Source organism: Photorhabdus laumondii subsp. laumondii (assembly GCF_003343245.1).
Classification (GTDB): domain Bacteria; phylum Pseudomonadota; class Gammaproteobacteria; order Enterobacterales; family Enterobacteriaceae; genus Photorhabdus; species Photorhabdus laumondii.
In genome coordinates, this window is record NZ_CP024901.1 from 3344945 (window position 1) to 3575630 (window position 230686).

Below are 230686 nucleotides of genomic sequence, written 5' to 3' on the forward strand. Positions count from 1 at the left end.
TCGGTTGGATGGCCCCGCTAAACTTAAATTCATCATTGATCTGAACGAAAGAACGGCACGCCTGGAATTCATTCAGCAATTACTTGATACTTTTGAACATCATCAGATCTGCTCTTAAGTCATTTTCACTTCCCCTATGATTGATCATCAGTCTGTGGGGAAGTACTGTGATTTAATTCACACTGTACAGCTATCTGTCTCTTCCACGTAAATCTGTCAAAATCAAGACTCATCTTCATCTGCACTATTGAATAATTATGCTGTGATTTATTCATCAATATTTATTCTAAGATAACAAGCATAGCAAACTATGTGACCGGTGTGAGTGAGTGCAGCCAACAAAGAAGCAACTTGAAAGATAACGGGTACAATAGTAATAACAGCCTGTATTATTAATCTGATACAAAAATTTATTTTTTATCTGAATGATATCTCTCCTGTTGTAATAATAATTTTTCATTATACAATAATCATTTCATATAATTAACAACAATATATTCTAGAAAAGAAGAAGATGAATTATCCATCTACATACGCCCATTTATCCTTAATCAGCACTCAATGAAAGTGATCGTACCAGTTTTTTGGTATCTTAATAACCCCGTCAAACTTTGCCTTAATGTAACAATCAATCAAATATATTGATTAACTATATAAATTACATTCAAACATATTGCTTATTACAAAATAGATTATTAGATATTCTTAAATATTATATTATCTTTTAATTGCGTTATCTTACACTTCGTCTATACCAGTTAACTAAATCTCTATTTATCTATTTTTAAGAAATTAAATAATAAATATATTTACAACAAGCACGAGAAACCATAATTATGCAAAGTGTCACCGCTAACAATATTACATCCGAGAATGTTTCCTTGAATAATATTTCTATGCAAATTCTGCGCGAATTGTTGCAATATCGCAGGCACCTTACTGATCCAGTGAAAAATTCAGCTAAAGAAGAAGAGATTATTAAAACTGTACAATTACCCAGAATTGAATACTTTATCAAGAATAAAAAGCCTATCGAATTCATTCTACCGGCATTCCCAACCAAGTCACCAAACATAAATAAAGTACTTGGTACTGCCCCTGATATGGCAGAACGCTTATCTTTGATTTTTCTTAATTCTTTTTGCCAACGTATCCAGCTTTATTATCCTCCTGGTGCTCGCATTATTATTTGTTCTGATGGACATGTTTTCGGTGATCTCATTCATGTCAGTGATGAAGTTATCAGCCAATACCATGAAGATATTAAACAATTACTTCATGAAGTGGGTGCTATCAATTTAAGTACATTTAACCTCAATGACGATAAGGAACTCTGCGAACATAGTGATGATTTTAATTTACAGAGACAGATGTTAGTAAAACATTATGCCCGCTCAGAGGCATCTATCAAAGACGAACTGTTGCAAAATAATAACGGATTACAATTATACCGTGCAGTCACCCGCTTTTTATATGAAGACAGCTTATTACCTGGTTACACCGGATCAAACAATGCCCTACAGAAAGATGCCAAACAAAGAGCTATCGGTGTTATTCAACGAAGTTGGGCATGGGGAAGTTTATTAGATACTCATTTCCCAAAAGCCATACGTCTGTCTATTCATCCTCAACCAGCAGACAGTATTAAATTTGGTATTCATATGATGCCAACCCGGGATGATTGGTTAACCCCTTGGCATGGTGTCGCAGCCAATGTAAATGGGCAATTTATACTTATGAAACACAAAGAAGTTCAGATGATGGGCGGAAAATTAGTAAATATTCATGGAAAACCCAGTCACTATGTAATTTGAAGGAAAATAGCATGACAGAATTAAATAGCTTTCAGACAGAAGAAATAACCCCTTTTGGTTTAAAAATTACGCCTCAATATTCCGATCAACATATTGATACATTACCAGTGGAACAACTGAAAGAACTGGCAAGAAAACACCATCTGCTTATATTACGTGGTTTTAAATCTGATTTATCTGATCACGAAAAATATGAAAAATATGCCCGTAATTGGGGAGAAATAATGATGTGGCCGTTTGGTGCTATTTTAGATGTTCGTGAACACCAAGATGCTACCGATCACGTTTTTGATAATAGCTATATGCCGTTGCACTGGGATGGCATGTACAAACCAACAATTCCCGAATTTATTATGTTCCATTGCGCCCACGCACCTGAAAGCGATCAAGGGGGCAGGACAACCTTTGTCAATACTCGCCGTGTTGTTGCTAATGCTACTCAACAGCAATTAGAACAGTGGAAGAATATATCGATTACTTATCGCATTAATAAAGTCACTCATTATGGCGGGGAAGTTCACTCTCCTTTAGTGGAAGAACATCCGGACAGAAATGGATTCGTTATCAGATATAACGAACCGGCAGTAGATGGAGAAAAATTCCTAAATAAACATGCTATTGAATATCATAATATCAACCCCGATCAAGTAGCAGAATTTCAACAAGATTTTATCAATATATTATATGATAAGCGCCATTTATATGCTCATGCATGGAAAAAAAGTGATCTGGTGATTGTGGATAATTTCTCTCTGCTACATGGCCGTGAAGGATTTACTTCCAAATCAGAACGGCATTTACAGAGAATCCATATTCAATCTAATCCAGCATTTAATAATCAGGCGTTAAGATCATAGTATTATTATATAACCGAAGGACTAGAAAGATGATTATTTTGACTCCCATTATCATATATTGGGAGTCAAACGATCCATCCCTATGAAAAATTGTATTTATTAGTCGAATCCTTCCCAATAATTTATTATCCCGATAAATACCCCTATTTTTAATAGCCTTATTTACATCTCCAAGTAAAAAAAGAAACATTTCATCTATAAAAATCCGACACAACCATCTGATAATAAAGAAATAGTTATATTCATAAAAATATAACCAATATCCATATAATGTTTTTAATAAAGAAAAATTTTACTCAACCATTCTTTGAACCATCACATTTTACATAGCTTGAGCCAGCCCTACAGGTCACATTCCAAAGTATTGTGCCTACTGACCAGAATTGGCCGTTAATACGCCAGCCCAGTGCACAAAAACGATATCATTGAGATCAACACTGCTATTAGCAAAATATTGAATACCGGTGTTGGCTCCCACACTAATTAATTAGTTCCTTTTCAAACAATGTCTTATTTTCCTGAAAAGAAAATAAAACATTAGGAATGTCATTTTTATTCAACGGATTCTTTACATCACTGGTACTTCTATTCCAGTGATACTTCCCATTAGTTTCTTCGAACCGATGAATATTACCTTTTTCACCCTTAGAGAACCTAACTTCTTTATTATCATAATTTTTGGAGCTTGGAATTGAGTTTTCAAAAAATTTCAATGAGTCTTTTGGTTCTATTCTGGGTTCGCTTGGAAAACGGAAAATACCCCACATTAAGCTTGTTTTTTATACAAACTGATATTATCTAATATGATTACCGATTTTATCCATTTCCTTCCATTCCATCAGGGTGAGTCTCAAACCTGAAACCTCCCAGATAATTAAGCCTATTCTAATACGTTATTTTATAAATTCGAATTGGCAACAATTCGCGTACTGGCTTGACCTTTTAAGTGCACTATAATATGCTGAAAAGGAATAAACTGAGAAACTTAACTGCCTGCGAGTGAGCGCTTATTGTCGCTCTCTGTTGGATTAAATGGTTTTCATGCCAAACATAAAATAGATGAAATTGTGACTTGATTATGAACCTTTATTTTTACACGTCTAACTCAAAGAAATACACTTATGCCGAATCTATTTTTTCCAGTCATGCTGACATAAACTTGGTTCATAAAAGCTTCGACTTTAAAGAGTTACAAACTAATGATCCTCAAGAAAACCTACTATTTAAATTAAATCAGGTTCCACACGTCCCTTCTTCCTATGTTTTTATTGAGGACAGCACCTTCCATATAAATGCTCTTAATGGTTTCCCCTCGCTGTATACTAAATACATTTTATCTTCATTAGGCGTTCAGGGAATTATTAACCTATTAGCAGAAAAAGGTAACCGTGAGTGTTATTTCATCAATCACTTGGCGCTCAGAACAGAAAATAATAAGGTAGTCTTTTTTTCAGGCACTACAAGAGGGTTATCTATTTCTCTCTCTCCTTTAGAGCGCAGTAATGAGACAAGCTGGTCTGATCTTTGGCAAATATTAAAAGTAACAGATGGTGGGCAGTTCTACAGTCAATTAATTGAAGGAGATAAGCACCTTTTCAACCAACAGAATAACAATACTGATGCTTTTCAACTACTCAGGGATCACCTTACTGAGATAGAGTTATAAAACTAGTTTATTCACGTTACATTAGGTGTTTTTTAATTTTATCAATACATGAACGACTATCGTTCACAATAACGATCTTAGATACAAACTCTGGATGAATGTCAAAGAAGTTATCTAAACGATTATCGAACTGTTTAGCTCATGAATCCTAAGGAGACAAAGATCTCTAGTGCGGATTTATCTATGCCAGCCTTGCTTTTTACCTGCCACTCGATCTACCAAAAGATCACTTAATCTAAATTCTTCATAATTATATGGGATAAATAGCATGATTTGTTGGCGTCATTCTCTGTAATTGGAAAGTTTCTTTAAAGACTTTACTCACCTTGAGAAAAAGGGATCAATGAAAATATCAATGGGTTAATCAAGCAGTGCTTTCCAAAGGAAACCAATTTTAATGAAGTCCCTGCGCAGGAAATAGATTTTTGGGTAAACCGATTAAGTAATCGCCCTTGAAAAACTTGGGGTGGTAAAATATTCAATGAATTATTTAAAGGAATACGAATATGTTTACTTACAGAGTAACGATGTTGCGCTTGATTATGCGAATATATCCCACTCTATTACTAAGGTCATTCAAACTTACCCACCTTAATAAAAACCCACTTTTTATTTTAAGAAAAATAACTTCCTCACCAAAGCGATTATAAATTAATTTATAAATCACATTCAGTAATAATCAGTATAAATAATCCAGTAACTCTCTAACAGAACAATGGACTGAGAAATAATAATAATATGAGATACCAAATTATAGTTATACTCAAGAGGTAATTAACCAAAGAGGAGAATGACAATGTCCATATCCCTTGAGTATTTTCAATCTGCAAAATTTGACGGTAATTTATATCTTAAATGTCACGGTGAAATTAGTAACGATACAGAAATAAAATACACCGTAACCAATTCAAAAACAAAAGAGATATATGAATGTTATAGTGAAGATAATCAACTCGTCTGTTTGACTTCACTTAAACCCGCAAATTATAAAATAGAAGCAACCATTAAAAAAGACGGTAAAATAATTGCTACGCTTACACCAGAAGATATAGAAATAAAAGAATCAGACTTTCTGTTTGATATCGATAAAAAAATCGATGAGATAGATAAAGACAAAACTGATAATATCAACATTAACCATATACCATCGAAACAGATACCTTCCAAAGGAAATACTGTTTCTTTAAAAGGAAACAATGATATCCCAAATAAGAATTTGAAATATAACCTTGAGATTATGTTTTCCCCTGATGGATTAAAAAAATTTGAAATAGAAAAAGATAATTTATTACCTGCTTTTAATTCATCTCAACATTCAATAGAGATAAAACCTGTTTTTAATCAAGAAGATTTAGATAAGAAAACCTGGAAAACACCAGAATTCAGTAAATTAATTCATCTTTACAAGATAGATGCTGATATTAATCATGCTGATTTAGTCAAGTTAGCCAATGAACTGGAGAAACTGGATTATGTCGAATTTTGCTCTCTTATGCCGATTTTGAAAGAGCTGCCGCCGCCACCTTTGCTTCTATCCGAAGAGGAAACGATAATTCCTGAATTTGATACTACTCATATCGTTACACCTGATTTTTCACATCTACAAGGATATTTAGACGAACACAGCGGTATGAATATTAGAAAAGCCTGGGATGAAGGTTATAAAGGCAAAGGTGTCACTGTACACCATCTTGATTTTGGTGTTTATAGAAACCATGAAGATTTAGTTGGTAATATTACGGTTATCAACAGCCGCCCAGAAACACAAGATTGTAATCACGGCACAGCCGCCACCGGCTGTATTGCTGCAAAAGATAATACATTCGGTGTGACAGGTATTGCTCACGAATGTCAATTCCGTTTTTATGACGTCGATGACTTTGATAGAATAATATATAGCTTTTTACCGGGAGATATTATTAGTTTAAATATTCAAACTGTAGCCAATAATAGATATTATCCTTTTACCTATCTCAAATCTAATTGGCAAAGAATAAAAAGTTGTGCTGATGCAGGGGCAATAATTATTTTCGCTTCTGGTAATAGTGGTATTAATTTAGCCTATGACTTCACTTTCCCTAATTATGGCGATCCTGGCGGTATTATGATTGGTGCCTGTACATCAATTAATGGACACAGGTTAGGTTTTTCCAATCATAATCTTCACACCAGTTTAAATTCCTGGGGTGAGAATGTCACAACGACTGGATATACAAACTTACAGTACCTACCAGGAAATAAGAGAAATTATACGCGCAGTTATAATGGAACATCCAGTGCGACACCTTTAGTCTCAGGTGCATTAGCGCTTATTCAGTCCTATATAAAATTAAAATATCATAAATATCTTAATTGCACTCAAATAGCAACACTGGTTAGAAGTAGTGGTTTTACAATAGGTGAACTACAAGGAGTCGGCACGCGACCAAATGTCGCAAATGCTTTCAAATTAGTTGATCGCCTGTTTTCTTAATTAAGGTAAATGATTTCAGATTAAAGTAGTGATGCTTTATCAGGGCCACCTGTTATTCTACGGGTGGCCTTATATCAATTAAATCATTAATGTAGTTTCAATCGCGGACGGATAACACGGTTAATTCCGCCAACAAGCATCATCAAGCCAGTTTTAATATAACCATGTAAAGCCACCTGATGCATACGATATAAAGAGATATAAACCGCACGGGCTATACGCCCTTCGATCATCATTGAACCACGCATCAAATTGCCCATCAAACTACCCACCGTACTAAATTTAGACAATGATACCAATGAGCCATGATCTTTGTAGGTATACTCTTTTAACGGTTTATCATGCAACAAGGCAATAATATTACTGTAACAGCGGCTAGCCATTTGATGAGCCGCCTGTGCCCTTGGTGGAACAAAACCCCCCTCCTTCTTCGAGCATGATGCACAATCACCAATGGCAAAAATATGATCATCAAGTGTCGTTTGCAGAGTTGGCTTTACCACTAGCTGATTAATCCGGTTAGTTTCAAGACCGGCAATATCTTTCATAAAATCAGGTGCTTTAATACCGGCAGCCCATACCATGAGATCAGCTTTAATCAGCTCACCTTCTTTAGTATTCAACCCATGTTCATCAGCGCTGGTCACCATAGTTTTGGTTAATACATGAACGCCAAGTTTTGTGAGTTCCTGATGTGCCGCAGCAGAAATACGTGCCGGCAATGCAGGCAAAATTCGCTCCCCTGCTTCGACTAACGTCACGTTCAACGCTTCTGAATTCAGCCCTTCAAAACCATAACTGTTAAGCTGTTTTACCGCATTGTGCAATTCCGCTGATAACTCAACACCTGTCGCTCCACCGCCAACGATAGCAATATTAACCTTATCTTGCTGACCACAGTTTGCAGAATATTTAAGAAATAGATTCAACATTTCATTATGGAAACGGTGAGCCTGTTGTGGGTTATCCAGGAAGATACAGTGCTCTTTCACACCTTGTGTATTAAAATCATTAGATGTACTTCCCAAGGCCATAACGAGAATGTCATAGCTCAATTCACGTTCAGGAACCAATACTTCGTTATATTCATCCCTGATCTCATTCAAAGTAATTTTTTTGCTATCACGGTGAATATCAGTCAATGCCCCTAATTGGAAACTGAAATAGTGGTTACGGGCATGAGCCAGATAACTCAACGCATCAACTCCATCGTCAAGGGAGCCTGTTGCCACTTCATGTAATAACGGCTTCCATAAATGACTTTGGTTACGATCCACCAGCACAATTTCTGCTTTCTTTTTACGACCTAACTTATGCCCCAGACTGGTTGCCAGTTCCAAACCACCGGCACCTCCACCAATGATAACAATTCTCTTCTTTGGTGTTGTCATGACTACCCCACTAAAATGTAAACCAAATGTTATTTAAGGGCAGTAAAATAATACCTTTAAATAACATTTAGTTTTATACAAATAACCGATGTGATAATTACAGAATATCATGACTGGTTAGTGGGTCATACCAAAATTGAACAACATCAAATTCTTTTGAATAAATAAACATCAATCACAAAATTTGTCAATTTATTTTCAGTTGGTTGGATTCAGCTCTGATTTATTTCATTTTCTTATTTACATAGAAAATAAAATATGCCTCAAAAAAGAGGCATTAAAGAGCCTGATATCAAAGAAATTTCAGGAATGTGACCATGCTATGTATACAAAAAAGCGGGATATTTTCCCGCACAATTAACGCTAAAGGTCATCTATTTGGCAGTAACACAAACACTTTACAAATTACCGTGCGCAATCCTGCCATTGTTCATACAAAGCCGTTAGTGCTTTATTAGCCTGCTGCCAACGTTCTGAATTCTTTAACTCATTCAGACTGTATTGACCACCTCGATGGTACAATTCTGATAATTTTTCCACTTTGGTCAACGGCAGATTATCAAGCGCGCTAACCGCGCCATCACGGTTATTACATATCAAAATCATGTCACAACCTGCATTGAGTGCAGTCTGCCCGCGTTCAACGTAACTTCCCATCATCGCGGCTCCCTCCATAGAGAGATCATCGGAAAATATCACGCCATTAAAGCCCAATTGCTGACGCAACACTGATTTTAACCAGTATGACGATCCGCTGGCGGGATGCTTATCTACCTGAGGATAGATCACATGAGCCGGCATAATCGCATCCAATAAATTACGCTGGATAAAATCACGGAAAATAGACATATCATGATGACAAATAACTTCCAACGGGCGATCGTCACAGGGAGTTTCTTTATGAGAATCAGCATTAACAGCACCATGCCCCGGAAAATGTTTACCTGTCGATTTCATTCCGGCAGAATGCATGCCTTTGATAAAATGCTCTGCCATCATCTTGGCTTGTTCAGGGTCTTCATGGAATGAACGCTCACCAATAGCCGCACACTGGTGACCTAAATCCAAAACCGGCGCAAAGCTGATATCGATATCCATAGCAATCATTTCAGACGCCATCAACCAGCCCGCCTCTTCCGCCAATTGAGTACCATTGAGATTGTCACTCAATCCAGCAAAAGATTGGGCCGCCGGTAAGCAAGTGAAACCTTCGCGGAAACGCTGAACTCTGCCCCCTTCTTGATCAACAGCAATCACAAGACGATGACGAGAAGCCTTACGAATCTGACGGACTAATTCTCTTAATTGCTCAACATCATAGAAATTGCGGGTAAACAGAATTAATCCGCCCACTAATGGATGTTGCAAAATTTCCTTTTCTTCATTATCCAATTCATAACCAACAACATCTAACATAACCGGACCCATAACATTCCTCGCTTATACCCGTTATCTTTCAAGTTGCCTCTTTGTTGGCTGCGCTCCCTTGCCGTCGCGATCCATTTTGAAATCCATTGGGTATATATTCATATTACTGCAATCAATGCAGCTTAAAACGTTAGACCAAAAGAGAGACGTAACGGTTGCGCTAATTCTAAAAATTGTGGATCACCACTCTGTTTCCAACGCACTTCAAACCACATTAAAATCATGTAATCAACCCAAGGTAGCCAACGTTTAATTTGGCGTTCTAATAGTGTCCGGTTTGAATATCCTGATGACTGGCTACAATAGTAATTCAAAAAATCCTGCTGCTGCGGCTCATCCCAATGATTAGTGCGAAACAGTGCCGCTAACGCAAATCCAATATCAGTATCAGTTGCATATTCCCAATCAATAAGTTTCAGCCCTTGAGAGGTATTAAGCAAATTACCGTAATGCACATCCATATGAGCGGGTGATAATTTTAGTATTGAAGGCATCGGAGACGACATAAAACGTTTATGCAGCCGCAACCAACAGGGAGTAAGACGCGCTTTATCAATTTGCAACCAATGGCTTTCTAGCTGATGCCTCAATTGAAGCCGGTAACCAAACAGAGGCTGGTGATGCAAAATAGCCAATAATGCCGCCAGTTTTTGCAACAAATCAGGCTGAGAAAACTCATTTTGCCCAATAATATGGCCGGGCAGCCATTCCAACAACAGCCAGTGAGGAACCATTGCTATGACTTGCGGAGCAATTTTTACCTGGCTGAGATGGCGCAGAATGGCATTTTCACGCTGACGATTAACGCCAAGCTGTTTCCCCTGCTGCCCCTGCCTGCGGCCAACAATATGATATTCACCATTGGTGGCATAATAACTCTCATTCGTCAGCCCACTTAACGGTCTTATCTTCCAATCATTTACTGCGGTATGCGGCCATTGTTTGCACAATGCCCGCAATAAACAATTATGATTATTTAACGTCACCGTGCCCCGACCAAAGAATCTCGCCCGTCTTTACCAGCATCAATTGCATGACGATATCACGCTTATCGCTATTACCTGAAACTATGGAATAGAGAACATATTCCGCATTCAAATAACGAGCCAGACCAATCGCTTTACTGCGCAATCCCAAACTATCTTCTTCAGATAAGCCCAGAGATTGACGGGCATTTTGCACCTGATTTTGGGGTATTAATTCAAAAACATGCTCGCTACTGATAGCTTGACGCAAAGCATCGGTTGCTTGCATGGTTTGTAATGCGCCGTTAGTATTGTTTTTCACTGTATCAACTAATAGTAACTTCGCGTTTTCCAACCCATGAGCCTTAACGAGTTGCTCTACTAATGGTTGCACGGTACTTTCCCAGTCAATCGCACTCATTTTAGGAGGCTCTGGTACCTTTTCAGATGGTGGTGTCGGTTTTTCCGATGGGGTCACTGGTACAACCGGAGTCGGAGGTTCAGGCTGCTCCGGTGGCAAGGATGGACATCCCGCCAAAAACATAACCGATAGTGCTACAAAAAGAATTCTTCTCATCAACCTATTCCAATTACAGAGTTTTAAAAAACAGATAAGTTTTTGCTGTGACACCAGCAACATATTATCGGTTCAACTCCAATGATAAATTTGCAGCATTTATACCCGTTATCTTTCAAGTTGCCTCTTTGTTGGCTGCACTCCCTCACCCCGGTCACATCGTTATCTATGCTCCCAGGGATTCGCTCCCTTGCCGTCGCGATGTATCTTGAAATCCATAGGGTATATTACAAAATCGAGATATTCGGAGCCAGTTTAGAATAAACATCCCCCCGAATATCTGCCGATGTCCATGAATTTCAGTACTTCATATTGACTTCATCAACAATGGCCCTAAATAGCGACCACCAACCAAATGCATATGAATATGATAAACCTCCTGCCCCGCATGGCGATTACAGTTCATAATCAAACGATATCCATCTTCAGCAATGCCTTCTTGTTCAGCAATTTTTGCTGCAACCGTCATCATCCGACCTAATGCTGCTTCATGCTCCGGTTTAACATCGTTCATGGTTGGGATCAGAACATTAGGAATAATCAAAATATGAGTCGGGGCCTGTGGAGAAATATCGCGGAATGCAGTGACTAGATCGTCCTGGTAAACAATATCAGAAGGTATTTCACGGCGAATAATTTTACTGAAAATAGTTTCTTCTATCATCACATTTTCCTTTTATTCAAAAAACAACAGATATATGAGCGCTTACAAACCAAAGATTCAAGTTGATAAATCAAATTTTGTCTACATCAACATGAAATAAATCGCAAAAATTCTGTGTGGTCACTTCTGCCAATGCCTCAATACTCACTCCCTTAAGTACAGCCATATATTCCGCAACATCACGCACATAGGCAGGCTGGTTTTCTTTACCACGATGAGGCACAGGTGCAAGATAAGGAGAATCGGTTTCAATCAGAATACGATCCAACGGTACATATCTTGCCGCTTCACGAATCTGCTCCGCATTACGGAAAGTAACAATACCAGAGAATGAAATATAGAAGCCTAAATCCAGTAATTCTCTAGCGGTATCTTTATCTTCGGTAAAACAGTGCAAAACACCACCACATTCTCGTGCCTGTTCTTCTCGTAATACCCTCAAAGTATCATCACGAGCACTACGGGTATGAACGATAACAGGCTTGTTGAGTTTGCACCCGATACGGATATGTTCACGAAATGAGGTTCGCTGTAATTCAGCATTATCCTGTTGATAATAGTAATCCAGCCCAGTTTCACCTAGTGCAACAACTTCATTCCCGGAAGCTAAACGCGCCAACTCATCAAAATTATAACCTTCATCCAAGTTAAGTGGATGAATACCACAGGAAAATACGATATTTTCCCGTTCACCAATTAAGGTTTTCATTTGCTGGAAACCAGGTAGCGTCGTTGCTACTGCCAGCATAAATTTAACCTCCCGATCTGCCGCTTTTGCAACAACATCATCTACATTTTTATGTAGGTTTTCATAATCGAGACAATCGAGATGACAATGCGAATCAACTAACAACATATTTAAACTCGTATACAAAAAGATTTCAGGGTGATGAAGTAAACTGTTTTTCCCAATTGAGCAACTGTTCTACCAGTAACAATTCCCAATTTACGCCCACGACTGAAAGCAACTGATGACGACAAGACATCCAGTCATCAACGCCTTGAAGTAAAACAGCCAGGGTATGCATGGAACTCAATTGATAAATCAGCGTTTGTTGATCCTGATTGATACAATAACGCTGTAACTGCTGTTGCCACTTCACCGCATCAAATAACAAACTGATAAGCCAATGAAGGCGTTGTGGCGCATTTTCATGATTCAGTTGGGGTAAAAGTGACAAAGCATCATGTTTATCCAAAGCCTGTTTAACAGCCTGGCAAAACTGCTCCCGTATCTGCCATTGCTCCGGTTGCAACAATTGTTCTGCTGCTACAGGCGCTCCCTGAGACAGTTTCAACGCGGTCATTGCATCGACCGAAGAAATTAAAGGCAACTGTTTTTGCAACCAGTAAAGGCTACTTTCCGTCTTAGGTACCGGCAGAAAATAGTAAAAACAGCGGCTGCGTAAAGTAGCCAAAAGACTGGACGGCTGCCGACATTCCAAAAGAAAATAGGTATGTTTCGGTGGCTCTTCCAACGTTTTTAATAATGCATTGGCAGCAGCATCGGTCAGACATTCGGTCAAAGGTAACCAAACAATTTTTACCCCACCTTGCTGAGAACGGCTATAGAGCTTTTCCGTAATTTGCCGTACCGCTTCCACACCAACACTGGTTTTGCCCTTCTCCGGCGACATAATATGCCAATCAGGATGAGTTCCTGCCATCATCAGGTGACAACTATGACACTTCCCACAACTTTTCATCCCCTGTCTATTCCGACACATTAACCATCGGCTTAATCCATAGATCAACACATCGGCCCCAGTACCTGCATTAGCATGAACCAATAAAGCATGATGGCCTCGCCCTTGCTGATGAGATTCCACCAACTGACGATATGCCTGATTAAGCCAAGGATACCAATTCATTAGCCATTTTCCTGCTGCTTTAGCCATTGCTCAAGTACCTGATAAATATCTGCTTGTACTTGCTCTATTGGTTGAGCTGCATCAACGGTCACAATACTCTTATCTTGTGCTGCAAACTCCAGGTAACGGCTGCGCGTACGATCAAAAAAATCCATCGATTCTTTTTCAATTCGGTCTAACTCTCCACGTTCACGGGCACGCAGTAAACCAATTTGAGGAGGAAGATCGAGATAAATAGTCAGGTCAGGACGAAAATCACCCAGCACAGTATCACGTAGTGAAGTCATCAAGTTTTTATCAATACCACGTCCCCCTCCTTGATATGCCTGGGAAGAGAGGTCATGACGATCACCCACAACCCATGTACCGCGGGCCAAAGCAGGTTTAATCACATTTTCGACTAATTGAACTCTGGCTGCATATAACATTAACACCTCTGCTTTATCCGTCAGAGGTTCACCTTCAACACCTTGTTTAATTAACCCACGTAATTTTTCTGCCAGAGGTGTTCCACCCGGTTCACGGGTAAAAATTAAATTCTGAATACCGTGCTGCTGCAACATTTCAACAATTGTTTTCATTGCTGACGTTTTTCCTGCACCTTCCAGCCCTTCAATAACAATAAATTTGCTGTTCATTTGTCCTATTTTAACCTCTGACGGTAAATATTTACCGCCTTGTTATGCGCAGCCAGATTGGTCGTAAAAGTATGACCACCTTTGCCATTCGCCACAAAATAGAGAAATTCGGTTTTTGCCGGGTGTGCAGCCGCTTTTATAGAAGCAAGGCCAGGCATTGCAATCGGTGTAGGTGGCAGACCATTAATCATATAAGTATTGTAGGGCGTCAATGTTGTTAAATCTTTACGAAAAATAGTGCCTGTATATTTTTCACCTAAACCATAAATCACTGTCGGATCAGTTTGAAGTCGCATATTCAACCGTAAACGATTAATAAATACAGAAGCAACTTTTGTCCGCTCAGCCTCAACACCAGTTTCTTTTTCAATAATCGACGCCATAATCAACATTTCATAAGCATTCTTATAGGGCAGATTTTTGTCGCGACCTTCCCATTCCTCTTCCAGCGTCATTTTCATCTGTCGATATGCTCGTTTCAGCAATGCTACATCGCTTGTGCCTGCCGTATAGTGATAGGTATCAGGATAAAGCCACCCTTCCAGAGTATCTGTATCTTTAATATCGAGTATTTCAGCCAATTCCTGAGCATCTTTATTATCCAATTCATGTTTAAGATATTCAGATTGCTGTAGTATTCTCCACCAATCAGATAAACGGCTACCTTCAACAAAACGGACCGTAAATTGCGCTTCTTTACCACTAGAGAATAATTGCAACATTTCCCGTAAAGTCATTTCTCGTGTTAATTGGTAAGTTCCCGCTTTGAACTCGGCAAGTTTTGGCTCCAATCTTAATAACCAAGGGAAAATATGACTATCTTCAATCAGGTTATCCCGAACCAGTAACGCTTCCAAACCATGACGACCAATACCTGTTGGCAGGGTAAATATTCGATTCTGTTTAATTGTTAATGTTTGATCCGCAAATTTTTCAACTTTTTCATAGCCAGCATAGAGTAATATTGCTGCCGTAATGACAATCAAAGCCAATAGGGCAAAAAGGCGTTTTTTCCATTTCATCAATTAATCTAATCACTTAAACACAGTTCACTGAAACACACGGTTCACTTAAATGCATCGTGAATTACAACTTCAAACATTCAGGAAGCAAATATTCATACAGTTCCCTTGACTGATATTGCCATCTGGGCTGATTTTCATGAGCTTGAATTTCTTTGACAGCTATCACCGGCATTAAAGAATTACAAACTATCACTTCATCTGCATCAGCCAATGTTTCGGGATAACAGCTTACACAAGAAAAGTGATAATCGCTTTCCGATAATAACGCGATTATTCTTTCCCGCATCACACCTTCGACACCACAACCTCGTAAATCAGGAGTATACACACCTTTTCCTTTACGCCAGAAAATGTTTGCAGTACAGCATTCAACCAGCAAGCCATCAGTATCAAGTACCAGAGCTTCATCAGCATTCGATTTTTCGATAAATGTTTTAATCAATATCTGTTCTAATCGGTTAAGGTGTTTAATTCCAGCAAGATAGGGGTTTATTCCCATCGCTACCGGACTGAGCACCATAGATAAACCTTTCTGACGCTGTTTCAAATATTTGTCGGGATAAGGACTCAGAGACAAGATCTGATTAGGTTGCGTAAACCCCTGAGCACTATAGCCACGTCCTCCGGTTCCACGGGAAATAATAACTTTAAGTACACCTTGTTCAGTCGTGGAAGCAATCTGTCTTATATGGCTTTCAAGCCGTTGCCAATCGGGTTGTGGAAGATATAACCTTTCAACGCCTTTTTGTAATCTTTGGATATGCAGCGACAACAAAGCAACCTGCCCCTGTTCTATTTTTGCTGTTGTGAAGCAACCATCACCAAATTGAACTGAACGATCATTGGCAGGTAAATAGTCGCACCGCTCCCCATTAATCCAATACATATAATTTTGTTCTTAATTACTCAAAAAAGGCATTTCAATGCAATTTATCAACAAGCGGTATCATAGTATATCGCTGATACGAGTGCAAAAATGTCCATGATTCTTGCCACAAAAAAAGCTCCAATAATTATTAACTATTGGAGCTCTCTATACTATCGCCTTAAAGTATTTACAAAATCATATACCCGTTATCTTTCAAGTTGCCTCTTTGTTGGCTGCACTCTCTCACCCCGGTCACATCGTTATCTATGCTCCCGGGGATTCGCTCCCTTGCCGTCGCGATCCATCTTGAAATCCATTGGGTATACTAAGCGGAACTCAACCGTATTTTTCTGTAATATCAGGCTCTACCTGTTAATCAGGTTTAATCTTACGGAAAATCAGTGAGCCGTTAGTACCACCGAAGCCGAAAGAGTTACACAATGCATATTCCATCCCCTCTACCTTACGGGACTCATTTGGCACGAAATCCAGACGGCAGTTCTCATCCTGATTTTCCAGGTTGATAGTCGGCGGAACAACTTGATCACGCAATGCCAGGATAGTGAAAATAGATTCAACGGCCCCCGCAGCGCCCAACAAATGACCCGTCATTGATTTAGTGGAGCTCACTAAAACATCAGTGCCTTCACCAAACACGGACTCAACTGCATGCGCTTCTGCTAAGTCGCCAGCAGATGTTGAAGTACCGTGAGCATTAATATATCCCACTTGCTTGGTAGTGATACCGGCATCTCTCAGCGCATTTTCCATCGCCAACGCAGCACCTGCACCATTTTCTGGTGGTGACGTCATATGATAAGCATCGCTGCTCATGCCAAAGCCAACGATTTCTGCGTAAATTTTCGCACCACGTCTCTTCGCATGCTCATACTCTTCCAGTACCAGGATACCTGCGCCATCCCCCAGAACAAAGCCATCGCGGTCTTTATCCCACGGACGACTTGCACCTTGTGGATTACCGTTACGGGTAGATAAAGCTCGGGCAGCACCAAAACCACCAACCCCCAGAGGAGTACTGGCTTTTTCTGCACCACCGGCCAGCATAATGTCAGCATCATTATAAGCAATAATACGGGCAGCATGACCAATATTATGTACACCTGACGTACATGCTGTGGCGATAGAAATACTTGGGCCACGCAAACCGTAAATAATACTCAGATGACCTGCTACCATGTTTACGATCGTAGAAGGTACGAAGAACGGGCTGATCTTACGAGGACCACTCGCCACCAACGCCCCGTGATTTTCTTCAATCAGACCCAAACCACCAATACCAGAACCAATAGCAGCACCAAAACGACTAGCATTGGCTTCTGTTACTTCAATTCCAGAATCTTCAATGGCTTGCACACCTGCTGCAATACCATATTGAATGAAATCATCCATTTTTCGTGCATCCTTGCGCGAAATATTGAAATCTTCATGATTAAAACCTTTAACCAGACCAGCAAACTTAGTTGCATGGTGACTGGTGTCAAAATGGTCAATAAGGCTGATACCACTCTGTCCGGCACAAACAGCTTTCCAAGAAGATTCAGCTGTATTACCGACAGGAGATAACATGCCTAGTCCGGTCACAACTACTCGACGCTTAGACACGCTTATCCTCCAAGGAGGGAAATTATTTAGGGCAGAAACATAGGCGGTCGAATGACCGCCTAGGTGTGTTCACTTATTCGCTTTGGTTCTGGACGTAATCAATAGCTGCCTGAACTGTAGTGATCTTTTCTGCTTCTTCATCTGGAATTTCGATATCGAACTCTTCTTCCAGAGCCATTACCAGCTCAACTGTGTCAAGAGAATCAGCGCCCAAGTCATCTACAAAAGAAGCTGAATTAACAACTTCTTCCTCTTTAACACCAAGTTGTTCAACGATGATTTTTTTAACGCGTTCTTCAATAGTGCTCATGCTATTAAATTTCCTATCAAAATTCGCTTTCGCGATGGTTTTCGTAGTTTATAAAATACAGGAAAAGATGCAACCCAATCCCGGCTGGTCGAACCACAAACTTGCTCTATTTTGCGTTATTTGACACAAAAAATGCAACTGGTTCGCTCATTTTTTAGTTCATATACATGCCGCCATTGACATGTAATGTTTCGCCTGTGATGTAAGCCGCTTCATCAGAAGCGAAGAAAGCCACAGCACTAGCAATTTCTTTTACATCCCCAAGCCGTTTAGCGGGGATATCATTCGAAAAGTTCGCCAACTGCTCCTCTGGCAACGCTCTTAGCATATCAGTTTCAATAAGCCCTGGCGCGACAACGTTAACAGTAATACCACGGGAAATCACTTCGCGAGCCAATGTCTTACTGAAACCAACAAGCCCTGCTTTCGCCGCTGCATAGCTTGCCTGCCCAGCGTTCCCCATCGATCCAACAACAGAACCAATAGAGATGATACGACCATAACGTTTTTTTATCATGAAGCGCATTGCCGCTTTTGTCATACGGAAAACAGATGAAAGATTAGTGTCAATAACATGCTGCCACTCATCATCCTTTATGCGCATCACCAGATTATCACCGGTGATACCCGCATTGTTCACTAAAATGTCAAGCCCGCCATGCTCTGTTCGGATGGTAGACATAAGCTGTTCAATCGATTCCGGATCAGTGACATTCAGTACAAAACCTTTACCTTTTTCACCGAGGTAAGCACTAATGACTTCAGCGCCTTTATCGCTTGTTGCTGTACCAATGATATAGGCTCCACGCTCTGCTAATAGCTCAGCAGTTGCACGGCCGATCCCACGGCTAGCGCCTGTTACTAATGCAATCTTTCCATCTAATCTCATATTGCCCTCAATTATTTTCCAATGCAGTTATTAGTGAAGCTGTGTCATTAACTGCTGCTGCGCTTAAGGTATTGACAATTCGTTTAGTTAAACCTGTCAAAACTCTACCTGGCCCTATTTCTAATAGCTGACCAACACCCTGTTCAGTAATAAATTCAACTGTTTCTGTCCAACGAACAGGGTTATAGAGTTGTCGTACCAGTGCATGACGGATAGCTTCAGCAGATTGTTCTATTTTCACATCAACATTATTTACCACCGGGAACTGAGGATAGCCAAATTCAATTCCTTCCAAAACAACTGCCAGCTTATCTGCGGCGGGTTTCATCAGTGCACAATGCGACGGTACACTGACTGCCAAAGGCAGCGCACGTTTCGCCCCTGCGGCTTTACATGCATCTCCAGCACGCTCTACCGCCTCTTTCTCACCGGCAATAACAACCTGACCAGGTGAGTTAAAGTTAACAGGAGAAACAATTTGCCCCTGAGCTACTTCTTTACAAGCACGATCAATGGATTCATTATCTAAACCAATAATAACATACATTGCACCAGTGCCTTCAGGTACAGCTTCTTGCATCAATTTGCCACGCAGTTCAACAAGTCTAATAGCTTGTTTGAAATCAATGACACCCGCACAAACCAGTGCAGAATATTCACCAAGGCTATGTCCAGCCATCAGTGATGGTGCTTTTCCACCTTTTTCCTGCCAAACCCGCCAAATAGCAACCGATGCGGCCAACAACGCGGGTTGAGTTTGCCATGTTTTATTCAGTTCTTCTTCTGGCCCCTGTTGAACCAGAGCCCAGAGATCATATCCCAGTACATCAGACGCTTCAGCAAAAGTTTGCTCGACAACTGGGAACGCTGTAGCCAAATCGGCCAACATACCAAGGTCTTGAGAACCCTGACCAGGAAATACCATTGCAAATTCAGACATAGACATGTTCATCTTCCTGTCAAATTAAAAACGTATCAGTGCCGAACCCCAAGTAAGGCCACCACCAAAAGCCTCAATTAAGATTAACTGACCACGCTTAATCCGGCCATCACGTACTGCTTCATCAAATGCTGTGGGTACCGATGCCGCAGAAGTATTACCGTAACGATCTAGCGTTACCACTACTTTATCCATTGTCATGTTTAATTTTTTAGCTGTCGCTGCGATAATACGCAAATTAGCCTGATGAGGTACCAGCCAATCCAACTCACTATATGGTAAGTTATTTGCTTCTAAAGTCTCATCAACTATGTTAGCCAATTCACGGACTGCAATCTTAAATACTTCATTACCGATCATACTAGCATATGCGGGCTCTTTTAGATTCTGACGCTCCTGATAAGGCAATACCAGCAATTCACCATAGCTACCGTTTGCATGAAGGTGAGTTGAAAGAATTCCTGGCTCATCAGAAGCCCCTACCACCATAGCACCTGCACCATCGCCAAACAGGACAAGTGTTCCGCGATCTTCTGGATCAAGTGTTCTGGTAATAGAATCAGAACCAATAACCAATGCATGTTTTGCCACACCGGTTTTAATAAACTTATCAGCAATACTCAGTGCATAAACAAAACCAGAACAAGCAGCAGAAATATCAAAAGCCGCTGAATTTTGGGTACCCAACATGTGCTGAATTTGGCACGCAGAACTGGGGAAAGCATGGGTGGATGAAGCTGTTGCAACAATGATTAAATCAATCTGCTCTTTATCAATGCCCGACATTTCAATTGCTTTCTTTGCAGCCCGGAACCCCATAACCGCAACAGTTTCATCATCAGTAGCAAGACGACGTTCGCGGACACCTGTACGGGTAACAATCCACTCATCAGAAGTATCCACCATTTTTTCTAAATCAGCATTAGTACGCACTTGCGCAGGCAGATAACTACCTGTACCTAAAATTTTTGTATACATGTATGTTCAGTCACTCTTGGGTAATGCTGTTTCCAGGCGTGCAGCAATTCTATCAGGAACCTGCCTTTCAACGGCCTGAACAGCCTGTTCGATTGCGGCTTTAAACGCATGCTCATTAGCCGCCCCATGGCTTTTGATTACAATTCCATATAATCCTAACAGACATGCGCCATTATACTGGTCAGGGTTCAGGTGACCGAAGCGTTTTGTCATCCGTTTTTGCAACCACTTCTTGACTATTCTCAACAACCAGGAAAATTTTTTCTTTTGTCCATCCGATGATTTAAGCAGGGATAAGATAACTCTGATCGCCCCTTCCATCGTTTTTAACGTCACGTTACCTGCGAAGCCGTCACATACCAATACATCACTCTTACCTGTCAGTAATTCATCACCTTCCAGATAACCAATGTAATTTATCGTCGGAATACGCTTTAAAATAGTGGCGGCTTCGCGGATATTATCCAGCCCTTTACTCTCTTCCGTACCAATGTTAAGCAACGCCACCGCGGGATTAACCACCCCCACGACTTCCTCGGCCATCACTGAACCCATAATGGCGAATTGTACCAACATGCGGCTATCGCAATTAACATTGGCACCTAAATCCAATACGACAGTTTGCCGCTGTTTCAGGTTTGGCAACACGGTCATCAAAGCAGGTCTTTCAATGCCTTCTATCGATTTTAGCATCAATTTAGATAACCCCATCAATACTCCGGTATTTCCTGCACTGATACACGCCTGCGCTTCACCTGATTTCACTAAATCCAGAGCAATGCGCATTGATGTTCCTCGGCTGTTACGAATCGCTTGCGACGGTTTCGCATCATTAGCCACAACCCGTTCAGCAGGAACCAATTGTAAACGACTGAGCAACTCAGTATCACTATTTACAAGCATCGGAGAAATGATATCGGGGATTCCGACCAGCAATAATTTAAGTCTAGGGTTAGACGCCAGTGCCTGCAATGCAGCAGGCACCGTAACGCGAGGACCAAAGTCCCCGCTCATAGCATCTAACGCTAAAGTCAGATTAGTCAAGGTATCAACTTGCTAATGACTGGCGAGATTATTTGTTGATGACTTTGCGGCCACGGTAGTAGCCATCAGCAGTCACATGGTGACGCAGGTGAGTTTCACCAGAAGTTTTATCTACAGATAGTAATGGTGCAGTCAGTGCATCATGAGAACGACGCATACCACGTTTAGAACGAGTTGGTTTATTCTGTTGTACGGCCATTGACCTTACTCCTTAAGTACTTTTCTTTAAGCTGGCTAATACGGCAAATGGGTTTGGTTTTTCAGCCTCTAGAGGTAATTCACCAAACACCATGTCCGCTTCGGACACTTCACAGTGTTCAGAATCATGTACCGGAACCACCGGCAGAGAAAGAATTATTTCATCTTCAATCATTGCCAGCAAATCTATTTCGCCAAATTCGTTAACGTCAATTGGCTCATACTCTTCCGGTAATGCTTCAACCTGTTCATCATTGACGACCGGGCTAAAACAATATGTTATGTGAACGTGATGGCTGAAATTACCGCCACAACGCTGACATTCAAGCGTAACATCCACATCGGAATGCCCACGCACAACCGCCAGACGTTGGTTATCTATCTGAAACGATAAAACGCTGTCTACATCATTGTCCACGCTAACCACAGATTCCGCGATACGCAAAACTTGCTCAGGTGAATAACTACCTGCGTAGTCTAATCGTTTCTGAGCTGCGCGAAGCGCATCAATGGTCAGGGGTAATTTTACTTTTTGCATAAGGCGCGCATATTATCTTTGTAATGAGATATAGTCAAAGAAAAAGGCCACACATCTGCACCTTTCCGCCAAATATTCGCTTATTAAGCTGTGCCTAGTTTAAAATGCCTGCAATTATTTCGCCATGTCTTTTGGAAAAATTATGACACAAATCATTTTAGCTTCCACATCAGCTTACCGCCGCATGTTACTGGAAAAACTTCGTTTACCCTTTATATGTGCAGCTCCTAATACTGATGAAACACCTCGAATGAATGAAAATGCAGAACAGCTCGTTATGCGTTTGGCGCAAGCCAAGGCACAGGCATTACAAACAAAATATTCTCAGCATTTGATTATTGGTTCCGATCAAGTTTGTGTTATTAATGGCGAAATCACTGGCAAGCCCCACAGTTTCGAACATGCATTTAAACAATTGCGGCAAGCCAGTGGTCATTGCGTCACCTTTTATACCGGCATTTCTCTCTTTAACAGCAAAACAGGAATAACCGATACCCGTTGTGAATTATTCAATGTCTATTTTAGAGAGCTGGCTGATGATGAAATCCGGGCTTATTTAACCGCGGAAAACCCGCTTAATTGTGCCGGAAGCTTTAAAAGCGAAGGGTTAGGAATCACTTTATTTGAACGACTTGAAGGGAAAGATCCGAATACGCTCATCGGTTTACCATTAATTACATTGACTGAATTATTAATCCGCCAGGGGGTAAACCCACTGACGGCGATAGGTTAATTACTGTGATTCTGACGTAACGTGTTTATACAATAGCGCAATTGCTCATCCATCGGTGCTTCAAGACGTAATGTCTCCCCCGTCGAGGGATGAGTAAATTTTATCACACTGGCATGCAAGAATAGGCGGTTAAGACCCGTAGCTGACAGTTGCGAATCAAAAACTTTATCCCCATAGCGATTATCAAAAGCGATCGGATGCCCAGCATATTGAGTATGAACACGGATTTGATGAGTCCGACCCGTTACCGGACTGGCTTTCACTAACGTTGCATTGGCAAAACGCTCTTCTACTTTAAAACGCGTTTCAGAAGGCTTACCTTCACTGTTTACTTTAACAATCCGCTCACCACTTTGCAGGATATTTTTCAGCAATGGAGCCTGAACAACCTTACAATGTGATGGCCATTGTCCTCGTACTAAAGCCAGATAATCTTTCTGCATCTGTTTAAGGCGTAATTGCTCGTGCAAGGCCCGTAAAGCTGAGCGCTTTTTAGCAATTAACAAAATTCCAGAGGTATCACGATCTAAACGATGCACTAATTCGAGGAATTTTGCTTCCGGACGCAAAACCCGCAATCCCTCAATAACACCAAAACTTAAACCGCTACCGCCATGAACGGCCGTACCAGCAGGTTTATTGAGCACTAGAATATGGTCATCTTCGTATAAGATACAATCGTCTAATGCAGCGACTTTATCCAGTTTAGCTGAAACTGGCACTGCTTGCCGTTCTGCAACCCGAACCGGTGGAATTCTGACAACATCCCCCGCAGACAATTTATACTCAGGTTTTATCCTGCCTTTATTTATCCGCACTTCCCCCTTACGCACAATCCGGTAAATCATGCTCTTAGGAACACCCTTCAAACGCGCTAATAAAAAATTATCAACTCGCTGTCCAGCTTCATCGTCATCAATAGTGACAAATTGTACAACTTGATTATTCGTTTTCATGATAGCAATTTTAATTATCACTCAAGCAGAGTGCTACTCATTTTTAAATATGTGTAAAAATCACGCATACTTTCCGGTTGTTACCTTCGCTACTTTAAGATAAAGATTAAATATTAACTATTTCTTCCTATTTCATCAGAAAAACCGCTTAAAGACATAAAGTCACCTTGCTATCACCCCAACAGCAATGGAATAATACGTAGCCACCATCAGTTTTTTAATCCTGAATGGCGAAGTTAAACGTTTGTTCTTCATTTGATTGCACAAAAACGCAGCAATGGCGTAAGACGTACTGGGAAATCAAATAATTAGCGGGCTACGGGTAGCAGATTACTGGAATCGGATCAAATCAGCTTCATTTATATTTGCAGATTATTCCTAGAAAAGGGTACTGTTTTCTAAGTGAAAATTCAGACCTGCCGAAAATATGCGTCTCTATACAAACGACAACCGGGAGGTTGGCGGATTTGTAAAAGACACGAGACCATCGGTTACCAGTCGCTCATCTATATTTGCCCGTAGCTCTATAACTAATGTAAAAAATAATGAGTAAGTTACAATGAAAAGAATGCTAATCAACGCAACTCAGCAAGAAGAGTTGCGTGTTGCTCTGGTTGACGGGCAACGCCTTTATGATTTGGATATCGAAAGCCCAGGACACGAGCAGAAAAAAGCAAATATCTACAAAGGTAAAATCACCCGAATTGAACCTAGTCTGGAAGCTGCTTTTGTTGACTACGGCGCTGAACGGCATGGTTTCCTTCCTATTAAAGAAATAGCCCGCGAATATTTTCCCAATAACTACCATCCTCACGGTCGCCCTAATATCAAAGATGTTTTAAGGGAGGGCCAGGAAGTTATCGTTCAAGTCGATAAAGAAGAACGTGGTAATAAAGGGGCCGCCTTAACCACTTTTATCAGTCTGGCGGGCAGTTATCTGGTACTCATGCCCAATAACCCTCGCGCAGGCGGTATTTCCCGCCGTATCGAAGGAGATGACCGCACAGAACTGAAAGAAGCGTTGGCATCGTTAGAAGTGCCAGAAGGAATGGGACTGATCGTCCGCACTGCGGGCGTTGGTAAGTCCGCAGAAGCACTACAGTGGGATTTATCATTCCGCCTTAAACACTGGGAAGCGATCAAAAAAGCCGCCGAAAACCGCTCGGCTCCCTTCTTAATCCATCAAGAAAGCAATGTTATCGTCCGGGCTTTCCGCGACTATTTGCGCCCAGACATCGGTGAAATCTTAATCGACAATCCCAAGGTTCTCGATCTGGCACGGCAACATATCACCGCACTTGGCCGCCCAGATTTCACCAGTAAAATTAAGCTGTATAGTGGTGAGGTTCCTCTGTTCAGCCACTATCAGATTGAATCACAGATTGAATCTGCATTTCAGCGTGAAGTTCGCCTGCCATCAGGCGGTGCTGTGGTTATCGATACCACAGAAGCATTAACTGCGATCGATATTAACTCTTCCCGAGCAACACGCGGAGGAGATATCGAAGAGACGGCTTTTAATACCAACCTTGAAGCCGCAGATGAAATTGCCCGTCAATTACGCCTGCGTGACCTTGGTGGTTTGATTGTTATCGATTTTATCGATATGACACCAGTACGTCATCAACGTGAAGTGGAAAACCGACTACGTGATGCTGTTCGTCAGGATCGTGCTCGTATTCAAATTGGCCGTATTTCCCGCTTTGGTCTACTGGAAATGTCCCGTCAGCGCCTGAGTCCATCACTCGGTGAATCCAGCCACCACGTTTGCCCACGCTGTAGCGGCACAGGGACTATTCGTGACAATGAATCCCTGTCGCTATCCATTTTGCGTCTGATTGAAGAAGAGGCACTGAAAGAGAACACGCATCAAGTCCATGCTATTGTTCCAGTACAAATCGCCTCATATCTACTGAACGAAAAGCGCCAGGCAGTCAGTGCAATTGAGCGCCGTCAGGGAGATGTTGGCGTAGTGATCGTGCCTAACGATCAAATGCAGACTCCTCACTTCTCTGTTCTACGTGTGCGTAAAGGTGAGGAAATTTCTGCACTGAGCTATCTGCTTCCTCAATTTCATGAAGCTGGCGCGATAAATCCTCAAGAAGATGTTCAACCTGAACGTAAGCGTCCTGAGCAGCCCGCTATTTCTGCTTTTGCTTTGCCAGCCGATACGCCAGCACAGCAACCATCACATAAAGCAAAAGAGAAAAAGCCAAACCACACTGCTCAGACTATAACGGAACAACCGGGTCTCTTAAGCCGCTTCTTGACTGCTTTGAAAAAAATGTTCAGTACAGAAGCAGAAGAAGAAAAACCGGCACAGAAAAAAGAGAACAAATTATCCGGTCATGATAACCGTCGCTCTTCTGAACGACGCAATCAACGCCGCCAAAATTCACGTAAAGATCGTGATGATAATAATCTGCGTGATGAACAACGTAATAACCGTGATCGTGACGAACAGCGGAAAAATCGAAATACTCAACAGAAAAATGGCACTCAAGATAACAACGTGACGATAGACACTGCTGCTCGTGAAACCCAACAGCAGCAACGTCGCGAGCAACGTGCAGAACGTCAACGCCGTCGTCAGGAAGAAAAACGCCAACTGCAACCTGAAACCCAGAAACCAGAAATTGTTGAAAATGAGGTAGAAGAACGTCTACCGGTTATACCACGTCGCCAACGTCGTCAGCTTGAACAAAAAATTCGCATCATAGATGAAGTGAAAGAAGTTACAACTGTCGCCTCGCTGCCCATACCTGTTGTTACCGAAGAGCAATTACCAGTACCTGTTGAAATACCGCTAGAAACAGCTCAGCCGCAACAATTGACTGAAAATAAAGAGCAACAAGATAATGTTATGCCACGCCGCTCTCGTCGCTCACCTCGCCATTTGCGCGTTAGTGGTCAGCGCCGCCGCCGTTACCGCGATGAGAGAAATCTACTTCAATCACCGGCACCATTATCTATGGCTGTTGCATCACCAGAAATGGCTTCCGGTAAAGTTTGGGTTCGCTATCCGGTGGTTCCGATTTCCATAGAAATGCCTGAGGAAATTTCCATGATCGAACAGCAAGAACAACAAAATGAGGTATTGCCGGTAATAGCAGCAGAAACAGTACCTGCAATCATCGTTGTTGCAGAATCTGAACAAACCGTTATTGAATCTCCGAAGGTAGCAGAGACGCCAGCAGCTCACCAGAACGGAATCAAATCTGCAACAGGAATTACAGAACAAAATGACATTGTTCTACAGCAAACTAAACCAGTGCAGGAAGAGCGGTCAGTTATTGAACTGGTTGCAACAACACCGATTATTCCTGAATTTGAGCAGCAATCTGAAGCAGACGAAGACATTGTTGTTTCTGAAGACGTTGTTGTTTCTGAAGACATTGTTATTTCTAAAGAAATTGCAGCAGTGATGATTATTGAAGAGAGTAAAGATGAAATGGTTAAACAACCTGTTGCTATTATAGCCAAAGTTCATCATTCTTATGCGCCAATGACCAAAGCACCAGCCCCTGAGATGATTGAAAAACCTATTGTTATCAACGAATGGCAACGACCTTTTTCTCATTTTGAAGGGAAAGGCGGAGCGGGGGGCCATTCAGCCACTAATGCGGCTACTTCACCAATGGCTAAACCGCAATTCTTTGAATAAACAACATTATTTAATATTAGCAGAATGGCTCTTTTTAGGGAGCCATTTTTTTTGCTACTAACCCCACAAAAATACTCACCGTTAATTTTATTCTCCCCACATAAGGGTTAGTTTGAGCAGTCATTACCGTGACCCTGTTCAATTAATTATCATTCGATTTCTTATTTAACCAGGAGAATAACCTATGAAACCGTGGCTTATTTTTGGTGCGGGTAGTGGCATTGGACGTCATCTCGTGACTGTCGCACTGCAACAAAAACGTCCCGTCATTGCGCTTATCCGCAATTTTCAGCAGGCTACTGAACTGAGTGCTTTGGGTGTCAAAGTGATACAAGGTGATGCCTGTAATGCTGAAGATGTTGAAAAAACAGTACAACATGTAAGTTCAGAAGCAATCGTCTTTTCTACTATTGGTGGAATTGATTCAGATCTCTTTGGCAATATGACTATCATTGATACTATTGAGAAAACTGAAATAACACGTATGTTACTCGTTACCTCAATAGGTTGTGGCGAAAGCTGGAAAACCCTGTCACCCAGAGTTAAATCATTGTTTGGTCAATCTGTCAGGCGTAAATCAATGGCAGAAAACTACCTTCAGACAAGCTCCTTGAATTACACAATTATTCGTCCAGGAGGATTAACAGATAAACCCGGAACAGGCCATTGTCAAAGATATCAGCATGAAATTCATGGTGCAGCTAGTCGCCAAGATGTAGCACATCAACTGGCAACTATGGCAGAAGAAGAATCTTCATATCAGCAGATTTATACCTTAGTTGATCCAGAGCTTAAACCTGATTGGGCTGTTGCGTAGTCGGTAAGAATAACCACGCATTCGTGCGTGGTTATCTAATAATGCTATTTGAGTTCACCCATTGTTTTAAGCTTTTTAGACAATTCACGACGCTCTTTAGAAAGATCCGCATTTTTAATTATATGATCATCTATACGGTCTTCATAATCACTTCTCATATTCATAATGATGCTCTGAATATCCTCAATTGACATACCAGGTTTGATGTATTCGCTCAAGTTATCAAGCAATAAAACACGCTTCTGGTTATCGCGTATTTTCTTCTCATTATCTGCGATTTCACGCTGCAACTTATTCTTACGACGAAACATACGTACAAACTCCAGCACATTGTGGAATGACGGCTTATTTACGTTATCCATTTTCATACCTTATCTTCAATTTAAACATACAAATTATCCAATCTGACTACACAATAAGACTAAAACCATTAATAGACAAGTCAGTTTCCGTTATTTATTGATTCTCATTAATTACATATATCCGTTATCTTTCAAGTTGCCTCTTTGTTGGCTGCACTCGCTCACCCCGGTCACATCGTTATCTATGCTCCCGGGGATTCACTCCCTTGCCGTCGCGATGCATTTTGAAATCCATTGGGTATGAATCTATTAACTTTTTACTAAAGGTTCATAATATTGACTCAATCGAAAACAATCGGCCAATGCGAATGAATAATAAATCACCAACCTTCCACTGGCAGAAGCACCATTTTCCCTTCCCTATCGTTCATCTTCCATCTCTTACTCTACAATTTTTTCAGATTTCAAATGTACTATCATTAATCACTATGATCTCCATGATTATCTAACAAACGTAATTATATATCTGTCAGAGAAAAAATTTATATATTTGCATATGATAATAATTCAACTATTATTTCATGCAAAATAAATAAAAATTATAAAGCTAATTCTATTTGGAAATTAAATCAGACACTAATAGACAAACCAAATAAAGACAATTAATTATATAGAACATGATAAAATCTTGAATAAAATATTAATATTCCACCAACATTCTATATATCTTAAACTGTCTTCATTATTTTACTTTTCAACTCTTTGTAAAATAGGATTTTCAGAAGATTTTTTTAAAGAAAATTCACATCAAATAGAGAAAACATTTAGTTTATTAGTTTATTAGTTTATTAGTTTATTAGTTTATTAGTTTATTAGTTTATTAGTTTATTAGTTTATTAGTTTATTAGTTTATTAGTTTATTAGTTTATTAGTTTATTAGTTTATTAGTTTATTAGTTTATTAGTTTATTAGTTTATTAGTTTATTAGTTTATTAGTTTATTAGTTTATTAGTTTATTAGTTTATTAGTTTATTAGTTTATTAGTTTATTAGTTTATTAGTTTATTAGTTTATTAGTTTATTAGTTTATTAGTTTATTAGTTTATTAGTTTATTAGTTTATTAGTTTATTATTTAAATATATGTTCAAAATGACTATATTTGTGATACCCATCTTAATAATAAGATAAAAATTTCCTTATTGCTGAAACATAATTAAAATTGACGAAAAATATAACGATAATTAGGTTAGGTGATGAAAAAAATTCCTTTTGATTTGGATGGTTACGAAATTTTTTTTGGTCATGCACGTAGAACAAGAATTCCAATTATAAGAATAACCCACCCCAAAAATGGGGTTTTTATTAAACCATTTTATAGTGTCAATAGAATAAATTTACTTGAAAGAATTCAATATGAAACTGGTTTAAATGATCAATATATTGAATCTATTAATGATCATTTTCAAGAGGTTAATTACCCTTAATAAAGACAAATATATGCATAAAAATATATTCTAATTATTATATATCCTGTTTGCTGATAAAACTCTCTAAACAATTCATCAGCAAACTAGTAAAATATATTTATAGATTACCTTTGACAATACCATTAATAATAGGAAAGCCCATCCTAAAATACTCTTATTAGTCGAATCCTCCTGGGTAAATCTAGGTAAAGAATAATCCCTACGCTTACTAATCATAACCTATTGGAATAATATGCATTTTTCTTTTATTTTTTACGTTATATAGTAAAAAAACGCAGAAAGTACCAAACATATACCTGCAACTATTGCATACTGATATCGATTTTCCAATGTTGACATCAGTGTAAAATAAACTAAACCCATAACTGAAAATACACTCACCGCACCAATTATCCCTTGAATTATGTGCATCACGATTTTCATCATCATTTATCTAATCCTTCAGTGAACTCATCAAATAAACCTCGATGTTGTATACTATAAATGAAAACCTGATCTTCTTGCCCATTTAGTGACTTGATGCCAATTGCATCTCCGACACCACAACCAACAGAAATTAACCCTTAATTTTGGCTATTAATCTTTAAGTAAATTAAATTTTATATATTCACTATATTAATATTTTCAACCTTTCGCTGCATATCTATGCAAACATATCAATATGGTCAAGGGAAAATGGTCTTAAAACATACAATCTTTTATTCCAGGCATCAAAAATGCTAACTAATAACTAACTTCCGCTCATGGAACATGAAAGTAAGAAAATATGTACACAATAGTACTATGATCAATGCCAAAATGTTTTACAGTCAGTTTAGCGCCAAGAGTACCTGACAGGAAATACTCAGCAACCTGAATTCTAGAGGCAACAGGATATTTTTCTTCATAGAACCACCGCCTTAAGTCAGTAATCGGGCACCCAACTTTTGGGGTGCAATTCAATAGAACAAGGAATAGTCACATATACCTGCTTCACATTAGCAAAGTATTGCAAAAATATAACAATTTTGTTATATTTGGTTCATGAAATATACTATCTATTACTATAGCACCGAGGTGGAGAACGAGATCCTTGCTCTCCCTGACACACTTCAAGCCCGTTACATCAGGTATTCCGAAAGAATGCGAGAACATGGTGCCAACCTCGGAGAACCACACACAGAAGCGTTTGGTAATGGGTTGTTTGAACTCAGACTCAAAGGGGCTGAAGGAATTGCTCGCGTATTCTATTGCACAATGATTGGGCACCGTATAGTGATGCTGCACAGCTTCGTGAAGAAAACACAAAAGACCCCACTTAAAGAACGCAGGAAAGCCGAAGTCAGAATGAAAGAGGTAAAAAATGACTGGTAAATATACCCCTCCAACCATGACACACGATGAAATGGTTGCAAAAATGTTGTCAAATCCGGCTGTAAAAGCTGAATACGAGAAACTGGAACAAGAATTTGCATTGCTTGATGAACTGCTAGCTGCACGCAAAAAGGCCGGGCTAACACAAGCGCAAGTAGCTGAACGCATGGGAACCAAAGCAACAGCCATCACACGGCTTGAAAGCCGGCTAGCTTCTGGCACACAAGGGCCTTCGTATAATACATTGAAGAAATATGCAGCAGCTGTCGGTAAAAAATTACAGATACGCCTAGTATGACTTTGTAATCTGATAGACGCCTGTGTAAATAACCAGCCACTATCAGACCTGAATTAACGCTAAATAATAAGTTACCACTTTTTTGGGTATTAAAGCAGATCAAAACCAAACTAAAGCGATAAAAAATAATTAACAACCTTGGACATTGAACAACAGTGAAAAATAGCAGCGAACAACCCACTTTCTACATCCACGACTACGAAACTTTTGGTCAACATCCGGCCTTAGACAGACCGGCTCAATTTGCTGGTGTTCGTACTGATATGGATTTCAATATTATTGAAGAGCCATTAGTTATTTACTGTTCACCTGCTGATGATTATCTGCCACAACCAGAAGCTGTCATGATTACAGGTATTACACCTCAAATTGCATTAGAAAAAGGGGTCAATGAAGCGGAATTTGCCCGCCAGATTCATAATGCATTCAGTGTACCGAACAGTTGTATCCTCGGTTATAACAACATTCGGTTTGATGATGAAGTCAGCCGGAATATTTTTTACCGTAATTTTTATGATCCATACGCTTATAGTTGGCAAAAAGGTAATTCCCGTTGGGATTTACTTGATGTATTACGTGCCTGTTATGCCTTGCGTCCCGAAGGTATTATCTGGCCCGAGAATGAAGAGGGTCTGCCCAGCTTTAAACTAGAACATCTGACCAAGGCAAATGGCGTTGAACATTCACATGCTCACGATGCTATGTCCGATGTCTACGCCACAATTGCAATGGCAAAATTACTCAAAGAAGTACAGCCAAGGATGTTCAATTATTTCTTTCAGTTAAGAAATAAGCAGAAAATTAACGCTCTCATCGATATCCCCCAAATGAAACCGCTGGTTCATGTTTCCGGGATGTTTGGTGCTGCTCGCAGCAACCTCAGTTTGGTTGCACCTCTTGCCTGGCATCCAGCCAATCAGAATGCCGTTATTGTGTGCGATTTAGCTGGGGATATTTCACCATTATTGGAACTGGATGCAGATGCATTGCGTGAACGTCTATATACCCGCCATGATGAATTGCAACCAGATCAACCACCAGTCCCGATAAAACTGGTTCATATTAATAAGTGCCCGATAGTCGCCCCCGATAATACTTTGCGCACAGAAGACGCTGAACGTATCGGTTTGGATCGTGATTATTGTGGAAGAAATCTAGCTATTCTGCAAAATAATCCACAAATCAGAGAAAAAGTTGTAGAGCTATTTGCAGAGGCAGAACCTTTCCCTGAATCCAATAATGTTGACACTAAGCTGTATGATGGCTTTTTTAGCAGTGCCGATAAAGCAGCAATGAATATTATCCGTGAGACTCTGCCTCAGAATTTACCGGCACTCGATCTGACTTTTCAAGACTCACGGATTAAAACGCTGTTATTCCGCTATAGAGCCAGAAACTACCCTACGACTCTGACTTATGATGAACAACAACACTGGTTACGTCATCGTCAAGAAATATTCACTCAGGATAAACTCAGTGAATATTTCTTTATAATTGAACAGCTCTTTACTGAATATCAAGGCAACGAAGAAAAATGTCGTCAACTTAAAGCACTCATGGAATATGCAGTGCAACTGGCTGGATAATTAAGCGGGGCGTGAATAAATATAAAACGGCGAGTCATATATACTCGCCTTTTTGATAAGAGTAACTTTCTCATCAATCTTTACACTGAGTACTAGCATAGCATTGTCACTACTGAGAATATTGACATTAAGATCCTTCGCCCCAATTTTTCAGCTTGGATGTTTTTCCAATTCCTGGGTTGAGAGTATTAGTAGGATCAGACATCCGATAAAAAGCCTTAAGTTGAGGTTTAGCCTGATATAGATGACCCACATTATGCTCTGCGGGATATTCCGCTCCTCGTTTATCAAGCAGCTCTATCATTCTTGCTTTCAATGCCTGTACGTCCACCCCTTTTTTCACAATGTAATCCTGATGAAACACGTAGCACATAAAATGTCCGCAATAAAGTTTATGTACCAATACATCATCAAACTCTGGGGGTAATTGTTCAAACCATTCACGATCATTGCGGCGCAGAGCGATATCAAGTGACAGGATATTCCCTACTTCGTTGCTATGCACCGCTTGATAACGGATCGCTGAACCACCAGCGGAAAAACGATGCAAGAACGCTTTAGCACCTTCCTCCGGCGTACAAGCAAAGAAATCCCCTTCCACCCGGCTAAAATAGTCTTCCAACCAGCTTCTAGCCTCTTCCACCCCATCACCTGACATTTTTAATATCAAATGGTGCTCAAAACGATTACGATATTCTTTCAAACGCTTAGGCAGGTGGGAAGGAAGTAAACGACTTAACCCCTGCATAATGCGATCAATAAGATTGACAGGTAAAAATGGAACTCGGTTGAAAATAGCGTCCATTCTCCCTTTCAAAGTAAAATAAGTCGGCATCTTATCAGTGCCAAGCTTATCAATCATGATGAAAGCATCTTTACCATAAATTTCCGCAATATCGAAAATATCCCGGTGCATATATTCACCCGCCATTGGTAAATTATGAAAATTTGCTAATATATGGCGACGCAATTCCGTCAATACGCCCGTTTGGTTGGTACCAATATAAAATACTTGAGACAAAGGCTCTGCCGGAAAAGTATCGAGCCGGACAGCAAACACAACCAACTTACCTGCACAACCTGAAGCTTCGAATAAACGGCGCTCGTCAGAATTGAAACGAGATGGAGTATCAGCATCGACGTCACGTACTCGTTGGGTATATTCATGATCAGATGCTTTACGCTGACCCTGTTCTACATCCTGATCACTGTAACGCTGTTCTTCCAGACAAGAGAGAATCTCTTCTGGTGTTTCTCCCAAATAGATACCCAGATGATTAATCAATTCTGGCTTACCACACTCATTAACACGCCCATACAATGCCATTTCGGTATAAGCCGGCCCACGATGAACTAAAGAACCGCCTGAGTTATTACAGATGCCCCCAATCACGGAAGCGCCAATGCAGGAAGAACCGATAACTGAATGAGGTTCACGTCCCAGCGGCTTGAGCGCACGTTCAAGTTGCCATAATGTACTGCCAGGTAACGCAACTACCTGATTACACTGTTTTAAAATCTGAATTTTATTCATGCGCAGCGTACTAATAATAACTATGTCACGATCGTAACCCTTACCATTCGGGGTAGAACCTTCGGTTATACCCGTGTTGGCCGCCTGCATTAAGATAATTTTATCTGCTTCAACGCAGACCTTAAACACATGCCACTGTTCCACCAACGAGCCGGGAAATACAACGGCTAAAGCGTCTCCCTGGCCGGAGCGAAAGCCTTTACGATAACGTTCAGTTTTATGGGGAGCAGTCAGGATATGAGATTTACCGACAATATTGGTCAGGGTAGTAATGAGTTGTTGATTTTGAGAGGTCTTTGCATCATTCATAGTCTCTTCCTTAATATACAATCACCTCTCAGAGCATAGATTGTTTTTCTCCGTTTACCTTGAAATTTTTCTTATCTGTAAGCGACCTCGCTGTTTTTTTTCTTGGGCTCCTTTTCCTTAACTATTACGGTAAAATTAGCTGCATAGCAAAAATAATGGCACCAAATTCGGCGCCATTATTCTTTTGCTAAATATTAAACCATTTCAGAGCATTGAGGCATCGGCTGACGGAAGCGACGAGTCAGGAATACCATATAAACCAGACCAATTGCTCCCCAAGTTAGCCCCAATTCCATAGAACTTTGCTCCAGATTCATCCATAGTACGCTAACAGTACAAGCCCCTATCACAGGTAATACCAAGAAATTAATGGTATCTTTTAATGTACGGTTACGACGTTCACGGATATAGAATTGAGAAATGACTGATAAGTTTACAAAGGTGAACGCTATCAACGCACCAAAGTTAATCAGAGCTGTTGCAGTAACCAGATCAAAGGTAATCGCAGATAACCCGATGATGCCTACCAGCGATACGTTGATTACCGGAGTCCGCCATTTTGGATGAACATAGCCAAATATTTTCTCAGGAAATACACCATCGCGCCCCATAACATAGAGCAAACGGGAAACCCCCGCGTGAGCCGCCATACCAGAAGCCAAAACAGTGACACAAGAGAACACCAAAATAATGGATTGGAACAGAGTACCTGCTACATACAACATAATTTCTGGCTGAGATTCATCCGGGTTCTCGAACCGAGAAATATCCGGAAAATAGAGCTGCAAGAAATAAGAAACCGCAATGAAGATAACACCACCAATTAATACTGTCAGGAAAATCGCTTTCGGAATCACCTTACCAGCATTCGGAGTCTCTTCGGACAACGAACTAATGCCGTCAAACCCTAGAAATGAAAAACACAAAATCGTCGCCCCAGTAATCATTGGGATTAAATGGGCATCTTCAGAAACGAATGGTTTCGCATTCCATAAAGTTCCTACTCCTTCTCCGTTGTACACACCGTGGATCAGTAAACCCACAAATACAACCATAACGGTTACCTGAACAATGACAATAGCCGTGTTGAGATTAGCAACAACGTTAATGCCACGCAGGTTAAAAGCTGTCATCAGTAATGCAAAACCCACAACGAAGATCCACGGATCTACGCTAGGAAAAATGGCCTGAAGATAAATTTTCGCTAACAAGATATTAATCATCGGCATAAACATATAGTCCAATAGCGATGACCAACCCACCATAAAGCCAACATGCGGACTAATGGATTTTTGCGCATAAGTATATGCAGATCCAGCAGATGGGAAACGTTTTACCAACTTTCCGTAGCTCACGGCGGTAAACAGAATTGCGATCAAAGCAATCGCGTAGGATGTCGCTACGTGGCCGTCAGTCAAACCAGAAACAATGCCGAAAGTATCAAAGATAGTCATAGGTTGCAGATAAGCGAGACCCATCATCACTACCTGAACCAAGGTCAGTGTTTTTCTGAGCTGAACACGATTGTTAGCACCCGTCTGGTTGGTGCCTAGAGTGATTACAGTATTATGAGACATGAGCGAAACCTCCCATAACTCCGATGCGTGTTATAACACTACTTAATCGATAGTTACTGGGAAGACTTCGCTTCTGCCTATAGGCAGTAGAATTAGAGGCTGGATTATATGCAGAGCTCAATGCTCCATAGTCATCGATGCAGCAGCATGTGCCGATTGGCACAAGTGCGAAAGGAAATAATTGCTCCATATTAGCGTTCCTCATTACGGCAACCGATTCTCGTCGCGGTTGATCGTGGGCCAATTATCTATCCGGCTCAGAGTCCGGCCTCTGGTATAGTAAAAAATAAGTCAAAGCAAAAAAAATAACCGACACATATAAACGCATCAGTTATTTTCCAGTGGGCGAATTCTGCACTTGAAGACCTGAAATAGCAATACTCGCCGCACTAAAAGTTCATTATTTTTTACCACACTTATTGATGACGCTATGGAATTTAACGGTGTCATATACATTTCTTTGACATGGCTAAGTTTTAACACAACACAAAACGGATTTCTATTCAGTTTTACAGGTATAAGCAAAAAAGCAAAAATCCCCCTTATCAGCGACAAACAAGGAGGATTATAAAATATACCCGTCATCTTTCAAGTTGCCTCTTTGTTAGCTGCACTCACTCACCCCGGTCACATAGTTACCTATGCTCCCGAGGATTCACTCCCTTGCCGCCGCGATGCCTCTTGAAATCCATAGGGTATAGTTAGTTAGAACGCATTATCAAAAGTCGTAATTGATACCAATGTTATAACGACGGCCATCCAAGACTATATCATGGGTGTCTTCAGTCACTTGTTTTTCAAAGACGTTATATACCCCCCCTACCAAGCGTAAACCTTCAGCCAGATAATAGCTGACACCGATATCCACAAAGGTATAAGACGGTGTTCCCGTCCCCATAGAGGTACGTGATAAATAATTCGACGTTTTACCACGGTAGTTAACACGGGTCCAAGCTTGCATTTCTGGTGAAGCCTGCCAGTTTAAGGTGGCATTCGCCATATGTTTAGGCATCTTATTCAACGGCTTCCCTTTGAAGTTACCGCTCTTTTGCTCAGAATCAGTATACGTATAGTTTGCAGCCAATACCCAGTTATCAACAATATCCCAGTTCATCGTCGCTTCTACACCACGCATATTGGCTTTATCAATGTTCACACGGTCACTGATAAATTTATAAGCAGTGCCATCAATAACACATTTGCCCTGAGATTTACCACTTGGATCGGTACAACGACGTAATTCAGTAATTTTATCTTTAAATTCAGTGTTGAATATTGTTAAACCGACATTAAAGTTATCCCGATTGTTCCAGATAACACCAATTTCCTGATTGAAGCTCTTCTCCGGTTTCAAATCTGGATTACCGACGATAATCGCTGGATCACCACCGCCACCCGTAATCTGCCCCCAATTAGATGCCGCCTGACGTAATTCTGGTGAACGATATCCTGTAGAAACGCCACCTTTAATCGTCCATTGTTCATCAACATGCCATACACCGTACAAACGTGGAGTCCAGTGGTCACCGAAGTTTTCGTCTTTATCCATGCGGATACCACCGGTCAGAGCAAAGTCATTGGTCATTTGCCATTCATCTTCAGCAAATAACGCCCAACTCCAACGGTTCAGCTTATTGATATTTTTAGCAGAAGCTAATTGATTCCCTTCATCGCGTAAATCTTCATAACGATACTGACCACCTATACTCAATGAATGATCATCCAACATAAATACGGTATGAGTATTGAACAGATTATCGTAATATTTCATATCACGACCAGGGTTACGTGATTCATCACGCTGGAAGTACGTTGTCGACGTTCCAAAATCGTAAACGCCATTATGGGTGATAGAGTAATTATTCCTTTTATATCGACTTTCACTATTACCTGGAGATCGCCAACTACTTGTCTTTGTTTTCCCTACAGTAGAATCACGATCTTGCTCATAACGTCCCGCTTCAAAATCAAAAGTATTCTGCTCATCCGGAGTGAAAGAGAAAGTGGCTGAACCATTACGCATTTCCTGTTTGTTAAAACCACCGATAAATTTATCTTCATTACGGTGAGAATACAGGCCGCTCACTTTCAGCCCTAATAATCCATCAATAATTGGACCTGAAGTATACACACTACTCTGATGACTATTACCTGATTTAGAACGCTCCTGCAAAGTGCCATCAGCGCGGAAGCTGGTTTTCCACTCTTTCTGTGCCTTACGGGTAATGATGTTAATCACCCCGCCCATCGCATCAGAACCATAAAGAGAAGACATAGGACCACGAACAACCTCGATACGTTCTATCGCGGCCAATGGCGGCAACCACCCCTGTTCAATCCCCGAATTATCACGGTTTGGGCGAGTACCTCGGGTATCAACACGCTTACCATCAACCAAAATCATTGTATATTGAGCCGCCATACCGCGAATACTGATATCACTGCTGCTAGCACCACCTGTAACAACGACACCCGGTACATCTTTCAGTGCATCAGTCACATCACGATAAGCCTTAGTTTCCAATTGCTCACGGCTCACCACAGAAATAGACGCTGGCGCATCTTCAATCTTCTGTTGAAAACCTGCTGCCGTAGTAACAAGAATAGTGTCATTACTGCTACTAGCCGCAAAAACTGAGCCAGATGAGATTGTAGCAATAATACCTAACGCGATTTTTCTTTTATTAAAAACACCCATTCCCGATTCTCCAAGAGATATAATTACACTTTATTTATCTATAAATTTATCTATAAAAATGGATAATCAACATGTGCTCAAATAACGAGGATAAAATATTTACCTCTGTGTAGTTTTATTATTTTATAAGTTAAAATGAATTCTCACTCGCTAGCTTTGAAACCAACCCATCAACTAATACCTGAGGAATGCCCTGAGAACAACGTTCAATTCTGCCTTTGACACCATAAACCTGTGCCAGACTATCTGGCGTAATAACCTGCTCAGGAATTCCCTCGGCAATTAAATGCCCTTTTTGCAACATTAATACATGGTCACCATGACGCAAAGCGATATTAATATCATGCACAACGACCACAGTAATCATATTCCGCCGATAAGTTTCTTGTGCCACCAACGCCATTACGTGATATTGATAATTTAAATCCAGCGCACTAAGTGGTTCATCTAATAATAATAATGTTGGTTTACGAATTAATGATTGTGCTAATCCGACTAATTGTTTTTGACCGCCAGATAATTGATCTAAATAACATAACGCCAAGTGCTCAATCCCCAACTGACGTAACAGCAACATCACTTCTTCTTCACTGGTTTCAGAATGACGCCCTCCAGATGCCCGTTGAGCAACGATAATTGACTCCAGTACATGCAAATGAACACCAGCAGGTAAGCTCTGTGGTAAATAAACCACATTTTCCGATCGCTGGACAAAACTCATCTTCATCAAATCTTGACCATCAAGCCAAAGCTGACCTCTTGCACAATTTAAGCCCGCCAAAGAACGCAAAAGTGTTGATTTACCACTCCCATTTGGCCCCAACAGTACCGTAATTTTCCCACGAGGCAACGGAGCAATATTCAGATTTTCAATAACCGAATGTTTCGGATAACCTGCAAAAAAATTGTTAATGGCTAATCCCGGATTCATATATTCGCCCTATGACGTAAAATTATGCTAAGGAAGAATGGAACCCCAACTAACGCAGTAACGATCCCAACAGGAATAACAACACCTGGGATCAGGTTCTTCGAGGCGATGGACGCCATAGACAACACCAATGCACCAATTAGAGCACTGGCTGGTAAATAGAAACGATGATCTTCACCAAACATCATCCGGGCAATATGTGGCGCAATTAAACCGATAAAAGCAATTGGCCCAACAAATGCAACTGCTAAAGCGGCAAGAATACTGATACGCAATAATGTCCCCAAGCGCAGACGACGAACATCAATACCAAAACTGATTGCACGATCTTCACCCAAACGCAGCGCTGTCAGTCTCCAGGAATTCATCATTGAAATAGGAAAAATGGCTGCAAACACCAATAACATCACACCCAGTTTTATCCAGGTTGCTCTGGCAAGGCTCCCCATTGTCCAAAGTACCAGCCCCTGAAGGGTATCTTCCGTTGCGATAAACTGCATCATGGAAACCAATGCTTCAAAGGTAAAGACCAATGCAATACCAAATAATACGACCCCAGACGTAGCAACGCGTGTCCAACGAGTGATCGTATCCAGTACCAATGCAGCCAACAAAGCGAAAATGAAAGCATTCGCAGAGATGAACCACTGATCAGGCACGCCTGGGATACCAATACCAGATACAATCGCCAACGCAGCACCAAATGCAGCCGCTTGAGCAACCCCTAAAGTAGAGGGACTGGCTAATGGGTTATTTAAGATCGTCTGCATTTCCGCGCCAGCCAGCCCAAGGGACAGGCCAATCACTACCGCCATCAGGGCATAGGGTAAACGGATATCCCAAACAATTACCCGAGTCCCCGCATCCACACTCTCTGGCGACACTAAAGTCTGCCAGAGAGATGACAAAGATAAACCTGATGGACCTATCGTAAAATCTAATACCAGTGAAACACCAATAATCAGCACGATGAAAACCATCATCACAATACGGCGGCGTAAAATATATTGGTAATGGGCTTTTACACTGCTGTCATCTAATTGTTGTTTCACCATTGGCATCGGCTCGGTAGTAGCACTCATTATTCCCGTTACCTGACTTACTGATTACTTTTCACTGACCCAATAAACCCCTGATGGATCAACTGCCAGGAATTTACTGTGTAATTCATTCAGTGTCTTCTGTGGATCTAAATCTGTAAATTTCTCAGGATAGAACCATTTAGCAAATACCTGAGTCGCTACCACATTATAGGGAGAGTTGTAGTAGTTATGCCAAATCGCATAGTCTCTGCCCTCTTTGACCGCAGTCAACGTGCTAATACCTTTACGTTCAGTCATTTGTTTCAGGCTGGCTTTTGCTAATTCAGACGTAGATTGCGCACCCAGTTTTACACCTGGTTCATTACTGTCTGGCGCTTTTGCCCCACTAGCAATGTAAATATAAGGGTCAACTGCAATAATTTTTTCGAGGTTCATATTACCAAGTGCGCCTGGCAGAACACCTTTAGCAATGTTTTTACCGCCAGCCAAATCGATAAAGTTACCCATATTGCCATCACCGGCAGTCGCACAGCAGTCTTCAAAAGCACCCGCTCTCAAATCGATAAATACGGTGGGTTTTTTCTCTTCCGGGATTTTATTGGTGATCTCAGTCACTAGTTTTACATTTTTCTCGTAAAAATCGGCATATTCTGCCGCTTGTTTTTCACGATTTAGTACTTTACCTAGCATACGAATGCTCGGCAGCGTATTCTTTAACGGCTCAGTACGAAAATCAACAAATACAACCGGAACACCAGCCTTTTCAAGTTGGGCGACCAGTTCGCTGTCTTTACCAGGGCCATGACCAGACAAGCCAAAAATGGCGATATCCGGGTTGAGAGTTAATACTTTTTCAGAACTGACACTCTCAGCGCTGGTATTACCAATCAAAGGAACTTTGTCAATCTCAGGGAATTTAGCTTTATAGACGGCGTAAGACTGTGGGTCCAGTTTGCGGAAATCACCTTGCCAACCCGCAATACGGGCCAGTGGTTTATCGCCTTCAAGCAAAGCGATAGCGTGGAACAAACGGCCTTCGCCCAACAAAATACGATTTACATTCTCAGGAACTTCAACAGTACGACCAACGATATCGGTGACCGTTTCAGCCCATGATGCGAAGCTTGCCATAACTGCCGAACCCGCTAACAGGCCGACACTGATACTCTTTGCTATGGATCGAGACATAAATTTCATTTTGTTAGCCCTTTCATATTAATAATTATGGCACTAACAATAGGACAAATGAGAATACTTATCAATATGATCTACACAAATTTTGGTAAATTACGTGATTAATTGTATGAATTAACACTATGAAAAATAAAAAATACCTATTTGATCACAAAACAGGGGTATCTTTTTAATTTCTTATCAAAAACGGCTTATCTACTCAAATAAATAAAACATTAAGATAATAATAAATTAATCGTGAATCGAATTAAAAAAACCATATACCCGTTATCTTTCAAGTTGCTTCTTTGTTGGCTGCGCTCACTCACCCCGGTCACATCGTTATCTATACTCCCGGGGATTCGCTCCCTTGCCGTCGCGATCCATCTTGAAATCCATAGGGTATAAAACCAGGCCGGTAGGAATTTTTTCAAAGATTCCTACCGGCCTGTTAATCACCATTTAACGTATTTACATTCACTGATTCTCGATATCAGGAAATTTCATCTCGCTATATTTGATAAAGTGAGTTTTCCTAGCTAATTTGTAACCAAACCAAATCAACAGGAAGAGTGGAATACCAACATAAGTTGCAGTGACACCATACCAGTCAATTTTATCTTGTAGAAATGCCTGATAATTCTGTCCTAATGTGATGGTTAGACACAAAACAAACGCAAAAATTGGGCCAACGGGGAAAAATCCTGAACGATAAGGTAATTTACTTAAATCCAACCCCTGAGCGACATAACCACGGCGGAAACGATAATGACTAATAGCAATCCCCAACCAGGCAATAAAACCGGTCATCCCAGAAGTATTCAACAACCACAGATAGACGGTCTGGTTACCGTACATTGAACTGAGGAAACACAACGCAGCAACCACCGTTGTTGCATACAAGGCATTACGCGGTACACCACCTTTGGATAATTTGCCAAAAATCCTCGGTGCTTTACCCTCTTTTGCCAATGTGAACAACATACGAGTCGATGCATACATACCTGAATTACCCGCAGACAACACAGCCGTCAAAATAACCGCATTCATCATAGCTGCGGCGGATAACAAACCAGCGTTTTCAAATACCAACGTAAACGGACTAACACTGATATCACCGACCTCATTACGCAGTAGGCTTGGATCAGTATAAGGAATAATCAGGCTGATAATCAGGATCGCAAAAATATAGAATAGCAGAATACGCCAGAATACCTTACGTACAGCACTGGGAACATTTTTTGCCGGATCTTTTGACTCACCCGCCGCAATGCCAATTAGCTCAGTTCCCTGAAAAGAAAACCCAACTATCATTGCCACGCCAATCATGGCAGAGAAACCACCGGCAAAAGGTGCATCACCAACAGTCCAGTTATGCCATCCAGCACCTTCTGCCCCTTTCATGATGCCGGCTATCATCAGTAATCCGACCACAATAAAAACAATAACCGTGCTGACTTTAATCAAGGAGAACCAGTATTCAGCTTCACCAAATCCTTTCACTGAAATAAAATTCAGTAGGAAAATCAACGCGAGGAATAACGCACTCCAGATCCAACCCGGCATATCCGGCAGCCAATAACCCATAACCAATTGGGCTGCAACCAAATCCACCGCGATAGTCACCGCCCAGTTGTACCAATAGTTCCAACCCAAGGCAAAACCAAACCCTTCTTCAACATATTTGGAACCATAAGTTGAGAAAGAACCGGAAACCGGCATATAAGCGGCCAGTTCACCCAAACTGGTCATCAGGAAATAAACCATCAAGCCAATTAATGCATAGGAAAGTAATGCTCCGCCAGGCCCTGCTTGTGAAACTGTCGCACCTGAAGCCACGAATAACCCGGTGCCTATTGATCCGCCAATGGCAATCATCGCTAGATGCCGAGCTTTCAATTCACGTCGCAAATGTTGCGTTGCGGGTTTCCGGGAAACACTTTTTTGTTGTTGAGACATTCTGTTCCTGTTAGCTGCGAATAAATCTGATGGCGGATTGTAACAAATCCTCACTATCAAAATAGCGAGGAAGCGCTGTTATAAGATACCTTCATAATTTAGAGAAAATTATAAGTAACACAGCTAATTTTGGATTTTAAACAGAACGCAAAATTTACCGGCAGTAACTAAGCAATTTTTGCAGTGCGATAGACATATGCTTTTGCCGATGATGAATCAGGTACAATGTTCTGAAAAGTCTTAATTCTGGCACTTTTAACTCCAGTAAAGTACGATTTTGCAATTGCTCTGCAACGACTCGTCTGGACAAGCAACTGATACCCATACCAAATTTGACCGCATGTTTTATCGCTTCAGAATTTCCCAATTCCATCAAAATCTTGAACCCGGGTAAATGGACAAACAACAGATGATCCAGCACTTCTCTTGTACCCGATCCCCTCTCCCTTAATATCCATGATGCCTTAACTAAATCATCCAATTTTAGATCCTGTTCAGCTAGCGGATTTTCAGGAGAAGAAAAAATAACCAACTCATCCTCCATCCATAGCTGAGTTATCAACTCAGGGCTATGGCAGGAACCTTCTATCAAACCAAGATCAACACGGAATTCCAGCACAGAATTGATGACATCCTGCGTATTGCTGATATTTAACTCTAGCGGCGTATCAGGAAAATCCTGACGATAATTTGCCAGCATTTCCGGCAACATATAATTACCAATGGTGCTACTGGCAGCGATACGTAACGCTCCTAACTCCTGTTTGAATAACTGCTGAATTTCCCCGGCTTGCTCTAGCAATGCCAACGCCTTGGGATAGAGTAGGCGGCCATGTTCATTCGTCACCAACCGCTTTCCTACTCGATCAAAAAGCTGTACGCCAAGTTGGCTTTCCAGATCCGTTAATGAGGCACTCACCGCGGACTGAGATAGCGCCAATTGCTGAGAGGCTTGCGTCGTTGAACCGCTTTTCAATACCTCAGTAAAAACTTCCAACTGCCTCAATGTGATGTGCATATTGCCCCGCAAAATATGGTGTCAGTCAAAGTTAGCTTGTTTTAATTTTATACGGCAATAGACAACTTAACAAAAATCTACTTTCTTACCAATTTTTTCGATTATATATAAAAATATTATCAATTTTAATGATAAACAAGTCTGCTATATGCTTATGTTTAAAACATATAAGCAACGTGAGAAACATCTATGTCTGACATTCATGCCAAAAAATTCAGCAAACAATCATCCATTCCCGGTATGAAATTAATACCTGGGTTAATATTAGCGGCAATACTTACTGCAATTTCAATCTATGCCGGAAATATTCCGTGGTTTATTAATATGGGACTGGGTACATTAACACTGGCGATCCTTGCAGGGATCATTGTCGGTAATACTGTCTATCCTTTACTCAAACCTTATTGTGATGAGGGTATTCATTTCTCAAAACATTATCTTCTGCGGGCAGGTATTATTCTTTATGGCTTCCGTTTGACATTTCAACAAATTGCCGATGTTGGCATTACCGGCCTTCTGATTGATGCTGCTATGTTGTCTTCCACTTTCTTTATTGCAATTTGGCTAGGCAAATCACTCTTTGGATTAGACCAGCAAACAGTAATACTGATTGGTGCCGGCAGCAGTATCTGCGGTGCAGCAGCTATTATGGCAACAGAGCCAGTAGTGAATGCCCCTGCCAGTAAAGTTGCTGTTGCGGTCTCGACAATTGTCATCTTTGGCACTATCGCTATTTTCATTTATCCGTGGTTTTATCAACTCAATGAGCATTATCAGTGGTTACCACTTACTCAGGAAACTTTCGGCATCTTTACTGGCTCCACCCTTCACGAAGTTGCTCAAGTTGTTGCTGTTGGGCATGCTATTAGCGATCAAACGGAAAACGTAGCCGTTATCAGTAAAATGATCAGGGTTATGATGTTAGCACCATTCCTGTTGTTATTATCCCGTTATATTAACCATGCCGACACTAAAAATGGCAGAAACCATCAGGAGAAAACACCAATAACTATCCCCTGGTTTGCAGTGATTTTTATTGCAATAGCGGGTTTTAATTCTTTCAATTTACTTCCTGCTGCAATAGTTAATTCTCTGATTAATATTGATACTATTATGCTTACTATGGCAATGGGGGCACTGGGTTTAACTACTCATGTGAGCGCCATCCGTCAGGCCGGATTTAAACCCATTTTATTAGCTCTCATTTTGTTTGTATGGCTGATGGCGGGCGGTCTTTTAATAAATCTTGGCATTCAACATCTGTTTGGCTGATCAGAATCCACTCGGAGAAATTTTATTTCAGCAACATATACTTTTCCGTTCTTAAGATTCATTGAGCGATTGAACAATGCCATAATCCATAATGACGTAAAGAAAGCAAGAAGGAGAAAAATATGAAATTTGTTGGAGCACATGTCAGCGCGGCTGGCGGAGTTGATCAAGCGGTTATCCGGGCGCACGAACTAAAAGCTACCGCCTTTGCCCTATTTACAAAAAATCAGCGCCAGTGGCATGCTCCACATTTAGCCGCTGACGTTATCGATAAATTTAAAGAAAACTGTGAACGTTATGGATATGGTAGCCGACAAATTCTCCCTCACGATAGTTATCTGATTAATCTCGGCCATCCAGAAAGTGAAGCTCTGGAAAAATCCCGACTGGCTTTTATTGATGAGATGCAACGTTGCGAACAATTAGGGATCGATTTATTGAACTTCCATCCTGGCAGCCATCTCAATAAAGTAGATGTGGATAAATGCCTGGCGCGTATTGCGGAATCTATCAATATTGCTCTCAATAAAACCCAGAGAGTCACTGCTGTTATCGAAAATACGGCAGGCCAAGGCACTAATCTGGGTTTTAAATTTGAACATCTGGCAGCAATTATTGATGGAGTTGAAGATAAAAACCGAGTGGGTGTCTGTATTGATACCTGCCACGCCTTTGCTGCTGGCTACGATTTACGTACAAACGATGTTTGTGAACAAACTTTTCAACAGTTTGAAAAAATTGTTGGCTTTCAATATTTATGCGGAATGCATTTAAATGATGCCAAAAGTGAATTCGCCAGCCGTGTTGACCGACATCATAGCCTTGGAGAAGGAAATATTGGTAAAACACCTTTCAGTTATATTATGAAAGATGCTCGTTTTGATGGTATTCCACTCATCCTTGAAACAATAAACCCAGATATTTGGCCGCAAGAAATTGCCTGGCTGAAATTACAACAAAATTAATGATTCTTTAATTAACGCATTATCTAACGGGTATCAGTTCAACTTTGGCCATCATGGCAGCTAATTCAGGACGATTGCTGATACCCACATTAGGCTGGCTAACGGCAAGTGCAGATACAGCGGTCGCCAATCGCAACGTATGTTCACTGGATTCCCGCATCAGCAAACCATAAACCAAGCCCCCAACCATTGAATCACCAGCCCCAACAGTGCTGACGACTTTACAATGTGGTGGTTTCGCCAACCATGCTCCAGACGCATTAACCCATAATGCCCCCTGCTCACCCAAGGATATGACAACATGAGCAATTCCCTGATCCCTAAGTTGATGTGCTGCTATGATGATATCGGACAACTCAGGTAACAGACGTCCCGCCCATACTTCAAGCTCATGGCGATTCGGCTTCACTAACCAAGGGGATGCTTTTAACCCTGCAACCAATGCTTCACGGCTGCTATCAAAAATAATGCAAGGACAAAGCTGACGTAGACAGGTCATCCAGTCAGTAAACGATTCAGCAGAGACACCAGCCGGTAAGCTACCACTAACAACAACCATATCAAACTGTCCAAGCCATGAAAGCGAATCATTAACAAATCCCGACCATTCAGCTTCACCGACATAAAAACCAGTGAAGTTAAAGTCTGTCACTTCTCCGCTTTCTTCTGTCAATTTGACATTAATCCGTGTTCTGCCTGGTACTAAATGAAAACGATTTACCATACCATTTTCATTGAAGAACTGTTGAAATCCTTCCTGATTTTCCTTACCCAAAAAACCACTCACCGTGACATCAATACCTAAGTCACGCAAAACTTTAGCAACATTATTGCCTTTACCAGCAGCATGCAGTCCAGCGGCTTGCACTCGGTTGATCGCTCCCTTGACGATTTCCGGGCACAATCCTACCAAATCATAAGCAGGGTTTAGGGTGATAGTGGCAACTCTACGGCTCATTTCGCCCGATGTCTCCTAAATAGATAATAATCATCATTACTATGAATTTTCAGTTCTATTTATATCACTAAAATTGAATCGTTTCAGTTAAATTCCGTACTTTATTGATCGTTGTCTTAAATTGGTTTCCGGATAAGAATAGCATTGAATTTTTCTCAAAAAGATTGCTAATTTATTGAAATTTAAATGAAAGGAATAAACAAAATGTCTGTCATTGTGGGTGTTGGTGTGGTTATTGTGAACGAATGTGGTCAAGTATTACTCGGAAAACGTAGCAGTAAACATGCTCCATACTGGTCAATCTTTGGTGGTCATGTTGATGCCGGAGAAACTTTTGAGCAATGTGCAATCCGTGAAATTGCAGAAGAAACGGGTCTGACGATTCAATCACCAAAGGTCTACGGTATTTGTAATAATCTTCAAACTTACCAACAGGAAGGAAAACATACTATTTCAGTATGTTTACTGGCAAAACATCCAGGTGGTGAACCAAAATTGATGGAACCAGAAAAATGTGAACAATTTATGTGGTGCGATCCCAATAATCTTCCTGAACCTCATTTTGAAGCTAGCCGGAATGCAATAAAAATGTGGCAAGAAAATAAATTTTATCTTACTGAATGAACTAACTTATGTTAGTTCAATTTCAAATAATCCTTTATGGCATCTATTTACACTCTATAGACAAGAATGTATCTTTAAGCTAGTACAAAGAAACAATATACCAGTAGGAGTTAATATGTCCACTGAGACACCCCAGAGTTTAAAGCGCCCTCCCATACTGGGTGGTGCAATGATCATTGCCGGAACTGCTGTCGGTGCAGGAATGTTCTCTACTCCTGTGGCAACTTCCGGTGTCTGGTTTACTGGCTCAATTATTCTGCTGGTTTACACATGGGTGTGTATGTATTTCTCCGGCTTGATGATACTAGAAACCAACCTGAACTACCCATCAGGTGCAAGCTTCCATACCATGACTAAAGATTTACTCGGTAAAGGATGGAATGCAATCAATGGTATCTCTATTGCATTCGTGCTTTATATATTAACCTACGCCTATATTTCAGCGGGTGGCTCAATTATTGCCCACAATTTTAAAAATATTATTTCGATATCACAGGCAAATGCTGGCTTTATTTTCGCTTTTATCGTTGCATTTATTGTCTGGTTATCGACTCAAGCTGTCGATCGTTTGAGCACAATTTTGATCGGCGGTATGGTTATTACTTTTTTTATGTCCGTTGGCGGCATGTTTACCGAAGTTAAATATGTCATTTTGTTTAATCAGACGGATACTACATCAAACGACACGGCAACAAGTTATATATCTTACGCTTTAACCGCTCTACCCTATTTACTCGTTTCATTCGGATATCACGGTAACATCCCAAGTTTAGTAAAATATTATCATAAAGATAGAAAAGCCGTTATTCGCAGCCTGTTATTAGGTACATTAATCGCATTAACTATTTATATCCTATGGCAATATGTCATTCAGGGAAATATTCCCCGCGAAGCATTCAAACAGATTATTGCTGATGGCGGGAATATCGGTGATTTATTAAAACACATGGATAATACAACAAACAGCAAAACCGTTCACCAGCTTCTAAATGCCTTCTCTTATATGGCATTAGCAAGTTCATTTCTTGGTGTCTCTTTAGGGCTATTTGATTACATAGCCGATTTCTTCGGTTTTAAAGATAACAACACCGGCCGGTTAACATCTGCATTAGTGACATTTATTCCGCCAACAGCGCTAGCTTTACTGTTCCCCAATGGTTTTCTATATGCCATTGGCTTTGCTGGATTCGCTGCAACCATCTGGGCTGTCATTATTCCAGCACTGATGGCTAGGGCAAGTCGCCAGCGCTTCCCTGAAGCCAGTTACCGAGCACCAGGAGGGAAATTCCTCATTGGGTTCGTCATTCTGTTTGGTTTGATAAATGCTATAGCCCATATTTTGTCCTCTCTTGATTTATTACCTGTGTATCATTGACATATAAAACATTCTTACTACAACCCCAATGTAAAAAAACAGTGGGGTTTTTTAATCCCTACTTGCCTAATGTCTTGACTGCGAGTAATTTTGTCGCCGATTATTCTCTTATGGTTTTATGGAAGGTTACATATGGCTAAAGCCAACGAAATTAAACGCGGTAGCGCCGTCAGTTATAATGGTAAGTTACTGCTGGTTAAAGATATTGATATTCAAGCACCAAGCGCCCGGGGAGCTAGCACATTATATAAAATGCGCTTTACTGATATCCGCACCGGTCAGAAAGTGGAAGAACGCTTCAAAGGCGATGATATCCTTGATACGATCAGCCTAACTCGTCGTAGCGTTAACTTTTCCTACATTGATGGTGATGAATATGTTTTCATGGATGATGAAGATTTCACACCTTATCACTTTAAAAAGGAACAAATCGAAGAAGAGTTATTATTTATTCCTGAAGGTGGCCTGCCTGGTATGCAAGTTCTGACAATAGAGGGACAAGTCATTGCCCTTGAACTACCACAAACAGTCGATATGGTTATTGAAGAAACAGCCCCTGGAATTAAAGGCGCTTCAGCCAGTGCACGAACAAAACCGGCCAAAATGAGCACCGGACTCACCGTGCAAGTACCTGAATATATCAGTAGCGGGGAAAGAATCCGTATTCATATTGCAGAACGCCGCTATATGGGACGTTGCGATTAACAATATTAGCTAATTCTGAGTTGCCCGGTATATACCTTATGGATTTCAAGATGCATCGCGACGGCAAGGGAGCGAATCCCCGGGAGCATAGATAACGATGTGACCGGGGTGAGTGAGTGCAGCCAACAAAGAGGCAACTTGAAAGATGACGGGTATAAAACAGGGTAACTCACTTTTCACCTATTCCATTCATTAAATCAATCAGCTACTTTCTATTAGCATTTGGGCATAATTTAAACTCCCAAATAAAATATAACTCTGTCACTCATTCATTTTAGCAATGACAGATAAAACCCCGATGCTTCTTCAATTAAACATTGAATAAATAACCTATAAAATTTTTCTTAACATCAATTATAGAAAATTGTAACAACGCCAATTTTCTCTTTTCCTTTTATCCATTTAATCTCGGTTACACCGATTTGGTGTGGTAAATAAAAATAAATATCATTTTGCAAATCGAGCTTTCGTCGTTGGATAATCTTATGTCCTTTTCGCCAACACGTGGTGTCAGCCCAGTTATCACGCCAATCAAAACGACACGGTGATTCAACGATCGCACCAGAAAAGCGAATAACCCCTGTATTTGATGCTGTTTCTGGCTCACTATTGACAAGACCAGAAATCATCAGAAAAAAACAACCCATTATAACCCGAAACATAGACATACAGCCTCCACCATAAAACAGCATCATTCGCTGCAATTTCCAAAAATGAAATCAATCTAGAAATCGGAAAAATTTATGAGTCTATATATTGGTAACGGCTATTTTCATTGTTTATTTATGATTTTTAGCGATTAAAACTGATTAAGATATTTATATCTTATAATATTAGAATTATCAGAAGTAATTCTCAATAAATTAAGAATTTACAACCTTAAACACCCCAATATCACTCAATAAAATCCATAGAATTGGGCAGGAATAGTTACCAAAGTAAATAAAAAAATGCAGGAAAAGCACAAAAAAGTAGATAAAAAAACAACAAATTAACTTATGATTAAGAGCGGTGACATTATTACTCAATATTTGTTATATTAACCTACATAATTGTAAGTTTAGTTACCACTTATCTTATTTTTAACAAATAGGTCTCCCATGACACGCAGTCACCCATTTGCCATATTTATACTGAACCTGTTAGGGATCACTTTATTTCTCTCCTGGTATTTACCAGAGCATCATGGTTTCTGGCTCAAGATCGACTCTGCAATCTTCTACTTCTTTAATGAGAAATTAACATCAGGCTCAACATTCACAGAATTTGTAGCATTTGTGAATATCAGGGCCTTCGATGTCATTTCACTTTTATGTATGGGATTGCTGTATTACAACGCTTTTCGTAAACAGAATTACGATGGCAAACGCAGATTATTCATGATTGGTTTGGTCATGATAATAAGCGCAGTTATACTTAACCAAATCGGTCACCTACTCCCTGTTGTCCGTCCAAGCCCAACATTAACCTTCGATCATATCAATCGTATTAGCGAAATGACCAATCTGGTAACAAAAGATGCATCAAGCGATAGCTTTCCAGGTGATCACGGATTAATGCTCCTGATTTTCAGCTGCTTTATTCTTCGATATATTTCAGGCAGAGCATTCTGTATTGCATTACTCATTATGGTAATATTTGCGTTACCTCGCATAATGGCAGGCGCTCACTGGTTTACTGATATTGCAGTCGGTTCTTTATCTCTGATACTCATCGGAACAAGTTGGCTACTATTAACACCATTAAGTGACATAATGATTAACTGGCTGGATAAGAATCTGCCGCAAATTGGTCGCCCAATTTAAGATCTTTTCCATAAACTCTTTTTACTGAATCATATCGGGAAGGTATTTAACCTTCCCAATAGTTCATAAAACCCACATAAATTAGCAACACACCTGATCTCTCCTACTTAGAAATCTAATTTTTTGTAAATTATGTCATTAAATACTCGCCTTTTCCTGATTGTTTCTGTACTCTCAAGCTGAATAACATTTATTGTAAATATCGTTATAAAACGTGGCATCAGACGCGTTTTTTTACTAAGCGCGTTGTTTACTCATTGTTTTTTCTAACACCAGGCTTTGAAGTGTTTGATATTTTTCAATAATAGCGACCAACTAAGGTAAGGATAGCAAGGGAAAACAAAAATAATGGTCAAGTCTCAACCGGCACTGAGATACATTACGCGGCTGATACCCGCGCTGTTCGTAGCGATCACCTTATCCGCGTGCAGCTCACCAGATTCATCAAGGTTTCGTAACACACAAACTGATACGCATGCAGTAAACGGTAAGAACGGCTTCTTACTTCAAGCGTCTCAGGATGAATTCGAAGCACTCGTTCGCAATCTGGACATAAAATCTAAAATTCTTAGCCAATACAATGGCTGGAAAGGGGTTGCCTATCGACTCGGTGGCGTTACTAAACGCGGTATAGATTGTTCTGGCTTTGTTCAACGTACTTTCCGTGACCAGTTTGGTATGGAACTGCCGCGTTCAACATTTGAACAACAGAATATTGGCAAAAAAATTGACCGTTCAAGATTACGCCCTGGCGATTTAGTTTTATTTAAGACAGGTGCCCGTACCAGGCATATTGGCATCTATGTTGGCAATGACCAATTTGTTCACGCCTCTACTAGCAATGGTGTAATCGTTTCCAGATTAAGCAGCACATACTGGAGCAAACGTTATTATAGCGGTCGCCGAGTCATCAGTAATAGCATTGTGCCTAATGGCTAAAAAATGCCTAACGGCTAAAAGCTGAAAATTTTTCCCTTGCCCACAAAAAAGCGCCTCCATCAAAGGAAGCGCTTTTCGCGTTTATACCCGTCATCTTTCAAGCTGCCTCTTTGTTGGCGGCACTCACTCACCCCGGTCACATAGTTATCTATGCTCCCGGGGATTCGTTCCCTTGCCGTCGCGAAGCAACTTGAAATCCATAGGGGATATATCAAAATGGATAAAGCGCAGTTATCTTTTCAGCAATGGCAGCGCCAAGTGTCTTCAAACGACACATAACCGCACTTTCATCTTCACTATTAATAAATAAGCACGGTTGACCTTCCAACTCAATCACAGTGCTTCCAATTTGCATATCAGCAAGCGATTGCTGTAATTTTTGCATAACATTCCACGCAGCCCCGTCTTCGTGGCTGAGTAACTTCAACCCCATCAGGCTGCTTTCTGCATTCACTTCATCAACCGGAAGCGGCTCAACTTTGATACCCACAAAACCGGGTGACCACTTGTAACTTTGCGGCAGCCGATGTACTACCGAAAGCTGAATATTATTCACGAATCATTCCTACCTGAAAGAACATAGATACAAAAGTTAAAGTTAGCGGCTATCTTCAGGTGTTCTACTCGCCAAAACCGAATAACTAACCCCCAAAAAAAGTAAACGAAAAGTTAAATTTGTGTTTATAGTATTACATTAATTCCAAATTTCACCTTAGAAAAAGTGAGATCAATCTCTCATTTCTCATATATTTATACTTTTTTTAAAGAAAACTCAACTAATTTTTATGCAAAAATCCAACTTTATGTTTAATGATTGTTTACATATTTTATTTTTTCAACTCAACACTTTAACATAAAAATCAAATAAGAACTGTAAAAACAAATAGATAACAATGTGTTTTATAAGGTATAATTAATAACAACCTAATGATAACGCCATTTAATATTTTTTAATTTAACAAAAATACAACAATTACTTATAATCACTATCAATGCATCAATAACAATTCATTCACATTGCAAAACATTTCGGAATTTCCTTATAGTAGAAAGTTAGCTGCTCAGCTCAACAAGAAAATAAAAATCAACAAATACGCAACAGTAATAATAAAAAAATAATGAAGCAACAACAGTTTCACCTTGCCATAAATAGATCAATATCATCATCATATATACCCGTCATCTTTCAAGTTGCTTCTTTGTTGGCTGCACTCGCACCCTTGCCGCCGCGATGCATCTTGAAATCCATAGGGTATAGCTATTATGCATAACCCATTATTCAATTTCCCTGAACATTCAGGGAAAATATTCTCTTTACTAACATTATCGTTTTTAATGATAATGTTAGTAATACAAAAAATGCAGCTAATACCACCAAACTATTACAACCTCGTTACTTAATGGCAAATCTTAGAATAACAAAAAATAGCACAATTTTCTGTTCTAATGGGTTATCTTTAATAAATAATATTAAATCTTACCTCTGTCAATCAAGAATATATCAACGAAAGTAGATATATATTTTAGAATAAAAAAACTCTTCAACAATCTCATATAAAATTATAACCAGACAACATCATCAAAAATATTTTTCGCTTACCCTAATTTTCTCTTTAAGGAAAAGGCTGCACATGAAAACAGCCTTCTGTTTTTACTTATCGCCTCTTTTTTGCGTATATAATAAGCAATACAGCCAAAATAACAGATAAAACCATAGAACCAACCATTGGCCAGGCATTACGTGCAGGTAACATGGCAAGTAATATACCAACCAAAGCACTAATACCAAAACGAACGGTACCTGCCAATGAAGACACCGTTCCGGCCATATGTGGATAATCATCTAAAACCACGGCCATAACATTGGATGTAATCATTGCGATACCACATACATAAGCTGCAACACCGATGACCAGAGCAGTAAAGCCAAAATCGAGGGCGGTAGACAGTAACAACCAGATCCCCATCATAAACTGCACACTCAAACCAAAATACATCATCTTCAACGCACCAAAGCGCCGGACATAGCGACTATTGATTGTCGTCATCACAAACAGAAATACGATGTTAAGCGCAAAGTAATAACCAAAGTGCTGAGGCGAAACACCATTTAACTCAATATAAACAAATGGCCCTGCACTGAGAAAAGAGAACATTCCCGCAAATGAAAAACCGCTGGCAAGCATGTAGCAAAATACACGACGCTGGCGAAATAACATAATAAACTGGCTTACGGTTGTACGAAGATGAAATTTTTGTCTTTTTTCTTTTGGTAAAGTTTCTCTTATAAAGAAAGCGACAAGGAATACAGTAATAACAGACGTCACCGCAATACTCCAGAAAATCGCATGCCATGTGAACCAAATCATTATCATGCCACCAAGAATTGGAGCAATTAATGGGGCAATGGTCATTACCAATATCACAAAAGACATGCTACGCGAGAATTCATCTTTGGTGAACAGATCTCGCATTAGCGCATTAATGACAACACCCGCTGCGGCGGCGGAGAATCCATGCAAAAAGCGCATATAAATAAAATCATCGATATTCTGAACCATTGCACACGCAGCTGAAGCCAAGGCAAATACAGTAACCCCACCTAGAATAACCGGCTTACGCCCCAAACTGTCAGCCATTGGGCCATATACCATCTGACCGATAGCAAAACCGAGAATATAACTGCTCAGCGTCATCTGAACCTGTCCGCTATCTACACCGAAATCCTCGGCAACAGTCGGCAAACTCGGCAAATACATATCAATGGCAAGGGGCATTAACATAGAAAGTAGCCCAAGGATTAGAATCAGTCCCAAATAGGATGATCGTTGTTGTTGCACGTATATTGCTCCAATAATTTAAAATAATTAACTAAAACCAAAATTAAAGAAAAGTGACACTGGCAATTTCTTGCTCGGTTAATGATCGGTACTCGCCTGGCTCCAATTCAGGAGCTAAGATGATTTCACCGATTCGCTCACGATGAAGCGCGGTTACCCGATTACCTACCGCTGCAAACATGCGTTTTACCTGATGGTAACGCCCTTCACTAATCGTCAGACGGGCTATTTGCGGCTCCAGAATTTCTAGCTGGGCGGGTTTTGTCACTGTTTTTTCACCATTAAGTTGCACACCTGCAAGAAATTTATCTGCCGTCTCTGCTGCAACTGGACATTCAAGTGTGACTAGATAGGTTTTTTTACAATGATGTTTTGGGGAAGTAATACGATGAGACCATTGACCATCATCGGTTAGCAAAACCAGACCAGTGGTATCCATATCCAACCTACCCGCCGTATGCAATTTATGCGCTGCCGGCTCATCAATAAAATAGAGCACCGTTGGATTTATCGGATCATCGGTGGAACAAACATACCCCTGTGGTTTATTTAGCATAAAATAACGAGGCCCTTGTTGCTGTTCCAATAATGAACCATCAAACATGACCTGTTGCTCTGGAGTTAATTTATAAGCTCCGGTTTTTACAATCTCATCATCAACAGTGATGCGTCCCGCACGCAACTCGCGCCCTACGTCATTCCGGCTGATACCAAGCTGTTGTGACAAAAATTTATCCAATCGCATGGATGAAGACACCTGTATTAATTAATTTAAAAGTGAACGTGATCCACTACTATTTTGGCACTACCTCGGCACTACAACACAGAGCCACCAAAAAAGAAGATATGAAATGAGTCCAAAAGATTTCAAAGCTAATCATAACTATGTTTACTATAAACAACAATTATCTATTTATTATAACCAGTCATAGTTTCACTCAATCAGATAATTATCTGACTTTGACCTCCGTCCACAGAAAATTGATAAGAAAAATGTTACTCTTTTGCGAATATTTTTCGGTTACGAAACGATTATGACTTTTACTTTACGTCCCTATCAGCAAGAAGCCGTGGATGCCACCGTTAATCATTTCCGGCACCATCATGAACCCGCAGTCATTGTATTACCAACTGGAGCAGGTAAAAGCCTAGTTATTGCTGAACTGGCAAAATTAGCTCGTGGGAAAGTATTAGTATTGGCTCATGTAAAAGAATTAGTTGCACAGAATTACAGCAAATACTGCGCATACGGTTTACCAGCAGATATTTTTTCCGCAGGATTGCAGCAAAAACAAAGTGCAGGAAAAGTCGTGTTTGGTAGCGTGCAATCTGTCGCCCGTAATCTTGAACATTTTGATAATCAATTCTCTTTGCTGATAATTGATGAATGCCACCGTATCAGTGATGATGAAAACAGCCAGTACCAGCAAATTATTCATCACCTTCGGCAAAATAACCCACAACTACGTATTCTTGGCTTAACAGCAACACCTTACAGACTGGCTATCGGCTGGATATATCACTATCACTATCACGGCATGACCCGTGGTGATGAAAGCTGTTTTTTCCGTGATTGCATCTATGAATTGCCCCTGCGTTATATGATTAAACACGGTTTCCTGATCCCGCCAAAACGGCTAGATATGCCCGTTATGCAATATGATTTCAGCCAAGTTCGCTCCAGTCAGCAAAGCATCTTCAATGACACTGATTTAAACCACGAAATCAAACGACAAAAACGCATCACACCTCACATTATCAGACAAATCATTGAATATTCCGCTGACCGCAAAGGGGTTATGCTTTTTGCTGCAACTGTCGAACATGCCAAAGAGATTTTTCAATTACTCCCTCCCGGCCAAGCCGCATTAGTCAGTGCTGATACATCAACTGCGGATCGTGATCGGTTTATCGAAGCCTTTAAAACTCAGCGATTGCGCTATATGGTTAACGTCGCCGTATTGACAACTGGATTTGATGCCCCCCATGTTGATCTGATAGCCATTCTGCGTCCTACTGAATCCGTTAGTTTATATCAGCAAATTATCGGTCGTGGTTTACGATTATTTCCCGGCAAAAAAGATTGCCTGATTCTCGATTATGCAGGAAATCCTCACGATCTCTACACACCAGAAGTTGGCAGCAATAAACCGGATAAACAGAGCCAACCGGTTCAAGTATTCTGCCCTATCTGTAACTTCGCTAATATATTTTGGGGAAAATGCACCTCCGACGGTGAAATTATTGAGCACTTTGGCCGCCGCTGTCAGGGTTGGGAAAACGATCAATATGGCAAACGCCGTCAATGTGAGTTCCGCTTTCGTTTTAAACTCTGCCCTCATTGCAATGCAGAAAATGATATTGCAGCGCGGCGTTGCCACAGTTGCCAAGAGGTGCTGGTCGATCCCGACGATATGTTGAAAGCCGCATTGAAGCTCAAAGATGCACTGGTACTGCGTTGTGGTGGCATGCAACTCATCCCTGAAACTGACAGTAAAGGCGAATGGCTGAAAATTATCTATTACGATGAAGATGGCGCTGATGTTTCGGAACGCTTTCGGCTTACAACACCGGCCCAGCGGCTAGCCTTTGAGCACCAATTTCTTCGTCAGCATCAACGTGCCTCAGCGATACCTTTTAACTGGAAAACCGCCTCAGATATCGTTCACCAGCAACCTTTATTACGCCATCCAGATTTTGTTGTCGCCCGTAAAAAAGGTCGATTCTGGCAGATTCGTGAAAAAATCTTTGATTACCAAGGACGTTTCCGACGAGCAGACGAATTGTACTAATAGATTCAGATTGGCCTATTCCATTTGCTGTAACCGCCATTTTTCGCTAGAATGCCGCCCGCTTGACACTAGCTCTATGTTAAATGTTAAGCCAAATCTCGAACCTGCTGCTGGGTCGCCTGTAGCAGGATTTATTTTCTTCTTAAAGAGAAAAAATAATGTTTACTATTAATGCAGAAGTACGTAAAGAGCAGGGCAAAGGTGCGAGCCGCCGCCTGCGTAGAGCTAACAAGTTTCCAGCTATCGTATACGGTGGCAACCAAGAGCTAGTTTCTATTGAACTGGATCACGATCAGGTTATCAACATGGAACAAAAAGCTGAATTTTATAGCGATGTTCTGACCCTGGTTATCGACGGTAAAGAGACTAAAGTTAAAGTGCAGGCTGTACAGCGCCATCCGTTTAAACCAAAACTGGCACACATTGACTTCCTGCGTGCTTAATTAGCCACAGCCGAGCTTTTCGGGACGCCGAGTAAATAACGCCGCATTTGCGGCGTTATTTATTTTTTAGCCTCAATGACCACTGCTACGGCGCTGTAACTGGTCACGTAAATTTGGGGGCGTGCCTTTAATGGTTAAAGTATCCGTTGCCGGATCCCAGAAAATTCTTTCACCAAATAACATCGCATCAAAATTGATTGTTAATCCGCCGCCACTGCCGGCAAATTTAGTCAGTTGACGCAACGTACTGCGATCCGCCGGGAAACTCTCTTCCAGTTCATATTCCTGCTCTTGAGAAAACTGCTGAAAATTCTGCTCTCCAAATGTAGGTAATGCCTGAGACAACGCCTTAATTTCAATTTCCTCTCCTGCCTGCAATTGTTCATTACAATAGTTATATACTTGCTGGCGATACGCTTGACGCTCATCCTTATTAAGCTCACCAGATTCACAATAATCATCAACGGCTTGTAGCAAGCCTTTATTCTGAACTTTAGCATTCATACCTTCACTAGCAGCGAGAAAATCCATAAAGAAATCTGAAACTTTACGCCCTACTCGCCCTTTCAGGAATGTTAAATAACGGCTTGATTCAGGATTAGTTTCCCACTCCGTCAAATCTATACGAGCAACAATATCTGCATGAGGAATATCCAGATAATGCGTAGTATTTAAATCCAGATTATCGTTAACAGACATACTGTTACAGCTATTAAGCACAGCAATCAATAAATACTCTACCGCCAGATAGCGATACTGACAAAACAGGACCGTCCCTCCCTCAGCAAACGGATATTTCGCCAGTTCATCCCTCAGACGTGCCGTTGCTGCCCGACTGAACCCAAGAAAATCTTCATCACCTTTACGCTGATGTCTGAGTGCTTCTGCCAATTCACTCTCTTCATTAAATAAGCCGTAAGCTTTACTTTTTGCGCTGTATACTCGGTGTAATTCAGCCATCATATCTTCCACCACTTGATCGGTGGCGAGCAAAGAATCACGCAACACGACATCTAATGTCTGTTCATCACGCTTGATTAATTGATGCAAGGCAATCTGGTCTATTTGCAGACTCATTCTTTCTACTCCTTTCGGCTGACTTCACGCATTTTTAAACACGCATTCAAACACCGATAACAAACGACTGCAATAAAAAAACCCCAAAAGAAAATAACGTTTCATCATCTGCCATCAACTATAATTTGCTGACAGATATCAAAAAATTGCCAAAAATAGGCTATTACTGCAACATAATCTTAACCGTGAATTAATTTGCCACAAAAGAGCAGAAAATCACGCATCTATACGGTAAGATAATGTGCTTTGTTAGTTCAGGAAGTTTAAATCTATGCCACAGTCATCTCGTTACAGTGACGAACACGTTGAACGTTTATTAACAGAACTCGTCAGTGTTCTGGAAAGAAACCGTACCCCGACAGACCTTTCTCTAATGGTACTGGGCAATATGGTGACAAATTTAATCAATACGAGTATATCGCCTGCACAGCGCAGACATATTGCTGACTCGTTTGCACACGCGCTTAAATCTTCGGTAAACGAAGATAAAGCCCATTAATTCTTTAACTAAGACTACAACGTAAACAAAATATGGTGACTAGCCGTCAGCGTTATCGTGAAAAAGTTTCCCAAATGATTAGCTGGGGGCATTGGTTTGCCCTATTTAATATTCTGCTTAGTCTTGGATTAGGTAGCCGTTACCTGTTTGTTTCTGACTGGCCGAGCTCACTGTTCGGCCGAGTCTATGCTTTGTCCAGTTGGCTTGGGCACTTTAGTTTTATTGTTTTTGCCGCTTATTTGCTGGTTCTGTTTCCACTGACATTTATTGCCATGTCGCAGCGCCTACTCAGGTTTCTTTCAGCCATTTTCGCCACAGCCGGGCTGACGCTGTTAATATTCGATATTGCCATATACAACCGTTTCCACCTTCACCTTACACCTTTAGTTTGGGATTTAGTCATCAATCCTGATCAAGGGGAACTGGCGCGAGAATGGCAACTCATGTTCATCTGTATTCCAGTCATTTTTCTGATACAGATGTTATTTGGTACCTGGAGTTGGCAGAAACTACGCAGCCTGAATCGGCAACGGTTTGGTAAGCCGCTGGCTGCTGTCCTTATTTCGGCTTTTTTAGCTTCCCATTTGATGTATATCTGGGCTGATGCTAATTTTTATCGCCCGATTACCATGCAACGTTCTAACCTGCCGCTCTCCTATCCAATGACAGCACGTAAATTTCTTGAAAAACATGGTCTGCTCGATCAACAAGAATATCAGCGCCGACTTATGCAACAAGGTGATCCTGCGGCACTAACAGTGGAATATCCACTTAATGATCTGACCTATCAGGACAAAGGAAACGGATACAACCTGTTAATACTAGTCGTTGATAAACTGGATAATAGAGATATTACCGAGAATATGCCTGCGCTCTCTCATTTCAGAGAAACCAATATTCAGTTCAATCAGCATTTCAGCACTGGCATTCAAAATGATACCGCCCTATTCGGGCTATTTTATGGTATTTCTTCTGGTTATCTGGATGGAATATTGGCTGGACGTAAATCATCAGCCTTGATTAATGCTCTGACCCATCAGGGATATCAATTTGGCCTATTCTCTTCTGTAGGGTTTGGTACTCCGCTTTATCGTCATGCATTACTTTCCGACTACTCACTGCCCACTGAAGTCAACCAAAGCAACCAACTCACGGTAGAACAATGGCAGCAATGGCTAAATTTACCCAATACTAACGCTCCGTGGTTCTCCTTCTTGAGGCTAAGTGGCTTAGATAAAGCAGATTCAGTAGGTAATGCTGCGGCTCTGGATGGTCCGATTAATACCGTACTAGAGACACTAAAAAACAAAAATGCATTGAACAATACTGTCATTGTCATTACCGCTGAACATAGTGAAACCGCCACGACACATCCCCCTAGATGGATAAACAATGGCAAATTTAATCGTGCTCAGATGCATGTTCCGCTGCTAATTCATTGGCCAGGAACACCATCACAGACAATTAGTAAACTAACAAGTCATCAGGACGTCATGACAACATTAATGCAACGTTTGTTGCACGTCAGCAATACTCCTGCTGATTATTCTCAAGGCCAAGATCTATTCGCGGCACAACGTGATAATCCGTGGGTGATTACCGGTGATGATGGTTCCCTGATCATTACAACCAGCGAAAATACCCTGTTCTTGGATAAAAATGGCAACTACCACCTATATGACCTGGAAGGCAACGAAATCAAAGATGCTAAACCCAATCTAGCACAACTGTTACAGATACTAACCGAGGTTAAACATTTTATAGCCAACTAAATGCTTAAAAATCAATCGGTCACAAAATTCAGTACTTGCTTTTAGATAAAAAATCAGTAGTATAATACGAATTATCGGCATGTAGCGCAGCTTGGTAGCGCACCGTCATGGGGTGTCGGGGGTCGGAGGTTCAAATCCTCTCATGCCGACCAAATTTCCCCAGAAAAACCAACCTGTTAGGGTTGGTTTTTTTATGGCTGGGATTTGGCTCTGGTAAAATTTTGGTAAAACTCTGGTAAAACCCCAATTTAAAACCTGGCATTTATAGCCACTTACAAACCATCTCCCCTTACTCCAAAATATAAAATTATCTAATCACTTCGGCACTTCCGGCCACTCCACACTCGGCGCTTGGTTCACATCTACACGAGTCAGCAATACTCTGTATTTTCTCCATTCGAGTAGAGCTTCTTTCTCTGAGTCTGTAGCGACTTCTAAGTCAACAGAGTCTTGTAGCAAAGAGATTGTTTCATTTGCTTGTTGTAACAGTGCTGCTTGCTGTTGCTTTGCTTCGTTGATTTGATGGGACTTGAGTAAGTCTTTATCGACTACCCAGTCTTTACCGTTCCATGTGTCGAAATCAGTTGGGGGCTTCTTGAATGTGAGCGTGTCAGGCAGCTCACCGATTTCTGTTACTTCAGTCGGTTCTCGCGTTAACGTGTCGTAAGCTATTTTGCCACGGTAGTCTGGGAGGATTTCCCAGCGGCTTTTATCAACACTTCTGCAAACGGCCACATCATTAGTTTTCGGCAGTTCCGGGGCATCAGGATAAGCACCGGCTGATAAACTAACTCCAAGCATCACATACTCGATATCTGAAGCAATGAATTCTCTCGTTATCTGATTCGAGTGAAAAACCTTTATCCAGCCTGCCTGAATTGCCAAACCATCTTTACCCAATACAGCGGTTTCATGTTCTAAAGAATACTTTTGTTCTGCCATTATACTGCTCTCACTATGTAATTGAATGCTATGTTGCGGGGACGGGTTTCGTTTGCTATTACTTGAGCTTCAGTAACGCCGCCCGTATATGTATTTTGATCAAGTGAACGTGTGCGCGTGCTACTGCCGGATGATGTATACCATCCGGCATCCCCGGTCAATACAAGGTCTTCAACTAATTGTTTTGAAGCTACTTTGTAGTGATTGTGATCTGGAATGCAGTCAGCTTGCCACGTTCCACACACCCGACCCGGATCGACACCACGGCTATCATCCCAACCACGGATAAACTCTCCCCTTAAATCGGGCACTCTACCGGCAGGATAAGCTTCCGCTAGCTTTGGATATAGAGATTTGTCGAATGTCTGACCGTTGCATGTAAGATAGCCGGGCGGCGTGTAGCGGTGGGGATATGGCATTGGAACACCGGCGGGAACGTTGTCATAACGTGCATCAAAGTTGCTGTAATCAGATGGAATAATTTTTCCAGTCGAAAAAAGCTCAACATTATTAGATGACAATCGATGTGAATAAAATAAACACCCATTTTTATCTCCGCATTCGAAAATAGTTTTTCTGTTTGAATTTCCCCACACAATTAGATTAATCTGACTATCAGCGGTTTCATTAGATGAAATACGCAAATTTTTATTTTGACTTATTCCGACGCTCAGCACGCTTTGCACATTTAGTCCCGCTTTGATTGTACCGCCGCTGATTGACGACACCGCATTATTCGCCTTATTCACCGTTTCCACTAAACCGAGGTTTTTTATAAACTCACTTTTATTAGGGATGTCGGCCCCGTTTTGGGATTTTGACAGGCGAGTGTTGGCGTTGTTGTTGGCATTTGTGGCGCTAGTGTTGGCTGCATTGATTGATTTATTCAGTTCTGAAGACACGGTATTCAACTGAGCGTTTGTAGCGTAGTCACCTTTGTCTTGCTTTGTGTTTAAAGCATCTAGGACCAATTTTGGAGCGCCTAGAAAATCAGCCATTGACTGCCAATTATTTTGTGATCTGTCAGGTTGTTGGCTTATGTTTTGTTTGAGTGCTACATAAAACTTCCCTGAATGCTGGACTGCGGCATATTGCGGATAGTCTACAGTTGAATCCCACTCTGCTAACCCGCGTTGTGATAAGTACATTAACCACTCATCAACGCGCTTACCGATTGCATTAAACCACTCAAGAGGTGGCTTGCCCGCAGTTCTATCTAGTGTTACACCCCAGCCGCGAAGCACATCGGGGAACGTTTCAATCTCGCCGGATTTGGCATCTTGAGCAAAGACTTTATAGTCTGGTTTGTTAACTATTGACATCTACAATCCTCGTGAATTTTCCATCACCGAAACCGGACGCGTGGGGATCATTAGCCCATCCAAACGGGTGGCTATCAGTGATTACTATGTATTTATATTGCACGCCAATTGGACGAGATAATATGTCCAATTTTTTTATCGCATGCAGCCTGAAAGGGGTTAAATAACTTGAAGGAATAACAATATTCATTGTCATATCGTAATTATCGATAATGAACGCTTGATCTCCCAACAAGTAAGAAATCGATAATGTTATATTTCCAATTGTCGGGCGTTGGTAGTTTTTGATAACTTTGGCTTTAATAAAAAATTGATAATCTTTGTCATCAAGATTTGTTGAATCATTCAGAGAGTCCCCGTATCTATAGAAAACACCGGTATTAAAACCAAGTGCGCTATCTATTCCCAGAAAGCCGAAGTAATCTTTTGGGACAAATGATTTCATTGTTCGACTAATGCCAACGTGTCGCCCTATCAAATCTAATCCATAGTTTTCTGATTTATTAATATCGAGTATTTCAGTCAGCTTAACTGCTGATTTGAAAACTATCGCGCTCTCAGAAAGCAAAAGCCCGACTGTTTGCCGGGCCTTGGGTTTTCCTCTGTACTGCCATATCAAAAAATCCTCTGGTTTTTTATTCAATCAACACCTCCACATTCACATTTTCGTGTTTTATGACTGCGCATTGCCGAGGGCCAATATTTGCTTTGTCAGAGCCATTGACTGTAATTGATTTGATATAGAAACCCGCTATTGAATTAACTTGGCATGTCAGACGCATGGCATAAACTGATTCGCCGATGTTAAATTTAGTGGCTGCCAATGCTGACTTAATGCCATCTATATCAATATCATGAAATTCGCTAGTTCTGACTAACGCAACATCAATATTGATATCAATCATTTCAGCTCTATCAAAATTAATTTTTCTGTTCGCTCCAGCGAAGTTAATTTCACATGTTTGTTTACCAAAGAATGCACACCCGCCAATTTTTTTCTTAATTAACATCAGCGCAATATCTTTATTATTGCCGCCGATAATAACAGCATTCATTGAGTGCGCAGGAACGCCAGTAACAGGATCTGTTTGTCCTGTGTAGTTTTCGTAAACTTCTGCTTGTCGAACATCAGGTAAAGATAATAAGGCCGCTTTAATACCTGCTCTATCATCATAGTTATTTACTGAATGTGATTGCATAAAACGAAGTAACAAATTACCGTCCGTTTCTTCATTAGTGCCCTGCTTTGCTGGTTTTGTCGTAACAACTTTTTCTATACCGACTATGACAGTTTCCATTTGCAATTGTTTGTCGGGTTGAAGTGTAAAGGATCCAAGTTCTTTACTACGTAGATTCACTCTTACAGAACCCTGCTCGTTAAGTGTGACATCGTCAAGCATTACCCACTTAACACGGTTATCATCAGTCAAAACTGTGTCTTTCGGTACGTTTACCCCAGCATTACCAGTTATCACTACATCATCAAGATAGCTGTATTCTGCACCACGGCGTATTATTCCCGCATACATTGCCCGTTGTTCTAACCACGCGCCAGTGGATTGATAGGGATCTAGCATCTGCCCGACAAAAGCAATCACTTGGTTAATGTTGGCTAGTTCTTGCGAAAACAACCCTATCATCTGACCGTCCGGTGTATCAGCCTCTAAGTTAATATCTTCGCCGTAGATACGCTTAAATCCATCTGCAAGGCGCTGGTGAATATCTGCAAGTTGGTCAATAACTATTCCTGTCTTAGTAATTTTGAGCATCTGCATTGACCTCATTTCTATTGCCGTAAATATCAATATAAGTGACAGTTACCAGTGATTTTCGGCTATCTCTATCAATTTGAATGTCAAAATCGGTAATTTCTATCACCCCATCGGTCTTCAGAACTGTAGTTTTCAATTCTGATTCCATTTGCATCAAATTTGGATTTTTCCGCAAATAGTCAAACCATCTCACTCCATGATCGGGATTAAGAAACCAGTCGTTACGAAGAGACATGAGCCGGGTTTGCACACACTGAGCAATGGCATCTGATTTTGTAGCGTAATCACTGCGGTTATCTCCGAACGTCCAGTCATGATTATTGTCTAAGCGTCTCACCCTCATTGTGGTTTCCCCGTATTGCTTCCACCTGATTGCACACCGCCGTGTACGTGGGTTTGCAGGTCAATGCCCCCGCCGACAACTTTTGCAGCGCTGACAGTCCCATTAGATTCGCTGTTACCACTGATCTGGTTCCAATTGCCGGACTGCTCGTGATTTCCTGTTTGTTTGCTATTACCCAGGTGTTCAATATCTCCCTTGATAGTGATCTTTCCATTAGTCATGCGAATAAATGTTGAACCGTCGTCAGTCTGCATAGACGCGCCACCAGGAAAGAAATCAGGTATTTTCTTCGGCTGGCTGCAAACTCCGGGGATAAAAAATGCATCGGAATAGTCATGAAGCCGTGCATCAAGGGGAGCGGATTTATTGCCCGTTGCATACCAGCCATCAATACACCGCTCTGAGAAGATAGCTAGCCCTTCATCACCCGCTTTCACCGGAACTGTAAAACAAAATCCACCAGCGCGCATAAATTGAACGGGAACATCTGCTAAAGGCGGTAGTTCAATAACTTCACCGTTACTTAGTGTCTGAGTGATCATGAGTTCGATTGTTGCTGTGTGGCCGTTGAATGAAACAACGCGGGCGGGTAATGCTGTGTGAATATCCAAACGCTCGTTTTCTGCTTTTTTATCGAGTACATCAAGTAGAGTTGGATTTTTGTTCATTATTCACCTTCTGATATTTTCCACCGGTGCACGTTATCAGCGTATGCCAATCGTCAGACATAAAATCGCCCGCATGCTCTAATTCAGTGATTTTATAGTCACCGTTATACTCAGGAATAATTGACTTAATCCGAACCAGGCTGCCGATACGCAATGCAGGATTGCAAAGGCAAGTGATTTGTAGGCCATCATCCGTTTTCTCAGGACTGCCGATCATCCCAGTTTCCTGAGATAAAACGAAGCCCTCGTTGTCAGTCAATACTTTGTTCTTTGGTAACACAATCATGTTGCCGTCTTGCACGGACCAATTGGCACCGTTGTTACGGGCTATCTTGTGCATGATGTCGCGTGCATTGCCAGTTAGTACCTTGCCGCGCGGTAACTGCCGATCTTTTGGTAAATCAACCACACCTTTATCAACTTTCATTGACTTTGTGGCAACTGACAGAATATCAGCATCAGTTGCCCCAGCTTTTAGCGTTTTGTTCACAAGTGCGCCTGTGTAAGCCTCGTAGCCATCCCCGCATGTCAGCTCAATAATGAAATCCAGATCATCATGAACCGTAATTGCTTCGATAATATCACCGGTATAAATCACTCTAAGCTCATCATAACCAACAGCTAGTGATGCCTTATTATAGGTTTTACTGGTAATCAGATTTCGATGTGATTGATTGAGGTTATAGACCCGAATTGTGGCCGGGTTGGGTTCGCTTGTGATTGTCTTGGATACTTCGAAAGTAACTCTGAGATTAGTGATTTCTATTGATTCTTTTGTGTTGCCGATAGTTAATTTAATTTGTCGTCCGAATTGCCTCATGCCATACCTCTTTATCGACAAAATAAATTTTCAGTCTGTTACCCAACTCAGAACGTCTAATAGAATTCAGGCCAAAACCGGAACTATCACTCATCACGATCACAAACGGTAAGTTCTTCGTTATCAATGCCGGGCTATTGACTGTAAGTCCATACATCTGAGCAATGTACTGATCTGTGTTTGTATTGAGCAAATCAAACTGCCAGTCGTTAGATATACGATTGAAATGCAAAGTAAATCTAAGATTCATATTAAATAGACTGAATGATTGCTCTTGTATTTCTTCGGTTGATACTGGGATTTCGTACATCATGAAAATATCCCCTTAAGAGCAGATTTTGATGTTTCTTTCGGCTGAGTCTTGCCCATCTGCTTTTTTTTAGGCGACTTTTTCACATTCAGCCCTTTTGCTTTCTGAGTTTCAACAATGAATATCTCACGCAACGTAAGAGAAAATTCTGCTGAACCATCACTCGTTTGTGTAACCCCAATGCTGACAATCATCATGTTCTCATAGAGCTTGATACCCGTCTGAACTGTGATTGTTTCACCTTTTTTCTGTAAGTTGAGCAAGTCGTTATATGCTTTACCAACACGATCAAGCGTCTGTGATGAATCATCAGCTAATCCCTGATAATCTGGTAGGAACGGAGCCATAGAGCGGCTTGTTGATTCAACAACAGCATCTACAGTAGAGATATAGCGACTTACCAGGGCTTCACTCTGTTTTGTCATAGCTCTAATTTCCATCGGCAATGGAAAGCTATCTATTGCTGATGAGTCAAAGCCCATGAGGTCACTGACTAGCCGCGGCGGTTCATAGCCAACCATGACGCCCGTTACTGTAATCTCTTTCGGTTCAAGAACCGCGTGATCTGCTATGGACGCCCCGGACTCGATAGGGTTTTCCGTCAATCTGAGTGTAGATGAGTGGCTTTCAACAGTAACAGCATCTAACTGAAACTCGCCAATTGAACGAGTGACAATAGAAGCGCTTTGAGTTGTTAAGAAGTCGCTGATTATGTCCATACTTTTCTCTACAACGAAAAAAAACCGCAATTAAGCGGCTTAAAAATGAATAAAATGATGAGATAGCAATTAAGAGTTGGTGATAGGGCGCTTGAGAGCCATGCTCAACAACAAGAGATGGCGGGGATTGCTCCCCGCCGTTGCTCTTACCTGGGTTCGTAATCCATGAAAACAGCAACCTCCGTTTGGCCGCTTCGGATGCGAACCTCACAGAGGTCTTTCCTCGTGACCAGCACAGCCGCTAAAGCGGCAATACAAATAACGATGGCGATAAATATCGCTTTTTGCTGTTTCATGGTTAGCGTCTCCTTGCCTTTCGGCGTGTAAGAGGCTAATCTTATGTTGCAAAGCATAAGAACTGGCCTCACTTCGATTTATAGTCGTGTGGGGCTTTCTTCTATCCGCTCCAGCACGCCAGAGACAGATAGTCTCAAGCGCCCGCCAAAAATATACCAAAGCAAAATATATATATCCATAATATTACATCACGCTACTGAATTTATTTACAGTGAGCCGTCCGTGGCCTTAAATCCTTAAGCTACTTCAACACCGTGGATCAAATGCCGAAGAGCTTTTATGCCGTTCTCATTGTAGCGGAAGGCTTCAACCTGCTTATCAGAGTAAGCGGACTTATCAAGGAAGAACTTCCCATGCTGCTCAGTTTTCAGATTGTGATCATTAGCAATCCGCCCGATTTTGTTAGCTGACAAATCCAGCATCTTCCCTACCTCACCGGCTGTGTAATATTTCTCTTCCAGCGCGGGAAGGGGAACAGCTTCAAAACCAACTATCGGGTTAACAATGTTAGCTGCTGCACACTGTTTTGCCTCATTACTCAAATTGGGCATAAGCTCAAACAGGTTAGTGATCGCATCAACCGACATCTTCAACGTTCTGGCTTTTCTATACTCAGGCAAACCAGACTGGCTTTGCTTGATTGAGTAACTGCCTGTCTCCATGATAGATGGAAGAACGGCTTCACACACCCAATCCTGAAAACGCTCAGCAGAAGGTAAATTACTACGCATTACCAATCTGAACATGTCTGACTGCCCAGCAAGAATGACACCACGGGGGTTGTCACCTAAACCCAATTCTAACGAATCGTTATAATTAAGTTTAATCAAAGACTTACAGTGGTCTTTCAGTGCCTTAGATGGGTTCGTGTATCCCAAGCCCTCGGCTAACTCCACAGCGAAAAACACAGGCTTACCCTTATATTTCAACCCTGAAACGGTTACTAATTGGTCATTGCTTGACTTAAACTCAAAATGTTTGATAATTGACTTCATATATCTCTCCGGTGGTATATCAACTTGGATACCAGCAGCGGCAAACTGCTGGTTTTCCGTTTTAGTACTCTGGAAAATTGATTCGCCATTCGTTACAATGGCTGAGTCGTTTATCACGCTAGGTAAATGACACTCAGAGGCCCTAGTTGTTCGCGCAACTGGGGCTTCGCTTTTATTGTGCTGCATTTTTTGCCCTTTCATCCATATACCAAGCCAAAGCCTGATTCAGAACTGCATTCTTAGAAATTCCCTCTTTATCTGCCAATTTGCAAATTTGCTCCTTCATGAACTCCGTTGTTCTCAGTTGCATTTGTGCGCTCTTTTTTCTGTTATCTAGGCTTATCATATTATCTTGTCCCCTTATTAATAATGTCACAATGACATGATAGCATTATGACACGCATTTACATGATGTCAATATGCTAGTATCCTTTTTCTGTTTCAACTAAACGATTAATGCAGATGACTAATAAACCCGTATCAGCGCAAGATAAATTCATGCTTCGACTACCTGATGGCATGCGGGATGCCGTTGCCGAAAGAGCCAAAGAAAATGGTCGTTCAATGAATTCTGAGATAGTCCAAATGATACAGGACTGTTTAGATAGAAAGGCTCCAGAGACTCAACCAACGGTTTCCCTCAGTCATGAATTGATGGATAAAATCATTGCCCTGGCTGAATCTATCGAAGAGATGAAAGATAAGAAAAATCAGTTAGATAATAAAAAATAAGCCCCTCGCGGGGCTGTTTACTTCTTCTCGTCCATTTCGATGATCTGCTTGGCAGTCTTGCCGCCTATCATCTTGTTGATTGCCTTTATCTTATCTTCCTCGTTATTTGTTACTATGCTAGCAGCCAAACCGACATTGAGGACAGCCTGTTTGAATTTTGCTGCATCATCCTTATCGAGAGAGCGATAAATTTCTTGCGTAGAAGACTTTAAAGCCTTAGAGCTTGAAGCATCAATTGTCAGATCTTTTTCTCCACATCCAACTAAAAAGATAGCCAACACAACCGGTAACATTAAACTTTTCATAAACCTTCTCTTACAACAGTTAAGATCGTTGCTAATTAAATCACTTAAGAGCTGCAAGAGAAAGCAAACTAACCACCAGCGCCGTTATAAAACTGTCCTTTTGTATTGTAACCAGCAATTTTCAATGCTTTATTAAGCTCATTTACAGAATATTGAGCAGCCTTTTCAGGTGACGGAGATGTTATAGATACATTCATATTTACATCACCATGATTTGTCGTTGTTTGTGATGAACTGTTGGTGGTATTGGTAGTATTAGCGATAGCTCCACCAATAAAATCACCTGAACCAGCTATAACAGAAGATTGAATATTCTTAAGGTCATCATCACTAAAACCAAATGTCGCCTCTTCTGCTTTTGTGTTTCCAGTGAAGAAATCTTTTATAGCCCCTATAACCTTCCCAACGGTCTTATCGTAATATTCCACAACCCAGTCAAAAGCCTTTTTAAACGGGGCTTTGATGGCCTCTATAACTCCATCAAAAGTTTTACCGATATTTGATACATACTTATCGGCCTCACTTTCATTCACCCCGAATAAGCCGAGCACGAACTTAAATGCCGTCTTAAATGGTTCTGTAATGTAGCCCCAGACAGCAGAGAAAATTTCTTCGATTTTTTCGGTGAAAGTCAGGTTGTCATTAGTGGCGATATCGATCAGTGACTTGACAAGCTTAAACGCGTTCTCAAATGGACTTTTGATGAAAGCAAACACAGCATCAAACGCTTTACCGATATTATCGATATATCTATCAGCATCTTTTTCACTCACGCCAAACAGTCCCTGCACCCATTTAAATGCCCTCTTAAACGGCGCGGTGATGTAGCCCCAGACTTTCCTGAATATAGAACCTAGACTACTTACAAAACCTTTAGCCTTGCCTTTTATCCAATCAAAAGCTTTGCCTGCCAGTTTCTTCATCAAATCCCATGCGTTGGCGGCCAGTTTTCCCGCAATCCCCCACATCACACCGAAGAAAGCAAAAAAGGCTTTGAGATAGGCAATCAGCCCATTCCATATTTTCATCAGTGCGGCGGTCATCCCGGCCCATGCCTCACTAACAAGATCCATATCGCCGGTAAATAGACCTACAAATAGTTTGAGGACGTTCCAGATATATTGGAAAACTCCGCTGAAGATAGACAAAATTGCTTTAAATGACTTGCTCCAGATTGAGACTAAATTATCAATGATATCCTTGTACTTAGCGTAAAAGTCTTTCCCCCACTTGATGACATCTTTAACCCATTTAACAGCAGGTCCCCAGAACGCGCCAAATAATGACTCGCCGCCATCTAAATAGACCATCAGATCATCAAGCAAGAGAAGCAGGCCAGCTATCGCAGCAATCACCCAAGTCACCGGATTGGCAATGAACGCCATTAGCATGGAACGCTTAAGAATTGCCAGAGCACCAACGATAAGCATAATCGCGGCTTTCCAGCCAATAGTCGATGTGACAATTTTGTTTATCGCACGGACTGAGTTGACAATAACCTGAACAACTTTGCCACCCACTTTGATAATCTTTGTCAGCCCGTCAGTGATGAGCTCTTTGTTTGAAGCGATCCAGGCATTGAAACCATTAACGGCCTTGGTCATAGATGGAACGAGATTGAGCGCTATCTTTGTCTTAACCGAGTCGATAGAGAGCCCCATCTTTTTCATTGACGCTTCGTACTCATCAGCCTGCTTTAGCTCTCTGTCGGATATCTTATAAAGCAGCCCTTTTTCTTTCGCTAAATCCTTGGCACCGGAGATAGAACTATTAATAAAGCCAAGCACTTTTGTGGTCGCAACACTGACAGCCGCGACAACCCCGACAGCCAGCAATTTTAATTTACTGATTGACGCCCCGGCCTCTTCGGCTTTTTGAGCGGCCTGCTCAGTGCTTTTAACTGACTCTTCGCCAACACCCCCCAGGATTTTATTAACCCCATTGGCCTCATTCGCGATCTGCACTGCCGCAGCACCGAGAGCGACAATGACATCTTTGATTTTCGCCGCTTGTGACGTGTCTACGCCGACGCTAACGAGTAGTTCGTCGATTTCCATCGTTTGCCCTCTTCTCAGACAATAGCGTTTCGGCTATGGCTTCATGCATATCCATGACATCAGAGAGTGAATAAATGGTGCGGAGTTCATGCAAAGTACACATGTTTCTCATGATCGGCGTCCACACCATCCAGTCAACATCACTACTTACTGTAGATTCAGAGCCGCCAAGTTCGGCATATTTACCGCAGAGGCGACCCCACCGGGCAAAAAATCCGCAAAGTGAAATTTCAATCCGTCAATGATTAGTTGGAAATAATGAGATCGGTAAGTATTGAAATGCTGATTAAACGTGTCTGGCTTCTGTAGTAAAACAGTATTGCCGTCCGCACCAATCACCGTGACATATTTCAAAATAAATTGTTCAATGCCCTGCATTTCCTGTGAACCAACATTTGAAACGATGGCGCCGACATCGATATCAACCTTATCACCCGCCAATTTAATGCAACCCTTTAACAGGCCAACCAGTTTTAAGGCGTGATTTTTGGCTTCGATGAAATTAGATAAACGGTGTTCGTAATTTATATTGTCAATAATCATCAGTTATAAACTCCCTTTTTGAGTTTCATTGTTGACCGGGTTGATTTCAGTGTCCACGTCATTGTGTTATGGGCGGTACCGCGGGTAACCGTGGGGGGCGTGGTGAAGAAACAACGATCGGCAATAATTTCATCACCGTTAATGACGTCTTTATAATAAATATAGGCCGGGGTATACGCTTTCGGGATATTGATCTGAGTATTGCGTAAGTCATTCAAATACTCATTAGATTCGCAATGTTGCAAAAGCTTTATTGTAATAATTAACCCTTTATTACACGAAGCCACATAAACACCATCCCCATCCACTCCGTAAGTCATATCCCCGTCATCACCAACAGGGGCAAAATTAAGCGCATCGGCCGCATTTTCGTATCCCGATATCTCATAGCCTGATATCGTCAGAATCGAGTTTGCATGATTGTACATACTTATACCTTAACGATTGAATTGGATTGATATATCAACGGAATGAATAGCACCCGCCAATTTGATTGCGCACATAATCGGCATGGCTTTACGCGCTTCTCTGTCAGCAATGGATTGCAAATCGTAGCTGTCAGAGTAGAAATAAAAACCCGCATCTAAGCGATTGCCATATGTCAATTCACCCACATCATTACCCCACCAGACACCACCAGCCAGGAAACCATTCCTCACAAACTCATTACCAATAACAGTCAAGGCACCGATCAGCATTGACTGACCTTTGTCTGTTTGGGGGATTTTTGTTGGATTGGCTTGTAATGTGGTGAATGCCTGTTTCTGACACGCATCAATGAATGCATCCAGGCCAACAATCTCATCAATGAATTGGCCGCCGATCATCGTGCCCTCTGCCAGCATCGATACACCGTCATAGTCGGTATAGAAGTTGATACCCAGCCGCTTGCATTTTTCTGCCTCTGATTGCGTAATCCGGTTATCAGAACGAACGGTTGTTTGCTGCTTAAACTTGACGGTCTTAGCTGAATTTTGCGCGTTCCAGTTTGTAGACAATGCAATAGCCAGTAACGCTACTGCGGCATGATCATCGCCAGTCTTGTTGTACTGAGACATTAAGCGGCCACTGTTTTTGTCATACAGCTTTTTGATGATATTGTCGTTGTTCCACTCGATTTGTTCATCACGCAGAGCGGTGTAAGCAGAGACTTTCATGTCAGCGGATGCAACCCAGGTGTGAATATCATCTAACTGTTCATCAGCAATAGCATCAGCGAAATAGACGCCGTACCAGTTTTGATAAACGTTCTGCAATTTATGCAGAGCTTCAGAGGGCAATTCTTTTTCGACTGTGATAGCGGCTTTGCCGACAACAATCGTTGCTTGCCCGTCTTCCAGTTTCAGCATTTTGCCAACGTAAGTACCTGCGCCCGGTTCCGTGACATAACCTAATTTTGTAGCAGGATAAGCACCGGCAGTTTGCGCCTGGACAATTACCCGGTGGCCGACAGTATCCCAAATAGCTTGAAGATTGCTGTCTTTGGGTAATGCCGCTTGCAGAACACTCGCCACATCAGAAAAATCAATTGCTTTACTGAAATTCAGGCCAGACAGCAAAACGTTTTTACCACCGACATTCAGCATCATTGAGCCATCAGTAATGGCTTTGAATGCGTTAATGCCTGCTGAGATCGTAGACCCTTTCAGAGCATTGGCCGTGGCCGGAATTTCTTGTTTCTCTTTCGCCCACCGAGCGATAAGAGCGCGTTTAGGCGTTGGACGCACAGAGAAAAGCGCTTGTGCTGTTTTGTAGGCTTCCGATTTGGTACCGAATAGATTTGCCACGTCTTGTGCGCTTGACACAATAATATAGCGCGTATCCGCATCAGCGAACGACGTGCCAATCTCTGGCGTAAAAATAGCTATCATACTCAAATCACGGCGTTGTGCCGCCATAGCCTGCGGCATGATCTGAGCATTGACCACCTCTTTAATAGATAAGCTCATTGCTAATCCTCATAAACAGTAATATCGACCGTCTTCGCCTGGTTTACTGACGTTTCAATTCGGTGGATATGAGAGAGAGTTAAATCAATTTGTGCCCGCTGCTCTTTGCCACCAGCAATAGCAGTGGGAAGATTACGGACCTGGGATTTTCGGACTATGCCAGCACCAAGACGCTTAAAAAGAGTTTGCGCGTAACTTGTGCTTAGAACACTGGCGAGTTTTTCGATAATAAGATAAGCATTTTTGCCGAAGGCATTAATAGAAACGATGGTTTCGCGGGTGACAGTGATAATTTCAATTTCTTTCTTAGCATTGAATTTATATTCTTCACCCATTAATTCCGATGTAACCCGATTGACCGTGATAAACGACTGCATATCAGACACATCAGTCTCACCGTCAGCATCAAGCACCTGAGATTCAGGTAATTTCAAAACCGCCGCTATCGTCCGTCTGACTGCCTTCGTATCGAGTTGCGAGAGAGTCGTAGTATCCATAGTCATTCCATCTTGCGTTGCTGATGATGCGCCAGCGATAGCCATTCCAGACGAAAAGCTCTTTATTCTCTACCGACTCTTGCGTCATCACTCTGACAGTCGGGTTATAACGATCCCCTTCTGGCAGAATTTGCAGATCTTCCGCTCCGGCTGGCTGAACGATACAAACAAGCACCCGGCTTTGACCGTCCGATGTTTTGAACTCCAGCTCTTGCCGAAAGAAATCATCGTCAAAGATTTCATTAACAAAATCATCAATCATCGCGAACCTCATAAGTAATGGATTGGACAAGCTGCCCGGTATCAATGAGCGGCTTACTTGATTTCTTCCTCTTGATAGTTGCCTGGCTTAATGGGGGATCAATGCCTGCCTGAATTTTCCTTTTGACATCTCTGGCGACCATCTCCCCCAGTTTTTCTAGCGCTTGCTGCGGGTCACCGTCATTTTTCAACTCAGACTTGATACCTTTCACTAATTTATTGGCATACTTGTCTTTGTTTTCATTAAACGTAGAACGCAGAAATGAGCGTTCTGGAATATTGATGGTGTGAGCAGGTACAGTATGGGTACTGGCAAAGTTAGACTTCGTTGCTTTAACAAACTTACCTTTTCCAGCAAAGGAACCATCTTTATTCATCTTGCGATAAACTGTTACCGCCCTCGCCGGAACCTTTATTTCTGCACCAAACTCATGAGCGACGGCAATCGTCACAATGCTTGTACCGTCCTGATCTGAATTTTTCGACGCAGGCACACCGACAACCACTTTCTTTTTACTTAAAGCCCTTATACGGGCCTCAAGCGCCTTAAGCCCTGCCCCCTTAAAATTGCCAGAATTCTTAATCATCGCACCACCAGCATATGTCGAGAGACAAGTTTACGCAGGCGCAAATACTCCTGCCCGTAACTGCTGGCCGCATAACCATCATGGTTAGCCCCGAAACCCGCATCAGGCGCAGAGTAGCCAATGGATAATCCACCAGCCGACTTGCTTGTCGCCGTCTGAACAGGTTTCCCGTTGCTGTTACCGCTGCGGGTTAATGCGCCAGAGACATAGAGGAGGTGAGCAGCAAGAGCCTGTCGCCCCTGCTCGTAGAGTTTACCCCACACTTTGCTGCTCATCTGATTTGCAGCATCTTGCAAGGCTATCTCTATGCGATTTTCGTCAATTTTGGCAAATTCAGGGTAACGGATGAGAAAATCCATGCTACCCCCTGTGGTTATGAGCTTTTATAATCTACATATACAGCAGATTTTGGCTGTTTCCACATTGCACCACCGAATGCGGAACGATAGCCACACTCAAAAGTGAGCAAGTCGCGCTGACGCACTGCCAGCAACTCGGGCATGTGCACCTTCATTTCGATGTAATCCTCACTGTAAGTATAAATAGCCAGACGAGTTTTCCCTTTAACAATGTTTTTAGCAAAGTTAGAGGGGACTTTCACAAAAGTAATGCTGAATGAATCATTGTTCGATGCTTTACGCAGTGCCGCCATAATACGATCCATTGCAGAAACAGGCAGCAAATCGACACCCACAATCACGCTGTTAGTGTCGAACTTCTGCATTGCCAACATAAAATCAGATGCATCGATTGCAACGTGGGTTGGCTGAATGCGATAACCCGATTTGGCCCAAGCGACGTTATAAGCATTAAGAACCATGTTAATGAATTCTTCTGCTGACATGTCTTTGATTGATTTGCCGGTTACTTCTGCAATTAACTGAACTTTAGATCCAGTTAGCAGCCCTTCTTGCCCTTTTACGCCCTCGTGACCAACATAACCAGCGTACTGAATTGTTGCCGTTGCGTTTGCATACAAATCATCTTGCTTTTTTGTTTGTAAGTTAATATTCAAGCGCGCAATTTTCTCCAGCTCCTGCTGTGTCCAAGTTGCTGATTTGCCCCACTGCCCGACCGGCGCTTTGTGCCATTCAATATCACTATCAATGGTTTTCAGTGAGTTCGTTTTGTTGCCAATAATGCCGTCTTTCAGAGAGCCAAGCACATCAGTTACACCGAAATCGACGTACTCAAGGGAAAAATCTAACCCCTCTGTTACCGGCAACGCTTCACCGATATTAATTTCGGGCAGTTCCTTTTCCTGCAACTGCTGGTCACGCTCTGTCAGCGCTTCCTGTAATACTTCTTCGAAGTATGCGGGTTCCATAGCCATTTTATTACTCTCCTACTTTTTGGGTGTGGATATAACCAAGAGTGATAGCTACACAGTGATTACCCGCGCTAACTTCTTCAGCCCAATAGCCTAGATCAATATTGCCTTTTGCTGTGCTAGTCACTTTTCCCACATCCTTACCCGTTGCAACGATATAAACTTTATCCCCACGAGTGAATGTATCTTTTTCAACCGCCAGCGCTCCTACACAGTCACCATGAGAGAAATGTCCTACATTGACTTGTTTATTATGCGGAGCTGCGTCACCGTAAATGTCACGAACGACAATGCCGTGGATAACGTCGCTTGCAGAAGTGATAGGTTTCACCCCACCCTCTGGGTTTACCGCGACGAAAGTACCGTAGGGCAGCGCTATTTCAGTGCGGTTTTCTTCCCCCCACACTTTATCGTTTGAGCTTGAAGCCCGTTTGATAGAGCCGGGTTTGATCGTGCCGGTTTCGGCGTCCCAATCTGTAAATCCAAAGGCCATAATTATTTACCCCCTAAACGCTGAGAAGCTGTTTTCTTCGCTTTCGCTGAATCGTTCAGCAATGCCGCCCCGATGTTGCTACGTGGTTTATTTAGCGCACTAGCCGCAGCATAAGCTGCCCGAATTTCATCATCCGACATGGCTTTCACTTGTGAATCATTGAATGCCCCAGTACTTAACAGTGCGAGCATGCGCACATCACGCGCACATTTCGCATCGTTAAATTGAACCTTAGGGAAACGTGCTTTGGCGTCATTCAATGTTGTGCTTGTGTCGCTTTCGCCTTTCAATTTTTCCAGTTCTTCCTTAAGTGCCTGGTTCTCTGCTTTGAGTTGTTCGTTTTCAGCTTCCAATGCAGCGATACGGGCGTCTTTGTCATCACTGCCACCAGCCGGATCAGGATCAGCATCATTGGGTGGCGGTGTTCCAGCCCCTTTTGACTGCTCAAGCTGAGCTTTAAGCTCTTCCAGTTGCGCCACAACTTCTTGGGCTTTTGCAGTGGCCTCTGGTGTTGCATTACCTTCCAGTTCTTGCAAGGTTTTCTCTAATGCGGCAATCATGCCGATCAGCTCTTCCTCGGTCAGTGGTTGCCCCTCGGCATCGTTAGCGCGCTTACCCTTAAGCAACGCAATGACATCTTTCAATGAGAGTTTCTTCATTGGTCTACCTTTTTTATCGTTTAGTCTACAATCAGCGCCGACGCGCCCTTCCGCTACAACGGCAACGTGATTGCCGAGGATATTGATTTGATGTAATTCACCGTTTTTCTCGACTATCTCAGTGGGTTCATAACCGACTGAAAGCTCTCTAATGCCTTTTTCTTCAAGTAATTGAATCGCCTTGGCATCTTTCAGATACACATCACAAACAACGTAATCGCCTTCTATGCGTACGTTCTGTATGTGTCCAATTGCTTTATCTTTCCACTCGTCAGCATTGACCTCACCGCTGAGCGGATGCGTTAGCGTGACGGGTAATCCTTCAAATGATTTAAGAGTTTCGGGTTTTGAAAGTTCTTCGATGGTTCGGTGAATAGTGATTTTTCTGTTTGCATCAGCGCCAGTTAACTTAACTTCATGCCCGTAATATTCGACGGGACCGGCGCGGGTAATCGTTGCAGATGTGACAACATACCCCTGCGGTGTTTTTTTCCATGCCATGAATTAATCCCAAGATATTTTCGGAAGAGCGACGCACCGGCATTGATAATCGTCACCGGGCTTCCCCTCAAATGCCCCAATGCTTTTGCGTTTCTTCCAGGTCTTCCCTCCATCGTCTGAATAAACGGTAGGGTCTGAGTATTTGCATGTCATATTGTTCAATACGAAATGACTGTCACGCTCTCGCTCATCACCCGCACCACCCCAATCGTATAAATCAATGCCGAGCGCTTTCTGGCGGGTTTCTGTCAGTGCCGAATTCAGTTTTGCCGTCTGGTCACGAGCAATAAGCTTCGCTCGGCTTTCCGTCACCTGGCCGCGCTCACGAATGAGAGAAACAAGGTTTTCATGACGCCCGCCATCAAACAGATTCGTGAACACTTTAGAGCCGATATCATTGATAAAATCAGTCTGTATTGACTTGATTAAATCGATATTCTCTTTCACAGCATCATCAATCTGTTTTTTCACAACCTCATCACCGAGCATCCCCGTCAAATCAATACCGAACGCTGATTTATAGGTTTTCTGTGTTTGATCTTTGTTTTGATCATTTGCACGCTTGACCATGCCGAATGACAAACGCTTTGCCATATCAGCAATAGACATATTCGCCAGTTTTTGTATTGCTCGTGAAAGTCTTGAAGTGATTGAAAGTGGCGGGGTGTTGGGTGCGTCGTTTAATATTGGTTTTTGCAAGTCATCTATCACAACATCTTGCATCATCCTGATAAACTCAATGAGCCTGTCGCGATACCAAACTTCGGTTCGTTTGCTAGGCGTTGGCGGACGCATTAGCCGGTTGCGAGCCTTCAAACGTCCCTGCTTGCGTTCCAGCATCTGTTTCAGGCTGATACCACTGTCCATTATTTGCCCCCGCCATAGCTTCGATTTCCTCATTAGTCACAGTCGTCAGCACGCCCCGTGCTTGCATTTCGCGCAGTGCAATATCTTCCGTAACAACGCCAGATTGGACTAAAGAAGTGAACCCCGTTGCATACTGAGTAAACCGTGTTGCTTCGTCAGCTTCGTTAATGCTGTCTATTGACGGATATTCATAGCTGATTGTGTCGATGCTCGCGGCTAGTTTGTCGAGAATGAATTGATCAACAAAGTCTTGCATGGGCCGCAACCGAGTTTCTTGTAACCCGTTGATTGTTTCGTAATACGACTTGTTATCTTCTTCACCAGAGTTAAAGCCGCTGGCTGACTGGCCGAACAAAATATTTATTGGCCGGTCAAGTGCGCCAGCTAAGACATTAGCCATCTTTGTAATAACGTCAGACAGTCCTGAGAATTGAGCTGTTTTTTGCTCATAGCGGCTCTGCATCGTGCTATCACCGGCGTCCATTAGCATTAAGCCCGTTGACGATTTTGTTTGCTTCATCACACGAGCATATTCGACAACTTGCGTCTCTTGTCCCGCATCAATTTGATTATTTAAACCCGGCAAAAATATGACATCAACATTTGCCTCCTGGATCGTGTCCCCAGTACTGACAATTGCCGCATCGAATATTTTGATAGCGTCATATGGCGCTTGAATGTCAGATGTTCCGTACTTCGTTATATCTTTAATGCTGTGCTTACCCAGCTTTGTACGATGGCAACGCGAATAATGAAACTTGAGTTGTTGGTTGCCAATGCTGATCTGGTAAGTCTGCGGATGTCCAAAATGTGGTGATGCGATATCCGAGATAACATTATCAGAGGGCGTGTATTCCTCTTTTCTTAGTACCAAAAACTTAATGATGTCTTCTGACTGTAGATTTAGCGGTTCACTAATCATCTCATCAGCGCAATCAGTTATTGCAACAATCAATGAATCTCCCAACAATGAAGCCCAAGTTAGCGCGTCATGAAATATCTTATAGACGGCTAGTGCTGTTTCTGTGTCTTTGATGCGCTGAACCAGAGAGCTATCAATATCACCGGATAATTCGCGGGGTAGCTTCAACATATCATCAGCCGTCTTATCTATGTATTTCTTGACCACCCATGATCTTTTATACATTGCGAGCAACTCTTTATCAGGCACATCTGCCTTATTATTGCTCGCATATTTTATTGCCGACACCCGCTCACCGAGAGATGTCAGCATACTGTGAAGGCCATCAGTAAGACGGCCAATCATCGTTTTTTTCGTCATTACATGATGTCCCAAACAGTTGTTCTGCCTTTTATGTATCCATCTAACCCATACCTGGCCGCATCCCAGCAATGGTTATGTGCGTCCTCAATAATGGGAAGCACCTCGCCGGTGATACGATCCACTTTGTATGAGTAGAGCCGGGCTTCTTTTGCGGTCTCTTTACAGCGTGGATGAATGATAATTTTCTTGAAACCACGTAAGAAAGTGATCCCGTCTTCTACACTGCCTTGCCATTTCTTTGCAGCTGATATATTGAAGCCTTGACGCTTAAGATAACTGATGGTTTCCGGTCTGGCAGAATCGGCTTTGATGGGCCACTTACGAGACTCGGGCACTTGGTCATAAAACGCGGGCATGTGATCGAGTTCCACCCCAACACTGTAAGCCTCACGGTCGATATACAGGCAGTTATCTAAAATGAACATGCGAAGTAGCGTGCTGGGGTCTCGGGCGAAACCGAAGTCAGCGCCGAACAATAGACGGTCGGCTTGCATCCACAGATCATCAGGGAACGATTCAATCTTGTATTTGTTCGCTAATACTTGCTTCTCTGAGTTCTCAAGATAAGCGCCCTCCCAAATCCACGCATAATCTGAGTGATCGAGACTTTCCAAGTCTTCCTGCCGTTCCTCCTCCAGCACATCAGGGAACCACGGATTATCACTGTAGTTCATCTCAACAATGATTGAGCTTTTCGGTGGTTTCTTTCTAAGTCGCTTATCCGTTGCGCTTCCGTCCTTTTCCGGGTTCCATGTCACCCATATTTCAGAACCAGACTCACGTACTGTCGGTCGTAACTTTTTCCAAGCTGTCTCTGATACAGATTCAGCTTCATCAATCCACGCCAGAAGAATACGCGCTTTTGATTTGATGCTGTCTAAGTTATGTCTTAAGCCACAGAACACATAGTTGACTAGCCTATTCTTTGTGCGGATATATTTTTCGCCAATTTCGAAATAGTCATCAAGCCAAGGAATGGAACGGATCGCCTGCTTCACTTCCTCCATTGATGATTCTTCGAGAGAGTTCATAAACTCGCGAGCGCATAAAATAACCCCACTTGTACCAGATTCAGCAGCTTGATAAGCCCTAACCGCACTCATCATTGCAAATGTCCGAGTTTTAGCGCTGCCCCTGCCTCCGTGTGCACCTCGGTAACGAACATTTTCTTTTGTAAATACAGGTACGAGTTTTGCGGGAATCGGCAGGTCAACTGCTACCGTCATTGCCCTGGCTCGACTCCAACGAGCCTGATAATAGTTGGTTTTGGAGACATAGAACCATCAGGGGACCGGTGATCGATTTCTTGTTTATCTGAATAGCCGTGTTTTGTTAACATCATCTTGGCAATCGTAGAATTAAAATCTCCAGTCAGCCCCTTGTTTATAAGCTTGTTTTCCTGCATGGCCCCTATGCCTTCTAAGATGTCCGAAAACTCGCTGGACTGCTTCCCATATTCATATGCTGTTGAACGTGCAATAGCCAAGTAACAAGCTAATCCGGCTACACTAGGAACGACATCACCAACTGATTCATAACCGCCGTACAGATAATCCCTTGCCTTAGCGATTAGCTCATCATTCAGCTTGCTAGGGCAACCAACCTGATTTGTTTGTTGTCCCATCTCTTTCCCTTAAATAAAAAAGGCCGCACTGGGCGACCTGTAATTTAATATATCGGCTTAAGCGGCGGATCTGTTTCCGAAATCGCTAAACTAATCTCAGACGAGTTTAATTCTTCTGCTGTTGCAATCATGTAAATTTTACCGTCCGCTTCATTTACCCAAAAATGCACAGGGATTTCATCAACATCAACACACGGAAACACATCATCGCTTACAACCAGATATCTTTCAGCTCTTGAAGTTAAAGTGCGTCGCTTACCGTGGTGCTTTCCGTTCACAATTAAACACTCTGCACTCTTTTCGCTTGTATCTTTTCGATCCCACTCATCCCCCTCCATGACTGTTTCATAAAACTCTTTTGCACTTTTCTTTAATTCTTCTAAAAACACGATAAAACGGCACCTATATACGTCAGTAAGAAGCATGTGGTGTTCTTTCTGCAAAGTTTCATTGCCGTGCTCATCTGTTGCTGTATATGAAATTCTAACAGTGCCTGGTATTCCCTTACCCTTTGTTGCTTGAAAAGGTTTGGCCTCTTTAAGGCTTTTCCACTCAAGCAGTTCCAATAGAGCATTATTTTGTAAGGCTTTTACTTTCATGAACTCAGCTATTACTTGTTCTTCTGTGAATGCGCCGGTCTTAATTGCATTTAATGCATCACGCGCAACAGAATCATAAAGAGAAATGCTTTCAAGATATTCAATTGGCTTCATATTAACCTCGTCTCGTTAATCGTCATGAAATAGTGCTCAGCAGGCGGTGACGAAATCCGCTTTTCGGGAGCTACCCTAGCCGAGTATTTTGTATATTACATCATCAAACAGAAGCAGTTTGAATCACTTCCATCTAGGAAACAGCTGTAATCAGAACTTTATGCTACATGCTGAAATATAATCCCGTACTATCGTGAGACCACCCGCACCAAATACTTATACAAAACTCTGTCAAAGGCACTTTATGAGCACCTTTTGTAGAATTTTATAAAATGACTAATTTTTTGGCGATTATTGTACTTTTTACTTGCTATTACATTCAATTGAATGTATATTGTATACATCACTAAACAGGAGATTGAAAATGACTGATGTAAAAACAGATAACTACGGCATAGTGCCTGAATTCTTTGCCAGAAAAGACTTTTTTGACTGGATAGCAAAGCGTGGCGTCCATGCCGATGATGTTAAATTTGATTTTCATACTGCAAGCAAAGAAGAAAGAGCTGAATTTGCCCGACGCGTTAAAGAAGCCGACGAGGCGCGCTTTCGTGAAGCAGTAAATGATGCTATGCGCGGTAGCACTTCGGCACTTAATTCGCTGTGGTCGCTTGTAAAATCGGGTGAACTTGAGAAATCACGCTACGATGAAATTAAAAAATATTACTCTGGTGAAAAAAGCTATGGTGACTGGAACGATGACTGATAAGTTCATCGGTAAACCATCCCCGCAAGATGTCAGAAGCGCTCGCATAGCTTCTGGCATGACCCAATCACAAGCAGCCAAAAGATTTTCTTATGCGCTTGTTAGCTGGCAGCAGAAAGAGGCGGAAGGTAAAACTAATCGCTCTCTTTCGTCTGGAGAGTATGAATTATTGCTTCTTCTTGCTGATTCCCACCCAGATTATGAATTAAAAACAAGGTGATGAACAACAGAGCACTCTGTCAGTAGAATGCTCTGAATTAGTTACTTGTCTTCATTAATTGGCAACCATAGAGGAAATCCCTATTGTTGACTTAAACCGTTGATTTCTCCAAGACCGTCACTTTGGGAACGACTTAACTGAGCTGTATTTACTCGCCCACGCTTTAGCAACCGTAGAGATATGTCTACAGAGGCTGTTACTGACACTCGGCTCTAATGTAATCTTGTAAAGCTTTTGTTTGCTGCTCGTTTTCAACAATCATTTTTCGGAGATCGAAATAATCTTGTTCAGCTGCTGGGTTAAGTCGTGGGCTGGCTGCATCATCCAAGCGGGAGGAGGAACCGGCTTCGCCTTGATTACAGGTGGCCGCGATGCGCAACCGGCGATGACCAGCGGCAACATCATTGCGCAGAACATCAATTTCAGATTTGGCATTAGCAAGTTCCTTTGTATGCTTCACATCAAGCTCGTTCAACATCGTGATGTGAGCGTTCTGATAGTTGATAGTGTCAGTGAGCTGCTGAATGTCTTCTTGCTGCTGCTTTGTCACTCGCTGCTCTCTCTGTAACTCAGAGTGATAGTAATACGCTGTCAGTGAGATAACGATTAATGCGAGTATCGTGTAGTAACTAGCGTTAAATTTCATGACCGTCTGCCAACGAATTGATTGTATATCTCGTTTAAAAAAAAGAATCCAAAAACAATTGGCATAAGAATAATCAGTAGCGGCCATATGAATGACATAAACAAAATGACCCCAAACTCCTCCGGATCATTGACTCGTTTTTCTATCAATATAAAAATAATAAATGCAGCAATAACACCGACAAAATAAATTACCGGAACCAGAATCTGAATAATGCTCATCACTCAACTCCTCATAGCATCTCAAACGCCCGTTCGAACGTCTCCGGTGAATAGGGTTGCTGATTGGCGTTCTCCATCTTGATAATACCTTCAGCTAAAGCGAACAGGATTATCTTGTCTTGGGTAGATATCCGATCATCCGCAGAGACACCCACCTTCTTAGCCGCAAACTGAATGTAGCTTTCCGTATTGTTCTCATGTGGCGGTGCGTAACGATTGATAATCTCTCTGACTGTATTCAGATTATGCTTACGTTGATAGTTTTGCAGTAGCTTGAACAGCGCCCGGATACCATACTCAGGTGACTCAAACCGGCAGAACCGGGGTTCAATCTTTGGATCAAGAGGTAGTTGACCGAGCCAGTTATTGAATCCGTTATAGTCAATGTTGCCAGGGTTATTATTTCGAATACCTCTAGTCATTTGTCATCACCAATGCGTTTGTTAATGGCACGGATAGCCATTTCTCTGATTTTATCAACACCGATAAATCCCACAGCACCGCCGATCATCGGAGATACGGCGGAGGAAATACCGAACGCCTCAATACCGCTGGATATCGCCCATGACAGAACTCCACATAACAGGCATTCAGCCCATTTGTTTTTACATTCCACTCCGTCATAAATCAGACGTCCCCAACAAATTAATATTGCGGCTGCCGTGCCAGATACTTGCGGCCACGAATGTTTTAAGCCGTCTATTAATTCAGCCCATAAATCAGGATTATTTTTCATCTTCATATTTCCACCCCCGCTGGGGATTAAGTCCCCGCGATTACGGGTGTGAAAAGAAAAAGGCCGCGTCAGATCGCAGCCCTTGAAGTGTTGCCGGGTATTTCACGCCCGGCGCGTGGTATCATCTTTAGTCCCTACAACCAAAGAGGAATCTGTTATGACAGATGCGCAGACACTGGCATTTGAATATTTACGCCGTTCTGACAAAAAACTTTCACCCGCTCAATATTTGCTTGAACTCAGAAAACTTGAAGCGGAGTTTAACGAGCTATTACAGATTGATGATCTTGAGCAAAAATTGAAAGACGACTCCATAAGGACGTGGAAAGCCCTTAGCTCTTAGTAAAAGTCAATGCGGAAACAATAGCTTCGGCTGTTGCTTTCGCATGTTTAGTCACTATCTCGGTGTCTTCACCGTTTTTAGCATGGTGAATGGCGACTTCACAGACTGCGGGCGCGATAACTTCGAGCAAATGATATAGATGCTCTTGTTCTACCTCTTTTCCTGCAAAGATTACTGTTGAATTTTCTTTGTTTTCCATCCTATTTCTCCTGCTGTTTAAACGTTAGCGTACAGGCACTGAATCAGCCAGAAAAGCCATCAGCTTTTCATACCATGTTAATTGAATGTCCGTTGGCCTGCCTAAAACCTGACTGGCCTGTAACATTGCCGGATACGCTAGTGAGGCCCACGGTCTATTGTCATCCTCCTGAATATTCACAAGCCTGTTTAACAACTCTTCATCGGAGATGATCAGATGTGAAGTGTTGTAGAGCATCAAATAGCGTGCTGATTGCTTATTGGCGCGTTCTGATGTCACTTCGAATGAAAACATGATTTTCATTGTCGCAATGGCAGTGATTAACAACCCTGCAAATACCGTATAGTAATCCCCGATAATAGCGATTGTTGAACCAAGTAGTATCAGCAGGAAAGAAGATGTCCAATTAATTTTATCAGTAATAACGCCTAGCATCTTCTCTAAGCAATATGAATAGTAAATCTGATATAGCAGGTCTTCTCTGCTCATACATTCTCACTCAGTTAATACAAAAAAAGCCGCGCCATGCGCAGCCCTATATATGAAAAAAACCTCGCGGAATAGCGAGGCTTGGGATTCTTTTGGTTTCAACGAAGTGCAATTACCCATCGTTGGAATAACGATAGGCTATTTTTCCGAAATCGTCAATATTAATTTCCCACAAAATAACAATTAAAAAGAAATAAATTCTCTTTTTGTTAATTTTGATAAAACGCAATCAGCTTGTTCCTCTTCTTTAAAGCATTCACTTACTAACTGCTCAAACAACGGTTGATATTTGTCATAGCAAGTTGTTTTAGATATCCCAGTTAATGGCTTTATTGCTTCAAAGACTTCTGTAAATTTCAGTCTTGAATATCCACGCCCGGAGCATTTTAGGCATGCTTTGTAAATCGGCACACCTTGTAACTTGGTCTGCTTTTCATCCAAAACTTGCCCACGTCCATTACAGCGACAAGAATGACTCACAGAGCCTTTCCCTTTGCAGGTCTTGCAAAGCACCCTGCATCTTTCCTCTACTTCTCGGATTGAGGTAATAAAACGCTTGGGTTTCATGTTTAATGCCTTAGCCAGCATTCCTTCACTACTTCCATACTTTGTTGTGAATTTACGAACTGTAATAAATCCACCATCGCAATCTGGACACACTTTCTTACTGGCTGCACTTCTCGCATAATCCTGAAATGCATAATTTGCGAGTAATTGCAGAACATTTTGCTTAACATCCTCATCAAGCTTATTAATAGCACTATGCTTATGAACCTGAGTCATTGCATATTGATAAAGGCTCTCCACGGCTTCATCAATACTGTTGATCCCCTGTTTCGCCAAAAACAGCTCAATGCCAAGCCTCGCTTTTGCGGACGCCAACCCTAGCGAGGCCATAACATCGGTAATTGAGAATGAGTCAGTAGCAGTTGCAGATGGAGAGTCACTAAACATGATCCCTTTGGGTGAAAAATACTTCGGTAGTGATTCAAGGTTCATTTTCCCACCTCTAATAAAACTGAATGATATTTGTCATATTTGGTTGAGAACATGACTGTGTATTTTTTGCCCCTGACTATCCGATCCTGAGTAACTCTCAATCGAGCATGTTCACATTGCAGAACAACATGATTTTTTCTTGTTCTTGAATGAAGATATCTGGCTTCTTCTATTGCTGTGGATATATCAGTGAAGATTGTCATCTCCTATCTCCCATATCTGAATATTAAGAGAACCACCAGCCACTCTTTCACTGCGGATGATACGCATGTCATCAATTCCTTTTGATGAGATGAAATGTCGGCCCCTGCTATGTCGCCAGTAAGTGTTATTTGATGGCGGCCACGGCAATTTTAAATTATATACATTCATACTGATGTCGCTCCCTTACTCATCATCAGAAATACAATCATTGCGGCCTTTAATGGATTCTTATCGTTAACTTCAATGCATGCATTATGATACTGACGTGCTGACCAAAAATCATTTACATAGACTAAGCTTATTTTATTCTTAACAATAATATTCCATGCATCAGACGGATTATTACAAAAATCAAAAGGTCCAATTTCCGAAAAATCAGATTCATCTTTAAATTTAACATCAGCTATTACTTGACGATGAAATATACGAAACACATGATTACGCTGTCGAATATTGATAATTTCTGCAAGGCTTTCTTTAGATTCCTGAATCAATACTAATTTATTAATTTCAAAATCTGACAATTCACTATATTTATTTTTCATTTCTATTTCTCCGTCTGTCCCGTCTTGATTTCAATAGCTCATGAACGTAATCAAACGTTTTAACTTCTGACTCTGTGATGTTTGCTGGGACATTTAACCACCCATTATTTATTCCTTTCTTTTCTTCTCAAAAGCAGCCGCAGCCGCGAGAAAATTAGACTCTATAAGCTGTTTTGCTTCTCTCTTCATTTCTCTGCCTAATCGCAATGCTCTTTTACCCTGCTTAAGCTGCCACAGCGCATAAAGATAAAATAGCCTTGCCGACGCTGACAGCCATATAAGCCCGCAAACAAATGTCGCTACAACGCCAGCAAACGCATAGAAATAGAGTATCCAGTCATTCATTATCTATCTTGCTCCTGTTTTAATTTCATATATTGTGAGTTATTTGGGATGGTCACTAAACAGCCAATATCAAAAGCCCATTTCTCAACTTGCGTCATGAAATAGAACATTTCACCCGTATCTAATTTTGACGTCTTTCTCAGAGTCCTGATGCGCTCTGTAAGCTGCGTAGTGAGATCAATAGCTTCTATGACCTCATAACCCAAAAATGTATGTTTAAGTGCTTCCTTAACATCCTCCGGCGTCAATTTAGCGTTATTTTTATTTAAATAACGACTTATTTCACCGCACCACATATGAAAAGTGTTATTTTGTGGAATTGAGCGAGTATCTTTCCACGGCTTAATAATAATTCGGTGCGGCTGTTTAGTTTCAAGTGTTTCTTTTAATATTTCCCAAGCTTGTGATTTATTTGATTCGTGAAAACAAAAATCAGCTTCCATTTATCCCCCATTATTTACTTTCTTATTCCATGCGATCTCTGATTCTTCTAGCGTTGGATATGATTGGCTTTCATTTTGACAGCGACGGCATTTGTGATAATGCCACCTGCCTTTACTTTCATCGTTATAATCACGCAGCACCCAGCAATTGATAGCTTTACCGCCACATTTACATGGTAGAAATGTTCTTTCTTCACTCATCGTTATTTACTCTCTTATTCCAGGCTTTGATTGCCATTTCATGCTGTCGACGGATATCATCATTAATAAACTGGGCTGTTTGTGCATCACAATTGAAGCATCTGACAATTGATGAACGATACGGACAGTCATCTTCATATTGCCGAAATACTCCAACATCTTTGCTACCGCAAAACGGGCATGGCTTAATTTCCTTCATATCAAAAATCCTTCATCTCTGTAACTGCTCTTGAAATACTTTGGCACCATTGATCAGCATATCGTTGAAATCCCCGGCTTCGGGCCAACGAATGCTGACAAGTTCCACATCATTGTTACTCAGAATATTTTTATTACCACACTCAAACGCCGCAGCAAGCCCTGTCCCGTTACTGTCCCTGTCTGCGAAAATAATTAAGTGTTTCACTCCCTTGGGAGCGCGGAACTTCCGTAAAAATCCGGCATTCAGAGTTGACCAGGTGTTGCAGCCGTATATCTGTTTGCATGACAATGCTGTTTCTATCCCTTCTGCTATCCCCAAAGTTGAAGAGACTGGAAACATGCGGATAGCAATGGAATTAGCAAAGTTCAGATAGTTATCTTCCTGCAATTTCAGCATCCGCTTATTACCGTCAAAATCCGCTTTTTTCTCTCCGTCTAGTACCGTTCTATGGAGATAACAGCCTGCCCCTTTATCATCCGTAGCAATTGACCAGATAGCCTGCTTATTCCCAAATGGCGTTTTTTCTTCCGTATTGAAACGAATATGGCCGGACGGTAATTCAAATATGCCGCGATTGAACAAGTAGTGTTGAGCGGCGGTATCGTTTAGCGGGGGTAGTGTTGAAAATTTACTGATGACTTTTACACGGATTGTTTGAGTTTCTGGCTGTTGCTGCTTATCATGACCTCGTTTGTAGTTGTAACTGTTTCCTATTAGTGAATCAATTTCTCTTGCTAATGTCTTGAAATCTTTTCCTTGGGTTAGTTCTAGCAGCTTCCACCCATCACCGGCACCGCAACTACATATCCACGATCCGGTACCGTCCTTGTCATCGCATCGGTATTTTCCTTTTCGCTTACATGCCGGACACTCTCCTGCATAATGTTTCTTTCCTGTAACATTGGGTAAATCGTAGTATTCAAAAATTTCAGGCCACCGCCCTCTCACTGCTTCCACTGTTCGCATTTTTCTGTTTCTCCTGCATCTTTGCCCACGCGATTTGTTTAGAACGAATGAAGTTGTAAACTTCCGGTGAGATTTCAATTAAGTGATCGCTTAAGCCGTGCGGCCAGACACCGAACTTTTTCTTGTATGTATGAGCGCACCAGCCATCGGAAATGGGTTTCCCCTGATTTTCCCGTTCACGCTGATAATATTTAATTTGTGACCACCAGCTTTGTTTCTCTTCCTTGCTGTAAATTCGCTCGTTCTTCCCTAATTTTTTCAGCCCGCGAGACTCATCAACATCAACGTTCTCACCAGCAAGCGGCTTGAAACCGCATTTCGGGCAAACATAGACGCCAGCCGGTTTCATGTAATGACAGCCATGGCATTCTTTCGGGATTTTCTCTTGTTTGACTTTCTCGCTAAAACTTGATGAAGATTTCATGCCATCATTTTTGGATGGCAACTTGTCATACTCAATTTCATCAGGGAAGCCGAGAAGATGGACGCTGCCACTGTGATCGAATATCAAGCATTTATCTTTGCCCTTCGCTGTTCTCAACCCTCGCCCAAGGCATTGCACCCATCTGATTTCTGATTTTGTAGGCCGGGCATAAATGATACAGCGCACGTCACTATCAAACCCGGCAACAAGTACACCGACATTGACGATGATTTTCGTCGCACCCTGTTCAAACCTGTTAATGATCAACTGCCGCTCATCATGTGGGGTTTCTGCTGTCATCACTTCGGTGTTAATACCAGACTTGTTAAACTCCATCGTGACATAGTTAGCGTGCTTAACATTCACACAAAAGCAGATTGTTGGCCGGTCCTCGCCGTTCTCCAGCCAGTTCCTGACGATATTGCCCACCAGCGTTGAATCGCCCATGATCTGGGCTAGTTGCTCCTCGTTATAGTCATTACCAAAAGCCGCTAAACTTGTTGTTTTCACGCCGGTCAAATCGGGCCTGTCGGGCGCATAGAACTCATATTTGCTCAGATCCCCAATGCTAATGAGTTCTTTCATCGTCGTTGGCTTAATCAACTTCTCGTAATATTTACCCATCCACGTCGCAAATGGCGTTCCTGATAAGCCAACAACTCGAATGTCGCTATCTCTGATAATTTCCAGTAACTTACGGCGCTTCATGTGGGCTTCATCAATGATCAGTAAGTCGATGTTGTCTGGAAACTCACGACGAATAAGCGTGTCAGCCGAAGCAATTTGAATTAGTCGATCTGGGTCATGTAGTGGATGATTTCGCCAAACGTAGCTGATTTGATCTGCTGGCAGTCCGTATTCAACGAACCGGGTCGCAGTCTGATCGAGAAGTACTGTGTACGGGGCTACGAACATCACTCTCATACCATGACTGACAAATCCGTCAGCAATAAACGCCGCTATTGCTGTTTTTCCAAAGCCTACACTGGCCGATAATAAAAACGTTCGATGTTTTTTCCAGTCATGACGAAGCATGTTAAGCGCGGTGACCTGCTTAACCTTCGGTGTTATATTTAACATATTGAATCCTTTGAAAGTCGGTTCGGGGTCGCTCGCCAAAGTTTCCGAATCGATTTTTATTGATGATTTCGCTATGTTTCCTCTTCAAACGTAGCGGGAACAGTGAATGAATCTGTAGCAGCGCTGGCAGGGTTCAATCTGTATTTCACATTTCTTGCCCGGTTTGATTCAGCAAAAAACAACGCGGTATCTCGTAACTCCCGCTTGCCTTTCCAGAACCCATCCGGGTTTATCTCGTAAACTTTGCTGTACCTGCTGCGTATCATCCCTGACTCTTTCAGGGTTTTTATCGATCTGTACACCGCACTTTTTGACAAGCCGGTTTGTGATATGAGCGTTGATACATCGACCATCAGCGCCCCTGTCTCTTTGTCCATGTCCTTGATCATTTTTAAATACAAAATTATTGTTGCGTTATCTCTCTCTTGTGCACATTTAGTAATAAAATCAATACCTTTGTCGTATGCCTGAATGAATATATGGCCTTTAGTGTCATGATTGGGTATAATTTCAACATCGTGTATTTTTGACTGCTTAGTCATCACTTCACCCGCCAAATTACTTATAACCCACTGTTTTTAAAGACTTTCCCATACTGTGGGACAAATTGTCCCATACTGTGGGAAAAACGCATTTTTAACCTATTGATTTTAAACATATTTTTAAGTCGTCCCTTCTATGATTCTATATGTCAGATTCTGTGACTCGATCCGCCGTTGACCTTGACCTTGTTTTCCGGGTTTTGGCCTTGTGCAAACCTCGACTTTCAGCACTTACCAGAAAAGAACCCTCCACGGTGTTTAAGCGGCTCCGGTATGGGCTGGTTTTGCTGGCTAGTGCCTGTTTTCAGCAGCTCAGTAGGGGTTGTTACATACCCCTGGCTGAAAGCAGCATATTTCCTGACAAATTCTCTTAACCGGATATTTGCATGACGCCGTGCGATGTTATCTTTCCGGTACGATACCGGCTCTTCATCCCAAGCCGCTTCATACACTTCTGAATAACGCACCGTGATTTTTCCGCGAGTGGACGGATCGAGCTGCAACAGCATTTCTCGAATCCATTTTTCATCATCACGAAAGAAATTCGCCGGCATCAAGACATTGACGTGATAGTCGAAACTGTCCATAATCACCTCGCTATGTTAGGGGAAATGAGAGCTCCCCTATTGACTTATATTTGATTAGCCTCATCTGCTGTAACAGACGGGGCGCTTTCTCTTAAGTGAGATAGCATCTCTTGCAACGCTTTAGCTATCTGTGCTGTTTCTTCTCCATGAATAACTACTTCCTGTACATTTGCATCAAAACCGATTGCAGCCAGCAACTTGGCGGCCTTAGCGACAAAGCCGGTCTGTTCTGTTTGCCACCTGCTTATTTGCGACTGATGCACGCCAACCGCATTTGCAACATGCTTAGGCCCGGTAATGACAATTCCCTTTCTTATTCGTGATTCGATTTCTTTAGTTTTGCGTTCCATTGCGATATTCATCTGTTAAATTTCCTTAAATAAAATAAAGTTAATAGCCCTAAAATTGGGCTACGCTCCCCGCTTAGTGAGGAATGCACCTTTCGGTGCTGAGATGTTAAAGAGCGGTCTTGTTGTTATACGAATTAGTTTGGATTTCCATATAACAGCCAAGATGGATCACACTTCAATACATTAGCGATCTCAAATATGAAACGAGGACGTTTAGTGATACCAGCTTCTATCAATTGTATAGATTGCTGCGTCATCCCTACCCTTCCTGCCAAATCAGATTGTGTCATGTTCATCTCTGAACGTTTCCGTTTGAGTCGCTCTGATAATGTTTCCATACTACCTCCTTGACAAAATTTCTTGTATTAAAATACAAATTAGATTGTTTGTCAAATACAGGTTTTCTTGTGAGAATTAAGGTGGGGGTGTAAATGAGGTAATGAATACATGACGATCGCAGAGCGAGTAAAAACTAGACGAATTGAGATGGGCTTAACTCAAACTGAGCTGGCTGATTTGATCGGAACAAAACAACAGTCAATAGAACAACTAGAAAAGGGGAAAACAAAAAGACCGCGTTTTCTCCCTGAGCTTGCTGTCGCCTTACAATGTTCTGTAAGTTATCTACTTTACGGTACGGAAGATAAAAAAGAAGAAATAGAATACGCCGGAAAGCCTAAAAACGGATTAGTTAGAGTAATTGGAGAAGCTGTTCTCGGTATTGACGGTGCCGTAGACATGGTTGAATTCCATGCTGGATGGTTACGCATTTGTAGTACTGATCATGATGCATATGGATTAAAAGTTAAGGGAGATAGCATGTGGCCCCGCATACAGTCTGGTGAATTTGTTGTTATTGAACCAAACACTCCGGTGCATCCCGGTGATGAAGTTTTTGTTAGAACAAATAATGGTCATAACATGATAAAAATTATGAACATAACACGAAATGGTGATTATCAGTTTTCAAGTATAAACAGCGATCATCGACCAATAACAATCCCTAAGAATAATGTAATAATGATTCATTATGTATCGGCTATTATAAAAAATACGCGTTACATTGATGACGACGAAATTAGCTAAGGTGAACAATCTGGCTAAATTTATTTATTATCAATATCTTATATTTAGTTGCAGGAGAATTAATGTCTTCAATGTATGAGAATTTTGAATTCATTACCGCTGAAATATTGAGTGAGTATTTTGATTCAAAAGGAGTTATCCCTCATTGTAGTCTTTGTGATAGCGTACATTTTACTGTTCCTCAAGTTGGGATGACAGGTGCTGTATCTTGTAGTATGGGTATCGGGCCGTATGCTAATGTATTTAAAGCAGAAAGCATATATCACAAAAATACGGATAGTTATTACATTTCAATTATTTGTAAAAAATGTGGGAATGTAATGATGATAGATACATCACAAGTTCTTGATTGGGTAAAACAAAAATATCCTGCTATCATGGAGAAAGATAGTAATGACTAAACAAGATAATGTGATTCCAATAAAAGGCGATTTGCCATTTAAGACTGGCGGCGGTGGAGGTGGAGATATGTTGGAGGCCCGTGTAGCAAGGCTTGAGTCCGATGTTGAGCATATCAAAAAATCTATAGACGAGATTAAATTAGATTTCAGGGACGCTAAAAAAGATATATCTGCAACCACTAAAAAGCTAGCAGAAATCGAGCCTTCGTTGCTGGGGAAGATTCAAGCTACTGAATTATCATTAAGTAATAAAGTTAAATCTGTTGAATTATCGTTATCTGAAAAAATCAGCACTGTAGACAAACGAATAGACGGCACTAAAGTTTGGTTTCTAAGTATACTGGTGTTCTCAATTGCCATGCCCATCATCATGTTTTTACTTAATCTATACCTTAAAAAATAATCTCTCCAACCTATTACACCATCTCACAACTAGCCACCTTCGGGTGGTTTTTTGTGCCCTCCTCTCAAAATCCAATCAAAATTCACCCACTTAGAAAATTTTTTTAATTTTAATTCTCATAAAAAACAACAAAATACAAACATAACTACAAAACTAACAAACTTTCTTGTTTACAGGCATACAATGTTTCTTGTATTATTCATTCCATCAAAGGCACACAGCGAACAGGCAAGGAAAGCCCACGAAGTAGCCGCCCGAGGCACACGAATATCGGGATGATTCGCAAGTGCTAGAAACAGACGCAACGAACAACAGAGGATAGTCACGATGAACACATACAACAACGCAACAATGTACGTAGATAAATTTACAGGCAAGCAATATCTGGTACAGAACGGCTACAGCGGCAGAGTTACTCAATATGCAGCAAACGTAAAAGTGTGGTTTGACTGGTCTTGCGCGGCAGGCGGGAAATTAGGCACTACAGTTTTCAAAAGCCGCAAAGATCTGAACAACTGGTTACGCATGATGGGATTTAAGAAGTAATGCATATAGCCCCGCGAGGGGCCTTAAATACCAGTCTTCTCTCTTATAGAGGGCTGATATTTAGGAAAAGTAACTAACAAGGAAGTTTCGCTCTTTAACAGACAGCGCTGAAAAGCGCACATTTTCAACCAGTCGGTTTCTGACTGCGCTGTACAAACAGTGTAACCAGAAATCAACAGGAGAAAATCTATGAAATGCTACGCATATAACAATGCTGCTAAGCGTCGTCGTGACAGTAGACAGGCATTAACCGAAGCATATAACAATGCTCACGGCATTAATCCTGATGAAGAAGTTAAGCCAGTTCGTCCGCTTCTTACAATTAAGCGCACTGCAATGAATCGAGTTGATAAAGCTCTTTCAGTAAGAGAAACTAAAGTTTATGACTCTTTAGACAATTGCGTATTACCAAATGTGCATCTTTATTCTGTTAATGTTAAAAGTAGTAAAAACATTACAGTGAGAGCAAGGTAAAGATATGGTTGAAATTAAATACATAAAGTCTGGAGAGAAACCTGGGAAAAACTCCAGAGCTAGATGCAAAGCCAGAAGGAAACAGCGTCGAATGGCTATTGCCATAGAAAAACAGAAAGAAAAAGAACTTGAGAAAAAGATAAAAGAAATAATTTCTGGTTGTGATAACAAAATTCTAAAAGCAATAGAGTTACCCAATCCTAATTATCGTGATGAAACCGAAATTCATCAAAAAGCTGATGCAATGCATAAAGTAGTTAACCACGCGCACCAGCGAAATCCCAAAAAGAAATGGTAAGCATTCTCTAAATGACCTCGAAAATTCGGGGTTTTTTATTGCCAATTGGCTAATTCCAGCTCATTTATAGTGGGCTGTGGTGAGTTAATAAATAAAGGTGATTGTCATGAGAACTCAAATATTTTTCCACAAATATAATTTAGGTAGTTTTGGTTTATCTAATGATGAAATCCTGCGTTTTGAAAAATATGCTATAAACTATATTGAATCAATGGAAAAAGAAATAGATGTTATTTGTTTGCCTTATCCCACTTTATTTTATGAGCATGTAACGTGCTCGATATCTAAAAATCTCAGAGAATATATTTTTAAAAAATTTAAATTTGAATCAATTACTAATACATATAATCGATCAATAAAAAAACATGAATTTAAATCTCATTACAGTGATTATAGACAAAAAAGGAATGAGCGACAAAAAGGAAGACTTATAATAGCATTTGAATTACACATGGAACATATTAAAAATAAAGAAATATATATATTGTGTGACAAAATATTCATGTCTAATTTAAAACATAATAATATTTCAAATAAATCTATTTCAGATAAAGTTAGATTTTACAAAAAAGACCCGAAATTATATAAAAGAATATATAAAATATCACCTATAGTAATTTTACCGTATAGTAATTAATATTTCGCCACACCGGGAAAATAGGGAAATGTCGGCAGGGAAGCCAATTATCAATTAAACCTATGAGGATTAAACAATGAACACAATCACATCACAAGAAGTTCAAGATATATTCACTGATAATGGCTTATATATCTCTTTTTCAGAATCTGAATCCACTGCCGCACATGCAAATAAAAACGCCGCCGCCAATCTTTGGGGAATAGATAGCGCTAAGCAGTGGGTTGAATTTTGGATTGAAAGCGAACGTCAATAAAGACGAATTAGAGGATTAAAAATGAAATCAAAGATGAAATTTGCAACTGAGTGTAAAGCTGAACAATCTCGCTATTTATCAGAAGCTAAAATTTATCGTCGCGGCTCTGAAATGCGAAAGATGTATGTTTCTCTCGCGTGGAGAAATAGAAATAACGCGCGGCAATGGATTAATTTTTAACTAATGGGCAGGGATGCTAATTATTAACGGAAAAATTAATGAGTAAATTAAACAGTGAAGAAAAAATCTGGCTTAATAAATTGCAAAAAATTTTAGATGAATGTCCGTCGGAAAGACTTGGATTTTATACAATTGGAGATAATGACTTATCTGTTTATGATTTAACAAAGACTAAAGAGATAAATGAACTTCATCATAAAACTAATCGTGACTACCCGGCCTGTATTGAAGAATCCGGGGCTGAATTTAACTATTATTTGACTTTTCCGGCAAAAGTAGAGGGTGTCGCTGGGTAATTAAAATAACACTTAATGAGGATTAAACAATGTCAGAAAATAAAAAACACGTGCACGCTGAGTTAATGTTGCAGTATGCACAAGATGCTTTGAGAACAGATAAGCCTTGGGAGTTGTGGGAAGCGTATTGGCCTTATAGTACTGGTGGAAAGTGGATAGGTTTTACTAACAATCCGGGATGGTATGAAAACGTAAAATATCGCCGCAAGCCAGAAGTTATTACAGTCGGTAACGTTAGTTTTCCGAAGCCTGTTGATTATGAATTAGATTATGGAGTTGGTTATTTTTATCCTAACCTACACTCAAGAGGTGGAGATAGACATTGTGAACATTTCTGGAGTGGCAATGAGATAGATTGTTCACTGTTAAAAATAGGTTTTATTCATCTTACAAAAGAAGCTGCTCAGCAGCATTGTGATGCACTAATTAAAATAAGCAAGGGTGAGTTCTAATATATATGGAGCAGTGAAGCCAGCGGAGGGCACGGAGATATATCATGGAGATAACAGAGGTAATGAAATATGTCAGATAAAAATGAACTGGTTGTTATTGATATAAAACCAGAGCAAGCGCCGGCTCTTTATATCTCAAATGGGCTTGACGGATTTTTAAATAAAATTCGAGAATCAGTAAATGAAGTTCCAGACACAACAACAAAAAAAGGCCGTGACAGAATCGCATCATTAGCTGCACAGGTTTCACGTAGCAAAACAGCAATAGAAAAACCGGGTCGCGAATATCTTAAGCGACTCAAAGAAGCCGTGAGACCGGCAGAGCAAGAAATTAAGCGCTTTGTTGATGCATGCAATGAGCTACGCGATGAAGTTCGCAAGCCATTAACTGACTGGGAAGCTGAGCAGGAGCACATTAAGCGCGAAGAGAAGGCACGTAAGGCAGCGGCGGAACTGGCAAAACAAGTTGAAGTCGATCATGAAATTGCTCTGTTAATGAATGAAAAATTTGATAGAGATTTTGCAGAGAAAAAAGCCGAACTGGAACGCCAGCGTGTTGCTTACGAGGAAGAAATTAAGCAACAGGCAGCGGAGCAGGCTCGTATCGATGCCGAGCGCAAAGCTTCGGCTGAAATCGAAGCCGCAGAGCAACGTGAAGCCGAAGCAAAAGCAGCGGCAGAGCGTGCAGAACGTGAAAAACTGGAGGCGCTAAAACGCGCTGAGCTTGAAAAACAAGCTGCAATTGAAGCAGAACGTCGTAAAGCAGCAACAGATGAGCACGCTCGTTTGGCTGAAATTCAGCATCAGAAAGATGAGGAAAAGCGGCGTCGGGCTGACATTGATCATCGTAAACGTATTAATAATGAGTCTCTGCAAGAGTTAATCAAAACTGGAATATCGGAAGAATGTGCAATGAATTGCATTAAAGCTATAGCGTCCGGCAAAACATCTCACTTAAAAATCATCTATTAATTATGAAAATAAACAAACATATTTTTAGCTTAGCTCAGTCTAAAGCTAGAATTGCACGTAATATAGATAGCCAAATAATATGGAATATTGCAATGCAATATCTAAGGTTAGCATATGAAGATAGTTAAAGAGTGGCTCTTCGCTATGTTATTTCCCGCCTGTTTAGTTCTGTTCACAACGTTAATTTTAATTTTCCTGAGGTAATTATGTTTAAGATTTATTGTGATTCTTTTAAAGTGAATCTTATTAATAACAGAAATGAAATCGAGATAAATGGAAGTGTTATTATACAAGGGAGCTCAGAAGAAGTACTCAATTCAACAAACTCTTGCTTTAATGAAATAAAGGAATATTTTGAGCAAAAGGGTTATAAAATCGAGGCTTTGTGAAATGAACCCATATGCAGTTTATGATGAGATTGAAGAAAAGAGGTTGGAAGATGAGCACTACAGGGAAATTATATTAGAGCAACAAGGCATGGATGCCGAAATTATTTATAACAAGCTTCCTGAGCTTGCTGGAATTTTTTCAATCGAAACTAACAAACTCTTTGGCGAATTACTCACGGAGAACGATGAAGCCGCAGAGCTCGTTAATTCTCTTTTGTATGAACTAAGCTTAATGAAAGTAAAAATGGAGGATATATGAGCACAGCAGTACAAAAAGTTTATGAAATCATCAACCCGCTCAAGACTGAATTTGAGCAAATTTGTAGTGAGCCGGGCATAGTATTTAAACGTGAGTCTGAATTTGCTATGCAGATATTCGCAAATAATGATTTTTTAGCCACAACTGCATTAAATAATCCGGTTTCAGCGCGTAGCGCAGTAATGAACATTGCAGCAATTGGCATTAGTCTAAACCCTGCGCAAAAGCTGGCTTATCTAGTGCCACGAAACAAAAGCGTGTGTCTTGATATCAGTTACATGGGTTTGATGCACATCGCTCAACAATCGGGTGCTATTAAGTGGTGTCAATCCGCTGTTGTTCGAAAAAATGACATATTCAAGCGCACATCTATTGATACTGCGCCAATTCACGAATACAACGAATTCGACACAGCGCAATCGAGGGGGGACATTGTCGGCGCGTATACAGTAATCAAAACGGATGACTGTGATTACATTACTCACACAATGAGAGCATCAGCTATATTTGATATCAGAGATAGATCATCGGCATGGATAGCATATAAAACAAAAGGGAAATCGTGTCCGTGGGTCACGGACGAGGAACAAATGATTTTAAAAACCGTAGTCAAGCAGGCGGCTAAGTATTGGCCTCGCAGGGAGCGATTAGATAAAGCCATTGACTATGTAAACACAGAGGCGGGTGAAGGAATTGATTTTAGCAAAGGTCAAAACTCTTACATTGACGTAACTCCCGCAGCAGATAGCACAATCGAAAGTATAACAAACTTACTTACAACAATGAATAAAACTTGGGACGATGATTTACTTCCACTTTGTTCAAAGATATTCAGACGACAAATATTATCACCCGCCGAATTAACAGAGTCGGAGGCAATTAAAGCATCTGATTTTTTAAGGAAAAAGGCATCATAAATGATCAGCAATGAACTCATTCTCAGCAAAACAGGGGTTGATTTGCTCACAGTCGAACAGGGAAGTCATGATTGGCAGCGGTTAAGATTGGGAGTAATAACGGCATCGGAAGCCGGAAAAGTGATATCAAAACCGCGTAGTGGTACAAAATGGACAGACATGAAGCTGACATATTTCTATACACTTCTGGGCGAAGTGTGCACAGGTAGTACGCCGGAAGTAAATGCAAAAACATTAGCGTGGGGAAAAAATTACGAAGAATCAGCAAGAGCAACTTTTGAATTTGTAGCTGATGTAAATGTAACGGAAACTTCAATTCTATTTAAAGATGAATCGCTCAGAACCGCATGCTCACCAGATGGTATTTGTAGTGACGGACTTGGGCTTGAACTTAAATGTCCTTTTACTACTGCTGTATTTATGAAATTCCGCTTGGGTGGTTTTGATGCTATTAAATCTGAATATATGGCTCAAGTTCAATATTCGATGTGGGTCACAGGTAAAAATGAATGGTACTTTGCTAATTATGACCCGCGTATGACTCGTGAAGGGATTCATTACGTTGTTGTTGAGCGTGACAACGAATATATGAGTCAGTTTAATGATATGGTTCCCGATTTCATAGAAAAAATGGACGAATCATTAAATGAAATCGGCTTCAAATTTGGCGATCAATGGAAATGAAACACAATCATGATGATATCCAAGTTGGGAGGGTTTATTGTCCATATTCCACATTTCACAGCGGCTGGTTAACTCCAGGAGGGAAAATAACCAAGAATCCATTTACAGCATATAATGCCGCTGAGGAGAAAAATAATTATCTTAAGTCTCTTGAAGATGAGTTAAATAAAAATAAGGATGATTATATGTACGGTGAGAAATTTAACGGCGATCCGTGCCCACAGGGGCACACGCTAAGATATGTATCCAATGGTAGCTGTACTGAATGCCAAAAACATAAAGATAAAAAGAGAAAAAAGGAAAAAAGAGAGAGTAAAAATAAAGTCTATCTCGACGATTTTACTCATAGCGTATTTATTATCGGGAATCCCGAAAGATGTAAAAATCAATCAGTTTAAGTGAGGTGATTTATGGCTGTGAAGTTAGAAATTTTTATCTCGTTTAATGAAGACTTAAATAAGCATCATGTTGAATATTCCACTGCATTTACTTCATGTAGTACGCATGAAGAGCGACAGATTCTTGCGGAGTTGAGAACTAAATTATTGTCTGAGATGGATAATCAATATGTAGGAAATTATATTAATTAAACAGAGGGGTTTTATATGAAAAGAACGCCCTGGAATCCAGATACGCGAGCCATTCAGCGGGTTAAAGACCCGCTACCAATTCCCGTGAGATGTCATTATTGCTTCGGCCACGTAACAATAGCCCATCATGAAAAAGTATTCGGCAAAATCCACAGTAAATGGCCGTGGCTATATATTTGCACTGAGTGTAAAGCATATGTCGGTCTACACCCATACACTGATATTCCACTCGGCACACTGGCAGATTACCCGACACGGATAGCTCGGATGAGTGGCAAACGAGAGTTTGAAGAAATGCGAGAGAAATGGAATTTAGAACGCACGGATGCATATCAATTGCTAGCACGGAAGCTAGGAATTAACTTTAGGAAATGTCACTTCGGCTGGTTCGATATTGACACTTGTTATAGAGCTAAAGAAATTTGCGAAAATATGATTATTAAAAAGAGGTAATTATCATGACTAAAAATACAGAAACTTTAATATCTGCATGTCACGAATTAGCAAGAGTAGCAAGCTGTGACGATTATTTAATTCTGAATGAGATTGCTGACAAATTGAAATTTCTTCGTAAAGAACGTGATAGCTATAAAGAAATGTTTTATGACTCTTGTAAGGGTCTTGCTGCGATAGCTAATGCTGCGGGTATTAAAGCGGAAGATGATTCAGGTTCGCCCGGCCAAGTAATAGAGAAAATTGAGTCAATGCTTAATATTGACTGGAATTTTTCAAATCAACCAAAAATTAATATTGGAGAAGAGAAAAAATATTGGGCTTATGTTAAAAAAAGTGTTAAAAAAGATTATTATCTTTTTAACGAAGAAACAAATAAATGCGAACTTGTTTGTGACCCTGTTAAACATCATTTTTATGTTACTACTTTAATTTATGTTAATAAACCAACTCCAACAGGAAAACATGAATATCAGTGGAATGACGATTTGCCTGACTGGGCGATATCAGACGATGAATATGACTGGATAAATTTTGTAGGTTGGGCTATACAATATTCGCATCCTGATTATTGCAATTGGATTGATTCATTGGAGAAAAACGAAGAGGTTATTGCTTGGGCAGAATTTATTCATCCATCCGCGCCGGAGATAAGTCAATGATAATTAGTCCCGGAGATGTTGTTAAATGTTATAATGATATCAATACTACAGAATATAAATTCAGTGCAGGAAAAAATTATGAAATAGTGGACTTCTATGGTTGTCTCGGTCTTGAAGATGACGAGGGGTTATTTATTCCTATTAATGAATTAGATATTGAATATGAAAGCGATGAATGACTATCTATGCCATCACTTCTATTTCATCTGGAAACGAATGTTCAAGCGATACATGATAAATACTCTCGTGTACCGCGGAGCTAGTTTACCAGAAGCAAAAGAAGCCGCAGCATGTGAGATTGAATCATATTCTAGAAAAGATGAATATTGGAAATACATTCATCCTCACGATGCCGCTAAAGAATCATTATCTTATTGGAGTGATTAATTATGGAAATAAGATTAGATAAATATGTCATCACATCAGATGAGCATCAGTTCATTCTTAATGAGATTAAAATAAACAAGGGAGGTAAAAACATCGGTAAAGAGAGGTTGCAAACAATCGGCTATTATCCACGACTGGAGCAATTAATTAAGAAATTAATTTTATTAGAAATTCGTCGCGATGATATTAAATCACTGCAAGATATAAGTGATAGAATAAATCAAGTTGCAACAGAAATTTCATTGAAAATAAAGTAGTTCAATCTTAAATCACTATGTGAGATTTAGTTTGATGAAATATGAACTTATTTATGCCGACCCTCCGTGGCAGTATAATAATGCATCTTCACGCGGTGCAGCGAATAATCACTATAAGACAACATCTTTCTTCGATTTAACTAAACTCCCCATCCATTCTATAGCCGCCGACAACTCAGTTCTTGCAATGTGGTATACGGGTAATTTTGCAATGGAAGCAATTAAACTGGCCGAGGCGTGGGGCTTTAAAGTTAAAACAATGAAGCTCTTCACGTGGGTGAAATTAAATAAATTGACTGGTGATCGGATAGATAAAAACGGAGTTCAAGATTTCTTTGATTTCATGGAGATATTAAACAAAGAAACGGTGATCGGGATGGGTAACTACACGCGAGCAAATACAGAGGATGCATTGCTCGCAGTTCGCGGAAATGGAATTGAACGGATTAGTGCGGCAGTGAAGCAAGTGGTTTTCTCTTGTGTCGGAGAGCATTCAGAAAAGCCGTGGGAGGTCAGAAACAGACTTGAACAACTATATGGAAATGTCCCACGCATCGAATTATTTGCAAGAAGAAAAATTCACGGATGGCATGCATGGGGAAATGAGTCCCCAATTAATAATATTGAATTTATACAGGAAATAAAATCACATGAAATTAATTAGCTTAATAAAGCCGATCAAAGTTAACTACTTCGGCATCGAATTATCAGTTCCATTCTGGACTAAATTTATAGCAACAGAAAGCAAAGGAATTGTATTGGCATGGAACAAAAGGCCATCTCAAATTAACGACAACTGGTTCTCTGAATTACCATCATCTCAATATGAAATTGTAGCTCTTGTTACTTTAGATGGAACTGACTGGAAAGAAACTCTCGTTGAAATATGAGTGTAATTAGAGGAGGCTTGATTATGTTAACTTACTCAATGAAAGATTTTAAATACACGCTTGATGATTGGTATTTTGATAATTCACCCAGAATGACAATAGCTTGTTTAAATTGTGGGTTATTCTTTATTAAAATATCAGCAATTAAAAGTAATAATTCACTGATAAATAATTGGTTTTCAATATGCATAACTGATCAGGATGGATTCAATGAAATTGAATTTGACATTACAGAAGCTAACATTGAAAGAGTACAGAAAATCATTGATGTCGCCGAAAAATGTAGGCTATTAAATAATGAGTTAACTGATTTAATATGTGATTAAAAATGAAAATAATTGATTTGAAATTTAATCCAGATGAATGACCAAATATACGAAAACGGACGTCGCAAAATAGCAAGGGAATGCTTACGCGAGCTAACAGCTCTTAACAAATACGACGATAAATCAGTCACAGCAATACTCGATAAATATACACCCAAGTTTAAATTAATTATGTCTGAGCATCAGATGAAGTTCAGCGCTAAATCAGTGCTGTCTTATTATGTGAGAAATATAAGGAAAGAAATATGAAAATGAGAATAGATTTAGGTAAATATGTTATTACACATAGTGCAGGCCAATTCGATTTAAATATAAAGCGGACATTAAAAACAGGTGAAAATGAGGAGCAAGAGCAATTAATATCAATTGCATACTTTTATACACTCTATGAGTTAGTTAATAAAATAATAATACTTGATTTAAATCATGATGACATAGAAACATTACAGCAGTTAAGTAACAAAATTGAGAATATATCAAGAGATATAGCAAGAAAATTAAGGGAAATTAGACACTACGAAATTAACAAGCCCGCTGATTAAGGTCGAATTATGATTAACAATGCTAAATTAATGAAAGCTAGCGCATGGGGAAAACGTGAGTTTGAAGAAAACTCGGTTCCAGACAACAGAACCATCAAACATTGGATAGAGATAGGTAAATTAAAGGGAAAAATTATTGATGGCTCAGTGTGGGTTAATTCATCAGAAAGGTGGGGGGTTGAGTCTTCTATTTCTTCTTGTGTTAGTCAATTAATCAGGGATTCATAAAATGGCATCAAGACCAAGAAAAAAGGAATTTAGGCACTTACCTGATTTTCTTTATTACGATAAATCTGTTAATGAGTACAGATTGACCCTCGTTAATGGAAAAAGGAAGTGCGTTGGTAGCGACAAGGCTGTCGCTATTGCCATAGCGAGAGAATATAACAATATAATGAGGCCGGAGTCATCTGTATCTGTCAGTTCGCTAGTTAAAGAATCAGGTGGAAAATACGGAGAATCCCTTCCGTTTCATCATCATATTGATAACCTTTTTTCCCGTATTATTAAAGATGAAAATCCGTCTGACAACACTCTTGCGGATTGGCGAAATGATATAGAACGAATGAAGACGTTTTTTACTGATACACTAGCATGTGATATATCACTTGAACACGTTAATAATTATATCAAACATTATCATAACGATGCGTCAGCAAACGTCCAAAATAGGAAGGTCTCTTTCTTAAAAAAAGTATTCAGCTACGCAATGGATGAATCATTAATGCTCGACAATCCAGCCGAGCGCAAGAAAATGAAGCGTACTGATAAAAAGAAACGTCGCAGGCTTTCATTTGATGATTTCATGCTTATACGTAATGCCGCTGAACCGTGGTTACGAACAGCAATGGATCTTGCATTGCAAACCACTCAAGCACGGTTAGAAGTTTCCCGTATCAGATACAACATCAAATCACCGAAGGAAGGTGTTTGCGGCTGTGTATGGTATACGGAGCCAAAAAACGGCATTCATGGTATGCTTTATATTCACAGGCAAAAAGTCCAGCATAAAGAAGCATCACACATTGCGATCCCAATTGGTTCAACGATAAAAGCTATCATCGATGCCAGCCGGGATAATATCGCAAGCCCATACGTTGTTCATCGAGTACCAGAACGTTTACCAACTAAAATAAGCAAAGAAGTTAATCATCCCACTCAAATTGCTCCCGATTATTTAAGTAGGGCATTTTCTTCCTTGAGGGATAAAGTTGGCGTGGCGTCATGTCTCCCACTTGATGAAAGGCCAACATTTCACGAAATTCGGGCGTTGGCTGCTCATATATTTAAAGAACAGGGTATAGATCCACAAGCTCGGATGGCACACAGTGACGCTAAATCAACAAAAATTTATACTCAAAACCATGTCGATTGGGTCGAGGTTCCACACGCAGAAATAGCTATCTGATAAGTGGAAAAATTCGACTTAACTTATTGATGCATATAATGCAGATTTTGCAGATTCTGCACTGTTTGTATTTACAGTCAAAACCCTCCAAACCCGCATCACACAAGGCTTTTAGCTAGATAATGCTGTCGTCATGGGGTGTCGGGGGTCGGAGGTTCAAATCCTCTCATGCCGACCAAATTTCCCCAGAAAAACCAACCTGTTAGGGTTGGTTTTTTTATGGCTGGGATTTAGCTGGTGTAAAACTCCGCTTGCCCAACTTCATTCATTTGGGCATCTGCGGCCACTTAATATCAGACGCTTGTAAAATATCTACACAAGTGAGTAATACTCTGTATTTTTTCCAATCCAACAAAGCGGCTTTTTCTGCTTCGGTAGCCATTTTAAGGTCAACCAAGTCTTGCAGCAATGAGAGCGTTTCATTTGTGACCTCGTCTTTAAGATACAAAAAAGCCGCAATTAAGCAGCTAGGATTGGTAGGATAAAACTTAGATTTACTTATTCTGATGAGTTTTCAGCGTGCACTTGTTCAGCGCTAACCATGCCCTTGCATAATGAATGAAACTCTTTGGTACTGATACCAGCTTGTTTCGCCATTGATTTTATCAAGTCTCTGGAAAACGGCGCATGGTGTTTATCGACAGTGACTAGCCATTAACCGCCCTCAGTTTTCTTGACCCATTGCTCATGAGAAGTCCCCCTTTTAGGTTTCATCTCAAAACCAAGAGCAGTAAGCCCTTTAATGACTTCGGCGTATTTCAACGGCGTTAATTTCTTAAAAAACATAACACCACCCTACATCAAGCGGGTTCACACTGTTCATTAAAAACTTTAGCTAGGCCACTGTCTTTTCTGTTCATGAAAATTCGAAAGGCAATTCGCCAATATTTAAACCACATAGATAGCGGTGCTTTTCGGCTTAACATCTGTTTTTCGTACTGAGGTTCTGATTTCACCTCACTGAGGTAATCTTCAATCTGGGCTTCGAGTTTATTTACTGCTTCATCTATATTGTCACCCTGTGCAGCCAAAGAAAGATCCAAACAGGCAGCTACATACATCCCATCTTGACGATAAGCCATGCAACGTAATCTCATTTCTCTTCTCCTCTGTATCGGGCAACTAGATCTATACAGACCGTATAGAAATGAGTGTAATACGTTTAATATTGACTAAGCAAGTTCAGAATGTAATCCATCCCTGGCTTAGGGTTAGAACGGTAGATTTCCAAATCTTAAGCTGTTTAATACTCGCCGGACTATGTTCATGTTTCGTGGATATTCATGTGACATTGAATAATATTTACCTTCAAGCCTATGTTCCGCAGCTCTCAGAATGGGATAAACATCAGATATTGAACTAATCATCTCGACAGCATCTCGCCATAACCAGCAAAGACTACACAGCTCATCATCAGTGAATTGTTGTTTATATTGTTTAATTTCGAGTGCTGGTAACTCGGCTTTACCAATAGATTCATCTTCGGGCACAAGCTTATGAACATACTCGATAGCTTCAGTGATTTTATCCATTGGCAGTTGATCAATATGAGATATATTAAAACGTTGATGGATGAAACTGTATGCTTCTGAACACATCATCCCACGTTTACCAACAAGCATATTTACAGCATCACGTAATAGAGTGTGTTCATCAGTTATGATTTTAGGAGAGTGATAATTCCCTACTTTCCTAATTGATGGCAAAACTTCATTTGTGACCCACTTACGGAAACGGTGAGGAATAGAGCCTTGCTTAATTGCATCACGACAACGAAGTACTAAGGTATACATTCCGGATTCGCTGACAACATTAATATCATCCTGATGCCCTATATTAAACATAGACCGCTCATCATCATCCAATCTTTCAATAGCTTGCGTGATATTTTGAATTTCTAGAGCAGAGCAAACATCGTGAGCAACAAACCACGGCTCACCATCTTTATTGATAACGCGGATTTCATGAGATCCGAATTTGAATATAGTGAAATTACTTTCAGCTTTAATTTTAGCTAATGCATTCATATGGCCACCTCGCTACTCAAGAATTTTGATATTTTCAGTCAAAAAAACTTGCTCACAACACGCTCTGAATCATCATCTTTAGCAACAGCTATGATTTTATGTTCGAGTAAACCTTGTTAAAGTTTATCTTGATAACCAACTCAATTCTTTTTACCCAATCGATGATAGCTCCACGTTTTAGATAACAGTGTGTCTGCTTACTATTATTAATAATGGCCCACATGGTAAGGCAAAAAAAGAGACTGAATAAAAGTCACATGCGGGCTTTATTAAATAATATTGTTCAGCAAAACACCTCGTTGTTACTTCCAAACTATTTAGCCGCTTCAATTCGTTGAGTTTCAAGCATTATCGGTGTGTGGTGATGTCCAGTAACCGCGTACATAATGGTTCCGGTTACTTTCACGCGGTGTCCGATAAGGCTTCGATACACTGTATAAAATTCCTCCTGAACCACCAGTTGCATCAGACTACGATCCCCCCATTCTGGTGCACCCTTGGCACATTTTATCGTCTTATCCGGTTGCAGCACCCAATAAGTTTCAGGGCTATCCCCGTTTTCCACGCTTTCATAATTTGGCGGGCCGGGATAGGTGATCCTTAATAAGGTGCCATCAAGCGTAATTTTTTGTCTTTCTTTATAGCAGTTCTCTGTTGTTTTAATCGCAGCAATTTTTTTGTACATTTCAGATGACCGTTTATACCCAAGAAACTTCAAGATGCAGTTTTTAGCACCTGAAAATGGTCGTTAATTCTAGACATCAGCGAGTCCGCTATATCCGGTAGCGTTGTGGTGAAAAATTTGAAGACGTTGTCTCGAAATTCATGTTTATCCGCGAAATAACGGTTATTTCGAACCTGTTCATTCATGACCTTCCATAATCGTTCTATCGGGTTTAAATTTGGACTATAGGGAGGAAGGTAATGTAACTCAATATTGCTAACATAAGCCCACTCCTTCACAAGATGAGCTTTGTTGTAACCCGCTCCATCCACAATAAGGTGAATTTTTTGATGATAGTCAGGATAAGACTTTCTTATTTCATTGAAAAAACAGCAAATGTTGTAGTCGTTGATGGTCTGATATTCCTGGAACACCGTACGACCAATGGCATTCAGGTTGAGGGCACCCAATATATTCAGGCGAGTCCGGCTTCCTGTTGTTTTGACGGTTTTTTTCTCGCCTTTTCGCATCCAGCCATAACTGAGTTTGGTGCCTTGAGTCGGGTGAACAGCATCAAGAAAAAGGATGGGTTCGTCTTTCGCTGTGACTTTAAGATTCTCATAATATTCAATAAATTGTCGCTGTTTTTCTGCGTCGAATTTATGAGGGACGCCACAAGGTTTTTTATAAGAAAAACCCTGACGGTGTAGCCATTTATTCATGCCGGGAATGCTAAAGGTAATATTCCAGAGCTGAGCAACATAGGCCACGATTTCATGGGTGTGATGGAAAAGATGTTGAGATAAGTGATTGATTAAAAAATCAGTTTGTTCTCGGGAAAGCAAACTATCAGACCCTCCATTATCAGATTTAAGTTTACCTTGATTAAGGTAATCACTGATATGGCGGTCAACGGTGGTCTGATGGAGTCGCAATGCCTGGGCTATCATCACAGAACTCCACCCTTCAGAAGCCAGAAGGATCGCTTTTATTCTGTCTCGTACCTGACCATCACGAGTGGTGTCGTGAAGACGTTCAAGTTTGATTTTTTGTTCTGATGTAATAAATATTTTCATAGCGAGGATAATGATCTCCATTTCGGATAAAATCAAGCATCTTCAATGATTACGGGTATATACCAATCTTGAAGGCATTCAACTACCACGCATTTCTCGCGAAGTTCCCAATTCTGTTTTACCAGCGCCTTAAAGTCTACATTGTTGCCTGTAGCCAATTTGGCCTGAAGGTAATTTATATATAGGTTGTCGTCAGCTTGGGATAATGCAGGGGTCGAACAGATTAACTTTTCAGCCTTACTGGTGGCTTTTGCGCAATCAAAGCTCGCGCCGAATGATAGGAATGACATACTACACAGTATTAATGCCAAAAAACCTATTAGTGTTTTCATACACTACTCCTATTGGTGATTTTTCAACATCATTTTAAATACATTAAAGTTAAAATTACAACCTATATTTTTTTCTAACTTACAATCCTCGCCTCAGAAAACTAATGGTATTCATTAACCATGACAACCACCATAAAACTACATTAAAAAATCCGACTCCTGTTGAGGATAAAACTCGGACGTTAATAGCCGATTATTAACAAAAACCATTATCATTATAAGAATGGCCTGTTTATTCAGGCCACTGTCATTATTTTGGTTGCTCCGGCCATTCAATATCAGGAGCCTGTGAAATATCAATTCTGTTCAGCATTACTCTATACTTCTTCCATACCAACAGAGCCGCCTCCTCTTCTTGAGTCGCAATCCCTAAATCAACAGCATCTTGTAATGGTGCTATTTGCTGGCTAGACTCTACAATAAATTGTTGTTTTTTACTTTCAACATACTGCTGCAATTCTTCTTTTGTTGGTGGTGAAATATCGGCCCATTCCGGTAAACCATTTTGACCTGCTATACGATATTTTCCTTCCGGTGCATTATTCGCGGCGTATTCTTGATAAATATCAAGACTAACCTCAATAACATCATCTGGCAATGAACCAGAAGCAATATAATTCTGTTCCAATTCTATTGGATAAAATCCGTTTGTTTTGGCACTATAATAATACATTCTTTCTTCTCCTTAATAACCAATAACAAAAAAATAAACACCACTTATACCATTATTATTGTAATTTGATGAAACAGAAATATGTATCTGAGACTTATTTAATGGCTTTCCATAAGCAGAAGTTACATCAGTATTGTTATTTGGTGCTGATGAAATAGCCGTTACATGAAGCGATAAGAGCTCATTTGGAAATAAAATAGGCAAGTTCACAATTTTTCCCTGATTATCACCAATAGGTACATTACCCCATTGATAAATCATTCCAGTATCACCACATCTCCACCATCCATTTACTGATAATATCGCTTTATTACGATCATCTTCCGTTAAAATTCTTTTTTTACCTTTAAACTTACCATCTTTGTCAAATGCATACGTATGTATTCCAAACCCCTCCTGACCTCCAGATGTACTACCGTATTCAAACGAAATTCCTCTTGAGTGCTGAATCCCCGCACTAGGGTGAGCTACATGAATTGCCAAACCACCTAAGTCCGCCCAACCATTTGGACGCAAGAAACCTGACAATGACAAATCCCGCAGAGATTGATCGTCAAATACATTTGCTGTCTTAGATAAAATACAACCAGATGTTTTTGTATTCGTATTTAACCGAATAAATCGATTATCAGATTCTACTTTGATTTTTTGTTCTAATGCTTTATTTAATTGCGTAGTAAGTTTCGCTACATTACCATCATCCAAAACATCACTGTTAGATTCTGTCGCAATAAAATCGGCTACAACAGATGATATAGTTGATGCTTGACGTAATGCCTTATTTAATATGTAATTATCAATAACCTGCTTGTCTGGAAACCCTTTCAGCAAATCCGTAGATGCTTCATAGAATGGTTGACTGGGAACATTAGCATTGCTAACAATAGCAAAAGCTTTAAAATCATTTTTGGCACTCATATACATTTCCTTAAATTAAATAACATGATTTCATCATAAACATATTGAACTATCACTAAAGATGATTTCTCATAATTCACATCAATAATAGACTATTCATAAAAACAACAATGAAATGTTTTTATAACTAAAAAGATTAACTATTTTTATATAATTGGCAACAATCAATAGCCGCCGAATTATAATCAAAACATTCCAAAACTCATTATATTCAATTTCATAAATTAATATTTTTCATTTCTTTAAATTTCACCTTCAATTCTTTTTTTAAGTTACGAACATAACATTAAAGTATTTTAATTATAACACCAACAAAATGGACTGAGTAAAAGACCACCTCGCCAAGAGGTGGTCTTAGCTGTCATTCCGCAGCTATATCTGTAATGTACTGATTTAAAATCGTTTGTATAAAATTTATTCATTTATTAATTCTTAATTAAAACAACAAATTACGAATGCGGTGCGGAATGTCGGCTTAGGATAACAACTGAAAATAAAAATCATTTATTTTTCCACTGTAAACATATATCAATATTCTGTTAAAAACCAAAACGTAGAGATTTACTTAGGACATATTTAATAATTAAATCACGTTATAAGCAATTATCTTACAACAATATTATATGCTGATTTCAAGTCAAATTTGTTAACCCATGTTAACAAAACCATTATAAGAATGGCCTGTTTATTCAGGCCACTTTTATTATTTTGGTTGTTCCGGCCATTCAATATCGGGAGCCAGTGAAATATCAATCCTGTTCAGCATTACTCTATACTTCTTCCATACCAATAGAGCCGCCTCCTCTTCTTTGGTCGCAATCCTTAAATCAACAGCATCTTGTAATGGTGCTATTTGCTGGCTAGCCTCTACAATAAATTGTTGTTTTTTACTTTCAATATACTGCTGCAACTCTTCTCTTGTTGGTGGAGGAATATCAGCCCATTCCGGTAAACCATTTTGACCTGCTATACGATATTTTCCTTCCGGTACATTATTCGCAGCGTATTCTTGATAAATATCAAGACCAACTTCAATAATATCATCGGGCAATGAACCAGAAGCAATATAATTCTGTTCCAATTCTATAGGATAGAATGAATTTGTCTTTGCACTATAAAAATACATAATTAATATCCTATCGCCAAATATCTTACAAAATTACCTGCTAACTGAGATGCACCATTTCTACATGTTACAATAAATTGGCTTGCAGAAATAGGTAAAGCAGCAACTCCAGTGCCAGAATTTTCAAACTCAGAATATGTTGCAACGATCTGGAAACAAGCATTAGGGAATGGAATCGGGAAGTATCTGTAATCATTTATCGCCCCACAGCCATTTGCCTGGCCCCATTGAATAATTATTCCAGTATCACCGCATTTCCACCAACCGTTCACAACCTTATTAGCCGTATTCACATTAAGATTACAACACTTGGCAATTTTTTTGTCTAATACGCTTTTGAATTGTGCGGAGATTTTAGTTACATTGCCATCATCCAAAACATCAGTGCCAGATTCTGTCACAATAAAATCAGCTATAGCAGATGATATAGTTGATGCTTGACGTAATGCCTTATTTAACATGTGATTAGGAATATACTGTCCGTCTTCAAACCCAACAGGCAACCTTGCATATGCTTCATACTCTTGTTGACTGGGCACATTAGCTTTATCACTAATAGCAAAAGCTTTAAAATCATTTTTGGCACTCATATACATCTCCTTAAATTAAATAACATGATTTCATAATAAACAGATTGAATTATCACTAAAGATGATTTCTCTCAACTCACATCGATAATAGTCTAGTTTATAAAAATAATAATGAAATATTTTTATAACTAAAATGAGTAACTATTTTTATATAATTGACATCAACAAATAATTCGATATACCGTAATCAAAAACATCCCCAAAACCATTATATTCAACATTAGAAATTATTATTTATCATATCTTTACTTTTCCCTTCAATTATTTTATCTTTAAGTCACGAACATAACCTTTCAATATACTAATTATAACACCAACAAAATGGCCTGAATAAATAGGCTATCTATTCAGGCCCGTTAACAGCGATTTTTCCTTATCACTTCCCATATTATTAATATATAGCCAAAATCCATATTTAAATTCTGGCTATATTCTTAAAGCATTCACCGAGGGATTACTACCTTAATTAGCATCAAATAATCCAATAAATAGATACTAACCTAATACTGTCAAAATAATAATTTATCCTTATCTTATACACCTAAATAAATTACCGGTATCATACTAATATTTAGCGGGCGATTTTCGTCTGCCGTTGGTACTACCTTCGATGCATCAAAAGTAGCATATGCTGAATATCCATGATTACTATGAACCTTCGTTCCCGCAGCAATAACTGTTGCCGTACTCCTAACACCATAAAATACTCCACTGGTACGAGTAAAAAGCCCATGCCCCTGCCATCCCAGATTACCTGTAATATTTCTAATCGCATCTTCCTGCATCACACCAGGTTGCAAACCAGCGCGTACAAATATCCCTCGTCCATCAACAAACAAATTAGGGAGATTGATTTTATCACCAGTCTGTTTAATCCCCCATGCTGCCTTATATGCATCAGATAAATTATTTAATGCTCTACCAACAACAGAATCAATTAGGTGAACATCACCATTCGCAATATACTCTCCTTTAGCTAAATCTGACGCCGGATGTGCAGATAAATAGATATCACCCGGCCGCTTAGCTCCAACATAAAAGACTTTACTTAATTGTGCAGTGAGTTTAGCTATATCACCATCATCCAAAATATCCTCGCCAGATTGTTCCGCAATAAAATTAGCCAAGACAGATGCCATTATTGACGTTTGACGCAATACTTTATTTAACACATGAGTGGGAACACTATATGGTGGAAATCCAGTCGATAATTCCGGAGTCTCTTCATATAGTTGCTGGCTTACCACATTAGAATTATTACTAGTAGAAAAAGCTTTAAAATCATTTTTTACGCTCATATATCCCCCTTAGATCAAAGATATTATTTTATAATTAACATATTGGATCATTATATAAATGATTTATACCCGTTATCTTTCAAGTTGCCTTTTTGTTGGCTGCACTCTCTCACCCCGGTCACATAGTTATCTATGCTCCCGGGGATTCGTTCCCTTGCCGTCGCGAAGCATCTCGAAATCCATAGGGTATATATTAATTCATGTAGATTAAAATCCAGCTCAAAAAAGCAATAATTAAATATTCTCGCAATTTAGAATGTTAATTATTTTTATAACTGGCTGAAACAGGCAATTTAATATCAAAAAATTACTCTTATCTCCTCTCTTTAATTTCCTATTGCAAATTTTCTATTTCAAGTTCCAGACTGAATATTTCAGTATCTTCTCCCCAACATCAACAAAACTATTGGATGAATGCTCTGTTTATTCAAATCATTTTTTCATTATTTCGGCTGCTCCGGCCACTCAACATCAGGAGCCAATGAAATATCAACTTTGCTCAATATTATCCTATATTTCTTCCATTCCAGTAGAGCGGCTTTTTCTGCTTCGGAAGCAACGCCTAAATCAACAGCATCTTGTAGTGGAGCAACAAGATTATTAACTTTAGTCAATAACTGAGACTTCTCATGTTCTGCTTGCTGTATTAATTCCTCTTTGGTTGCAGCATAAATATTATCAGATTCTGCTTCCATATTCTCCCCAACAGCCTTGTCAGAAGGTTTATTCAATGAGTTATATTCTTGCGCCCAAGGCGTCCACGGACTATCGTGGAATTGGCTACGCGTATATACCCGACTGCTGTTATAAACAAAATAACGTTGAATAACGCCTGCTGCTTTCAACACAATAAGCGAACCCGCAAACGGCTCAGGGTAATTCGCGCCATTTTTGGCATGAGCATTATACTCTTGATAATAAATCCCAGGTATTTTATAACTATTTAAATCCGCGTTATCACCTAAATTAATCGACTGCCCGGCGAAGATATCTTGAGAAGTAATATTGATATCCGCAGCTAACGCTTTTCCATTAATTTTTCGGAGTCCTGTGATATATCGAGCATCAGATTCTGCTTTTGCATATGCTCCCACTTCTCCAGCAGTAGGTCTATTCAGTGTGTTATATTCTTGCGTCCAAGGCGTCCACGGGCTTTCATGAAATTGACTACGTGTATATACCCGACTGCTGTTATAGACAAAATAACGTTGAATAACCCCGGCCGCTTTCAATACAACCAACGAACCAGCGAACGACTCAGGATAATTATTACCATTTTTGGCATGAGCATTATACTCTTGGTGATAAATCCCCGGTATTTTATAATTATCCAAATTGGCATTGTCACCTAAACTATGCGCCTGCCCGGCAAGGATATCCTGAGAAGTAATATTAATATCCTCAGTTAATACTTTCCCATTAACTTTTCGGGTATTTGGTATTCTGGTATTAATACTTTCACGTAATGAATTTATTATTTCCTGAACCAACTTTTGCGTAACCGCTAATGTATCACTATTACCCACTACATCGGTAAGCTGAACAATACCTTTTCGTGTTAATGAGGCATTTGGAACTTCTGCTGCAATTTTTTGCTCTAAGGCCCTATTTAGTTGATCGGTAAGTTTAGCTATATTACCATCATCCAAAATATCATTACCAGATTGTGTCGCGATAAAATTAGCTACCACAGATGATATTGTTGACGATTGACGTAATACCTTATTTAACAGATTAACCGGAATATTATCTGGTGGAAATCCAATCTGTAAGCTCTGGTTTTCTTCATACTTTACTTGGCTTACTACATTAGCGTTATCACTAATAGAAAAAGCCTTAAAATCATTTTTGGCACTCATATACAATCCTCAAATTGAATCATATTATTTTGAGAGGAAATTCAAAAATAAAAACATCTATTTTTGCATTGCAAATTACATATCAATATCCTATTGCAAACCAGAATGCAGAGCTTTCAGTCTCGTATGCCCAATAACTAAATCCTGTTACAGACAATTGTCTTGCAACAACATTATATGATGATTCCAGGTTAGATTTATCACTTAATGTTAACGAAACATTTACACAAGCATTAGGAAACTGAATAGGAAAATTAACTGGTGTATCATGTGCAGCCCAATTTACAATCCCCCACTGATAAATTACCCCTGTATCCCCACACTTCCACCAACCATTCACTGATTTCAACGCTGTATTTTTATTTCCTTTAGCATTAACGAGGTTATCGACTTCTGCTTTTGTATACCCGCTAATAACCCTGTCAGCAGGTTTATTCAATGTGTTATATTCTTGAGCCCAAGGTGTCCAAGCATTATCATGGAATTGGCTACGTGTATATACACGACTACTATTATAGACAAAATAACGTTGAATAATTCCAGCCGCTTTCAACACAATAAGCGAACCCGAAAGCGGTTCAGGGTAATTGACGCCATTTTTAGCATGAGCATTATAATCCTGATAATAAATCCCTGGTGTTTTACAGTGATCCAAATTTACATTATCACCTAAACTAATTGCCTGCCCATTCAAAATATCCTGAGAAGTAATAGTGACATCCGTAGCTAAAGATTTTCCATTCACCCTGCGAATTCCCGCAATATATCGAGAATCAGATTCTATTTTTGTATATGCGCCAATCTCATCAGCCGTCGGTTTATTCAGCGTATTATACTCTCTCGTCCAAGGTGTCCACGGATTATCATGAAACTGACTACGTGTATATACTCGACTACTATTATAGACAAAATAGCGTTGAACCGTCCCAGCCGATTTCAATACAACAAGAGCGCCGGCAAGAAATTCAGGATAATTAAGGCCATTTTTGGCATGAGCATCATATTCTTGATGATAAATTCCCGGTATTTTGTAGCTATTTAAATCTGCCTTATCACCTAAACTAATCGCCTGCCCACCCAAAATATCCTGAGAAGTAATGGTGATATCTTCAGACAGTAATTTTCCATTAATTTTTCGGGTATTGGATACCTTAGCATTAATACTTTCACGCAATGAGTTTACTATTTCCTGAGCAAGCTTTTGCGTAACCGCTAATGTGTCACTATCGCCCAGTACATTAGTAAGCTGAACAATGCCTTTTTGTGTTAATGAAGCATTAGGAACTTCTGTTGTAATTTTTTGTTTTAAAGCCTTACTTAATTGCTCGGTAAGTTTAGCTACATCTCCATCATCCAGAACATCACCGCCAGATTGTGTCGCAATAAAATTAGCCACGACAGATGCGATTGTTGACGATTGACGTAATACTTTGTTTAGCAGATTACTCGTAATATTATCTGGTGGAAACCCCGCCTGCAAACTCTGATCTTTTTCATACTTCTCTTGACTCACTACATTAGCATTGTTACTAATAGAAAAAGCCTTAAAATCATTTTTAGTACTCATATACACCCCTTAGATTAAATATTATAATTAATATATTGAATTATTATTAAAGTAATCACTCATAATTTACAGCAGCCATAGTTTAATTCATAAAAATAATAATAAAATGTTCTTCTAACTTAGAAGAATAATTATTTTTATATCATTGACGGCAAGAAAAAAACCAACAAACTTCAACTGAGAATATATTCATAGCATTCATATTCAACATCTAAAATTATTTCACTTTGTCATTACTTATTTTATATTTCATATTCCAAATTAAATTTTTTAGCATTATAACTCCAGCACAAATAAAACCACGGTATATACCCGCTATCTTTCAAGTTGCCTCTTTTTCAGATTTATTAAATAAATAATATAAAAACAATAATCACAAGTATTTTTATTACAACTCATCAATTAAAATGGATGAAAATAAATTTATTATAGTACAGAGGTACTTTTAACATTGTTGTAAACACATTTTCTATTTTTTACACGATTTTTTATTGGATCAAAGTGCAGTCTAAATAGACTGCGCCTTCTCAATAATATGTCAAAATCATATAACTTTATTTCTACTTTGGTGGCTTAAACTAATTAACATCAAAAATGAGAGGAGTATCTTTAAACCCTTTCAATACGGCTTTGTCTCACTAGATTGATGCCAAACCGATAACGACTGCTTAGCTATCATGTTCCATTGTCCTCTCATGTAACAACTGCCAACTGCATTTGTAATCTTAAAAGCAATTGTCAGTCATATCGCTTGGTATCCTCTCCCCGCAAGATACGCTCACTTCATCACCTAAAACACCCGACACAAAATTATTTTAATCTTTAAAATAATTTTTAAAAACTGCTTGACTCTGAAGTTTTTCTGATTAAAATCTCAGCCACAATTTAGATTTTCGTGAAACAAATCACACTTTACCAATAAAGAGAATTCATCATGAAATCTGTTACATCTTTCATATCAAGTGTTCATAGTGTCGTTGTCTACTTGTCAACACCTTGCTTTCTGTAAGTCTGCTTTTTAACCGATGCGTGAAAGGCCAGTTTCCAAGCTGGCTTTTATTAGCCTAAGAGATTCAATATTGGAGGTAAATAAGCAATCGATAAATAAAAACTCTGCTACTAAATCATTTATCATATATTCTCAGCCTAATAGCCAAGAATATATGAAATAACAACCAACAGATATTAATAATTCAACGCATCGAGAAGTCGTTTCTTCAATGATGCAACATCATCCACACTATTTTGAACCAGCAGAGTAAGATTAGCTATATCACTTTCCAGAGATTGAACCTTCTCTTCCAATTCCTTATTCTTTGCATCTAATAATATATCAATCCTTGCCGATTCAGCATGTAACTGCTGACCATTAACCGCCTCAGTACTGTGATTTGAAATCTCCCCAGCCGCAACATGTATAATCTTACGTTCATGGCCGGTTTTTCCTACAGAAACAACATTCGGTTTATTAGCAATAGAATCTGCACCTAATGCAATGCTCCCTTTTTCTGTTGCAGAAGCGTGTTGACCAATCGCCACGGCCTGAGCCGCACTCGCCGTCACCTTTTGTCCCAAAGCGATAGAAGCCAAGCCATTGGATACAGAATCAGCCCCAATCGCAATAGGCCAAATGACTTTCGTATCACCTTGTTTACCCGCAATTTGATTTTGCCCAATGGCAATAGCCGCTTCACTGATGGTTTTAGAATTTCGGGGTGAAGCACCAATTGCGATAGAATGTATTGCCGGCGCTTCTGCATGTCCAAGTACAACTGAATCTTTACCAGTTGTTTGTTCAGCTATATCGGTATTTTCAATAGACATATTAAACCTCTTAATTTATAAATTAAATAACCATGCGTTGTTTGAAACTTAATACAGTGTGCGACAAAATATGATATGGATTACGTGAACTCGTTTCACATATCAAAACTTAAATTAACGTTATATCTATTCCGTCGACAATATTAGATATAAATCCCAACTTGTAAATAAATTAAAATTATTGGATAGTGGAATATATTGTATGGAATTTATTTCATGTATTATCAAGCTTTATGGAATATATATCCAATAAAGTTCATCATAACCAATTAATTAATCACCTCAATATTAATTGGTTTTTATATACTTAATCCAAGTAAACATAGGAGAAAACTTTATTATTAACCTTAAATTATTTGAAAAATAATTATCCAGTATACTTTTAACACCCAAAAATATAATCACATTTGGCTAATTATAATTTTAATAATAAATACTCTCAATGAAAATTTTTACCACTGATGATTTCGCAGATTTCATGGACAACAATTCACTAACTCAAGATATTCCCAATAAACTGTTGAAAGTTTATAATCTATTAGCCAAAAAATTTGTTAATATCAATAATAGTAATCTTGAAGACAACTTATACCCTATGGATTTCAAGATGCATCGCGGCGGCAAGGGAGCGAATCCCCGGGAGCATAGATAACTATGTGACCGGGGTGAGAGAGTGCAGCCAACAAAGAGGCAACTTGAAAGATGACGGGTATATCATCTGATTTATTAATCGAGGTAACATATAATGAATAATAATCGACTCATCAAAATGCAGAAAATGGCTGAGCGTTTTCATCAATCTGGCACAATATCAAATATCACCATGAGAGAAATTAATGCATTGGTTAAACAAGATAAAAACATGAATCACTCTTCATCTGATGTGGTGACCGGAAAACGCATAATTAAGTGAAAACATATTTTCCCGGACGCATTTCACTAACCGTATCAGCCAATTCAATTAATTCAGTAGGGTAATCTTGTCCGGTAATGATTACCGTCTGATTAATTGGCCGTTCGCTTAATGCCTTGATAATTTCGTCTAGCAATAGATAACCGTTATTTATCACGCAAACCAATTCACTCAGCACGACCAATGATAATTCAGGATCACGCATCATGCGCAGCGCGTGGTGCCAAACCTCAGAGCAAGCAGCAATATCCTTAGCACGATTTTGCATTTCTCCAGTCAAGTTCATTGATATTAGCTGAAATTCTACTCCATGCTGCTGCAACAAAACACGCTCACCGGCTGACCATTCATCGCGAATAAATTGGATAACGCCAGCCTTTAATCCATGACCCAACGCTCGTGTAACCGTTCCCATTGCTGCGGGGGTTCTCCCTCTGCCATTACCGGTATAGATAATGACAATCCCCCGGTTTTCTTGAGCGGCTGCAACTTGTGCCATAAATCTCTCTTTTTGCCGCTGTTTTCTCTGTTTATATCGCTCCTCACTCATTTGTCCAGCTCCAATATATTAGTCAACTGTTTGTTTTGTTTGTATTCGCTTGAGATGACTCAGAGAATAATGTTTCTACCACCCGATCAACTTGTTGATGATCTTGACTGACCAACGATTGCATTAATCGCTCATTAGTGAAAAACCGCTCCCAAAAGTGACGACGTGCCGCCAAATGATGAAAATGTCGTTTTACCCGCTGGCGAAGTGTCCCACCGTAAGCGGCCAGACGACCAAGATGCATCGGCAGCAGCCGTTCGAGTTTTTCACGCCATAATCTGACCAATACCGGCGCGTTTCCCCCGGAGGAGATAGCAATCACCAAGGGTGAGCGATCAATCACTGACGGTGTGATAAAACTGGCTTGCTGTGGCTCATCTACCACATTACAAAAAATGCGGCGCTCCGTCGCACAATCACACACATAGCTATTCACCGCCGCATCATTAGTAGCAGCAATCACCAGCCAACAATGCTCAAGCCAGTGAGGCTCAAACTCACCGCGAATGAGTGTTACTTGGCCGTTATCCCCCCATAGTTTAAATTGCGGGGTAAATTCCCGTGCGTTAACTAATAGATGTGCGCCAGCATCTAATAACAGACGCGCTTTACGCTCGGCTACCTGACCTCCTCCAACTAGCAGACAGGTTTTATCCCGGATCTGACAAAACATCGGCAAATAATCCAACATAAATCTCCTCCTATCGTTAACGCACACCACCCGGAATCATGGTCAGCAAGTGCTGACGGGGATAAAAACGAATTATGCCCCTCTGTTTCAGCCACCAGCATAGATATTCAACATCATGATGGTGACGATCGCACAATAATCCGACGACACTGCCACTATGAGCAACATTCAACCCGTAGATCCCACTCCGTTCTACCAATTCCAACAAACTGTCAAACGCCGGTTTGACCAACAACTTTTGACTGGCCTGCGCACTGAGCGTCGTGGCTTCGCCCAACCGCCAGTAATTCCGAGTAGTCACAGCCTGACAAAATAGTTTCCAAGCACGCTCTAGCACGGAGGCATTTTCCAGTAATGCCGGATGGCGATCTAAACGGTGATAATCAGCTGTGATCACGATTTCCGGGCTTTCCAATAACAAAATGTCTATAGATGGCTGCCAGTCACAAGCAATTTGCGTGGTACCTGTTTGATGATCGAACAAGGTAAGCCGACTGAACAACGTGCTATCCGTAGGCTCAAGCTGTACGCAAAAGCTAGCCAGTGTCGTTTCATCAAGTGTTTTCCCCAAATAACGCGCCGTCGCCAGCGCTGTAGCGGCAATATCAGCGGTACTACTTGCCAGCCCTTTTGCCATCGGGATCGTAGAAGTCAAGGCGATCCGTAAACCTCGCGCCATCTCCACCGACAAACCAAAATACGCCAGAACAGTTTTCATCACTTGGCGCATACGGGGACGTTCATCTTTTCCCGGCACGCCATCTGTAACAGACACTTCACTGAACCAATTCACCGGACAAGAGATCAATTTCTCACCACCAAGAATCCACCCTTGGATAAGTTCACCACACGATGCAGGACAACGCGCTTCAGCCATAACCGAATACCTGACGTAACGCCGATACCAGACGGCGATTATCATGCTCGCCTTTAATGGCGACCCGATAATGAGCCGCATCCAAGCCCGGATAATTAGCACAATGGCGAATCAATATTCTCTGTTTCAGCAATGCGTGTTGAAGATCGATTTCTGGGCGCAGGCAACGCAGGAAGATATAATTTGCCGAGGGAGGCCAAACACGTAATGCCGGTAATGCAGCTAATGCCTGATAAAGCCAACGTTGTTGCTCAGCTAACCAGCGGTGTGTTGCTTGAATGTAAGCGTTATCATTAAGCACCATTTCACCCGCCAACGCCGCGAAAGCATTAATGGTCCACGGCTCCCGCCAGCGCTTCATCGCCCGAATCCCCATTACATCACTACTGACCAGATAACCAAGGCGCAACCCCGGAATAGCAAAAAATTTCGTCAGTGAACGTAGAATATAAAGACGAGGAAAATGCGCTATCTGAGGAATAAATCCAGCAATATCCGGGAGAAAATCGATAAACGCCTCATCAACAATCAACGCAATATTATGCTGACGGCAACGTTCAAATATTGCCTGCAATAGCACAGCATCTGGCATCAACCCCGTCGGATTGTTCGGTGTCGCAAGAAACAAACAGTCAGGCCGATGGCGTTCTAATGCCATCAACAAGCGTTCATCAGGTTGATAGCTATCCGCTTCACTCATCACATACTCATCAATCTGGCAATCCACGCGCTGCAAGGCGCGCCGATATTCAGCAAATCCCGGTATCAACAACATGGCTCGGCGCGGCTTAAGATAATTCACCACCGCATAAATCAATTCAGTCGCACCATTACCCGCCATCAGGTTTTCGACAGGGCAATGATGAGCCTGCGCTAACGCTGCATGTAACCGGCGATATTCTGTATCAGGATAGTACTCGGCACATTGCAATTGGTCGATAATGGCCGTTTTCAAGGATTCCGGCATTCCTAACGGATTGATATTTGCGCTGAAATCAATCATCTCTTCGACTGTAACACCGATTTTCAGCGCCATTTCCAGCACATTACCGCCATGTTCGCTCATCAAATATTATCCCCAAATGTTAAACAGAGAATCAGAGTGCCATCAGTGATGGAACAGAAGACAACAATAGATGATCCCGACTAAAAGCCAGTGTTTCCCGCAAACGCACCACATCACCAATCACAATCAATGCTGGTGCACTCAATCCCTGAGCGGCTACCTGCTGAGCCAACGTTAGCAGGGTTGCGCTGGCAACCTGCTGTTGCTGATGGCTAGCATACATCACAACCGCCGCCGGCGTTGTCGGCGCTTTACCGCCTGCGATCAGTTGCTCACAGATGCTCGCCAGTTGAGTCATTCCCATTAAGATCACCAACGTACCTTCCAACTTTGCCAGTGTCGCCCAATCCTGTGATTCATTTTCCTGACGCAGATGGCCGGTAACAACATGAAAACCTGAGGCATAATCACGATGGGTGACCGGGATCCCGGCACAAGCCAGACCACCAATGGATGAACTGATGCCCGGTACCACTTCAAAAGGGATCTTCGCCAGTGCTAAAGCTTCCGCTTCTTCACCACCACGCCCAAACACATAAGGATCGCCTCCTTTTAGCCGGACGACATTTAACCCTTGTTGCGCACACTCTACCAAGATCTGATTAATTTGCTGTTGCGGCACTGGGTGATAGTTCGGCGTTTTGCCGACATTAATCATTTTGCAATCATCAGGTGCTTCGGATAACAGGTCCGGGCTGACTAATCGATCATACACCAGCGCCTCAGCCTGACGGATACAGTGTAATCCTCTGACAGTAATTAGCGCCGCATCGCCGGGACCGGCACCGACCAACCAAACTTTTCCGCTATTCATCATATTTTTCACCCTGTAACGAAAGTCTGTTGGAAGATATATAACCGATAGCCAGCAACACGATCTGGTGTAAGATCAATAATTCTTCATTTTTATTAATGTATTGACGATAACCCTCGGTTCTGACGCATTGTTACTTTATCTGCTTGTTTCTCTTAGCAACTTCGCCCTGCATCTTGTATCTACGCCATTTTTATTATGACCCCTAATATTTTTGTGACCACAGTTGATTTTCCAACCAAATTGCCGATATTTAATACTGATTGATAAAAAAAAATGCCAACATACGCCTTATTGCAGACAAGAGGCGTAGCGATGGAAGCCAAGGAGTTATTCAGTGTCGGTATTGACATCGGCACCACCACCACACAAGTGATCTTTTCGCGTCTGTCACTGGTGAACCGTGCAGCGGTATCACAAGTGCCACGCTACGAGTTTGTTCGCCGCGAGATCATCTGGCAAAGCCCAGTGTTATTTACCCCCGTAGACTTCGCCGGACAATTGCGTGAAGACGAACTGTTCAGTCTGATCCAGGCACAATATCAGGCCGCAAACATCGCGCCGGAAAGTGTCGATTCCGGCGCGGTTATCATTACCGGCGAAACCGCGAAAACATGCAATGCACGCCCTGCGATTATGACGCTGGCACAAAAATTAGGGGATTTTGTTGTCGCAACAGCAGGGCCACATCTGGAATCAATGATTGCCGGTTTGGGCTCCGGCGCTCAAGCTCTTTCACAGCAGAAAATGGCCAGAGTGCTCAACATTGACATCGGCGGCGGCACAGCCAACTACGCGCTATTCGATGCCGGGCGACTTATCGCCTCCGCTTGCTTAAATGTCGGCGGCCGTTTATTGGAAACCGATCCTCAAGGGAACGTTTTACGCGCACATCCGCCCGGAGTACGCATCGTTGATTCACTGTTTGGCGAAAATACCGATATTCAACATCTGACAGCCACGCAATTACAGCAAATTGCTATGCGGATGTCGCAATTGCTGTGGGAAGTCGTTACCGGACAACTTACGCCACTGGCTCAACAATTATTGATGACCGAGCCGCTGCCAAACTGTGATGAACTAAATTGTGATGAACTCTACGCAGTCACCCTCTCCGGCGGGGTAGGAGAATGTTATCGTGAAGCATCGGAGCATGACCTATTCCGTTTTCACGATTTAGGGCCATTGCTGGCACAAGCTATCCATCGTGATAATGATTTCGCCAAACTGCCGCTGCAAATGCCAAAACAAACCGTGCGCGCTACCGTCATTGGCGCCGGCGCTCATACATTATCGTTATCCGGCAGCACTATCTGGCTTGATGCACTATCGCTACCCCTGCGCAATATTCCCGTCGTCCATCCCGACACAGAAGCCACTGAATCACTGGCAGAAGCCTGGCAACAAGCACTGACACAAATGGACCTGCATGCTGAGCAGGATCTATATGCATTGGCCCTGCCCGATGCCCTGCCAGTGAATTATGCCGCCGTGCAGACATGCATTACCGCTTTACAGAACTTTGCCGCACGCTATCCCTCTTCTCACCCGCTGCTCATCGTTGCAGGCCAAGACTTTGGTAAGGCATTGGGTATGCTGTTACATCCTCTGATGGGAGAACGGCCGCTGGCGGTTATTGATGAAGTGATCACCCGCACCGGGGATTATATCGACATTGGCACGCCACTATTTAATGGCACTGTGGTTCCCGTCACTATCAAATCACTGGCTTTTCCTTCCTGAGAGAGCGTAAACATGAAATTGAAAACGCAGCTTTTTGGTAAGACCTATCAGTTTAAAGATGTCAAACAGGTGCTGGCAATGGCGAACGAATTGCGTTCCGGGGATGTGCTAGCCGGGGTAGCGGCCGAAAGTTCCCAACAACGCGTAGCGGCTAAACATGTCCTCTCGGAAATGACGATTGCGGATATTCGCATGAATCCGATCATTCCTTATGAAGAGGATTGCGTGACTCGCATTATTCAGGATGACATTAACGAAATTGCCTACGCCGGTATAAAAAACTGGAGCATTGGTGAACTACGCGAATACATACTCAGCGATGATACCCGCGTGGATGATATCGCCTTTCTGCGTAAAGGAATCAGTTCCGAAGTCGTTGCCGCCGTGGCAAAAATCAGCTCCAATGCGGATCTGATCTATGGCGCGAAAAAAATGCCGGTGATCAAAAAAGCCAACACCACCATTGGGACGCCGGGAACATTCAGCGCCCGGCTGCAACCTAACGATACCCGCGACGATGTACAAAGCATTTTGGCCCAAATTTACGAAGGACTATCGTTTGGCGTGGGTGATGCAGTTATCGGCGTCAACCCGGTAACCGACGATGTAGAAAACCTCACCCGTGTACTAGATACCCTCTATGAGGTAATCGACAAATTTTCCATCCCAACACAGGGCTGTGTCTTAGCTCATGTCACGACCCAGATAGAAGCCATTAAGCGTGGTGCACCGGGCGGTTTGATTTTCCAAAGTATTTGCGGTAGTGAAAAAGGGCTAAAAGAGTTTGGCGTAGAATTGGCTATGTTAGATGAAGCACGTGCCGTTGGCGCGGAATATTGCCGTCTTGCTGGCGATAACTGCCTCTATCTTGAAACCGGACAAGGCTCTGCTCTCTCCGCCGGTGCTCACTTTGGCGCTGATCAAGTGACAATGGAGGCACGAAACTACGGTTTAGCACGCCACTATGACCCATTTCTGGTCAATACCGTTGTCGGTTTCATCGGGCCGGAATACCTCTACAATGATCGCCAGATTATCCGTGCCGGATTAGAAGATCACTTTATGGGAAAACTCAGCGGTGTCTCAATGGGATGTGACTGCTGCTATACCAACCACGCAGATTCCGATCAAAACCAGAATGAAAACCTGATGATCCTGCTGGCAACCGCAGGATGTAATTTCATCATGGGCATGCCGCTCGGTGATGACATTATGCTCAACTACCAGACATCGGCTTTCCATGATACCGCCACTATCCGCCATCTGCTCAATCTGCGCCCATCACCCGAGTTTGAACGCTGGCTGGAACAGATGGGGCTGATGGCAAATGGCCGCTTAACATCACGGGCGGGCGATGCATCGTTCTTTTTCTGATTCTTTGCTGAGATAAATCATCATGAACCAAAAAACAATTGAAAAGAATGTAAGCGAGCGGGTATCTAATCTGAAACCCCATGCATCCCCTGAAATCACTAACGAAATTGAAAGCTGTATGCCGGATTTAGGCTCCTTAGAAGCCAAACAGTGGATCGGTGTCCAAAACCCGAACCGGATAGAAGTCTTACAGGAATTACGCCGCAGCACGGTGGCGAGAGTCGGTACCGGCCGCAGTGGTCCACGCCCACGTACTCAGGCATTACTGCGTTTTCAGGCTGATCACTCCCGTTCTAAAGATACGGTGTTAAAAGAGGTCCCGACTGAATGGATAGAGAAACAAGGATTGCTAGAAGTGCAATCTCAAGTCAGCGACAAAAATCTCTATCTGACTCGCCCGGATTTAGGGCGAAAACTCAGTGCGAATGCGGTAGAAACTTTACTGACACAGTGTAAAACAGCGCCCGATGTACAAGTTGTTATCTCCGATGGCCTGTCTACTGATGCCATTACCACCAACTACGAAGATCTTGTGCCACCTCTGTTAAAAGGGTTGGAACAAGCAGGAATGTGCATCGGTACGCCGTTTTTTGTACGCTATGGTCGCGTTAAAATCGAAGATCAAATTGGCGAGTTACTCAAAGCTAAGGTAGTTGTCTTATTGATTGGAGAACGCCCCGGATTAGGGCAATCGGAAAGTCTTTCCTGCTATGCTGTTTACCAACCAACTGTAGAAAAAACGGTTGAAGCTGACCGCACTTGTATTTCTAATATTCATCGTGGCGGCACGCCCCCAATCGAAGCCGCGGCAATTATTGTCGATTTAGCTAAAAACATGCTGGAACAGCAAGCTTCCGGCATTGCTCTTAGTCGTTGATGGAAGGGTATATACCCCTTTTACCTCGTTAAGAAAATCATCAATATAAAGATAAAAAATAGGATGGCAGGCCAGAACCTGCCCCCTGATTTATTAATCATAGCCCGACAATAAATGCGATATAACTTCAAGTTCTACATTTTGAACATAGTTACTCATGTTGGTGAATACAATTTTATAGTAATTAACAATATTAGGAGGTGATGCAAGTATTTCAGTCTTACCGGGGGAAATATCAACATAGCTATACATATTATAATTCCCTAGTGGACCAGCCCAAAAATTTACAGCCCTAATATATGCCACGCTATTGTTTTTTATAATTGCGTCAGAGAAATCAGTGGGGAATATTGCATTACCCTTACTATAAAATTCAAATGGCTCGTTAGAATTCATATATACCATTTTTGTTGGCATTCCATATTTTTTCCACAAAGAGTCCATTACAAATTCAATTTCTGCATTTTCGGTATTGCTAAGATTGGAGACTACAACTTTATAGCGGTAAAAAAGGTCACTTGGTCCTACGAATATTTTAAGTTCGCTAGGATAAACATCAACATGACTATACTGCTGATAATCTCCAATCAAACCAGCCCAGTAATTGATAGCCCTAATTGGTACCATACTCTTGTTTTTTATAATTGCCGTTGGGGCAACACTTGGTATTACAATATCGCTATTACTATAAATCTCAACGGTTCCAAGAGGAGCTATAGAGATAGTTTTTTTCAATGACATTATTTTTTTCCTTATTATTTCTGTTGTTTAGTAATATATATAATAGGTAGTTTTACCTGTAAAATTTAACTTAACACTTCCCACGAACAGTTAAATATTGAAATTTGTCAGTGAAGTAAAAGGAATACGATAAACAAATTTATCGTATATAATTTTTCATTCAATCATGTAATAGCCAAAATCAGATACTGTTTTTTCCTCATTATCTATTCTGATAACATTTTTTTCTCTCATTTCTATTACAATGGCAGTACCATACTACTGAGTACAACAAATTTTCTAAAAACAGATCTAAAGAAAGCATTTATTAGGTATATACCCTATGGATTTCAAGATGCATCGCGACGGCAAGGGAACGAATCCCCGGGAGCATAGAGAACTATGTGACCGGGGTGAGTGAGTGCAGCCAACAAAGAGGCAACTTGAAAGATGACGGGTATAATAAGATAATAATTATGTTATACTAATTCATTATATCAACAAAATATTATGAGATTGAATAGATGGATTTGGAAAAATTAAGAAAATTAACCCTCAGTAGTGGATTCACATTTAAAGAACTTCTTATGCTGCAAAGAACCTTTAAAAATCTTGACGATGATGAAAGAAGATATGTAATAAAGTATTATACAAAAAGCGATAACATTTACAACGTTATAATAGTGCTTGCTGAAGATGCCGGCGATCCCGTGTTGTTTTTCTCTCTCATGTATGTAGGTTGCATAATAATGGAGATTTTCCTCTATGACGAAAATTCAATATCCTATTTATCATTAATATCGATCATTTATATCATTTTAACAATAATATGCATATGCTATAAATCTTTTTATCACCGCTATCGTTATAATTTTTTCACATGCATAAAATTAGTTATTTTCTATATTCGTCTCAAAATAAAAGAAAACTTCAAACAGTTATAAAGAATAAGTATTTTACGGTAAGCAATTTATAGAGTTAGAAAAATGAGTTTAAAGAAATGAATTTAATTGATTTAAGAAAATTAATATTAAATAGTGGATTCACCCTAAAAGAATTGCTTAGGATAAAGAGAAACTTTATTATTCTACACAAGGATGACCCTGATATTTATGATAAATATCAAAGCAAAACAGATTGTTTTTGTCATTATCTACTATTTATAGCTGAAGAAGTTGCTGCACCATTAATAATGTTAACCTCAGTTTGTTTATTTATAATATCAGGTATGCTTTTCAGTGAAAAGGAATATAGTATTTCATTAATGTCATTCATTTACTTACTCTTTTTTAGCTCGTTCTCGATTTATTATAGTCTTTCCGTTAGCTGTAATCCTGTCACAGGATTAAAATTAGCAATATTCTATATTCGTTTTAAAATAAAAAACAAATTAAATCGTTGAATTAACCAATAAAACATGATAAAAATAACTAATTATAAAACCAAATAAAACCGAGTATGAATAAATGAACCTAATTGACTTAAGAAAGCTAATATTAAATAATGGATTCACCTTAAAAGAATTACTTAAGATAAAGAGAAGCTTTCTTGTCCTGCATAAAGATGCCCCACACATTTATAATAAATATCAAAGCAAAACAGATTGTTTTTGTCATTATCTACTATTTATAGCTGAAGAAATCGCCATACCATTACTATATTTAACCCCAGTTTATTTATTTATAATAACAGGCATGTTTTTCAGCGAAAAAACATATAGCATTTCATTGATGTCATTTATTTACTTATTCTTTGCCATTTCTGCTTTTATTTACTATAGCTTCTCCGTTAGCTGTAATTTAATCACAGGTTCAAAATTGTTAATTTTCTATATTCGTTTTAAAATAAAAAAACAAATTAAATCCTTGAGTTAACCAATAAAACATGATAAAAACAACTAATTATAAAACCAAATAAAATCGAGCATGAATAAATGAACCTAATTGACTTAAGAAAATTAATATTAAATAGTGGATTCAGCTTAAAAGAATTACTTAAGATAAAGCGAAACTTTATTATCTTATATAAAGACGAACCTGATATTTATGATAAATACCAGAGCAAAACAGATTGTTTTTGTCAGTATCTATTACTTATAGCTGACGAAATAGCCATACCTTTAATATATTTAACCACAATTTATTTATTTATGATATTAGGTATGTTTTTCAGTGATATGGCATATGGAGTGCCATTAATGTTTTCAATTTACTTATTCTTTGCGATCTCTGCTTTTATTTATTACAGCTTCTCCGTTAGCTGTAATTTAATTACAGGTTCAAAATTGTTAATTTTCTATATTCGTTTTAAAATAAAAAATAAATTTCAATCGTCATGAAGTTTATTTATGTCATCTATCAAAAGTTTGACTTTATATCCACTACTTAATACTTGAATGGTTAACATAGGCTTTGGTGTTAGCTGCCATTTTCTGGCAAGATCCGAATTAATATATCTGAACAATTTCCCTGTCCCCGGCTTGACAGAATAGCCTCCTGATATATTATTCTTGGATTTAACCGGTTTAAGCTTGAGCACTCCATAAGTCCCATATAAACTTGCTACGAGATCAACTGAACTATAAGCAACATCAGCTACATCATCACCATAACCTAAAGCATGAGAGGCATATCGATAACCTTTCCTAACCAAACCTATTTTTTGATTCTCATAAAGGATCGGACTAATAGCCTCATAAAAATTACTACCTCCATGAGCAACTAGCACAGCACCCATTAATTGAACCCTTTTAGATCTTACAATTCTCCCTGAATTAATTACAGCAATACCAGCAGCTGTTTGAGCAATACCAGCAACAACCCCACCGCCTATTTTTGCGTATTTAACTACGCCCTGATCTTCAAATATATCGGTTACAATATATTTGGTATAATCCTTACGCCTTAAAGCCTGATATTCTTTTTCCGTTATTTCATATTCATCTTTTACTGCATAAATCAATCTCTTTTTTTCATTTACATCAAATGTATTTTTAAATTCACGTGTTTTTATATTAACAAAGTCATCAACTTCTTTTAAATATGACATTCTCAATTGGCTATCTTCTATAAAAAAGCTAGCAGCCAAGTGTGCTTTACGCTTCAATGACGAAGCGTAATTATTTAAATCATAAGAAAGATGAGATATCCCTTTCATAAAATCCTCAGTAAACGTTGTCTTCCCATATGCTATATGCACTGGTGCCGGACATAATATGTTCCCACGTTATTGATTTATACATCAAAGATAAACTCTCCTGTGGCTGACATTCATTATGCGTAGATGAGTTTGGATAAAAGCCATTCAATGCACAGATATATGCACCAGTGAGTTTTATTTTATAATAGAGCTCTAAACCACCTTTAGTGGATGTTCTATAAAAATAAAAAATACATTGTAGCGATTCTTTATTCGTTATAGCCAATCCCAGCAGAGGAGAAGATTTATCTATTGGCTTTCTTATCTCAACCGGCTGATGGTTAACATGTTGACCTCTGGTTATATTGGAAGTCAATTCATAAACAAATATATGGTCTTCATGACCAAGCTGACATGTGTTACCAATAGAATCAACCGTTGAACATCCTTGTGATATCAAACCTTGCTTATCACCCTTAATTTCCAAATAGATTATATTCGCCATAGAAAGCCATTTTTCAGTAATATTCAAAGCATGAATATATATTATATTGATAAGAAATATAATATAAGTATTGATTCTATTTTAGAAGAATGTGATAAATCTCATGGCAATAAAAATTTCGTTAACCATTTTGTGTTAGGAATAGAATTCAACTACTGTAAATATTCTACTTAAATTAACCTTGAAACCCAAAACAACTACGTATGATGGAAGTCATTGGCAAGAAAATATTACGAGATATATTTACCTGAAATACTTAAAGTTATTATTCAAGAATAAAAAAATCAAAAAGAGCGAAATTCAGTATCAACTAAAATAGAGGATGGCAGGTTAAAACCTGCCTCCTGCTTAGTTTGGTAAATAGTGAAACTCTTAAAATATGCTCCATGAAAGTTCAACTACCAATTCCAAAACTGCGATGTCACTTCAATTTCCGTGTTGTAAATAGGACTAAGATTGGTGACTATAATTTTATAGAAATAAACAGCGTTAACAGGTGCGAGAAGCGTTTTCGTCTCACCGGGGTAAACATCAATATAGTTATATTGATTATAATCTCCAATCGGAGGAGCCCAGTAATTTATCACCCTAATGGGTGCCGGGCCATTGTTTTTTATAATTGCCTCAGGATAGCCATTGGGAAATATTATATTTCCGTGCTTAAAGATTTCAAAAGATTGATTAGGGTTTATATATATAATTTTCGATGACATTTTATTTTTTCCTTATTATAGCTGTTATTTGTTGGCATATATAATCAGGTGATTTTACCTATCAAATTTAACTTAACACTTTCCATGAACAGTTAAATATTGAAATTTATCAGTGAAGTAAAGGAAAGGAAAGGAAATACGATATACCTGTTATCCTTCAAGTTGCCTCTTTGTTGGCTGCATTCGCTCCCTTGCCGCCGCGATGCATCTTGAAATCCATAGGGTATATACGAATTCACCGTATACGAGATTTCACTCAACAGAACGGGAGAGTTTCATATTTGCCAGCAATCAATATGGGTTATCAAATTATCCTGACAACTAAAATGGCAACACAATATTACTTTCAGCAAGTAGCCCCATATTGTTATACATCGCACAAGCCGCATCCACCAGATGCATAGCCAACGCAGCGCCACTCCCCTCCCCTAAACGCATGTCCAAATGCAAATAAGGCGCTAATTGCAGGTGTTGCAACGCAATAATTGAGCCTTTCTCTGCCGATAAATGCGAAGGGATCAGGTAATGACGCACATCGGGTGCAATTCGACAAGCGGCCAGCGCCGCCGCATAAGAAGGAAAACCATCCAGAATCACTGGCAGCCCGACAGAGGCAGCACCAAGCATTACGCCCGCCATACCCACCAAATCATAACCACCAACCTTTGCCAATACATCAATGCTATCTCTGGCATCAGGCCGATTAATTTCAATCGCTTGTCGCACAACCGCCACTTTATGATGCAGGCGTTCACTTGGGAAATTAGCCCCAATGCCGACAATCTGTTGTGGATCGTTGTCCGTAAAGACGCTGACCACAGCCGCCGCCGGTGTGGTATTCGCCATACCCAATTCGCCCACACCAAACAGTTGCACGCCATTTGTAATCTGTTCCAGCGTTAAACATGCGCTTGCCAATAACAAATCTTCGGCTTGCTGGCGGCTCATTGCCGGCCCTTGAGCAATGTTGCCACTGCCACGCTCCACCTTCATGTTCACTAATCCCGGCACAGGATCACTGTCAATGCCCACATCCACAACTTTTACATCAGCACCCGCATTTTCCGCCAACACGCAAACACCGGTAATCCCTTTCATCATATTCTGTGCATGAATAGCCGTTGCTGATTTGGGCGATATAGTCACGCCTTCGTCATAAACCCCATGATCAGCGACCATCACAATAATCTGCTTACGATCAATATGATGACCCGATAATCCCCGCATGCCAGCTAGCTGAATCGCCAGATGTTCCAGACGCCCGAAGCTACCTGTTGGTTTAACCAGCCCATTCAATCGAGTAGCGGTACGCGCCATCGCAACGTTATCCAACGGCACAATCGCATTAATGATCGATGAAAGTGTTTGCATGATGTTATTTCCGTGTCTCAAGCTGCCAGTCAGTCCGGTTATTAAATGTTCGCAAGGTAGTAAATCCATGTTGGATTTCCACGACACTGTATGTTCCTTGTTCAAAATGAAAGTGCCACATAGCAGCAGGCGGTATAGCCAACAGACGCGCCAGTAACAAGCCCAATACTCCCTGATGAGCAACCAGCAACAGATTATCCTGACTTTCTGGTGTCAACAGTTGCTGAACCACGTTCTCTATCCTGGCCGCAAATGCTGAGAAAGTTTCACCGCCAGTCGGGGATGCCTGTTGCCAATCGGCTAACCAAGCAGCCCAAGCTTCTGCGTCTTCATGTTGCAAATCACGGTGATGGCGCATTTCCCATGCGCCGAAATGCATCTCATTGAGTTGTGTATCAATATTAGCTGATAACGAATGACCGGCCAGAATAATCTCCGCAGTATGACGCGCCCGCCGTAACGCGCTGCTTATCGCTTGCGAAAATGTTACTGCCGATAGATAACGGGCAACTTGCCGAGCCTGATTTATCCCCGTTTCAGTCAGCTCCACATCCGTCATACCACAGAAAACACCACTCAGATTCGCTTCCGTCTGACCGTGCCGAACCAAAAATAGTCGCATTGTTGTTACTCTATCTCAGATGTGTTTAAGAGCTGTTAATTCAAAAACACGTAGATTCAGACTCGTCTTTTAGCATGTTACCCCCATTCATCATAAAATGACTTGCGAATGTGTGTCGTAGTACATATCTCGCCAGCCTTTTTGCTAGCTTGGGAATCATTGATTTAATACCGTTTTGGGTAGCGATTACCCAACGTTCATACTGTTGCGCTTCGGACTTTGTGCCGAAGCACTTACGAATATGCTTGCCCTTACGGGCGAACAATTCATATAAGATATATTACTCATCATGAGATTCCTTCTCTTGCTGACTCAACCAATGAAGCACAGATCTGACTTCATGAGTGGTAATATAGCCACAATTATCACAGCTGAGTTTATAATAATAATTAGCATCACTGTCGGTAGGTTGTTCTGGTGCGTGTCTGAAAAAAGTAACAAATGTTTTGCTAACCGATTGCCCATGAAGCAAGTCAGCAACCGCAGCTTTGCTTGTCTCAGCAATAACTTGCTCACCAACACTGTGGCACATCGGGCATATTCGAGTTACTTTCTTCGCGTCCAAGAACTTGAAGAAAGTATCAGCATTTATTGTTTCCAACTTCTTAATAAGTTTGTTTTTGTCTTTCATTTAATCACTATTATAAATGTTTTCGTTTAATGAGTTTCTTAACTTATAAACAAAGGGGAACTCACTCCCTTGCCGCCGCAATACATCTTGAAATCCATAGGGTATAAGTTTTTCCGCATAACCGTTTGACAAGACTCCCACAGGAGATCATCCTCATGTTGAAACCTCCGCCTGGAGACCTTAAAGTACGACGAAATCCAGATAAGGACTTGGGAAGAATAAACTATGCCAGCTAAAAGACCTAAACCTATTGTTATAAAAATGCCCGATTGCCCTGTTGTTTTCTGCCTGCCATACCACCCAACGCTAACGCTTTCAGCATATGCGGAGTTTACAGATCAAACGGTCAGAACCTCCAACAACAAGCCAATGAGCAAAGATTGATACTGACAAAAAAGAAGAAAAAAGAAGAAAGGCAGAGAACGTGAAGTAAATATGGTTTTATTATTCCTCTTGGATTTCACAGGAAACTTTATGGATACCAGAACAGCAGAACCTACCACTGTAGGTGAAATGTTGGCTGAAGAGTTTTTGAAACCCTTGAAAATAACTCAACAACAGTTGGCGAATGCGATGGGTGTTTCTCGCAAGGTTATCGGCCAAATTGTGAATAATTCCCGGCGCCTATCCGTTGCAGAAGCCACGCAATTAGCCGGTTTATTTGAAACGGATGAGGATTTTTGGATTAACCTTCAAGCAGCGCATGATCGCTGGGAAAGTCGCCAGATTTCCGCCCGTAAGCAATATGCACCTATTACAGTTATTCTTTCAGCCAGCACTTAGCGAGAATAGGGGTTGGGTATTTTGCCAGGAAATGACTCACAATAGCGCCAGTAAAAATACCAACTCCCCGACTTCCACTGATGCACCAAGGGTATCACCGGTCTGACCGCCTAAACGGCGGTGCAGATACATTGCCAGCAACCCGATAACCAACAGCGTAATCGCCAATGCCAACACACCAGACCAGCGTATCAATAGAGCAATCAATATTGCCCCACCTAACAATGTCAACAGTGCCTGATAACCGTTAACCCGACCGATATAGAGATTCCCCAAGCCACTCCCTTCACGAGCACAACGCTGGCGGTACATTAATAAGATAATCGCACTCCTGCCGGCAACAGATGCCGCAGTCAAAGCCATTAGCATAGAAGCGCCACGCAGAGATAATTCGCTCACCACCAGCACTTTCGCCAAAATAAGCAAGATCAACGCCAACCCACCATTTGTTCCCAAACGGCTATCACGCATAATCTCTAGCATTCTTTCCCGCTTACGGGCAGAAAATACACCATCACAGGTATCCGCTAAACCATCAAGATGAAGAGCCCCGGTTAACAGCGCCAGCGCTAATACGTAACCCAGTGCCGCCAAGGGCGCGCCACTCCAGGGAGCCAGCAAGGTAAAAACCGCCGACGCCAGCACACCGACGATTAATCCAACCAGTGGGAAACTCGCTATACCTCGCACGTACTGATCGATTTCCACTCCCTGTGTCCAGCGCGATGGTACCGGAATGCGGGTCATAAATTGTAAGGTGGCAAGAAACAAACGCAGGCTCATTTAATTTTTACCTCAATTCCCGATACCATCAAAAATACTTCACTGGCAGCCGCCGCCAGCCGCTGGTTGACCCTGCCGGCAATGTCGCGGAAATGGCGGGCCAGACGGTTCTCCGGCACAATACCCATTCCCAATTCGTTAGTAACCAGATATATCGGGGAAGTCATGCGGGCACAAGCCGCTAACAGATCGCTAATTTGTTGCTGAATCCCCACCTCTAATACAGCAAAGTCCATTTGTTCAGGTGGCGTCTCTCCCGCTTGCTCAAATAATAGGTTGGTAATTAAGGTGGTGATACATTCCAAGATAATCGCTTCTCCCGGTCGGGTTTGCGTCGTGATAACTGCACCGAGATCGCGATAACCTTCCCATGTACGCCAATGAGCCGGCCGATTTTCGCGGTGCAGTTGTATACGTTCGGCCATTTCACTGTCTGTCACGACGGCAGTCGCAATATATAACACCTGTTCACTCGCTTGTGCCACCAGTCTCTCTGCCAGCACACTTTTACCACTTCGAACCCCGCCAGTGATTAAGATCACGGAACCGAACCTTGTCGATGAGTTTTCATACATTGATAAATCCGTTCTATATCCAGATGTTCGCGCATGGCTTTCGCCAGGAGATCAAACTGAGTCTGTTTGTAGTGGGTATAATCCAGTATTTCCCCTTGATAAGCCGCCAATCCTTTGCGCTGACGCAAAGCGTTAAGCAGAGCTCGGGTAAAATTAGCGCTATCAAATAAGCCATGAATATAACTGCCCATCACACTGCCTTCTCGATTAACCGCACCATCACACCAACCACCAGATTGGCCGTTACGCTCGGTAATATCGATAAACGGAGTTGCATCCGCTCCCAGTAATGAGCTGCCCATATGAATTTCATAACCACGAATAGGCTGCTCAACGCACTCTGACAGCAAACCGGGTAATGCTAACAAGCAGTTACCGTTTACCCTAGTCGTTACTTTTTCATGAGCAAAGCGGGTTTCCATATCCAACAATCCGAGACCATCCATCTGTTCAATACCCGACTCCACCCCATCAATGATCCGTTTCCCCAGCATTTGATAACCACCGCAGATACCGATAACAGGAACACCAGCCTGATGTGCCGTTAACAAGGCATCCGCTAACCCGTTCTGTCTCAGCCATTGCAAATCTCCCAATGTGTTTTTGCTACCGGGCAAGATGATCAAATCCGACGGCTGCAACGCGGATGGTTGAGTCACATAACGCAAGCGAACATCCGGTTGCACCGCCAGCGCATTAAAGTCAGTAAAATTAGCAATATGAGGCAAACGAATCACGGTAATATCCAGCGCCTTTTCTGTCGCGCCATCATATTTGCCCGTTTGTAGCGCTACGCCGTCTTCATCTTCCAGATCAATATCCAACCAAGGCATGACGCCCAATACAGGCACGCCAGTTAAAGCTTCAATCTGTTCAATACCCGGCTGGAGCAGGCTGATATCACCTCGGAATTTATTGATGATCACCCCTTTTACCCGCGCTTTCTCCGCCGGGCGTAGCAGTGCCAATGTGCCATAAATGGCCGCAAATACGCCGCCGCGATCAATATCCGCGACCAACAGCACAGGGGCATCAACCATCTCCGCCATCCCCATATTGACAATATCTCGATCTCGCAGATTGATCTCCGCCGGACTGCCAGCCCCTTCCAGCACAATGACGTCATATTCACTCGCCAGACTGTGAAAAACTTCGCAAATTTGCTGCTGTAAACTGGGCTTATACTGGTGATACTCCACCGCATTCATGCTACAAGCCACTTTTCCCATTAACACCACTTGCGCTTTACGCTCGCTGGTGGGTTTAAGCAATACTGGATTCATCCGTACATCCGGTTCAATACCCGCTGCCTCTGCTTGAAAAATCTGCGCCCTTCCCATCTCTTCACCGTTAATAGTGATACCAGAATTCAGCGCCATATTCTGTGATTTAAACGGTGCGCAGCGATAACCATCTTGAACAAAGATACGGCACAATCCCGCAACCAGTACACTTTTTCCAACATCAGATGCCGTACCCTGCAACATTAAAGACAAGCCCATCATGCTATCTCCTTCAATTATTGGTGTAGCAGAGCAAAAAGCTGCTCCTCAGTTTTATAGAGCAGCGATCTTAGTTCGCAATCACGCCTTACCTGATGGAAAGGGTTGACCCGGCGATCAATGTATCCAATTTGTCAATATTCGCCACCATTGCCAACCCAATGAATATTTTTGCTACCATACCAGCACTTATTTCTCAGTATGCCATTGTTTATTCACTAAAATAGTGGAGAAATAAGGTAATTTTTGATCAGCGTCCACCTGATCCAAACGGCACCAGCACTGCTCACTTGGCAATGTCGCATCCGCCATCAATAAAGCATGTTCAAACAGATTCAGGCGTGCCAACAATGTACTCACGGCGGCAAAACGGCTATAGACTTTCATCAGCACCACGCAATCATGCGTTTGCAATGCCTGCTCCAGCTCAGCTTCTGGTGCAGTACAAGACATTATCGCCATTGATTGCTGTTCCATCGCCAGAGGTAATACGCTACGCGCGGCAATCGCGGCAAAAGAGGTGATACCCGGGACAATTTCCAGCCACTCTTGCCGACCAATTCGCGCCAGCAAAAAGACCCAAGTACTGAATAACATGGCATCACCAAGGGTGATAAAACCCACTTGCCGCCCTTTGGCTACTTCATCTTGCAGTTGTTGCGCCACTTCATCCCATACCACCTGTTTCTCGTCGCCATTACTGTTCATCGGAAAATGGCAGGTACGAATTTCCGTGTGGGGTAACAGGTATTCACGCACAATGGAAAGCGCCAGACTATCCCCCCCTTTACGCCCAGCAGGTGCATAAAGCACATCAAGGCGAGCAAGTATTCGCGCTGCACGTACGGTAACTAAATCACTGGCTCCCGGACCGACACCTATCGCATAAAGTTTTCCATTCATCACACCACCTCCTGTTGTTCTGCCTGTAATGCGTCCGCCAGATGTTGAACGAACATTTCGCGGATCAGCGGATTTTCACCTAGCCCCTGTAACCAAGATTGGGTTTTTATCCCAACAGCTTCCAGTTGAGAACGCCACGAATCCGGCTCGTCCGATGCCATATCGTTAATCGCATGATCACCGGCCACCAGCATTAGCGGCATTAAATGCACTTTACGTATCGCCTGCCGCCGCAAGCGGATGATGATATGGTCGATTTCCGGGTAGCTCTCCACCGCGCCAACCAATGCCGGGAAATTATGTGAATTCATCAGGTGATCAAGACACGCGTAGGCAGAAAAGGCATGGTGACTGGCACCGTGTCCCATAAACACCACCCGCTCATCCTCGGCTAACGGCGGCATCTGACTTTTCAGGGCAATAAGCAGTTGTTGATAATCGGCAAAACTGTTAAGCAGCGGCGTACCCACCACTAAACGTTGGAAATGATCACTAAAGGTACGCACTTCACTGACAATCTTTTCATATTCGTCACCGTTGATGACATGGAGGGATTGAATAGCCACATCCTGATACCCCTCATTGACCAAACGCTCCAACGCCTGACGTGGGTTATCCACCTGTAAACCATCACGTTTTTTTAATTTACGGATGATCATCTCTGAGGTGAATGCACGATACAGATCGCGATCACGGTAAGCTGCGGCCAATTGTTGTTCACAGACATCAATATTCTTTTGTCGGGTTTGATGATAGCTGGTACCAAAGCTGATGATTAATAGTGCTTTTTTCATTTTATTGCCCTCATTATTCCTGCCAACTGGCTAGGTGTTGGACAAACTCATCCAGCGAACTAATCTGCTCTCCTTCATCTCCCTGTAAAGTCTGTGTAGGACGGCACACCACAATACAGGGAATATTAAGCGCCAGACAGGGCGCCACTTTCTGTTGATATCCCCCCTCGGCCCCGGACTCTTTTGTAATCACCACGTCAGGGTGACAAAACTCATACACTGCATGATTGAATTCAGCCGTAAATGGCCCACGCAACGCGATAATATGATCGACCCCCAATCCTAACGCTTCACACTGAATCAATACCTCGGCGGTCGGCAATACCCGTACCAACAATGTTTTTCCCGGTAGTAAACGCTGATATAGCTCCAGTTGTTTACTGCCGGTGGTGAGCAAGATCCGTTGTCCTAGTGTCCGGGCAACGTCGCAAGCCGCCTCGATACTATTTACTTTGTGCAACAGTGGATGGCTCAGTAAGTCAATCTCACTGGGACGCTGATAGCGAGTAAGCCTCAGTGACAAACGACGACATGCTGTGAGCACATTTTGGCTTAGTGCATCTGCATAAGGATGAGAAGCATCAATCACCCAACGTACTTTATGCTGATCAAAGTAATCCACCATCGCCTCAGCATCCATTCGCCCCACCACCACTTCTCCCTGAATATCACCGGCCAGTTGTCTCCCTGCATCAGTCGCAACAGAGAGACGATAACCTGCTCCTGCTGCATCTAGTGCCTGACAGAGCAACCGGGCATCGCTGGTACCACCGAAAACATGGATAGCCGGATGACTCATAATTCATACCCCCGTGGCGTGATCATCAATCCATCACGGCAATAAGTTGTTTGATTGCCAACAATCACCAGACTGGTCATATCCACCGGGGAGAAATCCATCTCGCCAAACGTAGTAATCCATTTATCCTGTTTTTTACGTCCCGCGGCTTTTACTACGCCAACCGGTGTCTGCGCTGCTTTCCACGGTCGCATAAGGTCAAATGCTTTGGCAAGATGCCCTTCCCGGCCACGGCTACGTGGGTTATAAAAACAGATAACAAAATCGGCTTGTGCGGCGGCAATAATACGTTTCTCAATCATCGGCCACGGCGTTAGCAGATCACTTAAACTGATATGACAAAAATCGTGCATCAACGGCGCGCCTAATAACGACGCCGCAGCAATACTGGCGGTGATCCCGGCGACCAATTTAACTTCAAGATCACACTGTTGCTGGCAAACCAATTCCAGTACTAAGCCGGCCATGCCATAAATTCCCGCATCACCACTGCTGATCAACGCGACTTTACGGCCGGACAATGCCAGATCGATCGCTTTCTGGCAGCGTTCAATCTCTTTGCACATACCGGTCTTAATCACTTCTTTATCCATCGTTAGATGTTTAACTAAATGGGTGTAGGTTTTATAGCCGACAATAATTTCCGCTTCTTGGATCGCTGCAATCGCGTCCTGCGTCATCATGGATTCATTGCCTGGTCCAATACCGATTACTGTTAACATGATTGTGATACCCCCAAAGTGATAGTGACGCCCTGCTGACGCAAGGTCCGACCAACCAATTTTCCTTCACTCATCAACCAAGCGACAGGCTGCGAAACACTGCCAACCCCCACCGTCTGGCGGACAAAATCGGATGCAGGAAAACGTTGCTCATGAAGACTTAATTCATTAACACTGAACAACTGAAACGGTACACGCCAACGTTGTGCTAGCTGATTTAGCGCCGGTTCATCCTTTTTAATCACAACACTGCCGATGGCACGTAACGCCATCAGATCGAAATGGTTTTCCGCCATCTGCTGCTGCAATAGCTCAATCACTGTTTGCAATGGCGTATCCCGGCGACAACCGATCCCGGCCACCACACGCTTCGGCACCAGTTTGTAAACCGGTAGAGGCAATTCCGGCAATGCATCTCGCAATGTGATACACACCAGCGCATCCAGTTCTGGCAATTCTTCCAGACACGCTACCGAGACAAAACCCCGGATATCACACTGCTCACGTTCACTAAGCAGTGGTTCATCCCACCACAACCCCACTTTTTGACCACTGACCAGCATTTGATTTATCACCTTCACCACGTGGCGAAAATCCTGCATATCGGCATCTAATTGCGTGGCAAGGGTGTCCAGCGCCGCCATGCCATTAACATCGGTGGCGGTTGTGATCACCGGATCAGCCCCCAATAACGCCGCCAAATGGTGAGTCAATGCATTAGCGCCACCCACATGACCGGATAACAGGCTAATAACATGCTGACCCCCTTCATCAATCACCACCACAGCGGGATCATGCATCTTGTCATTTATAAGTGGCGCAAGCAGGCGTACCGTGATGCCCAGCGCCGCCACCACCACCAACGCCGAATAGTGTTTAAATGCCTCACGCAACGTGTCGCCAAAGCTGCCATTAAAAGGCGTAAACCCCGGCTCCAGTAACTTTTCGCTGGTAAAACAGGTCAGAGGAAGATGAGTTTTCAATCGATGTACCAGTCTGACCCCTCCCGGCGTCAGACAGAACACCGCAATCGATTCATGCCCGGCGATATTCATGGCTAAACCCCGCATCATAAAGCTTGGAATAGTGGTACTCCTCTCCCAAAAAAGCACCAACCAGAATCAAAGCGGTTTTACGAATACCCGCTGTCTGTACTTTTTCAGCGATATCCGCCAAAGTACCCCGCACGGTTAAGCTTTCATCCCAAGTCGCTTTGTAGATCACCGCGACCGGCGTCGTTGCCGGATAACCACCAGCTTGAAGACGCGCAGCCACATGTCTCATTTTCTGTACAGAAAGATAAATCGCCATTGACGTTTGATGAGCAGCGAAGGATTCCAGTTGTTCGAGCGGCGGCACTGGCGTGCGCCCTTCAATCCGGGTAATGATCAAGCTTTGCGCCACTTCCGGTACGGTGTACTCCACCCCTAATTGCGCTGCCGCCCCAAGGAAAGCACTGACACCCGGTATCGAGACAAAACTGATACCCGCTTCGGTCAAAACTTCGCCTTGTTCGCGTATGGAACCGTACAATGAGAGATCGCCGGTTTGCAGCCGCACCACCAGCTTACCCGCACGTACACCATCAACCATCAGTGCAACAATCTGTTCCAACGTCAGGCCGGCGCTGTCATGACACTCAGCCTCCGGCGGGCAATAATCCAGCAGTTCGGTATTAATCAGTGAACCGGCATAAATCACCACCTGCGCCTGTTGCAGCAAACGGTAACCTTTCAGGGTGATTAGCTCTTTGTCACCCGGTCCGGCCCCGACAAACCACACTTTTCGAGGATCAAAATATTCAGACATCGATCTTCTCCTTGTAACAGGAAATCAGATAAGTCGGATTATTCGGTTTAAAATAGTGACCCGTACCCAAGGTCGCCAGAGTAGATGCTTGTAGCTGTATGCACTCCAATTGACTGATCTGGCAGGTCCGCAAATGTTCCAGTGCATCATTCAGGTTATTCAGCAAAATGAAAGTCAGTACCAAACGGCCACCGGGGTACATGTGATCCAGTGCCCAATCGATCAAGGCAGTCAATTGCCCACCACTGCCACCAATAAATACGGCATCCGCCATCACATCCAACGCTAACGGCGCTTCTCCTGCAATAATCTCCACATTATGACAACCGAGTCGTTGACGATTCTCCTCAATCAAGGCCAGTGCCGCCGGGTTGCGTTCAATGGCAGTAACGGTCAGCGCCGGGAAACATAACGCCGCCTCCAATGCCACACTGCCCGTACCCGCTCCCACATCAATCAATTGGCTAGCACCATTGAGTTCCAGCCGCTCCAGCGCCAATGCACGTACAGGTTCTTTGGTCATTGGCACTTTCTGTCCGCGTAAAAATTCATCATCTCTCATTTAGGATCACCACCACATTCATGTCATAGTCAATCGCCACCGCTTCCGGCCGCAGACGGTGAATACGCTCATTAGGTAAAGAGAGGTTTTCACCAATAATCAATGTACGGTTCAGGCCGCGTTCAATAATGGCCTGCGCAATTGCCCGCGGACCGACGCGCCCATCCGTTACCATGCCTACTTTGTCGTGTTGCAAAAGCCAGTCAAAATCTGGGGTACGCCCGTGACTGCTAGTCAGATAGATATCGTTCATATCCAGCGCAGCTTTGGCACACAGATACTGAATTGAACTGATACCCGGAATGATGCGCAGATCATCTGCGGTAAAATATTCAGACAATAATTTGCCAATGCCATATAACAGCGGGTCACCAGACGCTAATACCACAATCCGACGTGTACTGTTGTTCTGTAGCCAAGCAAGCAAACCAGCAAGATCCGCATCCAGTACGCGGGTTTCGTGGGTGATGCCGCTAAATATCTCCAGATGGCGTCTACCACCAACCAATACCTCCGCCTCAGTGATAGAGTGCTGTGCCTGCGGTATCAGATACGCAGTATCGCCGGGACCAATTCCCACTACGGTGATCATCGCATTGCCTCCAAAATGTCATTTAATGGGCGACTGGTGCCAAGTATTTGATTATCAAAGGAGAACATAATGGCATCACAGCGCGGCGGGTTAACCGCAAAACGCAACATTTCACTCATTCGTTCACAAATGCGTTCAGCAATACGGTCATAAACCGCTTGCAAGCCGTGTTCCGCAATCAGTTCCATTGCAGCTTCCGTGGTATCGCAGTGACTCACTTCCAACAGTAATTCCTGCGACGCCCCCATCAGTGCCAGATAAGCAATCAACGTTTCCATGCGGCCATCAGCAATATGACTGTGGGTATGGAAAATGCCGGCGGCCACTTTCACCAGTTTGCCGGGATGTCCCACCAACATGATATGGCGGAACCCAAGCCGCACCGCTTCCTGCAACATGTAACCCACGAAGTTACTCATGGTGACCACTAGCTGACCATCAAGCCCTAATTGTTCACGCACAAAACGCTCACCGTGATTGCCCGGCACCAGAATGACCTTTTCTGCACCCGCCGAACGTTTCATTTCCAGCTCTATCGCCAACGAACGTTTCCAACTCTCCTCCGACATTGGCGTGACGATGCCAGTAGTACCAATGATGGAAATGCCGCCCAGTATCCCCAATCGCCCGTTGTAAGTTTTCTTTGCCCGCTCTTCACCTTCCGGCGCGAAAATTTCCACCTCCGCGCCCCGTAAAGGACCGATAGCTTCCCGTACTGCGGCCTCAATGGTCTGACGCGGTGTACGATTAATCGCAGAGCTGCCTACCGGTAATCCCACACCTTTACGGGTAACCGTGCCGACACCTTCCCCGCCCCGCAGATGGATCTCACCGTGATCGCACAAGGTGACACGAGCAAAAATCAACATGCCATGAGTGGCATCTACATCATCGCCACCGTCTTTACGGATAGCGGCGGTCGCCTGCTGCCCTTCGATCAACGGCTGTTCAACGTTAAGGCGTAATGTCACACCCGAAGGGGTAACAATAGAAACGTGATCGATAACTTGCTGACGCAGCACCATTAATGCGGCAACCTTAGCGGCAGCGGTAGCACAGGAACCCGTGGTATAACCCTTGCGATACTGCTTACCGTTATGCCAGATGCTGTCTAGTTGCATGGTGTCACTCATTGTGCCTCCTGCAATCGGTACAGAATGGCATTGATAATCGCCGCCGCGATATTACTTCCCCCTTTACGACCTGCGGCGGCGATACAAGGCAGTTCACTTTGCATCAAAGCGGCTTTCGATTCCGCCGCACCGACAAAACCGACAGGCACCCCAACCACCGCCAACGGTGAAGCCTTCCTTTCCAGCAGACGGAACAGGGCGGTTGGCGCGTTACCGAACACGAAGATTTTGTCCCCCTCTTCCGCCAGTGCGACGTCTACCGCGGCCATAGAGCGCGTGATACCCTGCGCTTTCGCCATCGCAACCACTCGCGGATCACTGATATAGCAGCGGCATTCACACCCCATCTGATGTAACAGTGCTTTGTTGATACCGGACTGAGCCATCGTCGTATCGGTATACAAGGTGCATCCCCGACGTAATGCCTCTGTCATGCGGGACAGCACACCCGGCGAGAACCATAAAATATCCAACCAGTCAAAATCTGCGGTGGTGTGGATCACCCGTTTAATCACCGCTTCTTGCATCTCATCAACAAAACGATAATCGGGGCGCTCACTGGCAATAATATCGCCAATGATTGCGAAGCTATTCTGTTCAATTTGCTGAGGTTTCTGGAGGTAATTCATATTGTTGCCCTTTTTTAAGCCATGCCGACCAACAGTAAGCGCAACAGCGCAAACAACAGTAAGGCCAGTTGCGAAGCTATCATCATCAAATAGATGCTGAGCGGGATATCCGTCAGCGCAATTTTACGGCGTTCATCACCCATCCAGGGTTTTTCTACTCGTTCACCAAAATAACAACTCGGACCACCAAGGCGGATACCCAACGCTCCCGCAACCGTCGCTTCCGACCAGCCACAGTTAGGACTGGTATGCTGATAACGATCACGCCAGCCAATACGCAGTGCCTGACGAAAATCAAGCCGAATGAACCAAGCCGCCGCACTTAACAACAGCCAACTCAGCCGCGCCGGTAACCAATTCGCCAGATCATCCATGCGAGCAGAAACATACCCAATGGCGTGATATTCCTGAGTTTTGTACCCCACCATTGAATCAAGGGTGTTAATCGCTTTATAAGCCATTGCCAACGGCGCACCACCAATCATCAGGAAAAACAGTGGCGCGATAACCCCATCAACGCTGTTTTCCGCCACCGTCTCCACGACTGCGCGCGTGATTTGCGGTGCATCCAGTTGAGAAGTATCGCGCCCGACAATCCATGACAATTGCTGGCGACTCTCATCCAATAAGCCCTGTTGTAATACGCCATGTACCTCTAGCGCGGTATCACTCAGACAACGGCCAGCCAACAGGGTATAAATCATCCACACTTCGACCAGCCAGCCGACCCAAGGATGAATGGCGTTCATCAGCCACAAGCATCCCCAACTCACCAACCAAGTCAGCCCAACAACCACTATCCATAGCCCTGCTCCACCGACTTTCAATGCTCGTTCACTGTGACAACAGCGCCGAACTGCCCGCTGTACCAAAGAGATCAGCTTACCAATCCAACGCACCGGATGAGGCCAATGCGGCGGATCACCTAACCAGCTATCGAGCAAGAAAGCAGCAAACCAGGCAGCAAGTGTCACAATAACCTCCTCGCAGACCTCAACCAGCGATCAAGCAGACTAGGACGCTGAGCAAAATGGATATGAAGATAACTAGCCAGTGTCTGCTGTACCTGATAGCCTCCGGCCCATTGCTGTATTGCCATCCCGTCACGCCATTTAGTACAGTCAAAGACTGAAGGCACTGAGCTGATAAAATCAGAATAATGAAACTCGTGGCCCCGTAAAATCTCACCTTCTGCGGCCAGCAAAGTGTCAAAACGGGCCTGTGCCTGACAGTAACCAAAGCGCATCAACCGCGTACCCATATGGCTTTCCCCCGGCAGAATACCGGCCATCTGGTGACTCGCCCCTTCTCCATCGGTCAACGATTTCCCAAGGTACATCAGGCCACCGCATTCAGCATAAATGGGAACTTGACGACAATGCGCATCCTGTAAAGCTTCCCGCATGGCACTATTGGCGGCCAACTTAGCGGCATATATTTCCGGGTAGCCCCCACCGAGATAAATCATCTGACAATCGGGTAAACGGCGATCATGCAGTGGACTAAAACGGTGAATACGGACCCCCACCCGTTCCAACATCTCCAGATTATCTGGGTAATAAAAATTAAAGGCTTCATCATCTGCCAATGCTAGCGTCAAGCCATCAGCCAATGCGGGATCAGGCAATGATGGTGCCTCACCCTTGGGTAAAGTAGGACAATCACAAAGCGCCAACAGACGATCAAGATTGATATGCGCCTCCACCTGCTGAGCCAACCGTTGCCAACGAGCATCATTGTCAGCCTGCTCTTGAGCAGGAATAAGGCCAAGATGACGAGACGGTAATGACACATCCTTCATCACGGGCAAACGCCCCAGCACCGGCACACCACAATAATGTTCAATCGCATGACGAATAAGTTCGAAATGATTTTCAGAATTGACGCGGTTAACAATGACGCCCGCAATCGTTAGAGAGGGATCAAAACGACAAAAACCCAGAACAGTGGCGGCAACAGAGGTCGATACTGCCTTGCCGTCCACCAACAAAATCACCGGGCATCCCAACTGCTTAGCCATTGCAGCGCTACTGCAATAGTTTGGGTTGGTACCATAACCATCATACAACCCCATCACACCTTCAATGACCGCGACATCAGCATGACGCATGTGCTGATTATAAAGACCATTAAGCGTCGCGGTTGGCAGCATAAATGCATCAAGATTACGAGATGCTACGCCACACACCGAGCTGTGCCAGCCGCTATCCAGATAATCCGGCCCCACTTTAAACGGCTGGACAGTCAACCCTCTCAACATCAATGCTCGCAAAATGCCAAGGGTAACCGTAGTCTTACCACAACCACTACCCGTACCCGCGATAACAAATGCCTTCCTACCTGACCATTGCATAGAAAATTCCCGATATGTCGATCGGAAAAGGAGCGCCAATAAGACGTGCCAACACCGCGCACACCACTTGGATGACAACTCGCTTCCCACCGAAGGAGTTAATGTCTCGTGCCTGTCAGGTCGGTCTTCTGGCTTAGCGTCACCCTTCCCCGCAACCTTCCCAGTCTTTCCGACCAGTGGCATCAGCGGAGTTGTCAGCATCACAGCAGCGGGGGCTGCGGAGGACTTTCACCTCCTTCCCAACCACACCATTAAGGTGTGGTATTAACCTAACGGCGGTTTATACCCGTCATCTTTCAAGTTGCCTCTTTGTTGGCTGCACTCTCTCACCCCGGTCACATAGTTTGCTATGCTCCCGGGGATTCGCTCCCTTGCCGCCGCGACGCATCTTGAAATCCATAGGGTCTATTTATTTTTAACGTGGTCTACTTTTCAAGTTATTAATTATTAGATAACTAATGATATATATTCATTTTTACCATAATAACCTTATTAAATTCATTGAATTTAAATGCAGATTAAATATATATTTCTCACACCAATAAAGCGGCTAATTTTATTATTTTCGGCGATAAACTTATGCGCTTTATAACAAAAATCACCATCAATCTGGTGATAAAGATGGTAACAACATAGCAACAGATTAATCATTGATCATAATCAACTATCTATTCATATCACATAAGCTTATGATGTTTCTTATCATAAAATCGCTCCTTACATCATCTGTATAACCACAAATCACAATGAGAACTACCTATGTTATTATATACCTCCATACCTCGTATTCTTGGCACCTGTTTTTATTACTCACCGAAATCAGAACAAGTCCGCCCACTAATTCCATTGCTTATCGATATTGATAAATTATTTCCCTAGTCAAATAACCGCAAAATAGAAAATCTGACAAAAAAGCTCGCGACCTTCTCAGCCGAATCTCTACAATATGACGACTCTATCTTGTTCCAAGGACAAGGCGTTATGCCAACCCACCTTGGGGATCGGTTTATCTGGACAGAGAAAACGTGTTATCAGGTGCAAGCACACTGGCTTACCGGGAATTTCTGGCAAAACAGAATATTGTCATGTCCAGTGAACAACGGGAACCCGAAGATCAATTCAGTCTGATACTGCTGGCTTTGGTTTACATTTTGGAACAAGGACATAAACCCGCTGCACGTACATTGTTAGAACAGCACTTACTGCCTTGGGCTTACCATTATCTGGAATTGATGCAGACAACCAAACTAGAAAATGATTTTTATCCCATTTTAGCCACTATTGCTATTGACTATTTAAAAACACTGCAAACTGAATTAAAACTCATTCCGGCAAGACTAAAATTATTTTGCTAACACTTTTATTATTCCACAACAAATGCTCCGGGTGATAAATTTAGTAACAACTAATAAATATACATTCTCCCGGAATTCAACTCCCATTTAATCAACTCATCCTTTATAACAACGAATTTATACCAGAAAAATCTTTATAATCCGTCCTCGTTCCATTGAACGTTATAGCTCTATTGCCGTATATAAAACTATTTAGCTGATTTTTATGTTATTTATTATTGGCTATGGATAACAGGCAGCCAATAGAATGATCTTATGCGCTAAAAAAACCGTCTATTAATTCATAAATTAGTAAACATTAAATACTCATATAGAGGATTTATTAAATTTCTAAAAAAAACTTAGCCATAAACTTTATTTCATTGAATGTCTGTTTCCATTACATGGAAAGATTAACAATGTAAACAACACGAGGTAAAAATATGAAGAAAATTTTTTTAGCTACACTTATTACAGGGATTGTATCAGCAAGTTTTTTTGCACAAGCACTTCCCGAAAATAACAGCGAGCATATTGCTGATCTGCAAGACAATACCAGCAACGAAGCTCCACTATTAAAATCTACCGATCCGGGCGCTGAGCGATTTAAGCATGTCGGAAAACTGAGCGGTCGCGGCCAATGTACCGCGACACTTATTGCCGGTTCAGAAACCCCTGATGCCAATCAACAAGCACTTATTCTTTCCGCGGGCCATTGTTTTGATTCTTCATTAGATACCAATGAAGTCATCATTGATCAACCTGTAGGCCCAGGTTGGACATACACGCCAAACTACTTCATTGACTTAATTAATGAACACCAACCTGTTGATGTTGATAGAGTTTTATACGCAACAATGAAAGGCGGCGACCTTGCGGTTTTCAGACTTAAAGCAACGTATGGTGAGTTGGCAAAGCGCGGAATACTGCCGGTAACCTTACAAAAAGATCATGAACCATCGGCATTAGAATTAACCAGCCAGCAGATTGAACTTGCTCATATTCCGGTCAATGGCATAGAGAGTGATAAACGTTACCTGCGCTATTCGGCTTGCAACATTACTGGAAAAGCTTCGCTTGTATATGAAGGCATATGGGCTTGGTCTCCGGCCGCTGCGGTTAATTGCGCCGGTGTTGCAGGAGGAACTTCGGGTTCACCGGTTATGTTAAAAGATCAATCCAAGATAATTGGTGTATTAAATACCACCGTCGATCGAAGTTACTGGGGTTGCGGTCTTAACCGGCCTTGTGAATTTATTATCGATCACAGTTTCTCACGTACAGGTGCCAGCTATTATATGCCTATTGATAAAATTGCACGTGCATTTACTTCTGATGGAAAACTGGATTTAAGTAAATTTGATGATGGCAAAGGGATCACTATTAACACCAGCGGCCCATTAATTACAAAGGGTACCGTTAACAACAAACCTGTCACCTGGAATTTACGCCTTGAAGAGAAAGGTTTTGATAATATTCGCTATAAAAGAGGACTTGCGAGTAATGTTGATTGTACCGATCCTAAAGGATACAGCAAACCTGTTCCAGTCACGACACAACCGCTGGAAAAACTTACCGTTCCTTCCAAAGAAGGGATATATACCATGTGTGTCATTGGGCAACATTCTGCAAATAAACGCTGGCAGAGTACATCTAACGCATCAATAAAACTACGTGAAATTGATAACACCCTTCCGGGAATAAGACCGGATTCAACATTACTTTTTCAAACAGATGATAGCTGGGTTATCGACCTCAGATTTAGACCTTGGGAAGTTGTTGATATACGTTATAAAGCAGGCCCAAGAAAATCGACAAAATGCGATGATTATAAAAATTACTCTACTTATAGAAGAGTACCGATTACGATTAAAAAGAAAGACTCTCCAATACGCTTTTGTATGTATGGCTTAGATCAAGCAGGCAACATAGGTGCAATATTTTTTGAGGACTTTGGAGAACAAAAATAAATTTTTAAAATGGGCCTGCATTTGCGCTGAGAAATCCCCACAAACTCAGCGCTAATAAATCAAAACCTTATTTCGATAGATTTTGGCAAAATGGTTTAATACATTGTCGAGAGCTATCACTAGTAAAATTAGCGGAGAATGTCGTAAGATATTCTCCACCATACCGCTGACAAACCTCGTTGAAAATAACGGGGTTTGTTTCTTTTATTATGAATCATAATGCCATCCATTTTCCTCATTAACCCGATGTAATCCTCCACCAAGGCGTTATTTTCGCCTATCCTGCAATAAAATACTCGCTCTCCTGAGATAAAAACAACACAGCATTGCGACCAGCAAGGCTATCTTCTTAATATTTTGGGCTATAGATAACAGGACAGCCATTATTGTGGCAATACAATGGGGCAACTAATTCGCGGATAAATTCGAAATCAATAGCGGCATCGACTTGACGGACTATACCCGTTATCTTTCAAGTTGCCTCTTTGTTGGCTGCACTCCCTCACCCCGGTCACATAGTTATCTATGCTCCCGGGGATTCGCTCCCTTGCCGCCGCGATGCATCTCGAAATCCATAGGGTATAAATGATTTTTAGGAACCAGCTCGTCAAGCGAGAGTGTTTCTGGCGGGAAAGTCTGGAGAGTGGGTGTTCTTAACAAGGTGGCAAGCCCCGTTTAGTGAACGGAACTTAATTAAAACAGAGTGCCGGATAAAAAAACAGCACTTTGTCAATAATCTGATATTATTTCATCAGAAAAATGTTGTTGCGCAATGATCGACACGTGTTATGCTGTCTCTCGTAACGCAACAGGACTCAAACAATGATTAAAAGTTGGAAGCATAAAGGGCTACGAAAGTATTATGAGAAGGGAACCACGGCGGGAATTGTTGCACACCACGCTAACAGGCTAGACCTACTGTTAAACGCATTAGATTTAGCAAGCGGCCTGAATGATTTAAGTTTACCGAGTTTTCAACTTCACCCACTTACAGGAGATCGAAAGAGTATTTGGGCGGTAAGCGTATCGGGTAACTGGAGGTTAACTTTCGAATTTAACGATGGTGATGTTTATATACTGAACTACGAGGACTATCATTAATGACTAAACGTATGCCACCCCATCCGGGGCGCTATATCTCTGACGAGATAGAGCACTTAAATATTAGTCTTAGAGCGCTTGCTCGTGCACTGGATGTCTCACCGTCAACTATTGGGCGTGTTGTTGAAGGTAGCGCGGCAGTAACGCCAGGAATGGCCGTTCGTTTAGCCAACGTGATCGGCAGTACGCCGGAAATGTGGCTGAGACTCCAGGAAGCGTATAGCTTGGCACAAGTTAAACAGGAAATAGATTTAACTCGTCTCACTCCCCTGTTTACGCCAATACCTTAACATGGCGGCAAGCTCCGTCTGGTGAACGGAGCTGAATTAAAACAGAGCGCCGGATAAAAAAACCAGCACTTTGTCAATAATCTGACGGAGAATGTCGTAAGATATTCTCCGTAATATCAAATAAGAAATAACTCGTCTCGATTTAAGGCTATTTGCCTGATATCTCAAGTTAAGGCCCTTTATTTTCAGCATTGTATACTATTAACCAAAGGATTATCGTACTCAGCGTGGCTAATAAACTCAGGATGAGTAAGCGCCCTTCTAAGTGACTATAAAATCCAAAACCAAAAGCGCCACTTTTTCACCATGAGAGTTCTGCTCTATCTGCATTCGGTGACTGTAATGATGATAGATACATCACAAGTTCTTGAGTGGGTAAAACAGAAATACCCTGCTATCATGGGGAAAGATAGCAATCAATAAACGAGATCACGTGGTTCCAAATAAGAAGTGATTTGCCATTTAAAACAGGCGGCAATAGTGGTGATGGAGGCAGCAACGATATGTTTGAAATCAGAGTAAAAAAACTTAAAGATGATCTAAACCTCATCAAAACCGATCTCGCAGTTATGAAAGCTAACTATGCAACAAAGGAAGATATCGCATCTGTGAGAATTGAGGTTCACCAATCTATTGCAACTCAAACCAAATGGATTGCCGCCACAATGTTAGGAATAACTGGTCTGGCAATTGGTATTGCAAAGCTTATCTTCTAAAGACATATCACCTATTACTCACCCGGTAGGGTGGTTTTTCAAAGACACACAGTGAACAGGCAACCGAGAAAAGAATGGACACATACTTCAACGCATTTACGAGTGGGCTGTGGTGAGTTGATAGGATTAGTGATATATTTCGAGAATCTACAATAGGTTCATGAGGGAATGTGATGTATTTTGAAGGCTTTGGATGGTATGTGTTTATGTCTCTTTTCGTATGCGGTTGGATCACTGTCCCCATCGGGCTAATATCTTCCTATGCTGTGTATAAATACAAGAACCCAATAATTAAAATTATATGTACGTTAATAGCGTTAGCATTTTTAATTCCTGTAATTGCCGCTTTATTGGGTTCGATGGGATTAGTTGAATTTTAAATAATAAACGAAGTTAAAAACCGACCTCGCAAATACGCTGAGGGGAATCCCCATAAACTCAGCATTAATAAATCAAAACCTTATTTCGATAGATTTTGTCGAGATGGTTTAATACATTATCGAGAACTATCACTAGTAAAATTAGCGGAGAATGTCGTAAGACATTCTCCGTAATATCAAATAAGAAATAACTCGTCTCGACTTAAGGCTATTTGCCTGATATCTCAGGTGAAGCCCTTTATTTTCAGCATTGTATACCACTAGCCAAAAGATTATCGTACTCAGCGTGGCTAATAAACTCAGGACGGATTTTTCAGAGCGTTTGCTGATTTTTTCATTTTTACTGACAAATATCAATTCAATTAAAACGTCTCAGTTTTTTCAAGTTTAATATGATAAACATCACCTATACCCTATGGATTTCAAGATGCATGGCGACGGCAAGGGAGCGAATCCCCGGGAGCATAGATAACGATGTGACCGGGGTGAGCGAGTGCAGCCAACAAAGAAGCAACTTGAAAGATGACGGGTATATAATCATATTAATACAACAAACATACAGATGATGTTTTTATAATTGATGGAATTATTTTGAAATTAGATAAAACCAATTTGTTATTATTTACATAATAAACCACATCCGTAAAAGATGCATTCACAAACATTTCATCAGGATGTGCATTTAAAAAAACAATTCAACAGATAAAAATATGAATTATATACCCTATGGATTTCAAGATGCATCGCGACGGCAAGGGAGTGAATCCCCGGGAGCATAGCAAACTATGTGACCGGGGTGAGCGAGCGCAGCCAACAAAGAGGCAACTTGAAGGATAACGGGTATACTTATAATTACGATATCAATAACGTCCAACAACACTTGCTTAAGTACAAATAAAATAACTCTACTGGGATCAGCTCTTAATATCCTATGGAAGCTATCTGATGGGTGAAAATTGACCCACAAAAATCACCTAATGAGGTTCCGAATAATTTCATCAAAGGAGTTTATTAATATGATCACTTTGAAAACGTTAATTGGTACAACTATTGTGATTCTAGCTTCGTCAACACAATTAGCTTTAGCTGCTGAGACAAAAGAAAACATTACCGATAAGGAGGCAACATTAGAAGTTTCAGAAAGTAGAATTTCTAATTTATCAGCCACATATGCACTACAAATTAAAAACTCATCAGCGACAAAGAGTATTACTCTTGTTACGCAATCATCTAATTGCATGTACGATAGTGGAGATGAAAAAATACGCTTAGAGGCAGGTAAAACCTATCTGGGAAATTTACAGGATAATAATAACTGGATAGATGGATGTACAAATGAAACTAAAACTGTCGATTGGAGTGTTAGTTATATTAATGTTGCCAATACCGACACAGAAAATTATACACTAACATTTCGGCATGGTCGTGGTCATGCAAATTCAGATGGATCTGGCCCTGAATGGTATACATTGATTAAAGGGTGTCCTGATATAGTTGAAAATGCTATTTGCGGAGGACAGATTTGTTATAACAGCCAAGCTTATTGGGTAAGAAATCGAAGTGTAAATATAGAGCTTTCCGTTAAATAAATTTGGATGTGTTAGTTGAAACTTTATCTAAAATTGAGAGTTACCTGTTTTGATATGGTTACCAAATCCCATACAAGATTACAGGTAACTCTCAGTTTATTTCGTTATAACAAATCTCCAGAATCAGAATACGCAAATCAGAAAAAAATAGTGACTAATACAGATCATAGCCAATCTGTTTCCACCATGATTGGGAAAGGCACGCATTTTGCCAATATATGTGCTCTACTTTGACCATTTTTAGGTTATTTTATGAACAATAGCTGTTCACAATTAAACCATTTGCAATTCTGTTCCCCATAATCGTCATTTTGGTCATTTATTAACACACAGATATACCCAGTTTTTACCCTTTCAATCCCCATTTAATGCCCCAGCACACTGCTTCAACACGATTTATTGTTAATTTATAAATTCTATAAAACCTTGGTTTAACAGAAACCGTCAATCTGGCGAAAAATTCAGCGCAACAAAGCTTTGTTGATGCTAATTTTGCACGTGGAAATGTTGAAATTGTTAATACTAAGAGCATATATCCGCGAATCAATTTCTTCCCACCATTGGGTAAAGAATCTCGTGGATTCTTTGCGATTGAAGCAGATCTGACAAATGATAATACGCAATCTATTTATTTATATAAGAGGAATGTCGCGGGTAATAATATTTATCTCATTAATTTTCCTAATAAAAGCGGTATATTAGCGACAATTGATGATATAACTGCGCCAGTCGGCGTCCCACTTCCGTATCCATCCCGTTATACACCCGCAGGCTATCTTACGTGTAATGGTCAAGCATTTGATAAATCTAGATACCCCCAACTAGCCATAGCTTATCCGTCAGGAATACTGCCAGATTTACGCGGTGAATTTATCCGTGGTTGGGATGACAGCCGAGGGGTAGATATGGGACGCGGAATGTTGTCTTGGCAGCCAGCAGGGATTCAAGATCATATGCACTATAAGGTGATTTCAAAACAAGTCGTTGAAGACCTTGTACTTGCGGGAAATCAATCGTGGGGAACCGAGAAAAACAGTACATATACACGTTCACTAGATCAAAACATATCGACTGGCGGAGTAATCGGAACAACTGTAAATGAAACCCGCCCCCGCAATATTGCATTTAACTACATAGTGAGAGCAGCATAATGACAGAACAAAAATATTCTTTAGAACCGGAAACGGCAATCTTAGGTAAAGATGGATTGGCAGAAAAAGCGGGCTGGCTGACAATCTACCATGCAGCACCTCATTCAAGGGAATTTATCGGCGTGACACCAGAATATCTGATGAAGGGAGTTGGCATACCGGCCAGTTCCTATACAAATGCTCCGACACTTCCTGACTCCGATTCTCTGGCTGTCAGGCGCACGGCAGACGGAGAGCACTGGGAAATTGTCCCCGATTACCGTGGAAAAACAGCTTACAACACACAAACTCGCTTACCGCAAGAAATTACTGATCTGGGTGAACTACCCAAAACCCTGACATTCGAACAACCGGCTACTCATTTTGATCGATGGGATGGCTCAAAGTGGGTGACTGACAAAGTGGCAATAAAGGATAGTGAGATTGAGCAGGCAGAACAACTGCGCGACACGCTGTGTACACAATCTAATGAAACCATTACGTTGCTACAATATGCCGTTGATACTGAATTGGCTTCGGAAGAGGAACAGACACTGTTACTTGAATGGAAAAAGTATCTGGTATTGCTGAACCGTGTTGATACTTCATTGGCCCCTGATATTAAGTGGCCTGAGATGCCAGAATGACAACAATAAGGGCTGCTTATGCAGCCCAATGACAATCGAAGTCAGAAATCTCACATGTCATTTGAATTGCTAAAATTTCGGTGACGCATTTTTTATAAAGGCAGATTAGACTAATAAGTTACCGTCTTGATGGTCAAGTTCTAATAGCATAGTTTTCATCATATGGTATTACTTGTATTTTTCTATATTGGGGAGTTTTAGTGATGCTTCTATGTTATAGGGGCCATTTATATTATGAATAAAGTATTCTGCTTTGCATTGTAGCTAAGATTTATTTTGTTCACATGATGAAAAATACATAGTATAGTACTAATAGAAAATCTGGATGGATGAAAAAATTGAATCTCCATTTTTCTTGTTTTCCGAAAGCTACATTACGTTTTACTACTACACGATGTTCTATTGATAGATAAATATGAAACTTACAAAAAACCACCTAATCAAGCTACTACCCGTTGTTGCACTCTTCATCTTTTGCCTTTTAGCTCATATGGCTTTAGGTTATCGCTTAAAAATAGCGTATGTATTCGCTATATTCTTTATTTTTCTATTGCTAAACAAGGCCACAGTGGTTTATAGGCCCCTGCTTATCATTCTTGGTATAGCAACTCTCGTTTATGCCCCTATCGGGCTTACATACGGATCACCAAACTTAAATTCAATTCTTTCGTTATTCTATACAAATAAACAAGAAGCTAGTGAGTTTATCTCTTCTATTCCAGTTGAATATTATCTCTTTAGTGCGCTTATCCTGATCTTTTGTTTATTATCTCTAAAAGTAAATGTTAATTTACATAGAAATATTAGTGTTTTTCTATTTTCTTTTGCATTAATTACAGTAATACACCATCCTTTAAAATCTTTTATACAGGGTGAAGAGTTCAATATTCTCGACTCTGGACTTCCTGAAATTAGGGCTGTCAAAGATGTCACTATCAACTTTATAAGGGTAAAAAGCGAATATGAAAAAATGCAACAAATACTCAGTGAACATGATACGTGGGGAACGGTGTCGGCAAAATCAAAATATAGCACTTATATTGTTGTGATTGGAGAAAGTGTACGTAGAGATTTTATGAATGTGTATGGATTTCCGATACATAATACACCTTTTATGAGCACTGCCAATGGGACACTTTTTACAAATTATATCTCAGTAGGTCCATCAACCCAGATATCATTGGCAAACTCACTAGCAATGGTCAAAGATGGTAAAAATATTTTAAGCAACAATATTGTTACATTAGCAAAAAAAGCGGGCTTTTATACCTACTGGATATCAAATCAAGGTTCTATGGGGATATTTGATACTCCGGTTGCCAGCATGGGAGCAAGGGCTGATTCTCCATTATTTATCAAAAAAGGTGAATCTAGTTCTGGTCTTAACAGAAATATTCCTGACACAGATATAATACCAATTGTGAAAAAAGCCTTAGAGGATAAGAGAGAAAAGAAGCTAATTGTTATCCATTTAATGGGTTCTCACTCCCCCTCTTGTACCAGAACAAATTATGAATACAAGGTATTCTTTAAGTCAGAACAGGTTTCTTGCTATATACAGAGTATTGAAAATACCGATGACTTGTTATCAATAATTACTGATGAAGCACAGAAAAATGAGAAGAATTGGTCTTTGATGTATTTTGCTGATCACGGAGTTTCTTTCTTTGAGAAAGATAGTAAGAAGATGAGGCTTGCTCATAATGATAAATATAAGCAAGATTATCAGGTTCCTATGTTTATTACATCTTACGATGATACGTCACGTAATATTATTAATGTTCAACGCAATTCAATGAATTTCTTAACACTATTTTCAGATTGGACAGGTATTAAAGAGTCTACAATACCTGAGAATTGTAAAATGTTGTCTAATGAAATATGTGAAAATCAAGATGATGTTCTGAACTTTAGTAATAAGGTCATGAAATATAGCTCATTACCGGAAGATAAAATTCCTGAATGAATTTTTATATTATGAGAAATATAAATAAGATCTATGTTGGTTTTGATTTCTAGATAAAATTAACTCATGACAAAGATAAGAGTAGGTGAGCAATGAATATTATGATAACAAATTTCCATACAGGGAATGGCGGCGGTCATACCACATATATCATGAATATAGTTAAATATTTTGATTATAATAAAGGAAAGCTGCTGATTGCTTGTCCACCTGAAAGCAGATTATACAAAGAACTTACCAATTCCGGATTTAATAATGTTATTCCTCTTTACTTTTTCTGCAAGCTTAATAAGCTAAAACAACTCGTAATAACCTGTAAGATTTTATCACAAATTGCCAGAAGACAAAAAATAGACATAATTCATACTAATGGAACTTCTGACAACAAAATCGCTATCCTCGCAAAAATACTTTTCGGGATGAAATGCAAAATAATCTATACAAAACATAATCATTATCCTGTATCTTGGTTATCCAAAATCAGGCTGAAAAAATTCAATGAAAGAATTATTTTCGTAAGTGATTCCACTAGAAATCAATGCTCCTCTTTTATCTCTGATAAACAAGTTGTTACTATAAAAAATGGTATTGATACTGATAAATGGAAAACTGAACATCCAGTTATAGAAAAAGGAAAAATAACACTTATTTCTTCTGCTGGAACCGCTGAACACAAAGGGTGGCATTTTTTGATAAGATGCTTGGCAAAAAATAAAGAGCTATCTGATAAATTTCGTATAAAAATTATTGGACGCATTCCTCGCCAAGAAGATATAAATAAATTAGTGGGTGCTCCTTTCTCTCACGTCGATATTGAATTTACTGGTTATATTAATGATGATAAAGAAATTATTAATTATATGGAAAATGCTTCTATAGGGTTTGTTTTATCCACTGATTGTGAAACTATCAGTTTTGCTTGCAGAGAAATGATGGCTTGCAGTTTACCTGTTATTGTCAGTGATTTCGGGGGATTACCAGAAAATGTTGATCATGGTGTCAATGGCTGGATCACAAAAGCAAGGGATGAAACATCAATACATAACGTTTTAAATTTGATTGCTAGTTTATCATCTCAGGAATTAAAAGAATTGTCTGAAAAAGCTAGAGAAAAAGCGGTTAATGAGTTTGATGTGAGAAAAATGGTTTCAGAAACGATAAGTACCTATAGTTCTGTTCGTAATTCTTAAATCTAAAAATTTACGGCCTGGAGAGCAGGCCGTCGTTCATTTTATTTTGGTTGTTCAGGCCAGATAATTTCTGATGCTAATGAAGTATCAATGCGATTCAGTGACACTCGATACCTTTTCCATTCGAGTAATAAGGCTTTTTCCTTATTAGTTGCTATTCCTAAATCAATAGCATCCTGCAAAGGCTGAATTACCTCATTTGCAGCAATCATTTTTTCTGACTTCTGGTTCTTTTCCTGTTGTCGTTGTTCTTCCAATGTATAAATGCGCTTGATGATTTTCTCACCGTCAAAAAACCACCCATCTGTGATAATTATCTCAGTTGGTACATCTTCTGGTGCAAGTTCAGCAACGGATAAATGGATAGGGAATAGACTAGATATATCCTTTGATATTGAAGTGATAACGCCATCTTTATTAAATGTGAATTTGATAGTTTCTTCTAAAAATTTTTCTTGAATCTGATACCAGTCATTACCTTCATCATCTCTTAAGTATTGAACACAAGATATGGCATCTTTCGGAATATAAGGCGTAAAAATACCAGTTTTCATAATGTCACCCTAGATCGAGGAGATTGTTACCCAAATACCATTTATGTATGCTTGTACAGGACGATAATGTACACTGGCAAGGTGCTGTCTTCCTGAACTCCACATTACTGTACCCAAGCCAACAAGGACATGCCCAGAAGGAGCAGACCAATCTTTTGTCTCGTCTGTCCACCCACCCTCTGTTACCCAACTTCCAAGTCGTAAATTAATCACCCCAACATCGTTCTTCAAAGCGTAGCGATTATCGCATTCACCTGTGGTATATGCACCGAGTTCTCCCGGAGAAGGTTTATTCATTGAACTATATACCCGAACACCTGGAGCCTCATACACTCCTTTACCGGAAATATATCCGGTTGCATCCACATTCCCGTTTACAATACCACCAGATTTTGGATACGCCCCCACATCCCCGGCAATAGGTTTATTCTGTGTGTTATATTCTTGTGCCCAAGGTGTCCATCCCGGACCGCTCCACGGGTATAAAGCCCGTGTATATATCCGACTGCTATTATAGACAAAATAACGTTGAATAGTGCCAGCAGCCTGTAAAACAACAAGAGAACCAGCGGATGCTTCGGGGTAGTTTTTACCGGCTGTCGCTTGTACATTTAAACCCTGATAATAAAGCCCTGGCGTTTGATAATCATTTAAATCGGCTTTGTCAGGGATCGATATTGCTTGCCCATTAAAGATATCTTGAGAGGTAATATTGACATCCCCACTCAGCACCTTGCCATTAACTTTCCGGCTATTCGGCACGGCACTTTTCGCCAGATTGACGGTTTCTGTTAAACCAAGGCTTTCTGTAGTTCATTAACTGACAGCAATCTTTGTCAAAGCAGCTTTTAAAGGCATTCAATGGGACTCAATATGGTAAAAATTGGGCAGATCTGAGTGTCAATAAATAACCAAAATAATGATTGAGAAAGAAACATATTAACCGCGATGGAATTACGAACAATAATCGGGTGAAAAACATACAGAAAAATTAGCCTCACTTTGCGTTTTAACGCAAGTTCATTTGAGATAAATAAATTTACTTTGTGTGTATGCGTGCATATGCTTATGTCAGGTTGGGAGGATATGAAATCAACCAACCTAATAAAAGAGCTGATTGCTGTTGGACGCGAACTTAGAAGGAGTTACCAATAACCGGAAAGACATACTCGGTTCCGCATCCCAAAAAATATCAGCCTATCAGTATTGTCAAATCTATAAAGAAAATGGTGAGAGTTTAATCCCCGTCGACTTTGGAGGTCATCATGTTTTTTTCAGTAGGTGTTGAGTTATCGAAAAATGAAAATACAGCGTATGGTTTGGTCATTCCTGCGCTGTGTGCCGAAGATTATGGCTGTTTTTCTGCCGCGGATAATAAAGAAGACATTGCGATAATGGCACGTGAGGCTATCTTGTTAACAGTAGAAGATATGGTCGCGAATAATAGCGCAGTTGAACATATTCAGGATGCTGGCTATCTGGTTTATGCAAAAAACGCAGAATATCAATACATTGATAACTGGTTTGTTATCAACGTTGATTTATCTGAGTTTTCCGGAAAGCAGAGGCATATTAATAATCGTGACAAAGAAAGTTTGGCACAATACGATGTTGAATAACAAAAGAACTTTAAAAGATGAGCTAAATAAAAACACTATTTTGCAAATCATAGTTATACAACTCTTAATTGTGTCTATAATCATAAAAAATTATGCCTGACTTTCTTCACCCATGAACGAACAAATACACGCAAAAACATCAAACGCAAAGTTGTTAAAATTTTATGTTTTCTTTTTGTATATCTAGCTCGTTTACTGTTGAATGAACTTCATTTCTTATCGATGAGTTGCGGGAATGCTCAGTGAGATTTATAATGATAAATATTTTCATTATATTTTTATTCTGTGTAATTTTTACGGTAATCAATATAAACATTATAATTACATTGTGTAATTAACTTTACATAGTGAAAAATATACTGATTTTTTATACGGGAAATTTTTTCGTTCTACTGTAAATCTAGATTCTGATAGTTTTTTTAATTTTGCGACAATTACCAACCTACAAAAAATCACATTCTTAACTGTGTAAAACTAAGGCTAATTAGATATAACGGCAAAAACTCAGCTTAAAAGCTATAAAAAGATTCTGGAAGTGTGATAGTACAGGACTGATTCTATTAGTGAGCGAGTAATAATGTTACTAGGTAGAGAACATTTTTCACAGTAAATCTTCACCTTAGTCATTAATTGATACAATTAATGGGAGGAAAGCAGTATAATACCCCATATCAATCATATTGATAATCAATTAAATGTCTTTAAATTTGACAATTAGGAGCAGGAATACTGATGTTGGTTCAATTCACACATGTACTTATATCAGAATATATATTTAGTATTGAAAGCTCTTTATTGAATAATTCTAAAGGATTCCTGTAGGTAACTAGCGGATTGTACTATTATGAATAATGATGTATTAGTTTCAATTATCATCCCGGCCTTTAATGTCGAAGATATTATAGAAAATGCTATTAATAGTGTTCTTAATCAGACATATAAAAACACTGAGATCATCATTGTCAACGATGGATCAACTGATGGCACAATGGATGTTCTTAACCGGCTGTCTGAACAATACTTCAATATTGAGGTGTTTTCTCAAGAAAACAGAGGGATTTCCGCAGCAAGAAACGTTGGCTTAAGTAAAGCTAAAGGGGATTATGTCACTTTCCTAGATAGTGATGACTCTTTTGAGCCTTCGTTTATTGAATCAGTGTTGCGAAAAAATGGTGAGACAAAGAGTGATATTACTTTTTGTTTGTTCAAGAATGTTTATACAGACAAAGAGATTTGTTCTAAAGATTATCGAGATTTAAATAATCTGGCATTCAATTTTTTGAATTTTGATTATTTTGGCATTTGTTGTATGTTAATAAAACGTAATTTTTTGTTAGAAAATAAAATTTGGTTTGATGAAAACCTAATTGTAGGAGAAGATATTTCATTTATTTTGTTATGTATCTGTAAAGCGAAGTTTTCTTACATCCCAGAATATCTTTATAATTATATTTACCGAAGTGATTCCATCATGAATAAGAGGTGGGATGTAAAGAATTATATAGATGAAATCCAAGCTTGGGACAAGATTTATCAAGATATGGACACGCAATACCATAACGAAGATCGTGAAACCTTTATGAGAAAAGTTAAATCAAAAGCTTTAAGCCTAAAAGGCCAGCTAATGTGGAAAATGCTAGCATCCAAAAGATTTGATGAGCTTTCTTCTTTTTTATCCGATTTTTCTTATCAAAGACAAGATGCTGAATTTATTCGGAAGAGAAATAAGTTTTTATTTAGGCTGAAAATAATTAAGTCTAAAAATAAAATAATTTGGTTGTTGGCTAATTTATTACTGACTAAAAGAAAAGACAGAATTTAATTTTTAGATAGTCATGACAACAATCTAAATGGCCTATAAAAACAGGCCATTTTAGACTGTTAATAAGCTTTATACTTTTGCATTAAAAAATTATCATCGTATAAAATTCATTTAAGAATTTTATCTTCTTTCACTGGTCAATTGTGTGCATTTTATAATGCACTTTCCTTTGGTGAGAAAAATACTGAAATATAACAATTACGTCTTCTATTGAAAAGTGCACAATTTGAATTACAGGGGCACAGGATCGGTTATAGCTCATTAATTCACAGCGATTCTTGATAAGTCAGTTTTCCAAGATATTCAATAGGAATAAATACGGTAAAATTTAACCACACATGGTAGATTCACATAATAAGTGCAACATCGTTAATCTGGAAGTAAACATGTTCGTATTCCTTTAAATAATTCATTCGGGGTTTTCCCACCCCGTGTTTTTCGAGGGCGATTATTTAATCGGTTTACCACAAAATTTATTTCCTGATCAGAGACTTCATTAAAATCCGTTCCCTTTGGAAAGTATTGTCTGATGAGTCCATTGATATTCTCATTGATCCCTCTTTCCCAAGGCGAGTAAGGGTGAGCAAAGTAAATTTGGGTTTCTAATTCTTCACCGATGATTTCATGATCTGCGAACTCCAAACCGTTATCGAACGTGATGGTCTTAACCCTTTGTTTTAACGGGTATAATACTTTCACTGCCGCTTTCGCGACTTCTGATGCCTGCTTGCTATCAAGTTTAACGATTATTGTATACAGCGTCTTGCGGTCAACCAATGTTAATAAGACACTTTTTTTATCTTTCCCTATTATCGTATCTCCTTCCCAGTCCCCAATACGTTCTTTTTTATCAACAATTTCCGGGCGTTCATCAATACTGACCCGATTTTTAATTTTACCTCTTCTTTCATAGCGACCATAGCGTTTGCGATAGGGTTTTCTGGCTATTCGCAGATGTTGCCATAAATCACCCCCCTCTCTTTTATCTTGATAAATCAGTCTATAAATCGTCTCATGATGCAAAGATATCCCTTTATGTTGCTTCAAATAATCAGCCACCTGTTCAGGGCTTAAATCTTTCCAAATTAACCGTTTTATCCATCTTTTTACTTCCGGCGTTATTTTCACGGCTTTCTTAGCAAAATGACGACGCGCCAATACCTTCAAATGAGCCTGTTCAGGGCAGTATGTCTGGACTTCTTGATTTCTCTTCAATTCTCTGCTGATGGTCGATGGGCTTCGTTTAAGTGACTCCGCAATAAAAAGCTGTGAAAAACCCGCTTCTTTTAAACTGGAAATCTGGTATCTTTCTGTTTCGGTCAGTTGTGTATAGGCCATAGTGCATTTTCCTTTGGCGAGAAAGATGCCTACTATAGCAACTGACCGCCCTTCTGAAAAATTGCACTTATTAGTCGAATCCGCCCATATATTTAATAACTATTTTGTTTACTTTATCCTGTTACTATGATCTATTAACGCTTGGCATGTTATGTGTATTTTCCTATACTGGGGGTTATGATGATACTTCTGTGTTATGTGGTTTCTTTTATATTGCAAGTAAAGTATTCGGGTTTAAATCGTAACTAAAATTTATTTTATTCACATAGCGAAAAATACATAGTATAGTACTAATAGAAAATCTGGATGGATGAAGAAATTGAACCTCCGTTTTTCTTGTTTTCGAAAGCTAAACCACGTTTTACTATTACACGATGTCCTATTGATAGATAAATATGAAACTTACAAAAAACCACCTAATCAAGCTATTACCCGTTGTTGCATTCTTCATCTTTTGCCTTTTAGCTCATATGGCTTTAGGCTATCGCTTAAAAATAGCGTATGTATTCGCTATATTCTTTATTTTTCTATTGCTAAACAAAGTCACTGTGGTTTACAGACCCCTGCTTATCGTTCTTGGTGTAGTAACTCTCGTTTATGCCCCTATCGGGCTTACATATGGCTCACCAAACTTCAACTCAATTCTTTCGTTATTCTATACAAACGAACAAGAAGCCAGTGAATTTATCTCTTCTATTCCAGTTGAATATTATCTCTTTAGTACGTTTATCCTGATCTCTTGTTTGTTCTCTCTGAAAGTAAAAATTAATTTACATAGAAATATTAACATTGTTCTATTCTCTTTTGCATTAATTACGGTAATACACCACCCTTTAAAGGCTTTTATACAGGGTAAGGAATTCAATATCCTTGACTCTGGACTTCCTGAAATTAGAGCAGTCAAAGATGTCACTATCAACTTTATAAGGGTAAAAAGTGAATATAAAAAAATGCAACAAATACTAAGTGAGAAGGATACGTGGGGAACGGTATCGGCAAAGCCAAAATATATCACCTACATTGTTGTTCAAGGTATATATTATATAAGTTCTAATTGTAAAACTGGGCCCGCTGATATCATAACCAATGAAGTAAATTGCGAGCTATATCCTGTTGATAAACCCTCTGAATTAATAAGTAAATTACAGAATACAGAATATAGTTAACGTAAAAAACTATCTGACAGTGATAAAATAAAAATGGCGATTTCAAATTATTTGAAAAGAGTAAAATCAGCACTTGACGTTTAATGGCATCTACTAAATAATACAAGAGGTATGATAATGCAAGGTTCATATTTACATTCTAACAAAAAGTTATCAATTATAGTTGCAGCACATAACTTAGAGGATTTAATAGGAAAATGCTTAGAGAGCGTAAAAAAATGCCTATATAAAGTCTCTTCTGATGATTATGAGGTTTTGCTGATAGATGACAGTTCTTTTGATTCAACCCCATCAATTTTAAAAAAATTCTCTGAAGAAAATGAGTCTTTTATTTATATAAGAAAGGAGTTTAGGAACTTAGGTAAAGTAAAAAAATATGCAGTAGAGATAAGTAGTGGAGAGTATATAACTTTCGTTGATGGTGATGATTTTTTATCTGATTTTTCTATGAGAGAAATTTTAGACTTCTTAGAATATAGACAGCCGGATATATTTATCAGTAAGTTAAATGAAGTAAGAAAAGATGCGGATATAATAGAAAGGTCGAGGTTATCATCTCCCATAAAACTTCACAGAAACACGGCAATAAAAGAATTTTTAATTCATAAGAAATTTCAGGCGCATTCAATAGGGAAGTTTTTTAGGAAGGAGTTATTTTGTGGAAGTAATTTTCCTGAAGTTCCTTGTTATGAAGATGCGTTATCATTTCCTTCTTTTTTAGTTAAGTGTAATAGTATTTATTATACTAATATGAAATACTATAATTATATAAAGAGAGAAGGTAGTCTTTCTAATTCTATTAATGACGTAAAAGTAAATATAATGGCAGAAGTGATCTTAATAATGGATAAAACTTTCGGTAAAAATTTTAGGAATCTCACAGCCTGCCATGCTATAGAACTCATCTATAAATATGAGGATAAATTATCAAAAAAATATTCTGACTCCATCTATCAGATAGTGAAAAACCTTTCGATATTAGGATTCATGCTAGATAGTAATATTCGATTTAGTTTTAAAAGAAAATTTATGAAAATAAGAAAAAATATGATTTCAACGAATGGATAATGTTTTACCTTTTCATTTGAGGAGATCTTGGTGCTATGACCACAGCATAGTTAAGTGATAAGAGAATTATTAAGAAAATGAAAAACATAGAAAACACTGATGATTGGTTTCAACTTTGAGGGTTAATGGTGTCGTTGAAATATTTGGAAATGTTAGAAATTTCATAGCTTGTTTTTTATTTAGAGCCTCCCTACTTTTTACCAGGAAAAAAATGAAAATTTTTATAATTAACTTAGAATCAGATGTCGAAAGAAAGTATTCGATGTTACAGCAAGCATCATCTTTGAGATTGGATGTTGAAATAATCAAAGCGGTAAATGGCAAACAGCTTTCCAAAGATGAAGTAATGAAACTTAGTCGCGACTTTTATAATAACGGGATGACTCTTGGAGAGCTAGGATGCTCGTTAAGCCATCTATTAGTCTACCAGAGAATTGTCGACGAAAACATTCCTTTAGCTCTTATCATGGAAGACGATGCAGAAATCAATAAAAATATCTCTGATGTACTGAGTGCATTAGATAAATTCAACACCAAAAATCCTAACAAACCCAATATCATTTTACTTAATAAAACTAACGAATATATTGACACTTTCAAGAAAAATATAACGGGTCAGTATTATTTAGTTAATGTGATTGAAGCAGCTTGTACTTATGGTTATGTAATTAATAATTACGCTGCACAATGTTTACTTGATTTTCTACAGCCCGTTTGGCTTGAAGCTGATAAGTGGCGTTTTCTCAATGAAAGACGGATCATAAAAGTGAAAGCAGTGGTACCTCCGGTCATCTCTACAACGCCGCTATATCTTCAATCAAACTTGGCGCTAGAAAGAAAAAAACAAAAGCAAAGTAGGCAAGAATTCTTCAGAATTCAAAGAAAAAGAAGGTCATTATACGTAAAATTATATACAATGTTTTGGCGGATATTTATCCGCTTATTGGTGAAACGGATAAAGCCATAAATATTATATTGAGGATATTGATAAGTTCAGGTTTAATATATGATCTTTTACTAAAAAATACTTAAAATTAAGTTATCGTTCTGACACTATGAAAGTAGTATTTTGTTTGTTATCATACCAAGTAATAGTGAATTTTATAAAAGTCAATGAGTAAATATTATGTTATTTTCTGATTCAAGTGATGTTACCCTGGTCATTACAAGTTGTGGCCGGTTTGATTTATTAAAGCAAACTATTGAGTCGTTTGATAAGTATAATTCTTATCCTATAAAAGAGGTTGTTGTAACGGAGGATTCTGGAGATAAGTCTATTCATTCTGTCATACCTGAGCACTGGCTACCATACTGTGAAATTATTTTAAACAATCCTAAACTAGGGCAAATTAAGTCAATTGATCTGGCATATAGTAAAGTAAAAACTGACTATATCTTCCATTGTGAAGACGATTGGCTTTTCTATAGAGATAGATTTATTGAGGATTCTTTTGTTGCTTTGAAGTCTGATAAAAACATACTCCAAGTCTGGCTCAGAGATTTAAAAGAGGATGTGATGCTTCATTATCCATTCCATTACCCTAGTAATTTTAGAGAATTAGAAGGTGTTTGTTTTTCTACTCTGGAAAGCAATGATTTCAGATGGAGGGGATTCAGTTTTAATCCAGGGCTTAGAAGAAAATCAGATTATGAATTATTCATGCCCTATAATCTAGCAGGTGATACAGAGATGACACTATCAAAGAAGTATGCAGAAATAGATAAATATGCAGTTATTTTAGATAAAAGCGCAGTTAGGCATATCGGTTGGGATGATCATATAAAAACAGATGAAGAGATAAGACAGAGGAAACGCGAAAATAGAAGGAAAATAAAGTATTTTACTTTTGGTGTAATTACAGGATGCTTTTTAATGTATTTTATTAAAGGATTTTAATTAATATCTATTTGATTTATGTGTATTAATGAGTGATCTAATGGTTTGCGGGGGCTTCATGCAAATTAAAGGGTTTTATATTTGGTTCCCGCAATATTTACGAGTTTTCCTCCTGATACTTTACTTTAGTAAATTTCAGTAAACTATCGGCTTCCTTAGTTGCATGATCATGATAGATAATTCTAAAACTAAAAGTGTAATACATCGCATAATACGAGTTAAAGAAAACTATGTAAACTCGTTAATTTATCATCTAAAGCTTGTTCATAGTTTTTTCAAAATGAATGTATTTTTCTCTAAATAAATCGTTATTTTGGTTGCTTTATGACCAGCAAAGAAGGTGCGGCACCTATCATTCGGGTTTTGCGTTCATACGGCAGTGTAAAGGACTCACAAACATAGCATCAATTGAATGCTTTTTAAACTATGGCGCATCCATGCACCATAGTGTTACCTAAGTTCATGTTTTGCTGCTTCAGCTAAAAAGTGACTTCTATCTCGATATTGTGTCGGACTTTCTTTGACGCGATTATCAATACGCTGAATGAGTGTATCGGGTAATGAGATATTAATACGCTGTTGTTTTCCGGAAAACTCAGATAAATCAACGTTGATAACAAACCAGTTATCAATGTATTGATATTCTGCGTTTTTTGCATAAACCAGATAGCCAGCATCCTGAATATGTTCAACTGCGCTATTATTCGCGACCATATCTTTTACTGTTAACAAGATAGCCTCACGTGCCATTATCGCAATGTCTTCTTTATTATCCGCGGCAGAAAAACAGCCATAATCTTCGGCACACAGCGCAGGAATGACCAAACCATACGCTGTATTTTCATTTTTCGATAACTCAACACCTACTGAAAAAAACATGATGACCTCCAAAGTCGACGGGGATTAAACTCTCACCATTTTCTTTATAGATTTGGCAATACTGATAGGCTGATATTTTTTGGGATGCGGAACCGAGTATGTCTTTCCGGTTATTGGTAACTCCTTCTAAGTTCGCGTCCAACAGCAATCAGCTCTTTTATCAGGTTGGTTGATTTCATATCCTCCCAATCTGACATAAGCATATGCACGCATACACACAAAGTAAATTTATTTATCTCAAATGAACTTGCGTTAAAACGCAAAGTGAGGCTAATTTTCTGTATATTTTCCACCCAATTATTGTTCGTAATTCCATCATAGTTAATACATTTCTTTCTCAATCATTATTTTGGTTATTTATTGGTACTCAGATCTGCCCAATTTTTACCATATTGAGTCCCATTGAATGCCTTTAAAAGCTGCGTTGACAAAGATTGCCGTCAGTTAATGAACTACAGAAAGCCTTGGTTTAACAGAAACCGTGGAGTTGGCGAAAAGTGCTTACCCAAAATCCGGTGGTGTTTTGGGTGGGTACTTGGATGCAACAGGGTCTATTTCCGGCAGAGGTGTGTATGAATACCCAAGTATTCGTGTTTATAGTGCTGTAAACAAACCGTCACCGGGCGAGCTAGGCGCATATACCACAGGTGAATGTGATGGGCGATATGGCAGCAAAAATATGGCCTTAAAGTCTACAAATGGTTGGTGGAAATGTGGCGATACTGGAGTGATTTATCAGTGGGGAGTAACTCGAGTTCTAGAGCCTCTAGAGATTATCACAGTTCAGCTACCAGTTAGGTTCTCTAATGCATGTGTGAATGTAATGTTAACAGTGAATCGACTAGGAGCCAGTGGTGGTATAGCTAATGGTTACGCCGCTGTTCTAAGTCCATCTTCATTCAAATTGACTAATGACTATGCTAATACTGGTATTAGTGTAGGTTATTATTGGTTAGCAGTGGGGTATTAATTATGTATTATTACAGTGCAACAACTAACGCATTTTATCCAGCCGAATGGAAACAAGACTATATCAATGCAGGTTCATTTCCAAATGATGCAGTGGAAGTTAATGAGGCTATTTTCATTGAGTTTGCTGGCAGTATTCCACCAGAGGGTAAATACCGAATAGCGGGTAAAAATGGTTTACCAGAATGGGCAGATATTCCTCCCCCCACAAAAGAAGAATTACAGCAACAGGCTAAATTTCAAAAACAGCAATTAATAGCTGAAGCAACAAACCAAATCGCACCATTACAAGATGCTATTGATCTAAATATGGCAAATGATGAGGAAAAAGCACAATTAGTAGCTTGGAAAAAATACCAAATATCACTAAGTCGTATTGATGTCACATTAGCACCGGACATTAACTGGCCTAAAAAACCATACTGATATGTATTTTTGTTATCGGGCTGCATAAGCAGCCCTTATTGTTGTCATTCTGGCATCTCAGGCCATTTAATATCAGGGACCAATGAAGTGTCAACACGGTTCAGCAATACCAGATACTTTTTCCATTCAAGTAACAATGCCTGTTCCTCTTCCGAAGCCAATTCCGTATCAACGGCATATTGGAGTAACGTAATGGTTTCATTAGCTTGTGTACACAGTGTGCCGCGTAGTTGTTCTGCCTGCTCAATCTCACTGTTCTTTATTGCCGCTTTGTCAGCCACCCACTTTGAGCCATCCCATTTATCAAAATGAGTAGCAGGTTGTTCGAATGTCAGGGTTTTGGGTAGTTCACCCAGATCAGTAATTTCTTGCGGTAAGCGAGTTTGTGTGTTGTAAGCTGTTTTTCCACGGTAATCGGGTACAATTTCCCAGTGATTTCCGTCTGCCGTGCGCCTGACAGCCATAAAATCGGATTCAGGAAGTGTCGGGGTATCTGTATAGGAGCTCGCCGGTATGCCTACTCCCTTCATTAGATATTCTGGTGTCGTGCCGATAAATTCCCTTGAATTAGGCGCTGCATGGTAGATTGTCAGCCAGCCCGCTTTTTCTGCTAATCCATCTTTACCTAATGTGGCAATCTCATATTCTAAAGAGTATTTTTGTGTATTCATTATGCTGCTCTCACTATGTAGTTAAATGCAATGTTGCGAGGTCTGTTCTCTGAAGCAACAGGGACAACTCGTGAAGCATCAAAGAGAACTTGTTTTTGCCAGACATCTGTATATTCATTTCCTGGAGCCTTTTCACCTGAAAGAGAAAAACATCCTCCATAACTATTATTTCCACGTAAAATTGTACCTGGGGTATAACCAGTAATATTACGAATTGCATCCCCCTGATGAGTTAAAACCCCACGACCACGATCCACACCGCGCCCATCATCCCAGCCACGAATAAATTCACCGCGCAAATCAGGCAGCACACCTGATGGATAAGCTATAGCTAATTGTGGATATAGTGATTTATTAAATGATTGACCGTTGCATGCGAGATAACCAGCAGGCACATTTGGTAACGGCCATGGGATGGGTGAGCCGACAGATATGTTGATATCATCAAGTGTTGCTAACGTGCCGGATTTTTCTGGTGTTGCTAAAGTATATTTGCGATTGCTGTTTTCATCATTAGCGTATATCGTCAAACGATTGCCAGCTGTTCCTTCAATACCGATAAAATGCTTGTTTGCTGCTCTGAATTCGATATTCGGCCAATTCGATCCATTGTTTATTCTTAAGGTGCCTGTTTGAGCGCTTAATGTACTCGAAATCGGTAAAGCCCCCACATCTCCGGCATTCAAACTGACATCCCCACTCAACGCCTTGCCATTAATTTTCCGGCTGTTCGGCACAGCACTTTTCGCCAATTCCACGGTTTCTGTTAAACCAAGGTTTTTTATAAACTCACTTTTATTAGGGATATCTGCGCCATTTTGGTTTTTCGCCAATCTGCTGTTAGCATTATCTGTAGCCCTGTTCGCTTCATCATGAGCATTTTTAGCCGCTACATTTGCTGTATTTGCAAAATCGTATGCCCCCTTAACCGCCTTTGGCGTCGCAGCTAAGGTTTCATTTGTGCTATTTGTCGCACTACTCAGTTGTACAATCCCTTTCTGAGTCAATGAGGCATCAGAAACACCACTCAATTTGCTCTCAGCGATTTTTCTAACATCGTGAACCGCTTTCGGCGTCGCAGCTTGGTCTTCTCTGTCAGAATTTGTCGCACTGTTGAGTTGCGATATCCCCTTTTGTGTCAGTGAAGCAGCAGGGATTTCTGTAGTAATTTTATGTTTTAATGCTAAATCCAATTGCGCTACGAGTTTCTCCAGATCACCATCATCCATAACGTCTTCACCGGTTTTTTCTGCAATATATTTCCCTATCACCGCAGCAATAACCGAAGATTGGCGCCAAACTTTATTTAATCGCTCACTCCTCGCTATTCCCGATTTAAAACCCTCCCCAATAAAATCTGAACTTTCATATTCTTCTTGTGACAAAGTATTCGCGTTTTCACCAATGGCAAATGCTTTAAAATCATTTTTAGCCATTTCTAACCCTCCACTATATGGTAATTAACCGTTATCCCCATAGGTTTAAGCGAGAGATAACCCTGATGGATGATTTCTTTAGTAATTGTACTGATTGATTTTCCTTTAATCGTTACTGTGAATGACATATCCAAGTTATCTTCAAAAGATACCGATAGGCCATTATTTGAATGAATAAAACTCAGGATGTTATTAAATGACTCAGCCGTTCCATCCCAGTTATTTGCGCCTATTTTAGCTTTAATGACAACCCGATAATTATCATCATCCAGTTTGATATAACTTTTATCACTGTCAAACCGCCCTTTCCATTGACCACTATCAAATCCTAAGTCAGTAATATCAAAGGAGAAGTAATAGGATTCAATTGGAGTTTGGATCATTCGATTTCTTCCTACCCATTCTCCAATAATGTCAAGCTGTTTGCCCACCGCTTTATCAAGGTCAAAACGGCTAATCAGTAAATCTGTTGTCAGCGCATTCTGGTTGAAAATATCAGTCACAGCTTCAAGCATCCTGACATATTTTTTACCTTCCATGTGATATGCAGGAATTAGTTTCATATATCTGTTCATTCAAGCACCGTTACTATTTTAATATTTTCAGGTGAGCACGTCGGCGCTTCATTAAATGCTATGTCAATGTTCGCCGTTCCGGTTGTCGATGCTGATTTTCCCACTATCACAGATAATACTTCATATGTCTGTCCACCGTTTTTATTGCATAAGTTTGCCGGTACAAATAAACGAGTCACATATACTCCATCTCCAATATAAAGGGATTTTATATAGTTAGATATTTCATTACGAATATTATTGCCAATATCTGATGTATATCCGATAAAGGGTTTTATGTGTATTTCAACGTAAATTGGCACCAGTGTAGGGCGATAGAAGTTTATCGTTTTTTTATTGCCATAATCATCGGTAATCGTTTCAGAGGTGGTGCCAAATGTCGGTATGCCCGGCGTTTTCTTCACCAGGATAGTCCGGGCAATCTCTTTCGAGTCTCCACCATCAATGACAAGCGATATGCTGTGGGCAGGTATGCCATTCTCATCCGTTTTGTCCGAGTCGTTGTCATATCCCCGGTAACGTGAAACTCCATGCAGGTTGGCAATGGCCCCCATCAGTCCATCTATAATGGTTCTCGAAGGCAGCGCAACGGAAACCTCTTGCCGTATTCGCAGTTCTACATCGGTTTCAATTCCCCGACCAAGTGTAGCCGCAACCGGGTTCGTCACGGTTTGCCAGCCCAATGTTGGCGTAGCAATTTGATTAACCGTGTGGGGCAATGCGCCGATCGCGCCCGCTTTTTGACAAATCGCGGTCACAATAGCCTGCCCGTGTGTATCTATAATCACTTCATCCGGTAGTGACCAAGCGTTTCCCGCATCATCCCGGACGGAAGCGTTGCGGATAACTGTGCCCGCTCGACCAGTGACCAAAACATCCACCGTTGAGTTACTGGAGCTTTTTCTGGTGATGCCGTTGATTTTGACATTACGGGAAAGCCCTTCGCCCACCGCCGTTGTCGGGCTAAATGAGTTATAGGAAGCAATGGTTGCGTTGTTACAACCGTGAATAACGTATGCTATCAGCGATAAAAAAACACCGTCTTTACTGTCAGATTCAATGTAAATATCGTCCCCATAAATATCCCTGAATATCGTCTTCCAGCTATTCAAGATGGTTTGATAATCAGGAGCATTGATCCCGTTTTTATCAATAGCAGGTAACATGGTGTTGATAATACTTTCATACATCAGCAGTTACTCCTGTCTGTCCATAAATCGTGTCTATCGTGGCTGTAATGGTGATTTTTCTTGTTTCTGGGTTTCTTTCACTACGGTATTGGGTAATGTTCTCTACACCCGGCGTTTGCAGTATTCGCTGTCTAATAATCAGGTCATAAAAACTCGATGTGCCTTTACCCAACACGTCGTCGTAATCTGTTCCCTCTCGGTTATCAAGAAACCATTCGCCACTGCGCAACATCAGGCGCGTTTTCACCGCTTGTGCGACGGCTTCCGGTGAGTTGATAAGAAAACCCGCCTCTCCACGACCAAATACATAGTCGTTGTCAATTTCTCTTCTGTATCTCATTGAGGTTTCCCCGTCTTACCGCCACCTGATTGCACACCACTATGTACATGGTTTTTAAGGCTAATCCCTGCCGCTGTCACATCATGACTCACCGTGACCGGGCCTTGCAGGGTTGCGGTGCCACCACCAGCGCCCATGCCCTGTGATAAGTTGCCGTTAATGGTGACGTTGCCATTCAGGATGATGTCAGGTGACGTGATTTCAGTACCGCCATTGGCTGTCGCGATAAGTTTTGCCGGTGTGATAATCGTGACGTTATGGCTGCTGGGATCAAGTTCAATATACGCCGCGCCATCATCACTTCTCAGTTGCGCGGTGTGAGTGCTGATATTCGCTATTTTTTGTTGCTGAGATTGCGGGCCAATAAGCGCAAATCCATCAGACAGGTTATGCTGCCTGGGGTCCACCGGCTCTTGTACACCGCCAGATTGCCACCAATAATCGATGCAACGATCAGCAAATACGACTAAGCATTCATCACCGGCTCTTACCGGGAAGGTTAATGTCACGCCACCTCCCCTTGGGAATATAACCGGCACATCCACTAATAGTGGCAAGGATACCGATTCCAGTTCCCCGTCTCTTTGCCTGATTTTCCATCTGATGGCCGGTTGCGCGGTGATGGTTACCGCATCAGCATTAAATGATTGAATAATGCAAGGCAAGGAGACATACAATCCGGCGCTAATGACTTCTTGCATAGCAAAAAAGACCGCTTCGGGTCTATTGAGTCGTTCGTCAGTATTTATCATTCGCTCTCTGCCTTATCCTTATTGTGAGTTGATTGATTCAGCAAAGTATGATCGCTCTTGGCGATACACATTATTGCCATGTACCACTCCGTTTCGCGGGTATCGCCGGAGTACTCCACATTGAAGACAATGTAATCACCATCAGCGTCCAACGTTGCCGGTTGTGCTTTTGCATCCTTATGATCGCCAGACTGAGCAGCTTGTTTAGTCGCCGGATCAACTGGTTTGATTGAGCGGTTATCCAGTCGGATTAATGTCCCGGGGCGGATATTCGGATTAATTAAGCATGTAACGTTAATACCGGAGCCAATAGTTTGTTCAGGCATACCAATAAGGCCTGTTTTTGATGTAAGGACAATGGCTTCAGTTAAGTATTTATTTTTGGGTACAATGTGTAGTTTGTTATCTTCATAGCGCCAATTAGCATCACATTGTTTTGCCAAATTAGAAACTTCATTGCGGTGCATGCCAAAAAGTACTTTTCCCCTGGGTGATGCTGATTTACTGAATTCAGGGCGTAGACCGGCGGTAATGCCATATTTGGCAATATCACGCATTAGCAAATGATCTAAATCTGCTTGCGAATATCCAGCCGCAATGGTGGTATTAACGGTCGCGTAATTGTGTGCTTCATCCCCGTCCGCTGCATGAATCACAACACAAGTATCCGTTGCGTTGTCTCTTTTTACATACGTGTACTGAATTTGGCCTGAGAATATTTGTCCTGAGTTCTCCTTGTAACCCGCCACAAATTTAATCTTTTTAAATTCATTTTTACGTAATTTATTACTGGTTTCGTTATTCAGGTTATATAGAGTAAAAATACCGCTAGCAGGATTGGAAGATTCCGTTCTGCTAATGTTAAATGTGATTTTCAGGTCTGATAAATTTACTTTTTCGCCATCTTTGTCTACAACGATAAGGTGGCATTCTCTTATCCATTGTTTTGACATAATTCACCTAATTAATAGAAATAAAAGAACCGCAATTAAGCGGCGTATGTAATAAATTATTAAAAATATCTTTCCCTTACCCCCATCAAGTTAACTTATTACAAAGTATAACCTGTCCTCTTTACCAAGATTATTCCTGAAAGGTTTCTCCTGATTTATATCACCATAAAAAATTAATGAGCCGTTAAAACCAAGATGACGATATTGTTCCAGTAAGTCAATCCCAAAAACCAACGGCAAACCTGTAACGATAAATTCACTGTCCGGCGTCATAATATCCAAAATCCAACCCGCGATATCACGCCACATTAATCTCATTTTATAGTTAATGCCATTGAGCTGAATATCGAATTGCTGATTTTGAGGTGATAAAGGAATTTCTACAACCCTAGCCATTTCTTACCTCGCTCTATAATAAAATCAAGAATAATTTTTGGCATTGATGGCTTCACCGTGACTTTAGCTCCCATATTAACTACAGGTGCTGTATCTTCAGGATTTTTCATATTTTCCGCCGGCGCGGCCTTATTCGGTGATGTTTCAACAATAACAATTTCACGCAGGTTTAAAGCCACCGATAAAACATTTTCACTGGTTCTATCTGTTGTGACACTGATATCTTTAATCAACATATTTTTATATAAGCGCTTTCCCGTTACGACATCAAACGGTTTATGTGATGCCCTCAGGTCAAGTAACTGTTGATATATATCACGCGGACTGGTTCCAAGGCTCAGCCCGGTAGAAATATCAAATACTTTTGTCGTATCAATAACATCAAGCAGCGAACCTCCACCGGCAAAACCTAAATCCATTCTTACTTCCGATGGGCTGTCATAAGCATGATCACTGAATGTCACCCCCTGCTGGACCGGATGATCGGTGATATTCGATACATCGGTATGGGTTTCTGAAATAACGACACTCGGTACAATAACACCTATTTTTCTCTTTTGCTGAGAAAACATGACTGATAATATATCCATTGTTATTTCACCTGTGTTTGCATATTTCGAAGCAGCATACTGTGAGTACGTTCTACCGTTTCTCCAGTCAGTCTTGCTGCTTCTCTGGGGGATTCAACACCGTTGACTTCAATATGATAATTGACCTCTCCTATTCCCGGTATATTATTGCCGGCAGATATTGGCGCACGATGTAATAAAAAGGGAGTCAATCCCTGATGATTCATCATACCGTTGATATTGGTTACCGCGCCGTTGATCATTCGGTGATCAATGGAAATATTCTGCAAAGAGTGAGCTACATGATTTAAATGTCCAGCCTGCTTTGGCGCTTTATTCGCTGGCTGTAGCTCTGCCATAATCGCCTTCCTGATAAATTCTGGTGAATAGGGATTACCACCACTTTCCTCTATCATCATGCTATCAATCAGCCGTTGCATCACATCAGGATCAGTGAGATCAAGGAACGTATCCTTAGAAACTCCCATCATTTTAGACACGTTGGCAATATACTGTTTGGTTTTATTATGATCTTTCTTTGGTGCCCATGTCGGGACAATACTTGCAATAGTCTGTAGCTTTTTTCCTGTAGTTTTACCACGAAAATAACGCGTCAACTGATGAGCAGTAGCTCTTAATCCACTATAAGCATCTGGATACTGAGCAAATCTGGGCTTTGGGTTATCTTCAAGCACCGCCCCGGTCTGATGTACAAAGTTCATATTTAATGGATTGTTATTCCGCACTCCTCGCGAAGATTTTAATTTTTTTAGCTTTGCTGCTGTAAGCTCACTATTAAAAATATTCGTTGGTTGATTAACTGGAGTATTTAATTCCTTAGGCGCATCGTGATGTTCAACAATACCAGTCTTAAGATGATCTTTATTTAATCGCTTAGTCTTGCGCTTCTTTTTCGTTTTACTTGATCGTTCTGATACTTTACTGGAAATATCAGCAACTTTTTGGCTATATTGTTTGTGGATTATCGTTTTCTTACCATCAATTTGTTCTTGGTATTTTTCATATTTATCTTTACTGAAAAATGGAGTCAAGTCAGAAGCAAGATAAATCCCATGTGTTGACATCCAATTATCGAGTTGATCATATGTTATAAGTGGTTTTTTATTTTTATCATACTCTCTTTTCCGCCGTGACAACGTTTCAGCCACTGTTTCGTGATTTTTCTTTGCTTCTTCCTGTAATGCATTTAACCGACTATTAAAATCAAATAATACACCCAGAACAATTTTTCTTCCTGTAAATTTCCATAATTCATTCAATGTCGCCAATAAACCTTTCGCAGAAATTTCTCCTTTATCTAACCATTTAACTAATTCCTCAATGGCATTAAATATGTCATCACTATCAAGTATGCTGGTATTTTGATTAGCACAATCCGTTGTTGCTTTTAATAACTGCTCATTCATTGATGCGACCAAGGAGGCAGTATTAAAATGGCGACCATTTGTATCATGGGATTGAGCATTAATGCTCGGCAGAAATCTCTCTACACCTCCCACCGCTCGACGGACGCTTTCCTCATTGATAGATTTAACTTTTTCAACCACTGCGTCTGTTTCTTGCAACTTCCCGTATAACTTATCCAATCCGTCAGCTATTTGGGTGATAAAACTGGCCACAACTGATGTTGCGTTTTCAATTTCCGCCCTCATTTTGAGAATGCCAGACGTGACTTCGGTGATAACAGCCATAAATTTACGCTGTTCCACTTCATCAACATCAAACCTCAGCGATATCAGGAAATCTTTAGTTGTTTCAACGTCATTGCTCATTTCGCCACCTCTCTATCATGGCCTCATTTTCCGATTTAACATCAAGGGCATCATTCATCAATGCAATATCAGCCAGATCAAGAACGCTGTTTTTCAATGATTCATAACGGCACATGCCCGCAATGACCGGGCGTAACAGATAATCACGCCCTTTCGGGAGGGTTTCAAAATTTAAATTGGCTTGTCCTGAGATTACACTGCACTCTCTAATGGGGCGGGAAAAAAATTTCCCAATGCGTCTCGAATAATAAATCCGACAATTTTCAACAGTTCGAAGCCGTTGATGTCATCGAACATCAATACCTGTCCATCAGGTTCATAAATCCGGTTCCAGATACCATTCTGTTCACGAGAAACCACTGATAAGCAAATATCATTAATTTCATGTCGGTTGGATTTTCCTAATGCATTGATGGATTCCACCAAATAAGGGAGCACTTCTTCAAAGCCCGTCACTCCATCATCACTTTTAGTTGTCACAATCTTTTTCATCAGCGGTCCAAGTGCCGGAATAGCCGGAGCCAAAGCCACCGCTAAATCTTGTTGCTGAAAAGCGTTCAATTTACCACTGCGATATTTTTTGCCATCAATTTCAAATTCCATGATCACTTATCCTCAAGCTCGCTCAAACTACCGCAGCATAAGTCCGACGTAAAAATAGAGGCAAATGCTGCGGCAAATTTAAAGGTGATTTAAATGGTTGTGAAGTAAGCTGGTTAGAATGTGCCTAACATGATGTCGATTTTTCCGCAATCAAATACCCAAGAAACGGTACCGCCTGCTTTGTTATTCTGCAAATCCGGTTGTTTCTGAAAGGCGACAGAGCGAGCAACAGCAATGTCATTACTTTGTTTATTGCGAATAACAATCACGTTATTACCCCATGCCGCCGATGAAAGCGATTGTGTGCTGAGCATCGCGTTCAATTTAGCGTTTACCGGGCTCGTCTTAAGTAAATTAACGGTGATAGTTCCAGACTTGGTTGCATGCAATGAATGCATGACTTCTCCGTCTGCACCGGTGGTCATGGTGTTTTTACTCTCCGACATGGTGACGGTAATTCCCTCATCAGAGAGCGCGGCACCGTTACCAAGATCAAAAGAGCCGCCAACTCCGGTAATAGAAGCGGAAACATCAAGAAAAGAATATGTAGCCATTTTCAACCCTTATCTGTTTACATTAATAATGACATCAGCGTAGTGGACAGCACCGGCTAATTTGATTGCACACTGAATAACCGGTGCTTTTCGTGCTTCTCTATCAGCCTGTGCCTGTGTCGCAATTGGCGGTGCGTAAACGTAGTAACCTTTAGTTAATGTTGCCCCCGTATCCAACGCACCAATCGGATCGCCACCCCATACACCATGAGCGATTAATCCATTTGTCGCCGCTTGCGCCAGTGACTGTTCAACATTGGTGATTAATCGTGTGACACCTTCATCAGTCTGTGGGATCTTGCTGGTACTGGTGTAAAGCAGGTTATAAAGATTGTTCTGAACGTAGTTCTGCAACCAATCCAGACCGTGGCGCTCATCAATAAAGTCCCCATTCACCATGACACCCTCCTGAATAATGGCCGTATCATTGCTGTATTTAACAAAAACGTTGCCATTCATCCTTTTCAACACATTGGCTTGCGTTGCGGTGAGGTTTTCTGCGGTTACCGCGGGTTCCTGTTTAAATTTCAAGGTGATGGTGGTGTTATTGCCGTTGAAATTGACGGTAAACATACGGCCCAGCAGAGAAGCAACCGTGTAGGATTTACCGGTTGAATATTGCCAAAGTGTGCGTTGATAGTTTCTCTCTTTTAATTTTGAGCCGATATCAGTTTTAACATCAGCATCCAAGACATCTGCTTTTTGCGCTGTATGTCCATAGATGCGGGGAACAGATGCGGATTCAATGTAATCAGCAACAGAGAGAATATCTTTATCCGTCAGAGAGTCATCAGCGATAACCAACCCATACCAGCCACTGGATACCGATCCCAGTGCCGCCACCGCCTCAGCAATGGTTTCTGCTTTGGTAGATTCGATAGCGGTAGCACCCGATATTTCGTCCAGCTTTAATAAATCACCAATATAAGTTCCCGTCGTTGCCGGTGAAACATAGCCAACCGCATCGACAGAATTCGGCATAATAGCGAAACGCGAGGAAGAACTATCATATGCGACTGAACAATCTTTTAACTTATCTGCTATCCGTTGGGCCACACCATTAAGATTGGCTTCTTTACTCAAATCGACGCCGCTGTATACCGTTTCTTTACCGTTAATCGTCAATTTAAAAGAGCCATCAGTGACAGCAATAAATTTGCTCATCATTTGCTGCTGTTTAGTCAATACCGCCCCTTGTAAAGAGGAGACCACATTGTCCTTAGCCCACCGACCAATATATAAATCAACCGGACGGGGTGACTGGGAATAATAAAGCGCCGCGGCCTGATACTCTGGTGAACTCAATCCAAAATCAGCACCGACACCATCGATATCCGAATACCGGCGTAAACGTTCATGAGGGTTGATCACGTTACTTGCACCGATGATCAGTAACGCCCCAAAGTTCCGGGATTGAGCCGCATGAGGAGCCATATTCAACGTGACATTGATAATGTTTGAAACAGGTAAACCCTGCATAATTTAATCTCCTAAGAATTTGACAGGCGCTTCCACCAGTGATTTAACACCGTATTCACGCACCACTTTTCGCCGCAAGGTGATCGTCATGTCATAACGACGCCCCCTCTGGTTATTGATAAGTTCCGGTAAAGAAGTCAGCCGGCTGAGTTTGTCGACTGAAAGACCGAAACGTTCCAATTCATCATTGTTCTGACTGACCGCCACGCCATCACGAAAACAGGCACCGTACCGCTGGCTGTTCGGGCCATAAAAGGAGATCAAGCACACAATTTCCTCATGACGCCATAACTTGGTTCCTTCGTCAGTCTGGTTCTCAAAAGCCGGCGAGGCATCTGAAATAAAATCCGTGATAACAAAATCACACCCGTCATCATCTGCCGGTAACTGGGGCAGTTGTGCTGATGTCCATTGAGAATGCACTTTATCGTCAGGCAAACCAGAAACACCGCCTAGCCAACGACTCAGTATGTGCTCCAGCTCATCATCGTATTCAGGCCCAAGCGTGACAGGTGTTAACCAACCCGCTTTATCACTACCGTTGCTCATCAAAAATACCTCCATCAAACAGCAATAACTCACCCTGTGCTTGGGTAAACCAAGCTTTGCTGAAGGCTTAGCTCCCAACACCGAGTTATGATTGATTTAATCGGGATACCAATCGCGAAAAAGGTAAAAAATATGCGTAAGCGATTCGCGACGGCAAATACGAAAAAGGCCGCAACACAGTGCGACCTTCGACAATTATGATTTAAATTTTCACTTATTTATCAGAGTACAATAGAAGAAACTTGAGATTCATTCGTACCAAACAGAGTTCATTGGATAGCATGAATTTTTTAAACTGAATTTGATGTGGGTTAAGCCCTATTCTCCCCATTACCTGCAAATATTCAAATGAAAAAAGCCCCGATATTTCCATACCCGTCATCTTTCAAGTTGCCTCTTTGTTGGCTGCACTCACTCACCCCGGTCACATAGTTATCTATGCTCCCGGGGATTCGCTCCCTTGCCGTCGCGATGCATCTTGAAATCTATAAGGTATATATTTCATTTCTATCGGGGCTTATTCGCAACTTTAACTAATTAGTACACTACCATAGCTTTTTGCGTACGCGCAAGCTTTTTGTGTTTTTGTATTTCATCATCCATTTCTAATTTAATATCGAGCATAGCCAGACATCCCTGAACAAAACTTTCTCCCTTTTGCAACCGGGAACGTACTTCAATATCAGGTACTTTAATTAAACGCGCGATGGACCGTTTGGAAAGCCTTAAAGCGTAGTACATAAATAAAACTTCAATTTCTTCAGACTTATCCACCGTCTGCAACTTTGCGATACAAGCATCAATGATCAAGCCATCGTTATCACAGCAGGAAGGACGTAATGAACGAGTTGACGCAATCAGACCTTTAAATCCAGCAGCGATCGGTGGCCAATTAACACCAGTGGCATCATCAACCCAACCGCCCCAACACTCTAAAACTTGTTGAATATTGCGCATATATTTTGACCTTAACTTTTAGTAACAAATAGTAGTAAAAATTATTTTCATGATGGTCTCATGCATCCATGCATTCGGCATTATAACAAATTTTTCATTCTCTATTTTTGTGTTTCTCTGTTACGTAACTATATCATTTAAATACACCTATTTACTTAGTCTATTAAATACAAGTAGTAAATAACCCCTATTCTTGACCAAGCTTAGTTTCAGAGGAAAACACATAAATATCGTTATTAATACGGATGACCACAACGTGTTTCTCTTCCTCATCTACGTATTTATTATACAAATTTATAATCTTCATTTAATCCTCTAATGTACCTTCCTTTAAAACGCTTAGCACCTAAAGCAACATGCATGCTCTTTATTATTTATCAAATTTTTTCAAGCAACATAACACCCCCTTTTTATTATGAGATGAAAAATGCATTAAATAAAAAATAGCACAGATTTTTTATCTCATGGATATTTGAGTGTAAAAAATATTTTTAATCAACTTTGAAATCTGTCATAAAATGCCGATTAAGAATGGTGTCCACACCTGTGCCGAAGACACAGAAATCGGTCTGTTTACTGGATGATGGACAACGAAACGGGTGCAAATGTGAGATCGCAACAGCCCTATTCGCAATATCGCCAGCAGATCAGGCAGAACATTTAAGATATCCACAGAATTAATGTTGCTAACGATAAATTACCAATTATCAGGTAAATATCTACGTGAAAAGTTTTAACACTGTCAGATATACCCTCTGCTGAACAATGAGATTTTTAAACCTATGCTATTTCCTACTCACCCTATCCCATCTTATTTTCAGCTCTCGCCAGACGAATGGATGGATACACACCTATAGCAAATACTTTTTCATGTCTGGAAAACAGATATCCCAAACGCTAATATTTTTCTCTGTTAGTTTTTCCCAGCGAAAATAAATTCGTGTTATCTAAAAATTTGCTACCCTATATTTCTAGTTACGTGGTTTTATTTCGATCAGCTTAACCGTAAATTTAACCATGTTATGAATGAATTCAGAAACTCGTTTTAGCGGGAAATTGTACTGGAAAATAGCAGAATTAACTGGATATATAAATAGTATTATCTACTATCAAGCAAGAAAAAGCCGTTACCTTCTGAAAAGATAACGGCTTCTTATTTGATTTGGTGCCGGCTACCGGAGTCGAACTGGTGACCTACTGATTACAAGTCAGTTGCTCTACCAACTGAGCTAAGCCGGCGTGTTTCAGGGCTAGCCCCCGAAAGCGTGCGCAGTATATTACAACCCATTGCAAACAATCAAGCAGAAATAATTACCCGTCATCTTTCAAGTTGCCTCTTTGTTGGCTGCACTCACTCACCCCGGTCACATCGTTATCTATGCTCCCGGGGATTCGCTCCCTTGCCGCCGCGATCCACCTTGAAATCCCACCAACGCAAGACTACTGCCTCTAATCTTCTAAATTGCTGGAGTTTCTTATCAAAATACAGCCGATGAGCGGGCTATTTACTGACAAATCAGAAATAACAACGAAATGCTTTATTATCTTTGCTACCTATATAAAAAATAGCCACTGGTCGTAAACTAGCCTGTTTGTCTGGCGACAGTGGAAGATAAAATATCCAAAATAACCTGTCTCCAAACAATATGAGGATCGGTTAACATGTTAAAAAGCAAATACTCAAAATATGGTAGAACACAAGGCGACAAAACATATTTTCAAGGCGTAAGCGCAATCAAATTGAGCTTGTTTTTTATAAGCCAAAGGCAAGCCATAACAGCTTTCTTATCATTGCCAGAATCACAATATTGCCACTCTTCCTTAAATTATTACCACAGGGAAATAGTTGACTGCTATAAATGCAATGTGCTATTTAAATTAGATGCAAATCAAAAAAACTAAATCAGGCATGCGCTAATATTAGGTATAAATCAGATCGTTTCTATAGGTTATTATAACTCAAAATTATTAATTATGAGGCAAATTATGCTGGGCAAAAATAACTTAATTGCACATCAAGTCTTATTTACCTTCAAGGATGGAATAAGCTGGGATAGTGAAAAGGCTATATTAGCCGAGAAGGTGACTTTAAATCATATAAATGAGATAAGTGAAATAAAAGGATGGTTTTGTGGCCGCAGTACGGTAGACAGAAAGCAATCAGTTGACTTTAGTTTAATTGGTTACTTTGAAAGTTACGAAGACCTGGACATATACATGCATCATCCCGATCATATAAAAGGCGTGGTGCTATGGAAAGAAATAAGTACATGGACAGTCTCGGATATTATTATTGATCTAAATAAGTTGATAAATTTCACTCAGTTAATAGGAAAGTCGTATGGAGTTTGACGAAAACCTACATAAAAGTGTCGTCGTTATCGCTGATAGTCTGCCGCTTGGGTTAGCCATGAATGCACTGAGCGTCATTAGTGTTTCAATAGGTAGAAATATCGACGGGATTGTAGGACACGATGTCTTTAGTAAAGATAGCATTTGTTATCCCGGTGTCATTAAAACGCCTTTGCCTGTTTTGAAAGCAAGTCATGATGTACTGGATGCTATTCATAGTGAATTAAAATCTAACGATAATTTTAAATTGAGCCCTTTCTCCTGTTTGGCGCAATCATGCAGAACATATGAGGAATACGAAGGAAAATTATCTGCTGAGCATTCGGATGAATTGAAGTTATCTGGAATTGGCATAGTTGGACCAAAGAAAGATATCAATAAACTCACTGGCAACTTACCACTTTATAAATAACCAGGTAATATATATGTATTCCATTTTTAGAAATGAACTTCATGAATTAGGTATGAAATACCTTACCGAGCTAAAAAAATATCTGTCTGGCGAGATAAATATCTCCACATTGGAAAAAATACAATACGAAAAATTAAAAGAAGTTATAAATTATACGAAAAATGGGTCAGCTTTCTATCAAGATCGTCTAGATGCAATAAACCCAAATGATGATGAAAGTTTATCCTCATTGATTGAAAAACTTCCCTTTACTACAAAATCAGATCTAAGTAAGGCGGGAAACACGATATCTTCAGATAGCCTAAGTAACGCTTGGATATATTATGAAACCACAGGGACGACTGGGCCATCAACGCCTTGTCCTCGCAATGAAATAGACTCTTTAGTCAATAATAGTTTTCTGACTCTGCAATATGAGTCTATTTTCAATCAAGAAGGCAAACAACACATTATTGGCGTGATGGGTCCAACGGAATTGCACTCCACTGGCGATACATTTGAAGATGTATTTCGCAGTTTAGGGCATACCGTTATCAAAATGTGGCCTCGTTCGCCCGTTGTTGGCATGCACAGAGTACTCAGGCTGATACAAGACCTCAAAATAACCGCTTTAGTTTGCACACCTGCGGTCGCCGCTGAGTTGTTAAAATATTGCCGGAACAATGCATGTGATGCAAAAGAATTAGGTATCGAGATCATTTTAGTGCTTGGCGAACTTATTACGCCAAATAGATTAAGAAACTTATCTCGGAATTGGGGCGCTAAAATTTACAACTGTATGTATGCCTCACAAGAAACATCAATTCTGGCGGCTTGTAACAATACCAATAAGCTTATTACTATTCCATATAACAATTATTACGAACTCATTTGCCCTTTTACCCAGCAAAAACTCAATGTTGGCGATAATCACGTTGCGGGCGAATTAGTGATTACCCATTTATATAAAGGGAACAAACCTCTGATTCGATACAAAACAGGGGATATGGTTCGATGCAAAGCAATAGGCTTAAATCAATGGGAAATAGAACCCATCGGCCGGGTAAAAGATGTATTAGTATTAAACAATGCCAATGTGTATGCTTTTGATATTGAAAATGCCATCTTTGAAGAACTCGAATATTGTTTTGAATACTTTATTGAAATCAACAACACAGCCGGTACAGATAAGCTCAAGATCACTTTAGAACCGAGTGACGAATTAAATGATGCGTCACTCATGAGTAAAATAAAGCAAAAAATGGAATCTAAATTCAATATGAATGTCGACATCCATGTCGGAGATGTCGGTGGACTGATTGGAACCGCGGCAATGGTAAGTTGGAAAGCAGCACGCATCCATGATCTGAGAGATGATACCAACAATATTGAGCGAAATTCGGCTTTAGAAATCATGAACAAGAGGGCCAATAAATGACAAACAATATCGTTAGCCCAGTTAATAAAGATTGGATCGTATTTCTAGACGGGGAATATCTCAATTTTAGCAATGCGACCTTTCTTGCCAATACACAAGCTTTAAATTATGGCACCGGTACATTTGAGGGGATCCGGGCTTATTGGGATCAAGACAATAACCAACTTAATCTATTTAGAGTGCATGAGCACTATGAACGGTTAATTCAATCAGCTAAAACATTAAAAATTGAATTACCCTATACCAGTCAGGAGTTAACCGATATTACTAAAAACATCATTATTAAAAATGGTTTCAAGCAAGATATTTATATCAGGCCATTAGTGCTTAAAAAGTCGTTAATGCCGGGTGAGAAATTTGGCGTTAAGCTAAGTGGTGTAAATTCAACCCTCTGTATTAACGCTTTACCTATGGGCGCTTATGCCAAAAAAGCAGAGTTTACATGTCTTATTTCAAAATGGCGACGTGTATCAAATGCGGCAATTCCATCATCTGCCAAAATTACCGGCACTTATGTTAATTCCGCACTTGCTCATGAAGATGCCAAAGAAAACGGATTTGATGATGCTATCATGTTGAATGAACAAGGCATGTGCGCAGAAGCAAGTACATCAAATGTTTTTATTGTAAAAGATAATTGCGTTATTACACCATCGCTTAGCGCTGGCATTCTTAATGGAATAACCAGACAATCTGTTTTCGATATTTGTCAATTCCGCAATATTCCTTGTATTGAGTCAGAAATTCAACAAAAGGATCTCTATGAAGCAGATGGCTGTTTTTTAACAGGCACTGGCCTTGAAATATCAATCGTTTCACAAATAGACGATGTGTCATATAGACAAAAAGAAGATTCTATAGCCAATGTTATTGCCCAAGATTACCAAGAAATAATCAGAGGCAGAGTAGATAAGTTCTCACATTGGTTAAATCCGGTTTATTAGTGTAATTCCAGGAGAGACATCATGGAATGTGTTTTTTTTAGTTTCTACAAAGATACATTTGATGTTCTAAATATTGCTACCTTAGGCCCGTCAGGCACAAGTAGCGAGCAATCCGCTATTCGTTTTGGTGAATTTGCCATTAAAAATAATGTCGCCAAAAGTTACCAAGTTGTTTTATGTAATACTTACGAAGAAGCAAGTAATCAAATTATTTTAAATAACTGTCAGGCATTGGTGGTAGCCAATGCTTATTACAATATCAGTGAGTTTTATATGGATAACAGGTTTAACTTGTCATCCGCATTTTTAAACTACACGCCTAATTACGGTATCGCTATTCGTGATGAATTAACTACAGATAATATCGTCATTGCAACTCATCCGGCACCAAAGGCTTTAATCCCAGAGTTGTTGCCCGATAATCTAAGAATTGCAGATATCATTTTTAAAGACTCAACCAGTTCAGCGGCAAAAGCAGTCGCCAATTCAGAGGTAGATGCCGCACTCACGACCGAAGTGGCAGCAAAATTACACAATTTAAAATTTATTTCTCATATTCGACCAATTCAAATGCTTTGGTCAGTATTTACAGCCGCATAAAAGCTAATGTTGCTTTAAAATAGGCAAATATATAGATCTTTTTAAAATTTCAATATACAGAGGTTATTATGTCTTTACTTACGCTACACACCATTACTACCACACCTGAAAAAAGTAAAAAATTACTTCAAAGTTCTATTAATGATTTCGGCTGGATACCTAACCAAAGTGGTTATATGTCAGAATCTCCTTCACTATTAGCCGCTTATCAACGAGCACACGACCTATTTATTGATAGTTCACTGAATGAAGAGGAAAAAGCGGTGGTGTGGATTACAACCGGAGTAGAAAATGGTTGTAACTACACGATTCAGGCACACGGCTATATTGCAATTCATAATGGTGTGGACAAAAAAACAGTTAAGGCATTGATTGAAAAAACCGACGATCTCTCCCCACGATTATTGGCACTACGTGAATTTACCATCGAGGTTATTTATTGCCGGGGACAATTGAAAAGAAGTGCTATTGATCTATTCCTAAGTCGTGGTTTCAGCAAACAGAATATGCTGGATGTTGTGTTAGGGGTTTCTCAAAAGAATATGTCGACAATTCTCAATAGTATTGCCGGAACCGAGATTGATGATAAATTCAAACTGGACGACCTTTAACTGATCTTGAAAGGCATCAATATGCTTTATGTCGATAAAGAAACCGTTGCGCGTTATTTGACGATGGAACTTAGTCTTAAGCTAAGTGAAATAGCATTTAAATTGCAATCGGAAAGAAAAGTAGAGCAACCTTTGCGCAATATCGTTAAAGGTGAAGACGGCTTAATGGGCACCATGCCGATTTATATTAAGGAAGGGCCATACAAAGGGTTTGGGTTAAAGTCGGTGGTAGTGAGATTTCAAAGCAATAGCGATAAACCTTCACACATCGGTAGTGTGTTAGTTTACGACGAGCCAGGTGTTTCCGGGATTGCCGCGGTGGATGCCGGCGCTATTACAGAAATCCGCACCGCCGCCGCCTCTGCTTATGCAACCCATCTTCTCGCCGCAAAGGATGCTAGCCGGTTAGCGATACTTGGTACGGGCTTACAAGCAAAAGCACATTTGCAAGCCATGTTATCTGTACGCCCGATTAAAGAAATCACTTTATGGGGCCGTAATGCAGAAAGATGCCGAGAATTTGCTGCAAGGTGTGATAAAACGCTCAATCTTCCCATTTCGATCAAAGCCTCACCTGCTGAGGCGGTACTCAATAGTGACATCATTTGCACAACCACGGCATCGCGTGACCCGATACTCAATAGAAAAGCGCTACCGGTTAAATGTCATGTCAATGCCATTGGCGCTTCGGCACTGGGATTTCAGGAACTCAGCGAAGATATGTATAGCAATACAACCCTATTTACTGATTCCAATGAATCGGTACTTGCCGCCTCTCAATCTGTTATTAAGGCAAGGGAGAAAGGTATTATTAACGGGTCAGACATTGGGGTAGAAATTGGTACTGTTTCTCAATCTCATTCCAATTTGTGCGATCAGGGTGTGACTATCTTTCAATCCGTTGGTTTGGCCGTTCAAGATATGGTATTTTCTCGGGAAGTCATTCGACAACTAATAAAAATGTCTTAACTGTTTTGGATGAAAATAGGCCAAACTTAAGACGTTCAACATTAGAAAAATGTCGTTATTGTCTATAAAGAGCCGTTATTTGTCACTTGCATTCGCAAGTGACATTTCTATGTTCTGTTACTTCAAGGTGTTATTTTGAGAGGAAAGATATGCTAGAAGTGTCCCAAATAGTAACCTATACAGCGGCATTGACTGTTGCTGCGGCGATACCAGGCCCGGGAATGGCAGCATTGGTTGCCAGAAGTGTGAGTAATGGCGCGTTAGCGGGATTTAGTGTGTTGTTTGGCCTGATTATTGGTGATCTCACTTATTTATCCTTTGCGGTTTTTGGCTTGTCCATTATCGCGAGCAGTTTTGACACCTTATTTGTTGTGGTGAGATGGGGTGCCGCATTATATTTGGGTTATCTGGCGTGGCAGTTCTGGTTTGCCGATCATCAATCCATTGGTGAAGACCAACCCATTAAGAAAAAAGAGTTGGCTGCGGCTTGGTTATCTGGTCTCACTCTAACATTAAGTAACCCTAAAACGATCGCCTTCTATCTCGCACTATTACCTTTGGTGATTAACATGGAATCTATCTCGTTGCAAAACTGGGGGCTCATGTTAGTACCACTGACGGTTTTTGTCTTATTCAGCGTAGGAGCGGTATTTATTCTCGGCGCTCTCAGTATTCGACATCTGTTATCAAGCCAACGGGCACAACGGATTTTATTTAAAGGCGCGGCTATTATTATGTTCGTAACCGCTGTAACTATGCTGTTCAAATCCAATTAAAAAAGTTTAATTTCTCACCTTCCACGGTTTTATTGAACAAGAATCTGTCCTGAAAAACCATTCTTGTCAATAAATCGTGGACACACCATAAATTACAGACACAACTCGCGCCCGGAAACGACTACACACACTTTTACTCATTGGAAATTGATAGATTTCAGGTCAACCGGGCTGCGAGCTTTCATTCCCATCATTTACCGCTCAATAGACGATAACCATCTTATCGTTATGAAAATGGATTAATTATTATCTGAATGGCATATGGAAATAAAAAAACCCTACGCACAGAAAATGCGTAGGGTCACTATTTGGCGGAAGGATAGAGATTCGAACTCTAGGATGGTTTCCCATCGGCGGTTTTCAAGACCGCTGCCTTCGACCGCTCGGCCATCCTTCCATGACGCGGGATTATGCTCTTAACATGATAATATGTCTAGTCTCTATCGTAAAAATTCTGTGATTTTTTTACTATTCGCTCAATCCTCAATCTACAATATCCTTTTCAGCCCTGATCCTGCTAAAATTAGCCTAAATACATTGAATCATAAGATTCACCAATTTAACGAGCTCGCTAAACAGCCAAGCAATTATTAAGGCTTTTACTCAACGAATGTATAACAAACAATTTTCTATTAATTCATCAACCATAAACCGTTACTACGGTCTGTTCATTATTCTGCTTTTTGTTTCCCTGTTTTTATACAGCTATAACTACTTCAATGCCTGGCTAATGGGGAAAAAATATGCGCTAAATAGCGTTGCAACCAAAGTAGTATTACAGATAGAAGATTATCGTTACCACGCTAATTCTATCTTTAAACAAGCCAATAGCGCATCTTTTAAACCACCAGAACTCATCACACCAATGAAGCTACGGCCTGATGTTTACTGGCTTGAGAATCGTTATCAAACTATCGACACGATTATTTTTGGTCACCACAGCACTGCAAGTGTAGAGTTGGCACAACGCCTTTCCAATTATATGGAGATTTTGTGGGGCACCCGCAATGAATACAACTCCATGTACTATCTGAATGGTAAAGATAACAATCTGTTTCTGATAACCACTCACTCTATTCTTAAACCAGAATTGAGATTTAAAGAAAGTTATCTAACACTGACTGCCGAATCAAAACGTTCAGAAATGCTGATGCAATCCACCGCGTTAGATGAACGGGAAAATATTTCTTCAATCCATAAGTTAAATGGCGAAAATATCTATTTTTATACTTATCGGGCGACGTTCAATTCACCGGGTCAATTGGCAACAGTTATCGCTTTTGATTTGCCTATTTGTCACCTTCTTCCTATGGATATGGCAGCGGCCAACTTCAGTCTATTGTCGGATGACGAGCAACCCCCTAATGAAATCAATAAAGTCAATATTTCACAAAATGGTTTCTGGCTCGAATTTTCTCAATCACTTAAAGGTACGCAATACAAACTGTTGTATCGGATATCACTCAAAGATTTGCTAATCGATTTGTTATACAGAAACATCTGGTTGTTACTGGCTGATTCAGTCTTTATTATCCTGTCCTTAGGTGGGCTTATTTACATTCGTAGAAAATATATCGCGCCAAATGCCCTGATGAGCCACGAACTACAAGTCAAGGATGCGTTAAGTCACGATATTATCTCCAATATCCCCATTGGCTTATTGATTTATGATTTCTCAGTCAATCAGATAATTATGTGCAATAACATCGCCGACCATCTGTTGCCGAATGTCGATTTAAATAAAATTAAGATGATGGCCAAGCAACATCATGGTGTCATCCAAACCTCAATTGAGGATTCAGTCTATGAAATTAACATGTACAACCTTCGCCTGTTGCCAGAAACTTATCTGTTTTTACTGCAAGATAAAGATCAGGAAGCATTAATTAGCCGGCGTCTACAACTTGCCCATTTGGAACACGATAAGAGTGTACAAGCTCGGCGTTTTATGTTGACCAACATTCGTTCTGAATTAAAACAACCAATAAAAGAATTAGATCATCTCGCTTACCAACTGAAACAAATTCTTATAGAAGAAAATAGTGTTCGTATCGTCGATAATTTATTGACTAAATCTGAATATATCTCCGACTGGATTGAGAATATTTCATTACTCAATGAATTAGAATCAGGTGAATGGCAAGCAAAAAATGAATCGTTTTCATTATCAGTCATTTTAGAGGATATTATTAAAAAAGTGTTTCCTAAAATGAATAACAAAGGATTGAATTATTATTATCATTGTAATATTAATCCTGAATCACTATTTATTGGCGATAGTACTGCCATCAGTAAGATCGTCCTGATGTTAGTCAATTATGCAATCACGCTTACATCTTATGGCAAAATATCTCTCATCGTTAACTATTCTCAGGAATACAAAGAACACATTCAAATCGACATTATAGATACAGGCGCCGGACTTAATTCAACAGATTTAACAAACTTGAATTATCCATTTTTAAGCAAAGCCACAGGCGATAAATATCAATCCAATTCAGGGCTGACCTTTTATCTGTGTAACCAATTATGTAGAAAATTAAATGGTCATTTTACTATAAACAGCAAACCCAACCTGGGTACGCACTATGCTATCAGTCTGCCCTTAATAATCGGCCAAGACCAATGCCCGCCGCTACTGGAAGACATTACTGCCTTGTTGGATATCAGCAATACGAAGATCCGTAAGATTGTACAAAATCATCTGCATCATTATGGCGCGGTTTACTTCGATAAAAAGCCAGAAAATATGAATCGAGAATACGATATCATGTTGACGGATAAACCCTACGATTCGGCAAAATCGGCTATATTACTGGTTGATAATCTGGCCGGCTTTGAGCAGATAAAACCTGACTATATTCGATGTAACTACAATCTGGGTGAAGCGGTTATCAATGCCATTTCGTTATTAATTGAGAGAAGTTTCAGTTTTAACGAATTCACGGCAAATTTAGAAATGTCAGCATTTAACGATGAAAGCAGCGATTACGATTTTGACAATGTTATAAATAGTTATCAAAAACAGCTAACTGATAGCGATTACCGACAATTATTTGTCGAGACAGTACCGATAGATATTAATAAGCTGTATACTGATATAGAACAATATGATCTGATATCGCTTTCGCAAACAGCACATCGCCTGAAAGGCGTCTTTGCTATGTTAGACCTAGAACTCCTCAAACTTTCTTGCGAAACACTGGAACAACACATAACAGACAGTAACGAAATAGAGATTAAGAATAGCATTAGCCGTCTTGAATCCTTCACCAAAAGGCTATTGCAGCAGGGTAACTAATAAGATGAATAACCTTAACGTCATTATTGCTGATGACCATCCGATTGTCCTGTTTGGCATCCGCAAATCACTTGAGCGGCTTGAATGGATCAACGTCGTCGCTGAGTCTGAAGACTCGACCACATTGATCAACAATCTGTCCTGTATTAAAGCAAACGTACTGATCACAGATCTGTCCATGCCTGGGGACATATACGGCGATGGGATCAATTTGATTAAATACATCAAACGCCATTATCCCAAGCTATCCATCATTGTTCTAACCATGAACAATAATCCAGCAATTTTAAGTGCTGTACTCGAACTTGATATTGAAGGCATTGTCTTAAAACAAGGAGCACCAACAGATTTACCTGATGTATTGACGGCCCTGAATCAAGGGGAAAAATTTATGCCAGACAGCGTTTCTGAACTGTTGAAAAAAGTGACGAAAACCCCCTATGGCGATAAACCGTTATCACAAAAAGAGAGTGAAGTTATACGTCTATTTGCCCAAGGCTTTTTGGTAACAGACATTGCCAAAAAACTTAAACGCAGTGTCAAGACTATCAGCAGCCAGAAAAAATCGGCTATGGTAAAACTGGGGGTAAATAACGATATTGCATTACTCAATTATCTTGCTTCTGTCACAATCAATACGAGCAATCACGTTCAGTAAATACCGTTCGTTATTTTAATATGAAAGTCGTCCTGATGCCCGGTAACCATTTGTTTGTACCGGGCATTTTTTTGTACCGGGGTTTCAAATCATTTGCGTCAGTGTCTGCCTGAGCGTCACCAGAGAAACCGGTTTCGACAAACAATCATCCATTCCTGCATCAATACAGCGTTGTTTTTCTTCTGCCAGTGCATTTGCCGTAATACCAATAATCGGCAGCTTACACCCATCATTCCGTAAATACATTGTTAACGCATAACCATCCATATTGGGCATATTGACATCCGTCAGAATGATATCAATCCCCCCGCTCTTCAAATATTCCAACGCATCTAATCCATCATTTGCCATCGCTGTTTGAAAACCAATGGATTTCAACTGATCGGCCAATAAACGGCGGTTGATAGGATGATCATCTACCACCAGAACCACAATAGTATTAAACCGAGTGTTTGCCTGAAAAACAGGTGGGGCTGTATTCAATACCACATGATGATTCGGTGAAATCAGCCGCTCAATCATTACCGACAAATCATGTAAATGGTAAGTGTTATGTAACCAATAGTTTTCTCTGATTTGTTCCGGTGAGCCAATATAGTCCGTCGATAATTCAATATAAGCATATACAGGGGAAATAACCGCATCAGGAAAATCGCTGATAATAATTTCACTACCCTCTGTGTTCTGCTCACTGTATAAAACCGTGTGTAAGCCATGATGAACCAGAAAACGCTGTAAAAATTCTTCCAGATAAAGATTGCGTATAGCCAAGATGATTTTCCGCTGAGACTCATTTATTAGCTGAGTTTTTGGCCTATATTTCGCACCATATAAAGGTAACCGAATAGAAAACATACTCCCTATCTGTGGTTGGGAAATGACTTCAATATCACCATCCATCAGATTGATAAGTTTTTCACAAATCGCCAGACCAAGCCCGGTTCCCTGAGATGAGCTTTCCGTATTTGGCATGATCTGGAAAAAGGGATCAAACAACTGAATAAGCGCTTTATCAGAGATACCGACACCCGTGTCCTTTATTCTGACGTATAAGTAATCTTTATCAACTGTCACATGGATAATCACACATCCGGTATCAGTGAATTTAATCGCATTATTTAACAGATTAGATATAACTTGTTGTAATCGAACCGGATCATTGCAGATATAATCTGGAACACCCGGTTCAATATAGCAATACAAGGTCAATGGCTTTTTCACTACTAACGGTAGATAGTTAGAAATAACATGAGAGATAACTTCCTGACAGGAAAATTCTCTAGATTCAATTTTAAGCTGTTTAGATTCGATCTTTGAAAAGTCGAGAATATCACTGATAATTTTTAGCAACAGCGCTGAGGAGTTATTCATCGTTGATAACAAACGGACAGATTCAGCAGGCAATGAATGTGCTTGTAATAACTCCAGGTTGCCAATAATACCGTAAAGCGGCGTTCTCAACTCGTGGCTGACGGTAGCTAAAAACATAGATTTAGAATAGTTAGCCTGCTCTGATGCTAACGCCATTTCCTGTAATGATTTTTCCATCCGCACACGGACACTAATATCAACCAAGACACAAATTGCCACCTCTTCATTCCTGTAGCGGGAATGAACAAAACTGATTTGCAAATGATGATGATTACTGGTGACAACATCAACATAACTACTGGTTCTGTCACAAATAATATGAATAATCCGTTCCCGATCTTCGTGCGTTAGCATTCTCAAATAATTATGTGCCAACTCATTACTCAGAATATTACTCCCATCACTGACCCGCAATATACTGATCCCAACCGGCGCTGAAGCCACAATTTTATGATTAAATTGCTCATGCTCTTCCAGGCGGATGGCATTCTCTTCTGCCGGAACAAACATTTTCCGCTCAAACAGATACACCAAGATAATGATGACAAAGGCAGATAATGCATTAAGCACAATACTGCTAATAATCTGTAGCTTAAAACCTTCAAAAATAGTTTTCAGTGACAGGGCATAAATGATACTGAATGAAGATGGCATTAACCGACGTTTTAGCAGTAAATCAGTAAAATTATCATCATAGCCAAAATAAGGCGCTTCCAACTGATAATCAGCATAATGAAGTTTATAGTCATCATTTGCTGGATAATGCAACACCGGGTGATTACTGCTATTCAATAACGTTATTGAAATTGGGCGGTCTTGTCTCTGAATAAAAGAGTCCAATCTGATGAATTGTTCAATGCCTATCATGGCAACCATCTGACCATTGACATATACCGGAGCCAACACGTAGAGATGGCCGCTATCAGATCTTGCACCCGGTATAACCCAATAAACATTTCGTTCTTTACCTTGTTCTTTCAGGCTGATAAGCCTACGTGAATTTTCATAAACTATTTTTTTCAACGTATCGGGTTCAGTCGTGGTATTACGGATAGAAAAACTTACCATACACATACTTTGCGTACCCACCAGAAAAACCTGATTCAACCCCTGAGGCGCAGCAAGATTATCCTTCCAATAGAAGATAAGATTATTTAATGAATTTAAATAACTATGAGTGTTGTTGCGAAAAGTATGACAATCAGCGTTTTGGTTCAACGGATGATAAGAAAACGCCGGGTTATTATGTGGAAAATCAAAAATAGCATTTTTTCCATTAGAATTCAGTAAATGCTTTTCTGTCATATATTGGATATCCCGCAGAACACTTGCTGTATGACGCACATAAGAGAGCGTGGAATCATAATTAGCATTGTATTCTTGCCGAATATCTGATTTAACTTCATTAAAGATATTAACCAGGTAAAAAGCTGTTAATAAAGCGCCCAATGCCCACAACATTAAGCCAAGCACCCGGAAAAGATAACGGGATATTTTCAGCGATGTACGAAAAGAAGAAAGATATCTCAAAAGGTTACCTGATAAAAACCAGCATTATTCAATGTCATTAATGACAAGATATATACCCGTTATCCTTCAAGTTGCCTCTTTGTTGGCTGCACTCGCTCACCCCGGTCACATAGTTACCTATGCTCCCGGGGATTCACTCCCTTGCCGTCGCGATGCATCTTGAAATCCATAGGGTATCCAGAGTTTAACGATTAAAAAGGCCCATCTGTTGCATATTTCGATATTAATAAAAATCCCTGTAAAAAAACAGGCACCGAAGTACCTGTTTCTTAAATTAAGTGAAAAAATATCTTCACTTAAACCGGATCAACTGACTCGCTGCTGTTAGCATCAGGTAAATCGGTGCTATCACTTTTCACCTCTTCCCCTTCTGCTGCCAACCCATCTTCATCGTCTTCATCATCTTCGGGCTCAGCAACCCGCTGTAAGCCGACAACTTTCTCATCTTCAGCGGTACGAATAAGTGTTACGCCTTGAGTATTCCGGCCAACAACGCTGACTTCCGACACCCTTGTACGTACTAATGTGCCAGCATCCGTAATCATCATTATTTGATCGGTTGGTTCAACCTGAATTGCCCCGATCACGTTACCATTACGCTCACTGACTTTAATTGAGATAACCCCCTGCGTTGCACGGGATTTGATCGGATATTCGTTTTCAGCGGTGCGTTTGCCATAACCGTTTTCAGTGACCGTCAGAATTTCTCCTTCTCCACGCGGGATAATCAGAGAAACAACTTTATCTTCACCATTTAGTTTAATACCACGTACACCGGTAGCGGTACGCCCCATTGAACGAACCGCTTCTTCTGCAAAACGAACAACCTTCCCTTCCGCGGAGAACAACATAACTTCGTTACTACCGTCAGTCAGGTCAACGCCGATCAGCTCATCACCATCATTAAGATTAACGGCGAGAATGCCCGCACTGCGCGGACGGCTGAAATCTTGCAACGCGGTTTTCTTCACGGTCCCACTGGCGGTAGCCATAAAGACATATAACCCTTCTTCATATTCACGCACCGGCAGAATCGCCGTAATTCGCTCATTTTGCTCTAACGGCAACAGGTTAACAATCGGACGACCACGGGCACCACGGCTAGCCTCCGGTAATTGATAAACCTTCATCCAGTACAAGCGGCCACGGCTGGAGAAGCAGAGGATCGTATCGTGGGTATTGGCAACCAACAACTTGTCAATAAAATCTTCTTCTTTAATACGCGCTGCGGATTTACCTTTACCACCACGGCGCTGCGCTTCATAGTCAGATAACGGCTGATATTTGACATACCCTTGATGTGACAGCGTAACAACAACATCTTCCTGATTAATCAAATCTTCAATATTGATATCAGCCGTATTTTCCGTGATTTCAGTACGGCGGGCATCGCTGTATTGCGCCTTAATTGCCAACAACTCTTCACGGATCACTTCCATCAAGCGCTCAGGATTTTCCAAAATGAACAGCAATTCGCCGATTAATGTCAGCAATTCACGATATTCATCCAGCAGTTTTTCATGCTCCAAACCAGTCAGTTTCTGCAAACGCAGATCCAGAATCGCCTGAGCCTGTTGTTCAGTCAGATAATATTTACCCTCATGCACGCCATATTGTGATTCCAGCCATTCAGGGCGGGCAGCATCATCGCCGGCACGTTCTAACATGGTGGCAACACTACCTAATTCCCACGGCTGAGCAACTAATGCAGCTTTTGCCTCGGCTGGCGTCGATGCAAAACGGATAAGTTCGATAATCGGATCGATATTCGCCAATGCCACAGCCAATGCTTCAAGAATATGAGCTCGTTCACGGGCTTTACGTAATTCAAAGATAGTACGACGGGTGACTACCTCACGGCGGTGGCATACGAAGGCCGAAATAATATCTTTCAGATTCAGCAGCTTCGGCTGCCCTTGATGCAGGGCCACCATGTTGATACCAAAAGAAACCTGGAGTTGAGTCAAAGAATAGAGGTTATTCAGAACCACTTCTCCCACCGCATCCCGTTTCACTTCAATCACAATCCGCATGCCGTCTTTATCAGATTCGTCACGAAGTGCACTAACCCCTTCGATGCGTTTTTCTTTCACCAATTCGGCAATTTTTTCAATCAGACGGGCTTTATTGACCTGATAAGGAATCTCGTGCACTAAAATAGTTTCACGACCATTCTTCTCATCCACTTCAATTTCCGCACGGGCACGGATATAAATTTTACCGCGACCAGTCCGATAAGCCTCCTGAATACCGCGACGACCATTAATAATCGCAGCAGTAGGGAAATCCGGGCCAGGAATATACTGCATCAACCCTTCAATGCTGATGTTTTCATCTTCAATATAAGCCAGACAACCATCAATAACTTCGGATAAGTTATGAGGAGGAATGTTAGTTGCCATACCCACTGCGATACCGGAAGAACCGTTGATCAGCAGGTTTGGTACTTTCGTTGGCATCACTTCCGGGATCTGTTCTGTACCATCATAGTTTGGCACAAAATCGACAGTCTCTTTTTCCAGATCCGCTAGCAGCTCATGGGCAACTTTCGCCATACGCACTTCGGTGTAACGCATAGCGGCGGCTGAGTCACCATCAACTGACCCAAAGTTACCCTGACCATCAACCAACATATAGCGCAGGGAAAATGGCTGAGCCATACGAACAATCGTGTCGTAGACTGCACTATCCCCATGTGGGTGGTATTTACCGATGACGTCCCCGACAACACGGGCAGACTTTTTGTAGGGTTTATTCCAATCATTTCCCAGTACACTCATGGCATAAAGCACGCGACGGTGTACCGGCTTTAGTCCGTCTCGAACATCTGGTAGTGCGCGCCCAACAATAACAGACATCGCATAATCCAAATACGAGCTTTTCAGCTCTTCTTCGATATTGACCGGGGTGATTTCTCTGGCAATGTCGCTCATGGAGCCCACTATTCCTCATACATTCCGAATTCAAAGGTTTAGAACTATACCACAACCCAACAGTTTTATAAAAATCAGATACGGGTATTTAAAAATTAAGCCGTGTATACTATTTCAAAACTGATTCAAAACTGATTCAAAACTGACTCAGAACTGAATGAACCTTGGCAGAACTGAGTGAATCCGCCTGTTTAAAGAAAGTTTAAGGAGCAATAACCACTGATGAACATCAAAACCCCTTCCACCCCAAACAATGTTGATCAACAGGAAATAGAAAAATTTGAAGCGATCGCTTCTCGCTGGTGGGATTTGGAAGGTGAATTTCAGCCACTGCACCGGATTAACCCACTACGCCTGAATTATATTTTGCAGCGTTCTGGCGGTATTTTCGGTAAAAAAGTGTTGGATGTAGGCTGTGGTGGCGGTATTTTGTCAGAAAGTATGGCCCGTGAAGGGGCTGATGTGACCGGGCTGGATATGGGTACGGAACCACTTCAGGTTGCCAGACTGCACGCCCTTGAAACAGGTATCCCCGTGACCTATGTACAGGAAACAGTAGAAAGCCACGCCGAAAAATATCCACAAGCTTATGATATCGTCACCTGTATGGAAATGCTGGAACATGTCCCAGATCCACAATCGGTCGTTCACGCTTGTGCTCAGTTGGTGAAACCCGGCGGACACGTCTTTTTCTCTACCATTAACCGCAACAAAAAAGCCTGGCTTATGGCGGTAATCGGCGCGGAATACATCCTAAAAATGGTACCGAAGGGAACCCATGATGCGAAGAAATTTATCCGGCCATCAGAGTTGATAGGCTGGATTGACAGAACATCCTTGCGGGAAAAGCATATTATCGGCCTACATTATAACCCGCTAACGGATAAATTTAGCCTTGGTCACAATGTAGACGTCAATTATATGTTACACAGTCAGTATGTCTGACATATTCATCTGACAGACTAATAAAGCGGCAAATAAATCACATTTTCAGGAATTTTTTTACTCATTTTTGCCGGTGTTTTTGTCAGAGCAACCGCTAGTAATGATGCAGGCTTCCGGCTTTTTAATAAATTTTAGTCCTCAAGTTATCCACAAGAATCCGTATTTTTGTACACTTGATAAAAGCTGCTTTTAACATTATCTTGTTGTCATTATTTAGTGTACCCCCTACATATTGTGTTCCTTAACATTCCATTACCACTACTCTCTCGTTGGTTTTTCCGCCACTGAGGGGGTTATGTTTTGGTCTAAGTCAAAGACACAAAGCAGGTGGGAGTGAATCTGAAAGTAAATGTAAGGTATGCCTGTCCATGAACCATAGTCTGCTAGTAACAAAGCGTGATGGCCACAAAGAACGAATTGACCTTGATAAAATCCACCGGGTTGTTAACTGGGCAGCCGATGGACTGAAAAATGTCTCGGTATCACAAGTAGAACTGCGTTCCCAAATCCAATTTTACGATGGCATCAAAACCTCAGATATTCATGAGACGATGATCAAAGCTTCCGCTGATCTTATCTCCGGTGATGCACCTGACTATCAGTATCTGGCCGCCCGCTTGGCAATTTTCAACCTGCGTAAAAAAGCTTACGGTCAATTCGAGCCACCCTCGCTCTATGACCATGTATCCCGTATGGTGAAAATGGGCAAATATGACAAGCACTTGCTTGCAGACTACTCGAAAGAAGAATTCGAGCAAATGAACGAGTTTATTGACCATTGGCGTGATATGAACTTTTCTTACGCGGCGGTCAAACAGCTTGAAGGTAAATACCTGGTTCAGAATCGCGTTACCGGTGAAATTTATGAAAGTGCCCAATTCCTCTATATTCTGGTCGCAGCTTGCCTGTTCTCCGGTTATCCGAAAGAGACACGTCTGGACTATATTCGCCGTTTTTACGATGCGGCTTCCACATTTAAGATCTCTCTGCCGACCCCGATCATGGCAGGTGTACGCACCCCGACGCGTCAATTTAGCTCATGCGTATTGATTGAATGTGATGATAGCCTGGATTCCATTAATGCGACTTCCAGCGCGATTGTAAAATATGTTTCTCAACGTGCGGGTATTGGTATCAATGCAGGCCGCATTCGTGCGCTGGGAAGCCCAATCCGTAATGGTGAAGCCTTCCATACCGGCTGTATTCCTTTTTATAAGCATTTCCAGACCGCGGTCAAATCCTGCTCTCAGGGGGGCGTTCGTGGTGGTGCCGCTACCCTGTTCTATCCATTATGGCATCTGGAAGTTGAAAGCCTGCTGGTACTAAAAAACAACCGTGGCGTTGAAGGAAACCGTGTTCGTCACATGGACTATGGCGTACAACTTAACAAACTGATGTACGAACGCCTGATCAAAGGTGAAGAGATTACCCTGTTCAGCCCATCCGACGTTCCAGGGCTATATGAGGCATTCTTTGCCGATCAGGATGAATTTGAGCGCTTGTACACCAAATATGAGCAGGACAGCAATATCCGTCAGCAACGTCTGAAAGCGGTTGATCTCTTCTCCCTGATGATGCAAGAGCGTGCTTCTACCGGCCGTATCTATATTCAGAACGTAGATCACTGCAACACCCACAGCCCATTTGATCCTTTAGTCGCCCCGGTGCGCCAATCAAATCTGTGTCTGGAAATTGCACTGCCAACCAAGCCATTGAATGATATCAATGATAAAAATGGTGAAATCGCGCTGTGTACCTTATCCGCATTCAATCTGGGGGCAATTGAAAATCTTGATGAGCTGGAAGAACTGGCTACTCTGGCAGTCCGTGCCCTTGATGCCCTGCTCGATTATCAGGACTACCCTATCCTTGCCGCCAAACAAGGGGCAATGGGTCGCCGTACATTAGGCATTGGTGTCATCAACTATGCTTACTATCTGGCGAAACACGGTGTACGTTACTCCGATGGCAGCGCTAACAACCTGACCCACAAAACATTTGAAGCTATCCAGTATTACCTGTTGAAAGCCTCTAATGAACTGGCGAAAGAACAAGGCGCTTGCCCGTGGTTTAAAGAAACCACCTATTCTAAAGGTATCCTCCCTATCGATACCTATAAAAAAGCGCTGGACACATTGACCAATGAACCGCTGCACTATGACTGGGAAGCATTGCGCAACGAGATCAAACAATATGGTCTGCGCAATTCAACATTATCTTCTTTGATGCCGTCAGAGACCTCTTCCCAGATCTCTAACGCCACCAACGGCATTGAACCGCCTCGTGGTTATGTCAGCATCAAAGCATCAAAAGATGGCATTTTACGCCAGGTTGTACCGGAATATGAGCGTCTGAAAGGTGCTTATGAACTCTTATGGCAAATGCCTGGTAATGATGGCTATTTGCAGTTGGTTGGTATCATGCAGAAATTTATCGATCAATCGATCTCTGCCAATACCAACTACGATCCGACACATTTCCCAAGTGGAAAAGTGCCGATGAATCAGCTACTGAAAGATTTATTGCTCGCTTACAAATATGGTGTGAAGACGTTGTATTACCACAATACCCGTGATGGTGCGGAAGACATTCAGGATGACCTGGAAGAAGTCGTGGAATCTGCTGATTCCGATTGTGAAGGCGGCGCGTGTAAGATTTAATTTGAGGAAGTTATGGCCTATACCACTTTTTCACAAGTCAAAAACGATCAGTTACAGGAACCCATGTTTTTTGGTCAGCCAGTAAATGTAGCCCGTTATGACCAACAAAAGTATCCGATTTTCGAGAAATTGATCGAAAAACAGCTCTCTTTCTTCTGGCGCCCGGAAGAAGTTGACGTGTCTCGCGACCGCATTGACTACAATGCGCTGCCTGACCATGAAAAGCATATTTTTATCAGTAACTTAAAATATCAAACGCTGCTGGACTCTATTCAGGGCCGCAGCCCGAACGTGGCTTTTCTGCCCTTGATCTCCATCCCTGAGCTGGAAACCTGGGTTGAAACTTGGTCTTTTTCTGAAACGATTCATTCACGTTCTTACACTCACATCATTCGGAATATCGTTAATGATCCGGCGGTTGTGTTTGATGATATTGTCACCAATGAAGAGATTCTGAAACGGGCAAAAGACATTTCCGCTTATTACGATGATCTGATTGAGATGACCAATCATTATCAGCTATTTGGTGAAGGCACACATCAGATTGCCGGTAAAACCATCACGGCTAGCCTGCGTGGACTGAAAAAGCAACTGTACCTGTGCCTGATGAGCGTTAACGCGCTGGAAGCGATCCGCTTTTACGTCAGTTTTGCCTGTTCATTTGCCTTTGCTGAACGCGAATTGATGGAAGGTAATGCAAAAATCATCAAATTGATCGCCCGTGACGAAGCACTACATCTGACCGGCACACAACATATGCTGAATCTGCTGCGCTCTGGTCAAGACGATCCAGAAATGGCAGAAATCGCCAAAGAGTGTGAACAACAGTGCTACGACCTGTTTGTTCAGGCGGCGGAACAAGAAAAAGAGTGGGCAGATTACCTGTTCAGCGAAGGCTCGATGATTGGCTTGAACAAAGATATTCTGTGCCAATATGTTGAGTACATTACTAACATCCGTATGCAAGCTGTCGGGTTGAAACTGCCATTTGAAACGCGTTCTAACCCGATTCCGTGGATTAACGCCTGGCTGGTGTCTGATAACGTTCAAGTCGCGCCGCAAGAAGTTGAAGTCAGTTCCTATCTGGTTGGTCAGATTGATGCTGAAGTTAACCCTGACGACCTGAGTGATTTTGAACTCTGATGACAAGCTATAAAGTAACCCTGCATGGTATGCAGGGTTATCATATCTACAGCTCTCCCGAACTGCATAACAGTCTGCTAGAGGCATTGGAACAAGGTAGAGTTCAAGCTGAATACCAATGCCGCGAAGGTTATTGCGGTTCCTGTCGTGTCAAATTGATAAAAGGCAAAGTCGGCTATCGACGCAAACCTCTGGCTTTTGTTAATGAAGGCGAAATTTTACCCTGCTGCTGTCATCCGCTTAGTGATATTGAGATTGAGCTTTAGTATTTATTTTAAAAACTAACACTCAATAATGAATACGAATATCCACACCTTGATCGCATGGACAAAGAATCCCCAAATTTATAAGGGCTTTTAATTTATTAACAACAGGTTATATAGTAATTTAGATGGAATGGAACTCCTCAACCCTACGCTCAAGCTCTGTAAGAAATGACGTTTTTGCTAATTCGTGAGCCTTCGGGCTCATAATACTTATCACCTGAAAACTCTTACTATCCATCCAATGCTGCACATACACTAAATAATTATCCGAACATCGATCAATCTGTGGCTTATATTTTTCCCACGGTATTTCATCTGGCATTCTAATATGCAATTTATAGATATTTGAATCTAAGGTTCTGCTATTATGTTCCCATTGACCATCCCGGCCAAATACAGAAGGTAATAACGCCGTCCTTTTCCAATGCTCTAACAACTTTGCATAAACTATTGCAACATCATGAAACTCAACATCTTTATGAACAGTAACACTGACTCCCATTATAAAAATTCCGGCTCTGACAGACCAAGGTTTTTATGTTCTGCTAATATCATCAATTTAACTTCTCTAGAAGTAGGTAAATTATCAGGATGATACGTCTTTGTCGGAGGCAGGCTTTGTTCAATAGCCGAAAGAATATCACACGCAGTATATTCAGAGTTCGCTATTGCTCGACCAAACTTTACAATATTCACCCGAAATATTTCTCGCTCAGACGGATCTGGAAAATTCTTACTCAGATTATCAGGTGACAGAACGATACGTACTGCTTCTTTTATCCTCATGCAATATTCAATGTTGTCATTGGCCAATTTTCTTATACGTACTGAATTTGAAAACAATCCACCACTCCCCTTAGCAATACGATGAGCGATAGCTTCAGATAACGACTTTCGTGTGTACTCATTCAGACTTTGCAAGTAAGCAGTTGCTTCTGACAAAGGCAGAAAAACTTGTTCATCTTTCAGGTTAAATGTCAATGTAGATATCAAACCTGCTGATTTTTGTATTTCAACAACCGTCATCGGTAGAACGGTACTTTTAGCCGGAACAGGAGCCAGAGACGCCAATAACGCCGCTGTCATCGCTGGGAGAGCCATTGTTTTCACTTGCCTCTTCATATCCTTACCACCTTCAATGTTGATATATACCCTATTGATTTCAAGATGCATCGCGGCGGCAAGGGAGTGAATCCCCGGGAGCATAGATAACTATGTGACCGGGGTGAGCAAGTGCAGCCAACAAAGAAGCAACTTGAAAGATGACGGGTATAGTTGTTATTAGCCCTTCCAAGGGTTGATAACAGTAAGCCCGGCAGCTTCAAAAGGTGATATGTCGCGGGTTGCAACAATCAGCCCATTCGCCGCTGCAATAGCCGCAATATACCCGTCAGCCTTCCCAATGGCTTTCCCCTCGCTCTTCGCTCGCGCCATGATCTCGGCATAAGCTTCCGAAGCGGCCGCATCGAATGGCAAGATACGACCGGTAAATAAAGGAACAACACTCCGCTCTAGGTTTCTATGCAGGGTATCTTTGCGCTTACCATTGGACAGCGCTGCAACCCCAAAGCGAAGCTCAGCCAAGCTGATCGCTGCCAAGTAAAGCGTCTCGACATTCTGTTCATCTATCCAGGCAACCACAGCGGGGTGGCCGCTGAGCCGCAGTGGCTCGGAAACCACGTTCGTATCTAGCAGTATCATTCAAAACTCATCGGCTCAGCAGGTGTCTTATCACGCTCGATCTCAAGATCGACGCCCTCCGCCTCGCGGCCGATTTTTGCCAGCAAGGAACCCAGCTTGATGCGCCCCTCCGGTTGTACGGCGTTTTCCAGAATAAACCGGATTTCGGCCTCAGCACTACGGCCATGTGTGGCTGCGCGTACCCGCAAGGCACGATGCACTTCGTCCGGTACATTTCTGACAGTAATGGATGGCATAGATTCATTTCCTCATTTAGCATGCATTGCAATCAATATATATTATTGCAATCATGGCTGCAAGCATGTGGGATAGAAAGAGAGCTAATTGCATTCAATCAAAACCCATTAGCAAAGAGTTGGAAAGAAATCAGCGGCTAAATCAGGTAAAGCTGGCAAAGCAATATATGTAGAAAAACCTATGGCATTAACATTTGATTCAGAAGTAAAAAACATGTTATATAATCATATATTGGAACGAAAAAAATGGGATAAATCAGAATTCTATTATAATCTCCACCAAGATTTTATTAAGAAAGAATTCGATATAAACATATTGGGAAAATAAAATGAAAAAAACAATAAAATGGGGCATTATTGGTTGCGGTGATGTTACTGAAGTAAAAAGTGGCCCTGCCTTTTATAAATTAGATAATTCTGAATTAGTTGCAGTAATGCGGCGCAACGCTAATTTAGCAGAGGATTTTGCTAAGAGACATAATGTCCCTAAATGGTATTCTGACGCTAATTCACTTATTAATGACAAAGACATTGATGCAGTATATATTGCAACACCTCCCTCTACACATAAAGAATATACCATTTTAGCGGCTAAAGCTGGTAAAGCAATATATGTAGAAAAACCTATGGCATTAACATTCGAAGAATGTAATGAGATGATCGCGATTTGTAAATCCCAAAATGTTCCCTTATTTGTGGCTTATTATAGGAGAGCATTACCAAGATTTTTAAAGATCAAAGAATTAATTGAGTCAGGTGCGATAGGAACACCAAGAATTGTAAGTTGTATACTTTACAGAGAGATAGAGAAATGTTACCAAGATCCTCATCATTTACCTTGGGTTGTTAATCCAAAAATTTCCGGTGGTGGGTTATTTGTTGATTTAGCATGTCATACTCTTGATATATTAGACTTTCTTTTGGGAAAGATTATTTCTGTCAAAGGACATGCAAATTCACAAGGGAATGCTTATCCCGCTGAAGATTGTGTATCAATGTCATTTATGTTTGAAAATAATATTCAAGGTGTGGGTATATGGAATTTTGTGTCGAACTCTAGAGGAGATAATGTTGAAATAATTGGTACTAAAGGAAAAATATCTTTCTCTACATTTGGAAATTCAGCCATTTCATATTATGACGAAAATAATAAATTACACCAATTTAATATTGATAATCCAAAGCATATAGAAATGCCATTGATTAATACAATAATTAATGAATTACAAGGAAAAGGATTTTGCCCATCAACAGGAGAATCAGGCTCACGAACCAGTTGGGTAATAGACCAAGTATTAAAAGACTATAGAATTAATAATTATTTACAATATAAAAATGAATAAATTAGTTTTTAGAGGAAAATAAAAACCAAATATATATGAGTTCATTAAAAATATCGGAAGTTAATAAATGGTCTAAAAGACTTTATTAACTTCTTTTTATTACCATTTTTATCAACTAAAACAGTTTTACTATTCATAATATTTATTCTTGACCAAATAATACTATATATTCTGTCTATTGATGATTTTATATAATAGATATTGCTATGATCAGTTACGAAATAAAACTTAGGTTCTTTAATCAAACATAACTTCTACAACGCGAAAAAGCCAGCCGTAATGCCGCACCAACTTCCGCAGGAGAACTGTCTGCCGGAATAATGACATAATCAGCTTCAGAAATACCATCTTCAGACCAACCCTCCAATTTCTCATGGCAGGATGGTCGGATCGTTATTTGACCATCAAGCATACAGATACCACAGCTTAACATTTTCTTAAATAACTGCCGTTTTGAACGGTAATTATAAGATCCCATCATCTCGGTGATCCAATTTTTATACTGTTCAGCATTTACATCATGATCAAAATAATCCCCGTACTTATCCAGCGGGATTACTCTGCTTTTTGATAAAGCATCAAGCACAGCCTTTCCCAACTCTTGATCAGATACAATTGGCTGTAATAAATAATTACTTCCTGAGGGATCTGCTCCCAATAAGCCATTGCCTGAATAGGTTTGTACTGAATAGAAATCACCATTAAATTTAACTCTTGCATTTAACCCTTGTTTAAAATCTGCATTCATTATTTCACCACCGTAATTTTAGCAGTAAGGCTTATTTAATAACTATTTGAATCTTTTCGAGATAATTAGTGGACACATAATAACTACTACGTGTCCACCTTAATTAACTCTCTAAATCAAAAATCATGAATAATCAATGCAAAAACAAACTGTTACCTTATCGTCAAACATAACTTCTGCAACGTGAAAAAGCCAGCCGTAGTGCCGCACCAACTTCCTCAGGGGAACTGTCTGCCGGAATCACGACATAATCAGCTTCAGAAATACCATCTCCAGACCAACCTTCCAATTTTTCATGGCTAGATGGTTGTATCGTTATCTCACCATCAAGCATGCAAATACTACAACTCAACATTTTCTTAAATAATCGGCGTTTTGAACGATAGCCATAAGATTTCATCATCTCCGTTATCCAATTTTTATACTGCTCATCACTTGCATCATGATCAAAATAATCCTCACATTCATCAAGTGGGATTACTCTGCTTTTTGATAAAGCATCAAGTGCAGCCTTTCCTAATTCTTGATCAGATACAATTGGCTGTAGTAAATGTTTGCTACCTAAGGGATCCGCTCTCAATAAACCATTGCCTGAATAAGTTTTAACAGAATAAAAATCCCCGTTGAACATAGCGCTTGCATTTAACCCTTGTTTAAAATCTGCATTCATTATTTCACCACCGTAATTTTAGCAGTAAGGCTTATTTAATAACTATTTGAATCTTTTCGAGATAATTAGTGGACACATAATAACTACTACGTGTCCACCTTAATTAACTCTATAAATCAAAGATCATGATCAATTTAGTGCAAAAACAACTGTTCATTTATCGTCAAACATAACTTCTGCAACGTGAAAAAGCTAGCCGTAATGCTGCTCCAACTTCCTCAGGAGAACTGTCTGCCGGAATCACGACATAATCAGCTACAGAAATACCATCTCCAGACCAACCTTCCAATTTTTCATGGCTAGATGGTCTTATCGTTATTTGGCCATCAAGCAATTGGATTCCACAATTATGCATTTTTTTAAAAAGCTGACGTTTTGAACAATAATTGTAAGTTTCCATTAAGAGTTTAACCCATTCTTTATATCTCTCAGCCTTTTTTTCATTGTCAAAAAAATTATCATCGGGATCAATCAGCCGACTTTTAGAAAGAGCATCCAGAATTACAATGCCTAGCTCCTCATCAGAAATATCAGGAGATAACATATGGTTACCCCCTAAAAGGTCTAAATTCAGTGAACGATAACCCGAATAACTTATTATTGAATAAAAATCACCATTAAATACACATCTGGCATTCCGCCATCGTTTAAAAATCTCACTCATTATTTCACCACCGTAATTTTGACACTTACATTTTTCTCTGCACCATAAGTAATGGCTCGGTTGATTTGCTCCCATTGGTCAGGAGTGGTAGTTTTAGGTATTGCAATTCTCACTTCACGCTTAGATATCATGTTAGCAGTGACATTTACACCTGCTTTTGTTTCATCAATGAAACGAATGGTATCATCAATATTTCCTTTTATGGAAATATACAGTTGTTTTGGATTTTTAATTTTTGAAGCAGTACGTGTATCCAATGTTTTTACACTGGTAGCCAAACCTGTTTTTTCATCATAAAAATCAAAAGTCTTAAACCTTTCAGGCAACCGAGAACCTGCTGGCATTTGCGTAGCAACAAAATCCTCAAAAGGATACCCATACTATTTCAATCGCAAGACTCCATTGGATAGATCCAGTAAGCAGTAAAAAATTTCCTAATACAACACAAAGACTATCTAAGGTAATAAAAAAATATATATTTGGTAACATCGGTATGGAAACCGATGTTACCCATTTTTACTACATAGCAATATCGCATATCAATCCAAGATAAAATTAGCTTGATATACACTAACTAATAGAATTAAAGAAATTATTGATATCTTCTTTTGATAATCCTCTTATTAGAACACTTACAATATTTTCATCATCGTCCAATCCCAACCACAAAGAGTTGCTACATTTAATCCAACTGGATAACATACATTTCTCTTTTATGACCAACATTATAGATTCTTGATAAATCAATGCTTTAATCACACAATTGAATTCATCGATAAAACGATGATTAAAATCATTATTTTCAGTAAATCTCCATATATTCACATCAACTATAGGAAAACCACATTTACTTTCATATGATTCAATAAGATAATCATCTGCATATTGAATAAACTCTGGATTAATTATAACCAAAGTAATCGCTGCAATTCTGCCATTACTAGGCAAAATAGCAAACTCTAATAAACTCTTCTTATCATCACCAACTCTCCAATATAAAGGAGTTTCGTTTATATTATCAACTAATTGGATATCAATAGGTGTGTAACCATCAATATTAATGATTACTTCCTGATCATTTACTGGCTTGATTATTTTCAGCATCATTATTTATACAACGCATGTTTTAATACTGGATAAGGATCTGTAGATCGCTGACTAAATATTAACTCCCAACGACCTACTTGCATTTTTTCATTAAACTTCAAACCTTGAGATGATGCATTCTTGATCGCATGTTGAAGACTTGACAACATAGCTTGGCTCCCTTCTGTTGTGCTGTGTGACAATCCATTACGCGTTAGATATTCCTCCATATGCTTGGTTGCATTTGGGTTAACCCATACAACTTTTCCATTTACCGTCATCTCAAACGATTTTGGTATTGATGTTCCAGGAATTGCAGGCTGTGTTGCTTTTATAGAATCCCATACTGTTCCTGACTTACTAATATCACGCTTAATTTCATTCAACAATATCCTTGTTTCAGGGGCATTTTTAGCTTTAACCGCAACTTTAAGTTTTTCAATGATTTTTACTGATAACTTCCCACTAGGAATAACACTGAGCGTAGCAAGAAGATAATCTTCCAATTTCTCTGCATCATAAAATCCTTTCGTTGCGCCAATGACAGGGATGTAATCCATAACTGCTAACGCAGCTTGTTGACGAGCTTCCACACGAATTAAAGCCTCTTTATCACCTTCCATTGCAGCCAACATATCTTTTTGGTTTTCTAACGCTAACTGAGTAAGCTGATGATCAATATAGTTATAACGAAAAACTATCTCAGATGCATTTGCACCACTGTAAGCACCATCCGGCGTTCCTGTTACTATTGCTCCCGCTACTGAACCAAAAACTTTTGCTAGCTGGGCATTAGATTCATTATCAGACATAGCCTTTATTAGCTTATTTAACTGACGTTCTGATTCATCACGAAATTTAGGCTCAAACAAGCTATTATCCATAATAGAACCAGCCAATTCCGCAGCCAAAGCCCCTGCCATTGCGCCTTTAACATTTCCTCTGCCAATTTCAGCGCTTATCCCTGCGACAACTGCATGGCTTAACGTTTTACCCGGCACTCCAAGCACTTCGCCGTTGTCACCAATTAATCTGGCACCTTCCGCATTAATCTGGCTGCCAATATTAGCCAACAGAGCCGTAGTCAAATTATCTTTAAAGCTGCCGCCGTTAATGGCGGTATTCAAGCTAGAACTAATAATGGATTGACCCGCTACCCGTTGGACGACTTTATTCCAATCACCATTGCTGATTTGGGGTAATTTCGCTTTTGTGGGATCTAATTTGGTACCATCAGCCGCTTTATCCCATCCCATGTAGGAATCAAATCCGGCCAATGCGCCACCAATCGCCATTGAGGTAATTGTTGATTTAACCGCATCACTGCTACCTAATACTTTTAGCGCTTTGGATATGTCCCCCTGATTATCCACAATAGCAACCGCCGCCTGTGCCGCCAGTGATGACATTCCCGCAGTTAACGCCCCACCCGCAACGCTATTACCCGCATAAGATGCGACAGATGCCGCTAAAGAACTGCCTGCGGTTGCCGCCGCCGCTGCAATCGCAATTACCGCAGAAACCACTGGATTCAAATGCTGGCTCTTGTGATCCCAACTGTCATAAGCGTCTTTGACCACATTCCACTGGATATCTTTATTTTCTCGAAGCCCTTTCAACCAAGCTGTTTCTGGCGTATTTCCCAATACGGCTAATACATTTTGCAATGACTGACCATTTTTAGCTTTAATATCAGCACTAACACCGTTGGCTGCTTCCACTGTCAGTTTTCCACCAGTGAAAATCTGCGGTAATACCCATTGGGTTTCGGTATAACCTTTATCCCTTTGCTTAATATAAAAGCCTTTGGAATAGGTAATAGTCTGTTCAAAAGCGGTATTTTTTACTGCTTTAAAATTAACTTTACCGTGAGTGCTGGTCAGTTTGGCGTTTTTATTAGTCGCAATTTTACTGGCTTCGTAAGTGCTATCATCCCGGCTTAACAGGTTAATATCACCACCCGCAGTAAATTCAGTGACTTTATTAGTGACATCATGACGGGTACGTTTAATGGTTTTCTTTTTGCCATACCACTTACGTTTGGTTTCTGTTTTCTCATAGTGGCTAGATTCTTCCATTGCCTGAGCGTACAGATAACCGCCTTTCGCCGCGACGTCCATCGCACCTTTGGCAGTCAGTTTAGTGGCTTGGAAAAGAATACTGCCGTTTGAAATAACAGTTAATATACCGCCACTAGTCAATGCAGTACCTTGCTGTGTGACTGATTCAGTGAATTCCCTGCCTTTTTCCCGGTAAGAGTGATTCTGCACTGATTCAAAACGCATATTGCCGCCGGAAGAAATCGTTGTATTTCCTCCTGAGCTTAATGTAGCGCCTTGGGTAATCAGCGTTCCATTAGCAGCTAAGGTAAGCTGTTTTCCACCATTAACTACAGCAACGATATGGCGATCATCTTTATTATTATCGTTCTTATTATCAATAGCGGAATAGCCCAGAGCTAACAAGTTAATATTCCGACCTGCTGATAATAATGTATTACCTTTCGCGTTAATTTGAGCCGCCTTGCCATTGATATCGGCACCACTGATAATATTGATATTATTTCCTGCGGTTAATCGGCTACTTAATTCACCAGAACGGGATGTGGAAAATAGTTTATTCAGTGAAGGAGATAATTCACGAGGAGTGAGATCAATGTTTTTTGCAGCGGTCAAGTTGATATCTTTTACCGCTGAAACATTAACTCCCTTAATAAATAAATTTCCTCCAGCATTAATGACAACCGAGCTTTTTGCATCAAGCTTACCTATTGTAGATAACATCTGATTAAACAGCGTTTGTTCCTTACTCTCAGCGCTCACATCCCCCATTCGTTTATGTGTCAATAACTCACTGTTATTATCAATGGTAATATCATGATTTGCAGTTAAAGAAATATTATGACTTTTCGTTAAGAGGATATTGCGAAGAAGAATGTTCTTACCTGCATGTAAGAGTAAATCACCCGTAGCTTCTAAGCTACTTATTTTACGCGTATTATCAGGATTAAAATACCCTGGTTTGCTACTACTCTGAAACTGAACATTCCCGTTGCGGCTGATAATAGTTACATCTTTGGCTTTTAGTTCACCTTGCAAAGCATTAATATTATTAGTTGCTGTCATAGATAAGCTATTTGACGAAATCAATGCTGCATTATTAAGATTAATATCATTCTCGGAAATAATATTTAACCCATCAATAGCCTTTAGTTTATCAGTGATATTGATTTTACCTGCGTGAAGCAAAATGTTTTTTGCTGATAATGTGTCAGGTCGGGCAGTTACAGTTACTTCTGACAGATTTTTTGCATTATCAGGAATCAACGTACTGATATTTAAATTGTTTTTAAAATCCGCTACTAGATTTTTTTCCGCACTAATTGAAGACGATATATAACTTTCTTCCCCCCAAGTATATAACTCTCCTTGCTTAGTATATTCTGCATCTTCATAAACATAAAATAAATCCCAATCACCCGGTGGTGCATCATCATCTTTGAATTCACTGCCAGCCATAGGGTTTGATGTAGTATAATGCCAAAATGTATTTTTCTTACCTAATTGACGGCTGATAATATCAATATTTTCCCCGGTGAGAATAAGATCTTTTTTCGCATATATAGATGAAACATCATTTCGCAAATTAGTTGCATTAATATAAGCATTACCACCAGAAACAATGCTCCCTGCTGGGCTTATCGCCTTTATTGAAAATCTATCCTGTTTAATATTGACAAAGTTATTCTTTAATAAATCGATAATACCAAACCATTTATCCCGATTAAAATCTTTCAATTTTACAGCCAATGTAATGACGGAATCAACACCTTGCCTGATACCATAAAAACTACCAGCCCATTTATTAATTCCTACGGAGTCAGCCGGAATGGTTTTCCATTCAGTTATGGTTTGATCTCTTATATTATCCAGTTTATCAGTGCGAACAACCAAATCCCCTTTCACAGTCTTTATCGTTGCAGACTTGTTTTCAATCAGATCGCTCTTATTCCCCTGAGCATCCTTCTGTAACCACATATTATTATTGGCTTGCAAAAGTGCTTTATCACCGGTATTACGCAAGGTATCACCAAATATCCGCATATCCCGGCCCGCAGTTACACTCCCTTTATTATCCAATTTAGTACTTGCCAGAGTAATATCCCGTTCCGCTTGTACCTTGATATTTTGCGCAATATGAGTCTCTTTAGCGCTAAGATTAAAATCCGTTTTGGCTTTGGCATTTCCCAGCTCAATTTTGCCATTAACGTTTAAGGTAATATCACGCTGATTGCTGATTAAATCCTTAAGATTAACACCGACACCATCTTCCGTAGCAACCAAACGGATTTTATTGGCATACATGCCGCCTAATGCTTTGGTATCAACGGCTAATTGAGGTTTAACACCTTCTCCAGTGATTTTTTTCACTGTGCCATCGTTAAAATCAATCCGATTAGCTCCCTGCGTCAGGGATAAATTATTAGCTTGAATTTTTCCATTTAATTCAGTCGCCCGGCTGATAATATCGATATAATCCGTTGTCTTACCATCCAGCCCTTTGCCACCAATAGTAATCTGGCCTTTTTTAACCTCCAATGCTTCCAACGCACCCTGTTTATCAAATTGAGGTTTACCGGTGGTCAATGTCGCACTGCCGGTATTGATAAAACCACAACCATCACAAGTAATGCCATTAGGGTTGGCAATCATCATATTGGCTTTATGACCAACTATCTCTAGTTTCCCTTGGAGATCAGATCGACCACTACCGGTGACTTCATTAATAATCAATTCAGCCGATTTACCATTCAAGTTAGGGTTAGCGTTAAGTTGCCCGGCTAATTGTGATTTAACCACCTGAGTGGCGTTATTTAATACGGCACCCTGAGTCGCAACATTAAACTCTTTATAAGTGTTGTGAGATATTCCTGCACCATTAGGCGTAGCAATATTTACAATCGGCACATTACCCTGGTTTTGTACCTGTGTTCGGTTATTATCTGGCGTGATCCCGGCTGCAATAGCAGGATGAAGGGGATATACGGCAGTAAGATAAATTAAAAGATAACAAGCTCCCCTTGCCATAGGGCCGTTACGTCTTTCCATTATTCTGTCCTTTCTTAATTTAAGTACAAAGTTATTGATATAAATACCTGTATTACATCGCTAAAAAATCAGTGATACAGACCAGTAAACTACCCAGTTATCCGGTTTCAGGTGGTCTGGATAAATCAGAGGTGTTCCCAATGTCATTGTTTGATTGAACTTACTGTGCGTCAGTGATATGCCAAGCGCAGTACCGGTAACATTACCGCCATCGATTTGTCTGGTTTTTCCCTGTAACCAACCCGTATCCAGCGCCCCCGTTAAGGCCAGTTCACCCAGCACAGGCAACTCTGAAATTTGCCAATTCAGTTCATTACGCCAATACCCACCGCGATTTCCGGTCAGGTATTGTTCTTTAAATCCCCGAACAGAGTATTGCCCGCCTAATGAGAGACGTTCACTGGCATAAAGGTTGTACGGTGTGGTTTGACCGTAAACAGATGAAAGGTAATAAATAGAGTCGGAAATCGGGATAAAATAGCTAACACTCAGGCTGAATTTACGGAATTGGCTACGTGGAGCATCTGGGAAATACGGGTCATCTTTTGTTGCACCTAACACGGGTAACCCATAACTCAATGCAGGGTTGAAAGTGATATAGCCACCCGCCAGTACCGAACTGTAATTAAGACCAAGATTAGCAACACTTAATATCGGACTGCTGATAGATAATTTCTTTCCTGCAAACAAATTAGCCGTCTGACGATGTGTTATTCCTGCATTCAGAGCCAGTTTCTGTTCACCGTCACGATACAACGTCCGGTTTATTGCTAGCCGGTGAGTCTGGTTGTCACCTTCATAACGGTAACTTTGTAAGCCAATCGGAATATCCTGAAAAGAATCGTTCCACGCATATTGATAATTGAACAACCAGTCACCATAAGGAATCGTCACATTGGAAGAGAGACTTCGACTACGGTGGTTATTACGAAAATCGTTGTTGCGACTGACAGATAATGACCATTGGTCTGCAAGATGTAATAGGTTATCTACATTCACACTGGCGTTGATTTGCCCGGTGCCAGTACTTTTTTGACCACTATTATCTATCCCCAAACTGGCACCAACCGGCAAACGAGTCGATATTCGTTTTAAGATAACCGCAGAATAACCGGGCTGTTTTCCCGGCTGAATATCAATGGTTATCTGTTGGGAAGGAAGCCGGTTCAGTTGTTCCATCCCCTGTTCAATATCCCGTAGATTCAATGTCTTACCAACCATTCCCGGAAAGGCCATTTTCAATGAAAGGGATGTCTCACCATCAAGAGTGATTGATTCAACTTTGCCCTCACTCACGGTAATAATGAGCGTACCGGTGGATAAATCCTGTGCTCTGAGTCCAGCCCGAGAAGTGACATAACCTCGCTCGATATAGGCATTCGATACTTTACGCACCAGTTCATTAATATCTGGCAAGGTTAAGCAACGGGATAAATAAGACTGTATTAACTTTTCCCTTACTGATTGGGAAAGGCTCTCAACACCTTCAAATTGAATATAGCGGATGGTATGACAAACAGATTTAGCACCATCAGTTTCGTGCTCTAAAGCTGGAGACAAAGTGATGTTGTTACGTAACGCCTCCCGCTGCTGTTGAGCCTGCTGCAATAACGCTTTCTGTTGTTGAGTGATAACCTCTTGATCCGCCGGGCCAATAAACGCTGAAGCATAAGCTTGCCCCGATATAGCGAATAGAACAGATACAACTAATGTCCTAAAACAAACAGATATTCTTTCCATTGATAATTTTTATTTCACCATACGTTAATTGTTAAGATAATGAATAACGTCTTATTTTAATTAGCAATCTAGATGAAAATAAAAAACTTTCTTATTTAAGTGTGAATAAAGTCTGGTTTTTTAAATACTTAATAGAATAAGTAACTTTTTATATTTAATGAAATACATCATTTACGATCATGCAAAAACACAATTGTAATTATTTATTTACACTAAGTGTAACTGTAGTTTGACATGAATAAGTTAATCCTTTAGCCTGCCTTTTCATAACGATTTCAATCAGTTCAAAAACTAGGGGAAAGCGTGAAGAATCGTACTCTTGGCAGTATTTTTATCGTAGCGGGCACGACAATTGGCGCAGGAATGCTGGCGATGCCGCTGGCAGCAGCCGGTGTCGGTTTTGGAACAACCTTCGTGATGTTAATCACTCTTTGGGTTTTGATGAGCTATACCGCTTTATTGTTGGTGGAAGTTTATCAATACAGCCCGGCCGATACGGGCCTGGGAACGCTGGCAAAACGTTATCTTGGGCGAGGAGGCCAATGGCTCACCGGTTTCAGTATGCTTTTCCTCATGTATGCTCTGACAACCGCTTATATCAGTGGTGCAGGTGAGTTGCTGTCAGGCAGCCTCTCTTCATGGCTGGATAAACCTATTCCTGTTTCATACGGTGTGCTGATTTTCACTCTTGTCGCGGGTTGTGTTGTCACTATCAGTACTCAATCTGTCGATATGATTAACCGCCTGCTATTTACGGCAAAAATCATCTTTCTGGTTATTATGCTGACCGTCATGATGCCCCACATCAAAAGCACTAACTTGATGTCAATGCCTTTGGAACAAGGTTTGGTATTATCAGCTATTCCCGTGGTATTCACCTCTTTTGGTTTTCACGGCAGTGTGCCAAGTATCGTCAATTATATGGGAGGTGATACCCGTAAGTTACGCAAAATATTTGTTATCGGCAGTGCTATCCCACTGACTGCCTATATCTTATGGCAATTAGCCACTCTGGGTGCCATCTCTTCCCATACTTTTGTCGGCATCTTAGCGGAGCAATCAGGGCTGAATGGACTGTTAAAAGCGGTGAGAGAAGTTGTCGCGACGCCTCGTGTAGAGCTTGCTGTCCGTCTGTTTGCTGATTTGGCACTGGCAACCTCATTTCTTGGGGTCTCCTTAGGTTTGTTTGACTATATGGCAGATCTGTTCAAACGCCGTAATAATGCGACAGGCCGCCTGCAAACCGGCATCATGACTTTTGTTCCACCACTACTTTGCTCCTTGTACTATCCAAACTTTGTTATGGCGTTAACTTTCGCCGCAGTTGCACTGTCCATTCTCGCCCTGTTACTGCCTTCCATGCTGGCTTGGCGCAGTCGTCAAATTGAACAAAAAGCCTATCGGGTAAAAGGCGGAAAACCCGTTCTGATTCTGGTATTTCTTTGCGGAATTACGGTCATTACCATCCAGATAGGTATTGTCAGTGGTTTACTGCCAGAAGTAGGTTAATTAACTGTCCGCATCAGCAATGGTGCGGACAAAACGCAAAAGTAAATTAGAAATTCAAACCAGCACCGATATAAAATCCATCAGCCAGTTTGTTATCCCTATTTCCCTCTTTCCCTCTCATGTTCATAACCCGATAACCAGCATCCACCGTCAACGGTTTAAATACGGTAAAACGTAAGCCACCCGCAGCCTCAACATAAGAATCAATACCCGAAGTTAATCTGGATGGCGCACCGTAAGCTTCACCGTACAGCGCTAAAGCGGGCATAATAGTCCAACTCAAACCTACACCTGCGGCTAATGCCTCACCATTTTTCCCATCTTTAGGGGATAAATAGAGAGCCTTACCCCCTATGCTGGCCGTCAATGGACCAACAGGCAGGCTAAATGCTGTTCCCAAACTTCCCAACTGCCCGTTATGATCACTGCGTGCCCAGTTGCCATTCAAGGATAATCCGGCACTGTTATCACCAATTGCCGCAGAAGTATGGGTGAAATGGCGACCCGCCTGAACATTCACGGAAATTGCATTCGCTGACTCAGCAATGAACAACAAACTGGT

Annotated in this window: 251 protein-coding genes, 3 tRNA genes, 8 pseudogenes and 1 riboswitch (2 of these 263 cut by a window edge); of the genes and pseudogenes, 99 read left to right on the forward strand and 163 right to left on the reverse strand. The window is 40.8% G+C overall.

What is annotated here, in order from left to right; translation table 11 throughout:
- The 6 genes and pseudogenes from mfd to PluTT01m_RS14520 form a co-directional block, all read left to right on the forward strand.
- A protein-coding gene (gene mfd, locus PluTT01m_RS14490) for a transcription-repair coupling factor (RefSeq protein ID WP_011147035.1) crosses the window boundary here: on the forward strand, positions 1-118 show its 3' end. 3329 nt of this gene lie to the left of the window's left edge; 118 of the gene's 3447 nt are visible here — the last part of the coding sequence; its start codon lies beyond the left edge, outside the window; the stop codon is at positions 116-118.
- Positions 119-836: 718 nt separating this feature from the next.
- The gene (gene pvcA / locus PluTT01m_RS14495; RefSeq protein ID WP_011147036.1) at positions 837-1814 is read left to right on the forward strand and encodes an L-tyrosine isonitrile synthase; all 978 of its coding nucleotides are present in this window, start codon (positions 837-839) and stop codon (positions 1812-1814) included.
- A gap of 11 nt (positions 1815-1825) precedes the next feature.
- Positions 1826-2671, forward strand: a complete 846-nt coding sequence (locus PluTT01m_RS14500) for a TauD/TfdA family dioxygenase (protein WP_011147037.1) — start codon at positions 1826-1828, stop codon at positions 2669-2671.
- A gap of 1078 nt (positions 2672-3749) precedes the next feature.
- A complete protein-coding gene (locus PluTT01m_RS14510; protein WP_011147039.1) occupies positions 3750-4337 on the forward strand; it encodes a non-canonical purine NTP pyrophosphatase in 588 nt (195 codons plus the stop codon).
- 330 nt (positions 4338-4667) lie between these two features.
- Positions 4668-4862, forward strand: a pseudogene (locus tag PluTT01m_RS27125) (IS30 family transposase); the annotation flags it as partial.
- 271 nt (positions 4863-5133) lie between these two features.
- Positions 5134-6810, forward strand: coding sequence for a S8 family peptidase (locus tag PluTT01m_RS14520; RefSeq protein WP_011147040.1), 1677 nt, complete (start codon positions 5134-5136; stop codon positions 6808-6810).
- Positions 6811-6896: 86 nt separating this feature from the next.
- Here PluTT01m_RS14520 and PluTT01m_RS14525 read toward each other — a convergent pair whose 3' ends face one another.
- The 18 genes from PluTT01m_RS14525 to yceD form a co-directional block, all read right to left on the reverse strand.
- Positions 6897-8201 carry an NAD(P)/FAD-dependent oxidoreductase gene (locus PluTT01m_RS14525; protein ID WP_011147041.1) on the reverse strand — a complete coding sequence of 435 codons (1305 nt, stop codon included), beginning with the start codon at positions 8199-8201 and terminating at the stop codon, positions 6897-6899.
- 405 nt (positions 8202-8606) lie between these two features.
- Entirely contained in the window at positions 8607-9629 is a 1023-nt protein-coding gene (gene nagZ, locus PluTT01m_RS14530) for a beta-N-acetylhexosaminidase (protein ID WP_011147042.1), read from the reverse strand.
- A 122-nt stretch (positions 9630-9751) separates the two neighbouring features.
- Positions 9752-10615, reverse strand: a complete 864-nt coding sequence (gene thiK / locus PluTT01m_RS14535; RefSeq protein WP_011147043.1) for a thiamine kinase — start codon at positions 10613-10615, stop codon at positions 9752-9754.
- The gene (gene lpoB / locus PluTT01m_RS14540) at positions 10602-11171 is read right to left on the reverse strand and encodes a penicillin-binding protein activator LpoB (RefSeq protein ID WP_011147044.1); all 570 of its coding nucleotides are present in this window, start codon (positions 11169-11171) and stop codon (positions 10602-10604) included. Before lpoB ends, thiK begins: the two co-directional genes overlap by 14 nt.
- Positions 11172-11478: 307 nt before the next feature.
- The gene (gene hinT / locus PluTT01m_RS14545; RefSeq protein WP_011147045.1) at positions 11479-11835 is read right to left on the reverse strand and encodes a purine nucleoside phosphoramidase; all 357 of its coding nucleotides are present in this window, start codon (positions 11833-11835) and stop codon (positions 11479-11481) included.
- Between the two features lie 70 nt (positions 11836-11905).
- Complete coding sequence (locus PluTT01m_RS14550) at positions 11906-12691, reverse strand: metal-dependent hydrolase (protein WP_011147046.1); 786 nt, start codon at positions 12689-12691, stop codon at positions 11906-11908.
- A gap of 25 nt (positions 12692-12716) precedes the next feature.
- The gene (gene holB / locus PluTT01m_RS14555) at positions 12717-13706 is read right to left on the reverse strand and encodes a DNA polymerase III subunit delta' (RefSeq protein ID WP_011147047.1); all 990 of its coding nucleotides are present in this window, start codon (positions 13704-13706) and stop codon (positions 12717-12719) included.
- Positions 13706-14344 carry a dTMP kinase gene (tmk, locus tag PluTT01m_RS14560; protein WP_011147048.1) on the reverse strand — a complete coding sequence of 213 codons (639 nt, stop codon included), beginning with the start codon at positions 14342-14344 and terminating at the stop codon, positions 13706-13708. Before tmk ends, holB begins: the two co-directional genes overlap by 1 nt.
- 5 nt (positions 14345-14349) lie before the next feature.
- A complete protein-coding gene (gene mltG, locus PluTT01m_RS14565; protein WP_011147049.1) occupies positions 14350-15366 on the reverse strand; it encodes an endolytic transglycosylase MltG in 1017 nt (338 codons plus the stop codon).
- Between the two features lie 64 nt (positions 15367-15430).
- Positions 15431-16255: an aminodeoxychorismate lyase gene (pabC, locus tag PluTT01m_RS14570; RefSeq protein ID WP_011147050.1), complete on the reverse strand. Its 825-nt coding sequence runs from the start codon at positions 16253-16255 to the stop codon at positions 15431-15433.
- A gap of 354 nt (positions 16256-16609) precedes the next feature.
- Positions 16610-17860 (reverse strand): beta-ketoacyl-ACP synthase II, encoded by a 1251-nt coding sequence (gene fabF, locus PluTT01m_RS14575; RefSeq protein WP_011147051.1) that lies wholly within the window; start codon positions 17858-17860, stop codon positions 16610-16612.
- 73 nt (positions 17861-17933) lie between these two features.
- The gene (acpP, locus tag PluTT01m_RS14580) at positions 17934-18170 is read right to left on the reverse strand and encodes an acyl carrier protein (protein WP_011147052.1); all 237 of its coding nucleotides are present in this window, start codon (positions 18168-18170) and stop codon (positions 17934-17936) included.
- Between the two features lie 154 nt (positions 18171-18324).
- Positions 18325-19059, reverse strand: coding sequence for a 3-oxoacyl-ACP reductase FabG (fabG, locus tag PluTT01m_RS14585; protein ID WP_011147053.1), 735 nt, complete (start codon positions 19057-19059; stop codon positions 18325-18327).
- Positions 19060-19066: 7 nt separating this feature from the next.
- Positions 19067-19999, reverse strand: coding sequence for an ACP S-malonyltransferase (fabD, locus tag PluTT01m_RS14590; RefSeq protein WP_011147054.1), 933 nt, complete (start codon positions 19997-19999; stop codon positions 19067-19069).
- Between the two features lie 24 nt (positions 20000-20023).
- Complete coding sequence (locus tag PluTT01m_RS14595) at positions 20024-20977, reverse strand: beta-ketoacyl-ACP synthase III (protein ID WP_011147055.1); 954 nt, start codon at positions 20975-20977, stop codon at positions 20024-20026.
- Positions 20978-20983: 6 nt separating this feature from the next.
- A complete protein-coding gene (gene plsX, locus PluTT01m_RS14600) occupies positions 20984-22021 on the reverse strand; it encodes a phosphate acyltransferase PlsX (RefSeq protein WP_011147056.1) in 1038 nt (345 codons plus the stop codon).
- A 28-nt stretch (positions 22022-22049) separates the two neighbouring features.
- Positions 22050-22220 carry a 50S ribosomal protein L32 gene (gene rpmF, locus PluTT01m_RS14605; RefSeq protein WP_011147057.1) on the reverse strand — a complete coding sequence of 57 codons (171 nt, stop codon included), beginning with the start codon at positions 22218-22220 and terminating at the stop codon, positions 22050-22052.
- Between the two features lie 12 nt (positions 22221-22232).
- Complete coding sequence (yceD, locus tag PluTT01m_RS14610) at positions 22233-22757, reverse strand: 23S rRNA accumulation protein YceD (RefSeq protein WP_011147058.1); 525 nt, start codon at positions 22755-22757, stop codon at positions 22233-22235.
- 142 nt (positions 22758-22899) lie between these two features.
- Between yceD and PluTT01m_RS14615 the strand changes: the two genes are divergently transcribed.
- Positions 22900-23490 carry a Maf family protein gene (locus PluTT01m_RS14615; protein ID WP_011147059.1) on the forward strand — a complete coding sequence of 197 codons (591 nt, stop codon included), beginning with the start codon at positions 22900-22902 and terminating at the stop codon, positions 23488-23490.
- Here the strand turns inward: PluTT01m_RS14615 and rluC are convergent.
- A complete protein-coding gene (rluC, locus tag PluTT01m_RS14620) occupies positions 23487-24446 on the reverse strand; it encodes a 23S rRNA pseudouridine(955/2504/2580) synthase RluC (protein WP_011147060.1) in 960 nt (319 codons plus the stop codon). The two genes, PluTT01m_RS14615 and rluC, sit on opposite strands and share 4 nt — an antisense overlap.
- Positions 24447-25005: 559 nt before the next feature.
- Between rluC and rne the strand changes: the two genes are divergently transcribed.
- On the forward strand, positions 25006-28110 hold the full coding sequence (rne, locus tag PluTT01m_RS14625) for a ribonuclease E (RefSeq protein WP_011147061.1): 3105 nt from the start codon (positions 25006-25008) through the stop codon (positions 28108-28110).
- A 184-nt stretch (positions 28111-28294) separates the two neighbouring features.
- Positions 28295-28927: an SDR family oxidoreductase gene (locus PluTT01m_RS14630; protein WP_011147062.1), complete on the forward strand. Its 633-nt coding sequence runs from the start codon at positions 28295-28297 to the stop codon at positions 28925-28927.
- A gap of 44 nt (positions 28928-28971) precedes the next feature.
- Here PluTT01m_RS14630 and tmaR read toward each other — a convergent pair whose 3' ends face one another.
- Positions 28972-29289 carry a PTS system regulator TmaR gene (tmaR, locus tag PluTT01m_RS14635; protein WP_011147063.1) on the reverse strand — a complete coding sequence of 106 codons (318 nt, stop codon included), beginning with the start codon at positions 29287-29289 and terminating at the stop codon, positions 28972-28974.
- A gap of 1193 nt (positions 29290-30482) precedes the next feature.
- Between tmaR and PluTT01m_RS14640 the strand changes: the two genes are divergently transcribed.
- The 4 genes from PluTT01m_RS14640 to sbcB all read left to right on the forward strand — a co-directional run bounded on the left by PluTT01m_RS14640 (position 30483) and on the right by sbcB (position 33953).
- The gene (locus PluTT01m_RS14640) at positions 30483-30713 is read left to right on the forward strand and encodes a hypothetical protein (RefSeq protein WP_041380119.1); all 231 of its coding nucleotides are present in this window, start codon (positions 30483-30485) and stop codon (positions 30711-30713) included.
- A gap of 1125 nt (positions 30714-31838) precedes the next feature.
- Complete coding sequence (locus PluTT01m_RS14645; RefSeq protein WP_228956933.1) at positions 31839-32069, forward strand: type II toxin-antitoxin system RelE/ParE family toxin; 231 nt, start codon at positions 31839-31841, stop codon at positions 32067-32069.
- Positions 32059-32367, forward strand: coding sequence for a helix-turn-helix domain-containing protein (locus PluTT01m_RS14650; protein WP_041380121.1), 309 nt, complete (start codon positions 32059-32061; stop codon positions 32365-32367). Before PluTT01m_RS14645 ends, PluTT01m_RS14650 begins: the two co-directional genes overlap by 11 nt.
- A 155-nt stretch (positions 32368-32522) precedes the next feature.
- Positions 32523-33953: an exodeoxyribonuclease I gene (gene sbcB / locus PluTT01m_RS14655; protein WP_011147067.1), complete on the forward strand. Its 1431-nt coding sequence runs from the start codon at positions 32523-32525 to the stop codon at positions 33951-33953.
- A 127-nt stretch (positions 33954-34080) separates the two neighbouring features.
- On the opposite strand, the gene dld is transcribed toward sbcB, so the two are convergent.
- The 8 genes from dld to yieE all read right to left on the reverse strand — a co-directional run bounded on the left by dld (position 34081) and on the right by yieE (position 46195).
- Positions 34081-35796 (reverse strand): D-lactate dehydrogenase, encoded by a 1716-nt coding sequence (gene dld, locus PluTT01m_RS14660; protein ID WP_011147068.1) that lies wholly within the window; start codon positions 35794-35796, stop codon positions 34081-34083.
- A gap of 194 nt (positions 35797-35990) precedes the next feature.
- Positions 35991-37373 (reverse strand): APC family permease, encoded by a 1383-nt coding sequence (locus PluTT01m_RS14665; protein WP_011147069.1) that lies wholly within the window; start codon positions 37371-37373, stop codon positions 35991-35993.
- Between the two features lie 718 nt (positions 37374-38091).
- On the reverse strand, positions 38092-40071 hold the full coding sequence (locus PluTT01m_RS14675) for a ligand-gated channel protein (protein WP_011147070.1): 1980 nt from the start codon (positions 40069-40071) through the stop codon (positions 38092-38094).
- Between the two features lie 130 nt (positions 40072-40201).
- The gene (locus PluTT01m_RS14680) at positions 40202-41002 is read right to left on the reverse strand and encodes an ABC transporter ATP-binding protein (RefSeq protein ID WP_011147071.1); all 801 of its coding nucleotides are present in this window, start codon (positions 41000-41002) and stop codon (positions 40202-40204) included.
- Entirely contained in the window at positions 40999-42084 is a 1086-nt protein-coding gene (locus tag PluTT01m_RS14685; RefSeq protein WP_041380122.1) for a FecCD family ABC transporter permease, read from the reverse strand. The genes PluTT01m_RS14680 and PluTT01m_RS14685 overlap by 4 nt, the downstream gene beginning before the upstream one ends.
- A gap of 24 nt (positions 42085-42108) precedes the next feature.
- Positions 42109-43242 (reverse strand): ABC transporter substrate-binding protein, encoded by a 1134-nt coding sequence (locus PluTT01m_RS14690; RefSeq protein ID WP_041380123.1) that lies wholly within the window; start codon positions 43240-43242, stop codon positions 42109-42111.
- Positions 43243-43695: 453 nt separating this feature from the next.
- Complete coding sequence (locus PluTT01m_RS14695) at positions 43696-45177, reverse strand: amino acid permease (RefSeq protein WP_011147074.1); 1482 nt, start codon at positions 45175-45177, stop codon at positions 43696-43698.
- Between the two features lie 154 nt (positions 45178-45331).
- Positions 45332-46195, reverse strand: a complete 864-nt coding sequence (gene yieE / locus PluTT01m_RS14700) for a DNA-binding transcriptional regulator YeiE (RefSeq protein ID WP_011147075.1) — start codon at positions 46193-46195, stop codon at positions 45332-45334.
- A gap of 189 nt (positions 46196-46384) precedes the next feature.
- On the opposite strand from yieE, the gene PluTT01m_RS14705 reads away from it, so the two are divergent.
- Positions 46385-47467 carry a YeiH family protein gene (locus PluTT01m_RS14705; protein ID WP_011147076.1) on the forward strand — a complete coding sequence of 361 codons (1083 nt, stop codon included), beginning with the start codon at positions 46385-46387 and terminating at the stop codon, positions 47465-47467.
- A 122-nt stretch (positions 47468-47589) separates the two neighbouring features.
- Positions 47590-48432 carry a deoxyribonuclease IV gene (gene nfo, locus PluTT01m_RS14710; RefSeq protein WP_011147077.1) on the forward strand — a complete coding sequence of 281 codons (843 nt, stop codon included), beginning with the start codon at positions 47590-47592 and terminating at the stop codon, positions 48430-48432.
- Positions 48433-48451: 19 nt separating this feature from the next.
- On the opposite strand, the gene fruK is transcribed toward nfo, so the two are convergent.
- Positions 48452-49390 (reverse strand): 1-phosphofructokinase, encoded by a 939-nt coding sequence (gene fruK / locus PluTT01m_RS14715; RefSeq protein WP_011147078.1) that lies wholly within the window; start codon positions 49388-49390, stop codon positions 48452-48454.
- A gap of 204 nt (positions 49391-49594) precedes the next feature.
- On the opposite strand from fruK, the gene PluTT01m_RS14720 reads away from it, so the two are divergent.
- From PluTT01m_RS14720 to yeiP, 3 genes are all read left to right on the forward strand, one after another.
- On the forward strand, positions 49595-50014 hold the full coding sequence (locus PluTT01m_RS14720; protein WP_011147079.1) for a nucleotide triphosphate diphosphatase NUDT15: 420 nt from the start codon (positions 49595-49597) through the stop codon (positions 50012-50014).
- Between the two features lie 115 nt (positions 50015-50129).
- Positions 50130-51389, forward strand: a complete 1260-nt coding sequence (mtr, locus tag PluTT01m_RS14725; RefSeq protein ID WP_011147080.1) for a tryptophan permease — start codon at positions 50130-50132, stop codon at positions 51387-51389.
- A gap of 132 nt (positions 51390-51521) precedes the next feature.
- Positions 51522-52094 carry an elongation factor P-like protein YeiP gene (gene yeiP, locus PluTT01m_RS14730; RefSeq protein WP_011147081.1) on the forward strand — a complete coding sequence of 191 codons (573 nt, stop codon included), beginning with the start codon at positions 51522-51524 and terminating at the stop codon, positions 52092-52094.
- A gap of 350 nt (positions 52095-52444) precedes the next feature.
- Here the strand turns inward: yeiP and PluTT01m_RS14735 are convergent, their stop codons facing one another.
- The gene (locus PluTT01m_RS14735) at positions 52445-52789 is read right to left on the reverse strand and encodes a YmdA family protein (protein ID WP_232507864.1); all 345 of its coding nucleotides are present in this window, start codon (positions 52787-52789) and stop codon (positions 52445-52447) included.
- A gap of 405 nt (positions 52790-53194) precedes the next feature.
- Between PluTT01m_RS14735 and PluTT01m_RS14740 the strand changes: the two genes are divergently transcribed.
- Together PluTT01m_RS14740 and mepS are read left to right on the forward strand one after the other, a co-directional pair.
- Complete coding sequence (locus tag PluTT01m_RS14740) at positions 53195-53899, forward strand: phosphatase PAP2 family protein (protein WP_011147083.1); 705 nt, start codon at positions 53195-53197, stop codon at positions 53897-53899.
- Between the two features lie 348 nt (positions 53900-54247).
- Complete coding sequence (mepS, locus tag PluTT01m_RS14745; protein ID WP_011147084.1) at positions 54248-54838, forward strand: bifunctional murein DD-endopeptidase/murein LD-carboxypeptidase; 591 nt, start codon at positions 54248-54250, stop codon at positions 54836-54838.
- A 211-nt stretch (positions 54839-55049) separates the two neighbouring features.
- On the opposite strand, the gene PluTT01m_RS14750 is transcribed toward mepS, so the two are convergent.
- From PluTT01m_RS14750 to rsuA, 3 genes are all read right to left on the reverse strand, one after another.
- Positions 55050-55394, reverse strand: coding sequence for a YejG family protein (locus PluTT01m_RS14750; protein ID WP_011147085.1), 345 nt, complete (start codon positions 55392-55394; stop codon positions 55050-55052).
- Positions 55395-56493: 1099 nt separating this feature from the next.
- A complete protein-coding gene (locus tag PluTT01m_RS14755) occupies positions 56494-57678 on the reverse strand; it encodes a Bcr/CflA family multidrug efflux MFS transporter (protein ID WP_011147086.1) in 1185 nt (394 codons plus the stop codon).
- Positions 57679-57721: 43 nt separating this feature from the next.
- Positions 57722-58423 (reverse strand): 16S rRNA pseudouridine(516) synthase RsuA, encoded by a 702-nt coding sequence (gene rsuA, locus PluTT01m_RS14760; RefSeq protein ID WP_011147087.1) that lies wholly within the window; start codon positions 58421-58423, stop codon positions 57722-57724.
- A gap of 289 nt (positions 58424-58712) precedes the next feature.
- On the opposite strand from rsuA, the gene radD reads away from it, so the two are divergent.
- Both radD and rplY read left to right on the forward strand, forming a co-directional pair.
- A complete protein-coding gene (gene radD, locus PluTT01m_RS14765) occupies positions 58713-60470 on the forward strand; it encodes a DNA repair helicase RadD (RefSeq protein WP_011147088.1) in 1758 nt (585 codons plus the stop codon).
- 158 nt (positions 60471-60628) lie between these two features.
- Entirely contained in the window at positions 60629-60913 is a 285-nt protein-coding gene (rplY, locus tag PluTT01m_RS14770; protein WP_011147089.1) for a 50S ribosomal protein L25, read from the forward strand.
- A 72-nt stretch (positions 60914-60985) separates the two neighbouring features.
- Here rplY and yejK read toward each other — a convergent pair whose 3' ends face one another.
- Positions 60986-61990: a nucleoid-associated protein YejK gene (gene yejK / locus PluTT01m_RS14775; protein ID WP_011147090.1), complete on the reverse strand. Its 1005-nt coding sequence runs from the start codon at positions 61988-61990 to the stop codon at positions 60986-60988.
- 271 nt (positions 61991-62261) lie between these two features.
- On the opposite strand from yejK, the gene PluTT01m_RS14780 reads away from it, so the two are divergent.
- The 3 genes from PluTT01m_RS14780 (at position 62262) to PluTT01m_RS14790 (ending at position 64413) form a co-directional block, all read left to right on the forward strand.
- Positions 62262-62489, forward strand: coding sequence for a YejL family protein (locus PluTT01m_RS14780; protein ID WP_011147091.1), 228 nt, complete (start codon positions 62262-62264; stop codon positions 62487-62489).
- A gap of 32 nt (positions 62490-62521) precedes the next feature.
- Positions 62522-64261: an LPS biosynthesis-modulating metalloenzyme YejM gene (gene yejM / locus PluTT01m_RS14785; RefSeq protein ID WP_011147092.1), complete on the forward strand. Its 1740-nt coding sequence runs from the start codon at positions 62522-62524 to the stop codon at positions 64259-64261.
- A 75-nt stretch (positions 64262-64336) separates the two neighbouring features.
- Positions 64337-64413, forward strand: a tRNA-Pro gene (locus PluTT01m_RS14790).
- Positions 64414-64576: 163 nt separating this feature from the next.
- Here PluTT01m_RS14790 and PluTT01m_RS14795 read toward each other — a convergent pair.
- The 12 genes from PluTT01m_RS14795 to PluTT01m_RS26920 form a co-directional block, all read right to left on the reverse strand.
- Positions 64577-65203 carry a tail fiber assembly protein gene (locus PluTT01m_RS14795; RefSeq protein WP_011147093.1) on the reverse strand — a complete coding sequence of 209 codons (627 nt, stop codon included), beginning with the start codon at positions 65201-65203 and terminating at the stop codon, positions 64577-64579.
- Positions 65203-66525: a phage tail protein gene (locus tag PluTT01m_RS14800; RefSeq protein ID WP_011147094.1), complete on the reverse strand. Its 1323-nt coding sequence runs from the start codon at positions 66523-66525 to the stop codon at positions 65203-65205. Before PluTT01m_RS14800 ends, PluTT01m_RS14795 begins: the two co-directional genes overlap by 1 nt.
- Positions 66512-67168 carry a DUF2612 domain-containing protein gene (locus PluTT01m_RS14805; RefSeq protein WP_011147095.1) on the reverse strand — a complete coding sequence of 219 codons (657 nt, stop codon included), beginning with the start codon at positions 67166-67168 and terminating at the stop codon, positions 66512-66514. The genes PluTT01m_RS14800 and PluTT01m_RS14805 overlap by 14 nt, the downstream gene beginning before the upstream one ends.
- A complete protein-coding gene (locus tag PluTT01m_RS14810; protein ID WP_011147096.1) occupies positions 67161-68294 on the reverse strand; it encodes a baseplate J/gp47 family protein in 1134 nt (377 codons plus the stop codon). Before PluTT01m_RS14810 ends, PluTT01m_RS14805 begins: the two co-directional genes overlap by 8 nt.
- Positions 68278-68640 (reverse strand): contractile injection system sheath initiator, encoded by a 363-nt coding sequence (locus PluTT01m_RS14815; RefSeq protein ID WP_011147097.1) that lies wholly within the window; start codon positions 68638-68640, stop codon positions 68278-68280. Before PluTT01m_RS14815 ends, PluTT01m_RS14810 begins: the two co-directional genes overlap by 17 nt.
- Positions 68637-69308 carry a Gp138 family membrane-puncturing spike protein gene (locus PluTT01m_RS14820; protein ID WP_011147098.1) on the reverse strand — a complete coding sequence of 224 codons (672 nt, stop codon included), beginning with the start codon at positions 69306-69308 and terminating at the stop codon, positions 68637-68639. The genes PluTT01m_RS14815 and PluTT01m_RS14820 overlap by 4 nt, the downstream gene beginning before the upstream one ends.
- The gene (locus PluTT01m_RS14825) at positions 69283-70128 is read right to left on the reverse strand and encodes a phage protein (RefSeq protein ID WP_011147099.1); all 846 of its coding nucleotides are present in this window, start codon (positions 70126-70128) and stop codon (positions 69283-69285) included. Before PluTT01m_RS14825 ends, PluTT01m_RS14820 begins: the two co-directional genes overlap by 26 nt.
- Positions 70103-70441 (reverse strand): phage baseplate plug family protein, encoded by a 339-nt coding sequence (locus PluTT01m_RS14830; RefSeq protein WP_011147100.1) that lies wholly within the window; start codon positions 70439-70441, stop codon positions 70103-70105. Before PluTT01m_RS14830 ends, PluTT01m_RS14825 begins: the two co-directional genes overlap by 26 nt.
- The gene (locus PluTT01m_RS14835; RefSeq protein ID WP_011147101.1) at positions 70438-71157 is read right to left on the reverse strand and encodes a phage baseplate protein; all 720 of its coding nucleotides are present in this window, start codon (positions 71155-71157) and stop codon (positions 70438-70440) included. Before PluTT01m_RS14835 ends, PluTT01m_RS14830 begins: the two co-directional genes overlap by 4 nt.
- 146 nt (positions 71158-71303) lie before the next feature.
- Positions 71304-71453, reverse strand: coding sequence for a type I toxin-antitoxin system Hok/Gef family toxin (locus PluTT01m_RS14840; protein ID WP_021327110.1), 150 nt, complete (start codon positions 71451-71453; stop codon positions 71304-71306).
- Between the two features lie 237 nt (positions 71454-71690).
- Positions 71691-72449: a BRO-N domain-containing protein gene (locus tag PluTT01m_RS14845; protein ID WP_041380929.1), complete on the reverse strand. Its 759-nt coding sequence runs from the start codon at positions 72447-72449 to the stop codon at positions 71691-71693.
- Positions 72450-72621: 172 nt separating this feature from the next.
- Positions 72622-72795, reverse strand: a complete 174-nt coding sequence (locus PluTT01m_RS26920) for a hypothetical protein (protein ID WP_011147104.1) — start codon at positions 72793-72795, stop codon at positions 72622-72624.
- Positions 72796-72911: 116 nt separating this feature from the next.
- Here PluTT01m_RS26920 and PluTT01m_RS14850 point away from each other — a divergent pair, with 116 nt between their 5' ends.
- The gene (locus PluTT01m_RS14850) at positions 72912-73181 is read left to right on the forward strand and encodes an Arc family DNA-binding protein (protein WP_041380931.1); all 270 of its coding nucleotides are present in this window, start codon (positions 72912-72914) and stop codon (positions 73179-73181) included.
- Between the two features lie 17 nt (positions 73182-73198).
- Here the strand turns inward: PluTT01m_RS14850 and PluTT01m_RS14855 are convergent, their stop codons facing one another.
- The 17 genes from PluTT01m_RS14855 to PluTT01m_RS14935 all read right to left on the reverse strand — a co-directional run bounded on the left by PluTT01m_RS14855 (position 73199) and on the right by PluTT01m_RS14935 (position 86852).
- Positions 73199-73486 (reverse strand): DUF6694 family lipoprotein, encoded by a 288-nt coding sequence (locus tag PluTT01m_RS14855; RefSeq protein WP_011147106.1) that lies wholly within the window; start codon positions 73484-73486, stop codon positions 73199-73201.
- Positions 73487-73554: 68 nt separating this feature from the next.
- The gene (locus PluTT01m_RS14860; protein ID WP_011147107.1) at positions 73555-75543 is read right to left on the reverse strand and encodes a phage tail tape measure protein; all 1989 of its coding nucleotides are present in this window, start codon (positions 75541-75543) and stop codon (positions 73555-73557) included.
- A gap of 147 nt (positions 75544-75690) precedes the next feature.
- Positions 75691-76086 (reverse strand): phage tail assembly chaperone, encoded by a 396-nt coding sequence (locus tag PluTT01m_RS14865; RefSeq protein WP_011147109.1) that lies wholly within the window; start codon positions 76084-76086, stop codon positions 75691-75693.
- Positions 76086-76514 (reverse strand): tail tube family protein, encoded by a 429-nt coding sequence (locus tag PluTT01m_RS14870; RefSeq protein WP_011147110.1) that lies wholly within the window; start codon positions 76512-76514, stop codon positions 76086-76088. The genes PluTT01m_RS14865 and PluTT01m_RS14870 overlap by 1 nt, the downstream gene beginning before the upstream one ends.
- A gap of 9 nt (positions 76515-76523) precedes the next feature.
- Positions 76524-78035 carry a DUF3383 domain-containing protein gene (locus tag PluTT01m_RS14875; protein WP_011147111.1) on the reverse strand — a complete coding sequence of 504 codons (1512 nt, stop codon included), beginning with the start codon at positions 78033-78035 and terminating at the stop codon, positions 76524-76526.
- Positions 78036-78037: 2 nt separating this feature from the next.
- Positions 78038-78532, reverse strand: a complete 495-nt coding sequence (locus tag PluTT01m_RS14880; protein ID WP_041380125.1) for a phage neck terminator protein — start codon at positions 78530-78532, stop codon at positions 78038-78040.
- A complete protein-coding gene (locus PluTT01m_RS14885; RefSeq protein WP_011147113.1) occupies positions 78456-78806 on the reverse strand; it encodes a hypothetical protein in 351 nt (116 codons plus the stop codon). Before PluTT01m_RS14885 ends, PluTT01m_RS14880 begins: the two co-directional genes overlap by 77 nt.
- Positions 78787-79380, reverse strand: coding sequence for a phage virion morphogenesis protein (locus tag PluTT01m_RS14890; RefSeq protein ID WP_011147114.1), 594 nt, complete (start codon positions 79378-79380; stop codon positions 78787-78789). Before PluTT01m_RS14890 ends, PluTT01m_RS14885 begins: the two co-directional genes overlap by 20 nt.
- The gene (locus PluTT01m_RS14895; protein ID WP_011147115.1) at positions 79377-79739 is read right to left on the reverse strand and encodes a DUF4054 domain-containing protein; all 363 of its coding nucleotides are present in this window, start codon (positions 79737-79739) and stop codon (positions 79377-79379) included. The genes PluTT01m_RS14890 and PluTT01m_RS14895 overlap by 4 nt, the downstream gene beginning before the upstream one ends.
- Positions 79740-79753: 14 nt before the next feature.
- The gene (locus PluTT01m_RS14900) at positions 79754-80713 is read right to left on the reverse strand and encodes a DUF2184 domain-containing protein (protein WP_011147116.1); all 960 of its coding nucleotides are present in this window, start codon (positions 80711-80713) and stop codon (positions 79754-79756) included.
- A gap of 4 nt (positions 80714-80717) precedes the next feature.
- On the reverse strand, positions 80718-81203 hold the full coding sequence (locus PluTT01m_RS14905) for a structural cement protein Gp24 (RefSeq protein ID WP_011147117.1): 486 nt from the start codon (positions 81201-81203) through the stop codon (positions 80718-80720).
- Positions 81204-81205: 2 nt separating this feature from the next.
- Positions 81206-82363, reverse strand: coding sequence for a DUF2213 domain-containing protein (locus tag PluTT01m_RS14910; RefSeq protein ID WP_011147118.1), 1158 nt, complete (start codon positions 82361-82363; stop codon positions 81206-81208).
- 3 nt (positions 82364-82366) lie between these two features.
- On the reverse strand, positions 82367-83230 hold the full coding sequence (locus PluTT01m_RS14915) for a phage head morphogenesis protein (RefSeq protein ID WP_082303127.1): 864 nt from the start codon (positions 83228-83230) through the stop codon (positions 82367-82369).
- Positions 83139-84512 carry a phage portal protein gene (locus PluTT01m_RS14920; RefSeq protein WP_041380127.1) on the reverse strand — a complete coding sequence of 458 codons (1374 nt, stop codon included), beginning with the start codon at positions 84510-84512 and terminating at the stop codon, positions 83139-83141. Before PluTT01m_RS14920 ends, PluTT01m_RS14915 begins: the two co-directional genes overlap by 92 nt.
- Complete coding sequence (locus tag PluTT01m_RS14925) at positions 84512-85741, reverse strand: PBSX family phage terminase large subunit (protein ID WP_011147121.1); 1230 nt, start codon at positions 85739-85741, stop codon at positions 84512-84514. Before PluTT01m_RS14925 ends, PluTT01m_RS14920 begins: the two co-directional genes overlap by 1 nt.
- Positions 85738-86139 (reverse strand): DNA-packaging protein, encoded by a 402-nt coding sequence (locus tag PluTT01m_RS14930; RefSeq protein WP_011147122.1) that lies wholly within the window; start codon positions 86137-86139, stop codon positions 85738-85740. The genes PluTT01m_RS14925 and PluTT01m_RS14930 overlap by 4 nt, the downstream gene beginning before the upstream one ends.
- Before the next feature lie 44 nt (positions 86140-86183).
- A complete protein-coding gene (locus PluTT01m_RS14935; protein WP_011147123.1) occupies positions 86184-86852 on the reverse strand; it encodes a hypothetical protein in 669 nt (222 codons plus the stop codon).
- Between the two features lie 364 nt (positions 86853-87216).
- Here PluTT01m_RS14935 and PluTT01m_RS14940 point away from each other — a divergent pair, with 364 nt between their 5' ends.
- The gene (locus PluTT01m_RS14940) at positions 87217-87558 is read left to right on the forward strand and encodes a hypothetical protein (protein WP_041380128.1); all 342 of its coding nucleotides are present in this window, start codon (positions 87217-87219) and stop codon (positions 87556-87558) included.
- On the forward strand, positions 87551-87778 hold the full coding sequence (locus PluTT01m_RS14945) for a hypothetical protein (RefSeq protein ID WP_041380129.1): 228 nt from the start codon (positions 87551-87553) through the stop codon (positions 87776-87778). The genes PluTT01m_RS14940 and PluTT01m_RS14945 overlap by 8 nt, the downstream gene beginning before the upstream one ends.
- A 196-nt stretch (positions 87779-87974) precedes the next feature.
- Here PluTT01m_RS14945 and PluTT01m_RS14950 read toward each other — a convergent pair whose 3' ends face one another.
- The 4 genes from PluTT01m_RS14950 to PluTT01m_RS14965 are packed head-to-tail and all read right to left on the reverse strand — an operon-like array spanning position 87975 to position 89381.
- On the reverse strand, positions 87975-88424 hold the full coding sequence (locus PluTT01m_RS14950) for a lysis protein (protein ID WP_011147125.1): 450 nt from the start codon (positions 88422-88424) through the stop codon (positions 87975-87977).
- The gene (locus tag PluTT01m_RS14955; RefSeq protein WP_011147126.1) at positions 88421-88645 is read right to left on the reverse strand and encodes a hypothetical protein; all 225 of its coding nucleotides are present in this window, start codon (positions 88643-88645) and stop codon (positions 88421-88423) included. The genes PluTT01m_RS14950 and PluTT01m_RS14955 overlap by 4 nt, the downstream gene beginning before the upstream one ends.
- A gap of 11 nt (positions 88646-88656) precedes the next feature.
- Positions 88657-89067, reverse strand: a complete 411-nt coding sequence (locus PluTT01m_RS14960) for a structural protein (RefSeq protein WP_011147127.1) — start codon at positions 89065-89067, stop codon at positions 88657-88659.
- Positions 89064-89381: a phage holin, lambda family gene (locus tag PluTT01m_RS14965; protein WP_041380130.1), complete on the reverse strand. Its 318-nt coding sequence runs from the start codon at positions 89379-89381 to the stop codon at positions 89064-89066. Before PluTT01m_RS14965 ends, PluTT01m_RS14960 begins: the two co-directional genes overlap by 4 nt.
- 157 nt (positions 89382-89538) lie before the next feature.
- Here PluTT01m_RS14965 and PluTT01m_RS14970 point away from each other — a divergent pair, with 157 nt between their 5' ends.
- Positions 89539-89724 (forward strand): YdiH family protein, encoded by a 186-nt coding sequence (locus PluTT01m_RS14970; protein ID WP_041380131.1) that lies wholly within the window; start codon positions 89539-89541, stop codon positions 89722-89724.
- Here PluTT01m_RS14970 and PluTT01m_RS14975 read toward each other — a convergent pair.
- The 15 genes from PluTT01m_RS14975 to PluTT01m_RS15045 all read right to left on the reverse strand — a co-directional run bounded on the left by PluTT01m_RS14975 (position 89714) and on the right by PluTT01m_RS15045 (position 97638).
- Complete coding sequence (locus tag PluTT01m_RS14975; protein WP_041380132.1) at positions 89714-89923, reverse strand: hypothetical protein; 210 nt, start codon at positions 89921-89923, stop codon at positions 89714-89716. The genes PluTT01m_RS14970 and PluTT01m_RS14975 overlap by 11 nt on opposite strands.
- Before the next feature lie 24 nt (positions 89924-89947).
- Positions 89948-90412, reverse strand: a complete 465-nt coding sequence (locus PluTT01m_RS14980; protein ID WP_041380133.1) for a hypothetical protein — start codon at positions 90410-90412, stop codon at positions 89948-89950.
- A gap of 183 nt (positions 90413-90595) precedes the next feature.
- Positions 90596-91411, reverse strand: a complete 816-nt coding sequence (locus tag PluTT01m_RS14985) for an antitermination protein Q (protein ID WP_011147131.1) — start codon at positions 91409-91411, stop codon at positions 90596-90598.
- A 186-nt stretch (positions 91412-91597) separates the two neighbouring features.
- The gene (locus PluTT01m_RS14990) at positions 91598-91783 is read right to left on the reverse strand and encodes a RusA family crossover junction endodeoxyribonuclease (RefSeq protein WP_041380134.1); all 186 of its coding nucleotides are present in this window, start codon (positions 91781-91783) and stop codon (positions 91598-91600) included.
- A complete protein-coding gene (locus tag PluTT01m_RS14995) occupies positions 91780-92160 on the reverse strand; it encodes a DUF2591 domain-containing protein (protein WP_011147132.1) in 381 nt (126 codons plus the stop codon). The genes PluTT01m_RS14990 and PluTT01m_RS14995 overlap by 4 nt, the downstream gene beginning before the upstream one ends.
- A 108-nt stretch (positions 92161-92268) precedes the next feature.
- Positions 92269-92505 carry a hypothetical protein gene (locus PluTT01m_RS15000; protein WP_011147133.1) on the reverse strand — a complete coding sequence of 79 codons (237 nt, stop codon included), beginning with the start codon at positions 92503-92505 and terminating at the stop codon, positions 92269-92271.
- On the reverse strand, positions 92505-92948 hold the full coding sequence (locus PluTT01m_RS15005) for a YbcN family protein (RefSeq protein WP_011147134.1): 444 nt from the start codon (positions 92946-92948) through the stop codon (positions 92505-92507). Before PluTT01m_RS15005 ends, PluTT01m_RS15000 begins: the two co-directional genes overlap by 1 nt.
- A complete protein-coding gene (locus PluTT01m_RS26685; protein WP_036841554.1) occupies positions 92949-93149 on the reverse strand; it encodes a hypothetical protein in 201 nt (66 codons plus the stop codon).
- Positions 93142-93348 carry a Lar family restriction alleviation protein gene (locus tag PluTT01m_RS15015; RefSeq protein ID WP_036841551.1) on the reverse strand — a complete coding sequence of 69 codons (207 nt, stop codon included), beginning with the start codon at positions 93346-93348 and terminating at the stop codon, positions 93142-93144. Before PluTT01m_RS15015 ends, PluTT01m_RS26685 begins: the two co-directional genes overlap by 8 nt.
- Before the next feature lie 12 nt (positions 93349-93360).
- Entirely contained in the window at positions 93361-94317 is a 957-nt protein-coding gene (locus PluTT01m_RS15020) for a primase-helicase zinc-binding domain-containing protein (protein ID WP_011147136.1), read from the reverse strand.
- Positions 94280-95821, reverse strand: a complete 1542-nt coding sequence (locus PluTT01m_RS15025) for a DEAD/DEAH box helicase (protein WP_011147137.1) — start codon at positions 95819-95821, stop codon at positions 94280-94282. The genes PluTT01m_RS15020 and PluTT01m_RS15025 overlap by 38 nt, the downstream gene beginning before the upstream one ends.
- A 71-nt stretch (positions 95822-95892) precedes the next feature.
- Positions 95893-96363, reverse strand: a complete 471-nt coding sequence (locus tag PluTT01m_RS15030; RefSeq protein WP_036841548.1) for a helix-turn-helix domain-containing protein — start codon at positions 96361-96363, stop codon at positions 95893-95895.
- A gap of 224 nt (positions 96364-96587) precedes the next feature.
- Complete coding sequence (locus PluTT01m_RS15035) at positions 96588-96950, reverse strand: hypothetical protein (protein ID WP_011147139.1); 363 nt, start codon at positions 96948-96950, stop codon at positions 96588-96590.
- A 44-nt stretch (positions 96951-96994) separates the two neighbouring features.
- On the reverse strand, positions 96995-97312 hold the full coding sequence (locus PluTT01m_RS15040) for a CII family transcriptional regulator (protein ID WP_011147140.1): 318 nt from the start codon (positions 97310-97312) through the stop codon (positions 96995-96997).
- 122 nt (positions 97313-97434) lie between these two features.
- Positions 97435-97638, reverse strand: coding sequence for a helix-turn-helix domain-containing protein (locus PluTT01m_RS15045; protein ID WP_011147141.1), 204 nt, complete (start codon positions 97636-97638; stop codon positions 97435-97437).
- Positions 97639-97747: 109 nt separating this feature from the next.
- Between PluTT01m_RS15045 and PluTT01m_RS15050 the strand changes: the two genes are divergently transcribed.
- From PluTT01m_RS15050 to PluTT01m_RS27585, 27 genes and pseudogenes are all read left to right on the forward strand, one after another.
- Positions 97748-98386 carry an XRE family transcriptional regulator gene (locus PluTT01m_RS15050; protein ID WP_011147142.1) on the forward strand — a complete coding sequence of 213 codons (639 nt, stop codon included), beginning with the start codon at positions 97748-97750 and terminating at the stop codon, positions 98384-98386.
- A gap of 62 nt (positions 98387-98448) precedes the next feature.
- Positions 98449-98787, forward strand: coding sequence for a hypothetical protein (locus PluTT01m_RS15055; protein WP_011147143.1), 339 nt, complete (start codon positions 98449-98451; stop codon positions 98785-98787).
- Complete coding sequence (locus tag PluTT01m_RS15060) at positions 98780-99190, forward strand: hypothetical protein (protein ID WP_011147144.1); 411 nt, start codon at positions 98780-98782, stop codon at positions 99188-99190. The genes PluTT01m_RS15055 and PluTT01m_RS15060 overlap by 8 nt, the downstream gene beginning before the upstream one ends.
- 327 nt (positions 99191-99517) lie before the next feature.
- The gene (locus tag PluTT01m_RS15065) at positions 99518-99736 is read left to right on the forward strand and encodes a hypothetical protein (RefSeq protein WP_011147146.1); all 219 of its coding nucleotides are present in this window, start codon (positions 99518-99520) and stop codon (positions 99734-99736) included.
- 189 nt (positions 99737-99925) lie between these two features.
- Complete coding sequence (locus PluTT01m_RS15070; protein WP_011147147.1) at positions 99926-100210, forward strand: transcriptional antitermination N peptide; 285 nt, start codon at positions 99926-99928, stop codon at positions 100208-100210.
- Between the two features lie 4 nt (positions 100211-100214).
- Positions 100215-100508, forward strand: coding sequence for a hypothetical protein (locus tag PluTT01m_RS27580; protein ID WP_011147148.1), 294 nt, complete (start codon positions 100215-100217; stop codon positions 100506-100508).
- Positions 100509-100614: 106 nt separating this feature from the next.
- The gene (locus PluTT01m_RS15080) at positions 100615-101145 is read left to right on the forward strand and encodes a hypothetical protein (RefSeq protein WP_011147149.1); all 531 of its coding nucleotides are present in this window, start codon (positions 100615-100617) and stop codon (positions 101143-101145) included.
- Between the two features lie 76 nt (positions 101146-101221).
- Positions 101222-101401, forward strand: coding sequence for a hypothetical protein (locus PluTT01m_RS15085; protein ID WP_011147150.1), 180 nt, complete (start codon positions 101222-101224; stop codon positions 101399-101401).
- A 218-nt stretch (positions 101402-101619) separates the two neighbouring features.
- On the forward strand, positions 101620-101877 hold the full coding sequence (locus PluTT01m_RS15090) for a hypothetical protein (protein WP_011147151.1): 258 nt from the start codon (positions 101620-101622) through the stop codon (positions 101875-101877).
- Positions 101878-101906: 29 nt separating this feature from the next.
- A complete protein-coding gene (locus tag PluTT01m_RS15095; protein ID WP_011147152.1) occupies positions 101907-102329 on the forward strand; it encodes a hypothetical protein in 423 nt (140 codons plus the stop codon).
- Between the two features lie 69 nt (positions 102330-102398).
- A complete protein-coding gene (locus PluTT01m_RS15100; RefSeq protein ID WP_011147153.1) occupies positions 102399-103301 on the forward strand; it encodes a coiled-coil domain-containing protein in 903 nt (300 codons plus the stop codon).
- 390 nt (positions 103302-103691) lie between these two features.
- Complete coding sequence (locus PluTT01m_RS15110; protein ID WP_011147154.1) at positions 103692-103949, forward strand: hypothetical protein; 258 nt, start codon at positions 103692-103694, stop codon at positions 103947-103949.
- Positions 103946-104866 (forward strand): recombinase RecT, encoded by a 921-nt coding sequence (locus PluTT01m_RS15115; protein ID WP_011147155.1) that lies wholly within the window; start codon positions 103946-103948, stop codon positions 104864-104866. Before PluTT01m_RS15110 ends, PluTT01m_RS15115 begins: the two co-directional genes overlap by 4 nt.
- Positions 104867-105550: a YqaJ viral recombinase family protein gene (locus PluTT01m_RS15120; RefSeq protein WP_011147156.1), complete on the forward strand. Its 684-nt coding sequence runs from the start codon at positions 104867-104869 to the stop codon at positions 105548-105550.
- On the forward strand, positions 105547-105948 hold the full coding sequence (locus PluTT01m_RS15125; RefSeq protein ID WP_082303152.1) for a DUF1317 family protein: 402 nt from the start codon (positions 105547-105549) through the stop codon (positions 105946-105948). Before PluTT01m_RS15120 ends, PluTT01m_RS15125 begins: the two co-directional genes overlap by 4 nt.
- A gap of 207 nt (positions 105949-106155) precedes the next feature.
- Entirely contained in the window at positions 106156-106593 is a 438-nt protein-coding gene (locus PluTT01m_RS15135; protein WP_011147159.1) for a zinc-finger-containing protein, read from the forward strand.
- A gap of 5 nt (positions 106594-106598) precedes the next feature.
- Positions 106599-107255 (forward strand): hypothetical protein, encoded by a 657-nt coding sequence (locus tag PluTT01m_RS15140; protein WP_011147160.1) that lies wholly within the window; start codon positions 106599-106601, stop codon positions 107253-107255.
- On the forward strand, positions 107252-107434 hold the full coding sequence (locus PluTT01m_RS15145; RefSeq protein WP_041380137.1) for a hypothetical protein: 183 nt from the start codon (positions 107252-107254) through the stop codon (positions 107432-107434). The genes PluTT01m_RS15140 and PluTT01m_RS15145 overlap by 4 nt, the downstream gene beginning before the upstream one ends.
- Positions 107418-107642: a hypothetical protein gene (locus tag PluTT01m_RS26690; RefSeq protein ID WP_041380138.1), complete on the forward strand. Its 225-nt coding sequence runs from the start codon at positions 107418-107420 to the stop codon at positions 107640-107642. The genes PluTT01m_RS15145 and PluTT01m_RS26690 overlap by 17 nt, the downstream gene beginning before the upstream one ends.
- Before the next feature lie 2 nt (positions 107643-107644).
- Positions 107645-107899: a DUF5405 family protein gene (locus tag PluTT01m_RS15155; RefSeq protein WP_041380139.1), complete on the forward strand. Its 255-nt coding sequence runs from the start codon at positions 107645-107647 to the stop codon at positions 107897-107899.
- A gap of 34 nt (positions 107900-107933) precedes the next feature.
- Complete coding sequence (locus PluTT01m_RS15160) at positions 107934-108563, forward strand: MT-A70 family methyltransferase (RefSeq protein WP_041380141.1); 630 nt, start codon at positions 107934-107936, stop codon at positions 108561-108563.
- Positions 108550-108789, forward strand: coding sequence for a hypothetical protein (locus tag PluTT01m_RS15165; protein WP_011147163.1), 240 nt, complete (start codon positions 108550-108552; stop codon positions 108787-108789). The genes PluTT01m_RS15160 and PluTT01m_RS15165 overlap by 14 nt, the downstream gene beginning before the upstream one ends.
- A gap of 23 nt (positions 108790-108812) precedes the next feature.
- The gene (locus PluTT01m_RS15170) at positions 108813-109115 is read left to right on the forward strand and encodes a hypothetical protein (RefSeq protein ID WP_040154027.1); all 303 of its coding nucleotides are present in this window, start codon (positions 108813-108815) and stop codon (positions 109113-109115) included.
- Positions 109116-109360: 245 nt separating this feature from the next.
- Positions 109361-109657, forward strand: coding sequence for a hypothetical protein (locus PluTT01m_RS15180; RefSeq protein ID WP_011147165.1), 297 nt, complete (start codon positions 109361-109363; stop codon positions 109655-109657).
- A 9-nt stretch (positions 109658-109666) separates the two neighbouring features.
- Positions 109667-109885 (forward strand): hypothetical protein, encoded by a 219-nt coding sequence (locus tag PluTT01m_RS15185; RefSeq protein WP_011147166.1) that lies wholly within the window; start codon positions 109667-109669, stop codon positions 109883-109885.
- Position 109886: 1 nt separating this feature from the next.
- Positions 109887-111065 carry a tyrosine-type recombinase/integrase gene (locus PluTT01m_RS15190; RefSeq protein ID WP_011147167.1) on the forward strand — a complete coding sequence of 393 codons (1179 nt, stop codon included), beginning with the start codon at positions 109887-109889 and terminating at the stop codon, positions 111063-111065.
- A gap of 133 nt (positions 111066-111198) precedes the next feature.
- Positions 111199-111297: pseudogene (locus PluTT01m_RS27585) on the forward strand (hypothetical protein); the annotation flags it as partial.
- Positions 111298-111330: 33 nt separating this feature from the next.
- Here PluTT01m_RS27585 and PluTT01m_RS27920 read toward each other — a convergent pair.
- From PluTT01m_RS27920 to PluTT01m_RS15265, 15 genes are all read right to left on the reverse strand, one after another.
- Positions 111331-111513 (reverse strand): tail fiber assembly protein, encoded by a 183-nt coding sequence (locus tag PluTT01m_RS27920; protein WP_011147168.1) that lies wholly within the window; start codon positions 111511-111513, stop codon positions 111331-111333.
- Between the two features lie 206 nt (positions 111514-111719).
- The gene (locus PluTT01m_RS27925; RefSeq protein WP_011147170.1) at positions 111720-111851 is read right to left on the reverse strand and encodes a type II toxin-antitoxin system HicA family toxin; all 132 of its coding nucleotides are present in this window, start codon (positions 111849-111851) and stop codon (positions 111720-111722) included.
- A 14-nt stretch (positions 111852-111865) separates the two neighbouring features.
- Positions 111866-112162 carry a type II toxin-antitoxin system HicB family antitoxin gene (locus PluTT01m_RS15205; RefSeq protein ID WP_011147171.1) on the reverse strand — a complete coding sequence of 99 codons (297 nt, stop codon included), beginning with the start codon at positions 112160-112162 and terminating at the stop codon, positions 111866-111868.
- Between the two features lie 114 nt (positions 112163-112276).
- A complete protein-coding gene (locus PluTT01m_RS15210) occupies positions 112277-113092 on the reverse strand; it encodes a BRO family protein (RefSeq protein WP_011147172.1) in 816 nt (271 codons plus the stop codon).
- A 313-nt stretch (positions 113093-113405) separates the two neighbouring features.
- Positions 113406-113777, reverse strand: a complete 372-nt coding sequence (locus tag PluTT01m_RS15215; RefSeq protein WP_082303128.1) for a DUF4431 domain-containing protein — start codon at positions 113775-113777, stop codon at positions 113406-113408.
- A 29-nt stretch (positions 113778-113806) separates the two neighbouring features.
- The gene (locus PluTT01m_RS15220; RefSeq protein WP_011146066.1) at positions 113807-114832 is read right to left on the reverse strand and encodes an IS630-like element ISPlu3 family transposase; all 1026 of its coding nucleotides are present in this window, start codon (positions 114830-114832) and stop codon (positions 113807-113809) included.
- Positions 114833-114864: 32 nt separating this feature from the next.
- The gene (locus tag PluTT01m_RS15225; protein WP_011147174.1) at positions 114865-115164 is read right to left on the reverse strand and encodes a lysozyme inhibitor LprI family protein; all 300 of its coding nucleotides are present in this window, start codon (positions 115162-115164) and stop codon (positions 114865-114867) included.
- Between the two features lie 250 nt (positions 115165-115414).
- Complete coding sequence (locus PluTT01m_RS15230; RefSeq protein ID WP_011147175.1) at positions 115415-115837, reverse strand: tail fiber assembly protein; 423 nt, start codon at positions 115835-115837, stop codon at positions 115415-115417.
- A 12-nt stretch (positions 115838-115849) separates the two neighbouring features.
- On the reverse strand, positions 115850-116755 hold the full coding sequence (locus tag PluTT01m_RS27590; protein ID WP_011147176.1) for a gp53-like domain-containing protein: 906 nt from the start codon (positions 116753-116755) through the stop codon (positions 115850-115852).
- Positions 116756-117458: 703 nt separating this feature from the next.
- Positions 117459-117881, reverse strand: coding sequence for a tail fiber assembly protein (locus tag PluTT01m_RS15240; RefSeq protein WP_011147177.1), 423 nt, complete (start codon positions 117879-117881; stop codon positions 117459-117461).
- 2 nt (positions 117882-117883) lie between these two features.
- The gene (locus tag PluTT01m_RS15245) at positions 117884-118471 is read right to left on the reverse strand and encodes a gp53-like domain-containing protein (RefSeq protein ID WP_011147178.1); all 588 of its coding nucleotides are present in this window, start codon (positions 118469-118471) and stop codon (positions 117884-117886) included.
- 533 nt (positions 118472-119004) lie between these two features.
- Positions 119005-119769, reverse strand: a complete 765-nt coding sequence (locus tag PluTT01m_RS15250; protein ID WP_011147179.1) for a hypothetical protein — start codon at positions 119767-119769, stop codon at positions 119005-119007.
- 443 nt (positions 119770-120212) lie between these two features.
- A complete protein-coding gene (locus PluTT01m_RS28090) occupies positions 120213-121628 on the reverse strand; it encodes a tail fiber assembly protein (protein ID WP_011147180.1) in 1416 nt (471 codons plus the stop codon).
- Positions 121629-121710: 82 nt separating this feature from the next.
- Positions 121711-123195, reverse strand: a complete 1485-nt coding sequence (locus PluTT01m_RS27605) for a pyocin knob domain-containing protein (RefSeq protein WP_011147181.1) — start codon at positions 123193-123195, stop codon at positions 121711-121713.
- 1185 nt (positions 123196-124380) lie between these two features.
- Entirely contained in the window at positions 124381-125019 is a 639-nt protein-coding gene (locus PluTT01m_RS15265; protein ID WP_011147182.1) for a hypothetical protein, read from the reverse strand.
- A 745-nt stretch (positions 125020-125764) separates the two neighbouring features.
- Between PluTT01m_RS15265 and PluTT01m_RS15270 the strand changes: the two genes are divergently transcribed.
- A complete protein-coding gene (locus PluTT01m_RS15270; RefSeq protein ID WP_041380957.1) occupies positions 125765-125932 on the forward strand; it encodes a hypothetical protein in 168 nt (55 codons plus the stop codon).
- On the opposite strand, the gene cobO is transcribed toward PluTT01m_RS15270, so the two are convergent.
- The 5 genes and pseudogenes from cobO to cobA form a co-directional block, all read right to left on the reverse strand.
- Positions 125925-126482, reverse strand: coding sequence for a cob(I)yrinic acid a,c-diamide adenosyltransferase (cobO, locus tag PluTT01m_RS15275; RefSeq protein ID WP_011147183.1), 558 nt, complete (start codon positions 126480-126482; stop codon positions 125925-125927). The two genes, PluTT01m_RS15270 and cobO, sit on opposite strands and share 8 nt — an antisense overlap.
- 58 nt (positions 126483-126540) lie before the next feature.
- A pseudogene (locus PluTT01m_RS15280) lies at positions 126541-127170 on the reverse strand (NAD(P)-dependent oxidoreductase); the annotation flags it as partial.
- 19 nt (positions 127171-127189) lie between these two features.
- Positions 127190-128050: a GHMP family kinase ATP-binding protein gene (locus PluTT01m_RS15285; RefSeq protein WP_041380147.1), complete on the reverse strand. Its 861-nt coding sequence runs from the start codon at positions 128048-128050 to the stop codon at positions 127190-127192.
- A complete protein-coding gene (gene cobD / locus PluTT01m_RS15290; protein WP_041380149.1) occupies positions 128043-129116 on the reverse strand; it encodes a threonine-phosphate decarboxylase CobD in 1074 nt (357 codons plus the stop codon). Before cobD ends, PluTT01m_RS15285 begins: the two co-directional genes overlap by 8 nt.
- A gap of 31 nt (positions 129117-129147) precedes the next feature.
- Positions 129148-129930, reverse strand: coding sequence for a uroporphyrinogen-III C-methyltransferase (gene cobA, locus PluTT01m_RS15295; RefSeq protein ID WP_041380961.1), 783 nt, complete (start codon positions 129928-129930; stop codon positions 129148-129150).
- A 315-nt stretch (positions 129931-130245) separates the two neighbouring features.
- Here cobA and eutA point away from each other — a divergent pair, with 315 nt between their 5' ends.
- The 3 genes from eutA (at position 130246) to eutC (ending at position 133924) form a co-directional block, all read left to right on the forward strand.
- Positions 130246-131673 carry an ethanolamine ammonia-lyase reactivating factor EutA gene (gene eutA / locus PluTT01m_RS15300; protein ID WP_011147188.1) on the forward strand — a complete coding sequence of 476 codons (1428 nt, stop codon included), beginning with the start codon at positions 130246-130248 and terminating at the stop codon, positions 131671-131673.
- A 12-nt stretch (positions 131674-131685) separates the two neighbouring features.
- Positions 131686-133047 carry an ethanolamine ammonia-lyase subunit EutB gene (locus PluTT01m_RS15305; RefSeq protein WP_011147189.1) on the forward strand — a complete coding sequence of 454 codons (1362 nt, stop codon included), beginning with the start codon at positions 131686-131688 and terminating at the stop codon, positions 133045-133047.
- Positions 133048-133165: 118 nt separating this feature from the next.
- Positions 133166-133924, forward strand: coding sequence for an ethanolamine ammonia-lyase subunit EutC (gene eutC, locus PluTT01m_RS15310; protein ID WP_369931607.1), 759 nt, complete (start codon positions 133166-133168; stop codon positions 133922-133924).
- Positions 133925-134017: 93 nt separating this feature from the next.
- Here the strand turns inward: eutC and PluTT01m_RS15315 are convergent, their stop codons facing one another.
- Entirely contained in the window at positions 134018-134665 is a 648-nt protein-coding gene (locus PluTT01m_RS15315) for a hypothetical protein (protein ID WP_011147191.1), read from the reverse strand.
- Positions 134666-135644: 979 nt separating this feature from the next.
- Here PluTT01m_RS15315 and PluTT01m_RS15325 point away from each other — a divergent pair.
- Both PluTT01m_RS15325 and PluTT01m_RS28265 read left to right on the forward strand, forming a co-directional pair.
- Positions 135645-136046 carry a hypothetical protein gene (locus tag PluTT01m_RS15325; protein ID WP_011147193.1) on the forward strand — a complete coding sequence of 134 codons (402 nt, stop codon included), beginning with the start codon at positions 135645-135647 and terminating at the stop codon, positions 136044-136046.
- Positions 136047-136577: 531 nt separating this feature from the next.
- Positions 136578-136982: a hypothetical protein gene (locus PluTT01m_RS28265; protein WP_011147195.1), complete on the forward strand. Its 405-nt coding sequence runs from the start codon at positions 136578-136580 to the stop codon at positions 136980-136982.
- Here the strand turns inward: PluTT01m_RS28265 and PluTT01m_RS15340 are convergent.
- From PluTT01m_RS15340 to PluTT01m_RS15370, 6 genes are all read right to left on the reverse strand, one after another.
- Positions 136970-137800 (reverse strand): DUF4225 domain-containing protein, encoded by an 831-nt coding sequence (locus tag PluTT01m_RS15340; RefSeq protein ID WP_011147196.1) that lies wholly within the window; start codon positions 137798-137800, stop codon positions 136970-136972. The two genes, PluTT01m_RS28265 and PluTT01m_RS15340, sit on opposite strands and share 13 nt — an antisense overlap.
- Positions 137801-137807: 7 nt before the next feature.
- The gene (locus PluTT01m_RS15345; protein ID WP_011147197.1) at positions 137808-138287 is read right to left on the reverse strand and encodes an Hcp family type VI secretion system effector; all 480 of its coding nucleotides are present in this window, start codon (positions 138285-138287) and stop codon (positions 137808-137810) included.
- Between the two features lie 398 nt (positions 138288-138685).
- Complete coding sequence (locus PluTT01m_RS15350) at positions 138686-139000, reverse strand: hypothetical protein (RefSeq protein ID WP_011147198.1); 315 nt, start codon at positions 138998-139000, stop codon at positions 138686-138688.
- 321 nt (positions 139001-139321) lie between these two features.
- On the reverse strand, positions 139322-140371 hold the full coding sequence (gene cobT, locus PluTT01m_RS15355; RefSeq protein WP_011147199.1) for a nicotinate-nucleotide--dimethylbenzimidazole phosphoribosyltransferase: 1050 nt from the start codon (positions 140369-140371) through the stop codon (positions 139322-139324).
- A gap of 4 nt (positions 140372-140375) precedes the next feature.
- The gene (locus tag PluTT01m_RS15360; protein WP_011147200.1) at positions 140376-140993 is read right to left on the reverse strand and encodes an adenosylcobalamin/alpha-ribazole phosphatase; all 618 of its coding nucleotides are present in this window, start codon (positions 140991-140993) and stop codon (positions 140376-140378) included.
- Between the two features lie 280 nt (positions 140994-141273).
- Entirely contained in the window at positions 141274-141624 is a 351-nt protein-coding gene (locus PluTT01m_RS15370; RefSeq protein WP_011147202.1) for a hypothetical protein, read from the reverse strand.
- A 474-nt stretch (positions 141625-142098) separates the two neighbouring features.
- Between PluTT01m_RS15370 and PluTT01m_RS15375 the strand changes: the two genes are divergently transcribed.
- On the forward strand, positions 142099-142407 hold the full coding sequence (locus PluTT01m_RS15375) for a HigA family addiction module antitoxin (protein ID WP_011147203.1): 309 nt from the start codon (positions 142099-142101) through the stop codon (positions 142405-142407).
- A 36-nt stretch (positions 142408-142443) separates the two neighbouring features.
- Here the strand turns inward: PluTT01m_RS15375 and cobS are convergent, their stop codons facing one another.
- The 15 genes from cobS to PluTT01m_RS15450 form a co-directional block, all read right to left on the reverse strand.
- Positions 142444-143190: an adenosylcobinamide-GDP ribazoletransferase gene (cobS, locus tag PluTT01m_RS15380; protein WP_011147204.1), complete on the reverse strand. Its 747-nt coding sequence runs from the start codon at positions 143188-143190 to the stop codon at positions 142444-142446.
- Positions 143187-143732: a bifunctional adenosylcobinamide kinase/adenosylcobinamide-phosphate guanylyltransferase gene (gene cobU / locus PluTT01m_RS15385; RefSeq protein ID WP_011147205.1), complete on the reverse strand. Its 546-nt coding sequence runs from the start codon at positions 143730-143732 to the stop codon at positions 143187-143189. Before cobU ends, cobS begins: the two co-directional genes overlap by 4 nt.
- Complete coding sequence (locus PluTT01m_RS15390; RefSeq protein WP_011147206.1) at positions 143729-145267, reverse strand: cobyric acid synthase; 1539 nt, start codon at positions 145265-145267, stop codon at positions 143729-143731. The genes cobU and PluTT01m_RS15390 overlap by 4 nt, the downstream gene beginning before the upstream one ends.
- Before the next feature lie 189 nt (positions 145268-145456).
- Positions 145457-146170, reverse strand: coding sequence for a cobalt-factor II C(20)-methyltransferase (locus PluTT01m_RS15395; protein WP_011147207.1), 714 nt, complete (start codon positions 146168-146170; stop codon positions 145457-145459).
- A complete protein-coding gene (cbiK, locus tag PluTT01m_RS15400) occupies positions 146170-146964 on the reverse strand; it encodes a sirohydrochlorin cobaltochelatase (RefSeq protein WP_011147208.1) in 795 nt (264 codons plus the stop codon). The genes PluTT01m_RS15395 and cbiK overlap by 1 nt, the downstream gene beginning before the upstream one ends.
- Positions 146965-146977: 13 nt before the next feature.
- The gene (locus PluTT01m_RS15405) at positions 146978-147763 is read right to left on the reverse strand and encodes a cobalt-precorrin-6A reductase (RefSeq protein ID WP_011147209.1); all 786 of its coding nucleotides are present in this window, start codon (positions 147761-147763) and stop codon (positions 146978-146980) included.
- Positions 147760-148485, reverse strand: coding sequence for a precorrin-3B C(17)-methyltransferase (locus PluTT01m_RS15410; protein ID WP_011147210.1), 726 nt, complete (start codon positions 148483-148485; stop codon positions 147760-147762). The genes PluTT01m_RS15405 and PluTT01m_RS15410 overlap by 4 nt, the downstream gene beginning before the upstream one ends.
- The gene (cbiG, locus tag PluTT01m_RS15415) at positions 148479-149540 is read right to left on the reverse strand and encodes a cobalt-precorrin 5A hydrolase (protein WP_011147211.1); all 1062 of its coding nucleotides are present in this window, start codon (positions 149538-149540) and stop codon (positions 148479-148481) included. The genes PluTT01m_RS15410 and cbiG overlap by 7 nt, the downstream gene beginning before the upstream one ends.
- Positions 149521-150294 (reverse strand): cobalt-precorrin-4 methyltransferase, encoded by a 774-nt coding sequence (locus PluTT01m_RS15420; RefSeq protein ID WP_011147212.1) that lies wholly within the window; start codon positions 150292-150294, stop codon positions 149521-149523. The genes cbiG and PluTT01m_RS15420 overlap by 20 nt, the downstream gene beginning before the upstream one ends.
- Positions 150287-150856, reverse strand: coding sequence for a decarboxylating cobalt-precorrin-6B (C(15))-methyltransferase (locus PluTT01m_RS15425; RefSeq protein ID WP_011147213.1), 570 nt, complete (start codon positions 150854-150856; stop codon positions 150287-150289). Before PluTT01m_RS15425 ends, PluTT01m_RS15420 begins: the two co-directional genes overlap by 8 nt.
- Positions 150846-151448, reverse strand: coding sequence for a cobalt-precorrin-7 (C(5))-methyltransferase (locus tag PluTT01m_RS15430; RefSeq protein WP_011147214.1), 603 nt, complete (start codon positions 151446-151448; stop codon positions 150846-150848). Before PluTT01m_RS15430 ends, PluTT01m_RS15425 begins: the two co-directional genes overlap by 11 nt.
- Entirely contained in the window at positions 151445-152581 is a 1137-nt protein-coding gene (cbiD, locus tag PluTT01m_RS15435) for a cobalt-precorrin-5B (C(1))-methyltransferase CbiD (RefSeq protein WP_011147215.1), read from the reverse strand. The genes PluTT01m_RS15430 and cbiD overlap by 4 nt, the downstream gene beginning before the upstream one ends.
- A complete protein-coding gene (locus tag PluTT01m_RS15440; protein ID WP_011147216.1) occupies positions 152578-153210 on the reverse strand; it encodes a cobalt-precorrin-8 methylmutase in 633 nt (210 codons plus the stop codon). Before PluTT01m_RS15440 ends, cbiD begins: the two co-directional genes overlap by 4 nt.
- A 14-nt stretch (positions 153211-153224) precedes the next feature.
- On the reverse strand, positions 153225-154184 hold the full coding sequence (cbiB, locus tag PluTT01m_RS15445; protein ID WP_011147217.1) for an adenosylcobinamide-phosphate synthase CbiB: 960 nt from the start codon (positions 154182-154184) through the stop codon (positions 153225-153227).
- Positions 154181-155563 carry a cobyrinic acid a,c-diamide synthase CobB gene (locus tag PluTT01m_RS15450; RefSeq protein ID WP_011147218.1) on the reverse strand — a complete coding sequence of 461 codons (1383 nt, stop codon included), beginning with the start codon at positions 155561-155563 and terminating at the stop codon, positions 154181-154183. Before PluTT01m_RS15450 ends, cbiB begins: the two co-directional genes overlap by 4 nt.
- A 14-nt stretch (positions 155564-155577) precedes the next feature.
- Here PluTT01m_RS15450 and PluTT01m_RS27930 point away from each other — a divergent pair, with 14 nt between their 5' ends.
- The 5 genes from PluTT01m_RS27930 (at position 155578) to PluTT01m_RS15470 (ending at position 160258) form a co-directional block, all read left to right on the forward strand.
- Positions 155578-155700 carry a hypothetical protein gene (locus PluTT01m_RS27930; RefSeq protein ID WP_255562387.1) on the forward strand — a complete coding sequence of 41 codons (123 nt, stop codon included), beginning with the start codon at positions 155578-155580 and terminating at the stop codon, positions 155698-155700.
- Positions 155665-155850: riboswitch (cobalamin riboswitch) on the reverse strand. It overlaps the preceding gene by 36 nt.
- A 723-nt stretch (positions 155851-156573) precedes the next feature.
- The gene (locus PluTT01m_RS27610) at positions 156574-156918 is read left to right on the forward strand and encodes a molecular chaperone TorD family protein (RefSeq protein ID WP_238397889.1); all 345 of its coding nucleotides are present in this window, start codon (positions 156574-156576) and stop codon (positions 156916-156918) included.
- A gap of 422 nt (positions 156919-157340) precedes the next feature.
- Positions 157341-158867, forward strand: coding sequence for a trypsin-like serine peptidase (locus tag PluTT01m_RS15460; RefSeq protein ID WP_011147219.1), 1527 nt, complete (start codon positions 157341-157343; stop codon positions 158865-158867).
- Between the two features lie 822 nt (positions 158868-159689).
- Complete coding sequence (locus tag PluTT01m_RS15465) at positions 159690-159968, forward strand: type II toxin-antitoxin system RelE/ParE family toxin (protein ID WP_011147220.1); 279 nt, start codon at positions 159690-159692, stop codon at positions 159966-159968.
- Positions 159968-160258, forward strand: a complete 291-nt coding sequence (locus tag PluTT01m_RS15470) for a HigA family addiction module antitoxin (protein ID WP_011147221.1) — start codon at positions 159968-159970, stop codon at positions 160256-160258. The genes PluTT01m_RS15465 and PluTT01m_RS15470 overlap by 1 nt, the downstream gene beginning before the upstream one ends.
- An 85-nt stretch (positions 160259-160343) precedes the next feature.
- Here PluTT01m_RS15470 and PluTT01m_RS27615 read toward each other — a convergent pair.
- Positions 160344-160600: pseudogene (locus tag PluTT01m_RS27615) on the reverse strand (IS4 family transposase); the annotation flags it as partial.
- A gap of 113 nt (positions 160601-160713) precedes the next feature.
- Between PluTT01m_RS27615 and PluTT01m_RS15480 the strand changes: the two are divergent.
- On the forward strand, positions 160714-160974 hold the full coding sequence (locus PluTT01m_RS15480; protein WP_011147223.1) for a hypothetical protein: 261 nt from the start codon (positions 160714-160716) through the stop codon (positions 160972-160974).
- A 444-nt stretch (positions 160975-161418) separates the two neighbouring features.
- Here PluTT01m_RS15480 and PluTT01m_RS15490 read toward each other — a convergent pair.
- Positions 161419-161660: pseudogene (locus tag PluTT01m_RS15490) on the reverse strand (IS4 family transposase); the annotation flags it as partial.
- Between the two features lie 710 nt (positions 161661-162370).
- On the opposite strand from PluTT01m_RS15490, the gene PluTT01m_RS15500 reads away from it, so the two are divergent.
- The 5 genes from PluTT01m_RS15500 (at position 162371) to PluTT01m_RS15525 (ending at position 167876) form a co-directional block, all read left to right on the forward strand.
- Entirely contained in the window at positions 162371-162943 is a 573-nt protein-coding gene (locus PluTT01m_RS15500) for a hypothetical protein (protein WP_011147224.1), read from the forward strand.
- A 560-nt stretch (positions 162944-163503) separates the two neighbouring features.
- A complete protein-coding gene (locus tag PluTT01m_RS15505) occupies positions 163504-164094 on the forward strand; it encodes a phage tail protein (RefSeq protein WP_049789782.1) in 591 nt (196 codons plus the stop codon).
- Complete coding sequence (locus tag PluTT01m_RS15510; RefSeq protein ID WP_041380156.1) at positions 164094-164720, forward strand: tail fiber assembly protein; 627 nt, start codon at positions 164094-164096, stop codon at positions 164718-164720. The genes PluTT01m_RS15505 and PluTT01m_RS15510 overlap by 1 nt, the downstream gene beginning before the upstream one ends.
- Positions 164721-165135: 415 nt before the next feature.
- Positions 165136-166686 (forward strand): sulfatase-like hydrolase/transferase, encoded by a 1551-nt coding sequence (locus PluTT01m_RS27620; protein WP_011147228.1) that lies wholly within the window; start codon positions 165136-165138, stop codon positions 166684-166686.
- A 92-nt stretch (positions 166687-166778) separates the two neighbouring features.
- Positions 166779-167876, forward strand: coding sequence for a glycosyltransferase family 4 protein (locus PluTT01m_RS15525; protein ID WP_011147227.1), 1098 nt, complete (start codon positions 166779-166781; stop codon positions 167874-167876).
- A 41-nt stretch (positions 167877-167917) separates the two neighbouring features.
- Here the strand turns inward: PluTT01m_RS15525 and PluTT01m_RS15530 are convergent, their stop codons facing one another.
- Entirely contained in the window at positions 167918-168430 is a 513-nt protein-coding gene (locus tag PluTT01m_RS15530) for a tail fiber assembly protein (protein WP_011147226.1), read from the reverse strand.
- 9 nt (positions 168431-168439) lie between these two features.
- Positions 168440-169192 (reverse strand): pyocin knob domain-containing protein, encoded by a 753-nt coding sequence (locus PluTT01m_RS15535; protein ID WP_011147225.1) that lies wholly within the window; start codon positions 169190-169192, stop codon positions 168440-168442.
- 324 nt (positions 169193-169516) lie between these two features.
- Here PluTT01m_RS15535 and PluTT01m_RS27625 point away from each other — a divergent pair.
- The 3 genes and pseudogenes from PluTT01m_RS27625 to PluTT01m_RS15550 all read left to right on the forward strand — a co-directional run bounded on the left by PluTT01m_RS27625 (position 169517) and on the right by PluTT01m_RS15550 (position 171871).
- Positions 169517-169671, forward strand: a pseudogene (locus tag PluTT01m_RS27625) (type II toxin-antitoxin system HicA family toxin).
- Positions 169672-169695: 24 nt separating this feature from the next.
- A complete protein-coding gene (locus PluTT01m_RS15545; protein ID WP_011147231.1) occupies positions 169696-170049 on the forward strand; it encodes a type II toxin-antitoxin system HicB family antitoxin in 354 nt (117 codons plus the stop codon).
- A gap of 844 nt (positions 170050-170893) precedes the next feature.
- A complete protein-coding gene (locus tag PluTT01m_RS15550; protein WP_011147232.1) occupies positions 170894-171871 on the forward strand; it encodes a glycosyltransferase family 2 protein in 978 nt (325 codons plus the stop codon).
- Positions 171872-172240: 369 nt separating this feature from the next.
- Here the strand turns inward: PluTT01m_RS15550 and PluTT01m_RS15555 are convergent, their stop codons facing one another.
- Positions 172241-173209 carry an IS30-like element ISPlu1 family transposase gene (locus PluTT01m_RS15555; RefSeq protein WP_011147233.1) on the reverse strand — a complete coding sequence of 323 codons (969 nt, stop codon included), beginning with the start codon at positions 173207-173209 and terminating at the stop codon, positions 172241-172243.
- Positions 173210-173604: 395 nt separating this feature from the next.
- On the opposite strand from PluTT01m_RS15555, the gene PluTT01m_RS15560 reads away from it, so the two are divergent.
- The 4 genes from PluTT01m_RS15560 to PluTT01m_RS15575 all read left to right on the forward strand — a co-directional run bounded on the left by PluTT01m_RS15560 (position 173605) and on the right by PluTT01m_RS15575 (position 177340).
- Positions 173605-174375, forward strand: coding sequence for a hypothetical protein (locus tag PluTT01m_RS15560; RefSeq protein ID WP_011147234.1), 771 nt, complete (start codon positions 173605-173607; stop codon positions 174373-174375).
- A gap of 117 nt (positions 174376-174492) precedes the next feature.
- Positions 174493-175443, forward strand: coding sequence for a glycosyltransferase family 2 protein (locus PluTT01m_RS15565; protein WP_041380158.1), 951 nt, complete (start codon positions 174493-174495; stop codon positions 175441-175443).
- Positions 175444-175654: 211 nt separating this feature from the next.
- Positions 175655-176410 carry a glycosyltransferase family 25 protein gene (locus tag PluTT01m_RS15570; RefSeq protein WP_011147236.1) on the forward strand — a complete coding sequence of 252 codons (756 nt, stop codon included), beginning with the start codon at positions 175655-175657 and terminating at the stop codon, positions 176408-176410.
- A gap of 159 nt (positions 176411-176569) precedes the next feature.
- Positions 176570-177340, forward strand: a complete 771-nt coding sequence (locus PluTT01m_RS15575) for a glycosyltransferase family 2 protein (RefSeq protein ID WP_011147237.1) — start codon at positions 176570-176572, stop codon at positions 177338-177340.
- A gap of 450 nt (positions 177341-177790) precedes the next feature.
- Here the strand turns inward: PluTT01m_RS15575 and PluTT01m_RS15580 are convergent, their stop codons facing one another.
- Both PluTT01m_RS15580 and PluTT01m_RS27630 read right to left on the reverse strand, forming a co-directional pair.
- Positions 177791-178219 (reverse strand): type II toxin-antitoxin system HicB family antitoxin, encoded by a 429-nt coding sequence (locus PluTT01m_RS15580; RefSeq protein ID WP_011147238.1) that lies wholly within the window; start codon positions 178217-178219, stop codon positions 177791-177793.
- A gap of 24 nt (positions 178220-178243) precedes the next feature.
- Positions 178244-178398 (reverse strand): annotated as a pseudogene (locus tag PluTT01m_RS27630) (type II toxin-antitoxin system HicA family toxin).
- A gap of 500 nt (positions 178399-178898) precedes the next feature.
- Here PluTT01m_RS27630 and PluTT01m_RS28270 point away from each other — a divergent pair.
- Together PluTT01m_RS28270 and PluTT01m_RS15595 are read left to right on the forward strand one after the other, a co-directional pair.
- Positions 178899-179189 carry a gp53-like domain-containing protein gene (locus tag PluTT01m_RS28270; protein WP_413679249.1) on the forward strand — a complete coding sequence of 97 codons (291 nt, stop codon included), beginning with the start codon at positions 178899-178901 and terminating at the stop codon, positions 179187-179189.
- A 2-nt stretch (positions 179190-179191) separates the two neighbouring features.
- Entirely contained in the window at positions 179192-179614 is a 423-nt protein-coding gene (locus tag PluTT01m_RS15595) for a tail fiber assembly protein (RefSeq protein WP_011147240.1), read from the forward strand.
- Between the two features lie 44 nt (positions 179615-179658).
- Here PluTT01m_RS15595 and PluTT01m_RS15600 read toward each other — a convergent pair whose 3' ends face one another.
- The 17 genes from PluTT01m_RS15600 to PluTT01m_RS15680 all read right to left on the reverse strand — a co-directional run bounded on the left by PluTT01m_RS15600 (position 179659) and on the right by PluTT01m_RS15680 (position 193670).
- Positions 179659-180285 carry a tail fiber assembly protein gene (locus tag PluTT01m_RS15600; RefSeq protein WP_011147241.1) on the reverse strand — a complete coding sequence of 209 codons (627 nt, stop codon included), beginning with the start codon at positions 180283-180285 and terminating at the stop codon, positions 179659-179661.
- Complete coding sequence (locus PluTT01m_RS15605) at positions 180285-181721, reverse strand: phage tail protein (RefSeq protein WP_011147242.1); 1437 nt, start codon at positions 181719-181721, stop codon at positions 180285-180287. Before PluTT01m_RS15605 ends, PluTT01m_RS15600 begins: the two co-directional genes overlap by 1 nt.
- A gap of 2 nt (positions 181722-181723) precedes the next feature.
- Positions 181724-182284: a DUF2612 domain-containing protein gene (locus PluTT01m_RS15610; protein ID WP_113042590.1), complete on the reverse strand. Its 561-nt coding sequence runs from the start codon at positions 182282-182284 to the stop codon at positions 181724-181726.
- Between the two features lie 8 nt (positions 182285-182292).
- Positions 182293-183486, reverse strand: coding sequence for a baseplate J/gp47 family protein (locus tag PluTT01m_RS15615; RefSeq protein WP_011147244.1), 1194 nt, complete (start codon positions 183484-183486; stop codon positions 182293-182295).
- Positions 183479-183826, reverse strand: a complete 348-nt coding sequence (locus PluTT01m_RS15620) for a contractile injection system sheath initiator (RefSeq protein ID WP_011147245.1) — start codon at positions 183824-183826, stop codon at positions 183479-183481. Before PluTT01m_RS15620 ends, PluTT01m_RS15615 begins: the two co-directional genes overlap by 8 nt.
- Positions 183823-184578, reverse strand: a complete 756-nt coding sequence (locus PluTT01m_RS15625; protein ID WP_011147246.1) for a phage baseplate assembly protein V — start codon at positions 184576-184578, stop codon at positions 183823-183825. Before PluTT01m_RS15625 ends, PluTT01m_RS15620 begins: the two co-directional genes overlap by 4 nt.
- A complete protein-coding gene (locus PluTT01m_RS15630) occupies positions 184575-185531 on the reverse strand; it encodes a phage protein (RefSeq protein WP_011147247.1) in 957 nt (318 codons plus the stop codon). Before PluTT01m_RS15630 ends, PluTT01m_RS15625 begins: the two co-directional genes overlap by 4 nt.
- A gap of 90 nt (positions 185532-185621) precedes the next feature.
- The gene (locus PluTT01m_RS15635; protein WP_011147248.1) at positions 185622-185927 is read right to left on the reverse strand and encodes a phage baseplate plug family protein; all 306 of its coding nucleotides are present in this window, start codon (positions 185925-185927) and stop codon (positions 185622-185624) included.
- A complete protein-coding gene (locus tag PluTT01m_RS15640) occupies positions 185912-186517 on the reverse strand; it encodes a phage baseplate protein (RefSeq protein ID WP_011147249.1) in 606 nt (201 codons plus the stop codon). The genes PluTT01m_RS15635 and PluTT01m_RS15640 overlap by 16 nt, the downstream gene beginning before the upstream one ends.
- A 2-nt stretch (positions 186518-186519) precedes the next feature.
- Entirely contained in the window at positions 186520-188289 is a 1770-nt protein-coding gene (locus tag PluTT01m_RS15645; protein WP_011147250.1) for a hypothetical protein, read from the reverse strand.
- Complete coding sequence (locus PluTT01m_RS27935; protein WP_255417038.1) at positions 188279-188404, reverse strand: DUF6889 family protein; 126 nt, start codon at positions 188402-188404, stop codon at positions 188279-188281. Before PluTT01m_RS27935 ends, PluTT01m_RS15645 begins: the two co-directional genes overlap by 11 nt.
- A 77-nt stretch (positions 188405-188481) precedes the next feature.
- The gene (locus tag PluTT01m_RS15650) at positions 188482-188892 is read right to left on the reverse strand and encodes a phage tail assembly chaperone (RefSeq protein ID WP_011147251.1); all 411 of its coding nucleotides are present in this window, start codon (positions 188890-188892) and stop codon (positions 188482-188484) included.
- 113 nt (positions 188893-189005) lie between these two features.
- On the reverse strand, positions 189006-189446 hold the full coding sequence (locus PluTT01m_RS15655) for a DUF3277 family protein (RefSeq protein ID WP_011147252.1): 441 nt from the start codon (positions 189444-189446) through the stop codon (positions 189006-189008).
- 9 nt (positions 189447-189455) lie between these two features.
- Entirely contained in the window at positions 189456-190925 is a 1470-nt protein-coding gene (locus tag PluTT01m_RS15660; protein WP_011147253.1) for a DUF3383 domain-containing protein, read from the reverse strand.
- A 3-nt stretch (positions 190926-190928) separates the two neighbouring features.
- The gene (locus PluTT01m_RS15665) at positions 190929-191477 is read right to left on the reverse strand and encodes a phage neck terminator protein (RefSeq protein ID WP_420800618.1); all 549 of its coding nucleotides are present in this window, start codon (positions 191475-191477) and stop codon (positions 190929-190931) included.
- A 534-nt stretch (positions 191478-192011) separates the two neighbouring features.
- Complete coding sequence (locus PluTT01m_RS15675; RefSeq protein ID WP_011147255.1) at positions 192012-192431, reverse strand: antiterminator Q family protein; 420 nt, start codon at positions 192429-192431, stop codon at positions 192012-192014.
- A 1163-nt stretch (positions 192432-193594) separates the two neighbouring features.
- Positions 193595-193670, reverse strand: a tRNA-Thr gene (locus tag PluTT01m_RS15680).
- A gap of 747 nt (positions 193671-194417) precedes the next feature.
- Here PluTT01m_RS15680 and PluTT01m_RS15685 point away from each other — a divergent pair.
- The 8 genes from PluTT01m_RS15685 to PluTT01m_RS15720 all read left to right on the forward strand — a co-directional run bounded on the left by PluTT01m_RS15685 (position 194418) and on the right by PluTT01m_RS15720 (position 200512).
- Positions 194418-194783 carry a Dabb family protein gene (locus tag PluTT01m_RS15685; protein ID WP_041380164.1) on the forward strand — a complete coding sequence of 122 codons (366 nt, stop codon included), beginning with the start codon at positions 194418-194420 and terminating at the stop codon, positions 194781-194783.
- Positions 194773-195195 carry a DUF2000 domain-containing protein gene (locus tag PluTT01m_RS15690; protein WP_011147257.1) on the forward strand — a complete coding sequence of 141 codons (423 nt, stop codon included), beginning with the start codon at positions 194773-194775 and terminating at the stop codon, positions 195193-195195. Before PluTT01m_RS15685 ends, PluTT01m_RS15690 begins: the two co-directional genes overlap by 11 nt.
- 13 nt (positions 195196-195208) lie before the next feature.
- On the forward strand, positions 195209-196612 hold the full coding sequence (locus PluTT01m_RS15695) for a phenylacetate--CoA ligase family protein (RefSeq protein ID WP_011147258.1): 1404 nt from the start codon (positions 195209-195211) through the stop codon (positions 196610-196612).
- A complete protein-coding gene (locus PluTT01m_RS15700; protein ID WP_011147259.1) occupies positions 196609-197556 on the forward strand; it encodes a branched-chain amino acid transaminase in 948 nt (315 codons plus the stop codon). Before PluTT01m_RS15695 ends, PluTT01m_RS15700 begins: the two co-directional genes overlap by 4 nt.
- 21 nt (positions 197557-197577) lie before the next feature.
- Positions 197578-198156 carry a prephenate decarboxylase gene (locus PluTT01m_RS15705; RefSeq protein ID WP_011147260.1) on the forward strand — a complete coding sequence of 193 codons (579 nt, stop codon included), beginning with the start codon at positions 197578-197580 and terminating at the stop codon, positions 198154-198156.
- 68 nt (positions 198157-198224) lie between these two features.
- On the forward strand, positions 198225-198767 hold the full coding sequence (locus PluTT01m_RS15710) for a carboxymuconolactone decarboxylase family protein (protein ID WP_011147261.1): 543 nt from the start codon (positions 198225-198227) through the stop codon (positions 198765-198767).
- A 21-nt stretch (positions 198768-198788) separates the two neighbouring features.
- On the forward strand, positions 198789-199736 hold the full coding sequence (locus tag PluTT01m_RS15715) for an ornithine cyclodeaminase family protein (protein WP_041380167.1): 948 nt from the start codon (positions 198789-198791) through the stop codon (positions 199734-199736).
- A 149-nt stretch (positions 199737-199885) separates the two neighbouring features.
- Complete coding sequence (locus PluTT01m_RS15720) at positions 199886-200512, forward strand: LysE family translocator (RefSeq protein ID WP_011147263.1); 627 nt, start codon at positions 199886-199888, stop codon at positions 200510-200512.
- 309 nt (positions 200513-200821) lie between these two features.
- Here the strand turns inward: PluTT01m_RS15720 and PluTT01m_RS15725 are convergent.
- Positions 200822-200909, reverse strand: a tRNA-Ser gene (locus PluTT01m_RS15725).
- 213 nt (positions 200910-201122) lie between these two features.
- Between PluTT01m_RS15725 and rcsD the strand changes: the two genes are divergently transcribed.
- Together rcsD and rcsB are read left to right on the forward strand one after the other, a co-directional pair.
- A complete protein-coding gene (rcsD, locus tag PluTT01m_RS15730) occupies positions 201123-203813 on the forward strand; it encodes a phosphotransferase RcsD (RefSeq protein ID WP_011147264.1) in 2691 nt (896 codons plus the stop codon).
- Positions 203814-203817: 4 nt separating this feature from the next.
- Complete coding sequence (rcsB, locus tag PluTT01m_RS15735; RefSeq protein WP_011147265.1) at positions 203818-204471, forward strand: response regulator transcription factor RcsB; 654 nt, start codon at positions 203818-203820, stop codon at positions 204469-204471.
- Positions 204472-204555: 84 nt separating this feature from the next.
- Here rcsB and rcsC read toward each other — a convergent pair whose 3' ends face one another.
- Positions 204556-207372 carry a two-component system sensor histidine kinase RcsC gene (rcsC, locus tag PluTT01m_RS15740; RefSeq protein ID WP_011147266.1) on the reverse strand — a complete coding sequence of 939 codons (2817 nt, stop codon included), beginning with the start codon at positions 207370-207372 and terminating at the stop codon, positions 204556-204558.
- A 296-nt stretch (positions 207373-207668) separates the two neighbouring features.
- Positions 207669-210305, reverse strand: a complete 2637-nt coding sequence (gene gyrA / locus PluTT01m_RS15745) for a DNA topoisomerase (ATP-hydrolyzing) subunit A (protein ID WP_011147267.1) — start codon at positions 210303-210305, stop codon at positions 207669-207671.
- Positions 210306-210527: 222 nt separating this feature from the next.
- Between gyrA and ubiG the strand changes: the two genes are divergently transcribed.
- The 4 genes from ubiG (at position 210528) to yfaE (ending at position 215319) form a co-directional block, all read left to right on the forward strand.
- Positions 210528-211250, forward strand: a complete 723-nt coding sequence (gene ubiG, locus PluTT01m_RS15750) for a bifunctional 2-polyprenyl-6-hydroxyphenol methylase/3-demethylubiquinol 3-O-methyltransferase UbiG (RefSeq protein ID WP_011147268.1) — start codon at positions 210528-210530, stop codon at positions 211248-211250.
- 368 nt (positions 211251-211618) lie between these two features.
- On the forward strand, positions 211619-213910 hold the full coding sequence (nrdA, locus tag PluTT01m_RS15755; protein WP_011147269.1) for a class 1a ribonucleoside-diphosphate reductase subunit alpha: 2292 nt from the start codon (positions 211619-211621) through the stop codon (positions 213908-213910).
- Positions 213911-213922: 12 nt separating this feature from the next.
- Entirely contained in the window at positions 213923-215053 is a 1131-nt protein-coding gene (gene nrdB / locus PluTT01m_RS15760) for a class Ia ribonucleoside-diphosphate reductase subunit beta (RefSeq protein ID WP_011147270.1), read from the forward strand.
- On the forward strand, positions 215053-215319 hold the full coding sequence (gene yfaE, locus PluTT01m_RS15765) for a class I ribonucleotide reductase maintenance protein YfaE (protein ID WP_011147271.1): 267 nt from the start codon (positions 215053-215055) through the stop codon (positions 215317-215319). Before nrdB ends, yfaE begins: the two co-directional genes overlap by 1 nt.
- 121 nt (positions 215320-215440) lie before the next feature.
- Here the strand turns inward: yfaE and PluTT01m_RS15770 are convergent, their stop codons facing one another.
- From PluTT01m_RS15770 to PluTT01m_RS15785, 4 genes are all read right to left on the reverse strand, one after another.
- Positions 215441-215821, reverse strand: coding sequence for a type II toxin-antitoxin system YafO family toxin (locus tag PluTT01m_RS15770; RefSeq protein WP_011147272.1), 381 nt, complete (start codon positions 215819-215821; stop codon positions 215441-215443).
- Positions 215821-216441 carry a hypothetical protein gene (locus PluTT01m_RS15775; RefSeq protein WP_041380171.1) on the reverse strand — a complete coding sequence of 207 codons (621 nt, stop codon included), beginning with the start codon at positions 216439-216441 and terminating at the stop codon, positions 215821-215823. The genes PluTT01m_RS15770 and PluTT01m_RS15775 overlap by 1 nt, the downstream gene beginning before the upstream one ends.
- Positions 216442-216600: 159 nt before the next feature.
- Positions 216601-217020: a type II toxin-antitoxin system VapC family toxin gene (locus PluTT01m_RS15780; RefSeq protein ID WP_011147274.1), complete on the reverse strand. Its 420-nt coding sequence runs from the start codon at positions 217018-217020 to the stop codon at positions 216601-216603.
- Positions 217017-217256 carry a FitA-like ribbon-helix-helix domain-containing protein gene (locus tag PluTT01m_RS15785; RefSeq protein ID WP_011147275.1) on the reverse strand — a complete coding sequence of 80 codons (240 nt, stop codon included), beginning with the start codon at positions 217254-217256 and terminating at the stop codon, positions 217017-217019. The genes PluTT01m_RS15780 and PluTT01m_RS15785 overlap by 4 nt, the downstream gene beginning before the upstream one ends.
- 329 nt (positions 217257-217585) lie before the next feature.
- Here PluTT01m_RS15785 and PluTT01m_RS15790 point away from each other — a divergent pair, with 329 nt between their 5' ends.
- Positions 217586-218599 carry a Gfo/Idh/MocA family protein gene (locus tag PluTT01m_RS15790; protein ID WP_041380173.1) on the forward strand — a complete coding sequence of 338 codons (1014 nt, stop codon included), beginning with the start codon at positions 217586-217588 and terminating at the stop codon, positions 218597-218599.
- A gap of 241 nt (positions 218600-218840) precedes the next feature.
- Here the strand turns inward: PluTT01m_RS15790 and PluTT01m_RS15795 are convergent, their stop codons facing one another.
- From PluTT01m_RS15795 to PluTT01m_RS15825, 7 genes and pseudogenes are all read right to left on the reverse strand, one after another.
- The gene (locus tag PluTT01m_RS15795) at positions 218841-219347 is read right to left on the reverse strand and encodes a contact-dependent growth inhibition system immunity protein (protein ID WP_011147276.1); all 507 of its coding nucleotides are present in this window, start codon (positions 219345-219347) and stop codon (positions 218841-218843) included.
- Between the two features lie 163 nt (positions 219348-219510).
- Positions 219511-220017, reverse strand: coding sequence for a contact-dependent growth inhibition system immunity protein (locus PluTT01m_RS15800; RefSeq protein ID WP_011147277.1), 507 nt, complete (start codon positions 220015-220017; stop codon positions 219511-219513).
- Positions 220018-220180: 163 nt separating this feature from the next.
- Complete coding sequence (locus tag PluTT01m_RS15805; protein ID WP_011147278.1) at positions 220181-220681, reverse strand: contact-dependent growth inhibition system immunity protein; 501 nt, start codon at positions 220679-220681, stop codon at positions 220181-220183.
- Positions 220681-221046: pseudogene (locus PluTT01m_RS15810) on the reverse strand (endonuclease toxin domain-containing protein); the annotation flags it as partial. The pseudogene PluTT01m_RS15810 and the gene PluTT01m_RS15805, both read right to left, overlap by 1 nt.
- A 205-nt stretch (positions 221047-221251) precedes the next feature.
- Entirely contained in the window at positions 221252-221788 is a 537-nt protein-coding gene (locus PluTT01m_RS15815) for a hypothetical protein (protein ID WP_011147280.1), read from the reverse strand.
- The gene (locus PluTT01m_RS15820; protein WP_011147281.1) at positions 221788-226875 is read right to left on the reverse strand and encodes a DUF637 domain-containing protein; all 5088 of its coding nucleotides are present in this window, start codon (positions 226873-226875) and stop codon (positions 221788-221790) included. Before PluTT01m_RS15820 ends, PluTT01m_RS15815 begins: the two co-directional genes overlap by 1 nt.
- A gap of 60 nt (positions 226876-226935) precedes the next feature.
- Positions 226936-228615, reverse strand: coding sequence for a ShlB/FhaC/HecB family hemolysin secretion/activation protein (locus PluTT01m_RS15825; protein WP_011147282.1), 1680 nt, complete (start codon positions 228613-228615; stop codon positions 226936-226938).
- A gap of 303 nt (positions 228616-228918) precedes the next feature.
- Here PluTT01m_RS15825 and tyrP point away from each other — a divergent pair, with 303 nt between their 5' ends.
- Positions 228919-230124, forward strand: coding sequence for a tyrosine transporter TyrP (gene tyrP / locus PluTT01m_RS15830; RefSeq protein WP_011147283.1), 1206 nt, complete (start codon positions 228919-228921; stop codon positions 230122-230124).
- Positions 230125-230170: 46 nt separating this feature from the next.
- Here the strand turns inward: tyrP and PluTT01m_RS15835 are convergent, their stop codons facing one another.
- Positions 230171-230686, reverse strand: the 3' portion of a protein-coding gene (locus PluTT01m_RS15835; RefSeq protein ID WP_011147284.1) for a YfaZ family outer membrane protein. Its footprint extends 27 nt past the window's final position; 516 of the gene's 543 nt are visible here — the last part of the coding sequence; the start codon falls outside the window, past its right edge; the stop codon is at positions 230171-230173.

Bases quoted from the DNA above. Each gene is read 5' to 3' on its own strand.
- PluTT01m_RS14665 (WP_011147069.1), bottom strand. From the start codon at position 37,373: ATGTCTCATAATACTGTAATCACTCTAGGCACCAACCAGACGGGTGCT.
- yfaE (WP_011147271.1), top strand. From the start codon at position 215,053: ATGACAAGCTATAAAGTAACCCTGCATGGTATGCAGGGTTATCATATC.
- PluTT01m_RS15340 (WP_011147196.1), bottom strand. From the start codon at position 137,800: ATGAAAGGGATATCTCATCTTTCTTATGATTTAAATAATTACGCTTCG.
- cobO (WP_011147183.1), bottom strand. From the start codon at position 126,482: ATGAGTGAGGAGCGATATAAACAGAGAAAACAGCGGCAAAAAGAGAGA.
- PluTT01m_RS14905 (WP_011147117.1), bottom strand. From the start codon at position 81,203: ATGGCCTTTGGATTTACAGATTGGGACGCCGAAACCGGCACGATCAAA.
- PluTT01m_RS15190 (WP_011147167.1), top strand. From the start codon at position 109,887: ATGGCATCAAGACCAAGAAAAAAGGAATTTAGGCACTTACCTGATTTT.
- PluTT01m_RS14830 (WP_011147100.1), bottom strand. From the start codon at position 70,441: ATGATGTACGAAATCCCAGTATCAACCGAAGAAATACAAGAGCAATCA.
- PluTT01m_RS15115 (WP_011147155.1), top strand. From the start codon at position 103,946: ATGAGCACAGCAGTACAAAAAGTTTATGAAATCATCAACCCGCTCAAG.
- PluTT01m_RS15220 (WP_011146066.1), bottom strand. From the start codon at position 114,832: ATGAAAATATTTATTACATCAGAACAAAAAATCAAACTTGAACGTCTT.
- PluTT01m_RS15775 (WP_041380171.1), bottom strand. From the start codon at position 216,441: ATGAAGAGGCAAGTGAAAACAATGGCTCTCCCAGCGATGACAGCGGCG.
- cobS (WP_011147204.1), bottom strand. From the start codon at position 143,190: ATGAGCCTGCGTTTGTTTCTTGCCACCTTACAATTTATGACCCGCATT.
- PluTT01m_RS15005 (WP_011147134.1), bottom strand. From the start codon at position 92,948: ATGGAAGCTGATTTTTGTTTTCACGAATCAAATAAATCACAAGCTTGG.
- PluTT01m_RS27620 (WP_011147228.1), top strand. From the start codon at position 165,136: ATGAAACTTACAAAAAACCACCTAATCAAGCTACTACCCGTTGTTGCA.
- mltG (WP_011147049.1), bottom strand. From the start codon at position 15,366: ATGAAATGGAAAAAACGCCTTTTTGCCCTATTGGCTTTGATTGTCATT.
- PluTT01m_RS15550 (WP_011147232.1), top strand. From the start codon at position 170,894: ATGAATAATGATGTATTAGTTTCAATTATCATCCCGGCCTTTAATGTC.
- PluTT01m_RS15555 (WP_011147233.1), bottom strand. From the start codon at position 173,209: ATGGCCTATACACAACTGACCGAAACAGAAAGATACCAGATTTCCAGT.
- PluTT01m_RS15545 (WP_011147231.1), top strand. From the start codon at position 169,696: ATGTTTTTTTCAGTAGGTGTTGAGTTATCGAAAAATGAAAATACAGCG.
- rcsD (WP_011147264.1), top strand. From the start codon at position 201,123: ATGTATAACAAACAATTTTCTATTAATTCATCAACCATAAACCGTTAC.
- PluTT01m_RS27930 (WP_255562387.1), top strand. From the start codon at position 155,578: ATGTCGATCGGAAAAGGAGCGCCAATAAGACGTGCCAACACCGCGCAC.
- PluTT01m_RS26685 (WP_036841554.1), bottom strand. From the start codon at position 93,149: ATGAGTGAAGAAAGAACATTTCTACCATGTAAATGTGGCGGTAAAGCT.
- fabG (WP_011147053.1), bottom strand. From the start codon at position 19,059: ATGAGATTAGATGGAAAGATTGCATTAGTAACAGGCGCTAGCCGTGGG.
- PluTT01m_RS15815 (WP_011147280.1), bottom strand. From the start codon at position 221,788: ATGATGCTGAAAATAATCAAGCCAGTAAATGATCAGGAAGTAATCATT.
- PluTT01m_RS14690 (WP_041380123.1), bottom strand. From the start codon at position 43,242: ATGAAATTTATGTCTCGATCCATAGCAAAGAGTATCAGTGTCGGCCTG.
- PluTT01m_RS15090 (WP_011147151.1), top strand. From the start codon at position 101,620: ATGAGTAAATTAAACAGTGAAGAAAAAATCTGGCTTAATAAATTGCAA.
- PluTT01m_RS14980 (WP_041380133.1), bottom strand. From the start codon at position 90,412: ATGAGCAGAGAAGACCTGCTATATCAGATTTACTATTCATATTGCTTA.
- PluTT01m_RS15690 (WP_011147257.1), top strand. From the start codon at position 194,773: ATGGAGTTTGACGAAAACCTACATAAAAGTGTCGTCGTTATCGCTGAT.
- PluTT01m_RS15600 (WP_011147241.1), bottom strand. From the start codon at position 180,285: ATGAATACACAAAAATACTCTTTAGAATATGAGATTGCCACATTAGGT.
- PluTT01m_RS15560 (WP_011147234.1), top strand. From the start codon at position 173,605: ATGAAACTTACAAAAAACCACCTAATCAAGCTATTACCCGTTGTTGCA.
- PluTT01m_RS14815 (WP_011147097.1), bottom strand. From the start codon at position 68,640: ATGAGGGTGAGACGCTTAGACAATAATCATGACTGGACGTTCGGAGAT.
- PluTT01m_RS14915 (WP_082303127.1), bottom strand. From the start codon at position 83,230: ATGGACAGTGGTATCAGCCTGAAACAGATGCTGGAACGCAAGCAGGGA.
- cobA (WP_041380961.1), bottom strand. From the start codon at position 129,930: ATGAATAGCGGAAAAGTTTGGTTGGTCGGTGCCGGTCCCGGCGATGCG.
- PluTT01m_RS14735 (WP_232507864.1), bottom strand. From the start codon at position 52,789: ATGATGCTGTTTTATGGTGGAGGCTGTATGTCTATGTTTCGGGTTATA.
- PluTT01m_RS15045 (WP_011147141.1), bottom strand. From the start codon at position 97,638: ATGGAAACATTATCAGAGCGACTCAAACGGAAACGTTCAGAGATGAAC.
- PluTT01m_RS26690 (WP_041380138.1), top strand. From the start codon at position 107,418: ATGAAAGCGATGAATGACTATCTATGCCATCACTTCTATTTCATCTGG.
- PluTT01m_RS15085 (WP_011147150.1), top strand. From the start codon at position 101,222: ATGAACACAATCACATCACAAGAAGTTCAAGATATATTCACTGATAAT.
- PluTT01m_RS15155 (WP_041380139.1), top strand. From the start codon at position 107,645: ATGGAAATAAGATTAGATAAATATGTCATCACATCAGATGAGCATCAG.
- holB (WP_011147047.1), bottom strand. From the start codon at position 13,706: ATGAATTGGTATCCTTGGCTTAATCAGGCATATCGTCAGTTGGTGGAA.
- pabC (WP_011147050.1), bottom strand. From the start codon at position 16,255: ATGTATTGGATTAATGGGGAGCGGTGCGACTATTTACCTGCCAATGAT.
- PluTT01m_RS14860 (WP_011147107.1), bottom strand. From the start codon at position 75,543: ATGGAAATCGACGAACTACTCGTTAGCGTCGGCGTAGACACGTCACAA.
- yejM (WP_011147092.1), top strand. From the start codon at position 62,522: ATGGTGACTAGCCGTCAGCGTTATCGTGAAAAAGTTTCCCAAATGATT.
- PluTT01m_RS15165 (WP_011147163.1), top strand. From the start codon at position 108,550: ATGAAATTAATTAGCTTAATAAAGCCGATCAAAGTTAACTACTTCGGC.
- PluTT01m_RS15710 (WP_011147261.1), top strand. From the start codon at position 198,225: ATGTCTTTACTTACGCTACACACCATTACTACCACACCTGAAAAAAGT.
- PluTT01m_RS15050 (WP_011147142.1), top strand. From the start codon at position 97,748: ATGACGATCGCAGAGCGAGTAAAAACTAGACGAATTGAGATGGGCTTA.
- tmaR (WP_011147063.1), bottom strand. From the start codon at position 29,289: ATGGATAACGTAAATAAGCCGTCATTCCACAATGTGCTGGAGTTTGTA.
- PluTT01m_RS15470 (WP_011147221.1), top strand. From the start codon at position 159,968: ATGACTAAACGTATGCCACCCCATCCGGGGCGCTATATCTCTGACGAG.
- PluTT01m_RS14890 (WP_011147114.1), bottom strand. From the start codon at position 79,380: ATGATTAAGAATTCTGGCAATTTTAAGGGGGCAGGGCTTAAGGCGCTT.
- PluTT01m_RS14960 (WP_011147127.1), bottom strand. From the start codon at position 89,067: ATGACTAGAGGTATTCGAAATAATAACCCTGGCAACATTGACTATAAC.
- PluTT01m_RS15695 (WP_011147258.1), top strand. From the start codon at position 195,209: ATGTATTCCATTTTTAGAAATGAACTTCATGAATTAGGTATGAAATAC.
- PluTT01m_RS27580 (WP_011147148.1), top strand. From the start codon at position 100,215: ATGGTTGAAATTAAATACATAAAGTCTGGAGAGAAACCTGGGAAAAAC.
- PluTT01m_RS15270 (WP_041380957.1), top strand. From the start codon at position 125,765: ATGAATAATAATCGACTCATCAAAATGCAGAAAATGGCTGAGCGTTTT.
- PluTT01m_RS15350 (WP_011147198.1), bottom strand. From the start codon at position 139,000: ATGTCATCGAAAATTATATATATAAACCCTAATCAATCTTTTGAAATC.
- PluTT01m_RS14865 (WP_011147109.1), bottom strand. From the start codon at position 76,086: ATGATTATTGACAATATAAATTACGAACACCGTTTATCTAATTTCATC.
- PluTT01m_RS14950 (WP_011147125.1), bottom strand. From the start codon at position 88,424: ATGAAATTTAACGCTAGTTACTACACGATACTCGCATTAATCGTTATC.
- PluTT01m_RS15370 (WP_011147202.1), bottom strand. From the start codon at position 141,624: ATGAAAGACAAAAACAAACTTATTAAGAAGTTGGAAACAATAAATGCT.
- rplY (WP_011147089.1), top strand. From the start codon at position 60,629: ATGTTTACTATTAATGCAGAAGTACGTAAAGAGCAGGGCAAAGGTGCG.
- PluTT01m_RS15030 (WP_036841548.1), bottom strand. From the start codon at position 96,363: ATGACTAAGCAGTCAAAAATACACGATGTTGAAATTATACCCAATCAT.
- PluTT01m_RS14985 (WP_011147131.1), bottom strand. From the start codon at position 91,411: ATGAACCTTGAATCACTACCGAAGTATTTTTCACCCAAAGGGATCATG.
- PluTT01m_RS15805 (WP_011147278.1), bottom strand. From the start codon at position 220,681: ATGAGTGAGATTTTTAAACGATGGCGGAATGCCAGATGTGTATTTAAT.
- PluTT01m_RS14940 (WP_041380128.1), top strand. From the start codon at position 87,217: ATGACTGATGTAAAAACAGATAACTACGGCATAGTGCCTGAATTCTTT.
- PluTT01m_RS15000 (WP_011147133.1), bottom strand. From the start codon at position 92,505: ATGAATGACTGGATACTCTATTTCTATGCGTTTGCTGGCGTTGTAGCG.
- PluTT01m_RS27605 (WP_011147181.1), bottom strand. From the start codon at position 123,195: ATGAGTACTAAAAATGATTTTAAGGCTTTTTCTATTAGTAACAATGCT.
- PluTT01m_RS15530 (WP_011147226.1), bottom strand. From the start codon at position 168,430: ATGAAAACTGGTATTTTTACGCCTTATATTCCGAAAGATGCCATATCT.
- fruK (WP_011147078.1), bottom strand. From the start codon at position 49,390: ATGAGCCGTAGAGTTGCCACTATCACCCTAAACCCTGCTTATGATTTG.
- PluTT01m_RS15015 (WP_036841551.1), bottom strand. From the start codon at position 93,348: ATGAAGGAAATTAAGCCATGCCCGTTTTGCGGTAGCAAAGATGTTGGA.
- PluTT01m_RS15655 (WP_011147252.1), bottom strand. From the start codon at position 189,446: ATGGCTACATATTCTTTTCTTGATGTTTCCGCTTCTATTACCGGAGTT.
- PluTT01m_RS14910 (WP_011147118.1), bottom strand. From the start codon at position 82,363: ATGGCATGGAAAAAAACACCGCAGGGGTATGTTGTCACATCTGCAACG.
- hinT (WP_011147045.1), bottom strand. From the start codon at position 11,835: ATGATAGAAGAAACTATTTTCAGTAAAATTATTCGCCGTGAAATACCT.
- cbiG (WP_011147211.1), bottom strand. From the start codon at position 149,540: ATGAATATCGCCGGGCATGAATCGATTGCGGTGTTCTGTCTGACGCCG.
- PluTT01m_RS14870 (WP_011147110.1), bottom strand. From the start codon at position 76,514: ATGTACAATCATGCAAACTCGATTCTGACGATATCAGGCTATGAGATA.
- PluTT01m_RS15820 (WP_011147281.1), bottom strand. From the start codon at position 226,875: ATGGAAAGACGTAACGGCCCTATGGCAAGGGGAGCTTGTTATCTTTTA.
- PluTT01m_RS14510 (WP_011147039.1), top strand. From the start codon at position 3,750: ATGAACCTTTATTTTTACACGTCTAACTCAAAGAAATACACTTATGCC.
- PluTT01m_RS15450 (WP_011147218.1), bottom strand. From the start codon at position 155,563: ATGCAATGGTCAGGTAGGAAGGCATTTGTTATCGCGGGTACGGGTAGT.
- PluTT01m_RS15315 (WP_011147191.1), bottom strand. From the start codon at position 134,665: ATGTCATTGAAAAAAACTATCTCTATAGCTCCTCTTGGAACCGTTGAG.
- PluTT01m_RS15620 (WP_011147245.1), bottom strand. From the start codon at position 183,826: ATGAGATACAGAAGAGAAATTGACAACGACTATGTATTTGGTCGTGGA.
- PluTT01m_RS15345 (WP_011147197.1), bottom strand. From the start codon at position 138,287: ATGGCGAATATAATCTATTTGGAAATTAAGGGTGATAAGCAAGGTTTG.
- PluTT01m_RS14705 (WP_011147076.1), top strand. From the start codon at position 46,385: ATGTCTGACATTCATGCCAAAAAATTCAGCAAACAATCATCCATTCCC.
- PluTT01m_RS14615 (WP_011147059.1), top strand. From the start codon at position 22,900: ATGACACAAATCATTTTAGCTTCCACATCAGCTTACCGCCGCATGTTA.
- PluTT01m_RS14680 (WP_011147071.1), bottom strand. From the start codon at position 41,002: ATGAATCCGGGATTAGCCATTAACAATTTTTTTGCAGGTTATCCGAAA.
- PluTT01m_RS15430 (WP_011147214.1), bottom strand. From the start codon at position 151,448: ATGATCACCGTAGTGGGAATTGGTCCCGGCGATACTGCGTATCTGATA.
- PluTT01m_RS14945 (WP_041380129.1), top strand. From the start codon at position 87,551: ATGACTGATAAGTTCATCGGTAAACCATCCCCGCAAGATGTCAGAAGC.
- PluTT01m_RS15615 (WP_011147244.1), bottom strand. From the start codon at position 183,486: ATGTATGAAAGTATTATCAACACCATGTTACCTGCTATTGATAAAAAC.
- nrdB (WP_011147270.1), top strand. From the start codon at position 213,923: ATGGCCTATACCACTTTTTCACAAGTCAAAAACGATCAGTTACAGGAA.
- PluTT01m_RS15185 (WP_011147166.1), top strand. From the start codon at position 109,667: ATGATTAACAATGCTAAATTAATGAAAGCTAGCGCATGGGGAAAACGT.
- PluTT01m_RS15325 (WP_011147193.1), top strand. From the start codon at position 135,645: ATGAATTTAATTGATTTAAGAAAATTAATATTAAATAGTGGATTCACC.
- PluTT01m_RS14850 (WP_041380931.1), top strand. From the start codon at position 72,912: ATGACTAATAAACCCGTATCAGCGCAAGATAAATTCATGCTTCGACTA.
- PluTT01m_RS14720 (WP_011147079.1), top strand. From the start codon at position 49,595: ATGTCTGTCATTGTGGGTGTTGGTGTGGTTATTGTGAACGAATGTGGT.
- PluTT01m_RS15170 (WP_040154027.1), top strand. From the start codon at position 108,813: ATGTTAACTTACTCAATGAAAGATTTTAAATACACGCTTGATGATTGG.
- PluTT01m_RS15635 (WP_011147248.1), bottom strand. From the start codon at position 185,927: ATGGCTAGGGTTGTAGAAATTCCTTTATCACCTCAAAATCAGCAATTC.
- cobD (WP_041380149.1), bottom strand. From the start codon at position 129,116: ATGAGCGAACATGGCGGTAATGTGCTGGAAATGGCGCTGAAAATCGGT.
- nfo (WP_011147077.1), top strand. From the start codon at position 47,590: ATGAAATTTGTTGGAGCACATGTCAGCGCGGCTGGCGGAGTTGATCAA.
- cbiK (WP_011147208.1), bottom strand. From the start codon at position 146,964: ATGAAAAAAGCACTATTAATCATCAGCTTTGGTACCAGCTATCATCAA.
- PluTT01m_RS14975 (WP_041380132.1), bottom strand. From the start codon at position 89,923: ATGGAAAACAAAGAAAATTCAACAGTAATCTTTGCAGGAAAAGAGGTA.
- PluTT01m_RS15685 (WP_041380164.1), top strand. From the start codon at position 194,418: ATGCTGGGCAAAAATAACTTAATTGCACATCAAGTCTTATTTACCTTC.
- PluTT01m_RS15825 (WP_011147282.1), bottom strand. From the start codon at position 228,615: ATGGAAAGAATATCTGTTTGTTTTAGGACATTAGTTGTATCTGTTCTA.
- tmk (WP_011147048.1), bottom strand. From the start codon at position 14,344: ATGAACAGCAAATTTATTGTTATTGAAGGGCTGGAAGGTGCAGGAAAA.
- PluTT01m_RS15230 (WP_011147175.1), bottom strand. From the start codon at position 115,837: ATGTATTATTATAGTGCCAAAACAAACGGATTTTATCCAATAGAATTG.
- yceD (WP_011147058.1), bottom strand. From the start codon at position 22,757: ATGCAAAAAGTAAAATTACCCCTGACCATTGATGCGCTTCGCGCAGCT.
- PluTT01m_RS15525 (WP_011147227.1), top strand. From the start codon at position 166,779: ATGAATATTATGATAACAAATTTCCATACAGGGAATGGCGGCGGTCAT.
- PluTT01m_RS15360 (WP_011147200.1), bottom strand. From the start codon at position 140,993: ATGCGACTATTTTTGGTTCGGCACGGTCAGACGGAAGCGAATCTGAGT.
- eutA (WP_011147188.1), top strand. From the start codon at position 130,246: ATGGAAGCCAAGGAGTTATTCAGTGTCGGTATTGACATCGGCACCACC.
- PluTT01m_RS15095 (WP_011147152.1), top strand. From the start codon at position 101,907: ATGTCAGAAAATAAAAAACACGTGCACGCTGAGTTAATGTTGCAGTAT.
- PluTT01m_RS14525 (WP_011147041.1), bottom strand. From the start codon at position 8,201: ATGACAACACCAAAGAAGAGAATTGTTATCATTGGTGGAGGTGCCGGT.
- PluTT01m_RS15305 (WP_011147189.1), top strand. From the start codon at position 131,686: ATGAAATTGAAAACGCAGCTTTTTGGTAAGACCTATCAGTTTAAAGAT.
- rluC (WP_011147060.1), bottom strand. From the start codon at position 24,446: ATGAAAACGAATAATCAAGTTGTACAATTTGTCACTATTGATGACGAT.
- PluTT01m_RS15135 (WP_011147159.1), top strand. From the start codon at position 106,156: ATGAAAAGAACGCCCTGGAATCCAGATACGCGAGCCATTCAGCGGGTT.
- PluTT01m_RS14885 (WP_011147113.1), bottom strand. From the start codon at position 78,806: ATGAGGTTCGCGATGATTGATGATTTTGTTAATGAAATCTTTGACGAT.
- PluTT01m_RS14500 (WP_011147037.1), top strand. From the start codon at position 1,826: ATGACAGAATTAAATAGCTTTCAGACAGAAGAAATAACCCCTTTTGGT.
- cbiD (WP_011147215.1), bottom strand. From the start codon at position 152,581: ATGAGTGACACCATGCAACTAGACAGCATCTGGCATAACGGTAAGCAG.
- nagZ (WP_011147042.1), bottom strand. From the start codon at position 9,629: ATGGGTCCGGTTATGTTAGATGTTGTTGGTTATGAATTGGATAATGAA.
- PluTT01m_RS14795 (WP_011147093.1), bottom strand. From the start codon at position 65,203: ATGGCAGAACAAAAGTATTCTTTAGAACATGAAACCGCTGTATTGGGT.
- rpmF (WP_011147057.1), bottom strand. From the start codon at position 22,220: ATGGCCGTACAACAGAATAAACCAACTCGTTCTAAACGTGGTATGCGT.
- PluTT01m_RS15060 (WP_011147144.1), top strand. From the start codon at position 98,780: ATGACTAAACAAGATAATGTGATTCCAATAAAAGGCGATTTGCCATTT.
- PluTT01m_RS15285 (WP_041380147.1), bottom strand. From the start codon at position 128,050: ATGGCTGAAGCGCGTTGTCCTGCATCGTGTGGTGAACTTATCCAAGGG.
- PluTT01m_RS15675 (WP_011147255.1), bottom strand. From the start codon at position 192,431: ATGCGCAATATTCAACAAGTTTTAGAGTGTTGGGGCGGTTGGGTTGAT.
- lpoB (WP_011147044.1), bottom strand. From the start codon at position 11,171: ATGAGAAGAATTCTTTTTGTAGCACTATCGGTTATGTTTTTGGCGGGA.
- PluTT01m_RS14855 (WP_011147106.1), bottom strand. From the start codon at position 73,486: ATGAAAAGTTTAATGTTACCGGTTGTGTTGGCTATCTTTTTAGTTGGA.
- PluTT01m_RS14880 (WP_041380125.1), bottom strand. From the start codon at position 78,532: ATGGATACTACGACTCTCTCGCAACTCGATACGAAGGCAGTCAGACGG.
- PluTT01m_RS15265 (WP_011147182.1), bottom strand. From the start codon at position 125,019: ATGTCTATTGAAAATACCGATATAGCTGAACAAACAACTGGTAAAGAT.
- PluTT01m_RS14800 (WP_011147094.1), bottom strand. From the start codon at position 66,525: ATGTCAATAGTTAACAAACCAGACTATAAAGTCTTTGCTCAAGATGCC.
- yieE (WP_011147075.1), bottom strand. From the start codon at position 46,195: ATGCACATCACATTGAGGCAGTTGGAAGTTTTTACTGAGGTATTGAAA.
- PluTT01m_RS15375 (WP_011147203.1), top strand. From the start codon at position 142,099: ATGGATACCAGAACAGCAGAACCTACCACTGTAGGTGAAATGTTGGCT.
- PluTT01m_RS14840 (WP_021327110.1), bottom strand. From the start codon at position 71,453: ATGAAACAGCAAAAAGCGATATTTATCGCCATCGTTATTTGTATTGCC.
- PluTT01m_RS15420 (WP_011147212.1), bottom strand. From the start codon at position 150,294: ATGTCTGAATATTTTGATCCTCGAAAAGTGTGGTTTGTCGGGGCCGGA.
- PluTT01m_RS15795 (WP_011147276.1), bottom strand. From the start codon at position 219,347: ATGAATGCAGATTTTAAACAAGGGTTAAATGCAAGAGTTAAATTTAAT.
- PluTT01m_RS14990 (WP_041380134.1), bottom strand. From the start codon at position 91,783: ATGAATGTATATAATTTAAAATTGCCGTGGCCGCCATCAAATAACACT.
- PluTT01m_RS14695 (WP_011147074.1), bottom strand. From the start codon at position 45,177: ATGTCTCAACAACAAAAAAGTGTTTCCCGGAAACCCGCAACGCAACAT.
- PluTT01m_RS15240 (WP_011147177.1), bottom strand. From the start codon at position 117,881: ATGTATTTTTATAGTGCAAAGACAAATTCATTCTATCCTATAGAATTG.
- eutC (WP_369931607.1), top strand. From the start codon at position 133,166: ATGCCGGATTTAGGCTCCTTAGAAGCCAAACAGTGGATCGGTGTCCAA.
- PluTT01m_RS15465 (WP_011147220.1), top strand. From the start codon at position 159,690: ATGATTAAAAGTTGGAAGCATAAAGGGCTACGAAAGTATTATGAGAAG.
- PluTT01m_RS14630 (WP_011147062.1), top strand. From the start codon at position 28,295: ATGAAACCGTGGCTTATTTTTGGTGCGGGTAGTGGCATTGGACGTCAT.
- PluTT01m_RS15565 (WP_041380158.1), top strand. From the start codon at position 174,493: ATGCAAGGTTCATATTTACATTCTAACAAAAAGTTATCAATTATAGTT.
- PluTT01m_RS15245 (WP_011147178.1), bottom strand. From the start codon at position 118,471: ATGAGTGCCAAAAATGATTTTAAAGCTTTTGCTATTAGTGATAAAGCT.
- rsuA (WP_011147087.1), bottom strand. From the start codon at position 58,423: ATGCGATTGGATAAATTTTTGTCACAACAGCTTGGTATCAGCCGGAAT.
- PluTT01m_RS15395 (WP_011147207.1), bottom strand. From the start codon at position 146,170: ATGAATGGAAAACTTTATGCGATAGGTGTCGGTCCGGGAGCCAGTGAT.
- acpP (WP_011147052.1), bottom strand. From the start codon at position 18,170: ATGAGCACTATTGAAGAACGCGTTAAAAAAATCATCGTTGAACAACTT.
- PluTT01m_RS15500 (WP_011147224.1), top strand. From the start codon at position 162,371: ATGATCACTTTGAAAACGTTAATTGGTACAACTATTGTGATTCTAGCT.
- PluTT01m_RS15410 (WP_011147210.1), bottom strand. From the start codon at position 148,485: ATGTTAACAGTAATCGGTATTGGACCAGGCAATGAATCCATGATGACG.
- PluTT01m_RS15630 (WP_011147247.1), bottom strand. From the start codon at position 185,531: ATGTCAAAACAATGGATAAGAGAATGCCACCTTATCGTTGTAGACAAA.
- PluTT01m_RS26920 (WP_011147104.1), bottom strand. From the start codon at position 72,795: ATGATAAGCCTAGATAACAGAAAAAAGAGCGCACAAATGCAACTGAGA.
- PluTT01m_RS14550 (WP_011147046.1), bottom strand. From the start codon at position 12,691: ATGTTGTTAGTTGATTCGCATTGTCATCTCGATTGTCTCGATTATGAA.
- PluTT01m_RS27935 (WP_255417038.1), bottom strand. From the start codon at position 188,404: ATGTGCCGTTATGAATCATTGAAAAACAGCGTTCTTGATCTGGCTGAT.
- PluTT01m_RS14685 (WP_041380122.1), bottom strand. From the start codon at position 42,084: ATGAGTGCTACTACCGAGCCGATGCCAATGGTGAAACAACAATTAGAT.
- PluTT01m_RS14740 (WP_011147083.1), top strand. From the start codon at position 53,195: ATGACACGCAGTCACCCATTTGCCATATTTATACTGAACCTGTTAGGG.
- PluTT01m_RS28090 (WP_011147180.1), bottom strand. From the start codon at position 121,628: ATGAGTGCCAAAAATGATTTTAAGGCTTTTTCTATTAGTGATAACGCT.
- PluTT01m_RS14595 (WP_011147055.1), bottom strand. From the start codon at position 20,977: ATGTATACAAAAATTTTAGGTACAGGTAGTTATCTGCCTGCGCAAGTG.
- PluTT01m_RS14955 (WP_011147126.1), bottom strand. From the start codon at position 88,645: ATGAGCATTATTCAGATTCTGGTTCCGGTAATTTATTTTGTCGGTGTT.
- PluTT01m_RS15120 (WP_011147156.1), top strand. From the start codon at position 104,867: ATGATCAGCAATGAACTCATTCTCAGCAAAACAGGGGTTGATTTGCTC.
- PluTT01m_RS15100 (WP_011147153.1), top strand. From the start codon at position 102,399: ATGTCAGATAAAAATGAACTGGTTGTTATTGATATAAAACCAGAGCAA.
- nrdA (WP_011147269.1), top strand. From the start codon at position 211,619: ATGAACCATAGTCTGCTAGTAACAAAGCGTGATGGCCACAAAGAACGA.
- dld (WP_011147068.1), bottom strand. From the start codon at position 35,796: ATGAATGATGCAAAGACCTCTCAAAATCAACAACTCATTACTACCCTG.
- PluTT01m_RS15610 (WP_113042590.1), bottom strand. From the start codon at position 182,284: ATGAAACTAATTCCTGCATATCACATGGAAGGTAAAAAATATGTCAGG.
- PluTT01m_RS14895 (WP_011147115.1), bottom strand. From the start codon at position 79,739: ATGGATTTTCTCATCCGTTACCCTGAATTTGCCAAAATTGACGAAAAT.
- PluTT01m_RS15110 (WP_011147154.1), top strand. From the start codon at position 103,692: ATGAACCCATATGCAGTTTATGATGAGATTGAAGAAAAGAGGTTGGAA.
- PluTT01m_RS14835 (WP_011147101.1), bottom strand. From the start codon at position 71,157: ATGGACATAATCAGCGACTTCTTAACAACTCAAAGCGCTTCTATTGTC.
- PluTT01m_RS15125 (WP_082303152.1), top strand. From the start codon at position 105,547: ATGAAACACAATCATGATGATATCCAAGTTGGGAGGGTTTATTGTCCA.
- PluTT01m_RS15595 (WP_011147240.1), top strand. From the start codon at position 179,192: ATGTATTATTACAGTGCAACAACTAACGCATTTTATCCAGCCGAATGG.
- PluTT01m_RS14935 (WP_011147123.1), bottom strand. From the start codon at position 86,852: ATGAAGCCAATTGAATATCTTGAAAGCATTTCTCTTTATGATTCTGTT.
- PluTT01m_RS15390 (WP_011147206.1), bottom strand. From the start codon at position 145,267: ATGGGCTTGTCTTTAATGTTGCAGGGTACGGCATCTGATGTTGGAAAA.
- PluTT01m_RS15425 (WP_011147213.1), bottom strand. From the start codon at position 150,856: ATGAGAGATGATGAATTTTTACGCGGACAGAAAGTGCCAATGACCAAA.
- PluTT01m_RS15715 (WP_041380167.1), top strand. From the start codon at position 198,789: ATGCTTTATGTCGATAAAGAAACCGTTGCGCGTTATTTGACGATGGAA.
- PluTT01m_RS14650 (WP_041380121.1), top strand. From the start codon at position 32,059: ATGACTGGTAAATATACCCCTCCAACCATGACACACGATGAAATGGTT.
- PluTT01m_RS14925 (WP_011147121.1), bottom strand. From the start codon at position 85,741: ATGACGGTAGCAGTTGACCTGCCGATTCCCGCAAAACTCGTACCTGTA.
- PluTT01m_RS14875 (WP_011147111.1), bottom strand. From the start codon at position 78,035: ATGAGCTTATCTATTAAAGAGGTGGTCAATGCTCAGATCATGCCGCAG.
- PluTT01m_RS15035 (WP_011147139.1), bottom strand. From the start codon at position 96,950: ATGGACAGTTTCGACTATCACGTCAATGTCTTGATGCCGGCGAATTTC.
- PluTT01m_RS15660 (WP_011147253.1), bottom strand. From the start codon at position 190,925: ATGCAGGGTTTACCTGTTTCAAACATTATCAATGTCACGTTGAATATG.
- PluTT01m_RS14820 (WP_011147098.1), bottom strand. From the start codon at position 69,308: ATGAACAAAAATCCAACTCTACTTGATGTACTCGATAAAAAAGCAGAA.
- yejK (WP_011147090.1), bottom strand. From the start codon at position 61,990: ATGAGTCTGCAAATAGACCAGATTGCCTTGCATCAATTAATCAAGCGT.
- mtr (WP_011147080.1), top strand. From the start codon at position 50,130: ATGTCCACTGAGACACCCCAGAGTTTAAAGCGCCCTCCCATACTGGGT.
- PluTT01m_RS27925 (WP_011147170.1), bottom strand. From the start codon at position 111,851: ATGTTTTTTAAGAAATTAACGCCGTTGAAATACGCCGAAGTCATTAAA.
- PluTT01m_RS15205 (WP_011147171.1), bottom strand. From the start codon at position 112,162: ATGAGATTACGTTGCATGGCTTATCGTCAAGATGGGATGTATGTAGCT.
- PluTT01m_RS15215 (WP_082303128.1), bottom strand. From the start codon at position 113,777: ATGTACAAAAAAATTGCTGCGATTAAAACAACAGAGAACTGCTATAAA.
- PluTT01m_RS15720 (WP_011147263.1), top strand. From the start codon at position 199,886: ATGCTAGAAGTGTCCCAAATAGTAACCTATACAGCGGCATTGACTGTT.
- PluTT01m_RS14520 (WP_011147040.1), top strand. From the start codon at position 5,134: ATGTCCATATCCCTTGAGTATTTTCAATCTGCAAAATTTGACGGTAAT.
- PluTT01m_RS15145 (WP_041380137.1), top strand. From the start codon at position 107,252: ATGATAATTAGTCCCGGAGATGTTGTTAAATGTTATAATGATATCAAT.
- PluTT01m_RS14810 (WP_011147096.1), bottom strand. From the start codon at position 68,294: ATGCTCAAAATTACTAAGACAGGAATAGTTATTGACCAACTTGCAGAT.
- PluTT01m_RS15070 (WP_011147147.1), top strand. From the start codon at position 99,926: ATGAAATGCTACGCATATAACAATGCTGCTAAGCGTCGTCGTGACAGT.
- PluTT01m_RS15570 (WP_011147236.1), top strand. From the start codon at position 175,655: ATGAAAATTTTTATAATTAACTTAGAATCAGATGTCGAAAGAAAGTAT.
- PluTT01m_RS15160 (WP_041380141.1), top strand. From the start codon at position 107,934: ATGAAATATGAACTTATTTATGCCGACCCTCCGTGGCAGTATAATAAT.
- PluTT01m_RS14645 (WP_228956933.1), top strand. From the start codon at position 31,839: ATGCGAGAACATGGTGCCAACCTCGGAGAACCACACACAGAAGCGTTT.
- PluTT01m_RS15440 (WP_011147216.1), bottom strand. From the start codon at position 153,210: ATGAATTACCTCCAGAAACCTCAGCAAATTGAACAGAATAGCTTCGCA.
- PluTT01m_RS15650 (WP_011147251.1), bottom strand. From the start codon at position 188,892: ATGGAATTTGAAATTGATGGCAAAAAATATCGCAGTGGTAAATTGAAC.
- PluTT01m_RS15640 (WP_011147249.1), bottom strand. From the start codon at position 186,517: ATGGATATATTATCAGTCATGTTTTCTCAGCAAAAGAGAAAAATAGGT.
- PluTT01m_RS14930 (WP_011147122.1), bottom strand. From the start codon at position 86,139: ATGGGACAACAAACAAATCAGGTTGGTTGCCCTAGCAAGCTGAATGAT.
- cobT (WP_011147199.1), bottom strand. From the start codon at position 140,371: ATGCAAACACTTTCATCGATCATTAATGCGATTGTGCCGTTGGATAAC.
- PluTT01m_RS14920 (WP_041380127.1), bottom strand. From the start codon at position 84,512: ATGACGAAAAAAACGATGATTGGCCGTCTTACTGATGGCCTTCACAGT.
- PluTT01m_RS15645 (WP_011147250.1), bottom strand. From the start codon at position 188,289: ATGAGCAATGACGTTGAAACAACTAAAGATTTCCTGATATCGCTGAGG.
- PluTT01m_RS15705 (WP_011147260.1), top strand. From the start codon at position 197,578: ATGGAATGTGTTTTTTTTAGTTTCTACAAAGATACATTTGATGTTCTA.
- PluTT01m_RS15575 (WP_011147237.1), top strand. From the start codon at position 176,570: ATGTTATTTTCTGATTCAAGTGATGTTACCCTGGTCATTACAAGTTGT.
- PluTT01m_RS14900 (WP_011147116.1), bottom strand. From the start codon at position 80,713: ATGGCTATGGAACCCGCATACTTCGAAGAAGTATTACAGGAAGCGCTG.
- PluTT01m_RS14640 (WP_041380119.1), top strand. From the start codon at position 30,483: ATGAAAAAAATTCCTTTTGATTTGGATGGTTACGAAATTTTTTTTGGT.
- PluTT01m_RS14970 (WP_041380131.1), top strand. From the start codon at position 89,539: ATGACAGATGCGCAGACACTGGCATTTGAATATTTACGCCGTTCTGAC.
- PluTT01m_RS15460 (WP_011147219.1), top strand. From the start codon at position 157,341: ATGAAGAAAATTTTTTTAGCTACACTTATTACAGGGATTGTATCAGCA.
- fabD (WP_011147054.1), bottom strand. From the start codon at position 19,999: ATGTCTGAATTTGCAATGGTATTTCCTGGTCAGGGTTCTCAAGACCTT.
- PluTT01m_RS14825 (WP_011147099.1), bottom strand. From the start codon at position 70,128: ATGAGGCAATTCGGACGACAAATTAAATTAACTATCGGCAACACAAAA.
- ubiG (WP_011147268.1), top strand. From the start codon at position 210,528: ATGAACATCAAAACCCCTTCCACCCCAAACAATGTTGATCAACAGGAA.
- yeiP (WP_011147081.1), top strand. From the start codon at position 51,522: ATGGCTAAAGCCAACGAAATTAAACGCGGTAGCGCCGTCAGTTATAAT.
- PluTT01m_RS15800 (WP_011147277.1), bottom strand. From the start codon at position 220,017: ATGAATGCAGATTTTAAACAAGGGTTAAATGCAAGCGCTATGTTCAAC.
- PluTT01m_RS15250 (WP_011147179.1), bottom strand. From the start codon at position 119,769: ATGAGCGTAAAAAATGATTTTAAAGCTTTTTCTACTAGTAATAATTCT.
- PluTT01m_RS15180 (WP_011147165.1), top strand. From the start codon at position 109,361: ATGAAAATGAGAATAGATTTAGGTAAATATGTTATTACACATAGTGCA.
- PluTT01m_RS15080 (WP_011147149.1), top strand. From the start codon at position 100,615: ATGAGAACTCAAATATTTTTCCACAAATATAATTTAGGTAGTTTTGGT.
- pvcA (WP_011147036.1), top strand. From the start codon at position 837: ATGCAAAGTGTCACCGCTAACAATATTACATCCGAGAATGTTTCCTTG.
- PluTT01m_RS28270 (WP_413679249.1), top strand. From the start codon at position 178,899: ATGGCCTTAAAGTCTACAAATGGTTGGTGGAAATGTGGCGATACTGGA.
- PluTT01m_RS28265 (WP_011147195.1), top strand. From the start codon at position 136,578: ATGAACCTAATTGACTTAAGAAAATTAATATTAAATAGTGGATTCAGC.
- PluTT01m_RS15040 (WP_011147140.1), bottom strand. From the start codon at position 97,312: ATGAATATCGCAATGGAACGCAAAACTAAAGAAATCGAATCACGAATA.
- PluTT01m_RS15700 (WP_011147259.1), top strand. From the start codon at position 196,609: ATGACAAACAATATCGTTAGCCCAGTTAATAAAGATTGGATCGTATTT.
- PluTT01m_RS14845 (WP_041380929.1), bottom strand. From the start codon at position 72,449: ATGAAGTCAATTATCAAACATTTTGAGTTTAAGTCAAGCAATGACCAA.
- PluTT01m_RS15140 (WP_011147160.1), top strand. From the start codon at position 106,599: ATGACTAAAAATACAGAAACTTTAATATCTGCATGTCACGAATTAGCA.
- rne (WP_011147061.1), top strand. From the start codon at position 25,006: ATGAAAAGAATGCTAATCAACGCAACTCAGCAAGAAGAGTTGCGTGTT.
- PluTT01m_RS14995 (WP_011147132.1), bottom strand. From the start codon at position 92,160: ATGAAAAATAAATATAGTGAATTGTCAGATTTTGAAATTAATAAATTA.
- mepS (WP_011147084.1), top strand. From the start codon at position 54,248: ATGGTCAAGTCTCAACCGGCACTGAGATACATTACGCGGCTGATACCC.
- PluTT01m_RS15580 (WP_011147238.1), bottom strand. From the start codon at position 178,219: ATGTTTTTTTCAGTAGGTGTTGAGTTATCGAAAAATGAAAATACAGCG.
- PluTT01m_RS15510 (WP_041380156.1), top strand. From the start codon at position 164,094: ATGACAGAACAAAAATATTCTTTAGAACCGGAAACGGCAATCTTAGGT.
- PluTT01m_RS15790 (WP_041380173.1), top strand. From the start codon at position 217,586: ATGAAAAAAACAATAAAATGGGGCATTATTGGTTGCGGTGATGTTACT.
- rcsB (WP_011147265.1), top strand. From the start codon at position 203,818: ATGAATAACCTTAACGTCATTATTGCTGATGACCATCCGATTGTCCTG.
- gyrA (WP_011147267.1), bottom strand. From the start codon at position 210,305: ATGAGCGACATTGCCAGAGAAATCACCCCGGTCAATATCGAAGAAGAG.
- PluTT01m_RS15025 (WP_011147137.1), bottom strand. From the start codon at position 95,821: ATGTTAAATATAACACCGAAGGTTAAGCAGGTCACCGCGCTTAACATG.
- radD (WP_011147088.1), top strand. From the start codon at position 58,713: ATGACTTTTACTTTACGTCCCTATCAGCAAGAAGCCGTGGATGCCACC.
- PluTT01m_RS15785 (WP_011147275.1), bottom strand. From the start codon at position 217,256: ATGCCATCCATTACTGTCAGAAATGTACCGGACGAAGTGCATCGTGCC.
- PluTT01m_RS15225 (WP_011147174.1), bottom strand. From the start codon at position 115,164: ATGAAAACACTAATAGGTTTTTTGGCATTAATACTGTGTAGTATGTCA.
- PluTT01m_RS15780 (WP_011147274.1), bottom strand. From the start codon at position 217,020: ATGATACTGCTAGATACGAACGTGGTTTCCGAGCCACTGCGGCTCAGC.
- PluTT01m_RS14965 (WP_041380130.1), bottom strand. From the start codon at position 89,381: ATGAAAAATAATCCTGATTTATGGGCTGAATTAATAGACGGCTTAAAA.
- PluTT01m_RS15055 (WP_011147143.1), top strand. From the start codon at position 98,449: ATGTCTTCAATGTATGAGAATTTTGAATTCATTACCGCTGAAATATTG.
- PluTT01m_RS15770 (WP_011147272.1), bottom strand. From the start codon at position 215,821: ATGGGAGTCAGTGTTACTGTTCATAAAGATGTTGAGTTTCATGATGTT.
- PluTT01m_RS15405 (WP_011147209.1), bottom strand. From the start codon at position 147,763: ATGAGTCATCCGGCTATCCATGTTTTCGGTGGTACCAGCGATGCCCGG.
- PluTT01m_RS15625 (WP_011147246.1), bottom strand. From the start codon at position 184,578: ATGATAAATACTGACGAACGACTCAATAGACCCGAAGCGGTCTTTTTT.
- PluTT01m_RS14675 (WP_011147070.1), bottom strand. From the start codon at position 40,071: ATGGGTGTTTTTAATAAAAGAAAAATCGCGTTAGGTATTATTGCTACA.
- PluTT01m_RS14780 (WP_011147091.1), top strand. From the start codon at position 62,262: ATGCCACAGTCATCTCGTTACAGTGACGAACACGTTGAACGTTTATTA.
- PluTT01m_RS15605 (WP_011147242.1), bottom strand. From the start codon at position 181,721: ATGGCTAAAAATGATTTTAAAGCATTTGCCATTGGTGAAAACGCGAAT.
- PluTT01m_RS27590 (WP_011147176.1), bottom strand. From the start codon at position 116,755: ATGAGTGCCAAAAATGATTTTAAAGCTTTTGCTATTGTTAGCAATGCT.
- PluTT01m_RS15065 (WP_011147146.1), top strand. From the start codon at position 99,518: ATGAACACATACAACAACGCAACAATGTACGTAGATAAATTTACAGGC.
- PluTT01m_RS15020 (WP_011147136.1), bottom strand. From the start codon at position 94,317: ATGCGAACAGTGGAAGCAGTGAGAGGGCGGTGGCCTGAAATTTTTGAA.
- PluTT01m_RS15210 (WP_011147172.1), bottom strand. From the start codon at position 113,092: ATGAATGCATTAGCTAAAATTAAAGCTGAAAGTAATTTCACTATATTC.